This window comes from Longispora sp. NPDC051575, from assembly GCF_040681875.1.
In the GTDB taxonomy this organism is placed as follows: Bacteria; Actinomycetota; Actinomycetes; order Mycobacteriales; family Micromonosporaceae; genus Longispora.
Map to the genome: position 1 here is coordinate 105,571 of NZ_JBFAZP010000011.1, position 221,639 is coordinate 327,209.

A 221,639-nucleotide genomic window follows, 5' to 3' on the forward strand; every position below is an offset into this window, starting at 1 on the left:
CACGCCGATGGTGCCGCCGTTCGGGAACAGCTCAGCCAGACGCTCCAGGTTCACGACCTGGAACTCCACCTTGAACTTGTTCTTGAAACCCTTGAGCTTCGGCAGGCGCATGTGAATGGGCATCTGCCCACCCTCGAACCACTGGTGCACGGAACGACGGGCCTTGGTGCCCTTCGTGCCACGACCGGCGGTCTTGCCCTTCGAGCCCTCACCGCGACCAACGCGGGTCTTGACCGTCTTCGCACCGGGAGCCGGGCGCAGGTGGTGAACCTTGATCGTCATCGCTACTCGACCTCCTCGACCTTGACGAGGTGGATCACGGTCTTGATCATGCCCCGAATCTCGGGGCGGTCCTCTTTGACCACCTCATCGTTGATCCGCTTCAGGCCAAGCGTCCGCAGCGTGTCCCGCTGGTTCTGCTTGCCACCGATACCGGACCGGAGCTGGGTGACCTTCAGACGTGCCATGTCATGCCCCCGCAGCCGCCGCACGAGCCCGCAGCATGGCGGCCGGTGCGACATCCTCGACCGGGAGCCCACGGCGCGCGGCCACAGCCTCCGGCGATTCCAACGACTTCAGAGCAGCGACCGTCGCGTGCACGATGTTGATCGCGTTCGACGAACCCTGGCTCTTGGACAGCACGTCGTGGATCCCGACGCACTCCAGCACGGCGCGCACCGGACCACCGGCGATGACGCCGGTACCAGCGCTGGCGGGCTTCAGCAGGACCTTGCCCGCCGCGTCCTCACCGAGCACCGGGTGCGGGATCGTCGAACCGATCCGCGGCACCTTGAAGAAGTGCTTCTTGGCCTCTTCGACACCCTTGGCGATCGCCGCAGGCACCTCCTTGGCCTTGCCGTACCCGACACCTACGGTGCCGTCGCCGTCTCCGACCACGACGAGCGCGGTGAAGCTGAACCGACGACCACCCTTGACCACCTTGGCCACGCGGTTGATAGCAACCACGCGCTCCAGGTGCGGCGTCTTCTCCTGGGCCTGACCCCGACCGCCCTCGCGACGGTTGTCGCGACGGTTGCCCTGGCCACCACCCTCGTTACTCGTGCCAGCGGTACCGGACCCACCGCCACGGCGCTGTGCTCCTGGCATCAGACTCTCCTCTCGTGACGGTTTCTAGAACTCAAGTCCGGCTTCGCGGGCCGCGTCGGCCAGGGCGGCGATGCGCCCCGTGTACCGGTCGCCACCGCGGTCGAAGACCACAGCGCTGATCCCGGCGGCCTTGGCGCGCTCCGCTACCAGTGCACCGACCTTGGTGGCGAGAGCGCGCTTGTCGCCCTCGGCCCCGCGGAAGGACGCCTCGAGGGTGGACGCCGACGCCAGGGTGATGCCCTTGGTGTCGTCCACGATCTGAGCGACCATGTGCCGCAGCGAACGGGTGACCACCAGGCGCGGACGCTCGGAGGTGCCGTTGACGTTCTTGCGCACCCGGAAGTGCCGGCGCGCACGCGCGACCCGACGGTTGGCAGAGATGCCCCCACCGTTCCGGCGCTTGAGCAGCGTGGCGGTCACTTCTTGCCTGCCTTTCCAGCCTTGCGGCGGACGTTCTCGCCCTGGTACCGCACACCCTTGCCCTTGTACGGCTCCGGCGGGCGGATCTTGCGGATGTTCGCGGCGACCTCGCCCACCTGCTGCTTGTCGATGCCCTCGATCGAGAAGATCGTCGGCTTCTCGACGGCGAAGGTGATACCCGCCGGGGCGGGGACGACAACCGGGTGGGAGAAGCCCAGAGCGAACTCCAGGTCCGAGCCCTTGGCGGTCACGCGGTAACCGGTGCCCTGGATTTCCAGAACCTTCTTGTAGCCGGTGGTCACACCGACGATCATGTTGGCCACGAGCGTACGGGAAAGCCCGTGCAGCTCCTTGGCCTTGCGCTCGTCGTTCGGCCGGACAACTGCGATCTGGCCGTTCTCCTCGCGCTCAGCCGTGATCGGCTCGGCGAGGGTGTGCTCCAGCGACCCCTTGGGGCCCTTCACCTTGACGGTCTGGCCGTCAATGGTGATGTCGACCCCGGTGGGGACATCAATCGGCTTACGCCCAATACGCGACATGTATCTGCCCCTTACCAGACGTAGGCGAGGACTTCCCCGCCTACCCCTCGCTTGCGGGCCTGCCGGTCGGTGAGCAGCCCCTGTGACGTCGAGATGATCGCAACGCCCAGGCCGCCGAGCACCCGAGGAAGCTCGGGGGACTTGGCGTACACCCGGAGACCGGGCTTGGACACGCGGCGGATGCCGGCGAGGCTCCGCTCCCGGTTCTGGCCGAACTTGAGCTCCACGTGGAGAGTCCTGCCAACGGCGCCCTCAGCGGGCTCCTCGACGGTCCAGCCGGTGATGTAGCCCTCGGCCTTGAGGACCTCGGCGATGTTCGCCTTGATCTTCGAGTAGGGCATCTTCACCTGGTCGTGGTACGCCTGATTGGCGTTGCGCAGACGCGTGAGCATGTCTGCGATCGGGTCGGTCATCGTCATCGGTTTAAATCAGCCTTTCTCGCCGCGGTTCCCGGTTCTGGCACTAGGTGCTCAGCAGGCCTACGGCGAAGCGCGGTGGCTAAGTAGTTCGGTTACCAGGAGGCCTTGGTCACGCCGGGGAGCTCGCCGCGGTGGGCCATCTCCCGGATGCAGATCCGGCAGAGGCCGAACTTGCGGTACACGGCCTTCGGACGTCCGCAACGCTGGCAGCGGGTGTACGCACGGACCGCGAACTTCGGCTTCGCGGCCGCCTTGAGAATCAGCGCCTTCTTAGCCATCAGTTCTCCTTGAACGGGAAGCCCAGGAGCTTCAGCAGCGCCCGGCCCTCGTCGTCGGTCTTCGCGGTCGTGACCACGGTGATGTCCATACCGCGGACGCGGTCGATCTTGTCCTGGTCGATCTCGTGGAACGTCGACTGCTCGGTCAGACCGAACGTGTAGTTGCCGTTGCCGTCGAGCTTGCGCCCGTCCAGACCGCGGAAGTCACGGATACGGGGCAGCGAGATCGACAGCAGCCGGTCCAGGAACTCCCACATCCGGTCGCCCCGCAGGGTGACCTTCGCGCCGATCGGCATGCCCTCACGGAGCTTGAACTGCGCGATCGACTTGGTCGCCTTGCGGATCAGCGGCTTCTGGCCGGTGATCGTGGTCAGGTCACGGACGGCGCCGTCGATCAGCTTGGCGTCACGAGCAGCCTCGCCGACACCCATGTTCACGACGATCTTGACCAGGCCGGGGATCAGCATCGAGTTCTTGTACTCGAACTGCTTCTGCAGCTCGGACTTGACCTCGTCGCGGTACCGCGTCTTGAGGCGCGGGGCCACCTTCTCAACCGTCGTCATCACAGGTCCTTACCGTTGCTGCGCGCGATGCGAACCTTCACGCCGGACTCGTCGACGCGAGCCCCCACGCGGGTCGGCTTGCCGTCGCTGTCGACCACGGCCACGTTGCTCACGTGGATCGGGGCCTCCTGGGTGATGATGCCACCGGTCTTCGCGCCACGCTGGGTGGTACGGATGCTGGTGTGCTTCTTGACCCGGTTAACGCCCTCGACCAGGACCTTGTCGAGCGTCGGGTAGGCCGCGATGACCTTGCCCTTGGCGCCCTTGTCCTTGCCCGCGATGACGACGACCGTGTCGCCCTTCTTGATCTTCACGGTCTACAACACCTCCGGTGCGAGGGAGATGATCTTCATGAACCGCTTGTCCCGCAGCTCGCGGCCGACCGGGCCGAAGATGCGGGTACCGCGGGGGTCGCCACCATCCTTGATGATGACGGCGGCGTTCTCGTCGAAGCGAATGTACGAGCCGTCCGGCCGACGCTTCTCCTTGGCGGTGCGAACGATGACAGCCTTCACGACGTCACCCTTCTTCACACCGGCCGCGGGGATCGCGTCCTTGACCGTGGCCACGATGACGTCGCCAATGCTCGCGTAGCGCCGACCGGAGCCACCGAGAACACGGATGCAAAGGATTTCCTTGGCACCTGTGTTGTCGGCGACGCGCAGTCGCGACTCCTGCTGGATCACGTGAACTCCTGTTGTCTCGCCGGTTCTCTACCGCCCACAGCAGCAGAGCCTGGCGGAACTAGCCGGTTACTTACTTGGCCTTCTCGAGGATCTCCACGATCCGCCAACGCTTGGTGGCCGACAGCGGACGCGTCTCCATGAGGACAACGCGGTCGCCGATGCCGCAGGCGTTCTGCTCGTCGTGCGCCTTGAGCTTGCGAGTCCGCCGCAGAACCTTGCCGTAGAGCGGGTGCTTGACCCGGTCCTCGACAGCCACGACGACGGTCTTGTCCATCTTGTCGCTGACGACCAGGCCCTCGCGCGTCTTACGACGGCTGCGCTCCTCGGTCTCAGCGGTTTCGTTCACGGTCTCGCTCATGACGCCACCTCAGTAGGCGCGGCGCTCAGACCAAGCTCGCGCTCGCGCATGATCGTGTAGATCCGGGCAACCTCACGCCGGACCGTCTGGAGCCGCCGGTTGTTGTCCAGCTGCCCCGTCGCCGCCTGCACCCGAAGGTTGAACAGCTCTGCCTTGGCTTCCGAGAGTCGGGTCTTGAGCTCCTCGTCGGAGACTTCCCGAACCTCAGCAGCCGGAGTAACCGCTGCCATCACGCCTCACCCACTTCGCGCTTAACAATGCGGCACTTCATCGGCAGCTTGTGGATCGCGCGTCGCATTGCTTCACGCGCGATCACCTCGTTCGGGAACGCCATCTCGAACAGGATCCGGCCCGGCTTGACGTTCGCCACCCACCACTCGGGGGAACCCTTACCGGAACCCATGCGGGTCTCGGCGGGCTTCTTCGTGATGGACTGGTCCGGGAAGATCGTGATCCAGACCTTACCGCCACGCTTGATGTGACGGGTCATCGCGATACGTGCCGACTCGATCTGCCGGTTCGTCACGTACGCGGGCTCCAGAGCCTGGATGCCGAACTCGCCGAAGACGACCCTGGTGCCGCCCTTGGCAGCGCCCGAGCGCTTCGGGTTGTGCGGCTTACGGAAGCCCTTCGGGGGCTTACGTGGCATCAACATGTCAGGTCAGCCCTCCTGCCCGTTTTCAGTCACCGGAGCGGCCTCAACAGCAGCAGCGGCGTCGGTGTTCTTGGTACCGCCGAACTCGGCCGCAGCCGCACGTCCAGCCTCAGTGCTGTGACCGGTCGTACCGGTCGCACCCGAGCGACCGCCACGACGCGGACGGTCCGCACCGCCACCGCGGGGCTCGCGGCGCGGACGGCCAGCGGCCGCCTGCTGCTCGAGCGCGTCGCGACCCGGAACGGCGTCGCCCTTGTAGATCCAGACCTTCACGCCGATCCGGCCGAAGGTGGTCCGGGCCTCGAAGAAGCCGTAGTCGATGCCCGCACGCAGCGTGTGCAGCGGAACGCGACCCTCACGGTAGAACTCCGTGCGGCTCATCTCGGCGCCGCCGAGACGGCCGGAGACCTGAACCCGGATGCCCTTGACGAGCGGGTTCTTCATCGCCGACTGCATCGACTTACGCATCGCCCGCCGGAACGAAACCCGGCTGGAGAGCTGCTCGGCCACGCCCTGGGCAACCAGCTGCGCGTCCGACTCGGGGTTCTTGACCTCGAGGATGTTCAGCTGGATCTGCTTGCCCGTGAGCTTCTCGAGCACGTCGCGGAGCCGCTCGGCCTCCGCACCCTTCCGGCCGATGACAATGCCCGGCCGGGCGGTGTGGATGTCGATGCGGACCCGGTCCCGAGTGCGCTCGATGTCAACCTTCGAGATACCCGCGCGCTCAAGCCCCTTGGACATGAGACGACGGATCTTGACATCCTCGCCGACGTAGTCCTTGTACAGCTTGTCCGCGTACCACCGGGACTTGTACTCGGTGCTGATGCCGAGTCGGAACCCGTGCGGGTGAACTTTCTGACCCATTACTCGGCGCTCTCCTTCTCGGCCTCAACCGCCGGAGCGGCCTCGGCAGCCTTCGCGGCCTTCTTGACGGTACGCGGAGCCGCCGCCTGCACGCTCTCCACCACGATCGTGATGTGGCAGGTGCGCTTGCGGATCCGGTACGCCCGACCCTGAGCCCGCGGCCTGAACCGCTTCAGCGTCGGACCCTCATCGACGAAAGCCTCGGCCACGAGCAGCGAGTCGGGGTCGAGCCGCTCGTTGTTCTCGGCGTTGGCGATCGCACTTGCGAGCACCTTGTAGATCGGCTCGCTGGCTGCCTGCGGCGCAAACTTGAGAACCGTGAGCGCCCTGTTGGCGGGCAGGCCACGGACCAGGTTGATCACCCGGCGTGCCTTACTCGCCGAGACGCGCACGTGGCGCGCAACCGCCCTCGCGCCCGGAAGCGCTGGAGCGTCGCCCTTAACTGGCATCGCTGTAAACCCCTACTCGTCGATTCCCGGCCGGTTAGCGCCGACGGCTCTTGCGGTCGTCCTTCTCGTGACCCTTGAACGTCCGGGTCAGAGCGAACTCGCCGAGCTTGTGCCCGACCATCGCCTCCGAGATAAAGACGGGCACGTGCTTGCGCCCGTCGTGCACGGCGATCGTGTGCCCCAGGAAGTCCGGGGTGATGGTCGAGCGCCGCGACCAGGTCTTGATGACGTTCTTGGTGCCCTTCTCGTTCTGGACATCCACCTTCTTCTGAAGGTGGTCGTCCACGAAGGGGCCCTTCTTGAGACTGCGAGGCATCTCTCGTTACTCCCGGACTAACCGCGCTTGCGGGTCGCGTAGCGACGGCGGACGATGAGCTTGTCGCTGGCCTTACCCTTGCGGCGCGTACGCCCCTCGGGCTTGCCGTTCGGGTTGACCGGGTGACGACCACCGGAGGTCTTACCCTCACCACCACCGTGCGGGTGGTCAACCGGGTTCATCGCGACACCACGGACGGTCGGGCGCTTGCCCTTCCACCGCATACGGCCGGCCTTACCCCAGTTGATGTTGGACTGCTCTGCGTTGCCGATCTCACCGATGGTGGCTCGGCAGCGGATGTCCACCCGCCGCATCTCACCCGAGGGCAGACGAAGGGTCGCGTACGGCCCCTCCTTGCCCAGGAGCTGGATGCCAACACCCGCGGAGCGAGCCATCTTGGCCCCGCCGCCCGGACGAAGCTCCACAGCGTGGATCGTCGTACCGGTCGGGATGTTGCGCAGCGGCAGGTTGTTGCCCGGCTTGATGTCGGCACCAACGCCGGCCTCAATACGGTCGCCCTGCTTCAGGTCCTTCGGCGCGATGATGTACCGCTTCTCGCCGTCAGCGAAGTGCAGGAGCGCGATCCGAGCCGTACGGTTCGGGTCGTACTCGATGTGCGCGACCTTGGCCGGCACGCCGTCCTTGTCCGCCCGCTTGAAATCGATCAGACGGTACTGACGCTTGTGACCGCCACCCTGGTGGCGAGTCGTGATCCGACCCTGCGCGTTCCGGCCGCCCTTGGAGTGCAGCGGGCGCAGCAGCGACTTCTCGGGAGTGCTGCGCGTGATCTCAGCGAAGTCAGCAACGCTGGAACCACGGCGACCCGGGGTCGTCGGCTTGTACTTGCGGATGCCCATTTACCTACTCCTCGTCAGCTGACCGGGCCGCCGAAGGCCTCAATCCGGTCACCCGGGGCCAACGTCACGATCGCGCGCTTGGTGTCCTTGCGCTTGCCCCAGCCGAACTTGGTGCGCTTGCGCTTACCCTCGCGGTTGAGCGTGTTCACCGACTCCACCTTGACGCTGAAGATCTGCTGGATAGCGATCTTGATGTGCGTCTTGTTGGCGTCCGGGTGAACCAGGAACGTGTACTTGTTCTGGTCCAGCAGGCCGTAGCTCTTCTCGGAGACGACCGGCTGCAGGATGACGTCTCGGGGATCCCCGAAGCTCACGCCGCTCACTTGCTCTCCTCCTGCTCCTGCTTGGTACCCAGGAACTCGTTCAGAGCCTCGACGGTGAAGACCACGTCGTCGTTGACCAGCACGTCGTACGTGTTGAGCTGGTCGACGGCGAGCAGGTGCACCGTGGGCACGTTCCGCAGGCTCAGCCAGGAGGTCTCCTCCGTGCGGCTCAGCACGATCAGGGCGCGGGTGGCGTCCGAGACCTTGTTGAGCGCGGCCATCGCGGTCTTCGTGGACGGCTTCTCGCCGGACACGAACGACTCGATGACGAAGACCTGGCCGTTGCGGGCCCGGTCGGAGAGAGCGCCACGCAGGGCGGCGGCCTTCATCTTCTTGGGGGTCCGCTGCGAGTAGTCACGCGGGACGGGCCCGTGCGAGACGCCACCACCAGCGAACTGGGGCGAACGGGTCGAGCCCTGACGGGCGCGGCCGGTCCCCTTCTGCTTGTAAGGCTTGCGACCGCCGCCGGAAACCTCAGCGCGGGTCTTGACCTTGTGCGTGCCCTGGCGGGCGGCAGCGAGCTGCGCGACCACGACCTGGTGCATCAGCGGGATGTTCGACTGGACGTCGAAGATCGCAGCGGGGAGCTCGACCGAGCCGGTCGTGGCGCCCTCGGCGTCACGGATGTCAACCGCGGTCATTACTTCACACCGCCCTTCTTCAAGTTCGTCTTCGCAGCGGTACGGATGAGGACGACAGCACCCTTCGGTCCCGGGACAGCGCCCCGAACCAGGATGAGGTTGTTCTCAACGTCGACCGCGTGCACCGACAGGTTCTGGACGGTGAAGCGAACGCCACCCATCCGACCGGCCATCCGCGTGCCCCTGAAGACGCGACCGGGGGTCGCGCAGGCGCCGATGGAACCGGGCGAACGGTGCTTACGCTGCACACCGTGCGTCGCGCGGAGACCGTGGAAGCCGTGCCGCTTCATGACGCCGGCGTAGCCCTTGCCCTTGGTCCGACCCGTGACGTCCACGGTGACACCGACCGGGAACTCCTCGGCGGTGATCTCCTGGCCCAGGGCGTACGCGTCGGCGTCCGGCGTCCGAATCTCGACGACGTGACGGCGCGGAGCGACCCCGGCCTTCTCGTAGTGACCGGCCAGCGGCTTGTTCACCTTGCGCGGGTCGATCGACCCGTACGCGAGCTGAACGGCGGCGTAGCCGTCCTTGTCGGTGCTGCGAACCTGGCTGACCACGCACGGGCCGGCCTGCACCACAGTCACCGGGACAACCTTGTTGTTGTCCCAGACCTGGGTCATGCCGAGCTTGGCGCCCAGGATGCCCTTGACTTGCCTGTCCATTGTCCGGTCCCTACAGCTTGATCTCGATGTCGACACCAGCCGGAAGGTCGAGTCGCATGAGCGAGTCGACCGTCTTCGGGGTCGGGTCGATGATGTCGATCAGACGCTTGTGCGTGCGCATCTCGAAGTGCTCGCGCGAGTCCTTGTACTTGTGCGGCGAGCGGATGACGCAGTAGCGGTTGATCTCCGTCGGCAGCGGCACCGGGCCTGCGACCTGAGCGCCGGTACGCGTCACGGTCTCGACGATCTTCCGAGCCGAAGAGTCCACGACCTCGTGGTCGTAGGCCTTGAGCCGGATGCGGATCTTCTGTCCCGCCATGGTGGCTTCTGTTTCCTTCTCTCGTGCCGCTGCTGGCCGAGGCCAGTTTCGCCTCGATTGCTTCCGACCCCCGCGCTCGGGCGTGTCGCGCTCTAGGGCCATACTCCGTCGTTCGAGTTTGAAACTCTGCGGACGGACAGCGGGCCCCGGTGCGACGACGGGGTCGGGGTGTTCGAGCGGGGTCGAACACCGCGAGACGGGGCGGCCCTGGATGACTCCGGAGACCGGACAGCCGAGGCCGCCCCGCAACGCACAACCTATTCATTATGCCGTACGAGGTACGGCAAAGTGAAATCGGGTTACTTAAGAATCTTAGTGACGCGCCCCGCACCAACGGTGCGGGAGCCCTCGCGGATGGCGAAACGGAGACCGTCCTCCATCGCGATGGGCTGGATCAGCGCCACAGTCATCTCGGTGTTGTCGCCGGGCATGACCATCTCGGTGCCCTCGGGCAGCGTGACGACGCCGGTGACGTCAGTCGTCCGGAAGTAGAACTGCGGACGGTAGTTGTTGAAGAACGGCGTGTGACGGCCGCCCTCTTCCTTCGAGAGGATGTAGACGTTCGCCTCGAAGTCGGTGTGCGGAGTGGTCGTGCCCGGCTTGATGATGACCTGGCCGCGCTCGATGTCCTCACGCTTCACACCACGGAGCAGCAGACCGACGTTCTCGCCAGCGCGGCCCTCGTCGAGCAGCTTGCGGAACATCTCGACACCGGTGACGGTGGTCGACTGCTTGGTCGTCTTGATGCCGATGATGTCGACAGTCTCGTTGACCTTGATGATGCCCCGCTCGATACGCCCGGTGGCGACGGTGCCACGACCGGTGATCGTGAACACGTCCTCGACCGGCATGAGGAACGGCTTGTCAACCTCGCGCTCCGGCTGCGGGATCGCGGTGTCGACCGCGTCCATCAGCTCGAGCAGCTTGGCGGACCAGGTCGGGTCGCCCTCGAGAGCCTTGAGCGCCGAGACCTGGACGACCGGAAGGTCGTCACCCGGGAACTCGTAGGTCGAGAGCAGCTCCCGGACCTCCATCTCGACGAGCTCGAGGAGCTCCTCGTCCTCGACCATGTCGCTCTTGTTGAGCGCCACGACGATGTACGGAACGCCGACCTGGCGGGCCAGGAGCACGTGCTCCTTGGTCTGCGGCATCGGGCCGTCGGTCGCCGCGACCACCAGGATCGCGCCGTCCATCTGCGCGGCACCGGTGATCATGTTCTTGATGTAGTCCGCGTGACCCGGGCAGTCAACGTGGGCGTAGTGCCGCGACTCGGTCTGGTACTCGACGTGCGCGATGGAGATCGTGATACCACGAGCCTTCTCCTCGGGCGCCTTGTCGATCTCGTCGAACGGCGTGTACGGGTTGAGGTCCGGGTACTTGTCGTGCAGGACCTTCGTGATGGCCGCAGTCAGCGTCGTCTTACCGTGGTCAATGTGACCGATGGTGCCGATGTTGACGTGCGGCTTAGTCCGCTCGAACTTCGCCTTCGCCACTGTGTCCTCCTGTGGACCGTTGGTTACGTCGATCTGGGTCTGGTCCGGGTGGGACCGGCCCGGTGATGCTGCCCGGGCGTGACTACCGGCGAACTACTCGCCGGTGGCCTTCGCGATGATCTCCTTCGCCACGTTGGCCGGAACCTCGGCGTAGGAGTCGAACTGCATCGAATAGCTCGCCCGGCCCTGGGTCTTCGACCGCAGGTCGCCGACGTAGCCGAACATCTCCGACAGCGGCACCAGGGCCCGGACGACTCGGGCGCCGGAGCGCTCCTCCATCGCCTGGATGATGCCACGCCGGGAGTTGAGGTCGCCGATGACGTCACCCATGTTGTCCTCGGGGGTGACGACCTCGACTGCCATCATCGGCTCGAGGATGGTGGGGTTCGCCTTGCGGGCGGCCTCCTTCATCACGATCGAGCCGGCGATCTTGAATGCCATCTCGGACGAGTCGACCTCGTGGTACGCACCGTCGAGGAGCGTGAACTTCACGCCCACCAGCGGGTACCCAGCGAGGACACCGTACTGCAGGGAGTCCTGCGCACCGGCGTCGACCGAGGGGATGTACTCCTTCGGGATACGACCGCCGGAGACGGCGTTCACGAACTCGTACGTCGGGCCGTCCGGAGTCATCTCCAACGGCTCGACCTTGACGATGACCTTGGCGTACTGACCGGAGCCACCGGTCTGCTTCTTGTGCACGTAGTCGAGCTTGTCGACGGTGCCCTTGATCGTCTCGCGGTAGGCCACCTGCGGCTTGCCGATGTTGGCCTCGACGCTGAACTCGCGACGCATCCGGTCGACCAGGATGTCGAGGTGCAGCTCGCCCATACCGGAGATGACGGTCTGGCCGGTGTCCTCGTCGGTCTTGACCTGGAAGGTCGGGTCCTCCTCGGCCAGGCGCTGGATCGCGGTGCCCAGCTTCTCCTGGTCGGCCTTCGACTTCGGCTCGATCGCCACCGAGATGACCGGGGCCGGGAACGTCATCGACTCGAGGATCACCGGGTTCGCCGGGTCACACAGCGTGTCACCGGTGGTGGTCTGCTTCAGACCCTGCACCGCGATGATGTCGCCAGCCGACGCCGTCGAGCGCTCTTCGCGCTTATTGGCGTGCATCTGGTAGATCTTGCCGATCCGCTCCTTGCGCTCCTTGGTCGAGTTGCTGACCTGGGTGCCCGACTCGAGCGTGCCCGAGTAGACCCGGACGTAGGTCAGCTTGCCGAGGTGCTTGTCCGTCTGGATCTTGAAGGCGAGGCCCGAGAAGGGCTCCTTCGGGTCCGGGTGACGGATGACGACGGTCTCGCCGTTGAGCGCGGTGCCCTCGTACGCCGGAACGTCCAGGGGCGACGGCAGGTAGTCGATGACGGCGTCGAGCATCGGCTGGATGCCCTTGTTCTTGAACGCCGAACCACACAGCACCGGGTTGGCCTTCGAGGCGAGGGTGGCGCGACGGATCGCGGCCTTGATCTCGTCGTTCGAGATCTCGTCCCCGCTGAGGAACAGCTCGGCGAAGTGGTCGTCCACGTCCGCGAGGGTCTCGAGCAGAGTCTCGCGAGCCTGGTCCGCGGCGTCGACCAGGTCGGCCGGGATCGCCTCGATCGCGTAGTCCTCACCCTTGGTGGTCTCGCCACGCCAGGTCAGGGCACGCATGCCGATGACGTCCACGACGCCGATGTGGTCGCCCTCGAGCCCGATCGGGATCTGGAGCACGAGCGGGGTGGCGTTGAGCCGGTCGACCATCATCTCGACGCAGCGGTCGAAGTTCGCGCCGGTGCGGTCGAGCTTGTTGACGAAGCACATGCGGGGCACGTGGTACTTGTCGGCCTGACGCCAGACGTTCTCCGTCTGCGGCTCCACGCCGGCGACGCCGTCGTAGACCGCGACCGCGCCGTCGAGCACCCGCAGGGACCGCTCGACCTCGACCGTGAAGTCGACGTGACCCGGGGTGTCGATGATCTGGATCGTGTGACCAGCCCACTCGCACTTGGTGGCGGCGGACGTGATCGTGATCCCGCGCTCCTGCTCCTGCTCCATCCAGTCCATGACGGCAGCGCCCTCGTGGACCTCACCGATCTTGTACGTGATGCCGGTGTAGAACAGGATCCGCTCGGTGGTCGTCGTCTTACCGGCGTCGATGTGCGCCATGATCCCGATGTTGCGAACCTTGGCGAGCGCGTTGTCGGCGGCAGCCACTGTGATCCCTACTTCGTCTCTAGAAAGTCTGGAGTTTGCACTCACTAGTTTGCAGGCCCTGGCGACCGGGTTTTTCACCGGCCGCCGGGCTCAGCTGCTGGATCCCCGCGGCAGGTTCCCCCGCCGCAGGCATCCGTCGCGTTCTACCAGCGGTAGTGCGCGAAGGCCTTGTTCGACTCGGCCATCTTGTGCGTGTCCTCGCGACGCTTCACCGCGGCACCGAGGCCGTTGCTGGCGTCGAGCAGCTCGTTCATGAGCCGCTCGGTCATCGTCTTCTCGCGACGCGCCCGGCTGTACTGGACGAGCCAGCGCATCCCGAGGGTCACGGCACGCTGCGGGCGCACCTCGACCGGCACCTGGTAGGTCGCGCCACCAACACGGCGGCTGCGGACCTCGAGGGTCGGCTTGATGTTGTCCAGCGCGCGCTTCAGGATGACGACCGGGTCGGTGCCGGCCTTCTCCTTGGCGCCCTCGAGGGCACCGTAGACGAGGCGCTCAGCCAGGCCACGCTTGCCTTCCAGCAGGATCTTGTTGACCAGCTGGGTGACGATCGTGGAGTTGTAGACCGGGTCCGCAACGAGCGGCCGGCGCGGGGCGGGGCCCTTACGCGGCATTAGCTCTTCTCCTTCTTCGCGCCGTAGCGGCTGCGAGCCTGCTTACGGTTCCGGACACCCTGGGTGTCGAGCGAACCGCGAATGATCTTGTAACGGACACCGGGAAGGTCCTTCACACGACCACCACGCACGAGCACGATCGAGTGCTCCTGCAGGTTGTGGCCGACGCCCGGGATGTAGGCCGTTACCTCGATGCCGCTGGTGAGTCGCACACGAGCGACCTTCCGCAGGGCCGAGTTCGGCTTCTTGGGGGTGGTGGTGTACACGCGAGTGCACACGCCACGCCGCTGCGGGCTGCCCTTGAGCGCAGGCGTCTTCGTCTTGCTCGTCTTCGCCTGACGGCCCTTGCGGACCAGCTGCTGGATTGTTGGCACCGGGTCTCTCCGCTCCCTCCGGCCTCGGCGCCGCGCGCCGCGGCCGGGCCGTTCACTAGCTCTTAAAGCAAAGCTGTCAGATAGTGCATGCCTGTGCTGATGAAGCCTGAGCTTCGACCCCCGCGCTCGGGCGTGTCGCCGTCTGCGCTCCCCGATCGGATGGGGATCCGATCGGATCTGGGCTCGTGCGGACGTACGGGATTAGCCGACACGCACGCACGATGGCCTGGGGATGCCCAGGCACAAGGGGAAAGAGTACCCACTATGAGAACGTAGGTCAAAACGAGGAGTGCCGAGGCGTGCTCATCGTGGCCCGAGTCACCGTGGCGGATGCTCTATACCAGAGTACCTGGTCGGGTTGTAGACCCCGCGCCGGTACCCGTCAGGTGCTCAACACCACTGCCAGGAGCAGCGCCCCCACGCTGGAGAGGAGCCCGACCCCCGCGCAGCACAGCCCCGCGACGGCGATCCCCTTGCCTGTGAGTTCGCCCCGGGCCCGCCGGATCTGACGGAGCGCGGCCAACCCGAGAGCGAGCCCCGCGAGCCCCGCGGCGGCCCCCAGCACGGCGAACGCGCCGGCCACCTGGGCGCCCCAGCCGCCCTGGGCCCCGGTCACCCCGAAGCAGAGCACGGCGATGGAGACCAGCAGGGAGGCGATCCCGGCGACCAGCGACCCGAGGGCGACCCCGGACTGGATCGGGCGCACCGCGGGGTAGGCGAGATTGAAGTCACCGCCGGGGCCGGGGAGCACAGCGGCCATGGCGACCCCAGGGCCCGGCTGGCGGGGTGGTGGCGGCGGGCGGTGCCACTGCGGCACCGGAGCGGGCCCGGTGGGCATCTGGGGTACCGGTGGGGCCGGTGGGGCCGCGACCACGGGAGCCTGCTCCCGCGACACCTCCCACGGCGAGGGAGCCGCCCACGGTGTCGGCTCCGGCGGGGGTGGCGGTGTCTGCCCGTGGTCCTGCGTCATGCAGCCATCTTGACCTACGACTACGACGTGTGCGAGTCGAAGTCCTGACCCGCGCCGGTCGGCACGAGGTGCAGCAGGCCGATCACGACCGCGAGCACGAGCGCGGTGGCCGCGAGCGCGACCCCGACCCAGGCCAGGGCGGTGCCGATCCGGACGGAACGCCGCCCGGTGAGGAAACCGGCCGCGGCGTCGATATCCGCCGTCGCCTGGCGGGCCAGGAGCAGCGCGATCCACGCGGGGACCAGGCCGCCGACCATCGGGCCCGTGACGAGCGCGACGATCCCGAGCACCAGGACGGCGCGCGCCTTGGTCGACGCCGTCGGGTCGGGGTCGGCCGGGTGCCGGAGCGGTTGGGTGAGCATCGGGTACGCCACTCCCCCATCATGCACTCTGGCCGGGCCCCCGCAGGGACCCGGCCAGAGTTACAGCGTCACTTCTACCGGAACGAGCCCAGGTCGAAGTCGTCCAGCGGGACGGCCTGACCACTCGCCGGACCGAAGCCGTAGTCGACCTCGGTGTAGCCCGTCATGGAGTAGACCCGGGCCTTGGCCTCCTCGGTCGGCTCCACCCGGATGTTGCGGTACTTGCTGATGCCAGTACCCGCCGGGATGAGCTTTCCGATGATCACGTTCTCCTTCAGGCCGATCAGGGAGTCCGACTTGGCGTTGATCGCCGCGTCGGTGAGCACCCGGGTCGTCTCCTGGAAGGAGGCGGCCGACAGCCACGAGTCCGTGGCCAGCGAGGCCTTGGTGATACCCATCAGGACCGGACGGCCGGAGGCGGGCTCGCCACCCTCGGCGACGAGGCGACGGTTCTCCGCCTCGAACTGCGCCCGGTCGACGACCGAACCCGGCAGGAACTCCGTGGAGCCCGAGTCGATGACCGTGACCCGCTTGAGCATCTGCCGAATGATGATCTCGATGTGCTTGTCGTGGATCTGCACACCCTGCGAGCGGTACACGTTCTGGACCTCGGCGGTCAGGTGGACCTGAACCGCGCGGGGACCCATGATGCGCAGCAGCTCGTGGGGGTCGATCGTGCCCTCGACCAGCTTCTCGCCGACCTCGACCCGACCACCCTCGTGCACCCGGAGCTTCGAGCGCTTGGAGAGCTTGTCGTGCACGATCTCCTCGCTACCGTCGTCCGGCACGATGATGATCTTGCGCATCCGCTCGCCGTCCTCGATCCGGATCTTTCCGGGGGTCTCCGCGATCGGAGCCTTGCCCTTCGGAACCCGGGCCTCGAAGATCTCCTGGACACGCGGCAGACCCTGCGTGATGTCGTCACCCGCCACACCACCGGTGTGGAAGGTACGCATCGTCAGCTGGGTACCGGGCTCACCGATCGACTGGGCCGCGATGATGCCGACGGCCTCGCCGATGTCCACGTTCTTGCCCGTCGGCAGCGACCGGCCGTAGCAGGCCGCGCAGACGCCGAGCTTGGACTCGCAGGTGAGCACCGAGCGGAGCCGGAGCTCCTTGATCCCGGCGGCCACCAGCTGCTCGGTGAGCAGGGTGTTGAGGTCCGAACCGGCCGTGGCGATGACGTTGCCCTTGGCGTCCTTGACGTCGTCGCCCAGGGTGCGGGCGTGGACGCCGGACTCCGCGTGCTCGTCGACGACCAGCTTGCCGTCGAACTCCTTCGCGATGGCCATCCGGATCGCGCGGTCGGTGCCGCAGTCCTCCTCGCGGATGATCACGTCCTGCGAGACGTCCACCAGACGACGGGTCAGGTAACCCGAGTCGGCGGTACGCAGGGCCGTGTCCGCGAGGCCCTTACGGGCACCGTGGGTCGCGATGAAGTACTCCAGGACCGACAGGCCCTCGCGGAACGAGGACTTGATCGGACGCGGGATGATCTCGCCCTTGGGGTTGGCCACCAGACCACGGATCGCGGAGATCTGCCGGAGCTGGAGCATGTTTCCACGGGCACCCGAGTGGATCATGACCCACAGCGGGTTCTCCTGCGGAAGCGCCGTCTCCATCTCCTTGGCGACCTCGTTGGTCGCCTTGGTCCAGATCTCGATGAGCTCGCCGCGGCGCTCCTCACCGGTCATGAGACCACGGCTGTACTGCTTCTCGATCAGGTCGGCGTCCTTCTCGTACCGGCCGAGGATCTCCCACTTCTTGGGCGGCTGGACGACGTCCTCGATCGAGATCGTGACGCCGGACCAGGTCGCCCAGTGGAAGCCGTACTCCTTGAGCGCGTCCAGCGTCGCCGCCAACTGCACCTTCGGGTACCGCTCCGCCAGGTCGTTGACGATCACCGAGAGCTGACCCTTGCGGATCTCGTAGTTCACGAACCGGTAGTCCACCGGCAGCGTCTCGTTGAACAGGACCCGGCCCAGCGTCGTGGTGACGATGAGCGGCGAACCCGGCTCCCAGCCCTCGGGGGCCTCCCACGGGGCGTCGAACGCGCCGTTGTCGACCTCGGTGAGGCCGTCGAGGCGGATCTTCACCGGCTGCTGCAGGTGCAGCTCGCCCGCGTCGAACGCCATCCGGGCCTCGGCGTCGTTCGAGAACACCCGGGGGTCCGGCTGCGCCTTCGGCGACACGTGGCTCAGGTGGTACAGCCCGATGATCATGTCCTGGGTGGGCATGGTGACCGGCTTGCCGTCCGACGGCTTGAGGATGTTGTTGCTCGAGAGCATCAGCACCCGCGCCTCGGCCTGGGCCTCGGCGGACAGCGGCACGTGGACCGCCATCTGGTCACCGTCGAAGTCGGCGTTGAACGCCGTACACACGAGCGGGTGGATCTGGATGGCCTTGCCCTCGACCAGCTGCGGCTCGAAGGCCTGGATGCCCAGACGGTGCAGGGTGGGCGCGCGGTTCAGCAGGACCGGGTGCTCGGTGATGACCTCTTCGAGGACGTCCCACACGACCGGGCGCTGACGCTCGACCATCCGCTTGGCCGACTTGATGTTCTGGGCGTGGTTGAGGTCAACCAGCCGCTTCATCACGAACGGCTTGAACAGCTCCAGCGCCATCTGCTTCGGCAGGCCGCACTGGTGCAGCTTGAGCCGGGGGCCGACGACGATGACGGAACGACCGGAGTAGTCCACGCGCTTGCCGAGCAGGTTCTGACGGAACCGGCCCTGCTTGCCCTTCAGCATGTCGCTGAGGGACTTCAGCGGCCGGTTACCCGGACCCGTGACCGGACGACCACGACGGCCGTTGTCGAACAGCGCGTCGACGGCCTCCTGGAGCATCCGCTTCTCGTTGTTCACGATGATCTCGGGGGCACCGAGGTCGATCAGACGCTTGAGGCGGTTGTTCCGGTTGATCACGCGCCGGTACAGGTCGTTCAGGTCGGACGTCGCGAACCGGCCACCGTCGAGCTGCACCATCGGGCGCAGGTCCGGCGGGATGACCGGGACGCAGTCCAGCACCATGCCGAGCGGCGAGTTGCCGGTGCTCAGGAACGCGGCGACGACCTTCAGGCGCTTGAGGGCACGGATCTTGCGCTGGCCCTTGCCCGAACGGATGGTCTCCCGCAGCAGCTCGGCCTCTTCGTTCAGGTCGAGGTTCTGCAGGAGGGCCTTGATCGCCTCGGCACCCATGCCGCCGGTGAAGTAGTCCTCGAACCGGTCGCGGAGCTCGCGGTAGAGCATCTCGTCCGGGACGAGCTGCTTCGGCTCGAGCTTGCGGAAGGTGTCGAGCACCTCGTCGAGGCGGTCGATCTCGCGCTGGATCCGGTCCCGGATCTGGCGCATCTCGCGCTCGCCGGCTTCCTTCACCTTGCGGCGGACGTCAGCCTTCGCGCCCTCGGCCTCCAGCTCGCCCAGGTCGGCCTCGAGCTTCTTGGCCCGGCCGTCGACGTCGACGTCGCGACGGTTCTCCAGCTGGCGCTTCTCCGCGAGGATCTCGTTCTCGATCGTCTGCAGGTCGCGGTGCCGGGCCTCGGTGTCGACACTGGTGACGACGTACGAGGCGAAGTAGATGATCTTTTCCAGGTCCTTCGGCGCGAGGTCCAGCAGGTAACCCAGCCGGCTCGGCACGCCCTTGAAGTACCAGATGTGGGTCACCGAGGCGGCGAGCTCGATGTGGCCCATGCGTTCACGGCGGACCTTCGCCCGGGTCACCTCGACGCCGCAGCGCTCACAGATGATGCCCTTGAAACGAACCCGCTTGTACTTGCCGCAGTAGCACTCCCAGTCCCGGGTCGGACCGAAGATCTTCTCGCAGAAGAGTCCGTCCTTCTCAGGCTTCAGGGTGCGGTAGTTGATGGTCTCGGGCTTCTTGACCTCGCCGTGCGACCACTGACGGATGTCGTCAGCCGTAGCCAGACCGATCCGCAGCTCATCGAAGTAGTTCACATCGAGCACTTCGTCTACGTCCTTACTCAGTTACTCGGGCAGTCAGTGTCTGTCGGAGGTGTGGCCGGCCCCTCACGGGGCCGGCCGCGACTTCAGACCTCTTCGACGCTGCTCGGCTCACGCCGCGACAGGTCGATCCCCAGCTCCTCGGCAGCGCGGAAGACCTCGTCGTCCTGGTCCCGCATTTCCAGGGGCACGCCGTCCGACGAGAGGACCTCGACGTTCAGGCAGAGCGACTGGAGCTCCTTGAGCAGCACCTTGAAGGACTCCGGGATACCCGGCTCGGGGATGTTCTCCCCCTTGACGATGGCCTCGTAGACCTTCACGCGGCCGAGCACGTCGTCCGACTTGATGGTGAGCAGTTCCTGCAGGGCGTAGGCGGCGCCGTACGCCTGCATGGCCCAGCACTCCATCTCACCGAAGCGCTGACCACCGAACTGGGCCTTACCACCGAGCGGCTGCTGCGTGATCATCGAGTAGGGACCCGTCGACCGCGCGTGGATCTTGTCATCCACCAGGTGGTTCAGCTTGAGGATGTAGACGTAGCCGACCGCGATCGGGTGCGGCAACGGCTCGCCGGAGCGGCCGTCGAACAGCTTCGCCTTACCGTTGCCCTCGACGAGCTGCTGCCCGTCACGGGTGCGGATCGTGGACGCGAGAAGACCGGTGATCTCCTCCTCGCGGGCACCGTCGAACACCGGGGTTCCGACCCGGGTGTTCGGCCCGGACTCGTCCGCGCCGATCGCCCGAAGGGCCTTCTTCCACTCGGCGTCCTCGCCCTCGACCTTCCAGCCCGTCTTGGCCACCCAGCCGAGGTGCATCTCGAGCACCTGGCCGATGTTCATACGGCCCGGAACACCGAGCGGGTTCAGCACGATGTCGACCGGCGTGCCGTCCTGGAGGAACGGCATGTCCTCGACCGGGAGGATCTTGGAGATGACACCCTTGTTGCCGTGGCGTCCGGCGAGCTTGTCGCCGTCCTGGATCTTCCGCTTCTGGGCCACGTAGACGCGGACCAGCTCGTTGACGCCCGGGGGCAGCTCGTCGCCGTCGTCGCGGCTGAACGTGCGGACCCCGATGACCGTGCCGGTCTCGCCGTGCGGAACCTTCAGCGACGTGTCCCGCACCTCGCGGGCCTTCTCGCCGAAGATGGCGCGCAGCAGGCGCTCCTCCGGGGTCAGCTCGGTCTCACCCTTGGGCGTGACCTTGCCGACCAGGATGTCGCCGGGGACGACCTCGGCACCGATCCGGATGATGCCGCGCTCGTCGAGGTCGGCGAGCATCTCCTCGCTGACATTCGGGATGTCGCGGGTGATCTCCTCCGGCCCCAACTTGGTGTCGCGGGCGTCGACCTCGTGCTCCTCGATGTGGATCGAGGTGAGCACGTCCTCCTGCACGAGGCGCTGCGACAGGATGATCGCGTCCTCGTAGTTGTGACCCTCCCACGGCATGAACGCCACGAGCAGGTTCTTGCCGAGCGCCATCTCGCCCTGGTCCGTACACGGACCGTCGGCGATGACCTGGCCGGCCTCGACACGGGAGCCCTCGATGACGACCGGCTTCTGGTTCACGCAGGAACCGGAGTTCGACCGACGGAACTTGTGCAGCAGGTACGTCCGGCGGTGGCCGTCGTCCTGGTGCACCGTCACGTAGTCGGCGCAGACGTCCTCGACGACACCGGCGACCTCGGCGACGACCACGTCACCGGCGTCGACCGCTGCCCGGTACTCCATACCCGTACCGACCAGAGGAGCGTCGCTCTTGATCAGCGGCACGGCCTGACGCTGCATGTTCGCACCCATGAGGGCACGGTTCGCGTCGTCGTGCTCGAGGAACGGGATCATGGCGGTCGCGACCGACGTCATCTGACGCGGCGAGACATCCATGTAGTCGACGGCCTTCGGGGTGACGAAGTCGACCTCGCCGCCCTTCCGACGCACCAGGACGCGGTCCTCGAGGAACGTGCCGTCGGCGCGCAGCGGGGCGTTCGCCTGCGCGATGACGTGCCGGTCCTCTTCGTCCGCGGTCAGGTAGTCGACCTGCTCGGTGACCCGACCGGAGTCGTCGACCTTGCGGTACGGCGTCTCGATGAAGCCGAACGGGTTGACCCGCGCGAACGTCGAGAGAGCGCCGATCAGGCCGATGTTCGGGCCTTCCGGGGTCTCGATCGGGCACATCCGGCCGTAGTGGGACGGGTGCACGTCACGGACCTCGAAGCCGGCCCGCTCACGGGACAGACCACCCGGGCCCAGCGCGCTGAGGCGCCGGCGGTGGGTCAGACCCGCCAGGGGGTTGTTCTGGTCCATGAACTGGGACAACTGGGACGTCCCGAAGAACTCCTTGATCGCCGCCACGACGGGACGGATGTTGATCAGGGTCTGCGGGGTGATCGCCTCGACGTCCTGCGTGGTCATCCGCTCACGGACGACGCGCTCCATCCGACTCAGGCCGACGCGCACCTGGTTCTGGATGAGCTCGCCCACCGTGCGCAGCCGCCGGTTGCCGAAGTGGTCGATGTCGTCGGACTCGTAGCCCTCCTCACCGGCGTGCAGCCGGCAGAGGTACTCGATCGTCGACACGACGTCCTCGTCGGTCAGAACGCCCGTGGTGATCGGGGCGTCCACAGCCAGCTTCTTGTTGACCTTGTACCGGCCGACCTTCGCGAGGTCGTACCGCTTCGGGTTGAAGAAGAGGTTGTCGAGGAGGTTCTGGGCGTTCTCCCGCGTCGGCGGCTCGCCGGGACGCAACTTCCGGTAGATGTCCAGCAACGCCTCGTCCTGCGTGGCGATGTGGTCCTTCTCCAGGGTGGTCATCATGAGCTCGGACCAGGAGAAACGCTCCCGGATCTGCTCATCCGACCAGCCGATGGCCTTCAGAAGGACGGTCACGGCCTGCCGACGCTTGCGGTCGATACGCACACCGACCGTCTCGCGCTTGTCGATGTCGAACTCGAGCCAGGCCCCCCGGCTCGGGATGACCTTGACGCTCGACAGGTCGCGGTCAGACGTCTTGTCAGGCTCTTTGGTGTAGTAGACACCCGGAGACCGGACGAGCTGGGAGACGACGACACGCTCGGTGCCATTGATGATGAAGGTGCCCTTCGGCGTCATCATCGGGAAGTCACCCATGAACACCGTCTGGCTCTTGATCTCGCCGGTGCCGTGGTTAGTGAACTCTGCGGTTACGAAGAGAGGAGCGCAGTACGTCAGGTCCTTCTCCTTGCACTCTTCGATCGAGGCCTTGACCTCGTCGAAGCGCGGTGCGGAGAAAGACAGGGACATCGTGCCGGAGAAGTCCTCGATCGGACTGATCTCTTCGAGGATCTCCTCGAGGCCGGCGCGGGCGATCTGCTCGTCCGCGTTCCGGAACTGCCACGCTTCGTTCCCGACGAGCCAGTCGAACGACTCGGTCTGGATAGCGAGGAGGTTCGGGACCTCGAGGTTTTCTTTGATCCTGCCGAATGAGACCCGGCGCGGGGCGTATGCGCTAGTCGTGAAACTGGTCTTCGCAGGGCGGGAAGCTGCCAAGATGCGTCCTTCCGAGGACCTGTACTGCAACGGCCGTTTTACGCGCACCCTGAAAGACCAGACCGAAAATGGCCGAGAACGGACATTATAGACTGGGCCGGTGTCAGAAGGCAGCGCAAACTAGCAGTGTAGCCGAAAGGCGCACGGCTGTCCAGGCGGGTGCCAGGTCTGCCTCTACGCGGCGCGGCAGCCCCCGGTCATAGTGCCGGTGTGGGCCCCACCCGCGGAGGCTCCGGTGACTGGCAGCGGCCCTCTGGGTGCAGCGGTGTTACTGGAAACAGCCTGCCGGAGCCGACCCCCTCCGTCAAGGGGCACACGCTCTAACGCGGCCGCCACGCCGAACGGTTCTGGCGGCTACCCGTTCCGACGCAGGTCAGAGGCTTGTCGCTCCAGAACACAGACGGGATAACGACGCGGGGGTGACCACTCCAAAGAGTGGTCACCCCCGCGGTGAAACGTGAAACTACTTCAGCGTGACCGAACCGCCGGCAGCCTCGAGCTGAGCCTTGGCCTTCTCGGCGGCGTCCTTGGCGACGTTCTCCAGGATGTTGGCCGGGGCACCCTCGACCAGGTCCTTGGCCTCCTTGAGACCGAGGTTGGTGAGCGCGCGCACCTCCTTGATGACCTGGATCTTCTTCTCGCCGGCGCTCTCGAGGACGACGGTGAACTCGTCCTTCTCCTCCGGAGCCTCGGCAGCGGCACCGGGGCCGGCCGGGCCCGCGATGGCGACCGGGGCGGCGGCGGTGACGTCGAACTTGTCCTCGAACGCCTTCACGAACTCGGAGAGCTCGATAAGGGTCATGTTCTCGAACTGGCCGAGCAGCTCGTCCTGGGTGAGCTTCGCCATGGTAGGCGTCCTTTCGTGTAACGGTACGTCGGTGGATGTACAGGACAGAAGTCCTGGGGTTAGGCCTCGGCGCTCGCCTCGTCGGCCGGCGCCTCGGCGCCGTCGGCCGGTGCCTCGGCACCGGCGGCCTTCTTGTCCTGCAGTGCAGCAGCCGTACGCGCCATCTTCGACAGCGGAGCCTGGAACACGGCGGCAGCCTTGCTCAGGTTCGCCTTCATGGCACCGGCCAGCTTGGCCAGCAGCACCTCGCGCGACTCGAGGTCGGCGAGCTTCTGGACCTCAGCGGCCGAGATGGCCTTGCCCTCGAAGACGCCGCCCTTGATCACGAGGAGCGGGTGGGTCTTCGCGAAGTCGCGGAGCCCCTTCGCAGCCTCGACAGCGTCGCCGCCGACGAATGCGAGCGCGGTAGGACCGGTGAACAGCACGTCGAGCCCCTCGAGGCCCGCCTCCACCGCAGCACGCTTCGCCAGCGTGTTCTTGGCGACGGCGTACGTGGTCTCACGTCCGAGCGACCGCCGCAGCTGGGTCAGCTGGGAGACCTTCAGGCCCCGGTACTCGGTCAGAACAGTCGCCGAAGAGTTCTGGAACTTGTCCACGAGCTCTGCGACGGCATCGGCCTTGTCGGCCCGGACCGGCTTGTCCGCCATGTCCCTCCTCTCTCGTTACTCCGACCACGTGGTCGTCCGCGGTAACGAGAAAACGCCCCGGCGCAGGGCGCACGGAGCGTTGGACGCGAAAGTTCCGCGTCGAGCGACTATCCGTCATCCTGCGCGGGCCGTCCGCTCAATGCGGAACCTTCAACCACACCATTTTCAGGTACGGTGACCAGCGGTCTCTGGGTGAACTTCGACCACAGTACGCGGCTGGGGCCCGTTCCTCCAAATCGGGGCACAGTGATCTGCGCCCTCCAGAACACGGTCGCCAGCAGAGCCAACCCGGCGAGCACCGCCCCGACGAGCAGCCACGGCGCGACCTCGGCCCGATCCTGGGCCGGCCCGGCGGTCAGCGCCTGGGGCCGTACGGTCTCGCCGGACACGGTCGGCAGCGGGTACCGGTCGACCCGGGGCACCTCCGCGACGACGGCGGCCATGGCGTCCACGGCCCCGAAGCCGTACTGCAGGTCGCGGCCCTTGGGGCCCTTGTCCTGCGCCGTGCGGATCAGGCGGTTCACGACATCGGCGGCGGACATGTCCGGATAGCGCGCCCGGATCAGGGCCACCACCCCCGCGACCAGCGCCGTCGCCCCCGACGTACCGGAGGCGGACGTGTAGCCCGTGCGGGTCTCGAACGGCAGCAGCTCGCCCGGGGCGGCCACCACGACCTGCGGCCCGGTCTGCGAACCCGCCCAGATCTCCCCGTGCCGGTTCAGCGCGCTCACCGCGACCACCCCGGGGAACGCGGCCGGTTCGGACACCTGGGGGCCGTCCTGGCCCTGCTGGATGTTCCCGGCGGCCGCGACGATCACCACGTCGTGGTCCAGCGCGTACTGCACCAGGCGGCGCTTCCACTCCGCGTCCGGGGTCGGCGGCCCGCCGAGGGACATGCTGATCACCTTGGCGCCGTGGTCGACGGCCCACACGACCGCCCGGTACACGTTCTCGGTACTGAAGGCGCCGTCCGCCTGCCGGGTGATCTTCACCGGGAGGATCTTCGCCTCGGGGGCCGCGCCGAGCAGCCGGTCGTCGTCCCCGCCCTTGCCCGCGATCAGGCTGGCCATCCCGGTGCCGTGGCCGTCCTCGTCGTTGCGGCCGTCACCGGTCGTCCCCGCGTTCGTGATCTCCGTACCGTGCAGCACCTGGCCGCTCAGCGCCGGGCCGTCGGGGTCCACCCCGGTGTCGATGACCGCGACCGTCGTACCCGCGCCGCGGATCACGGACTGGGCGGCGGGGATGTTCATCGCGCCCAGGTACCACGAGCGCTCGCGCAGGTTCGGCGGCTGGTCCGGGCCGGCCTGGGCAGGGGTCGCCACCAGCCCGCCGCCGACGGTGAGGATGGCCGCGAGAGCGACGTGCCGGCACACGAACGCCCTTGCCCGCACAGCCACCTGCCACCCTCCCCGTACACACGAGTCCCAACGCGCGCCGATGCCGCAGCACAGCGCATGTCGGGCAGCGTGCCACAGTCCTCATCGGAAGGGAACCCCTTCCCAGGAGTTAAACAGGGACAAACGCCGACAGGGCACCCCCTCACGGGAGTGCCCTGTCGGGAAGAGGATTGCCTAGCCCTCGACGGGGGCGTCCTCGTGCAGGTTGCGGTAGCGGTTCGGGTCGACCTGGATGCCCGGCCCCATCGTCGTGGCGACGGTGACCTTCTTCAGGTACTTGCCCTTGGCCGAGGACGGCTTCGCCCGCAGCACCTCTTCGAGCGCGGCGGCGTAGTTGTCGATGAGCTTGGACTCGTCGAACGACGCCTTGCCGATGATGAGGTGCAGGTTCGAGTGCTTGTCCACCCGGAAGGTGATCTTTCCACCCTTGATCTCGTTGATCGCCTTGGTGACGTCCATGGTCACCGTGCCGGTCTTCGGGTTCGGCATGAGGCCGCGCGGGCCCAGAATCCGCGCGATCTTACCGATCTTGGCCATCTGGTCCGGCGTCGCGATCGCGGCGTCGAAGTCCAGCCAACCACCCTGGATCCGGGCGACCAGCTCCTCGGAGCCGACCTCGTCGGCACCGGCGGCGACGGCCTCTTCGGCCTTCGCGCCGGACGCGAACACGATCACGCGGGCGGTCTTACCGGTGCCGTGCGGCAGGTTGACCACGCCACGGACCATCTGGTCCGCCTTGCGGGGGTCGACGCCGATCCGCATCGAGATCTCGACGGTCTCGTCGAACTTGGCGCCACTGGTGGCCTTGGCGAGCTTGATCGCCTCGGACGGGCTGTAGATCTTGTCCCGGTCGATCTGCTCAGCGGCCTTGCGGTAGTTCTTTCCGTACGACATAGCTCTGTACTCCTGTGGTGTCTGGCGGGCCATCGAGGGCCCTCCCACGGTTGACGCTGACGGGCTGCCGACTAGTCGGAGACCGTGATGCCCATCTGACGGGCGGTGCCGGCGATGATCTTCTCGGCGGCGTCGAGGTCGTTGGCGTTCAGGTCGGGCATCTTCTTCTCAGCGATGTCCCGCACCTGGGCGCGCGTCAGGTTGGCGACCTTGGTCTTCTGCGGCTCACCGGAGCCCTTGGCCACACCGGCGGCCTTGAGGATCAGGCGCGCGGCCGGCGGCGTCTTGAGGATGAACGAGAACGTCCGGTCCTCGTACACGCTGATCTCGGCCGGCACGATGTCGCCGCGCTGGGCCTCGCTCTGCGCGTTGTACGCCTTGCAGAACTCCATGATGTTCACGCCGTGCTGACCCAGGGCCGGGCCGACCGGCGGAGCCGGGGTGGCCTGACCTGCGGGGAGCTGCAGCGTGAAGGTCGTGACGAGCTTCTTCTTCTTCGGAGGCATGTCTTACTTCCTGGGCTTGTGGATAACCCCCACGCAATCCGCGGGGACATCAACGGTAGCTGATCGACTCTCGGTCAGATCTTCGCGACCTGGTTGAAGTTCAACTCAACCGGGGTCTCACGACCGAAGATGGACACGAGGACCTTCAGCTTCTGCTGGTCCGGGTTGATCTCGGAGATCGTCGCCGGCATGGACGAGAACGCCCCGTCGGTGACCGTGACCGAATCGCCCACCTCAAAGTCGAGGACCTTGATCTCGGGCTTCTTCTTCTTCTCCGTGACCGCCGGGGCGAGCCACTTGAGGACCTCGTTCAGCGAGAGCGGCGCCGGGCGGTCTGCCCGGTCCGTCGCGCCGACGAAGCCCGTCACCCCGGGGGTGTTCCGAACGCAGGAGTAGGACTCCGGCGTCAGCTCCATCCGGACCAGGATGTAGCCGGGGAACACCTTCGACATCACCTGCTGGCGCTTGCCGTTCTTGACCTCGACCTCTTCACGGGTCGGGACCTCGACCTGGAAGATGAACTCCTCCATGTCGAGGGACACGATGCGGGTCTCGAGGTTGGTCTTGACCTTGTTCTCGTACCCGGCGTAGGAGTGCACGACGTACCAGTCGCCCGGAGCGAACCGGAGCGCCTCGCGCAGTTCCTTGACCGGGTCGAAGTCCTCGTCGTCCGGCGAGGCGACGAGCGGCTGCTCGTTGTCCTCGCCGGCGACGGCGACAGGAGCCTCGTCCGTGTCCTTGTTCTCGACGGCACCGGCGTCTTCGACGTCGGTCGACTCCTCGATCGTCGCCGCGACAGCGCCGTTCTCGGTCTCGTCGTACTCAGGCACGCTGGCTCTCTTCCCCTGCTCGTCTAACTACTTTTTACCGTCGGCGAAGACCCACAGCACGCCCTTGGCGAATGCCCAGTCCAGGGAGGCGACGATGGTCAGCATCACCGCGACGAACACCACGACGACCGTGGTGTAGGTCAGGAGTTCCTTGCGCGTCGGCCAGATGACCTTGCGCAGCTCGCTGACGACCTCGCGGATGAACCGTCCGAGCCGGCTGAACGGGTTGCCCCGCTTCTCGGTGGACTTCTCGGTCTTTACTTTATCGGATGACTTCTCAGCCTTGTCCGACTTGTCCTCTGCGGGCTTGGCGTCAGAAGCGTCGTCGGTTACAACGAGATCATCAGTCTCGTTGATCTCACCGTCGACGGCGTCGTTGTCGCGCCGCTTGCTCTCGGCCATTTGCCCTCTCCGTTGCACTCTCCACGCCGACCCAGAGGGCCAGCGTCGCCATAGCTCCAGCTAACACGTACTTCCGTCAACCCAGCCACAGGCAACACCGGACAGTGCTCGGCGCAGGGGCGACAGGACTCGAACCTGCAACCTGCGGTTTTGGAGACCGCTGCGCTGCCAATTGCGCCACACCCCTTTGCGAACCCCGGAGGTTCCGCGCAAGGGACGAGCGATTCCCGCCCAGTATGCACTTGTTAGGCATGCTGGAGCAGGGGCCACTCACCCCTAGGTCGACCAGTGTACGGGTACGGCGGCGATTCTCCCAACTCGGGCTCCCCGGGCGCCAGAGCCGAGACCGAACCGATGCGCGGGTGGCCCTCAGAGCCGGAGCCCGCTACCGTGCCTTCGCATGGACGACTTCGGCGACTCACCCTGGCTCGAACGGGCCTTCAGGGAACACGCCGACCGACTCTACGCATACTGCCTCTCCCTGGGCCTCAACAGCGCGGGAGCCGCCGACGCGGTGCACGACGCATTCATCATCGCCACTGAAAAGGCCCCTGAGCTGGCCGACCGGGACCACACCCGGGCATGGCTGTACGCCCTCGTGCGCCGCGAGTGCAGGGACCCGAACCGGCCCGCCGGCAGCGCTCCGGCGGGCGGTCCAGCCGCCGAGACGATCGACCTCGGGTCCGTGGTGCACACCGCGGAGACCACCGCCGCCGTCGCCGCCGCCGCGAACAGTCTCCGGATCGCCGACCGCGAACTCGTGGAACTGTCCGCCCGGCACGACCTGAGCCCCGAGGAGATCGCGCTCGTCACCGGGCTGTCCGCCGCCGCTGTCACCACCCGGCTCGGCAGGGCCATGGACCGGATCGCGCGACAGGGCGCCCCGGCACTGATCACCCGGTACTCGGCGCTGTCGTTTCCCAAGGTCACCGGGCAGTTGTGGCCCCGGTTGCGGAAGACCCGGGAGACCACGCTCCCCGCGCTGCTCACCGAGGTGGCCCGCAGGGTCGGCCCGCTCGACTCCGCCGGGTTCCCCCGCCAGCCCGACCAGCGCAGCGGTCCCCGGCCGAGGAGATGGGCGCTCGTGGGTACGGGGGTCGCGGCCTCCGTGCTGGTCGGCGCGGGGGTGGTGTTCGCCCAACAGGAGACGGGTACGCCCGAGGGGCGCCGGCAGACCATCGAGGCGCCCCCGATGCCGCTCCCGACCGGTGGGCACCGGGCCGAGGGCGCGCTCGCGGCCTCCCCGACGCCGAGCCGGCGCAGTCCGAGCGCGAGCCCCAGCAGTACCCCCCGACCGAGCGCGACCAGCGCCAAGCCGACAGTGGCCCCGACCACCGCGGGGCCCTCGGCCTCGCAGACGACCCTGGTCGGCCCCAAGGTGACCGCCAGCATCACCAACCCGCGGTGCCAGGGCGGTTGGCAGAGCTTCGGCGTGACCGCGACCGTCACCGGCGGGACGCCGAGCAGGGTCCGGCTGGTCCTGCACGACAGCTCCGGCAACTTCGCCGAGGACATGTCCTCCAGCGCCGGGAAGTGGAGCACCACGAGCTGGGGATACATCCCGACCGACTGGTACGTGGAGGCGACGCTGCCCGGCAGCCGCGTGGTGCGGACCGCCGGGCAGACTCTCGACGTGTGCTAGCGGGTCCGCAGGGTCGCCCGCGCGGCGCCCAGGACCTTCTCCCCCTCCGCGACGACGGACAGGTCGACGGTCACCAGGTCGCCGTCGACCTTCTTCACGACCGCCGACACCCCCAGCTCCGCGCCGTTCTCGTCGTCGGGCACCGGCACCGGCCGGGTGAACTTCGCGGTGTACGCCACCAGCGCGCCCGGGTCGCCCACCCAGTCGGTGACCGCGCGGGCCGCCAAGGCCATGGTGAGCATGCCGTGCGCGATGACGCTGGGCAGTCCGACCTCGGCGGCCACCCGGTCGCTCCAGTGGATCGGGTTGAAGTCCCCCGACGCGCCGGCGTACCGGACCAGGTCCGCGCGGGTCACCCGGAAGACGCGCTCCGGCAGTTGCGTACCGACCTCGTACATCACGCCTCCTCGCGAACCACGAGCGTCGACCACACGGCCACGACCAGCTCGCCGGAGCCGTCCGTCACGTCCGTGCGGGTGGTCAGGATGTCGTTCCCGGCGACGGTGCGGATGCCCTCGACGACCACGACGCAGACGAGGGTGTCCCCCGCGACCACGGGGCGGCTGTACTCGAACTTCTGCTCGCGGTGCAGCACGTTGCGCAGCTCGACGCCCAGCGCGGCGAGGGCGACCCCGCTCGCGTCCAGGGTGAGCAGGATCGGGAAGGTCGGCGGCGCGATCACGTCCGGGTGGCCGAACTTACGGGCCACGTCGGGGTCGCGGTAGGCCGGGTTGGGGTCGCCGATCGCCTCGGCGAACTCCCGGATCTTCTCCCGGCCCACCTCGTACGGGGCGGTCGGCGGGTACGTCCGACCAATCTGTGTCTGGTCCAAGGGCATGGGTATGGATCCTAGTGACCCATGCGAGAAAGGCGCCGCCCGTGTCGGGCGACGCCTTTCTGAAATCTTGCAGACGGTGACTAGCGCGTCTCGCGGTGGGCGGTGTGCTTGCCGCAGCGCGGGCAGAACTTGTTCATCTCGAGCCGGTCGGGGTCGTTCCGCCGGTTCTTCTTCGTGATGTAGTTCCGCTCCTTGCACTCCACGCACGCCAGCGTGATCTTCGGCCGTACGTCAGTCGCTTTACCCACGGGAGTGCCTTTCCTAGCTCTGGGGGTCTGTCGATCTGACAGCCTACCTGCGTCTACGCGAACATGGTAATCGGGCGCTCTGTGGCGCCCGCCGCAGTAGCGGTGGCCGGACTTGAACCGGCGACACAACGATTATGAGCCGTTTGCTCTACCATCTGAGCTACACCGCCAAAGCCGGCCAGCCAGGACGAACCTGGCCTCCCGCTGATGCCTGCTGGGACGAACCAGCAAACGAGAGCCCCTTTACGGAATCGAACCGTAGACCTTCTCCTTACCATGGAGACGCTCTGCCGACTGAGCTAAAGGGGCGTGCACTCCGTGAGGCGCGCAGGGGTAACCATACACAGCCGTAGTCCAGGGCGCAAAACGGGGTCAGGGGACGGCCCTGAGGCGCCGTACGGAGCCTCCGACGCCCACTTCCTCGGTCACAGTCTGTGCGGCGAACCAGGTCTCCAGGCGCTCGTACGGCAGGGCGCGGCTGAAGAAGAAACCCTGGCCGATGTCGCAGCCCATCTCCTCCAGCAGGGCCAGCGTGAGCTCGCTCTCGACACCCTCCGCGACGACGCTCAGCCCGAAGTGCCGGCTCAGGTCGACCACGGCGCGGACGATCGCCAGGTCCCCCGGATCGGTCGCCATGCCCTGGACGAACATCCGGTCGACCTTCACCTCGTGCACGGGCAGCCGGCGGAGGTAGGAGAGAGAGGAGTAGCCGGTGCCGAAGTCGTCCACCGACAACCGGACACCCAGGTCGTGCAGGCGGTGCAGGGTCGGCATCGGGCGGTCGGGGCCGGCGACCATGCCGTCCTCGGTGATCTCCAGCGTGAGCCGCTCGGCCGGCACCCCGTACTCGGCGAGGAGTTCGCCGACCTGACTCGGGAAGTCCGGGTCGACCAGGGTGCGGGGTGAGAGGTTCACCGCGACGCTCAGCGGGCGGCCCTCGTCGGCCCACTCCCGGCAGCGGCGCAGTCCCTCGCGGAGCACCACCTCGGTGAGCCGGCCCAGCTGACCGGTGTGCTCGGCGACCGCGATGAAGTCCTGCGGGCTCACCGAGCCGTGCACCGGGTGCTCCCAGCGGGACAGGCACTCCACGCCCACCAGGCGGCGGTCGGAGAGGGCGACCTTCGGCTGGAAGTACACCTCGAGTTCTCCCGCGTCCAGCGCGCGCCTCAGGTCGCCGGCGAGGCCGATCCGCCGGGTCGAACCGGACTCCAGGGCCAGGTGGAACTGCTGGATGTGCGAGTTGGTCTGTTTGGCGGCGTGCACGGCCAGATCCGCGCGGCGCAGCAGCACCTCGGGTTCGCTGCCGTGCTCCGGGTGCAGGGCCAGGCCGACCGCGGTGTCCACGTCCAGGTTCAGGGTGCCGAGCCGCATCGGTTCCTGGAGCGCGGCCCGGAGCTTGCCGGCCAGTTCGACGGCCTCGGCGGCGCTCTCCGCCCGCAGCGTGACGGCGAACTTGTCGCCGCCGACCCGGGCGACCAGCGCGGCCGGGGGCGCCAGGTCCCGCAGCCGCTGGGAGACCTCGGCGAGGAGCTTGTCGCCGGCCTGGTGGCCCATCGACTCGTTGACGTCGCGCATGCCGTCCACATCGAACAGCAGCACGGCGACCACGTCGGGGGCGCTGACCTTGACGGCCTCCTCCAGCATCGCGGTCATCCGGCGGCGGTTCGGCAGGCCGGTGAGGCTGTCGTGGTAGGCGTCGAAGCGGAGCCGGTCGACGAGGCGGGAGTTCTCGACGGCTACGGCGACGTGCGCGGCGAGCGTCTCCAGCAGCCGCACCTCGTGCGGCTCGAACGTGACCATGCCACCGATCCGGTTGACGACCTCGATCGTCCCGATCACGGCCGTCCCGGACCTCAGCGGGACGACGATGGCGTCCTTCCGACCGTGCTCCGTGAGCTGCGCCCGCAGGGCCGGATCCCCGACCTTGGGACCCACCACGATCGTCTGGTCCCCCGCCACCGCCTTGTTGCGCAGGGCGTTGGGTGTGACCGGTCGGTCGCCCAGGCCCTTGTCGTCGATCCGGGCGGTGAGCAGAACCTCGGGATGCCGCCGGCTCTCCGGCAGCCACAACGTCGCGTACTCGGCGCTCAGCAGCTTTCTCGCCCGGACGAGCAGCACGTCGGCGAGGTTGCCGGCCTCGCGCGCCTGCGCCGCGGCCTGGGTGAAGTCGTAGAGCTCGGTCAGGCTCCGGTGCTGCTGGAGGAACCTCTGGTAGGCCCGGTAGCCGAACCCCACGAGCACCGCCAGCACCGCGAGGCATACCGTGGCCCAGAGCGACGCCCGCAGCGCGAACAGTGCGAGTAGACCCAGCATCGAGTTGACCAGGCACACCGCGGAACTCTGGGTCAGGCTGCGCAGGAACTGCCCGTTGCCCATCCAGCCCTGCACGACGGTCAGGATGGCCGCGAGCGCGACGATGCTCACCAGGTTGCCGGCCTCGGTGGCGAGGACCAACGGAATCCAGGTCAACGGATCGCCCATGTTGGACACACCGGCCGGCAACGCCATGAAGAGCGAAAGCGTCAATGCCGATACTGCGGTACTCGCGCCCCGGACGGCGATGTTGAACAACGCCTTGACCGGCGAGAAAAGAATAAAGTGCGAAATTGCGGCAGCGGCTACCCGGGCGATGATGACCCATGCCGGAGGTAGATAGACGAGAGCCAGCAACAGGGGAATCTCGACGGCGGTGTTCGAGTACGTCTGCTGCTGGACCTCAACGTGGATCAGCGTGCGCTCAGCGGCGAGGAACAACAGGAAGAAAAGCCCGACGACGATCGCCTTGGCTTCGTACGTTGAGGTCAGCGCAACCGGAATGATGAGCGCAACGGCACACAAAGCGACCACGACGGTCGCCAGCCAGGCCTTGGCCTGTGCGCCGAGGACACGCGTCGATTCCGCGGCGGGCATACCGTCGTAGCCTTATTGACTTTCGTGGTTCATGCCCACGTCAGTCATGATCAGCTCCAAATGACGTCGCCGTCGGTCGCCGCGCCAGCCACGCTGTGCGACGTGGACGCGACACCGGCAGCGGACTGCACCGCAGCCAGCCCCAGCACGGCAACGCCGGCGCAGACCGCGCCGAGCAGGATCGCGGCGAGCCTTCGCCGGACCTTGAAAGTGTTCATCACTAGCACCTCGAGACCGGCCTATGGACAGGTAGTTGCGGTCCATCCTGCCACACCCTTGAGCGGACACGGAAGTACGAAACGGCGTGATCACACAGCCGAACGGTCAGAGGCAAGTAAGTAGCGATCAGGCTACGCCACTCTGCGCAGTTGCGGCAGGTCATTGCCCGTTTTATCCAGAAAAACTAGCAAGCGATACCCCGCAGAACGTTGTCAACTACGCGTTCCGCCAGGTGATCCGTGCCCACATTTGGGGCATTGCCAATCAAAGTCATGAACATGGGCCCCGACAACAGTATGAGCGCGAGCTCGACATCGATATCGGAACGTAATTCACCGGTGACTATCCCCCGCCGAAGTACGTCGCGGATCACATCCCGGCGGTGGTCCATGAACTTGATGAACTGGGTCCGGAGCGGCCCCTGGCGCTGCAACTCGGGAATCAGGCACGGCATGATCCGGCCCGCCCGGCTGTCCCGGGCCTCCCACGACTGCTGCATGAGCGCGATGAGATCGTCGCGCACGCTCTCGCCGGGCGGCACGTCCAACGGCTGCTTGAGGGTCGCGATCGCGTCGAGGATCAGGGCTTCCTTGTGCGGCCAGCGCCGGTACACCGTGGCCTTGCCGACCCCGGCCCGGGAGGCGACCGCCTCCATGGACAACGCCTCGACCGTGGTGCCCTCCGCGAGGAACTCCAGCACCGCGTCGATGATCGCTTCGTCCGCGCGGGCACTCCGGGGCCGCCCTGGCGGCCTCGGAGTGCTCTGCGTAGTCGTCTCAGACATCGTGCGTCAGATTAGCGGACATCGACAAGCTGCGGTTCTTCCGCCTCGACCCGCACCGGAGCCGGCTTCCCCGGCAGCCAGCGCAGTACGGCCAGGGCGCCCAGGAGGGCCACGCTCGCGGCGATCGCGGCCACCCAGTGCATCGCGTGCACGAAGGACTCGTTCGCCGACGGGATCAGCGAGTTGCCGGCCGGCCCGATCTTGGCCGCGACCGCGTACGTCGCCGCGATCGACTCCGATGCCACATGGCGGACGTTCTCCGGAAAGGCGACGAGGTGGCTCGCCATCTGGTCCCGGTACACCTGGGAGAGCAGCGAACCGAGGACCGCGACGCCCAGCGCGCCACCGACCTGGCGGATCGTGTTGTTCACCGCCGAGCCGACGCCGGCCTTCTCCCGGGGCAGGGACGCCATCACGGCCTCCGTGGTCGGCGGGATGACGTTGGCCATGCCGGCGCCCTGGATGAAGAAGACGGTGCACAGTACCCAGATGGGGGTGTTCTCATCGATGACGAAGACGAACGCGCTCAGCGCGACGGCCACCAGCGCCATGCCGACCGCGCAGACCGCCTTCGCCCCGAACCTCTTCACCAGGCCGGCGCTCTGCGGCGCGAAGATCAGCTGCGCGCCGGCGAACGGCAGGAACAGCAGGCCGGTCTCCAGCGGGCTGTAGCCGCGCACCATCTGCAGGTAGAACGCGCCGAAGAACATGACGCCCATCGCCGCGAAGAACGCGAGGCCGACCGCCGCGACGGCCGCCGAGAAGCGCGGGTCGCGGAACAGCTTGACGTCGAGGGCCGGGTGGTCGATGCGCCGCTCGTAGAGGACGAAGGCCGCCAGGATCACGACGCCCGCCGCGATCGAGCCCCACACCTCCAACTGGCCCCAGTCGCCCGAGTCGCCGCCGGTGATGATGCCGTACACGAAGAGGGTCAGGCCGACGATCGAGAGCAGTACCCCCGTGACGTCGATCTTTCCGGGTTTCGGGTCTCTCGACTCCGGGACCAGGAGCAGCACCGCGGCGACGCCGACGATGATGATCGGCACGTTGATCAGGAAGACCGAGCCCCACCAGAAGTGCTCCAGCAGCGCGCCGCCGACGACCGGGCCGATCGCCACGGCCAGGCCGACGGAACCCGCCCAGACGCCGATCGCCTTCGCCCGCTCCCGGGGGTCGAACACGTTCGAGATGATCGAGAGGGTGGCCGGCATGATGGCCGCGCCGCCCAGGCCCATCAGGGCGCGGGCCGCGATCAGCTGGCCGGGGTCCTGCGCGTAGGCCGAGGCCAGCGAGGCGATGCCGAAGACGATCAGGCCGGCGACGAGCATCCGCTTCCGGCCGACGCGGTCACCGAGGACGCCGAAGGTGAAGAGCAGACCCGCAAACACGAGGGTGTACGAGTTGATCGCCCACTCCAGCTGGCTCTGGCTCGCGCCGAGTCCGGCATTCGGGTCGGCGATGGTCTTCATCGCCACGTTGAGGATGGTGTTGTCGAGTACGACGACGAGCAGGCTGACGACCAGCACGCCGAGGATCTTCCAGCGCTGCGGGTGGCCGGTTGTGGGTGCGTCCACGTGCACTCCAAGTTTAGATACGAGACTGTTCCGTAACCCTATGCTCAGCCTTTACGATACGGAACCGTTCTGTATCGTAGGTCACATCTCCACTGCTCAGTCAACTGATCAGGGTGCGGGTGGGATGCGGGTACGGCGGTCAGGCGTCGCGGGCCGGGCCGGTGGCGGGCACGCTTGAGCCGTGGGCCGCCGCGTGGAAGTCCGCGAACGCCGCGCTGAGGGTGGGCTCGGCGACCAGGGCGCGCGGGGCGGCGCCGATCGCGGTGAGGATGTCCGAGGCGGCGGTCCAGTGCCCCTGGTCGCCCGTGACCCGGCGAGCACGACCAGGCTGACCGCCTCGCCCGGCCGGTCGCCCATCCGGAGGTGACTGGCGAGAGCCGTCCGGGCCTGCGCGGCCGCTTGGACGGGTCGCCCCCGGGCTGAGTCCGCCTCGGCCCCCAGGTTCAGCGCGTGCGCCTCGAGCATGACGTACCCGCGCTGCCGGGTGCCGGCGAGCACGTCACCGAGGCCATCGAGGGCAGCCTCGACGAGACCTGCCCTGAGCAGGGTTTCCGCCCTGTCCAACAGACACCCGGCCCGAACCACGTTGATCTGCTCCCCGGCGAGGACAACCGCCTCGGCATGCAGTTCGAGGGCTTCGTCGTGGAACCCGAGAAGGCTGCGGGTCGTCGCGAGGGTGCTGAGTGTTCTCGCCTCGAAACGGGTGTGCCGGGACTCGCGTACCACTACGAGAGCAGCCTCGACGGTGCTCAGCGCCTCATCGTGTCGGCCGCACTCGTTGTGCACCCTCGCGATCCGCTCCTCCGCGACGCACACGGTCTCGACGCCGCCCCTCTCCCGAGCGAGCGCGGCTGCCTCGGCGAGAACCGCGAGCGCCGCCTCCGGCTCACCGAGCTTGCGGTGGATGTCACCCACTCCGGAGAGGAGGGAGGCCACGAGACTGGTGAATCCGGCGTCCCTGGCCATGGCCAGGCCGGCACTGGCCGCTTCGCCGGCCTCGCGCAGCCGGCCCAGGTGGTACAGCGAGGACGACATGTTGTGCAGAACTGACACGTGCTGGGTGGTGCTGGGATTCAGCCGCAGCACGCCTTCGAACGCCTCGACCGCAGCCTCCGCCTCCCCATCCAGATGCAGGATGTTGCCCAGGTTCATCAACTGGCTGGCTTCGTTCGCGGTGAGCCCGTGCTCGCGGCTCAGAAGGAGAGCCGCCCGCGCATGGTCGGCAGCATGCGAATAGCTGCCCGAGGTCGCGTGGGCGAGGCTGAGGCTGCCGTGCGCGGAGATCTGGGCGGCCGGTTCACCTGCGGTGTCGGCGGCGGCCAGGGCGGCTCCCGCGACGTCGAACCACTCCAGGAGGAGCTTCCGCAACCACAGGTAGCCGCGCAGGCTGTCGCTGATCAGCCATTTCCACTCCGGCCTGAGCCCGGCGGGAGGATCCAGTACGGCCGCGATCAGGGTGACCCGCTCGGCGTCCAACCAACTCAGGGCCTCCTCGTGGCTGTCGAATCCGCGCACAGCGCGGCCGAGGTCCGCCGGGAGGGGAAGACGGACCATGTGTGGAAGAACGAGTCCCGCTGCCGCGTGCGCGGCGTGCAGGTACCAGCGGTAGAAGCGCTCCACGGCCTCCGCGCTCCCGGCGGGAGGATGCTCACGGGCGTACTCGCGAACGAGGTCGTGCATTTCGAACCGACCGCCGCCGAGGGCGTCGACCAGGTGGGCGGCGACAAGCCTGTCCAGCGCCCGCGACACCTCGGCCGGGTCGGCGTCCGCCAGTTCGGCCGCGCTGTCCGCCGTGAAGCTGCCGCCCGGCACCAGACCCAGCAGGCAGAAGAGGCGGGCCGCGTCCGGGCTGAGGGACGCGTGGGACAGGCCGATCATCACCCGGACCGAGGACTGCGCGTCGCCCGGGACCTCCAGAACGCCGAGCCGGTCCCCGCGCAGCCGGTCGCAGAGCGCCGCGGTCGTGAGCTGCGGGTCGTCGGACAGGGCGGCGGCGGCGATCCGCAGGGCCAGCGGCAGGTACCCGCAGAGCTCGGCGAGGTCCGCCGCCGCGTCCGGATCCAGACCGATGCGTCCGGCACCCACGATCGGGACGAGCAGCGCCCGCGCCTCGGCGGCCGAGAGCACCCCCACGTCGACCCGGCGCGCGCCGTCGCGGGCCACGAGTCCACCGAGACGGTTACGGCTGGTGATCAGCGCGAGCGATCCCGACGTGCCGGGCAGCAGGGGCCGGACCTGTTCCGGGCTGTTGGCGTTGTCGAGGACGACCAGCACGTTCCGCCCGGCCAGCAGCGACCGGTACAGACCGGCCGCCTCCTCGACGTCCAGGGGAACCTTCTCCGGGGCGACCCCGAGCGCGCGCAGGAACCGGGCGAGCACCTCGGACGGGCGCAGCGGGGCCGCCGAGGAGTAGCCGTGCAGGTTCACGTAGAGCTGGCCGTCGGGGAAGCGTCCCTGGACCCGGTGCGCCCAGTGCACCGCGAGCGCCGTCTTGCCGACCCCGCCCGCCCCGGCGAGGGCCGTGATGACGACCGCCCCGGAGGGCGACACCTCGGAGAGTTGACCGTCGAGCCTGCGGACGTGCTCCTCCCGGCCGGTGAAGTCCGCGACGTCGGGGGGCAGTTGGGCGGGAACGACGTCCGACCGGCGCGCGGGCACGGCGAGTGTCGGGTCCGCGCGGACGATGCGGCGGTACAGGCTGGTCAGCTCGCGGCGCGGATCGAGGCCGAGCCGGTCGGCGAGGATGCCACGGGTCCGCTCGTAGGCGTCGAGGGCGTCCTGCCGGCGGCCGGCGCGGTACAGCGCCAGCATCCGGAGCTCGGCCAGCGACTCCCGGAGCGGATGCGTCCCGCCCAGGGTGTCGAGTTCGTCGACGATCAGCGCGTGCCGGCCCAGGTCGAGGTCCGCCGCCAGCCGGACCTCGGTCACCGCGAGCAGGGACTCGGCGCAGGGCCCGGCCAGGTGCTCGCGAACCCGCTCCGTGGCCACTGTGCCGAGGAGCGGGCCCCGGTACAGCGCGATCGCCGTGGCCGCCAGGGTCGAGCGCGCTGCCGGGTCGGTGGCCGCATGCGCCTGTTCGCACAGGGCCTGGAACCGGTGCACGTCGACCAGGGTCGGGTCGCCGTCCAGTACGTAGCCGGCGCTGCGGGTGGCGAGCCGGACCGGGGCGTCGGCCAGCGCCTTGCGGAGCCGGGAGACCGAGACGTGCAGCGACTGGCGGGCGCGCTCCGGTGGGGCGTCGCCCCAGAGCAGAGCGACGAGCTTCTCGACGGGTACCGGGGTGCCCAGGTGGACCAGCAGCACGCCCAGCAGGCAGCGGTCCATCCGGCGGAGGCCCAGGTCACGGGGGATGTCCCCGACGAGGACCTCCACTGCGCCGAGTACCCGGAACTCCATGATCCCGACCTTAGCCGGGGCGGGGCAACGTACCCGGCGAAGGGGTTCCGGGGTTGGGTCAGGCCGTGGCGTGCCGGAGCAGGTAGTCGATGAACGCGGCGCGGAGCAGGGGTTCGGCGTCGCCGTAGCCGCGACCGTCGCCCGAGAACTCCGACCACATGCCGATCGCCTCGTCCACGGACGTCACCACGGAACCGAGGGAACCGTCGACCTGTTCGTAGGCGTAGGCGTCCGGGGAGTGCTGCATCACGTCCACCAGGAACGCGAGGTCCTTGCGCTCCCGGGCCAGGTCGAAGGCCCGGTGCCGGAGTTCCTCGGTGGTCAGCTCGTCCAGGGCGGCGAAGCGGGCGTCAGTCATGGCTCCACGCTACGACGCGGAACGGCCGGGGTCGGCGTTTCGGCGCAGGGAGAGACACGGGCCACGGGGTGGGGCGTCCCGCGCCGGCTTCAGTGGCTTCTTCGGCGCGGGATGGGCGGCGCCGGATGGGCGGCGCGCCAAGCGCGGCGCGGGACGGGGCCGGCCCTGCCAGCGGGCCACGGGACGGGCGGGCAGGCCAGCGCGGCGCGGGACCGGTGGGCCGGCCGGTGGGGCGCGGCACGGGACCGGCGAGCCGGCCGGCGGGGCGCGGTGCTGCCAGGGGGCGTCAGAAGTCCAGGATGCCGTCGGTCTGGGTGATCGCGACGCACCGGTTGGAGTAGGTGGCCACGAAGTCGGTCAGCCCGCCGTGCCAGACACCGGCGACGTGCACCCGCACCGGCGAGTACTCCAGGGTGCAGCCTTCGTTGGTCGGCTGGAGCTTCAGGAAGTCCCCACCGGCCGCCGCGAGCTTCGCGCAGGCGTCCTCGGCGTTGGGGTGGGTGCCGCCGGCCGGAGCGCACGTCAGGGTGACCTCGGAGGCGGGCCCGCGCTGCGGGGTGACGGTGAGGACGAGAGCGGCGGCGTCCGAGCGGGTGAGGGCCGCCGGGGCGAACCGGGCCTCGGCGTCGGCCTGGACCGGGGCGGGCCGGGTCATGGCGTCGCCGTGGACCGACCGGGTCTCGGTGTCGGCCTGGGCCGGGACGGTGGGGGCGAGGACGACGCAGGCGGCGGCGAGGACGACGCAGCAGCGGGTGACCAGCGCGTTCACACGGGCTCCTTTTCGGGGATCCGTCGGCGGGGCGCGGGGCGCGCTGCGGCGGTCCGCGGACCCGTCCGTCAATATAGCCCCGCACCCGTCTAATGCGGTTATTTGGGGTTTCTGAGGCGTTTCCTGGCGACCCAGGGCCTGGATTGTGATCCAACTCACTCCCGTCGCGCGGGCGGGGATGGCGCGTCGGTGCCGTTTCGGCCCAGGCGGGCGCCCCGACCGGGCCTGGAGCACGAGAAAGGCCCCTCACCTGAGTTTCCCCAGGTCAGGGGCCTTTCCTTACACCGCGTGGCGGGTACAAGATTCGAACTTGTGTAGCTTACGCGACGGATTTACAGTCCGCTCCCATTGGCCGCTCGGGCAACCCGCCGGGGTGTTGCGGCCAACATCAGTGGCAGCGGAAGCAAGGATAGCCGTAACACCCGGGGGGTTCGCAACCGGGTACCGTCAGTGGGTTCCACCTTTGGTCGAGTACACGCAGATTTTGGGAGCTACGTTGGCTAATCCCTCCTTCGACATCGTCAGCAAGACCGACCAGCAGGAGGTCGACAACGCGGTCAACCAGACGGCCAAGGAGCTGTCGCAGCGTTTCGACTTCCGGGGCACGGGCGCGGAGATCACCAAGTCGGGTGAGGACGCGATCGCGCTGCAGGCCGAGACCGAGGACCGGGTCCTCGCCGCGCTGGAGGTCCTCAAGGAGAAGCTGATCAAGCGGAACATCTCGCTGAAGGCTCTCGACGCGGGCGAGGCGCGCTCGTCCGGCAAGATCTACAAGATCGACTGCAAGATCGTGCAGGGGATCGACCAGGAGAAGGCCAAGAAGATCACCAAGGCGATCCGGGACGAGGGCCCCAAGGGTGTCCAGGCCCAGATCCAGGGGGACCAGATCCGGGTCACGGGCAAGAAGCTCGACGATCTCCAGGAGACGATCGCGCTGCTCAAGGGGCAGGACTTCGACGTCGCCCTGCAGTTCACGAACTACCGCTAGACGGGTACCCGGGGCGCGGCGGGTTCGTCGCGCCCCGAGCCGGGGACTACACCCGGTAGCTCGTCCCGGACGCCATCGCCTCCAGGCGCGCGATCCGGTCCGCCATCGGCGGGTGCGTCGCGAACAGCTTCGTCAGTCCGCCGCCCCGGAACGGGTTGGCGATCATCAGGTGTGCCGTGCTCGCGAGCTGCGCGTCCTCGGCCAGCGGCATGGCCTTCGCCCCCGCGTCGATCTTCCGCAGCGCGCTGGCCAGCCCCAGCGGGTCCCCGGTGAGGCTGGCCCCGGAGGCGTCCGCCTGGTACTCCCGGCTCCGGCTGATCGCCAGCTGGACGAGCCCGGCGGCCACCGGCCCCAGGATCATCAGCAGCAGCACGCCCAGGATGCCCGGGCCGTCGTCGTCCTCGGAGCGCCCGAAGGGGATGAACCAGGCGAGGTTCGCGAGCATCGTGATGATGCCGGCGAGCCCGGCGGCGACGCTGGAGATCAGGATGTCGCGGTTGTAGACGTGGGAAATTCGTGGCCGATGACGGCGCGCAGCTCCCTGCGGTCCAGTACCCGCAGAATGCCCTCTGTGACGGCCACAGCGGCGTGTTCCGGGTTCCGCCCGGTCGCGAAGGCGTTGGGCTGCATGGTGGGGCTCACATAGAGCCTGGGCATGGGCTGGCGGGCCCGGTCGGCGAGCTCGCGGACCATCGAGTGGAGCTCGGGGACCTGTTCGGGGGTCACCGCGACGGCGCCCATCGCACGCAGGGCGAGCTTGTCGGAGAAGAAGTAGGTCGCGCCGTTGAGGGCGAGGGACAGCACCACGGCGATGAGCAGGCCGGTGCCGCCGCCGAGCCACGCGCCGACGAGCATGATCATGCCGGTGAGGAGTCCGAGGAGTACCGCTGTCTTCAGGCCGTTCCGCATGACTGGTGCAACAGCGGGTACCCCTCGGCGCTTCCGTGACGTCAGTAACCGACTGCGGAGAGTACCCATTGGGGGAGGAAGCCGACGACCAGCGCGAGGGCCGTGGCGATCGCGAGGGCGGCGGTGATCGGCCAGCGGATCGGGGTCGGGGCCTCGTCGGAGTCGGCGAACAGGGTCGCGCCGACCCGGACGTAGTAGGCCAGGGCCAGGACCGCGTTGAGCACCACGATGACGGCCAGCCAGGTCCAGTGCCCGTCGACGAGGGCCTGCACGACCGTGAACTTGGCGAACAGGCCGGCGAACCCGGGCGGCAGGCCCGCGAGGCCGGCCAGGGCGAGCACGAGGGCCCCGGCGAGCCACGGGGAGCGGCGGGCCAGGCCCCGGTAGTCGGCGATCCGGCCGCCGTCGCCGTCGTTGCGGGCCGCGATCACGACGCCGAAGGCCACGATCTCCATGATCACGAAGAAGAGGGTGTACGCGACGGCCGCCGGGCCCGACACGACCAGCGCGGCCAGCACGTAGCCGGCCTGGGCGATCGAGGACCAGGCGAGCAGCCGGACCATCCGGGTCTGGCGGAGCGCGCCCAGGTTGCCCACGGTCATGGTCGCCACGGCGAGGACGGCCAGGACGGCGCGGGTGGTGGGGCGCACGTCGAGCAGCGCGCCCGAGACCAGGAGCAGCGCGATGACGCCGCCCAGCTTCGAGGCCGTGGACAGGTACGCGGTGACGGGCAGCGGCGCGCCGTCGTACGTGGCCGGGGCCCAGCCGTGCAGCGGGACGGCTGCCACCTTGAACGCGAGCCCGGCGATCAGGAGCACCGCGCCCAGGGTGGCGACCGGGACGAGCTGGGCCGTCGGGGTGGCCTTGGCGAGCTGGTCCAGGTGCACCCCGCCGAAGGTGGCGTACACCAGGGCCGCGCCGAACAGGGCCACCGCCGTGGCGATCACCGAGACGACGAAGAGGGACAGGGCGCCCTCGGCGCTGCGGATGCCCCGGCGGAGCGCGACCAGCGCGTACAACGGAAGGGTCAGGGTCTCCAGGCCGACGATCAGGGTGATCAGGTCCCCCGCGGCGCCCAGGACCACGCCGCCGGTCATGGAGCAGGCGAGCAGGAACGAGTACTCCCCCGGCTCGGCCCGGGTCGTCGCCGACAGCACCAGCACGATGGCCGTGAGCGCCGCGAACGCCACGGCCACGACGGCGGCCTGCTTGTCGTAGACGTAGGAGCAGCCCTCGGGCAGGCAGAACGTGCGCCGGCCCTGCGGGGCGCGCACGGCGGCCACGATGACCGCCAGCGCGCCGAGCACGCCGAGGCTCAGCGAGACCGCGCGGCGGGGCGTGACCAGATCCGCGACGAACACCAGCACGGCGGTCCCGGCCGCCAGGTACGCCGGCAGCAGGATCGCGTGGTCAATCGACTGGATCATTTGGTGAACGCCTCCACCAGCGCGTCGACGGCCGGGCCGGTCACACCGGTCACCAGCAGGGGGGCGAGCCCGACCGCCACGGTCAGGACGACGAGCGGGGCCCAGGCGGCCAGCTCGTACCCGGCGGGGCCGGTCAGCTTGAGGGTCGAGGGGCCGTGGGTGACCTTGCGGAGCAGGCGCAGCAGGTACGCGGCGGCGAGCGCGCCACCGACGGCGGCCAGCACGGCGGCGAGCCACCAGCCGCGCTGGGCGGCCGCGATCACCGCGAACGCCTCGCCCCAGAAGCCGGCGAGCCCCGGCAGGCCGAGCGACGCCAGGGCCGCGAAGCCGAGCAGGCCGGCGAGCTGCGGGGAGCTCTCCCTCAGGCCGCCGAGCTCGGACAGCTCGCCCGTGTGGGTGCGGTCCTTGAGGGCGCCGACCAGGAAGAACAGCAGGCCCGTGATCAGGCCGTGCGCCAGGTTGCCGATCAGCGCGGCCTGGAGGCCGGTGGCGGTCATGGTGGCGATGCCGAGCAGGACGAAGCCCATGTGCCCGACGGAGGAGTACGCGATCAGGCGCTTGAGTTCCTTCTGCGCCAGGCAGATCAGGCCACCGATCAGGATCGCCCCGACGGCCAGCGCGGCGAGCACCGGCGCGGCCTCGCGCGCCCCGTCGGGGGCCACCGGGATCGCGACCCGGATCAGGCCGTACGTGCCGAGCTTCAGCAGGACGCCCGCCAGCAGCACGGAGCCCACGGTCGGGGCCTCGCTGTGCGCGTCGGGCAGCCAGGAGTGCAGCGGCCACAGGGGCGCCTTGACCGCGAAGCCGAGCGCGAGGAACACGAACGCGGCCAGGCTCGCCGTGCCGGCCGGCCTGGCGAGGTCGGCGGTCCCGGTCTGGTTGATGACGAGCACCACGCCGATCAGGAGCAGCATCGAGCCGAGCAGGGTGTACAGCACGAACTTGCGGGCCGCGTGCCGGCGCTTCGGGCCGCCCCAGCCGGCGATGATCGCGAACATCGGCAGCAGGACGACCTCGAACGCCACGAAGAACAGCACCAGGTCCAGGGCCACGAACACGCCGAGCAGGCCGACCTGCAACGCCAGGAGCAGACCGATCAGGCGGTTGTCCGGGGTCTTCCACAGCGAGTACAGGCAGCAGAGCAGGGTCAGCAGCGTGGTCAGCACGACCAGGGGCCACGAGATGCCGTCGATGCCGAGGTGGAAGCGCAGGTGCAGGGCCGGTACCCAGGCGCGGTCGAACTCGTACCAGTAGCCGGAGTCCGTCGAGTACAGCCGCAGGCTCAGTCCGAAGGTCAGCCCGGCCGCGCAGGTGGCGGCCAGCCGGCCGGTCCGCCCGGGCAGGAACGCGAGCAGCGCGCCCAGGGCCGGCAGTGCCAGCAGCGCGATCAGGATCATCGGAGCACCTCCGTGGCCAGCGCCGCGACGGCGATCAGCAGGACGCCGGCCAGGGCGGCCGTCGCGTACCGGGGCAGGCCCGGAGCGTTCAGCCGGTTGACCAGCCCGCCGAACCAGCGGGAGCCGGTGCCCACGCCCTCGACCGCGCCGTCGACCACCGTGGCGTCGAGGAAGCCGGTCACCCGGGCCAGCGCCTTCACCGGTCGGACGACCACGAGGTCCTGGACGGTGTCGAAGTAGAACGCGTTGGCGAACAGGGGCCGCAGCGGGCCCAGGTACCGGGCCGGGTCGGTGTGCGAGGCGCCGGCCGAGGCGGCGACCGCCCCGATCCCGGCGAGGAACAGCGCGACCAGGGTCATGGAGTTCAGGTCGAGCAGGTCCCCGCCCAGCTTCGGCCCGAGCCAGCCGCCGAGCGCCAGCAGGCCGAACAGGGCGGCCGGGACCGCCAGCACCAGCAGCGGCAGGCGCATCAGGGCCGGCGGGTCGTGCGGCTTGGCGGTGCCCCGGTAGTGGCCGAAGAAGGTGCGCAGCCAGAGCCGGGTCGAGTACCAGGCCGTCAGCATGACCGTGACCAGGCCGGCGATCAGGATCAGGCGCCCCTGCCAGCCGTGGGCGTGCTCGGCCTGGACCAGCACGTTCTCCTTGGACCAGAAGCCGCTGACCGGGGGGATCCCGACCAGGGCCGCGAGCCCGACGGTCATGGTCCAGAAGGTGACCGGCATCCGTTTGCGCAGGCCGCCGGCGTCCTCGATGGCGTTGGAGCCGATCGCGTGGATGACCGCGCCCGCGCACAGGAACAGCAGGGCCTTGAACCCGGCGTGGCTGAGCAGGTGGAACAGGGCGGCGGGCGGGGAGCCCACGGCCAGCGCGCCGGTCATGTAGCCGAGCTGGCTGACCGTCGACCAGGCCAGGACCTTCTTGATGTCGGTGGCGGCCATCGCGCAGCACGCGCCCCAGAGCATCGTGATCGCGGCGGCGACCGCGAGGACGGCCATCGCCGCGTCCGAGGCCCCGAACAGCGGGTACAGCCGGGCGACGACGTACACGCCGGCGGCGACCATCGTGGCCGCGTGGATCAGGGCGCTGATCGGGGTCGGGCCGGCCATCGCGTCGGGCAGCCAGGAGTGCAGCGGGAACTGGGCGCTCTTGCCGAACACGCCCGCGAGCAGCAGCAACGTGGCAGCGGTCAGGGTTCCGGTGCTGTAGTCGTAGGCGAGCACCTTGCCGATGTCCAGGGTCTCGGCGTTGACGGCGAGCACGGCGATGCCGAGCAGGAAGCCGACGTCGCCGACCCGGGTGACCAGGAACGCCTTCACGGCGGCGGCCGGGGCCTCCGGGAGCGAGCGGTCGTGGGCGATGAGCAGGTAGGAGCACGCGCCCATCACCTCCCAGCCGATCAGCAGGATCAGCAGGTCGTCGGCCACCACGACGGTGAGCATCGCGGCGGTGAAGAGGCTGATCTGGGCCGCGTAGGGCGCGTAGTTGCGGTCGGAGTGCAGGTAGGCGGCCGAGTAGACCTGGACGCACAGCGCGACCACCCCGACGGCGACCGCGACCAGGGCGGCCACCGGGCTGACGCTGACCCCGAGGGTGACGTCGAGCGCCCCGAACGAGGCGAGCCTGACGTGCCCGGCCACCGGGTCGCCGACCAGCAGCGCGATGGCGGCGCCGAGGGCGACCAGGGCACCGGCCGAGCCGATCAGGGCGGCGGGGCGGCGGGCGGGCGCGGGCAGGAAGAAGCCGATCAGGGCGGCCAGCAGCGGGGCCCCCGGGAGCAGCCAGGCGAGGCCCGTCATGACTTGTCCACAGGCTTGTCCACAAGGTTATCCACAGGGTTGTCCACAGCCGCGACGTCGTCCACAGCCACGTCGTCGAGCACGATCGCGCCCTTCAGCCGGAACAGCTGCAGAACGAGCGCCAGCCCGACCCCGATCTCGGCGGCGGCCAGCACGATCACGAACAGGGCGAACGTCTGCCCGGTGTACGCGCGCACCGTGGCGTCCGCCGTCACGAGCACCAGGTTGACCGCGTTGAGCATCAGCTCGACGGCCATCAGGACGAGGACGGCGTTGCGGCGGACGAGCACGCCGTACACGCCGATGCCGAACAGGAGGGCGGCGATCACGTACGGGATCACGGGGTGCATCAGTGCTTCGCCCCCTCACGGAGGCCGTGGCCGGACCCTCGGGTCGACCGGGACACGACGATCGCGCCGACCAGCGCGGCGAGCAGCAGCACGGACAGCACCTCGAACGGCAGCACCCAACCGGAGAAGATCTCCTGGCCGAGCTCGGCGGCCGTACCGGGGGCGGAGAGTTCGACCTTCGTCCACCGGTACCCGAAGATGAGGACCGCCGCCAGGCCGCCGCCCGCGCCGAGGCCGACCAGCGCCGCCGGGATCCGGGCCCGGTCCAGCTCGTCGCTCGGGCCGATCGGCGCGCGGGTCAGCATCGTGGCGAACAGCAGCAGCACGACGACCGCGCCGACGTAGATCAGCACCTGGACCCAGGCGACCAGCTCGGCGGTGAGCACCAGGTAGCAGCCGGCCATCGCGGCCAGGGCCACGACCAGCCACAACCCGGCGCGGACCAGGTGTCTCGTGGTGACCACCCGCAGGGCCGCGCCGATGGCCACGGCGCCCAGGGCGCACAGCAGGATGTCGGTGGTCGTCACTTCTTCTTCTCCGCCGCGGTCTGCTCCTTGGCGGGCTCGCCGTTCGGGTCGTGCGCGGTCGGGGCCGGCACGGTGGCCATCCACTGCCCGAGGTGGTCCTTCTCGTGCAGCAGGTTGCGGATGTCGCCCTCGGCGTACTCGAACTCCGGGGACCAGAACAGCGCGTCGAAGGGGCAGACCTCGATGCAGATCCCGCAGTACATGCACAGCGAGAAGTCGATCGCGAACCGGTCCAGCATGTTCTTCTGCCGGGGCCGCCCGCCGGGGACCTCCACCGTCTCCTTGTGCGAGTCGATGTAGATGCACCAGTCGGGGCACTCGCGCGCGCAGAGCATGCAGGAGGTGCAGTTCTCCTCCGCGAGGGCGATCACGCCCCGGGTGCGCGGCGGCAGCTCCGGCTGGGTGTCCGGGTACTGGTGCGTGTGCGCCGGCTTCAGCATCGTTTTCATCGTGACGGCGAGCCCCTGGAGCAGGCCCTTGCCGGGGATCTCAGACAACCCTCACCACCGCCGTCAGTACGAGCTGGGCCAGCGCGAGGGGGACGAGCCCCAGCCAGCACAGCTTCTGGATCTGGTCCTCGCGCAGCCGTGGATAGGCCACCCGCAGCCAGATGATCACGAACGCGACCGCCATCGTCTTGAGCAGCATCCAGGCCCAGCCCAGGTGCGCGTCGTCGAACGGGCCCTTCCAGCCGCCGAGGAACAGGACGGCGGTCAGGGCGGAGATGACGACGATGCCCACGTACTCGGCGAGCAGGAAGAACGCGAACCGCAGTCCGGTGTACTCGGTCATGTAGCCGAACACCAGCTCCGAGTCCGCGATCGGCGCGTCGAACGGGGGCCGGCGCAGCTCGGCGAGCCCGGCGACGAAGAAGATGACCAGGGCCGGGAGCTGCCAGAGGATCCACCAGGGCCGCCAGGCGACCACGATGCCGTTCAGCGACAGGGTGCCGGCGGCCATCGCGACGCTCGCGGCGGACAGGACGAGGGGCAGCTCGTAGCCGAGGAGCTGGGCGGCGGCGCGCAGGCCACCGAGGAGCGAGTACTTCGAGCCGCTCGACCAGGCCGCCATCAGGACCGCGACCACGCCCAGGCCCATCACGGCCAAGACGAAGAACAGCCCGATGTCGAGGCCCTGGGCGACCAGGCCGTCCGGGCCGAGCGGGATGACGAGCAGGATCAGCAGGTACGGCAGGAGGGCCATCACCGGCGCGAGGCGGAAGATCCGCTTGTCCGCCGCGTCGGGGACGATCTCCTCCTTCTGCACGAACTTGACGCCGTCGGCGATGAGCTGGGCCCAGCCGTGGAAGCCGCCCGCGTACATCGGGCCGAGCCGACCCTGCATGTGCGCCATGACCTTGTGTTCCATCTGGCCCACGATCAACGGCAGGGTCAGGAAGGCGACCAGTACGGCGGCGAGCCTGATCGCGATGTCGAGAATCACCGGCGGGGACCCCATTCCTCGGCCGTCGGCACGCCGGGCGGGCGCATGGGCGCGCGCTTGGCCGAGCCCTCGGCGCCCTCGCCGGGCTCCTTGGCGCCCGGCCACGGCTTGGCGACCCGGCTGGCCAGCACGAACTCCTTGCGCAGCGGCTGGCCCTCGAACTCGGGCGGCAGCAGCAGCGGGACCAGGTTGTCGTTGCCGGGGAACTCCACACCGAACATCTCGTGGGTCTCCCGCTCGTGCCACGCCGCGCCGGGGAACACGCCGGTCGCGCTGGGCACCGAGGGGGACTCGCGCGGGGTCAGGGTGCGGATCAGCAGGCCGAGTCTGTCCGGCACCGACCACAGGTGGGCCACGATCCGGAAGCCTTCGTCCAGTTCGTCCACGGCGCTGAGCCAGTCGAAGAAGGTGAGACCCTCGCCCCGGGCCGCCTCCAGTGTGCGCAGCCACCCGTCCACCGGCACGTCGAGGACCTGCCGGGACCAGTCGCCGCCACCGCTCACGCTGACCTCGCCGCCCACCCGTCCGGCGAGTCGGTTCGCAAGCTCCTCGGCTGTCATGTCCCAGATCCTAGGGGTCCGGGGCCGGTTAGTTGAGGGTGACCTTCGCACCCGGGGAGGATGGTGACTCGTGGAGCTCCAGGGAGACCAGCTTCGTGCGGCGGGCGACATCGAAGAGGAAGACCCCGGGCCGGTTCTCGCCGGGCGCGATGTCGGCCTTCCACGGGTCGTCGCGGCCGTTCTCGGCGGCCCCCGCGGCGACCACGGCCGGGTCCACGGGGTAGCGGACGCCGTCCGAGCCGACGGCGATCTGGTCGGGCAGCACGAGCTTGCGCTTCACGTCGCCGGTGTTGCGGACCACGACCCGCACGGCGCAGAACTCGCCCTTGGCCTCGATGCCGCCGATCCGCACGATCCCGCACCGGCCGGGGAGGACGGTGAACTCCAGCGCGCCGTCGCGGACCGGGGGCAGCGGCGTGCCCGGCGGCGGCCCGGGGGGCGGGCCGAACAGGAAGCCGGCGTTCTCCGTCTCGTAGGAGGCGGGCGGGGTGATCGGCGAGGTGTCGTCGCTGTCGCCCGGACCGCCGAGCACCCAGATCCCGAGGCCTGAGGCGACGAACGCTGTGAGGATGCCGCAGAGGAGGACGACGTAGCGCCAGTTCCTCGTCTCGGTCCGCTCACCCGGGGTGCTCATTGGTCCATTGAACAAGGTGAAGCTCCGGAGTGGCACCCGGCCCACCGGCAAATCCTTGATCAACATTGGAATATTGGATATTCCAGAGCAGGAAAAGGACAAATAACCAAGATCATTTGATGGTTACGGTGGGGCGTGACCAGGAGAGCGCATACTCCGGGCCCGTGGCGCCCCGGCCGGCGTACCCGTCAGACGACCTTGATCGTGACCCCGCCCGAGGACGGCGCGTCGTGCAGGTCCAGCTTCTGGAGCGCCGCGTCGGTCGGGATGTCGAACACGATCACCCCGGAGATGCTGTTGCCCGGGTTGACCCGGCTCATCCACAGGCTCTGCTCGACGTTCGCGAACGCCGTGGCCACCTCGTCGGAGTCGTAGTAGACCCCCTTCGGGCCCCAGCCGTGCTGGTTGACCACGGAGAACGTCTGCGGGGTGTCCCCGATGTTGCGCACCGACAGCGTCACGACGCAGAACTGGCCCTGGGCCTTCTTGATCACGAAGTCCTGGCCGATCTGCGGGATGCCACAGTCCACCTTGCTGACCACGAACTCGAACCGGCCGTCGCGGGCGGGCGCGTTCAGCGCGTACCCCCCGTTCGGTTCGTCGGTCCTGACCAGCCCGCTCGTGGCGAACAGGACGACGCCGGCGCAGCACAGGACGGCGAGCAGGCAGGCGACCCCGGCGATCCCGAGCGTGACGTACAACCCCTTGCGGCTCTTCCGGGGTGGTTCTTCCTCGACCGGCTCGGGAAACTCGCTCATCACTTCATTGGACACGTCGGGCGGCCGGCTGTCGGAGAAACGCCGAGATCGTCGGGGGCGGCTGGACCGGTGTCAGGGCGCGGGGCCGGGGCTGAGCGCGCGGCCGGGGCCGGGCGCGGGGCGGCGACCGGGCATGAGGCGGCGGGCCGGGCCGGGGAGGCGGGCCGGGCCGGGGAGGGCCAGGGTCAGGGGCGGGTGACCAGCGGGGCGGTCAGGGACTTCGCGTCGCGCCGGACCCCGCCGAGACCCGAGCGCTCCTTGGCGATCTGCGCCTGGAGGGTCAGGATGCCGTGCAGCAGCGCCTCGGGCCGGGGCGGGCAGCCGGGCACGTAGACGTCCACGGGGATCAGCTGGTCGACGCCCTTGGTGACGCTGTAGGAGTCCCAGTAGGGGCCGCCGGAGTTGGAGCACGCGCCGAACGAGATCACGTACTTCGGCTCGGGCATCTGGTCGTACAGCCGCTTGATCGCCGGGGCCATCTTGTCGGTGACCGTGCCGGAGACCACCATCAGGTCCGCCTGCCGGGGGCCGTGCGCGAACGGGATCACGCCGAGCCGGATGAAGTCGTGCCGGCCCATCGACGCGGCGATGAACTCGATCGCGCAGCAGGCCAGGCCGAAGTTGAAGACCCAGAGCGAGTACTTGCGGCCCCAGTTCAGCACGAACCGGATCGGCTCGCCGAGCACTCCACCTACACCCATGCGACTGTCTCCCTTGTCGGCCCCGGTCCAGCGGTCCCGGAGAGCCAGCCTATGTCCACCGCAGGACGCGCTTGCGCCAGGCGTACAGCAGGCCGAGGGCCAGGACCGCCACGAACACGGCCATCTCCACGACCGTGGTCATCCCGTAGCCCTGGAGGTCGAAGGTCACGGCCCACGGGAAGAGGAACACGCTCTCGACGGCGAAGAGGACGTAGAGGTAGGCGTACACGTAGTAGCGCACCTGGGTCTGGGCCCAGTCCCCGCCGACCGGGTCGATGCCGCACTCGTAGCTGGCGCCCTTGCCCGGCGACGGCACCCGGCGGCTCAGCAGCCGGTTGGCGGTGAACGCGACCGTGAAGAACCCACCAGCGAGGACCAACAGCAGGCCCAGCAGCCGGTACGTGCTCAGATATTCCTCCACGAGGGGCAGCGTACCCGCAACCGGAAGGCGGGGCTGCGCGTCTGTCCTTGCGTGACTACGATGTCGGTTGCCGCTTCATATCACCCTTCGGAGGAGCGGATGTCTCGCTCCACCCCTGCGGACAGCGCCGACTTCCACGCGCTCTACGCGGCGCACTACAGCGAACTCGTCGCGATGCTCTACGCCCTGTGCGGCGACCTGGGCGACGCCCAGGACATGGCACAGGAGTCGTTCGCGCGCGCCTGGCAGCGCTGGTCCGCCGTCGTCACCTACGACGACCCGGTCGCCTGGCTGCGCCGGGTCGGCTACAACCTCGCGACCAGCCGGTGGCGGCGGCGCGGCGTGGCCCGGCGCTTCCTCGAACGCAGCCGGGTGGAGAACGCCCCCGAGTTGAGCCCGAACAGGGTCGCCCTCGTCGCGGCCCTGCGGACCCTGCCGACCGGGCAGCGCAAGGCCCTCGTGCTGCACTACCTCGCCGACCTGCCCGTCGACGACATCGCCCGCGAGTTGTCGGTGCCGTCCGGCACGGTCAAGTCCTGGCTGCACCGGGGCAGGGCCGCCATGGCCAGCCTGCTCAAAGAGGAAGAGGTCGCGCCGTGACGGAGCTCGAGCCCGACCCGCTGGCCTCCGCCTTCGCGGGCCTGCGCACGGCGGTCCGCGAGGAGGTCGTCGGCCCCGGCTCCACCGAGCTGCGCGCCCGGGCCGCCCGGCGGACCCGCCGGCACCGGCTCACGGTCACCAGCCTCGCCGCCGTCGTGCTGGTCGCGGCGGGTATGACCGTCACGCACTGGCCGGAGCGGCACGAGCCCGCCCAGAACCTGGGCCGGCCGTCCGCCGACTTCTCCAAGGTGAACTGGTCGACCGAGCGGGTCGTCCTGCCGGCCGTGCCCGGCTGCCCGGGCGGCACCACGCTCGGCGGCAGCAACCCGGTCGGCTACGGCGAGATCGCCGGCATGGGCGCGCCGGTGGCCATCGTGCCCGTGAACTGCCCCGACAACACCCCGCTCGTGTTCCTGCGCAACACCCCGGGCGGCACCCTGGCGGCCGTCGCCGTCGTCGACCCGGGCAGCCAGATCCGGGTGGACGCGGTGCAGGTCACCGGGGACAAGGTCACGGTCGGGATGAACCCCCCGGCGAGTACCGCGCTCGCGCCCACCCAGCAGCGGATCTACGTGTTCCGGGACGGCCAGTTCAGCCAGGTCACGAAGTACCAGGGCACGGTCGACGCGAACAACACCACCCTCACGCTGCCCGACGGCGGGAGCCCGGAGTGCCCCGGCGGGAAGCTCACCTTCCAGGGCGGCATCGCGCGCACCCCCGGCGCGGAGTACCGGATCGGCAGCAACCTGGGCATCGCCGAGTTCGCCGACCTGGACAAGGACGGCGTGAGCGAGATGCTGACCCCGGTGACCTGCGTGCCGAGTACGAAGCCGCTGGCCCGGGGGCTGGAGACCGCGCTGTTCGTGCTCCGGATGACCGAGATGGGCACGGCGTTCACGGTCGTCGCGACGCCGTACGCGTGGGAGCGGACGCCGGCCACCGCGTTGGAGGCCTGGGAGCTGCACAATCCGCAGCTCACGCTGTACACGAACAAGCAGAGTCAGACGTTGAACTGGGACGGGAAGCGGTTCAGCTGAGCTGGTCGGGCACGCGGTCGGGTTGAGCGGGCCGGGCGTCTCGGCCCCGTTCAGCTGACCGCCACCGTCACCTCGTGCCAGCCGGTCGCCCCGTCCGGCACCACCCCGACCCGTTCGGAGGTCTGGAGCGCCCCGGTGCCGTCGGTGGCCCGGACCCGGAGCCGGTGGCTGCCCGGGGTGGCGTCCCAGACGTGCACCCACTGCCGCCACGTGTCGACCGTCGGCTCGGCGGCCAGCCGCGCCTCCTGCCACGGCCCGTCGTCGACCTGCACCTCGACCTTCGAGATGCCCCGGTGCTGGGCCCAGGCGACGCCCGCGACGGACACCGGCCCCGCCTTGGCCCGGCCGCCGGGGGTGTCGATCCGCGACGCCGTCTTCACCGGGCCGAGGGCGGACCAGCCGCGGCGGACCCAGTACGCGTCGAACTCGGCGAACGTGGTCACCTCCAGTTCGGCGAGCCACTTGCACGCGGAGACGTAGCCGTACAGGCCGGGGACGATCATGCGGACGGGGAAGCCGTGCTCGACGGGCAGCGGCTCGCCGTTCATCCCGTACGCGAGCATCGCGTCCCGCCCGTCGAGCAGCGTGGCGACCGGGGTTCCGCAGGTCCAGCCGTCGGTGGACCTGCTGACCACCTGGTCCGCGCCCGGCTTCACCCCTGCCTCGCGGAGCAGGGCGCCGAGCGACACGCCGAGCCAACGAGCTGTGCCGATGTACGGCCCGCCGACCTCGTTGGAGACGCAGTTGAGGGTGATGTCCCGCTCCAGGGTCGGTCGGGCCCGCAACTCGTCGAAGCTGATCGTGACCGGCCGGTCGACCATCCCGTGGATCTTGAGCTGCCAGGCCCCGGCGTCCACCTGCGGCACGGACAGAGCGGTGTCGATCCGGTAGAAGTCCCGGTTCTCGGTGTGGAAGCTACTCAGACCGGGCAGTCGCAGGTCCGCGCCCTCGGGGGTCGGCATGGTCGAGACCGGCAGCTTCACGGCCTCGCGGGACCGGGTGCCCACGGAGCGGGCCACCGCCCACAGCCGGGCCCCGCCACCCAGCGCGAGGGCCCCGACGGCGAACCCGCCGAGGACCAGGAACGACCGGCGCTGATCGCGGGCCAGGGCGCGCCGACCGGGTTCACGCCCCGGGGTCGGGGCACGTTTTCCCTGCTCATGGACGTATTCGGCGAACTCGTCGGCGCTGTCGGCCAGCGCGCGGGCCCGCTTCCCGAGGAACAGGATCAGCCAGATTCCGGCCAGGGTGCCGGCGACCGTGGGCAGCACGTCGGCCGGGCCAGCGGTCGGCCGACCCAGGGCGGCGGCCACTCCGACCGCCCCGAACAGGGCCACGCCGACCGGTCCGGCCCACGGTCGGAGCTGGGCGAGGATGCCGACGAGCACCGCGTACGCGGCCAGTGACAGATAGATGACAGTCAACAGAAAGAGCTTGTCATTGGTACCGAAGAGCTGGATCGCGAGTTCTTTCGCCCACTGCGGGGTGAGGTCGACGACGGCGGCGCCCACCGCGAGCACCGGCGAGGAGGTCGGGTTCAGCCAGGCCGCCACGAGCTCGGCGACGGCCAGCGCCCCGCCGGCCGAGACCAGACCGGTCAGCGCGGGGGTCAGCTTTCTCATTCACTCATTCTTCCGCCGGACGGCCCCGATGGGCGGTGGCGTCACTATTCGGTAAGAAGCGAAGAAGTCTTTCGCCCGGTTACGGACTAGCATCGCAGTGCCAGGGAGCTTCCGAAGGAGGCAACAGCGTGACGAAGCAGCTCCGTCAGCTCGACCGGGTCGTGATCCGGTTCGCGGGTGACTCAGGGGACGGCATGCAGCTGACCGGGGACCGGTTCACGTCGGAAACCGCGCAGTTCGGCAACGACCTGTCGACCCTGCCGAACTTCCCCGCCGAGATCCGGGCCCCCGCCGGCACCCTGCCCGGCGTGTCCAGCTTCCAGGTGCATTTCGCCGACTACGACATCCTGACCCCCGGGGACGCGCCGCACGTGCTGGTCGCGATGAACCCGGCGGCGTTGAAGGCCAACGTGGGCGACCTGATCGCGGGCGCGGAGATCATCGTCAACACCGACGAGTTCACGAAGCGGGCGCTGACCAAGGTCGGCTACGCGGCCAACCCCCTGGAGGACGGGTCGCTGGAGAAGTTCTCCGTGCACCCGGTGCCGCTGACCTCCCTGACCGTGAAGGCCCTGGCCGAGCAGCCGGTGGGCAAGAAGGACGCCGAGCGGGCGAAGAACATGTTCGCCCTCGGGCTGCTGTCCTGGCTGTACCACCGGCCGACGGAGAGCACCCTGGCGTTCCTGGCCCGCAAGTTCGCCGCCCGGCCCGAGCTGGCCGCCGCGAACATCACCGCGTTCCAGGCCGGCTGGTCGTTCGGGGAGACGACCGAGGACTTCGCCGTGCAGTACGAGGTGAAGCCGGCCGCCATGCCCAAGGGCGACTACCGCAACATCACCGGCAACGTGGCGCTCGCGTACGGGCTGGTCGCGGCCGGGGTGCGCTCGGGGCTACCGGTGCTCCTCGGCGCGTACCCGATCACGCCGGCGTCGGACATCCTGCACGAGCTGAGCAAGCACAAGAAGTTCGGCGTGACCACGGTGCAGGCCGAGGACGAGATCGCCGCGATCGGCCTGGCCCTGGGCGCCTCCTACGGCGGGGCGATCGGCGTCACCACCACCTCCGGCCCCGGCGTCGCGCTCAAGGGCGAGACGATCAGCCTGGCCATCGCCCTGGAACTGCCGCTGGTCGTGGTGGACGTGCAGCGCGCCGGCCCGTCCACCGGGATGCCGACGAAGACCGAGCAGGCCGACCTGAACATGGCCCTGTTCGGCCGGCACGGCGAGGCCCCCGTCGCGGTCATCGCGCCCCGGTCGCCGTCGGACTGTTTCGACGCGGCCCTGGAGGCGGCCCGGATCGCCCTGACATACCGGACGCCGGTGCTGCTGCTGTCCGACGGGTACCTGGCCAACGGGTCCGAGCCGTGGCTGCTGCCGAACGTGGCCGACCTGCCCGACCTGCACGTGGAGTTCGCCACGGAGCCGAACGCGCCGGACGGGAAGTTCCTGCCCTACCTGCGCGACCCTGAGACGCTGGCCCGCCCGTGGGCGGTGCCCGGCACCCCCGGGCTGGAGCACCGGATCGGCGGGATCGAGAAGGCCGACGAGACCGGCGACATCTCCTACGACCCGGACAACCACGAGTTCATGGTCCGGACCCGGGCGGCCAAGATCGACGGGATCGTCGTACCCGACGTCGAGGTCGAGGATCCGAGCGGCGCGGCCCGCGTGCTCGTCCTGGGCTGGGGCTCCACCTACGGGCCGATCGGGGCCGCCTGCCGGGCCCTGCGCGCCCGGGACCGGAACATCGCCCAGGCGCACCTGCGCCACCTGTCCCCGCTGCCGGCCAACCTCGGCGAGGTCCTGGCCAGCTACGACCGGGTCGTCATCCCCGAGATGAACCTCGGCCAGCTCGCGCACGTGCTGCGCGCGAAATACCTGGTCGACGCCATCGGGTACAACAGGGTCCGGGGCCTGCCGTTCACCTCTCACGAACTCGAAGCCGAGTTGGAGCGTGTTCTCGATGACCAGCACTGAGTTGAAGCTGACCGCCAAGGACTTCAAGTCCGACCAGGAGGTCCGCTGGTGCCCCGGCTGCGGGGACTACGCGATCCTGGCCGCCATGCAGGGCTTCCTGCCCGAACTCGGCATCAAGCGCGAGAACACCGTGTTCGTCTCCGGCATCGGCTGCTCCTCCCGCTTCCCGTACTACCTGTCCACCTACGGCCTGCACTCCATCCACGGCCGCGCCCCGGCCATCGCCACCGGCCTGTCGGTGTCCCGCCCGGACCTGTCCGTCTGGGTCGTCACCGGCGACGGCGACGCCCTGTCCATCGGCGGCAACCACCTCATCCACGCCCTCCGGCGCAACGTCAACCTGAAGATCCTGCTGTTCAACAACCGGATCTACGGCCTGACCAAGGGCCAGTACTCCCCCACCTCCGAGCTGGGCAAGGTCACCAAGTCCACCCCGATGGGGTCCACCGACTGGCCGTTCAACCCGATCTCCCTGGCACTCGGGGCCGAGGCGTCGTTCGTCGCCCGCACCATCGACTCCGACCGCAAGCACCTCACCTCCGTGCTCCGGGCCGCCGCCGCGCACGAGGGCTCCGCGTTCGTGGAGATCTACCAGAACTGCAACATCTTCAACGACGGCGCGTTCGACCTGCTCAAGGACTCCGACACCCGCGACGCGGCCCTGATCCGGCTGGAGCACGGCCAGCCGCTGGTGTTCGGCGACAAGTGCGTGATCAAGGACCCGCGCGGCTTCGGGCTCCGGGTCGCCGCCACCGCCGAGGTCGCCGCCGACGAGATCATCGTGCACGACGAGACCGTCGCCGAACCCGCCTACGCCTTCGCGCTGTCCCGGCTCCCCGAGGCCGACCTGAGCCACACCCCGATCGGCGTGTTCCGCAACGTCCACCGGCCGGTGTACGACGAACTGGTCCGGTCCCAGGTCACCGCCGCCCGGGCCAACGGCGAAGGGGACCTCGCGGCACTGCTGCGCACCGGGGACACCTGGACGTTGGCATAGCCGATCGGCGTTGGTGGTCGGCCCGCGCGCCGCATGTGACCCGAGCGGCCTCGCCGCCTCATGCGACGAGGCCGATCCGCTCGACGTCGCAGCCTCGTGGAATGCGGCTGATCTACTCGGCGTCGCGACCTCGTGCGGCGGCCAATCCGCGCGGCATTGCGGCCCCGGTGTGGCGCGACCGATCCGCGCGGCGGTGACGCCGGCTCGGCCGTTCCATATCGGACCAGCGCACCGTCCTCTCCGGAGTGCCGGTGCGCCGGTGACTTGTAGCTATGGGCATACGTCTATAACATCGTCCGGATGCCGCCGACTACGGCAAATCAACTCCTTTCCCTCACCGGCCTCCGCTGGATCGCCGCGCTGCTGGTGTTCGGGCTGCACGTCCACACGGTCGAGTACTTCGCCCGCGACAGCCCCGCCGGCCACCTCGTGCACGGCCTGTTCGGCGCCGGCGCGACCGGGGTGTCGTTCTTCTTCGTCCTCTCCGGCTTCGTGCTGGCCTGGTCGGCCCGCGAACGCGACCGCCCGCTCGCCTTCTGGCACCGCCGGTTCGCCCGGGTCTACCCGCTGCACGCCGCGACCGCCGCCCTGGCGCTGCTGCTCGGCTGGCTGCTGCTCCCGGGTTCGCTGCCGTCCCGGGGCGCGCTGGCCGCCAACGCGCTCCTGGTGCATCCGTGGAACACCGCCATCGGGTACAGCCAGAGCGTCAACCCGGTCAGCTGGTCGCTCGCCTGCGAGGCCCTGTTCTACGCCCTGTTCCCCGCGCTGTTCTGGCTGGTCCGCCGGTTCGGGCCCCGGGGGGCGTGGTGCGCCGCCGGGGCCGGCCTGGCCGCGACGGTGCTCCTCCCGCTCTTCGTCGACGACCATCTTTCGCGGTACTTTCCGCTGGTCCGGCTGCCGGAGTTCGTCCTCGGGGTGGCGCTCGCCTGCCTGGTGCGGGCCGGGCGCTGGCCGGGGCCGGGGATGGCCGGGTCGCTCGGCGTGCTCGCCGCCGGGTACGCGCTGGCGGCGTGGGTGCCCGACCCGTTCCGGTACGCGGCGTGCACGGTGCCCGGGTTCGCCCTGGTGATCGCGGCCGCGGCGGGCGCCGACCTGACCGGGGCGCGGTCGGTGTGGCGGCACCCGGTGATGGTCCGGCTCGGGGAGCTGTCGTTCGCCTTCTACATGATCCACATTCTGGTGATGCGTACCGGGGAAGCGCTCTTCGTCTCCCACCCCAAGCTGGGCGCCGCCGGGGGCCTCGCCGCGACCCTGGCGTCCTTCACGGTCGCCCTGACCCTGTCCTGGGCCCTGTACGCCGGGGTCGAGAGCCCCTGCCGCAAACTCCTGCTCCGGGCCAGCCAGCGCCGGCCCGTCCCCGGCGGCCCTGCCGGGTCCCCCGCCGTGGCGCTGCCCCGCCCCCGGTCACGCCCTCTGGGTCCGGTCGTCCTGTCACCGTCGCCCCAGCCCAGGCAGCCGATCCCGGCCCCGCCCCACGCCCAGACACCGCCCGACGCCCAGGCCGCGCCCCGCACTCAGACCCCGGCCCGCGCCCAGACCCCGGCCCGCGCCCAGACCCCGCCCCGCGTCCCGGGCACGCCCCGCGTCCCCGCCCCGCCCCGGCGCACCCGCACGGGCTCGGATCCCGCGCCCTGACCAGCCTCCCGGCGGCAACCAGGTCCCGCAGCGAGGAGTCGAGCACGCGCCCCGGGCCCACAAGCCCAGGCACCCGCTCCACGCCGGTCCCGCCTCACGCCGCCGGCTGTCGCAGCCAGGTCCCGGCCGGCGTCGCACAGTTCGGACAAAGGTCTCCAGCCCCGGTCAGCGACCGGATCCCGCCGACCCCCGCCCGGTTACGGGCTCAGAACGTATCTCCTGACAAGATCGGCCTGCTCTGAGAGTATGTGCCCATGGGTTTCATCATCCGCACCATCGTCACCGCTGTCGCGGTGTGGGTCGCCTCGCTCCTGGTGTCCGGGATCCAGGTCGGCGAATCCGGCTGGAAGAAGGTCGGCACGCTCCTTCTGGTCGCGCTGATCTTCGGACTGATCAACGCCGTCATCAAGCCGATCATCCAGACGATCGGCTGCGCCTTCTACGCGCTCACCCTGGGCCTCGTCGCCCTGGTCGTGAACGCGCTGCTGTTCTGGCTCACCAGCTGGATCGCGGACAAGATCGACCTGCCGTTCCACATCACCGGCTTCTGGGCCGCGTTCTGGGGCGGCATCATCGTCGCCATCGTGAGCTGGGTACTCAGCCTGATCACGCCCGGTGCGGACAACGACTAGGCGGCGCGCGCCGGCCGGCGTGACCGGCTGACGCACTCCGCTGGGGCGGTCGGGACCACGGTCCGGGCCGCCCCTCCGCATGCCCGGCCCCGCCGTCCCCGGCTCCGGTGCCACCCGCCGCGTCCAGCCCGTCAAGGCCGTCGGGCCCGTCCAGCCCGTGAAGGCCGTCAGGCCCGTCCAGCCCGTGAAGGCCGTCAGGCCGTCAGGCCATCAGGCCGTCAGGACCGTCCAGCGACCGGCGACCGGCGACCGGCGACCGGCGACCGGCGACCGGCACACCCTCGCACCCGCCCGCCACCCGGGCGATCCTCGGGTCATCGGGTGACCGAGGCCATAGGCCGCCATCGGTGCCCGGGACTACCGTTTGTGCGTGAGCGAACTCCGGCGTGGCTACCTGTTCGGGCTACTGGCCTACGTCTGCTGGGGTTTCTTCCCGCTCTACTGGCACCTGCTCGCCTCGGCCGGCGCCGTCGAGATCCTCGCCCACCGGGTGCTGTGGTCCGTCGCGTTCGTCGCCCTGCTGCTCGCGGTCAAGCGGCACTGGAGCTGGCTGCGCGCCCTGCCGCTGCGTACCGTCCTCGGGATCACCGCCGCCTCGGTCGTACTCGCCGTGAACTGGGGTTTCTACATCTACGGCGTCAACGCGCACCGGGTCGTGGAGACCTCGCTCGGCTACTTCATCAACCCGCTGTTCAACGTGCTCCTCGGCGTCCTCGTGCTCCGCGAGCGGCTCCGGCCGTGGCAGTGGGGCGCGCTCGCGGTCGGGGCGGCGGCCGTCGGCGTGCTGACGTACGACTACGGGCACCCGCCGTACATCGCGCTGACCCTGGCCACGTCCTTCGCGCTGTACGGGTTCATCAAGAAGCGCCTGGGGGTACCGGCCGCCGAGGGCATGTTCGTCGAGTCCGCCGTGCTCGCGCTGCCCGCCCTGGGCTACCTGGCCTGGCTGACCGCCGACGGGGGCGCGACGTTCACCGGGCACGGGCTCGGGCACACCCTGCTGCTGATCGGCGGCGGGGCGGCCACCGCGATCCCGCTGCTGTTCTTCGCGGGCGCGGCGAACCGGCTGCCGCTGTCGACGATCGGGATCCTGCAGTACATCGCGCCGGTTCTCCAGCTGGCGTGCGGGGTGCTGATCCTGGGCGAGTCGCTGCCGCCGCTCCGGCTGGCCGGGTTCAGCCTGGTCTGGCTCGCCCTGGTGATCTTCACCGTGGACGGCCTGCGCTCGGCCCGCCGCACCCGCCAGGCCACCCAGGCCGCCGCCCTGGCCTCCACCGCGGCCTGACCACGCGGGACCCGGCGCCGAGCGGCCCCGGGAATGGCGAAGGCCGCCGCGCCAGCCCGGAAGCTGACGGTCGGCGGCCCGCCGTACCCGAGAATTGCCTTAGCGGGTTTCCTCCGCGTTGGTCAGGGCGTTCGCCAGACCCTGTGCCGCCGCGCGGATCCGCTGGTTGACCGTCGCCGCCGTGGTCACGAACTCCTCCATCGGCAACGTGCAGGCCAGGACGACGATCTGGTCCGGGTCCGGCCCGTAGGAGACCATGGTCGCGGCGCAGGCGACATTCGGCCGGTACTGCCCGACCTCGACGAAGAGCCCGCGCTGCCCGTGCAGGGTCAGCTCGTACTCCAGGCGGTCGTGCTCCGTGATCGTCTTCGCGGTGTACTTCCGCATCCCGGACTCGCGCAGGTACCGGCTGCGGGCCGGCGCGCTGAGCGTGCCCAGCAGTGCCTTGCCGAGCGCGGTGGCGTGCGCGCCGTCGTCGAACCCGACGATCAGGTCCTCCAGGTGCGGGGAACGCGCGCCCTCGGCAACGCCCGTGATCGCCACCCGGCCGTTGATGAACCGGCCGAGGAAGTGGCTGTGCCCGGTGCGGCCGGCGGCACGGCGCAGACCGTCCGCGACGTTGACCGGCGCGCTGAAGGCGGCGGACATCTCCCGGTACCGGTCGGAGAAGTTGAGGCCGGCGACGAACGTGCCGTTGTCCCGGCGGTGCAGATAGCCCTCGTAGGAGAGGGTACGGACCAGGTGGTAAACAGTCGCCAGGTTGAGCTCACATCTGCGGGCGATCTGCTTGGGCGTCAACCCCTTCGGAGTGTCACCCACCGCCTCAACGATCCGGAATGCCCGGGACACGCTGCGGATGAGATCTGGCGGCGGCTCACTGCCCAAGGCGCGAGTTGGCTCCCGGCCCAGCTCGTGATCACCGAGTTCTCTCACAACAACCTCCACGACGGCCTCAGGGTGAGGTGCGCCACCCTTCACGATAGGGAACAAAACCCCATCAGGGAACACCCCGACGGGCACCCATCACCACTATCTATTAACGCGCGGACACGTACTGCGATGCGGGCCACTGCTTTTTCCGACACACCTCCCTAGTGTCGGAACCATGACAGTGCTGACGGCGGCGGTCCCGACCCGGGCGCAGACCCGCCGCGCGACCCTCGGGGGCGTCAGTACGACCATCGCCTCGGTGATCCCCGTGTTCCTCATCGGAGGCCTCGCCGTCCAGCTGTCGGCCGAGCTGCACTTCGACCCGGCGGGCCTCGGCCTGGTCGTGGCCACGTACTTCGGCGGCAGCGCGCTGGCCGGCATCCCCGCCGGGGCGATCGTGGAACGCTTCGGAGCGGCCGCCAGCAGCCGGGCCGCCATCCTCGTGGCCGCCACCTCGATGCTGGCCGTGGCGGCGCTGGCCCACTCGTACCTCCAACTGGTGTTGTTCCTGCTCTTCGGGAGTGTCGCCAACTCCGTCGGCCAGCTCGCCGCGAACACCACGCTCGCGCAACGGATCCCGGCCGGCCGGCAGGGCCTCGTGTTCGGCATCAAGCAGGCCGCGGTTCCGATCTCGACCCTCCTGGCGGGTACGACCGTGCCGCTGCTCGCGCTCACCGTCGGCTGGCGGTGGGCCTGGGTGTTCGCCGCCGCCGTGGCGCTCGCCGCCCTGCCGCTCGTGCAGCCCGACCTGGCCCGGCCGGTCCGGCGCACCGGGCGGCGCGAACGCGGGGCCACCACCGCCCTCGTCGTCATCGGGGCCAGCGCGACCTTCGCCTCGGCGGCCGCCAACGCGCTGGGCACGTTCCTGGTGTCCTCCAGCGTCGCCCGGGGCATCGACCCGGCCGTCGCGGCCCTGACCCTGACCGCCGGCAGCGCGGTGTGCGTGGCCGCCCGGATCCTGGTCGGCTGGCTGGCGGACCGGCGGCCCGACGGCGGGCACGTGTCCGTGCTGGCCGGGATGCTGGGCGTCGGGGCGCTCGGGATGGCCCTGTTGTCCGTCGCGGGTGTGCCGACCATGGTGGCCGGGGTGCTGCTGGCCTTCGGACTCGGCTGGGCATGGCCCGGCCTGATGAACTACGCCGTCGTGCAGCTGCACCCCACCGCTCCCGCGTCGGCCACGGCGATCACGCAGACCGGGGTGTATCTGGGGGCGTTCGTGGGGCCGCTGACGCTGGGGACGGTCACGGCGCACACGTCGTACACGGTGACGTGGTTGTGTGCCGCCGGGTCGATGGGGTTGGCGGCGGTGGGGATGCTGTCGGGGGCGCGGATGCTGCGGGCCAACAGGGACAAGATCCAGGCCCTGACGGGTACCGGCTGAGACGGAAACCGCCCGCCACATGTTCGTGGCGGGCGGTTTCCGTTGAGGTCTAGCCCATCCGGGCCGAGACGAAGTCGCACATCGACGCCAGGGCCTGGCGCGCCGGCACGTCCGGCAGCTCGCCGAGCAACCGGCGGGCCTCCGACACGTACTCGTCCAGGGTCGCCCGGGCCCGGGCCATCCCCGGCGAGTGCCGCAGCAGCCCCAGCGCCTCGGCGTGCTCGGCGTCGTCGGTCAGCGGCCCCTGGGCCAGCAGCTGACGGAGCCGGTTGTCGGGGCCCTCCAGCGCGTACAGCACCGGGAGGGTGGCGATGCCCTCGCGCAGGTCCGTGCCGGGCACCTTGCCCGAGTAGACCGACTCCGAGGCGATGTCCAACAGGTCGTCGGACAGCTGGAACGCGATCCCGAACACCTCGCCGAACTGGGTGACCGTGTTCGTCACCTTCTCGTCCGCGCCGCCGAACATCGCGCCGAACCGGCAGCAGGTGGCGATCAGCGAGCCGGTCTTGTCCCGGTGCACGTCCAGGTGGTGCTCGATCGGGTCGACGCCCTCGCGGGGGCCGACCGTCTCCCGGATCTGGCCCTGGACCAGGCGGGCGAACGTCTCGGCCTGGATCCGGACCGCCTCGGTGCCCAGTTCCGCGGCGATCGAGGCGGCCTTCGCGAACAGGTAGTCGCCGGTCAGGATGGCGACCGTGTTCGTCCACCGGGAGTTCGCGCTGGGCGCCCCCCGGCGGACGGCGGCCTCGTCCATCACGTCGTCGTGGTACAGCGTGGCGAGGTGGGTCAGTTCGAGCACCAGGGCGCTCGGCACCACCAGGGGCGCGGCCGGGTCGCCGAAGTGCGCCGAGAGCAGCGTCAACATCGGTCGGACCCGCTTGCCGCCCGCCTCCACGAGGTGCCGGGCGGCCTCGGTGACGAACGGGTCGGCGCTGGCCACCGCCGAGTGGAGCTCCGCCTCCACGGTGTCGAGGCCGGCCAGAACGGCAGCCTCGAGCTCCGAGTCAGCGAACTCCAGCCCGATCGCACTGGTCAGGCTCTGCGTTGTCACCACGCCCCCCACGATGCCATACGACGTTTCTATCTCAGGAAAGTACCCGCGTTGATGGCGAGCTGCAGAGCCGCCTGCGGGACGATACCCAGAACGAGGGTCAGGATCACACCGAACGCCACGGCGATCGAGGTGAACATTCCCGGAATGGAGACGGTCGGGGTGTCCTCCCCGGCCTCGGACAGCCACATGAGGACCACGACCCGCAGGTACGGGAACGCGATGATCATGCTGCTGACCACGCCGACGAGTACCAGCCAGGTCATGTTCCCGCCCACGGCCGCCGCGAACACCCCGAACTTGGCGGTGAACCCGCTCGTCAGGGGGATACCCGCGAAGGCCAGCATCAGGAACGTGAACACCGCGGCGACCAGCGGCGAGCGCCGGCCCAGCCCGGCCCACCGGGACAGGTGGGTGGCCTCGCCGTCGGCGTCGCGGACCAGCGTGATGATCCCGAACGCGGCGAGCACGGTGAAGCCGTACGCGACCAGGTAGAACATCGTGTACCGCAGGCCGTCCGCGTTCATCGCCAGCGCGCCGGTCAGCAGGTAACCGGCGTTGGCGATCGAGGAGTAGGCCAGCAGGCGCTTGATGTCCGTCTGGGTCACCGCGAGCACCGCGCCGATGACCATGGTGAGCGCCGCGATGACGCCGAGGACCGGCCGGAAGTCCCAGCTCGACCGCTCGAACGCCACGTACAGCACCCGGATCAGGCCGCCGAACGCCGCGACCTTGGTGCACGCCGCCATGAAGGCGGTGACCGGGGTCGGGGCGCCCTGGTAGACGTCCGGGGTCCACACGTGGAACGGCACGGCGGCGATCTTGAACAGCAGCCCGATGGCGAGCATCGCGATGCCGATCAGCAGCAGCGTCCGGCTCCGGTCGGAGGTGGCCACCGCCTGGTGGATGCTCGCGAAGTCGACCCGGCCGGCGTAGCCGTAGATCATGGCGACGCCGTACAGGAAGAACGCCGAGGCGAACGCGCCCAGCAGGAAGTACTTGAGCGACGCCTCCTGGCTGAGCAACCGGCGACGGCGGGCCAGCGCGCAGAGCAGGTACAGCGGGAGCGAGAACACCTCGAGCGCCACGAACATGGTCAGCAGGTCGTTGGCGGCACAGAACAGCATCATGCCGGCCAGGGCGAACAGCACCATGGCGTACACCTCGGTGGCGCCGCCGGCCTTCGCCTGCCGGCGGTCGGCCTGCGAGCCGGCCGTGACGGCGGCCTGGGCCACGAACGCGCCCCCCGCCTCCAGCCTGCGCTCCGAGATCAGCAGCACGGCGATGATGCCGAGCACGACCAGCGCGCCCTGCAGGAACAGCGCCGGTCCGTCGATCGCGACGGCCTTGCCCGCGGTGAGCGTGCCCTGCGAGATGACCCCGGTGCTGTCGTCGGCGTACTTCGTCGCCAGCTTGACCAGGAACACCCCGGCCACGAGCAGGGAGACCAACGTCAGCGGAACCTGGACCCGGTAGCGCCAGTCGCGCGGGACCGCTGCCTCGACCAGGATGCTCGCGCACGCGGCCGCGAACAGGACCAGCATCGGCGCCAGCGCCAGGTAGTCGAGGGTCGGCAACTGGAACGTCACTTCTTTGCCTCCGTCGAGATCGGAGCCGGGTCGCTCTTCCCGAGATCCTGGATGAGCGTGGCCCTGACCGCCGGGTCGATCACTTCGATGACCGGCTTCGGGAAGAAGCCGAGCAGCAGGATCAACGCGATCAGCGGGGTGACGACGACGAGCTCACGGACCTTGATGTCCCTGTTCATCGCCGGCACCTCCTTCAGGGCCGGGTTGAGGGTGCCCTGCATGGTCCGCTGGTACATCCACAGGACGTAGCCGGCGGCCAGCACGATGCCGAGGGTGGCGATCACGGCCACGGTCTTGTTGACCGAGAACACGCCGATCAGCACCAGGAACTCCGACACGAACGGGCTGGTGCCCGGCAGGGCCAGCGAGGCCAGGCCGGCGATGAAGAACACCCCGGCGAGGATCGGCATCAGCTTGCCCGCGCCGCCGAAGTCCTTGATCGACGCGCTGCCGCGCCGGGCGACCAGGAAGCCGACGACCAGGAACAGCAGGCCGGTCGCGAGGCCGTGGTTGAGCATGTAGAGCACCGCGCCCGTACCCGACTGGGTGGTGAACGCGAAGATCCCGATGCCGATGAAGCCGAAGTGCGCCACGGACGTGTACGCGACGAGGCGCTTCAGGTTGTCCTGGCCCACCGCGAGCAGCGCCGCGTAGATGATGCCGACGAGCGACAGCGCGATGGCCAGGGGCGCGAAGTACTTCGAGGCGTTCGGGAAGAGCGACAGGCAGTACCGCAGGATGCCGAACGTACCCACCTTGTCCATGACCGCGACGAGCAGCGCGGCGGCCGGGGCCGGAGCCGCGCCACCGGCGTCGGGCAGCCAGGTGTGGAACGGGAAGAACGGCGCCTTGATCGCGAACGCGATGAAGAACCCGAGGAACATCCAGCGCTCGGCCATCGTGGAGAACTCGGCCTGCTGGAGGGTGTGCCAGTTGAACGTGTGCCCGCCGTACACCCACAGGCCGATCACCGCGGCGAGCATGAACAGGCCGCCGACCAGGGAGTAGAGGAAGAACTTCACCGCGGCGTACTGCCGGCGGGGGGTCTCCCCGTACGAGCCGATCAGGAAGTACATCGGGACCAGCATGGCCTCGAAGAACACGTAGAACAGCAGGACGTCACTCGACGCGAACGCGCCGGTCATCAGGCCCTGCAGGGCGAGGAGGAGGGCGAAGTACGCCGGGACGCTCCGCTTGCCGTCCAGCTTCTCCACGGTCTTCCAGCTGGCCACGACGACCAGCGGGACGAGCACGCCGATCAGCGCGATCATGACCAGGGCGATGCCGTCCACCTCGAACGAGAAGCGGACGTCCCACTGCGGGATCCACGGGTAGGACTCCCGGAACTGGAAGCGGTCCCCCTTGGCCTTGTAGGCGAACCACAGGGCCGCCGTCAGACCGAGTACCACCAGGGTCCAGACGAGCGCGAGCTTCTTGGCCAGCGCCCCCTGACTCCGGGGCAGGAACGCCAGCACCGCGGAGCCCACCAGGGGCAGCCCGACGAGCAGACTCAGATACGGAAAGTTGCTCATCCGAGCGTCACCGCCATCAGCGCGGCTACCACGAGCAGCGCACCTCCCAGCATGGACAGGGCGTACGTGCGCACGAAACCGGTCTGCGTCCGGCGGAGTCGGCCGGAGCCGCCCCCGACCATGGCCGCGAGTCCGTTGACGAGGCCGTCGACGCCCTTGTTGTCGAAGTACACCAGCGCCCGGGTCAGGTACTTACCGGGAAGCTCGAACACCAACTCGTTGAACGTGTCGGCGTACAGGTTGTTGCGGGCCGCGGTGACGAGCGGGCCGGCCGGCTCCTCCTCGAGCGCGGTGCCCTTGCGGAACAGCGCCCAGCCGAGGCCGGCGCCGAGCAGCACGATGCCGATGGTCAGCGCGGTGACGGTCCAGTGCCCGAGGTGGCCGTGGGCCTCCTCGTGCTCGCCGAGCACCGGGGTCAGCCAGTCGACGACCGAGGTCGACATGAGCCAACCGGCGGCGACGGAGCCGACCGCCAGCAGGATCAGCGGGATCGTCATGACGGCCGGCGACTCGTGCGGGTGCTGCCCCTCGGTCCACCGCTTGGGGCCGTGGAACGTGAGCACGAACAGCCGGGTCATGTAGAACGCCGTCAGCCCGGCGCCCAGCAGGGCGGCGCCGCCGAAGAGCCAACCGGTCCAGCCGGGCCGGTTGAAGGCGGCCAGGATGATCGGGTCCTTGGTGAAGAAGCCGGAGAACGGGAAGAGCCCGATGATCGCCAGGTAGCCGAGGCCGAAGGTGATCCAGGTGATCTTCATGTACTTCCACAGCCCGCCGAACCGGCGGATGTCCACCTGGTCGCCCATGCCGTGCATCACCGAACCGGCCCCGAGGAACATGCCGGCCTTGAAGAAGCCGTGCGCGAGGAGGTGGATGATCGCCAGCGCGTACGCGGCCCCGCCCAGTCCGACGCCCAGGAACATGTAGCCGATCTGGGAGACGGTCGAGTAGGCCAGTACCCGCTTGATGTCGTCCTTCGCGCAGCCGATGATGCACCCGATCAGCAGGGTCAGTGCCCCGACGCTCACCACGATCGTCTGCAGCGTCGCGTTGGCGCTGAAGACGGCGTTGGAGCGGGCGATCAGGTAGACGCCGGCCGTGACCATCGTCGCCGCGTGGATGAGGGCCGACACGGGGGTCGGGCCCTCCATCGCGTCCGGCAACCACGCCTGAAGCGGGAACTGGCCGGACTTGCCGCACGCCCCGATCAGGAGCAGCAGGCCCATCATCAGGACCACGGTCTGCGACAGCCCCGTGACCCCGTTGAAAACGCCCTCGTAGTCGACGGTGCCGAGCTGGGCGAACATCAGGAACAGCGCGATCGCGAACCCGGCGTCACCCACCCGGTTCATCAGGAAGGCCTTCTTGCCGGCCGTCGCCGCGCTGGGCTTGTCGAAGAAGAACGAGATCAGCAGGTACGAGGCGAGACCGACGCCCTCCCAGCCGAAGTACAGCATCACGTAGTTGTTGCCGAGAACCAGCAGCAACATCGCGGCCACGAACAGGTTGAAGAAGGCGAAGAACCGCCGACGGCCCGGGTCGTGGGCCATGTACCCGGTCGCGTACAGGTGGATCAGCGATCCGACCCCGGTGATCAGCAGTACGAAGACCGCCGACAACGGGTCGAACAGCAGCCCGAAGTCGATCTTCAGCTCGCCGACCGGGATGAACTCGAAGAGAGTCACCTGGGCCGAGCGGGCGTTCTCATCCAGGCCCTTGAGCTGGAAGAAGAAGATCAACCCGAGGACGAAGGAGGCCGCGACGCTCGCGACGCCCAGCCAGTGACCCCACTTGTCGGCACGCTTGCCGAGCAGGAAGAGCACAGCCGAGCTGGCGAGCGGGATCGCGACGAGCAGCCAGATGTTGGTCAACATCCCGGTCGCGTCGGCGAAGTGCACAGGGTTTTCCACCGGTACCTCTTAGTACTTCAGCAGGTTGGCGTCGTCGACCGAGGCCGAGCGGCGGGTCCGGAAGATAGACATGATGATCGCCAGGCCGATGACGACCTCGGCAGCGGCCACGACCATCACGAAGAAGGCGATGATCTGCCCGTCGAGGTTGCCGTTCATCCGGCTGAACGTGACCAGGGCCAGGTTCGCGGCGTTCAGCATGAGCTCGATGCACATGAACACCACGATGGCGTTCCGGCGGATGAGCACGCCCACCGCGCCGATCGTGAAGAGCAGGGCGGAGAGCCCGATGTACGCACTCGGGTCGATGTTCCCCATTACTTCTCCGTCCCCTTCGGCTTGGCCTCGGCCTCGGTGAGCTCCCGGGTCGGCACCAGCGCGGTCAGGCTCCGGCCGGCCACCGAGCCGTCGGGCAGCAGCCCGGGGGCGGCCACGGAGTTGGTCGACGCGAACACGCCCGGGCCCGGCTTGGGGGCCGGGTAGTTGCCGGGCGCGAACCGGGCCTGCATCAGGTCGCGCTGGGTGACCTTCTCGGCCTTGGTCTTCTCGACGTGGGCCAGCAGCATCGCGCCGACCGCCGCCGTGATCAGCAGGGCGCTGGAGACCTCGAACGCGAACACGTAGGACGTGAACAGGTCCTTCGCGATCCCCTGCGTGTTGCCGTCCGCGTTGGCCTGCGCCAGGCCGGCCACCGGGGCCTTGCCCAGCGCCCGGACCACGCCGGTCACGACCAGGCCGGCGAAGCCGATGCCCAGCAGCAGCGCGGCGGTGCGCTGGCCGCGCAACGTCTCGATCAGCGAGTCCGAGGCGTCCCGGCCGATCAGCATCAGCACGAACAGGAACAGCATCATGATCGCGCCGGTGTAGACGATGATCTGCACCATGCCGATGAACGGACCGGCCTGGATGATGTAGAAGACGCCCAGGGTGAGCATCGTGCAGACCAGGAACAGCGCCGAGTGCACGGCGTTCTTGGCGAGCACCATGCCCACGCCGCCCGCGACCGCGACCAGGGCGAGCACGCCCCAGACGATCCAGGCCCACGCCGATACCGGGGTGGCGTCAGCCGCAAGGAGAGCGGTGGTCACGCGACACCTCCGGGCTTCACGCGCTCCGCGCCGGCACTGGTGCCCGGGTTGGTCAGCGCGCCGACGTAGTAGTCCTTCTCCGACTCGCCGAGCCGCATCGGGTGCGGCGGCTGCTCCATGCCCGGCAGCAGCGGCGCGAGCAGCTGCTCCTTCGTGAAGATCAGATCCTTGCGGGAGTCGCTGGCCAGCTCGTACTCGTTGCTCATCGTCAGCGAACGCGTCGGGCACGCCTCGATGCACAGCCCGCAGAAGATGCAGCGGGCGTAGTTGATCTGGTACACGCCGGCGTAGCGCTCACCGGGCGAGTAGCGCTCGCCGTCGGAGTTGTCCGCGCCCTCGACGTAGATCGCGTCGGCCGGGCAGGCCCACGCGCACAGCTCGCAGCCGACGCACTTCTCCAGGCCGTCGGGGTGACGGTTGAGGATGTGCCGGCCGTGGTAGCGCGGCGCGGTCGGCTTGCGGTACTCCGGGTACTCCTCGGTCACGACCTTCTTGAACATGTGCGCGAAGGTGACGCCGAAGCCTTTGACAGACTCGAACACCGTTACTCTCCCTGCTCGCCGCTGGCGGCGGCATGTTCGACGGCCACGCGCTTGAGCCGGGGGCTCGGCGGGACCACGAGATCCATCGGCGGCATCGGGAAGCTGCCCTGCGGGCGCCTCTCGTCCGCGGCCCGGGCCGGCAGCGTCGGCTGCTTCTTCGGCCAGAACAGGATGATGACCGCGAAGAGCACGGCGAACCCGGTCCAGATCGCGATCTGCACCGCCCGGTCCGCCTTCGGGGCCACCCGGACGCCCGCGACCAGCAGGATCCAGACCAGGTTGACCGGGACCAGGACCTTCCAGCCGAAGCGCATGAACTGGTCGTACCGCAGCCGCGGCAGCGTGCCCCGCAGCCAGACGAACACGAACAGCAGGATCAGGACCTTGGCCGTGAACCACAGCAGCGGCCACCAGCCGGCGTTCGCGCCGGCCCAGAAGGTGCTGATCGGCGCGGGTGCCCGCCAGCCGCCGAGGAACAGCGTCGTGCACAGGCCCGACACGGTCACCATGTTGATGTACTCGGCGAGGAAGAACAGGGCGAACTTCAGCGAGGAGTACTCGGTGTGGAAGCCACCGACCAGCTCCGACTCCGCCTCGGGCAGGTCGAACGGGGCCCGGTTGGTCTCACCGACCGCCGAGATGAAGTAGATCAGGAAGCTCGGCAGCAGCAGGATCGCGTACCAGCCGGGCAGGGTGACGTCCGTGCCGAAGATCTGCTGCTGGCGGCCGTCGGCCTGCGCGGCCACGATCTCACTCGTCGACATCGAGCCGGCGGTCATGAAGACGGCCACGATGGACAGCCCCATCGCGACCTCGTAGGAGATCATCTGCGCGGCGGACCGCAGACCACCGAGCAGCGGGTACGTCGAGCCGGAGGCCCAACCGCCCAGCACGATCCCGTAGATGCCCAGGCCGGAGCACGCCAGCACGAGCAGCACCGCGACCGGCAGGTCCGTGAGCTGCAACGGCGTCTTCTGGCCGAACATGGAGACGTTCGGGCCGAGCGGCATGATCGCGAAGGCGGTGAAGGCGCACACCGTCGAGATGACCGGGGCGATGAAGAACACCGCCTTGTCGGCCAGCTTCGGCATGATGTCTTCCTTGAACGCCAGCTTCAGGCCGTCCGCGAGAGACTGGAGCAGACCGATCGGGCCGACCCGGTTCGGGCCGGGCCGGTGCTGCATCCGACCGACGACCTTGCGCTCGTACCAGATCGTGAAGAGCGTCATCACGACCAGGAACGCGAAGATGCCGACGACCTTGATGAGGATGATCCACCACACGTCGTGGCCGAAGTCCTCCAGTTTCGGGCTGTCCGCGAGGATCACTGCGCCCCTCCAGCACTGATGTTGACCACGTCACCGGCGACCGTGCCCAGCGTGCGGTGCACGGTGGAGCCGGGCGAGTTCGTCGGCACCCAGACCACGTGGTCCGGCATGTGCGTGACCTGCAGCGGCAGCGTGATCGCACCGGTGCCGGTCCCCACGGTCACCGACTCGGTCGCGCCGATGGCGTCCGCGGTGGCCTGCGAGAGCCGGGCGACGGGCGTGCGCGCCGTACCACCCAGGTGGTCGTCGCCGTCGAGCATCGCGCCGAGGTCGACCAGCATCCGCCAGCTCGCCAGCACCGCCTGGCCCCGACCGGGGGACAGCGGCTCCTCCGGGCGGACCCGGGGGGCGGACGGCCGGGTCGTGACGGCCGGCAGCTGACCGAGCTCCTTGCGCAGCGCGGCCACCTCCCCGCCCAGGGTCACGCCCAGCTCGGCGGCGATCGCGGACAACACCCGCGCGTCGGGCATGGTGCCCGGGCTGAGGACCTGGTCGAAGGTGCGGACCCGGCCCTCCCAGTTCAGGAAGGAGCCGGCCTTCTCGACGGTCGCCGCGACCGGGAAGATCACGTCGGCCCGCCGGGCCACCGCGCTCATCCGCAGTTCGAGGGAGACCAGGAAGCCCACGCTGTCCAGCGCGGCCTCGGCACCCCTGACGTCGGCCAGGTCGTGCGGGTCGACACCCGCGACGACCAGCGCCTCGACGTCACCGGACGCGGCGGCGGCGAGGATGCCCGCCGTGTCGCGGCCCGGGGTGGACGGCAGGGACTCCACGCCCCAGCGCTCGGCCAGCTGGGCGCGGGCGGACAGGTCGTCCACCACCCGGCCGCCGGGCAGCAGGTTCGGCAGGCAGCCGGCGTCGATCGCGCCCCGGTCGCCGGCCCGGCGCGGCACCCACGCGAGCTTCGCGCCGGTGGCCTCCGCCAGGGCGACGGCCGCGCTGAGCGCGCCCGGCACCGTGGCCAGCCGCTCGCCGACCAGCAGGATCGCGCCCGGCTCGCGGAGGGCGAGGCGCGCGGCCTCGACCGCCGGGGAGGCGCCGGCGATGGGCTCGCCGCCGATCAGGGCGTCGAGGACCTCGGACTCGGTACCGGGGGCGGCGGGGATCAGCGTGCCGCTGGTCTTCGTCACCGAACCGGTCGCGAACGGCTGGACCGAGAACACCCGCACGCCGTGCTTCACCGACGACTTGCGCAGTCGGAGGAACAGGATCGGGCACTCCTCCTCGGGCTCCAGGCCCGCGAGGACGACCGCCGGGGCGGCCTCGATGTCCAGGTAGCTCGCGGAACCCTCGGCCGCGACGGCGGCGGCCAGGAAGTCGGCCTCCTCCGCGGAGTGCGGCCGGGCCCGGAAGTCGATGTCGTTGGTGCCCAGGGCGACCCGGGCGAACTTCGCGTACGCGTAGGCGTCCTCGACGGTCAGCCGGCCGCCGGTGAGCACGCCGGCCTTCCTGCCGCGCAGGCCGTCGGCCGCGAACCGCAGCGCCTCGGACCACGACGCCTTGCGGAACTCGCCGGTCTCCTTGTCGCGGATCAGCGGGTCGGTGAGCCGGTCGAACGCGTTGACGTACTGGAAGCCCCAGCGGCCCTTGTCGCAGCTCCACTCCTCGTTGACCTGCGTGTCGTCACCCGCGAGGCGGCGCATGACCTTGCCCCGCCGGGAGTCGGTGCGCAGGTCGCAGCCGGCGGCGCAGTGCTCGCAGGCGCTCGGCGTGGAGACCAGGTCGAACGGGCGGGCCCGGAACCGGTACTGGGCGCCGGTCAGCGCGCCCACCGGGCAGATCTGCACGGTGTTGCCGGAGAAGTAGGAGTTGAACGGCTCCCCCTCGGCGACACCGATCTGCTCGGACGCGCCGCGCTCCATCAGGTCGATGAACGGGTCGCCGGCGATCTCCTCGGAGAACCGGGTGCAGCGCTGGCAGAGGATGCAGCGCTCGCGGTCCAGGAGCACCTGGGACGAGATCGGCAGCGGCTTGCGGAACTCCCGCTTGACCTCGGAGAACCGGGCCTCGGTCCGGCCGGCCGTCATGGCCTGGTTCTGCAGGGGGCACTCGCCGCCCTTGTCGCAGACCGGGCAGTCCAGCGGGTGGTTCAGGAGCAGGAACTCCATGATCCCGGCCTGGGCCTTCTCGGCCACCTGCGAGGTGTGCTGGGTCTTGACGACCATGCCGTCGGCGCAGGTCTGGGTGCAGGAGGCGACCGGCTTGCGCTGGCCCTCCACGTCGACCAGACACTGCCGACAGGCACCGGCCGGCTCGAGCAGCGGGTGGTCGCAGAACCGGGGGATGTCGATGCCCAGCTGCTCGGCGGCCCGGATGACCAGCGTGCCCTTGGGGACGCTGACCTCGATGCCGTCGATCGTGAGGGTTACCTTGTCGGTCATATCAGTGCGCCCCTACGAGTTCGGGCTTCAACATCGGAGCCTTGCGACCCTCGATGTAGTCGAGGTAGTCCTGCTCGAACCACTTGATCGACGAGGTGACCGAGCTGGTCGCGCCGTCGCCCAGGCCGCAGAAGGACCGGCCGAGCAGGTTGTCACACGCGTCGAGCAGGGTGTCGAGGTCCTTCTTGACGCCCTGACCGGCCAGAATGCGGTGCAGGATCTGGATCATCCAGTAGTTGCCCTCGCGGCACGGCGTGCACTTGCCGCACGACTCGTGGGCGTAGAACTTGATCCACCGGTACGTCGCGTACACGGGGCAGTCCTGCTGGCTGAACAGCTGGGTGGCCGTGGTGCCGAGCATCGAGCCCTGCGCGCCCACGCCCTCGAAGTCCAGCGGCATGTCCAGGTGGTCGGCGGTGAGCAGCGGGGTCGAGGAACCGCCCGGGGTCCAGAACCGCAGCTGGTGGCCGTCCTGCATGCCGCCGGCCAGCTCGATCAGCTCGCGGAGCGTGATGCCCATCCCGCACTCGTACTGGCCCGGGTTCTTGATCCGGCCGGAGAGCGAGTAGATCATCGGGCCGGAGGACTTCTCCGTACCCATCGACTTCCACCAGTCCGCGCCGCCCAGCACGATGTAGGGCACGCTGGCGATGGTGCCGACGTTGTTGATGACCGTGGGCTTCGAGTAGAGGCCGTGGGTCGCCGGGAACGGCGGGCGCAGCCGGGGCTGGCCCCGGAAGCCCTCGAGGGAGTCGAGCAGCGCCGTCTCCTCGCCGCAGATGTACGCGCCCGCGCCGGAGTGGATCACCAGGTCCAGGTTGTACCCCGAGCCGAGGATGTTGCGCCCCAGGTAACCCCGGGTGTACGCCTCCTGCACGGCCGCCCGCAGCCGACGCGCCGCCTGCACGGCCTCGCCCCGGATGTAGATGGCGGCGAAGTTGGCCCGGATCGCGTACGAGGAGATGATGACGCCCTCGATCAGCGAGTGCGGGTCGTGCGACATGAGCGGCAGGTCCTTGCAGGTGCCCGGCTCGCCCTCGTCGGCGTTGACCACGAGGTAGTGCGGCTTGCCGTCACCCTGCGGGATGAAGCCCCACTTCATGCCGGTGGGGAAGCCCGCGCCGCCCCGGCCGCGCAGCCCGGAGTCCTTGACGAGCTGGATCAGGTCGTCGGGCTCGGCCTTGAGGGCCTTGCGCAGGGCCGCGTAGCCGTCGAGGCGCTCGTAGGTGGCGAGCTTCCAGGCGTCCGGCGACAGCCAGCGCTTGGTCAGCACCGGGGTGAGCTTGTGGATGGGCCCGCTCATGCCTTTGCCTCCTTACGCGCGATCGGGGTGTTCGGGTCGAACCCGGGCACCGCGACGCCGTTGTCCGCCGCGAGCCTCGCGCCGGCCAGGGTGGGGTCGCCCGCCACGCCCTCGGCGACCGCGCCGGGCCGCTCGTCGGGGAAGCCGGCCAGCTGCAGCTGGATCTCGCGGAACGAGCAGAGCCGGGGCGCCCGGGAGGGTACCGGGACCTCGCCGCTCTGGAGCTGCTTCACGATCTCCAGGGCGTCAGCGGCCTGGGTACCGTCGAAGAAGTCGTAGTTGACCGTCATGACCGGCGCGTAGTCGCACGCGGCCAGGCACTCGGCGTGCTCCAGGGTGATCTTGCCGTCGGAGGTGGTCTCCTCGTGCCCGACACCCAGGTACTCGCTCAGCGCCTCGTAGGCCTTCTGGCCGCCCATCCGGTCGCACATGGTGTTCGTGCACACGCTGACCAGCCAGTCGCCCGTGGGCTTGCGCTTGTACATCGTGTAGAACGTCGCCACGGCGTTGACCTGCGCCTTGGTGATCCCGAGCTGGTCGGCGCAGAAGCCGATCCCCTCGGGCGTGATGTAGCCGTCCTCGGCCTGCACCAGGTGCAGCAGCGGCAGGAGAGCCGACCGGGAGTGCCCCTCGGGGTACCGGGCGATGATCTCCTTCGCCCGGACGAAGGTCTCTTCGGAGAAAGCCATTAGCGGTCACACCCACCCATCACGGGGTCCAGTGAGGCCCCGCCTGCGATTACGTCTGCCAGCAGTCCGCCCTCGGCCATGGCCGGGATCGCCTGCAGGTTGATGAAGCTCGGCTCCCGGAAGTGCACCCGGTACGGCCGGGTGCCACCACTGGACACCGCGTGCACGCCGAGCGTCCCGCGCGGGGCCTCGATCTCGGTGAACACCTGCCCGGCGGGGACCCGGAAGCCCTCGGTGACGAGCTTGAAGTGGTGGATCAGGGACTCCATGGACTGGCCCATAATGTTCGCGACGTGCTCCAGGGAGTTGCCCAGGCCGTCGCCGCCCATCGCGAGCTGCGCGGGCCAGGCGATCTTCTTGTCCGCGACCATGATCGGGCCGGGCTCCAGGCGGTCGAGCGCCTGCTGGACGATCTTCAGCGACTCGCGCATCTCGCCGAGCCGGACCTGGTAGCGGGCCCACACGTCGCCGTCCGGGTGGGTCGGGACCTCGAAGTCGTAGGTCTCGTAGCCGGAGTACGGCATCGTCTTGCGCAGGTCCCACGCGAGGCCGGCGCTGCGGAGTACCGGGCCGGTGATGCCGAGCGCGACGCACCCGGCCGCGTCGAGGTACGCGACGCCCTGGGTGCGCGACTGCCAGATCGGGCTGCCGGAGAGCAGGTCCTCGTACATGTTGATCCGGTCGGGCATCCAGCCGAGGAATTCCTTGATCTTCGCGATCGCCTCGTCCGGCACGTCCTGCGCGACGCCGCCCGGGCGCACGTAGGCCATGTTCATCCGCAGCCCGGAGCACATCTCGAAGATGTCCAGGATGTACTCGCGCTCGCGGAACCCGTAGATCATCATGGACAGCGCGCCGAGCTCCATGCCCGTCGTCGCCAGCCAGACCAGGTGCGAGGAGATCCGGTTGAGCTCCATCATCAGGATCCGGATCACGTTGACGCGGTCCGGGATCTGCTCCTCGATGCCCAGCAGCTTCTCCACCGCCAGGCAGTAGCCCGTCTCGTTGAAGATCGGGGCCAGGTAGTCCATCCGGGTGACGAACGTCGTGCCCTGGGTCCAGGTCCGGTATTCGAGGTTCTTCTCGATGCCGGTGTGCAGGTAGCCCACGACGGTGCGCGCGTCGGTGACGGTCTCGCCCTCAAGCTCCAGGACGAGCCGGAGCACGCCGTGCGTCGACGGGTGCTGCGGACCCATGTTGACGACGATCTTCTCGTCGTGGATCGGGTCGTCGCCGCCGAGGACGGCGTCCCAGTCGCCACCGGTGACGGTGAAGACCCGCCCCTCGGTGGTCTCCCGTGCGTCTGCGTAGGTGTCGGTCACTTGTACGCCCTCCGCTGGTCCGGCGGAGGAATTTCCGCGCCCTTGTACTCGACCGGCACGCCGCCGAGCGGGTAGTCCTTGCGCTGGGGGTGGCCCTCCCAGTCGTCCGGCATCAGGATCCGGGTCAGGCCCGGGTGGCCCTCGAAGTCGATGCCGAACATGTCGAACGTCTCCCGCTCCTGCCAGTCGGCGGTCGGGTAGATCGACGTGACGCTCGGCAGCTTCGCGTTCTCGGCCGTGACGGCGGCTTCGAGCCGGATCCGGCGCCGGTACGTCATCGAGGTCAGGTGGTAGACCACGTGCAGCCGGCGCGGGTCGTCGGCGGCGTCGAGGTAGTCCACCCCGGACACCGAGGAGCACATCTCGTAGCGGAGCGCCGCGTCGTCCCGCAGGATCCGGGCGACGTCGAGGATCCGGTCCGCCTTGACGTGCAGGGTCAGCTCGCCCCGGTCCACGACGACCATCTCGATCGCGTCGTGGAACTCCGGGAACGCTTCCTCCAGCGCGTCGGTGACCTCGTCGAAGTACCCGCCGTAGGGCTTCTCCGTGGCGACCGTGACCGGGCGGCGGCGGACGAGGCCGCCGTAGCCGGAGACGTCACCGGTGCCGGAGACGCCGAAGGCGCCCTTGGCGACAGTGGTGGTGCCAAGCTCGCGTTCGGTCACAGCCCGGCCCTCTCCTTCATCCAGTTCTCGATGCGGAGCTGCTCCTCGGTCCCGGCGGCCACGGCCTCGGTCCACTGCTTCTTCTTGGCCTTGTTGAACCGGTAGCTCGACGGCATCGACCCGACCTTGACGATCGGGGCCGGCTGCGCGGCCAGGATCTGGCGGCGCTTCTCGCCGAGCGGCTCGTGCATGACCTTCTCGTGCAGCTTGAGGATCGCGTCCATCAGCATCTCGGGGCGCGGAGGGCAGCCCGGCAGGTACATGTCGACCGGCACGATGTGGTCGACGCCCTGCACGATCGCGTAGTTGTTGAACATGCCGCCGCTCGACGCGCAGACGCCCATGGAGAGCACCCAGCGGGGCTCCGGCATCTGGTCGTAGATCTGGCGAAGGACCGGGGCCATCTTCTGGCTCACCCGGCCCGCGACGATCATCAGGTCCGCCTGGCGGGGGCTGGCCCGGAAGACCTCCATGCCGAACCGGCCGAGGTCGTACCGCGCGCCGCCCGACGCCATCATCTCGATGGCGCAACAGGCGAGCCCGAACGTCGCCGGCCAGAAGCTCGACTTGCGGGTCCAGTTGACCAGCTTCTCGACCGAGGTCAGGAGGACCCCTGCCGGAAGCTTCTCTTCGATGCCCATGTCAGTCCCAATCCAGCCCGCCGCGACGCCACACGTAGGCGTACGCGACGAAGACCGTGCCGATGAACAGAACCATCTCGACGAACCCGAAGAGGCCGAGCGCGTTGAAGGACACGGCCCACGGGTACAGGAAGATGATCTCGATGTCGAAGACGATGAACAGCATCGCGGTCAGGTAGAACTTGACCGGGAACTTGCCACCGCCGGCACCCTGCGGGGTGGGCTCGATGCCGCACTCGTAGGCGTCGAGCTTCGCGCGGTTGTACCGGCGTGGGCCGGTCATCGGCGCAGACGCGACGGAGAAGAGCGCGAAACCGAACGCGAGGGCGATCAACCCCACGATGGGTATGTATGGGGAGAGCGACATACGCTATCCGCCTTCCTCTCCGTCCAGAAACCTGATAACCCTAATGTGTACGTTTGACCCGCTAGACAGCGGGGGCGATCCTGGTCAGCCCGTTGATGATCTTGTCCATCGCGTCGCCGCCGCGCGGGTCGGTCAGATTCGCGAGCAGCTTGAGGACGAACTTCATCAACGTCGGGTGCGGCATACCGTGCCTCGTGGCGATCTTCATGATCTGCGGGTTGCCGATCATCTTCACGAACACGCCGCCGAGCCGGTAGTAGCCGCCGTAGCGCAGCTTGAGCTCCTGCGGGTACAGCCGCAGCGCCCGCTCGCGCTCGGGGGTGGTGCCCCGGGCCAGCGCCTGCACCGCGATCTCCGCGGCCAGCACGCCGGACTCCATCGCGTACGCGATGCCCTCGCCGTTGAAGGGGTTCACCATGCCGCCGGAGTCACCGACGAGCATCACGCCCCGGGTGTAGTGCGGCACCCGGTTGAAGCCCATGGGCAGCGCCGCGCCCAGGATCTTGCCGTCGGCGTTCTCCTCGCGCAGGCCCCACTCCTCGGGAGTGTTGTCGAGCCAGTCGGTGAGCATCTGCCGGTAGTCCGTCTTGCCGAACGCGGAGCTGCTGTTCAGCACGCCCAGGCCGACGTTGACCCGGCCGTCGCCCATGCCGAAGATCCAGCCGTAGCCGGGGAGCAGCTTGTCGCCGCCCTCCTTGCTGCGGAGTTCCAGCCACGACTCCAGGTACTCGTCGTCGTGCTTGAGCTCGGACTTGTAGTACCGCCGGACGGCCACCCCGATCGGGCGGTCCTCACGCTTGGTGAGCCCCATCGACAGCGGGAAGCGGCCGGAGACCCCGTCGGCGGCGATGACGATCGGCGCCCGGTACTCCTTGGGCTCCTTGCCCGGGCCGGTCGCCTTCACGCCGATCACCCGGCCGGCCGCGTCCAGGATCGGGCCCTGCACGTTCGTGTTGGTGATCAGCCGCGCGCCGGCCTCGACCGCCCGCTTCGCCAGGATGTCGTCGAAGTCCATCCGGGTCCGGGTCAGGCCGTAGTTCGGGAAGCTCTCCAGGTCGGGCCAGTCGAGTTCGAGGCGCATGCCGCCGCCGATCACCCGCAGGCCCTTGTTCTTCAGCCAGCCCGGGGCCTCGATGTCGACGCCCATCCGGATCAGCTGCTTGACCGCGCGCGGGGTCAGGCCGTCGCCGCAGACCTTCTCGCGGGGGAACTCGGTCTTCTCCAGGAGGAGCACGTTCGCGCCGTGCGCGGCGAGGTGGTGGGCTGCGGCCGAGCCTCCGGGGCCGGCTCCCACAACGATGACATCCGCTTCATCAGCGGAATCGCTGGCATGCGGCACTGTCACGACCCTGGCCTCTCCTGTGTGCGCTCCACGTATTCCCGGTCCCACCGAGATTGTGAAGACTTTCACGAGCCCTATCGCGTGCAGTCTAAGGCCGCCGCCATCCCCCCGGCGGGTTAGGCGAGCCTAACTCCACTGACGGCGGCTTGTACCTTTTGTACCCTATTTTCGGGGCCGCGCGCGGGCTTTCAGGCGCGAACGGCCCGGTGCAACGCCGAGATGCCACCCGTCATGTTGCGCCATGCGACGTTTTTCCACCCATTGACACCGATGCGTTCCGCCCACTCCGCCTGACTGGGCCAGGCCCGGATGGACTCGGCCAGGTAGACGTAGGCGTCCGGGTTGCTGCTGACCCGGCTCGCGACCGCCGGAAGAGCCTTCATCAGGTACTCCAGATACACGGTCCGGAACACCGGGTTCGTCGGCCGGCTGAACTCGCACACCACGAGGCGCCCGCCCGGCTTCGTCACTCGGGCCATCTCCCGCAGCGCCGCGTCGGGGTCGTGCACGTTGCGGATCGCGTAGGAGATCGTCACCGCGTCGAAGCTGGCGTCCGCGAACGGCAGGGCCAACGCGTCGCCGGCCAACAGGGGCACGCCCCGGTTCCGGCCCTCGCGGAGCATTCCGACGGAGATGTCCGCGCCGACCACATAGGCACCACTTCGGGCGAGTTCCTCAGTCGACACACCCGTTCCCGCGCCCAGATCGAGGCACCGCTCGCCCGGTTTGAGGTCAAGTGCCTGTCGGGTTGCCCGTCGCCAGGCCCGATCCTGGCCGAAGGACAGTACGGTATTGGTCAGGTCATACCGCCGGGCCACGCCGTCGAACATCTCGGCTACCTCGTGCGGCTGCTTGTCCAGCGAAGCTCGCGTCACGCCCTGCACTCTACGTGTGCCGCCTGCAGCGCTGACTCGCCGATGGTCAACAATGGCTGCTAAAGCCGCGTGCGGCGACCCGGTATGCGGGGGAATGGTTGAAGGAGTGTGACGGACCGTGACCCAGTCAGCGCATGACCCCGCCTCCGGCGCGGAAACGCCGGAGGAGCTGTCGACGCTGCACAACGCCCGGCCGGCCACCCTCGCGGACCTGTCCGCGACGGATCCGGCCAGGCCCGTCCGCCGGTCCGTGCGGCCCGGCCAGGGCATCCACGGCCAGAGTTCCGAGCTGCCGCCGGACATGCGGCAGATCTCGGCCAGCGCGTCGGTGCGGCCCGTGCCGGACACCCCCGCGCGGAACTACCCCGTGATCGGGGGCGGCGAGTCGCTGTCCTCCGCCGACGCGGGCATCCCCGGGCCGGTCCAGCCCGCGCCGGCCGGTTACTCCGCGTTGCCCGGCGGGGCGTTCGGCGGGGATGTGCCCGGGGGCACGGCCAGTGGGCATGTGCCCGGTGGGGCCTCGTTCAGTAGCGGTGGGTCCTCGTTCGGCGGAGCCGGCACGTTCGGCGGGGCCGCCCCGGGGGGCGGTTTCGGTGGGGGTGCTCCGGGTGGGGCGCAGGACGCGGGCGGCGCGTCGGCCTTCGGCGGATCGACCCCGGGCGGTTTCGGCGGCTCGGCTCCGTCCGGCTTCGGCGGTTCCGCGCCAGGCGGCGACCCTGGTTACGGCGGCGCCGGTTCAGACCAGAGCGGAACACCTTTCGGGGGTACCGGGGCACCCGCGTCCCCGCCCCCCGCGCAACCCCCGCTCCCCAAGCCCGACGAGAGCCCGACGATGATCCTGCCGATCATCGGGGCCGTCAAGCCGCTCACCGTCCGCCGGGTCCTCGCGGGCGCGGTCGGCGTCATCGCCCTGATCGTCGCCGGGCTGCTCGTGCTCAACGTGATGATCCCGGAGGAGAAGGACGCCCGGAAGCCGACGCCGGCCCAGCCGGTCGCGCAGACCCTGCCGCCGGCCCCGTCCCCCACCCCGACGGCCGTGAAGCACAAGCCGGTCACCGAGCTGTGCACGAAGCTCGACACGGCCCCGGTCAAGGGGCTGTACCCGACGGTCGGGGCGGGCGCGCCCTCCGGCCTGACCTGCACGGCGGCCCTGGAGTTCAAGCCTCCGGCCGGTACGCCGCCGAAGCCGCCCCAGCACCGGAGCGGCAGCCTGGCGGGCACGGCCACGTACTTCCCGAGCGGCGCCGAGGCGGTCACCGCGTACGGCGCGAAGCTCACCGAGCCGTCGACCACGCTGCTGACCACGGTGGGGTCCCAGGCGGGCATGGTCACCGTGCCGGCCGGCAAAACCGTCACTGTGACCGTGCACGTCCTCGACGACAACGTGCTGCTCAGCTTCGTGCTGGTCGCCAACCGCGAGGACAAGGACTGGACGGCGCCCGAGATCGAGCAGCTCCGGGGCATCGCCACCCAGGTCGCGACGGGCACCCTCGCCAAGCTCTAGCCGAGCCCTTAGCCTCGCGGAGTGCCACACCGCCACTCCGCGCTCAACGCCCGCGTCCTCACCGCCCTGGTCGGCGCGGCGATCTACTACTTCGTGACCCGGTACTGCCTGGAAGGCGTGCCCCGGCTGCCGACCTGGGCTGAGGCCGGCCGGGTCACGGCCCTCCTCGTCGCGGCGCACCTCGTCCACGTCGCCGCCCAGATGCTGGGCCTGCTCGTCAGCTGGATCCGGCCCTATCGGCTGGTCGTGGGAATGGGGACGTCCCGCGACATCTGGATCGGTCCGGTGCTCCTCACGTTGTGCCGGTGGCCGGTCGCGCTGCAGGTCGGCTGGATCCTCCCCGCGTCGGCGAGCCGTTGGCGGAACTGGCTCCCGTACGCGGTGCCGGTCCTCGTCTTCACGGTGCTGGGCGTGGCGGCCGTGGCCACAGCGCCGGAATCTCCAGGGTCACCGGAGATCTGGGCCCCGTGGGCGGAGCCGCCCGTGCCGCCCTGGCCGGACGCGCACCGGGACTGGTCGGTGTCGACGATCGGCGTGTGCGTGGTGGTGCTGCACTGGCTGACCATCGGTTGGCCCTCCGTCGTCGACCGCCCGGTGGTGAACGCGTGGTACTTCCGGGCGGGGTTGAGACGGCAGCATCCCTTCCTTCAGCCGGACCACCGGAACTCGGCCGAGGGTCTGCTGTGGTTGCGCTACCAGACCGGGGAGCGGGCCCATCAGATCCAGTCGATCATCGACCAACTGCTCGCCCTGGCCCCCGGGCCCGAGGTCGCGAGCTTCCTCGGTGTGCAGCGCTCAGCCTACGACGGGAACGCCCCCGCGACGGCGGTGGCCATGGCGGAACACCTGGACCGGTACCCGGAAAGTGCTGGGGCCTTCGGCTTGAATTCGATGCTGTGCTACGCCGTCGGGGAGGCGCTGGCCTGCGGGGAAGCGGTCCCGCCGGACCTCGTCACCCGGGCCCGGACTGCCCTTCCGGAGGTGGTCGCCCACCTCCCGGTGGCCAACGCGAAGACGATGGCCGCTGTCTGGGCCCTCGTCGACGGCGATCCGGGCGCGGCGGTGGCGCTCGCGCGGGCCGCCGCGCGACACGCACCGAACCGGAGGATCCGGGTCCGGGCGCGCCTGGCCGAGGTGCTGGCGCTGATCGAGCTGGACCGCCCCGAGCAGGCCACCCGGCTGCTGGCCGCCATCCGTCCCCACCTGGATGAACGCTCCGCCCTGACCTTCGCGGACCAGCGCCTCGCCGCATGACCGGCCCACTGCGACGCGAAGGGCCCCGGGAACATCCCGGGGCCCTTCGCGTCGGTGCGGGTGTTACTTCGTGGCCGTAGCGGTCACGATCGCGCTGTTGTTGCCGTCGACCGGGTCCGGCAGGGTGCCGGTGACCGTGTTGGTGCTGCTCACCCCGGCCACCTCCTGCGAGAACCGCAGGGACAGCGCCAGGTCGTAGCTCTCGCCGCCGACCAGCGTGGGCAGGGTGCACTCGTAGCTGACCTTGCTGACGATCGTGTGGCACGGCTTCGGCGGGGTGGCGAACTTCGTGCCCTCCGGAGCGGTGACGATGATCTTCGAGGTCTTGGGGCTGGCCCACGCGCCCTTGTTGGTGACGGTGACCGTGTAGTTGACGACCTCGCCGACCTTGCCGGTGACGGTGGCCCCGGCGAGCGCCAGGTCCGCGTACGGCGAACCGGTGGTCAGCGTGAACCGGGCCGAGTTGTCGACCTTGTCCCCGTCGACCTGCTTGGCGGCGACCTTGGCCTTCTTCACCACGGCGCCCCGGGCGGTGCCGGCCTCGGGCTGGAAGTCGCCGTACGGGCCGACCTGCACGGTGGCCGCGCCCAGGTTCGTGTTCGGGGTGGCGTCGGCGGTCGCCTGGACCCGCAGGCCGAGGGCCAGGGTGTCGAAGCTCGCGCCGGGCGCCAGGACGATCGGCCGCTCGGTGCCGTCGGTGTCGAGGTACGACGACCAGGCGCACACGGCCGACCGCTTGTTCGTGTACGAGCAGCCGCGCACCTCCTCGCTGAACACGACGTGCTCGGGGAGGGTCAGCGCCAGGGACAGGCCCGCGCCGGTCTGGGTGCCGTTGTTGTCCACGGCGATCCACAGGTCGCTCGGGACGCCCGGGGCCAGGCCGCCGACGTTGCCGACGAGGACGCCGTAGTCGATGGTCGAGGCGGTCAGGTCGACGCTGTACGTGGTGGAGTTGTCGCCCTTGTGGGCCACGTCCTCGCGGTAGTCCGAGCTGATCGACACCGTGAGCTTGCCGGCGCGGCCGAGGGGCGCGTCGGGGCTGACCGGGCGGAGGTTCACGCCCAGGGTGCTGTCGAGGTAGCCGGGCTCCAGCTCGCCGAGGTCGCAGACGTACGCGGTGCGGTCGCCGGTGCACGGCCAGCCGGGGAGGTCCGCGACGACGTTCGGGCCGAGCTTGGACATGTCGAACACGACCTTGGTGTGGGTCGCGGTCGAGCCGCCCTTGTTCTGTACCTCCACGAAGAAGGTCTTGCCGGTGGAGTCGACCGCGATCTGCCGGGCCTTGATGTCCACGGCGAGATCGGCCGGGGTGACCTTGGCGTGCGCCGCGGTGCCGAGGCCGAGAGTGAGGGTGCTGGCTGCGAGCGTCGTGAGAGCCGCGCCTGCGAGGAAACGCTTCATGGATCCACCGAGGGTGAGTGATGGATGGAACTCCGAGGGACCATACAGGCCGCCACTCCCCGTTACTACCGGGCAAAAGAACCCCCGCCGGTCAAACGACCGACGGGGGCCCACAAACCGTTGCGCAAGTGTTACTGGAGGACCGTCAGCTGCCGGTCGACGTTGGTGATCGAGGAGAAGTGCGACGTCACGCGCTCGTCGGTCGGGTCGTCGGCGGGGGTCCAGTGCACGTTGAGGTGCCGGTAGAGGGTGTCGCGCTGGGCCGGGATCCGGTCGGCGGTCCGGATCATCCACACCAGGTCGTGCAGGTTGGACCGGTGCTTCGCGCCCGCCGAGGAGATCACGTTCTCCTCGAGCATGATGCTGCCGAGGTCGTCGACGCCCATGTGCAGGGACAGCTGGCCGGCGTCCTTGCCCGTGGTCAGCCACGAGGCCTGCAGGTGGTTGATGTTGTCGAAGAACAACCGGGCGACGGCGATCAGGCGCAGGTACTCCAGCATGGTCGCCTGGGTGCGGCCCTTGAGGTGGTTGTTCTCCGGCTGGTACGTCCACGGGATGAAGGACCGGAAGCCGCCGGTCTCGTCCTGGAGGTCCCGGATCATGGTCATGTGCTCGATGCGCTCGGCGTTCGTCTCGCCGGTACCCATCATCATGGTGGCCGTGGACTCGATGCCCTGCCGGTGCGCGATGCCCATCACTTCCAGCCAGCGGGCGCCGGACTCCTTGAGCGGGGCGATGGCCTTGCGCGGCCGGTCGGGGAGCATCTCGGCCCCGGCGCCCGCGATGGAGGCGAGCCCGGCCGCGTGGATCCGCCGGATGGCCTCCTCCAGGCTGACGCCGGACACCTTGGCCATGTGCAGGACCTCGGACGGGCCGATCGAGTGGATCACCAGGTCGGGGTATGCCGTGGAGACCGCGCCGAACAGCTCCTCGTAGTACTCCACGCCGTAGTCGGGGTGGTGGCCGCCCTGGAGCATGACCTGGGTGGCACCGAGCTCGACGGCCTCGGCGCAGCGCCGGAGGATCTCGGCGGTGTCGTGCGTCCAGCCCTCGGCGTGCTTGGGCGCGCGGTAGAACGCGCAGAACTTGCACGCGGTGACGCACACGTTCGTGTAGTTGATGTTGCGGTCGATGAGGTAGGTGACGATCCCTTCCGGGTACCGCCGCCGGCGCACCGTGTCCGCCGCCTCGCCCAGCGCGTGGAACGGCGCCTCCGTGTAGAGCAGCAGCGCCTCCTCCGGGCTGATCCGGCCCCCGTCAGCGGCACGCTGCAGAATCTCGCTGATCTCCACGCTCATGTCCCCGAGGTTACCTCTCGGTCGGCGCGCGGAGCCGGGCACCTTGGGCACCCGGCTGCCACGTCACAGCCTCACGCGTCGTAGTCGACGACCACCCGGTCGGTGACCGGGGACGACTGGCAGGTCAGGACGAAGCCGGCGGCGACCTCGTCGGGTTCCAGGGCGTAGTTGCGGGCCATCCGGACCTCGCCCTCGACGACCTTCGCCTTGCAGGTGGAGCACACCCCGCCCTTGCAGGCGTAGGGCAGTTCGGAGCGGACCTTCAGGGCCGCGTCCAGCACCTTCTCGTCGCGGCGCATGCCGAAGCTGGTCGCCCGGCCGTCCAGCAGGATGGTCACGTCGGCCTCGTGGGCGTCGGCCTCCGTGGGCGCCGTCGCGGGGGCGTCGTCGGCGTAGAACAGCTCGGAGTGTACGAGGGAGCCGTCCAGCAGCGTCTGGGCCGCGACGACCATGCCGTACGGGCCGCAGAGGAAGTACTCGTCCGCCTCGGGCGCGAACGCCGCCAGGAGCCGGGGCAGCCGGTCGGCGTCGATCCGGCCCGACAGCAGCTCGGCGTCCTGGGGCTCGCGGGACAGCACGTGCACGAGCTGCACCCGGCTCGGGTAGCGGTCCTTCAGGTCCGCCAGCTCCTCCAGGAACATGACCGACCGCGCGTACCGGTTGCCGAACAGCACCGTCCACTCGCTGTCCGGCTCGGCGGCCAGGCCCGTGGCCAGCAACGACAGCACCGGGGTGATGCCGGAACCGGCGACGACCGCCACGTACCGGCGCGCGCGCCCGGCCGCGAACTCCGTCGTGAAGTGCCCGATCGGCGGCATGACCTCGACGGTGTGGCCGGCGTCGAGCGCCCCGTTGGCGTAGGTGGAGAAGGCGCCGCCGGGCACCTGCTTCACGCCGACCCGGAGCACCCCGTCGCGGGCCAGCTCGGCGGGGGTGGAGCAGATCGAGTAGCTGCGCCGGATGTCCTCGCCGCCGGACAGCAGCCGCACGGTGAGGTGCTGGCCGGGGCGGAAGGCGTAGGTGGCGCGCAGGTCGTCGGGTACCAGGAAGGAGACCGCCACCGCGTCCTCGGTGAGCTGGTCCACGGCCTGGACGGTCAGCGGGTGGAAGACCGGACGGCGCCGGGCCGGCTTGCTCAGGGTGACGGTCACTTCTAAATCGCCTTAAAGTGGTCGAAGGGGTCGCCGCACGCCCGGCAGCTCCACAGGGACTTGCAGGCCGTCGAGCCGAACCGGCTCAGTTCCCGGGTGTCCGGGGAGCCGCAGCTCGGGCAGCGGACGGAGATGCTCAGGGTCACGGTGCCGGCGCGGGCCGCGCCCGAGGGCGGGGCGATCCGGGCCTGACGGAGCTTGGCCTGGCCGGACTCCGTGATCCAGTCCGTGGTCCACGCCGGGGCCAGCACGGTGCGGACCTCGACGTCGCGGCCCGGGAGCGCGCGGCGGATGTCCGTGCGGATGGCGTCCATCGCGGGGCAGCCCGAGTAGGTCGGGGTGATGGTCACGACCACGCGGTCGCCGACGACCTCGACGTCCCGCAGGATGCCCAGGTCGTCGATGGTGACGGTCGGGATCTCGGGGTCGGGGACGGCGGCGACGGCGGCCCGCAGTTCGGCCAGCTCGGCGACGGCCCCGGGCGTGCGGGAGGCCCCGGCCGCGCGCCGCTCCCCGCCCCGGGCTGCCCCGGGCGCGACGATCGGCTCCGCGTGGACGGCGTTCACCAGGTCGCCCCCGGGTGCGCGCGGTGCAGCACCTGCATCTCCGCGAGCAGGTAGCTCAGGTGCGTGGTGTGCAGGCCCTGCCGGCCGCCGGTGGGCGCCCAGCCGTCCTCGGGCCGGGTCAGGGTCGCCTCGGCCAGGATCGGCTCGACCGCCGCCAACCACCCGGACCGAAGATCATTACCCTCGAACAGCTCATGGGTGTACGGCCACAGCTCGTCCACCGCCGCCTGGGCCCGCGCGTGCGACTCGTCCGTGCCGTCGCCGAGTCGCAGGGTCCACAGCCGGGCGTGGTCGACGTGGTACGCGACCTCCTTGATCGCCTTGTCCGCGATCTCGTCGCCCCGCATGGCCGTGTACAGCTCGCGCTGGTACGCGGAGAAGAACAGCAGCCGGACGATCGCGTGCGCGAAGTCCCCGTTCGGCAGCTCCACGAGCTGGACGTTCGTGAACTGCCGGTCGGTACGCAGGAAGGCGAGCTCGTCCTCGTGGCCCGTCCGGGACAGGAACATCCGGGCCTGGCCGAGCAGGTCGAGGGCGATGTTGGCCAGGGCCACGTCCTCCTCCAGCTCCGGGCCCCGGGAGGTCCACTCCGCGAGCCGCTGGGCGGCGATCAGCGCGTCGTCGCCGAGGTTGAGGTCACCGGGGCGGGCCAGGGGCACGGAGTCGCCGCAGTCCGGGAGGATCACGTCGGCGCTCACAGGTGGGCCACGCCTTCGGGGACGTCGTAGAAGGTCGGGTGCCGGTACACCTTGTCGGCGGCCGGCTCGAAGAACGCGTCCTTCTCGTCCGGGCTGCTGGCCGTGATCGCGACGGCGGGCACCACCCAGAGGGACACGCCCTCCTGCCGCCGGGTGTACAGGTCGCGCGCGTTACGCAGCGCCAACTCGGCGTCGGGCGCGTGCAGGCTGCCGACGTGGGTGTGCGCCAGCCCGCGCCGGGGCCGGACGAAGACCTCCCACAGGGGCCAGTCTGTCGTGCTCACGCGGGGACTCCTGTCGTCGCTGCGCCCGCCATGGCGAGCTGCTCCTTCTTGGCCTGCTGCTTGCGCGCGTACGCCTCCGCGGCGTCGCGGACCCACTGGCCGCCCTCGTGCGCGGCCTTGCGGTGCGCGATCCGTTCCCGGTTGCACGGGCCGTTGCCCTTGATCACCCGGAACAGCTCGTCGTAGTCGGGCTGGGTGTAGTCGTGCCGGCCCTCGGCCTCGTTCCACACCAGGCCCGGGTCCGGCAGGGTCAGGCCCAGGATCTCGGCCTGCCCGACACACATGTCCACGAACCGCTGGCGCAGCTCGTCGTTGGTGAACCGCTTGACCTTCCAGGCCATCGACTGCGCCGTGTTGGGCGACTCGCCCTCGGGCGGGCCGAACATGGCCAGCGACGGGTACCACCAGCGGTCGACCGCGTCCTGGGCCATCGCCTTCTGCTCGGCGGTGCCGTGCGACAGGACGTGCAGGATCTCGTACCCCTGGCGCTGGTGGAAGGACTCCTCCTTGCACACCCGGATCATCGCCCGCGCGTACGGCCCGTAGGAGGCGCGGCACAGCGGCACCTGGTTGACGATGGCCGCGCCGTCGACCAGCCAGCCGATCGCGCCGACGTCCGCCCAGGTCAGGGTGGGGTAGTTGAAGATCGAGCTGTACTTCTGCCGGCCGTCGATCAGCATGTCCGACATCTCGGCGCGGTCGATGCCGAGCGTCTCGGCCGCCGCGTAGAGATACAGCCCGTGTCCGGCCTCGTCCTGCACCTTGGCGAGCAGGATGGCCTTGCGCTTGAGCGTGGGCGCCCGGGAGATCCAGTTGCCCTCGGGCTGCATGCCGATGATCTCGGAGTGCGCGTGCTGGGCGATCTGCCGGATCAGATTCTTCCGGTACTTCTCCGGCATCCAGTCCCGGGGCTCGATCTTCTGGTCGGCCGCGATGACGGCCATGAAGTAGTCGTCCTCGGAGCCCGTCGGCCGGTCCTGCTGGGCCGCGAGCTGGAGGTCACGTTCCGCGTCGGCCACCTGGTCGAGCAGGCTGCGCGCGCCCGGCTGCTCGGGGGGCTCGGAGAAGTCGTTGCCATACACCCCCCAAGTGTTACACCCACCAACCCACCTGACCAAGTCCTGTAACAGAGTTGGCCCACGGGGTTGGCGTTATCGCGCTCGATGTCCGACTCCGACCCGACCGGGCACGCCGGGACCGGAACGCGCGACAGGCCCGGTCGGGCACAGTCCGGGCGGCCGGCCCGGCGCGCGCACGCGGAGAGCCCCGCCCCCGACAGCGGGAGCGGGGCTCGGTACCCGTCTAAGGGGTTTGTCAGTCGAAGACGAACAGCGGGCCGTCGGCCGGGAGCGCCGGGGCCGCCCCGTGCGCCGCCGCCCGGGCCGCGAACTCCCGCAGCCCCGCGACCTGCCGCGCGCCCAGCGAGAAGTCCAGCGCCCGGAAGTAGCCGGCGAGGGTCGCCGCGTCGAACGGCTCCCAGCGCGCGGCCGACTCGGCCACCTCGTCCAGCTCCGACAGGCACAGGTCCCGGGACCGCAGGAACGCCTCGTGCACGTCCTTGACCAGGCCCGGGTGCGCCTCGGCGAAGTCGCGCCGGACCGCCCAGACGGCGAAGACCATCGGCAGCCCGGTCCAGTCCCGCCACGCCTGGCCCAGGTCGGTGACGTGCAGGCCCTGGGAGGGTGCCTCGTACAGGGCGCGCAGGGCGACGTCGCCGATCACCACGGCCGCCTCGGCGTCGGCGAGCATCGCGTCCAGGTCGGGGGCGGTGCGGGTGTAGGTCGGGGTGACCCCGTACCGGCCGGCGAGCAGCAGCTGGGCGAGCAGTACCCCGGTCCGGCTGGTCGAGCCGAGCGCGACCCGGGCGCCGTCCAGCTCCGCGAGCGGCTTCTTCGACACGATGTTGACCGAGAGCACGGGGCCGTCGCTGCCGACCGCGAGGTCCGGGAGGAGGAGCAGGTCGTCGGCCGCGCGCAGGTACTCCACCAGGCTGATCGGGCCGATGTCGAGCCGGCCGTCGACCAGGCGCTCGTTGAGCTGGTCGGGGCTGTCCTTGTGCAGTTCGACGTCGAGCAGCGCGCCGGTGCGGCCGAGGCCCCAGTAGATCGGCAGACAGTTCAGGAACTGGATGTGGCCGACCCGGGGCCTGCTCGGACTCATGTCGTCCAAGCTACGCCTGCGGTGATCGTGACGGGCGTCACGCAGCCGTGGGGGTGCGCGGGAGCACTCGCGTGTCGCACGGGGAGGGCGGTGCCGCAGCCCGGGCGCGACCGCCGGCCGGGCCCGGCCGGGAAATCCGCGCGCCGACCTGCCCCGACGCGGGTAGGCTGGCACGTTCGTGCGCCCGTCGAAGCCGGGCCCTCCGGGGCCAAGGGCAGTGGGAGATCACCCCCGACGCTGCAAAGGACGTCCCCCCGTGCAGGAAGAGCTGCTCGCCGAACAGGAACACCTCACCAGGTCCCGCGCCGCACTGGAGCGGATGCTGCGGACCGCCGACGAACTCCACACCACCGGCGCGACCGTGGCCGGCGACGCCTACTCGGCGGAGACCCTGGGCCGCGCCATGCGGGACCGGATGAAGCAACTGGCCGTCGACCCGGGTACCCCGCTGTTCTTCGGGCGGTTGGACATGCGGCTCCCGGACCGGCCCGACGCCGAGAGCTGGCACATCGGCCGCCGGCACGTCGTGGACAAGGCCGGCGGGGAACCGCTGGTGCTCGACTGGCGCGCCCCGCTGTGCACCGCCTTCTACCAGGCCAGCGTCGCCGACCCGATGGGCGTCGACCAGCGCCGCCGGTTCGGGTTCGTCAAGGGCGAGCTGACCAGCTTCGAGGACGAGCACATCTCCCGGGGCGAGGAGCTGGGTACGAAGAGCGCCCTGCTCACCGCCGAGATCGAGCGGCCCCGCGTCGGGCCGATGCGCGACATCGTGGCCACCATCCAGCCGGAGCAGGACGTCCTGGTCCGGGCCGAGCTGGGCGAGTCGGTGTGCGTGCAGGGCGCCCCGGGCACGGGGAAGACGGCCGTGGGCCTGCACCGGGCCGCCTACCTGCTCTACGCGCACCGCGAGCGCCTCAAGCGCGCCGGCGTCCTGATCGTCGGGCCGAACCGGGCGTTCCTCGGCTACATCGCGGCCGTGCTGCCGGCGCTGGGCGAGGTGGAGGTGGACCAGTACACGATCGACGACCTGATCGCGCGGCATCCGGTCCGGGCCACCGACCCGCTGGAGGCCGCCGTGCTCAAGCACTCCGCGGCGATGGCCGACGTGCTGGGCCGGCTGCTGTGGACGAAGGTGGTCAGGCCCACCGAGGGGCTGATGATCTCCGACGGGGCGTGGCGGTGGCGGCTGTCGCCGGACGACCTGCGCGCGGCGGTCGCGGAGGTCAGGGGGGCGAACCTCCCCTACGGCATCGGCCGGGAGCGGCTCCGCGCCCGGATCGTCAACCTGCTGCTCCGCCAGGCCGAGGCCCGCTCAGGCGAGTCGCCGTCGGAGTCCTGGCAGCGCACGATGGGCAAGCACTCCCAGGTCAAGGCCGTGCTCGAAGCCTGCTGGCCGGCCGTGACCCCGGAGAGCCTGGTGTGCGAGCTGCTCACCGACCCGCCGGAGGGCTTCGAGGCCGTGGCGTGGGCGAAGCCGCCGAAGAGCCCGAAGTCGGCGAAGTGGTCGGCGGCGGACCTGGTGCTGCTGGACGAGGCGGCCGGGCTGCTCGACCGCGAGGCCAGCTACGGGCACGTCGTCCTCGACGAGGCCCAGGACCTGTCCCCGATGCAGTGCCGGGTGATCGCGCGGCGCAGCGAGCACGCGTCGCTCACCGTGCTCGGCGACCTGGCCCAGGGCACCGCGCCGTGGGCGGCGGCGGACTGGGCCGACAGCCTCGGCCACCTGGGCAAGCCGGGTACGGCCGTGGTGCCGCTGACCACCGGCTTCCGGGTGCCGGAGGCCATCATCGAGCTGGCGAACCGGCTGCTCCCGGCCCTCGACGTCGACGTGCCGGCCGGGGTGTCCATGCGCCGGGACGGTTCGCTGACGGTCACCGCGACCCCCGACGTGGTGGACGCGACGGTGCGGGCGGTGCTGGCCGCGCTGGGGCACGAGGGCTCGGTGGGCGTGATCGCCGCCGACGCGGCGGTGCCCGGCCTGGTCGCGGCGTTGGAGAGCGCCGGGCTGACGGTCGGCGGGCCCGAGGAGGACGAGCGGATCACGGTGATGCCGGCGACGCTCGCGAAGGGTCTGGAGTACGACCACGTGATCGTGCCCGAGCCGGCCGCCATCGTGGCCGCCGAGCCGCGCGGTCTGCACCGGCTGTACGTGGTGCTCACCCGCGCGGTATCCCGCCTGGACGTACTGCACTCCCAGCCCCTCCCGGCGGTACTCTCAGGGGCATGACCAGGGCGCCCGGTTGGTATGTCGATCCGGATGGCGAGCCGGCCATGCGCTATTGGGACGGCGGCTGGACCGACCGCAGCCGTCCCATCTCCTCCGAGGACCTCCCGCCGCTCGACTTCCTCGACCCGGGGCCGACCACCCCGGAGGTCACCGAGGCGTTGCCGGTGCCGGTGTCGCCGGCCCCGCGGGTGGACACGATGGATCCGCCGCCGCCACCTCCTCCGGCCGTGCCCCGTCCCCGGCCGGAGCCGGCCCCGGAGGAACCGGCCGCCCGGGGCACCGCCACCGTGTTCGCGCTGGTGGGCGCCTTCTGCCTGCTGGTACCCGTCGCGTTGGTCTGTCTGTTGCCCTTCGCCTGGGCGGTCCGCCGGTTCGCCGACTGGCCCGGGTGGACGGTGTGGGCGTTCTGGGCGGGCACGTGGTCGGTCCTCGCCATCCCGGCGGCCCGGCGGGCACTGGCCCGGGCCGCCCCGCACCAGCAGCCGTCGCACGCCGACGAGCCGACCGGGCCGCTGGCCGCGCTGACCTGGCTGTCGTTGCCGCTGCTCGTCGCCGACCGGGTGGTGACCGCGCTGACCGGGGCCGTCGACCGGCTGTGGGGGTTCGTCAAGCACCTGGCGAGCACCGGGCAGGGCCGGCGTACGACGCACTCCACGGTCGCCGTGGTGCTGGGCATGGTCCGGAGCCTGGTGTTCTGGGCCATCTGGGGCGTGGTGGCGCTGTTGTGGCTGGTCATGCACGGGTTCAAGTACACGACGAACGGGTTGCGGTGGGTCGCGGCGTCGATCGGGGACCGGATCCGGGGGGCGGCGCCCGACGCCCCCTGACCGGGCAACTCGTTATAAGAGTCGTGAAAGCGACTATCTTCCGCCGTGCCCTCGTCGTCGGCGCCCTCCTGCTCACCACGGCCGTCGCCACCGTCGCGGCCGCCGGCCCGGCCCCGCGCGCGTGCGGGGAGTCCGGCGGGGTGACGGTGTGTATCTCCGTCCCGTCGGACACCCTGACCGGGGACGTGCCCGTCACCGCCACCATCGAGGGCAAGACCCCCTACGACCTGGTCTTCACCTGGGAGAGCGACGACCTGCTGTTCGACTTCCAGCCGCCGTGGACCTTCGTCTGGCCCACCGACCGGTTCCCGAACGGCCCCGGCCGGCTCGGCGTCTCCGTCAAACCGCACAGCGCCGAACTCGGCGAGGCCGTCCTGCTCCCGCTGACCATCGACAACCCGCCGCGCGCCGGCGCCCCGGACGACTGGCAGCAGCGGTTCGCGCCCCGGCAGTTCGACGGCGACCCGCTGATCGCGGCGGTCGGCGACGGCGGGGACGGCACCCGGGCCAGCGCGGCGGTGGCCCAGTCCGTCCTCGACTCCCGGGCGGGCCTGCTGCTCTTCCTCGGCGACGTCTACGAGACGGGTACCGCCGCCGAGTGGGACTACAACTACGGCCGGTCCAGCCTCGACGATCCGGCCGGCGGCAGGGACTGGGGCCGGCTCGCCGCGTTCACCAAGCCCACCCTCGGCAACCACGAGGCGCACCACCTCGACGCGTGGCGGGACTACTGGCACGGCCGGCCCGACTACGAGACGTTCGCCTGGCGCGGCGTCCGGTTCCTGGTGCTCAACTCCGAGTGCGGGGTGGCCGGCGGGTGCGGGCCGCGCAGTCCGCAGTACAAGTGGGCCGAGCAGGTGCTGCGGGACAGCCCCGAGAGGTGCGTGATCGCCACCTGGCACCGGCCGCTGATGGGCCCCATCCCGCACGAGAAGATGTCCGACCTGTGGGCACTGCTCGCCGACAACGGCGGGGACCTGGTCCTCAACGGGCACCAGCACGACATGGAGGAGTACGAGCCGCTGACCGGGGACCTGCGGCCCGGCGGCCACCTCGTGCAGCTCATCGCGGGCAGCGGCGGACACATCCCGCACGACGACCCGATGCCCCCGCACGGGATCTGGCAGGCCAGCGACCAGCCCGGCGCGCTCTACGTGCAGGCGCGCGGGGACCGGCTGGACTGGGCGTACCGGGACCCGGCCGGGCAGGTGGTCACCGATCCCGGGGGCGTGCCCGGGACCGGCAGTGTGACCTGCTAGACCTTCCGCGGACCGTCGGCCGGCGGGGCGTCCTCGTCCTCGCCGGCCAGCGCCGCGCGGAGCTTGTCCTTCTCGGCCTTCCGGCGCTCGACGCTGCCCGCGATGTAGTCGCTCATCTCGTCCCGCATCTTCTTGAGCAGGAAGAACGACAGCACCAGGGAGATCAGGAGCGCGATCATCACCTTGACGACGAGGGACACGGGGAGCGGCAGCAGCACGAGCACGACCATGATGGCCGCGAACATGCCCAGCCGGGCCAGCGTGTACTTGACGAACGGACTCATCGACTAACCCCCATCACCGGTACGCCGGGCGAGCCACCGGATACCAAAGAACCAGAACGTGGCGTAGACCAGCGCGGTCACGGCCGCACCGACGCCGCCCGAGAACACCGGCGGCAGGTAGCCGGCCAGGTCGAAGGAGGCGATTCCCGCCACCGCGCCGAACAGGATGCCGAGCGCCGCGATCGCGATCCGGCCGGGCACCCGCCAGGCCCGGTACTCCTCGACGAACAGCCACGCCGGCAGCACGATGGCCAACCAGCCGCTGGACCCGCCGAACTCCGCCCCGAACGCGACCGTGACCAGGTCGATCAGCAGCACGACGACGAGCGACAGGAGCAGCATGGCGAGCGTCGCCGCGAACATGTCCGCGTACGCCGTGACTCGCCCATCTTCGTCCCGTTTCGGGAACGTCGCCCGCTCAGACACACCTCAGAGGGTACGGGGCAGGGTCAGCTCGGCCAGCACCGGCCGGTGGTCGGAGCCGGGCAGGTCATAGACGTCGAAGCCCCGGACGGCCACCCGCTCGTCGACCAGGACGTGGTCGATGGTCACCGGCGGCAGCGAGACGCCGAGCGCCGTGGTCGCCGGGTGCTTGATGTTGGGCCAGGTCCAGGTCAGGCCGTGTCCGAGGGCGTCGGCGGCGTCCCGGTAGCCGCTGTCGAGCAGTTCGCGGACCTCGACGTGGTCGAGGGTGGCGTTGAAGTCCCCGACCAGCACCCGCACCGCACCGCCCGGGGTCGCCCGGGGGATCCGGTTCAGCTCGGCGTAGGTGAGCGCCATGTTGATCCGCTCGCTCGGGGCCATCGGGTGCACGGCCAGCAGTTCGACGCTGGCGCCGGGCAGGTCGAGCCGGGCGGCCGGCATCCGGAAGGAGCTGACCGGTTCCAGGTGCGGCAGCCGGGTGAGCGGGTACCGGGAGTACAGCCCGGTGCCGGCGACGCCGTCCTCGGGCAGGGCCACCCGGTGCGGGAACAGGGCCGCCAACTGCCGGTCGGCCTCGTGGGTGAGTTCCTGCACGCTGAGCACGTCCACCCGCTGCTCGGCGATCAGCCGGCGCAGCACCCCCATGTCCGCGCCGCCGCCGAGCAGGTTGGCGCTGAGCACCCGGATCCTCGGGCCGTCCGCGCTCCCCGCGTCGCCCGGCACCCACCGGGGCAGCACCGCCGAGCCCAGGGCCACCGCCACCACCAGCGCCGCCGCCGACGCACGCCAGTTCCGGGCGACGAGAGCCAATCCGACGGGTACGAGGACCCCGAGCGCGATGTACGGCGTGTACGCCATCGCCGGGCGCAGCGGCCAGCCGTGTTCGAGCCCGCCGAGCCGGACCGCGGCGAACACGCCGAACGCGGCGGTGGCCACCCAGGCCATGATCGACAGGATTCTCATCCTTGACACAGTAGCCAGCCCGGAGCACCCTGCTACCCGGTCACCGCCGCCCGGCCGCACCCCGGAAGGACACCCAGTGAGGCTCACCGTTCCGCGCACCGCCGCCGTGGCCCTCGCCGTGCTGGTCGTCATGAACGGGGCCGCGACCTGGTTCCACGACCGGTTCGGCGCGGGCATCCTCGACTTCGCCGGGGGCCGCAACGGCGCCGACCCGCGCCCGGGGGGCTACACCCCGCAGGGCGCGTACGACCTGCTCACGGCCTACGGGGCCGACGGCCGGCGCTGGCACCTGATCCTGTCCCTGACCGGCGACGTGCTCCTGCCGGCCGTGACCGTCCTGTTCGGCCTGGTCGCGTTCGCCTCGCTGGCCCGGCGCGCCCGGGTCGGCCGCTGGGTCCTGGCGCTCCCCGTCCTCTACGTCCTCGCCGACTACGCCGAGAACGCCGGCATCGTCACCATGCTGCTCGGCTACCCCGACCGCCTCGACGCCGTCGCGACGATCACCAACGTCCTGACCAGCCTGAAGACGGCCGCGGTCGGCGTGTGCGTGCTCGCGGCGATCATCCTGGGGGTACTCGCATGGCTCCGCCGCCCCTCGAAGTCGCCGCCCCCTGACGCAGCGGCGGGTCTCTCGGGCAGCTGACGGGGTGACCGGCTGGCTAGGGTGGCGGCCATGATCGATGTGGACGGCTATCTGCGGCGGATCGGGTACACCGGGTCGCTCGCGCCCACCCTCGACACCCTGCGCGCCGTGCACCGCGCCCAACTCCTCGCGGTGCCGTACGAGAACGCGACCATCCAGCTCGGCACCACCGCCGCCCTGGACCTCGCCGCACTGGAGCGGCAGATCGTGCACCGGGGCGGCGGTGGCTACTGCTACCAGCTCAACGGCCTGTTCGGCGCGCTGCTCACCGCCCTCGGCTTCGCCGTCACCTACGCGGAGGCCGCCGTGAACCGGGCCCGCACCGGCGAGTCCGCGTGGGGCAACCACCTGGTGCTCCTCGTCCCGCTCGACGGCCGGACCTGGATCGCGGACGCTGGGCTCGGCGACGGCTTCCTGGAACCGCTGCCGCTGGAACCGGGCGGCCACACCCAGGGCCCGGCGACCTTCACAGTGGCCGACCAGGGCGGACACTGGTGGATCGGGCTCGACGGCCGCACCTCGCCGCCCGGCTTCGAACTACGCACCGCCCCGCGCGCGCTCGCCGACTTCACCGCCGCGCACCGGCGACTGTCCGGAGAGGCCGACTCGCCGTTCGTCCGGACGTTCGTCGTGCAGCGGATGTACGCCGACCGGACCGAGTCCGTGCGCGCCCGGAACCACATCGTGCGGACGGCCGGGGGCACGGAGACCGTCGAGCTGGACCGGGCCGGGTTCGCGGCCGTGGTGCGCCGCCTCGGCGTACCCGAAGAAGAGGGGTTGTGGGAACTGGCGGCGGCCCAGCACGAGGCGTGGGTCGCCGCCGGACGCCCCTAGGCCCAGACCTGCTGCGGCTCGGCCCGGCGCTCGGCCAGCTTCGGGCCGGGCTCGTACGTCTTGACGATCTCGTAGCGGGTGTTGCGCTCGACCGGGACGAAGCCCGCGTCGCGGATCAGCTCCAGCAGGTCGTCCCGCGTCATCTTGTCCGGCGTGCCGTACTGGTCCGCGTCGTGCGTGATCTTGTACTCCACGACCGAGCCGTCCAGGTCGTCCGCGCCGAAGTTCAGCGACAGCTGGGCCAGCGACAGGCCGTGCATGACCCAGAAGTTCTTCACGTGCGGCACGTTGTCGAACATCAGCCGGGACACCGCGAACGTCTTCAGCGACTCCGCCGGGCTGGCCATCGTCGTGCGGGCCTGGAGCTTGTTGCGGATCACGCCGTCCTTGGAGTCCACGAAGTCGTGCTGGTAGCGCAGCGGGATGAACACCGCGAAGCCGCCGGTCTCGTCCTGGAGCTCGCGGAGCCGCATCACGTGGTCGACCCGGTGCCGGGGCTCCTCGATGTGGCCGTAGAGCATGGTCGACGGGGTCTTCATGCCCTTCTCGTGCGCGAGCCGGTGGATCCGCGACCAGTCCTCCCAGTGGCAGGCGTGGTCCACGATGTGCTGGCGGACCTCCCAGTCGAAGATCTCCGCGCCGCCACCGGTCAGCGACTCCATGCCCGCGTCCATCAGCTCGTCGAGGATCTCGGTGGCCGGCAGGCCGGAGATCTTCTCGAACCACTGCACCTCGGTCGCGGTGAACGCCTTGAGCTTCACGTTCGGCAGGGCGGCCTTCAGCTCGCGCAGGACCCGCGGGTAGTACTTCCACGGCAGGGTCGGGTGCAGGCCGTTGACGATGTGCAGCTCCGTGAGCTGCTCGTCCTCCATCTGCTTGGCGAGGCGGACGGCCTCCTCGACCCGCATCGTGTACGCGTCCTTCTCCCCCGGCTTGCGCTGGAAGGAGCAGTACGCGCAGGAGGCGGAGCAGACGTTCGTCAGGTTCAGGTGCCGGTTGACGTTGAACATGACGTTCTCGCCGTTGAGCTCGGTGCGCTTGTGGTGCGCGAGCCTTCCCAGCCAGGCGAGGTCGTCCGTCGCGTAGAGTGCCTCACCGTCTGCGCGGGTCAGTCGCTCCCCGGCGTAGACCTTTGCTTCGAGCTCGCGCTTGCGTCCGGCGTCCATGTACCCGAGAGTACGTCGCGACTTCACCAGGGATTCCGCTGCCCTATGGGTCACAGCCTGATTACCGACCGATTTTGGGGTAGCAACGCGAGTGCGGCTTTCGTACTGTGGCAGAGGTCAGTGTTCGGCGACACAGGGGGCGGAATGAAGACGAGAAAGACCGCATGGTTTTTTCTGTGCGCCTTGATCGGAGCTCTCGCGTTCGCAACCCCCTCCGCAGCCGACCCCGGAACCCCCAACCGCCCCGCCGTCAGCGGGATCCCCGACGCCGGGGTCCGGCCGCCCGTGCCGAACGCGGCCGCCGCCGTCCCCACCGTGCGCGGCGACCTGGAGGACCCGGCGATCCGCGCCATCGAGGCCAAGGTGAACGCCGAGGCCGTGGCCGTCAAGCTCCTCGAACAGCAGTCCCTCGCGGCCAAGATCACGGCCGACACCGCCGCCCAGGTCGTCACCCAGACCAAGGAGTCCCTGGCCGCGGCCACGGCGATCCTCACCGGCTGGGAGAGCCAGGCCTCCGACGCGGCCGCCGCCAGCTACCGCGAGGCCCAGGCCCTCGCCGCGCTCGGCCCCCTCGGCAAGGACCTGCGGGACCTGTCCGCCCTCGCCCCCGGGCTGAAGGACCACGGCGGCACCCAGGGGCAGTACACGGCCAAGGACTACCTGACCGCGCAGCGCAACGAGCAGACCGCGAAGGCCGCGTACGACACGGCCGTCACCGCCTCGGCCACCGCGACGACGGCGTTCACGACCCTCAAGGCGCAGTACGACCAGCGGGCCGCCGCCCTGGCCACCCTCCGCGCGGAGTACTCGACCCAGCTCACCAGGGCCCAGGCCGACCGGGTCGCCACCGAGCTCAACAAGCTCAAGCTCTCCAACCTCAAGCCCAACTCGCTCGGCCAGCTGCCCAACCCGAAGGCCCTCGAAGCCGTCGCGTGGGCGAAGACCCGGCTCGGCCGGCCGTACGTGTGGGGTGCCAACGGGGCGAACAACACCTTCGACTGCTCCGGGCTCGTCCAGTGGTCGTACAAGGCCGCCGGGGTGTCGGTCACCCGGATCGCGAACGACCAGTACAAGACGACCCGCGAGGTCGACGCCTCCCAGCTCCTGCCCGGTGACCTGCTCTTCTACAACACGTCCAAGACGGACTGGCGGAGCATCTACCACGTCGTCATGTACATCGGCGGAAACCAGGTCATCCAGGCGCCCGAACCCGGGGACGTGGTGAAGATCTCCACGGTCAGCACCGGGGACTTCTACCGCGCCACCCGCGTCGTCGACGAGATCCAGGCCACTCCCAAGCCGACTCCGACGCCCACACCCACGCCGACCCCCACCCCGACCACGCCGTCGACCCCCACGCCGCGGCCCCCCACCACGCCGCCTTCGACCACGCCCACCACCACGCCCGCGGACACCCCAGCCAGTGCCGGCCCGCCTCCCGCCGGCTCCGGCGACGCCCCCGCCAGCCCCGACGCGCCGGGTGCCACGCCCGCGTCCCCGGGCGCCGAGCCGGCCCCCGCTCCGGCCGCCGCGCCGGCCGCGGGAACCCCGGTGGCCGGTTCCGCCCAGGTGGTCCCCGCGGGTTAGGGTTCACGCCCAGCTGACATCGCTAGTGGTACAACTTCGAAGAGCTGCGTCGATCCGTGACAGTATTGGTGAGCGCTCGGCAGTGGGAGGGCTCCGGTGAGCGACGAGTTGTGTGAGGCCTGTGGTTCGCCCCTCGGTTCCGAGGGGGCGGCCTGCCCGAGCTGTGGTCGCCCCGCCCACCATGTCGGTCCGCCCACGTGGCCCCCGATGCGGAACGCGTTGGGCCAGTGGGATGTCGGGAGCGGGCCCGTTGCGGCGGATCCGGGGTCCCCTCGGATCCAGGATGCCGCGACGCCGTCCGACCGAGGTGATGTTCCTTCGGTGGGCGCCGGTTCCGATCGGGCTCCGGGGAACGCCCCTTTCCCGGGCTCAGATTCCGGTGGATTCCCGCTCCCGGGCGCAGGCTCCGACCGCGCTCCGGGTGGCGGCCAATTCACCGGCCCGGATTCCGCCCCAGCTCACGGCGGATTCCCGTTCCCGGGCGCAGGCTCCGACGCGGCTCCGGTGCCGGATGCCGGCTCGGGCTCCACCCCGGGCGCAACGTTCGGCTCCGACGGGTCCAGCGAGCGTCCGTCCGCGACGTGGAGCCCCGAGCCCGGCCCCGACCCGTTCGACGCCCCCGACGACCGGGCCGGCTACGACCCCGCCGCGATCCGGGCCGCCGAGGCCGAGGCCAACGCACCCGTCGACGCCAACCTGCCGCCCCTCGAGGAGCCGCCGCCGATCGGCACGGTGCTGCCCGAGGAGGAGTTCGCCGAGGAGGACCTGCCGGAGGCGTTCGAGCTGCCCCCGCCGCCGCCCGACGGCGCGATCTGGGAGGGCGCGTTCGACCCGGAGCCGTCCGTACCCGTCGAGGTTCCTTCCGTTTCCGCACCCGCGGACCCGTGGGCACCGCCCGCCGACCTCGTGGTCGCCCCCACCTCCGGAGCCGGCTTCCCGCCGCCCGAGGAGTCCCCGTGGGCGGAGTCCGTGGCCCCGGCCAGCTCCGCGCCGTGGGCCACCCACGAGCCGCCGCCCGTCGCCGACCAGGTGCCCGAGCCACGCCCGCTGACCGCGCTGTCCGCGGCGGACCTGGTCCCGCACTCGCCCGCCGAGATCGTCCCCGTCGTCCCCATCGTCGGCCGGGCCACCGTGCCCGGCGCGCTCGCCCCGGAACCGGGCATGCCCCAGGCCCCCGGCCAGTCCCGGGTGTACCGCTCCGGCGAGCTCGCGGCCGACCAGCCGGCGGGCCCCCCACCGGCCCCGGACGCGTGGCCCCCGCAGAACGGCGCGCCCGTCGACCGGTGGCCGACCCCGTCCTCGGGGGTGCCGTCCGTCGCCGCGCCCGTGGCCGGGCCGACCGCCGAGGCCGCGTGGCCGTCCTCGTCTCCCGCAGCCCCGGACTCCGGCCCGGCTGCGGCATCGAGCCCGGGTGACCCGGCGGCCTTGGCCTCCGCCCCAGCTGCGGCATCGAGCCCGGGTGACCCGGCTGCCTCGGCGCCGAACGACCCGGCGGCATGGAGCCCGAACGACTCCGCCCAACAGCCCGCCGACGCCTGGCCGGCCCCGAGCGCCCTCGACGCGCCCGCGCCGGCCGTGCCCGGGTCAGCGCCGCCGGCCGCCACCTGGTCCTCCGAAGCACCGGGCGCCGACCCGTGGCCCGCGCCGGACGCCGCGTCTCCGGCACCCGGCTCCGACCCGCAGCCCAACGCCGGGGCCTCCGCATCCGGCTCCGACCTGCGGCCCGACGCCGGGGCTTCGGCATCCGGCTCCGATCCGAGGCTCGACGCCGGGGCTTCGGAACTTGACTCGCCGGGCTCGTGGAACCAGGAACCCGCCGCCCCGGCCCCGGGCGTCGACCCGTGGCCCGCCCGCACGCCCGAGCAGGCCGCGAGCCCGGCCGAGCCGGTGTCCGCACCACCGGTGGACCCGTGGCCCAACCAGGCCGCACCCGACCCGCTCGGAACGCCCTCGCAGGCCGCACCTCCGGCGGACGAATGGCCCGCTTCCGGCCAGGACGCCCTGGGTGCCCAGTCCTTCGGAACGCCTCCGCCGGCCGCGCCGCCCGCCGCCGAGCCGTGGCCCTCCTCCAGCCACGGCGTCCTGGACTCGGGTTCCTTCGAGCTGCCTCCGCAGGCCGCGCCGCCGGCTGAGCAGTGGTCGTCGACCAACCAGGAAGCGCCGGACGCGTCGCACGGCGCCTGGCCCGCACCCGAACCCGCAGGTCACGACTTCGGTCCGTCCGTGTCCTGGTCACAGTCCGCGCCGGCCGCTCCCCAGGACCCGTGGCCCGCGTCGCCGTCGCCGGCCGGGAACGACTCCCCCGCCGAGTGGCCGCAGCCCGAGTCCGGTTCGGCCGGCCACGACGCGCCGCCGCCCGCCGACGCGTGGCCCCCGATGTCCCCGCCTCCCGCCCCGCTCGTGTCTTCGCCTCCCGCCCCGCTCGCCGAGGCCCCGCGAGACACCCCCTCTTCCGGGTACTCGTCCCCCAGCGCCCCCGCCCCGAACGCCGACCAGGCCGCGCCCCCGTCCGGGCAGCTCGCACAGCCGTCGGCGGACGCCCCGTGGTCGGCCTTCGCCGCACAGTTCGAGCCCCCCGCACCCGGGGCCGCCCCGGCGTCCCCCACCGACGCCGCGCCGCACCCCGCTTCGTCGTCGGACCCGGCAGGACTCGAGCCGTACCCCGCTTCGTCGTCGGACCCGATCGGGCTGGAGCCGCAGCACGCGTCGCCGGCAGACCTGGCCGGACTGGAGCCGCAGCACGCCTCCGCGTCACCGGAACCCGCCAGCTACGAGCAGCCCGGCGCCACGACGTCGGATCCTTCCGGGTACCTGCCCCAGTCCGCGTTCACGCCGTCGGATCCCGCCGGGTTCGAGCCGCAGCACGGTTCCGTGTCGGAGCCTGTCGACTTCGAGCAGCCTGGATCCTCGTCATCGGACCCGGCCGGGTACAGGTCCGGGTCCGCGTTCGCGTCGTCGGGACCCGGCTCCGAGCAGCACGGCTCCGCCTCGCCCGAGGCTGTCGGGTCTCCGGTGACGTCGTCGGAGTCCGGCGGTTCCGAGCCGCAGTCCGGGTTCACGTCGTCCGAGTCCGCCCGGTCCGAGCCCCAGTCCGCGTTCGCCTCGTCAGCGTTCGCCGGCTCCGAGCCGCAGTCAGAGGTCGCCGGCTCCGAGTCTCGGGCCGCCTTCGGCGATTCCGAATCGCAGTCCGAGTTCGGCGGACATGAGCCGCAGTCCGGGTCCGCTTCGCCGGAGTCCGGTGATGTCGGCTCCGTGGGGGCTGGACCGGTCTCGGAATCCGGCTCCCCCGCAGCGGAACCGGCCTCAGTACAGGCGGCCCCCGAGCCCGCCGCGTGGACCAGCCCGTCCGGCAACCAGTCCGTCGCCGCCCGGGGTGTCGCCCGGGTCGCTGGTGCCCCGGTCACGGCCGACGAGGTGTCCGCCCTGACCGGCCAGTCCCAGCCCCGGGTGTACCGCGCCGCCCAGGCCTCCGACCAGCCCGATCAGGGGCTTCCCGCTGTCGAACAGTGGTCGGCGCCGGGTCCGGGTTCGGCAGCGGGTCAGTGGGATCCGGCAGTACCCCCCGGCGCTCAGGACCATGCTCAGGCGCCGCAGCGGGATCAGGCCCAGGGCCAGTCCGCCGCCTGGCCGCCGCCCGGACAGGCTCAGGACCAGCAGCCGCAGCCCGGCCCGTCGGGCCCCGGCGCCTCGGGCGAGCAGTGGCCAGCGCCCAACCAGCCCCCGCAGGTCCAGCAGTGGCCCGCACCCGGCCAGCCCGGGGCAGGTGTCCAGGTCGAACAGTGGCCCGCGCCCGGCCAGCCGGGTTCCGGTGCCCAGGTCGAGCAGTGGCCCAGCCCGGGCGAGCCTGCGCCGGGTCAGCCCGGTGCGTGGAACCCGGCCTCGCCCCCGCCCGCGGACCAGTGGAACCAGCAGCCCGCGCCGGGCCAGTGGGGACCCCCGGGTGCGACCCCCAACGAGGGCGCGCCTACGCCGGGTACTCCCGGAGCACCCGGTCAGTGGCAGCAGCCCGCCGCCCCGGCGCAGCAGGGTCAGTGGGACCAGCCCCAGGCTGCGTCCGGCCCCGTGCCGTGGCCCGCGCCCACCAGCCCGGCCCCGCAGGGCCAGACGCCGCCCGGTCAGTGGGACCAGGCCGCACCGCCCGCGCCCAACCCGACCTCGGGCCCAGTGCCGTGGCCCCCACCGTCCGGCCCCGCAACACCGGGTCAGGCCCCTTCCGGGCACAGGGACGCGGCCCCACCGTCCGGTCAGCAGGGCCCCGCGCAGTGGGACCCGTCCGGCTCACAGGGTTCGGCTCCCGCTGGGCCAGGCAACCAGGCTGCGCCCGGACAGTGGAACCAGGCCGCGCCCAGCTCCGGGTCCGACCCGGCGGCATGGCCCGCGCCGTCCAGCACGGGCTCCCAGAGCCAGGCTCCCTCCGGCACCAACGACCAGGCCGGTCCGGGGCAGTGGAACCAGGGTCCCGCGCCATGGCCGGCACCCAGCAGCCCGGCGCCCCAGGGCCAGGCCCCTTCCGGGCAATGGGACCAGGCAGGACCACCTGTCGCTGGCCCCGGGTCCGGCCCGGTGCCGTGGCCCGCGCCGTCCAGCCCCGCACCGCAGGGGCAGCCCGTTCCCAGCCCCGGCGATCAGGCCGGCCCGGGACAGGGGAGCCAGGCGTCGGGTCCCGTGCCGTGGCCGGCGCCGTCCAGCCCCGCCCCGCAGGGCCAGACGCCGCCCGGGCAGTGGAACCAGGCCTCGTCGGGCCCCGGGTCCGGCCCGGTGCCGTGGCCGGCACCTTCGAGCCCCGCACCACAAGGGCAGGCCCCCGCCCCCGGCCAGTGGGACCAGGGCGGCTCCGGCCAGTCGCCATGGCCCGCACCGTCGAGCCCCGCGCCGCACGGACAGGCCCCTGCGCCCGGGCAATGGGATCAGGGCGCTTCCAGCCAGTCGCCGTGGCCCGCGCCGTCCAGCCCCGCGCCGCAAGGACAGGCCCCCGCCCCGGGGCAGTGGGATCAGGCTGGTTCCGGTCAGTCACCGTGGCCCGCACCGTCTGGACCAGCGCAGGGGCAGGTCCCCGGTGCCGGGCAGCCCGGCCAGGGACAGTGGGCCCAGCCCGCGCCGCCTCCCGGCCAGGGGGAGCAGTCCTCGGGCCCCGTGCCGTGGCCGGCACCGTCCAGTCCCGCGCCGCAGGGCCAGCCGCCCGCACCCGGGCAGTGGAACCAGTCCGCGCCCGGGCTCCGCGACCAGACCCCGCCGCCGCCCCCGGCATCCGGGCAGTGGGGCGACCCCGCGCAGGGCCAGTGGAACCAGGGTGCCGGTCAGCAGCCGGGCGCCGACCAGCAGGCCGCCGGGCAAGGGCAGCAGGCCCCAGGGCTAGGGCAGCAGGCTCCTGGGCACCCCCAGCAGGCCCAGTGGCCGCAGGACCCGTCGGCCCAGGGTGGCCAGTTCGGTGCTCCCCAGGGGCAGTGGGCAGATCAGGGCCAGGCGGTGTCCCCGCCGGTACCCGTCTGGCATGATTTCGCGCGCCCCGCCCCGGAGCAGCAGCCTCCCGTGCCGCAGGGTCCGCCGCCCGGTCCGGCCCAGCCCAACTACACGGCTCCGGCGAATCCGACCCCGGTGGGCTACCCGCCGGCCGCCGGCTACGACACTCCGCGCGACGGCATGCCCGCCGAGGGGTGGCCCACGCCCAACGGTGGCGGCCAGTTCCAGACCCCGTCGGCGTTCGGCGCGGCCGGTCAGTCGTGGCCGCCGGAGCCGGCCGGTGCTCCGGGGGCGGTGCGTGGCTCGTTCAGTGGCGAGCGGGGCGAGGACGCTCCGCCCCGGCGCGGTCCCGGTTCGGACGCGCCGCTGATCCCGACGACGAAGGTGCCGGCGGTCTCGACGATTCCGACGACGAGGATTCCGGCGCAGTCGACGGGCTCGTCCCTGCCCTCTTCGCCCGCCGAAGCCGACTCCAGCACAGGCACCAGCACGGGCACCAGCACGGGTGCCAGCACCGGCACGGGCACGGAGGATGCCGCGCTCGCTCAGCAGCCCGAGTCGGCATCGGCAGAGCCCGACCTCGCGCCGCCGGCCGCGTCCGCCGAGAACGCGGCACAGGTCCAGCCGGGCGGCCCGCCTCCACAGCGTGCCGGGCGCTTCCAGGGCCGCGCGCAGGTCCCGAGCCACTCACAGGCGCTGCCGATCGTCCAGGCTCCCGAGACCCCGGTTCAGTCGGCACCTCTCTGGCCTGAGCCGGCACCCCGGGCGGAACAATCCAGACCCCTCGACGGGTACGAGTCCCAGCCGCCCCCGGCCCACCACGCCGCACCCCCGGCCCCGACCGAGCCGGCACCGGCCGCCCAATCCCCGGCCGCCCATGCCCATGCGCATGCCGAAGCCCCTGCCCCTGCCCCGGCCCCCTGGCCCCTGGCCACCCACGCCCCGGCCGCACACGACCTGGCCGCAACTCCAGCTACCCAGGCCCCGGCACCGTCCGCCCAGGCCTGGCCCCCGGCACCTCCGGCGCCCCAGCCGCCCTCGACGGCCCAGGCATCACCAGCACCCACCCAGGACTCCGCCCGCGGCACGGTCTACGGCGGCACAGCCCTCCCCGCCCCACCACCCACGGCCCACCCGTACGGCCACACCGGCGGCTACGGCGTCCTCACCCCGCTGGAGTCCACGAACGGCTCCCTGACGGGCCAGATCTTCGGCCCCCGTTCCCCGTTCGCGTTGCCGCCCCCGGAGCCGGAACCGGAGCGGAACAGTACCCGTCGGGTCCTGATCATTCTGGGGATCGTGCTCACGGTGATGGTGGGGCTGGGCGTCGCGGCAGGGTTCTTCATGCAGGACCTGCTGGCCTGGATGTTCAGCAGCTGACAGGCACCGCCCCGACCAGGGCACCCGACAGCTGACCGGACGCCCCCGAACGTGTCACCCGACACGCCCCGGGGCGTCCGTGTTCCGCGCCCATGACGCCCGGCAGCACCCGCGCTGAAGCTGTTCCGTCGCGGTGGCCGACCACCCCGGCGACTCACGCCAACACGAACCGACCAGCCCCGGCACCCCGACGGCTCGCGCCAACATGAACCGCCCCAGCCCCGGCGGCTCGCGCCAAGGCGCCCCGGCCAGCCCACGAGCCCTCGGCGGCTCACGCCAGCATGCCCCAGCCCACAGGCACCCCAGCAGCAAGCTCCGACGCTCCCCGGCCACCCACGAGGCCCCCGGCCACCTAGCTGAGCGTCGCCACCATCCGCCGCACCCCTTCCTCCACCCGCTCCCCGGACGTCGCCAGATTCAGCCGCACATGCCCGGCCCCGGGCTTCCCGAACGCGTTCCCCGCGTTGAACGCCACCCGCCCGCGTTCCAGGAACACGGCCGCCGGATCGTCGCCGAGTCCGAGTTCGGAGCAGTCCAGCCAGGCGAGATAGGTGGCCTGGGGCTGGACGTAGCCGACGGTCGGGAGGGAGGAGCGCAGCAGGTCGCCGAGGAGCTGGCGGTTGGCGTCGAGGCCGGCGAGCAGGGAGTCGAGCCAGGGGGTGCCGTGGGCGAAGGCGGCCTCGGTGGCGAGTACCCCGAAAATGCCGACGGCGTCGCCGAAGTTGTGGCTGATCCGGTCCAGGTCGGCGCGCGCCCCGGGCCCGCCGACGATGATCGCGGTGGTCAGGCCGGCGAGGTTCCACGCCTTGGACGCGGAGTGGAAGGCGATGGCGCGGTGGGACGCGGCCGTGTCGAGGCTGAGGAACGGCACATGGGATACCCCGGGATATGTCAGGGGCGCGTGGATCTCGTCGACGAGGACGCGGACGTCATAGCGTTCCGCGAGGTCGGCGATGGCCAGCAACGTGGAGCGGGAGTACGCCACCCCGGTCGGGTTCTGCGGGTTGCACAGCAGGTACGCGGACGCGTCGGCGAAGTCGCGTTCGAGCCGTTCGAGGTCGAGCGTCCACTGTCCGTCCACTCTGACCAGCGGGGACTCGATGATGCGCCGGCCGGCGTCGGGGATGTAGTGGTAGAACGGCGGGTACACGGGCGGGTTGACGACGACGCCGTCGCCGGGTCGGGTGACGTGACGGAGCACTTCGGAGACGCCGAGCATCACGTTGGGCGAGAGCCGGGCGTCGGCGGGGTCGACGGTCCAGCCGTACCGCGTGCCGGCGAATCCCGCGAACGCCTCGACGGCCCCGCCGGGGGTGGAGTAGCCGAGGTCGCCCCGGTCGAGCGCGGCGGCGAGGGCCGCGCGGATCGGTTCGGCGGGCGGCGTGTCCATCTCGGCGACCCACAGCGGCAGGACGTCGTCGGGGTACTGCCGCCACTTCATGCTCCGGCGCTGGCGGAGCTCATCCAGGGTGTACTGACTGAGAGGGTTTCCCATGCCTTACATCCTGCCCGAGGACCTGGACAGTTGGGCAGGTCACAGTCGACTGCGTCACCACGTGGAGCGGGGTTGGCCCCCCGTCAGCTAGACTGGGTCCATCATGTTGACGGCGCGCTGTTTTTGCGTGCCCGGCCCGTCGGCCAGCCAGCGCAATTAATCAGGCGCTGCCCGGAACCCCAAGAGCCTGGATCACCAGAGCTCGAATCATAGGGGTCCTTCTGGATGGCGCGCCTGTATTCGGAAGGTTTCTGTTGTCCTTCGCTGAGCTTGGCCTGCCCAATTCTCTGATCACCGCGCTCGCTGCCCGTGGCATCGACGCACCGTTCGCCATCCAGAACGTGGCGATCCCGGATGCTATGTCCGGTTACGACGTGCTGGGCCGGGCCTCCACCGGTTCCGGCAAGACCCTCGCCTTCGGCCTGCCGCTCCTGGCCCGGCTCGACGGCCGGTCCGCCAAGGCCCACAAGCCGCTGGCCCTGATCCTCGTCCCGACCCGCGAGCTCGCGATGCAGGTCACGGACGCGCTCGCCCCGCTGGCCCGCTCGCTGCGGCTGCGGGTCAACACCGCCGTCGGCGGCGTGAAGTACGACCGGCAGATCGACGCCCTGCGCCGGGGCACCGAGGTGCTGGTGGCCACCCCGGGTCGGCTCACCGACCTGTGTGACCGCAACGTGTGCGACCTCTCCGAGATCGAGATGACCGTTCTCGACGAGGCCGACCAGATGTGTGACATGGGCTTCCAGGCCGACGTCATGGCGCTCCTCGACCGGACCCCGCGCGAGGGCCAGCGTCTGCTGTTCTCCGCGACGCTCGACGGCGACGTCGACAAGCTGGTCAAGGGCTACATGACCAACCCGGTGACCCACTCGATCGTGCCCGAGGGCCCGGCCGTCGACACCATGGACCACCACATCCTGCTGGTACCGCCGCAGGAGAAGTTCTCCATCGTCGCCGAGATCGCCAACCGGGCGGGCCGGACGATCATGTTCGTCCGTACCCAGATGGCCGTGGACCGGGTCACCGACCAGCTCCTCGCCGCCGGGGTTCCGGCTGTCGGCCTGCACGGCGGCAAGCCGCAGGGCCTGCGCACCCGGACGCTGGCGCAGTTCAAGGACGGCGTCGTCAACGTCCTCGTCGCCACGGACGTCGCGGCCCGCGGCATCCACGTCGACAACGTCTCGCTCGTCGTGCACATCGACCCGCCGGCCGACCCGAAGGACTACCTGCACCGCGCGGGTCGTACCGCCCGGGCCGGCGAGACCGGTTCGGTCGTCACGCTGGGCCTGCCGAAGCAGCGTCGTTCGATCACGCAGCTGATGGACAAGGCCGGCGTCAAGCCGACCGAGACCCGGGTCCGCCCGGGCGACGCCAAGCTGATCGAGATCACCGGCGCGAGCGTTCCCAGCTACGAGCCCACCACCGTGCCGGACCCGCGGGCCGAGCGTCCGCGCCGGGGCGGTCGCCCGCAGGGCGGCGGCGGCTACCGTCAGGGTGGCGGCTACCGTGACGGCGGCCGGCCGGGCGGTTACCGGGGCGGTTCCGAGGGCGGCGGTTACCGTGGCTCCTCCGAGGGCGGCGGCTACCGCGGCTCGAGCGAGGGTGGCGGCTACCGTGGCGGCTCCTCCGAGGGCGGCTACCGCGGCTCCCGCGAGGGTGGCGCCCCGTCCACCGGCGGCTACCGTGGCACCCGCGAGGGTGGCGCCCCGTCGACCGGCGGTTACCGCGGCGCGTCCAGCGCCCCGCGTGAGGGTGGTTACCGTGGCGCCCGCGACAGTGCCGCCCCGCGTTCGTACCGGGACGCTCCCCGCGAGGGTGGCTACCGGGGCACCCGGGACAGCGCTCCCCGCTAGTACCAGCTGAAAAAGGCCCGACACCAGCAACGGTGTCGGGCCTTTTCGCGTGTTCTACCAGGCCCCGGTGTCGAGGAACTTGTCGATCCGGGCGAGGTGCGGGGCGAGGTCCATGTTCTGGGCGGCCACCCACTCGTCGGAGTAGTAGGTGTCGACGTAGCGCTCGCCGCCGTCGCAGAGCAGCGTGACGATGGAACCCTGCTCGCCGGCCGCCAGCATCTCGGCTATCAACCCGAAGACCCCCCACAGATTGGTACCGGTGGAGCCGCCCACCTTCCGCCCCAGCAGCTCCGAGGCGCGCCGCATCGCGGCCAGTGACGCCGCGTCGGGCACCGACATCATCCGGTCGACCACGGTCGGCATGAACGAAGCCTCGACGGTGGGCCGCCCGATGCCCTCGATCCGCGACCCCTTGCCCGTGTTGACGGTGTAGTCCAGGGCCTTCCAGGCGGCGTAGAAGGCGGAGTTCTCCGGGTCGACGACGGCGAGCTTGGTGCAGTGCATCTGGTAGCGCAGGTAGCGGCCGATCGTCGCGCTCGTACCCCCGGTGCCGGCCCCGACCACGATCCACGCCGGGATGGCGTGCCGTTCGAGCTTGAGCTGGTCGTGGATCGACTCGGCGATGTTGTTGTTGCCCCGCCAGTCGGTGGCCCGCTCCGCGTACGTGAACTGGTCCATGAAGTGGCCCTTGATGTCGTCGGCGAGCCAGCGCGCCTCCACGACCACCTTCGCCGGGTCGTCCACCAGGTGGCACCTGCCCCCGTTGAACTCGATCAGCGCGCACTTCTCCGGCGACGTGGACGCGGGCATGACGGCGACGAAGGGCAGCCCGAGCATCCGGGCGAAGTACGCCTCGGAGACGGCCGTGGAGCCCGAGGACGCCTCGACGATCGTGGTCTGCGGGCCGATCCAGCCGTTGCACAGCGCGTACAGGAACAGTGACCTGGCCAGGCGGTGCTTGAGGGAGCCGGTCGGGTGGACGGACTCGTCCTTGAGGTAGAGGTCGATGCCCCATTCCGGCGGGAGCGGGAAGGGCAGCAGGTGGGTGTCGGCCGAACGGTTGGCGTCCGCGGCCACCTTCCTGATCGCCTCGGTCACCCATGCGCGGGCATCGTCACAACCCCGATCCAACTGCTCCATGATCCGAAGGCTACCTCCGACCTGCGGACCGGCTCCTCCGAGGGAACAAGTTGAGGGAACGTGTCCCGTCCGACGAGACGCCCCACAGGCGGCCCGGCGGGGTCGGGCCGGAGGCGGCTGGCAGGCTGTAGGGATGCAGCGTGTGCCGTGGGTGGTCGGGATCTCCGGGGCGTCGGGGACGCCGTATGCCAAAGCGACCCTGAACGCCCTCCTGGACGCCGGTCTCCCCGTGGACCTCGTCGTGTCCCGGGCGGCCCGGCTGACGATCCTCGACGAGACGGGGATCGCGTTCCGGGACGCGCACTGGGCGGAGGACCTGGCCCTCTGGCTGGGCCGCTCAGGGGCCGGGGACGTCCGTTACTGGCCCGCCGGTGACCTCGCCGCCGGCCCCAGCAGCGGCAGCTACCCGGTCCGGGGCATGCTCGTCGTCCCGGCGTCCACGGCCGCGTGCGCCGGGATCGCCATGGGCCTGTCGAAGGACCTGCTGCAACGCGCGGCGGACGTCAACCTGAAGGAGCGCCGCCCGGTCGTGGTGGTGCCCCGGGAGACGCCGGTGTCGCGGAGCCACCTGGAGCACCTGCTGCGCCTGCACGACGCGGGTGCCGTGGTCCTGCCGGCCAGCCCGGGCTTCTACGCCGGTACGAAGACGGTGGACCAGCTGGTGGACTTCGTGGCGGGGAAGATCCTGGACGCGGTGGGCGTGCCGCACACGTTGTTCCAGCGCTGGGCGGGTGAGCTCGGCTCAGCCCGGTAGTAGATCGCGCCGGGCGGGAGTTCACGCTCGGCGCCGGACTGCCCGAGTCGGGCGCTGGCCTCGGCGCCAGCGGAGCCCGGTGTCGGGCACAAAGGGACCCGGCGGCCCGCTCAACCACCGCGGGCCGCATGTCCGTGTCCGCCCGGGTCAACCTCGACCCGAACCCTGGACCCCTGCTGGGCCTGACGGCCCGTACTGGGCCTCGCGGCCCGGGGTCTAGTGCTGCGGCGGCCGGTGCTGCGTCTGCGTCGGCGGAGGAGTCGCCGCGACGGGCTGCTCTTCGTGCAGCCCCTCGGAACCCAGCAGCTCCTTGACCTCAGACTCCCGGAACCTCCGGTGGCCGCCGGGCGTCCGGATGCTTCCGATCCGCCCCGCCGCTGCCCATCGGGTGACAGTCTTCGGGTCGACGCGGAACAGTGCCGCCACCTCGCCCGGCGTCAATAGACGATCGCCTGTGTCCACAACCCCCCCTTACGTCGCAATGGACGTACTGACCATTAGAGCACCGTCGTTGGGTGCTCATCCCGGAAACAACAAAAGAGCACTTACTTGGGTGGTTTTTGGAGTACCTTGCCACCCTCCGGATAGGGTCTGCGGTGTGGATGCCATCGACCGCCAACTCGTCCAGCTTCTCCGCATCAACGCCCGCCTGTCGTACGCGGAGCTGGCCCGGCAGGTGGGACTGTCCGCGCCGGCCGTGCACGAGCGGGTGGGCAAACTGGAGTCCGGTGGGGTGCTGCTCGGCTACCAGGCCGCTGTGGACCCGGAGGCCATCGGGCTCGGGGTGACCGCATTGATCGGGATCATCACCAGCGAGGGCGAGATCGAGGAGATCAGCGCGGCGCTGCACGAGCTGGTGGAGATCGAGTCGTGTTACTTCATGGCCGGCGAGGAGTCGTTCCTCTGCAAGGCCCGGGTGGGCACGATCGCACAGTTGGAGCAGCTGATCGCCCGGATGAACCGGATCTCCGGGGTGTCACGGACCCGGACCACGATCGCCCTCTCCACCAAGTGGGAGGGGCGACCGCAGCATCCGGCCTAGCCGTCGTCCTCCGCAGCCTCGGCGGATTCCAGCTCTTCGTCTTCGGCCCACATGTCTAGGGGCTCGTTCGGGTACCTGAGCATGGCGCCTCCTCAAGGGGCGAACTCCCAGTGTGTCACTACCCGGCACGTGAGTGAATTACACCCGCAGATGCTGGAGAATCATCAGATCGGCCAGCGCGAAGACAAACAGGGCGATTCCGACGAAGCCGTTGGCCGTGAAGAAAGCCCGGTTTGCCCGGGAAAGGTCGTCGGGCCGGACGATGGAGTGCTGGTAGACGAAGGACGCGGCCGTCAGGGCGAGCCCGATCCACCACAGCCAGCCGAAGCCGGCCCACTGGCCAAACCATACGAACAGGGCGAACGCAAGCAGGTGTACGACAGAGGACGCGTGAAGTGCCGCGCGCACCCCGAACCGCGCCGGCACCGAACGCACCCCGATCCGCCGGTCCACCTCGGCGTCCTGGGAGGCGTAGATCAGGTCGAAGCCGCCGATCCACAGTCCGACCCCGACACTGAGGACGAACGCGGGGCCGAAGCCCTCGAACGTGCCGGTGACCGCGAGCCAGCCGCCGGCCGGTCCGACCATCTGGGCCAGCGCGAGGACGCCCTGCGGGAAGTCGGTGAACCGCTTCGCGTACGGGTAGATGATCAGGGGGGCGACGGCCAGCGGGGACAGGGCGGCGCACAGCGGGTTGAGCAGCAGGGCCGCCCCGAGGAACACGACGAGGGCGACGAGCGCGCCGATCCACGCCGTACGCACCGACAGCGCGCCCGTGACCAGCTCGCGCTCGGCGGTCCGCGGGTTCTGCGCGTCGATGTGCCGGTCGATGATCCGGTTCACGGCCATGGCGAAGGTCCGCGCCCCGACCATGGCCACGGTGACGATCAGCAGGGTGAGCCACTGGACGCGCCTGCCGTCGCGGGTCATCGCGGTCAACGCGGCCAGGTACGCGAACGGCAGCGCGAAGACGGAGTGCTCGATCCGCACGAGCTTCAGGAAGTCCTTGGACTTCGTCGCCACAGCGCTCACAGGCCGTATTCCTTCCAGCGCTTGCTGACCTTCTCGACCACGTCCGGGGACATGACGAGCTCGTCCGGCCAGCCCCGGTGGTACCCCTCGCTGGGAAGTTTGCGGGTCGCGTCGATGCCGAGCTTGCCGCCGTAGAACTGGTTGTACGAGGCGTGGTCGAGGTGGTCGACCGGCCCCTCGGTGAGCAGCAGGTCCCGGGAGTAGTCGACGTTGCCGAAGGCCCGGAAGGCGACCTCGTTGTAGTCGTGCACGTCACAGTCGTCGTCCACGATCACGATCAGCTTCGTCAGCGACATCAGGTGCGCGCCCCAGATGGCGTTCATCACCTTCTGGGCGTGCTTGGGGTACCGCTTCTTGATCGACACGATCACGCAGTTGTGGAACACGCCGGGCTCGGGCATGTCGTAGTCGTGGATGTCGGGCACCACGAGCTTGAGCAGCGGCAGGAAGATCCGCTCGGTGGCCTTGCCGATCGGGCCGTCCTCCTGCGGGGGCTTCGAGGTCACGATCGTGTGGTAGATCGGCTCGCGCTGCATGGTGATCGCGGTGACGTGCAGGACCGGGAACGGCTCGACCGGCGTGTAGAACCCGGTGTGGTCGCCGAACGGGCCCTCGTCCTGGCGCTCGCCCGGCTCCAGGTACCCCTCGATGACGATCTGGGCCTGGGCCGGGACCTGCAACGGCACGGTGAGACAGTCGACCATCTCGACCCGCTCACCCCGGAGGAACCCGGCGAACAGGTACTCGTCGATGTCGCTCGGCAGCGGGGCCGTCGCCGCGTAGGTGACGACGGGGTCGCAGCCGATCGCGATGGCCACCGGCAGCCGCTGACCCAGGCGCTCGGCGACCGCGTGGTGCGCCGTGGAGTCCTTGTGGATCTGCCAGTGCATGCCGAGGGTGTTCTTCGAGTGCTGCTGGAGCCGGTACAGCCCCAGGTTGCGCTTGCCCGTTTCCGGGTGCTTGGTGTGCGTGAGCCCGAAATTATGGAACACGCCGCCGTCGTCCGGCCAGGTCTGCAACGCGGGAAGCTTGTTCAGGTCGACCGCGTCACCCTGCATCACCAGCTCCTGACAGGGAGCCGTTTTAACCTTTTTGGGGGGTACGGACTTGAGCTGCATCACCTTCGAGATGCCGTCCTTGATCCCCGACCAGCCCTGGGGCAGCTCCGGCTTGAGCAGCGCGCCGATCCGCTCGCCGACCTCGTCCAGCCGCTCGACGCCCAGCGCCATGGCCATCCGCTTCTCGGTACCGAACAGGTTGATCACCAGCGGCATGTCCCCCCGGGTCGGCCGCTCGAACAGCAGCGCCGGCCCCTTCGCCCTCACCACGCGCTGGACGATCTCGCTGATCTCCAGGTCGGGGTCGACGGGCGCGCTGATCCGGACCAGCTCACCGGCCTTCTCCAACGCCCGGAGAAAGTCCTTCAGATCCGTGTACGGAAACCCCATGCGCGCCAGTATCCCAGCCCCCTACCCGGGGGTACGGAGTGCCCGGCCCCCGAGCCCGTCCACGGGGGCACCCGTCGCATACCGTCCAGCTGATGACGGCCACCGCATCGGGAGCTTTCCGCCGGACCCCCATCGAGCGCTCCGACCAACGCGTCTCCTGGGAGCGCACGGATCAGGCCTTCTTCGCCTCCGGCGCGTGCCACATCCTCGCCTGGACCTGCCGGGACCTCTACCCGGACCGGCCGATCGGGATCGCGGCGGCGCGCTTCGTCGGCGAGCGCCCGCTCCTGCACACCTACGCGCTCTGGAACGACTGGGCGTTCGACCAGTCCGGCTGGAACCCCGAACGGCAGCTGCTGGCGGTCAACGCCGAATTCGAGGGCCACCCCCTCGAACGCACCCTGATCACGAGCAGCCTCGCCGAGTTCTGTGACCGGCACACGCACCGCATGCCCCACCAGTACTGGGCCGATCCGCTTCCGCGTGCCCGCGCCTATGTCAGCCGACATGTCCCGCCCTGGGACTAGCCGCAGCGGGAGACGCGCCCACTCCCCGTCCAGGGATCCGGCGAGCCCGGTCTCAGGTGACCCGGAGCAGCCTGTCCAGATGGGCTGCGACCGGCCCGAACAGTGGATACGGGATGAGTTCGGACAGCATCCGGCGATCGGCCCAGGCGACCTCCGCCAACTCCTCGGCATCGGCGACCCAGGCCGTCCCCGCCACGACCTCGCAGGCGACGTAGACCATGGTGCGACCGGTGGCCGGGTGCACCCGCTCACCCAGGCGCACGGTTGGCCCGACCGTAAGGCCGGTCTCCTCCAGGGTCTCGCGCGCCGCAGCTTCCTCCGCCGACTCGGCCCCCTCCACGGCACCAGCCGGAAACTGCCAGCGCAGAGAGCCCTCGGAGGCCCGCCTCCGAACAACCAGAACCCGTCCGTGGAGTACGACGACGGCAGCGGCGATCGGTGGTGGTGGCCGCACCATCGGCTTCCTCCTCGGTCAGTGGCCGTGCTGTTCCATCCAGGTGGCCGCCCAGACCCGCAGCCCGCAAGGCCAGGGTCTCAGACACCGGTGACAGATCTCCGGGCACGCCGGATCCGGCACATGGGCCGCGAACTCCTCCTGGGCGATCTCCGTGAGGTCCAGGATCACGTCGGCAGGCAGCTCCGGAACGGTCATCGCTGCCTGGCCAGGACCTTGACCCGCGCCCCGCCGTCCCGCACCCGCTGGCAGGCGAACCAGACCTTCGCCGTGGCCAGTGCCTGGGTGCGGGTGTCGAAGACCGCCATCCGGATCACCGGCTCGGGGAATCTGCCGGTGACGGTCAGCATGAGCACCTGGAACGTCATCATGCTTCCACTGTCGGCAACCCCGCGCCGGGTGGGCAGACCTGATCGCGGGGATCCCGGAAGGGGAGGTTTGTGGGGAGGAATGCCGCTATCTGTTGTGCCGAGTGTGACGGGCTCCGATACTGAGCGCTGTGGCAGAGCCCAACGACGAGCTCAGGCAGGCCCGTCGCCGCCTAACCTCCGACCGACACCGCAGCGGCTCGCTGTCCCGGGCGGAACTTGCCGACCGGGTCAACGCCTTCCTGCACGCCGAGACCGGTAGACGATTCGAGATCGACGCCAACTACATCGGCAAACTCGAACGGGGCGTGATCCGCTGGCCCGCCCGGCACTACCGCACGGCGTTGCGGCACGTGCTCGGTGCCGCCGACGATCGTGACCTCGGATTCCACGTGGGTCGATCCGAGCCGGCTAGCCTGGAGGGCGTGGACCGGCACGGATTTCTCCGTCTGCTGACGGGAGCGGGCATGCTCGCGGCGACTCCGCTGATGGAGTCGCTGTCGTCGCCTGTGGCCTCGCCGGTGCCTGCGAGGATCGGCCGGGCCGACGTCGAGCAGCTCACCGCCGTGACGGCCGCGTTCGTCGCCCTGGACAACCGCGCCGGGGGCACCCTGGTCCGCGAGTCGCTGCGGACCCAGCTCCGCTGGTCCATGGGGCTGTTGACCGCGCGGTGCGGCGAGGATGTCCGCCGTGACCTGTTCTCGGCCGTCGGCGGGCTGGCAGGCATCGCCGGGTTCGTCGCGTTCGACGCCTACGCGCACGACGAGGCCCGCCGGATCTACCGGTTCGCGGTCGAGTGCGCCGAGCAGGCCGGGGACTGGCACCTGCGCGCCAACATGCTGTCGAACATGGCCCGCCAGGACATCTGGTGCGGCGATCCCGACACCGGGCTGACCCATGTGGAGATGGCGCTCGTGCGCTCCGACCGGCTGACGAACACCGAGCGCGCCATGCTCTCGACGGTGCGGGCCCGAGCTCTGGCGAAACTCGGGCCGGACCGGACCCAGGACGCGCTGGCCGCAGTCGGCCGGGCCGACGCCTACTTCGAAGCGGCGGACCACCGCGAGGATCCACCGGAGATCGCCTACTACGACCTGGCCCAGCACCAGGGCGACACCGCGCACGCGCTCGCCGACCTGGAACTGGCCGGTCAGCGGACTGAGGCCGTCACCCGGCTGGAGTTCGCGGTCCACAACCACGCCGCCGGCTATGCCCGCTCCCGTGCCCTGTCCCAGATCACCCAGGCGACGCTCCTGATGTCCGTCGGCGACCCGCGCGAAGGTGCCGCCGTGGGCCGGCGGGCGCTCGGGGTCGCCGAGCTGGGCGGCTCCCGCCGGGCCGTCGACCTTCTGCGCACCCTCCGGGACCGTGCCGCCCCGCACGCGACGATTCCGGAGGTCCGGGACCTGCGCGAACAGCTGACCTACGTCGCGGCGTGACGCTCGGGGTGCTCGGGCTCGCCTGTGCGCGGGTCGGGCTGCCCGTTGACGGGGTGGTGTTGCTGCGGGCCGGGGAGAACGAGCTCTACCGGGTGCGGCCCGGCGTCGTCGCCCGGGTGTCGCGGCCCGGACTGTTCGCAGTGGCCGTCAAGGAGGTCGCCGTTTCCCGCTGGCTCACGGACCAGAGGCTGCCCGTGGTCGAGTCACTCGCGGACCCGGTCGAGGTGGCCGACCGCGCCGTCACCTTCTGGCGGGAGCTGCCCGCGCACGACTACGGCACGACAGAGCAGGTCGCGGGGGTACTCCGCCAGCTGCACACCCTGCCCGCCCCCACCTGGTTACCCGCCCTGGACCCCCTGACCGGTCTCCGCGACCGCCTCCAGCAGGCCACCACCCTCGCCGCCCCCGACCGGCGCTGGCTCCTCGACCACGTGGACCGCCTGACCACCGCCTACGCCGACCTGCCCGCAGGCCTCCCCGACGGCCCGCTGCACGGTGACGCCTGGGCCGGCAACATCGTGAGCACCGCCGCCGGTCCGGTGATCCTGGACCTGGAACGGTTCGCGGTCGGCCCTCCGGAGTGGGACCTGGTCTCCACGGCCGTGGACCACTTCAGCTTCGGGGCGGTCGACGCCCGGGCCTGGCGGACGTTCTGCGACAGCTACGGCCTGGACGTCACCGCCTCGCCCCGCTTCGAGACGCTCCGGGACATCCGCGAGCTGCGCAAGGTCACGTTCGCCGCACAGCTCGCGGCCACGGATCCCGCGATCCACGCCGAACTCCTGCACCGGCTGGCCTGCGTCCGGGGCGGGACGGGCCCCCGGCCGTGGCGCTGGCGCGGCGTCCCCTAGCTGGCCGCCACCTGGAGTTTGTAGGTGACAGCGACCTTGTAGGTGCCGGAGTCCCCTACGACGGACAGCGTGTGGCTACCAGGCTCCAACGGCGCCAGTTGCACCCACAGCCCGCACGCGGACGTGAACAACGTGCGGCCGGCCTCCTTCGTGACCGGGTTACCGGCGACGCCCTTGATCTGGACGTTCACCGGGTCGTGACGATCCGGCAGCGCGAGGAAGCCATCCAGGGTCGCGCGGCCCTTCGCCACCTTCATGAAGTCCTCGCAGCCCGACTGGAGGCCACTGCGGTGCACCACGGGAAAGGCGACCGGTACGCCGGCCGGCACGGTGCACGAGCGGGTCGCCGTTCCGTCGGTGCCGCCGGCCAGGAACCAGATGTCCGTTGCCTGGCCCCGGGCGCACAGGTGTCCGTCCACATCCGCCCTCGGGTCCTCGGCGCTCGATGCCACCCAGTTCCACCACCGGGCCAGCAGGTCCGCGCCGCTCAGCTTGTTGGGCGCATCGGGAAGGATGACCGCGACCGGGGTGGCGGTCTCCGTCGGGGTCGGGGCGGTCGGGGAGGCCCCCGAGTCGGCAGGACCGGCGGCGCAGGCGGCCGTCAACGCCAACACGGCACTCGACAGGGCGATGGATCTTCCGAGACGCATGGTCGGAGGATAGGCCAACCGCTGCTTGGCGGGTGTCCCGTCGTGAGCGCTGACTGGGCTCCGGCCTTCACGTGCCGGGTCGGCGATCTCCGTAACCCTCTGGTGATGTTGATCTGGGGTTTCGGAGCCGGGGCTACGCGGGCCCCGCTCCACGGACCGCCCCGCCCGCAGCATGACGAGCGGGGCGTTTCCTACAGGCCGGCGTAGGAGTGCAGGCCCGAGACGAAGAGGTTGATGCCGAACAGGTTGACGAGCATCGTGAGCCAGCCGATGATCGCGATCCAGGTGACCGTGGTGCGGCGGATGCTCGGGGTGGCGCGGGCGTGCAGGTACATGGCGTAGACGACCCAGGAGATGAAGAGCCAGATCTCCTTGGGGTCCCAGCCCCAGTAGCGGCCCCAGGCGGCCTCGGCCCAGATGGCGCCGGAGATGCCGGCGAACGTCCAGATCGGGAACGCGAACACGTGGATCCGGAACGTGAGGCGTTCGAGGACGTCGGAGGCGGGCATCCGGGCGCCCAGGGAGACCGGGAAGCTCTGGCTGTTGGTGCGTTCCCAGCGGCGGCGGAGCAGGAACATGACGGCGGGTACGAAGCCGATCATGAACACGCCCGAGGAGATCGAGGCGGCGGTGACGTGGATGGCCAGCCAGTACGAGTTCAGGGCCGGCTGCAGGGGGCTGATCTTCACGTAGAGCGTGGTCGCGGCGATGGCGAGCAGCAGCACCGTCACGAGGGTGGCGAACAGGCCCAGGGCGCGCAGGGACGGCTTGCGGATCGCGATGCCCAGCCAGACGGCCATGGTGACGAGGCAGCCGAAGACGACGAACTCGTACATGTTGCCGAGCGGCATCCGGTGCGCGTCGATGCCGCGCAGCACCACGGAGCCGGTGTGGGCCAGGACGCCGAGGAGGGTGAGCGCGACGGCCACCTTGCCGCCGAGCGCGGCCCGGCCGGCGCGCTGGTCCGGGGCGGGCGGTTCGGACACGGGGGCGGTCCAGGTCTCCCCGGGCACGGACTCGTAGCCGGCCGAGCCGCCCACGAGCACGGGCTCCTTGACGACGGACGCGGCGACCACGCCCCGGGTGCCGAACGCGTACTCGACGGCGTACCCGAGCATCGCCATCGTGTACAGGAAGATCGTCACGGTCAGCAACTGATCGGACAGGGCGGCCATCACTTCTCCTTCAGCAGCAGCTCAAGCTCTTCTGCGAGCCCCGGGTACTCGTTCTTGGCGAGCGCGCCCGCCGTCAACACACCGTCGGTCACCCGGACGAACACCCGGCGGCGGCGCAGGGCCAGCGACGGCAGCAGCCCGAGGAGGAGCAGCACCGCGCCGGCCAGCATGATCGGCTCGCCCGGGTCGTGCCGGACGGACACGGTCGCCCACTGCCGGGTGCCGACGAACCGGATCGAGGAGCCGTCGTCGAGCTTCCACGGCTCGCCGCCCTTGAGCAGCATGTGCGGCTCGCCGAGCTTCTTCAGCCGGCCGGCGTCGATCTGGGCCTTGTCCAGGGAGTACACGGAGCGCGGGATGCCGTTGTCGACGCCCAGGTTGCCCTGGTAGGCGACCAGCATCAGGGCCGGGTCGTTCTCGGCGGGGTGCTTGGAGCTGCCGTCGGCGACGTTGTCGGGCACGGTCGGCAGGTACACGCCCTGGAAGCCGAGCTGCTGGGACGGGTCCCGCTTGCCGGTCGCCGGGTCGAGGTTGGCGTCCGGGAAGATCGCGACCCCGGAGCTGGTCAGCATCGCGTCCTGGGGCAGGAACACGGCGGTGGTGGTCTGCTTGCGGCCGTAGCGGTCGGTGAACTCCAGGATCGGGGCGTAGCCGTGGCCGAGGAGGTAGACGTTCGCGCCGTCGAGCCGCAGGGGGCTGTTCACGGCCACGGCCTGCTTCTTCTCGGGGCCGTTCTCGGAGTACGTGACGTCCGCCGAGAAGGTCAAGGGCTGACCATTCGCCTGGTACGTCGCGTGGAAGCTGTCGAGCCGCACGCAGAAGGGCGGCAGGTCCTCGGCACCGAGGCGCGGGCCCAGCCCGTACTCGTCGTACTGCTGGAGGGTGTTGCAGAACTCGCCGTCCGGGCCCTCGACGACGATCCGGTTGCCGTGCCAGCCGTACCAGGAGCCCAGGGCCACCCCGACGAGCAGCACGATCAGGGCGCTGTGGAAGAGCAGGTTGCCGGTCTCGCGCAGGTACCCCTTCTCGGCGCTGACCGCCCCGTCGCGGACGGCCACCCGGAACCGGGCCTTCTTCAGCACGGTCGCGACGTCGTCCAGGGAGCGGTCCGTCGGGTGGGACAGGGACACCGGCAGGCGGTCGAGCCGGGCCGGGGCGGCCGGAGGGGGACGGAGCAGCGACTCCACCTGGGCGCGCAGCCGGGGCAGGATGCAGCCGATCAGGGAGGTGAACAGCAGCAGGTAGATCGCGGCGAACCAGGGGGACGAGTACACGTCGAAGAGGTAGAGGCGGTCCAGCCACGGGCCGGAGTCCGGGTTGGCGCGCAGGTAGTCGGCGACCTTCTCGGCGGCGACGCCGCGCTGGGGCAGCAGGGAGCCGGGGACGGCCGCGACGGCCAGCAGGAACAGCAGCAGGAGGGCCGTGCGCATGCTGGTGAGCTGGCGCCAGGCGTTGCGGAGGAGCGCGAGGACCGCCATCAGATCCCCACGCTCCCCGGCCCGACGGTCGCCCGCAGCCAGTTCAGGAACTCGCCCCACACGCCCGTGGCCAGCGCCAAGCCGACCACGACGAGCAGCGCGCCGCCGATCCGGGTCACCCACCGGCTGTGCCGCCGGACCACGCCCAACAGGCCCATCACGGAACGGAACCCCATGCTGAACAGCAGGAACGGGATGCCGAGCCCGGCGCAGTACGCCACGGTGAGCAGCGCGCCCCGGCCCACCGAGCCCTCGGCGGCGGCCAGGCCGAGCACCGCGCCGAGCGTGGGGCCGACGCACGGCACCCAGCCGAGGGCGAACACGGCACCGAGCAGCGGGGCGCCCGCGAGCCCGACGGCGGGCATCTTGCGCAGCCGGAACTCGCGCTGCAATCCGGGTACCAGGCCGGCGAAGGTCAGCCCGAGGCCGATGATCAGGATGCCGGTGACCAGGTCGACAACGCGCTGGTGTTCGAGGAGGAGGCGGCCGAGACCGGCGATGGCGGTGCCCGTCGCGACGAAGACGACCGTGAACCCGGCCACGAACAGGGACGCGCCGGCCAGCATCCGGCGGCGGGCCTGCTTGTCGTCGGCGTCGAGGTCCGCGCCGGCCAGGCCGGTGACGTAGGACAGGTAGCCGGGGACCAGGGGCAGGATGCACGGGGACAGGAAGCTGACCAGGCCCGCGATGGCCGCGACGAGGACGGCGAGCATCAGCGGCCCGGTGCTGGCGATGTTCGCGAACTTGTCGCCCACGGCTACTGCTCCGCCGCGATCGGGTCGACGAGCTTCTGGAGTTCGCCGCGCCCGACCGGTTTGCGGATCACGGCGGCGACCCGGCCCTGCTTGTCCAGGATGATCGTCGCCGGGATGGTGTTCGGCGGCACGTCGCGGAAGCTCAGCGCGACCTTGCCGGCCGGGTCGAACAGGCTCGGGTACGTCATCCGGCCCTCGGCGAAGCTGCGCGCCGCGTCCTGGCCGTCCCGGAAGTCGATGCCGAGGAAGTCGACGCCCTTGGCCTTGCTGGCCTGGTACACCTCTTCGAGGTCGTCGGCCTCGGTGCGGCACGGCGCGCACCAGGACGCCCAGAAGTTGATCACGGTGACCCGGCCGGCGGGCAGGGCGTACTTCGCGCCGTCCAGCAGGGTGCCCGAGACCGTCGGCGCCTTCTTGCGCTGCCCGGCCTCGAACACCTGGGAGGTACCGTCACCAGCGACGTACCGCTGCTGATTGGTCACGCTCTGTGAGTCCTTGCCGCCCTCGCAACCGGCCAGTGCCAGCACGGCCACCAACGCCCAGACGGCACGCCTCATCTCAGGCCCCCTTGGCCTTCCTCGCTGTCGGGGACAGCGCGACGAGGTGCGCGGCCGGCTCGGCGTACTTGACGCCGATCAGCGACGTACCCGCGAACCGGAAGCTCGTCAGGCTGGCCAGACCGCACTCACGCTTGCGGGGGTCGTGCCAGAGCTTCTCGTGCTGGGCGTAGCGGCGCAGCGTCCAGATAGGCAGCTGGTGGGACACGCAGACGGCCTCGTGGCCCTCGGCGGCGGCCCGCGCGTCGAGCAGCGCGGCGTACATCCGCTCGGCGATCTCCAGGTACGGCTCACCCCAGGACGGCTTGAACGGGTTCCACAGCACGTGCCAGTTGCGCGGCGACCGCAGCGCGCCGTCGCCGACGCCGACCCGCTTGCCCTCGAAGTAGTTCGTGCTCTCCAGCAGCCGCTCGTCCTTCGAGATGTCGAGCCCGAACGCGCCGGCGATCGGCTCGGCGGTCTGCACCGCGCGCTCCAGCGGGCTGGACACCACGTGCGTGACATCGCGCGGGCCGAGCCACTCGGCGGCGGCCTCGGCCATCCGGATCCCCAGGTCGGAGAGCCGGTAGCCCGGCAGCCGACCGTAGAGGATCTTGTCCGGATTGTGCACCTCGCCGTGCCGGAGCACGTGCACGATCGTCTCGGTACCACTCATGCGGCACCCGCCTCTCTCGCGGCGTACGGCAGCGCGGCGACGATGGTCTCCATCGCCTCCTCATCGAGGGCGGCGGACACGAACCACGATTCGAACGCGCTCGGCGGCAGGTAGACGCCGCGCGACAGCATCGCATGGAAGAAGGCCCGGAAGGCGGCGATGTTCTGGACCTTGGCCGACTCGTAGTCGTACACCTCGGTGTCGGTGAAGAAGATCGAGAACATGTTGCCGGCCGTGGAGACCCGGTGCGGCACGCCCTCCCTGGCCAGGGCGGCGGTCGCCTCGGCCTGGATGAACGCGGAGTTGCGGTCGAGGGTGGCGTACACCTCGTCGGTCGCCAGGCGCAGGGTCGCCAGGCCGGCCGCGCAGGCCAGCGGGTTACCGGACAGGGTGCCGGCCTGGTAGACCGGGCCGGACGGGGCCAGCATGGCCATCACGTCGGCGCGGCCCCCGAACGCGGCGGCGGGCAGGCCACCGCCCATGACCTTGCCGTAGGTGTACAGGTCGGCGCCGGTGGCCTCCAGGCCCTCCCAGCCGCCCCGGGACACCCGGAAGCCGGTCATCACCTCGTCGGAGATCAGCAGGGCGCCGTCGGCGTGCGCGATCGCCGCGATCTGGAAGTTGAAGCCGTCCCGGGGCGCGATGACGCCCATGTTGCCGGGCGCCGCCTCGGTGATGATCGCCGCGATCTCGCCGGGGTGCGCCGCGAACGCCGCGCGCACCGCCTCGACGTCGTTGTACGGCAGCACGATCGTCTCGCCGGCCATCGTCGCGGGCACGCCCGGCGAGTCCGGCAGCGCGAACGTGGCCACCCCGGAGCCGGCGGCGGCGAGCAGGCCGTCGGAGTGGCCGTGGTAGCAGCCGGCGAACTTGATGATCTTCGAGCGGCCGGTGAACCCGCGGGCGAGCCGGAGCGCCGACATGGTCGCCTCGGTCCCGGAGCTGACCAACCGGACCTGCTCCATCGGGGTACGCGACACCAGCTCCTCGGCCAGCGTCACCTCCCCCGGCGTCGGGGTGCCGAAGCTGGTACCCCTCGTCGCGGCGTCGGAGATCGCGGCCACGACCTCGGGGTGCGCGTGGCCCAGCAGCAGCGGGCCCCACGAGCAGACGAGGTCGACGTAGGCGCGGTCGTCCGCGTCCCACATCCGGCAACCGTCGCCCCGGACCATGAACCGGGGGGTGCCGCCGACCGACTTGAACGCGCGCACGGGGGAGTTGACCCCGCCCGGCACGATGGCCTGGGCGCGGTCGAAGAGCTCCTGGGAGGCCGGTGCGTCGGCCGGATACTGCTTCACAATCTGGTAATTCTGGCAGAGCCTCTACGGAGATCAACTTCACCCTCTACAGAGTGTCGAAGTTCACCCTTTTCATACTCCCAGCTGGGCCGCCAGCGCCGGCACGCTCGCCTCGTACTCGTGCCACTCCCGGTCCGGCAGGAACCCCAGCTCGGCGTTCACCCGGGCCATCGGCTCGTTCTCCACCGACTGCCAGGTCTGCACGTCGCGCAGGTCCGGCACGGCGTCCCGCAGCTCCAGGAGCATCCGGGCCTTCATCGCGAGCCCCAGCCCGTAGCCGCGGTGCGCGGGCACGACGACCGTGTCGTACTGGTCCGCCCGCTCCGGGTGCAGCGCGGAGGCGACCACCTCGGTGAGCCCCGCGACCGCCCCGGTCCGGTTGTGCACCGCGCACACGACGTGCGGGGTGAGCCCCCGGGCGTGCAGGGTCGCGAGGCTGTGCGCGAGCCGGTCCGGCGAGTACGAGCTCGGGTGCAGCTCCCAGTCGCCCTGGACGACCTGCTTGGCGGTCGCGTACGCGGTCAGCAGGTCGGTGGGCGGCCCGCCGGGGAAGTACTCGATCCGGTAGCCCGAGCCGGTGCGGGTCGCGTGCTCGCGGAGCCGGTCCCAGTCCACGGTGGCCAGGTCCAGCAGGTTGCGTTGCTCCACACAGGTGAGCTGGAAGCCGTACGCCTTGTAGAAGGCCGTCGCGGGGGTCCCGGCGGCCACCTCCGCCCCGAGGACGGTCCGGCCCGACTCGTGGGCGCGGCGGACGGCGTGGGCCAGCAGGGTGCGCGCCACACCCCGGCGCCGGTGGTCGGGGCTGACGTACACCTCGACCACGCCGAGGTCGTCGAGCAGCAGCAGGTCGGCGACCCCGACGACCGCGCCGTCGTCCTCGGCGAACCAGTCGGCCCGGTTCTCGTCGGGCATGGTCACGGCCATGTAGGCGCGGAGGTTGTCGGCCCGCCAGTGGGGTTCGCCGGGCATGTCGGCGGCCAGCATCTCGTTGTACAGCAGACGCCAGGCCTCCAGGTCACTGCCTGGGGCCGTGGCTGGATTCCATTCGCGTACGTGCACTCTCTTTGCTTACCCGACCTTGGCGGTGAACGCGAGACCTCAAACGGAGAAATTCTGTACGGCTTGTGTCCACATGACTACAACTAGTAGCTGAGCTTGCCGTATGCGTCAGCTTTGACGAAGACGTCGCGCAGGTAGATCTGCACCGCGTTGTAGGACAGCACGGCGTTCTGCCAGTCCGCCGGGTTCGACAGGTCCCGGGTGCCCGAGCAGAGGTAGTTCCCCGCCGCGAGGGCCGCGTCGAAGATGTTGTGCGGGTTCACGTCCCCGTCGCCGTTGCCGTCGGCGCCCCAGGTCTTCCAGGTGGTCGGGATGAACTGCATCGGACCCATCGCCCGGTCGTACACCCGGTCGAGGTCCTGCTGCCCCTGGTCCGTGTCCTTGATGACCTGCGTGTTGTTGGTGCCGTCCAAGGGGATGCCCCAGATCGGCTTCGAGGTGTTGCCGTCCGGATTGAGGGTGGTGCCCCCGGTCCGGCCGTGGTTGGACTCGATCCCACCGAGGCCGGCGAGCGTCGTCCACGCCAGGTGACAGCTCGGCCGGGTCTGGGCGAGCTTGAGCTCGGCGCTGCCGTAGGCCTGGATCGCGACGGCCGGAATGTCGAGTTTCGGGGAGAGTCGGGTGGCCCAGGCCGCGAGGCTGGCCGTCGACGGATTCGGGTCAGGGATGATGGTCGGATTCGGGCTCGCGGAAGGCCATTCCGCGCCGGTCGGCTCGGGATCCGGCAATCCGTCGGCCACCGCCGGTTTACCCGCGGGCAAAAGAAAATTTCCCACTATCAGCACGGAGATCAACACCAGGGTCCCGAAGAGGCTGGTCGCAGCCAACCTCAGCCGGGGGGCGCCAGCCCAGCCGTACACTTTCATCGCAGCCCAGCACGCTGCATGGGCGATGGAATAAGGCAGTCGGCGCAACACGAACCCGAGTATCGCCCATTCACGGGAAAAAGATCAAGATTCGTCTTCCACCCGCAACCAGGGCGGCGTAACCTCGTTGCCCCAGGCGTCATAGCGCAATCAAACGCGACGGAATCCGACCGCTCCCCCCGCGGGCACACGGTGATCGACACATCGACCAACCGTTCTCCCGATACGTTTACCCGGCGGGGATGCGGCACCATGAGTCCACTCGCATGGGCGGAGGTCAAGGGCTTGGCGGCACGTTTCCACCTGCCGAGCGGACAGGTGACGTTCCTCTTCACCGATATCGAGGGCTCGACTCGGCTCGCCCAGCTACTCGGTGACGGGTACCGGCCTGTCCTCAATGACCACCGAAACCTGATGCGCCTCACTTTCGGTGACTGCGACGGCGCCGAACTACTCACTGAGGGTGACTCCTTCTTTGTCGCGTTCGCCGATGCCACCGCAGCGCTGATCGCCTGCGTCACCGCCCAACGGGCCCTCGCCAGCCACACCTGGCCCACACCGGCAGCCCGGCCCAGGGTCCGAATGGGACTCCACACCGGGTACGCGGTCCCGCACGCCGGCGAGTACGCCACGTACGAGGTGCACCGCGCCGCCCGGGTCGCCGCCGCCGCGCACGGTGGCCAGGTGCTGTGCTCGCAGTCCACCGCCCGCCGGGTCGAGGAACTGCCCGAGGGACTGTCCCTGATGGACCTCGGCCTGCACCGGCTGCGCGACTTCGACGACCGCGAACGCCTCTTCCAGCTCGTCGCCCCCGGCCTCGAGATCCGCTTCCCCCGGCCGAGGACCATGGACGCCACGCCGCACAACCTGCCCGCGGCCCCGACCAGCTTCATCGGCCGGGTCGACGAGCAGGTGAAACTCCGCCAGCTGATCAGTGAACAACGGCTGGTCACCGTGGTGGGCGCGGGCGGGGCGGGCAAGAGCCGGCTCGCCGTCGCCGTCGCCACCGAACTCGTCGACTCCTACCCGGACGGGGTCTGGTTCGCCGACCTCGCCTCGGTCACCGACCCGGCCCTGATCGCGGTCGGGGTGGCCGGCGCGTTCGGGCTGCGCCCCGAGCCCGGCCGGCCCATGCCCGACACCCTGGTCGAGCACGCCGCCCGGCGGACCTGCCTGCTGGTGCTCGACACCTGCGACCACCAGCTGTCGTCCCTCTCGCCGCTGATCACCCGGATGCTCGCCGGCTGCCCCGGCCTGACCGTGCTGGCCACCAGCCGCGAGCCGATCGGGCTGCCCGGCGAGGCCGTCTGGCGGATCCCGTCACTGTCGGTCACGTCCCCCACCGACGGCGGCCCGTCCGACGCCGTAGCGTTACTGCTCGACCGGGCCGCCGCCGCCCGGGGCGGACGCAAGGCCGACCCCGCCGAGATGCCGCACTTCGACCGGGTCGCCCGCCGGCTCGACGGCCTGCCCCTCGCCCTCGAACTCGCCGCCGCCCGGCTCCGGCTGCTCGCCGCCGGCCAGCTCGCCGAGCGGATCGAGGACCTGCTGCTGTCCGGGCCGGGCGACTCGCCCAACCGGCACGAGACGCTCAGCGCCACCGTGTCGTGGTCGTACAAGACGCTCGGACCCCGGGCCGCCAAGCTGCTGCGGTACCTGTCGGTGTTCGCCGGGCCCGTCGAGCTGGACGCCATCGAGTGGCTGCTCGGGGCCGACCCGCTCGACCCGCTCGCCGTCCTCGTCGACAAGTCCCTCGTCCAGGCCGAGCCGACCGCCGTGGGCACCACGTACCGGATGCTCGACCCGATCCGCGCCTACGGGCAGCGCAAACTCGTCCGGGCCGGCGAGGAGGAGGCCGCCCGCGACCGGCACGTCGCCTGGTGCCGGCACGCCGCCGAACGCGCCGGCCGCGACGCCGAGGGCCGCCCCGTCACCCTGTCCATGCACACCCTCGACCCGCTGGCCGTCGAGCTGCGCGCCGCCCTGCGGTGGAGCACCACGGGCGGCGACGTCCGCGAGGGCCTGCGGCTCGCCGGGGCGCTCGACCAGTGGTGGCGGGAGCGCGGGCTGGCCCGGGAGGGCCGGGTCTGGCTGTACCGGCTGTACGAGCGGATGACGTCCACCGACGCGCCGGTACCCAGCAAGGAACTGGCCATGGCGTACCACATGCACGCCGCGCACGCCGGGGTCGACGGCGAGTTCGCCGAGGCCCTGCGGTTCTCCCAGCGCGCCGAGGCCGCCGCCCGCCAGGCCGGCGACCCGGGCCTGCTCGTCCGGGTGCTGGCCGGCCGGGGCGCCCCCCTCGTCGACATCGGCCTGACCGCCGAGGCCGAACGCAGCTGCTGGGAGACCCTCCGGCTCGCCGCCGAGCTCGACGTCGAGGCCGACGCGCTGTTCGCCGTGTTCTACCTGGCCCAGCTCCTCTGGCGGCGCGGCGAACTCGACGAGTCCGCCAACCTGCTGGCCTCCGCCCGCCCCCTCGAAGCCGCCCGCCCCGCCGAACGCGGCCGGCGCACCGTCGACATGCTCCTCGGGCTCGTGGCCCTGGAACGCGGCGACCTGGTGGCCGCGCACGAACACCTCCAGGTCGCGCTCCGATCCCGGATGGCCTACGGCTTCGGGGCCCGCGCCGTGGAGACCCTCAACGCGATCGGCGTCCGCTGCCACCTCGGCGGCCTCCCGGAGACGGCGGCCCTGCTGTTCGGCGCCTCGGAGGCCGAACGGGGCCGGCTGCGCTGCTCGGCGGGCTCCTACGCGGTCTACTGGGCCGAACAGCTCGGCCGCACCCGGGCCCTGCTCGGCGACCGCCGCTTCGACGCGCTCTACGCCGAGGGCAGCGCGCTGCCGCTCACCGAGGCGGTCGCGGTGGCCCTGGCCGTGGAGCACCCGGACCTGTCCTCCGGCGGGGTGTACGCGGCCCAGTCCTCGGCCGCGGAGGCCCCCACCGTCCCGATCAGAGTCAAACCCAACAACCAGGACCATTAGCCGATTACGCCACGTTCCTGGACCACCACGCATCAGCTCGACGCTTGCGAGGCCCCAGAAACACCGCGCTCCCTGCACGCGGCAGACTTCCCTGACCTGGGAGGTAGGCAGTCAATATGAGTTGTGCTTATATTGACTGTATGTGGGAGGTCTCCCTGCACCACGAAGTCGAAGCCTGGTTCCTCGACCTGTGCGAGCACGACCCGGTGAGTGCGGACCGGGTCGCCGAAGCGATCGACGTTCTGGCGGAACACGGCCCGGCGCTGGGCCGACCCCTCGTCGACCGACTCAAAGGCAGCATGTTCCACCACATGAAGGAGCTGCGCCCAGGATCGTCGGGCACGACCGAGATCCGGTTGATCTTCGCGTTCGACCCGGCCCGGGAGGCGGTGTTCCTGGTGGCGGGCGACAAATCCGGCCACTGGCAGTCCTGGTACCAGGAGGCCGTTCCTCTGGCAGACTCACGGTTCCAGGAACATCTCACGAGGTTGAAGGAGGACAGGTCATGACCACCAGCCCATCGAACTGGCGAGACGTCAAGGCCAAGGCCCGCGCCATCGACCCGACCTGGGACACCGAGGAGCGCGTCGGGCGTCGGGCCGACATGCGCCAGGAGATGCTGGCCTCTGTGAGCGGCGCCCGGCTGGCCGAGATCCGCAAGGAACTCGGCATCACCCAGACCCAGCTCGCCGAGGCGACGGGATTGTCGCAGGCCAGGATCAGTCAGATCGAAAACGGCACCGCGACCAGCCTGGAGACCCTGCGCGCCTATGTGCTCGGCCTCGGCGGCCAGCTCGACATCGTCGCGAGGATCGGGAACATCCAGCTCAACGTGGCGTAGATCAGTACCGGTCGCGCAGCAGGCGGGCGGCTTCGGTGGCCCAGTACGTCAGGGTGATCTGGGCGCCGGCCCGACGGATCGCCGTCAGGGACTCCATGATCGCCCGCTCCCGGTCGATCCACCCGTTCGCGGCGGCGGCCTCCACCATCGCGTACTCGCCGGAGACCTGGTACGCGGCGACGGGCACCGTCACCCGCTCGGCCACGGCGGAGATCACGTCGAGGTAGGCCCCGGCCGGCTTGACCATGACCATGTCCGCGCCCTCGGCGATGTCGAGCTCCACCTCGCGGAGCGCCTCGCGGAGGTTGCCCGGGTCCTGCTGGTACGTGCGGCGGTCGCCCTCCAGCTCGGACTCCACGGCGTCGCGGAACGGGCCGAAGAACGCGGAGGCGTACTTGGCCGAGTACGCCAGGATCGTGCGGTCGGTGTAGCCCGCGGCGTCCAGGGCGGAGCGGACCGCCCCGACCTGGCCGTCCATCATCCCGGACGGGCCGAGGACGTGCACCCCGGCGGCGGCCTGGGCGAGCGCCATCTCGGCGTACCGGTCGAGGGTTCTGTCGTTGTCGACCTCACCCGAGGCGTCGAGGACCCCGCAGTGCCCGTGCGAGGTGAACTCGTCCAGGCACAGGTCGCTCATGACCACGGTCGAGTCGCCGACCTCGTGGACGACGTCGCGGATCGCCACGTTCAGGATGCCGGACGGGTCGATCCCGCCCGAGCCCTCGGGGTCCCGGTTCTCCGGCACCCCGAACAGCATCAGCCCGCCGACCCCCGCGCGGACCGCCTCGACGGCGGCCTTGCGCAGGGAGTCCCGGGAATGCTGCACGACCCCCGGCATCGACGGGATCGGGCGGGGCTCGGTGAGCCCCTCCTTCACGAACAGCGGCAGCACGAACTCCGCCGGGCTGAGCCGGGTCTCCGAGACCAGCCGGCGCATGGCCGGGCTGGTCCGGAGCCTTCTCGGGCGGATATTCGGGAACGACATCCGGTCCTCCTGGGAGAGGGGTCTAGCGGAACCGCAGGGCGGTCGGGCCCTGCACCTTGGAGCCGCGACGCTGCTTGGCCGGCATGGCGGCGAGCTTGTCGCGCAGTTCGACCGCGTACTGGGCCAGGGCCTCGACCAGGTCGGGCACAGCGGCGTGGTCGGGCTGCACGTCGACGCGCAGTCCGAACTCCGTCGCGGTGTCCGAGGTCTTCGGTCCGATCACAGCAACCACGGTACGAGCGTGCGGCTTGCCCGCGATACCCACCAGATTGCGCACTGTCGAGGACGAGGTGAAGAGCACCGCGTCGAAGCCACCGGACTTGATGGCGTCGCGGATGTCGGCCGGCGGCGGGGCGGCCCGCACGGTCCGGTAGGCCGTGACGTCGTCCACCTCCCAGCCGCGCTCGGTCAGGCCGGCCGCGAGGGTCTCGGTCGCGATGTCCGCGCGGGGCAGCAGCACCCGGCCCACCGGGTCGAGCACCTCGTCGAACGGCGCGAACTCGGTCAGCAGGCCGTCGGAGGACTGCTCGCCGGTCGGGACCAGCTCCGGCTGGATGCCGAACGCGCGCACCGCGTCGGCCGTGGCCTCGCCGATACAGGCGATCTTGACGCCGCCGAAGTGCCGGGCGTCCAGGCCGTGCTCGGCGAACTTCTCCCAGACCGCGCGGACGGCGTTCACGGAGGTGAAGACCACCCACGCGTACCGGCCGTCGACCAGGCCCTTGATCGCCCGCTCCATCTGGGCGGGGGTGCGCGGCGGCTCGACGGCGATCGTCGGCACCTCGCACGGGATCGCGCCGTACGCGCGCAGCTTGGCGCTCATCACGCCAGCCTGCTCCTTGGTGCGCGGCACCAGGACCTTCCAGCCGTACAGCGGGCGGTTCTCCCACCAGCCGAGCTTGTCGCGCTCCTTGACCCCGTGGCCCAGGGTCAGCACGACCCGGCCCGAGAAGCCCAGCGCGGCCTCGACGAAGCTGTCCACCACCGAGGCGGTCGTGTACTGCGTCTCGCCGGTGCCGTCCCCGGTCACCGCGATCGGCGAGGAGCCCTCGACCCCGGCGGCCAGCAGGCCGTCCCGGATCTGGCCCAGGTCACCGGCGTCGACCGCCACGGCCAGCCCGCCACGGGCCACGGCCGCCGCGAGCGCCTCGAAGTCGAGGGTGGCCACGTCGTCCACGTCCACGGTCGTCCGCGCCGTACCGAGCGGCACGCCCGCGTACGTCGCGACGCCGGACGCCTGGCCGACCCCCGGGACGACCTCGAACGGCACGGCGGTCCGGGCCACGGCCTGGACCTCCTTGACCACCGAGTCGTGTCCGAACGGGTCACCGGTCACCAGGTGCACCGCGCGCAGCCCGGAGCGGGCCGCCGACAGCAGCACCTTGGCGACGTCGCCGGGGACGCCCTCCGCCGGGGAGAACTCGGGGCCGTGCACGTCCTCGGTCTCGGGAACCACGGCGGAGCGCAGCACGGACAGCAGCGCCTCGGGGACGCCCCTGTCGTACACGATGTGGTCGGCCTCGGTCAGTGCGTCCCAGGCGCGCCTGGTGAGCAGACCTGGGTCGCCGGGGCCGGCCCCGACGAACGTGATGCGGCCGACGGACTTACGGGTGCGGGTCATGCTGCACTCCCCAGTACATTGTTGGCGCCGTCGGCGAGCAGGTCAGCGGCGAGCCGCCTTCCCACCCCTTCGGCGTCGGTGAGCGTCCCGGTGGCCGACAGTCGGATGGCGTCTGTGCCATCCGGGCTGTACACCCCACCGCGCAGGTAAATCTCTTCGTCGTCCGTGACCTCGGCCATGGCGGCGACCGGGGCGCTGCAACCGGCCTCCAGGGCCGCGAGCAGGGCCCGTTCGGCCGTGATGGCCGCCCGGCTGGACGGGTGATCGAGGGCCGCGAGGGTCGCGACCAGGTCGAGGTCCGCGCTCCGGCACTCGACTGCCAGCGCGCCCTGTGCGGGGGCCGGCAGGAGCAGCATCGGGTCGAGGCTCTCGGTGATCTCGGCGGCGCGGCCGAGGCGGACGATGCCGGCCCGGGCCAGGATGACCGCGTCCAGCTCGCCGGACGTGACCTTCCCGATCCGGGTGTCGACGTTGCCCCGGATCGGGACCAGCTCGAAGCCGAGCCGCAGGGCGTTGATCTGCGCGATCCGCCGCACCGCCCCGGTGCCGATCCGGGCGCCGGAGGGCAGCTCGGTCAGCGTCAGGTTGTCGCGGGCCACCAGGGCGTCGCGCGGGTCCTCGCGGGGCGGGATCGCGGCGATGACCAGGCCCTCGGCGGGCGCGGTCGGCAGGTCCTTGTACGAGTGCACCGCGAAGTCGATGTCCTTGGCGAGCAGCGCGTCGCGCAGCGCGGAGACGAACACGCCGACGCCGAGCTGGGCGACGGGCGCGGAGGACCGGTCTCCGGGCGTGACGATCTCGACCAGTTCGACCTTGCGGCCGGTGGCCTTCTCGACGGCGGCGGCGACCAGACCCGACTGGGCCAGGGCGAGCGCGCTGCCCCGGGTCCCTAGGCGAAGGCTCACGCGTCCACCTCGGTACGGGCGGCCTGAGGCTCGTTCACTCTGTACTCCCAAGGGCTTCTTGCACGCTGTCCGAGGTGACGTCGAGGGCGAAGAGCTCGCGGACCAGGGCCGCGTACTGCGCCCCGCCCGGCTCCGCCGCCAGTTGACGCACCCGGACGGTGGGCTGGTGCAGGAGCTGCTGGACGACGCGGTGCACCGTCCGGGCGATCTCCGAGCGCACCTCGTCGGTCAGTTCCGGCCGGCGCTGGTCGAGGCGGCGCAGCTCGCCGGCCACCACGTCGTCGGCCCGGGCCCGCAGCGCGGCGACGGTCGGGGCGACCTGGGCCCCGCGCAGCCAGGCCGTGTAGCCGGACACCTCGTCGTCGACGATCAGCTCGGCGGCCGCCACGTCCGTACTGCTGGTGTGGCCGGCCAGGGCCGAGCCGAGCCGTTCGATGTCGAGGAGGATGACGTCGGCCAGGTCGCCGAGCGCCGGGTCCACGTCGCGGGGCACGGCCAGGTCGAGGATGAGCTTCGCGCCGAGCGGCTCGGTCAGGTTCCACGCGGCGCCGGCCTCGCCGGTCGCGGACAGCACGTGCCCGGACGAGGCGGTGGCGCACAGCACGATGTCGGCGGCGCGCAGGGCGGCGGGCAGGCCGGCGAAGTCGATGGCGGTGCCGCCGTAGGAGTCGGCGAGCCGCTGGGCCTTGTCCAGGGTGCGGTTGGCGACGACGAGCTGGGCGACCCCGGAGCGTTGCAGGGTGGCACAGGCCAGCGCGCCCATGGCTCCGGCGCCGATGACCAGCACGTTCGCGTTGGCGGGTTCGAGGCCGGACTCGGCGGCGCCCAGTTCGAGGGCGGCGGTGACGACGCTCTGGCCGGCCCGGTCGATGCCGGTCTCGGCGTGCACCCGCTTGCCGACCCGCAGGGCGGACTGGAGCAGCTCGTGCAGCACCCGGCCGGCGGAGTCCTCGCTGGTGGCGACCCGGTAGGACTCGCGGAGCTGGCCGAGGATCTGGGCCTCGCCGACGACCATGGAGTCCAGCCCGGCGGCCAGGCGGTAGGCGTGCCGGACGGCCTCCTCGTCGTACCGGACGTAGAGGTGTTCGACGAGTTCCTCGATGCCGACGCCGGCGTGCGCGGCGAGGACCGTGGAGAGTTCGAGCAGGCCGGCGTGGAAGGCGGAGACCCCGGCGTAGATCTCGACCCGGTTGCAGGTCGACAGGATCACGGCCTCGCCGACGGTCTTCTGGGCCAGCAGGTCGCGGAGGACCCCGGGCACGGCGTCGGCGGACACGGCCACCCGCTCGAGCAGGCTGACGGGGGCCGTCCGGTAGGACACCCCGACGACTAACGGGTTCACAGGGTCACCGCCCCGGTCAGTGCTGCCTTACGGTGCTCGTGGAACGAGAGGATCTGCAACTCTACTGCCAGATCGACCTTGCGGACATCCACGCCTTCGGGCACGGACAGGACGCAGGGGGCGAAGTTGAGGATGCTGGTGACCCCGGAGTTGACCAGCACGTCCGCTACCCCCTGGGCGGCGTGCGCGGGGGTGGCGATGACGCCGATCGCGATCTGGCAGGTGTCCACGACGGCGGCGAGCTCGTCGATGTGCCGGACCACCAGGTTGTTGATCTTCTCGCCGACCCGGCTGGCGTCCGCGTCGAAGAGGGCGGCGATGTGGAAGCCGCGGGTGGTGAAGCCCGAGTAGCCCGCGAGGGCGTGGCCGAGGTTACCGACGCCGACGAGCGCGACGGCCCGCAGCGTGGTCAGCCCGAGCACGTGCTCGATCTGGCCGATCAGGCGTTCGACGTTGTACCCGACGCCCCGGGTGCCGTTGGAACCCAGGTGGGAGAGGTCCTTGCGGAGCTTCGCCGAGTTGACCCCGGCAGCCGCCGCCAGCGACTCGCTGGAGGCGGTGTCATGGCCGGCTTCGGCGAGGCTGTGCAGGGCCCGGAGATATTCCGGTAGGCGCGCGACGGTCGCCTCCGGGATATCCGGGAAGTCCGGTGTGCCGGGTGTGTTACCCGGGTTGCCGGTGCGCTGCTGGCTCATCTGACTCCGTGACGACGGGGACTTCGGACCCCCGCACCCAGCACGATGTTGATCTGTGCTATCGGGGCTCCTCGCGCAGACAGCGTATGCGCTTGTGAACGAGTGCACAAATCGCGATCTTGACAACGGGTTACGGGATGTGCCGGAGGCCACACTCTCGGTGTATATCCTCGGAGCTCCCAAAGCCGGGCCAGCACCCACCCACCCACGTCGTGAGCTCGAGGTATGCCCCCGCGGCACTAGGCCCTCCATTCTCGGGCTCGCGCTGCACGGCGGGTGGGCACTGTGCCGTAATTATTACTGAAAGCCTGATGTATACGGACAAATAAGTGCCGTTCGGCGTGGCGCGTCCCACAGGTCCGGGGGGATAACCCCACCCCCAAGAGGCCGGCCGCCCGGATGGGAACCCGGGCCCGGGGTGCCTAGCGTTAGCCCCATGAACATCCGCCGCCACATCGGCCGGGACGCGACGTACCTGCTGACCGGTTTTCCGATCGCCGTCTTCAGCTTCGTCGTTCTCCTCACACTCTTCGTCACCGGCGTCTCCACGCTCGTGGCGTTCATCGGCATCCCGATGCTGGCGGTGGCCCTGCTGTCGGCCCGGACGTTCGCCGACCTGGAGCGGGTCCGGCTCGGCCAGGTCCTCGGCCACCCGGTGCCCCGGCCGCACTACTCCCGCGCCCAGCCGGAACACGGCTGGTTCAAGCGGATGACCACCCCGCTGCGCAACGGGCAGAGCTGGCTCGACCTGCTGCACGGCATCATCAACTTCCCGGTGGCGATCACCACGTTCTGCGTCACGGTGTCGTTCTGGGCCGCCGCGGCCGGCGGGGTCACCTACTGGTTCTGGGAGCGGTTCCTCCCCCACGACCAGGACGGCGACGGGGACGGCGACATGGCGATCATCTGGCTGGTCGGCGACGACAGCCGCTCCAGCCGGATCTGGGTGTACTCCATCGCCGGTGTCGTGTTCTTCCTGATCACCCCGTTCGTGCAGCGCGGGCTCGCCGCTTTCCAGGCCGGGATGGCGCAGACCCTGCTGACCCGGCTCGCCGGTCTCCAGGGCCGGATCTCCGACCTGACCGAGAGCCGGGCCGCCGCCGTGTCCGCCGAGGCAACCGCCCTGCGCAAGCTGGAGCGCGACATCCACGACGGCCCGCAGCAGCGCCTGATCCGGCTCGCCATGGAGCTGTCGCGGGCCCAGCGCCAACTGGAGAAGGACCCGGCCGCGGTCAGCGCCACCCTGTCCGAGGCGATCGGCCAGACCCGCGAGACCCTCGACGAGCTGCGCGCCCTGTCCCGGGGGATCGCCCCGCCGGTCCTCGCCGACCGGGGCCTGGTCGCCGCGCTCACGGCCCTGGCCAGCAGGTCCATGGTCCCGATGGAGCTGGACATCAAGGTCGCCGACCGGCTGCCCGACGCCCTGGAGAACGCCCTGTACTTCACGGCGGCCGAGTCGCTGACCAATGTCGCCAAGCATTCGGGGGCCACCCTCGGCACGCTGGAGCTGACCCGGAAGGATGATCGGCTGTACCTGATCATCACCGACAACGGCTCGGGCGGCGCGCACGTGGCCAAGGGCCACGGTCTGGCCGGGCTCGCCGACCGGCTCCGGGCGGTCGACGGCGAGCTCGCCGTGGACAGCCCGCCCGGGGGGCCGACGGTCCTAGTAGCAGAGGTGCCCTTTGACTGAGCCGAGTTTGCGGATCGTCGTGGCCGACGACGCGGTCCTCCTCCGGGAGGGCCTCGTCCGGCTGCTGGCCGAGGCCGGCTGCGAGGTGGTGGCCGCCGTCGGGGACGGCCCCTCGCTGGTCGCGGCCGTGGTCGAGCACCGGCCGGACGTCTCCATCGTGGACGTGCGGATGCCGCCCTCGCACACCGACGAGGGGCTGCGGGCGGCGGTGGAGGCGCGCCGGCTGGTACCGGGCACGCCGGTGCTGCTGCTCAGCCAGTACGTGGAGGTGTCCTACGCCGACGACCTGCTCGCCGACGCGCGCGGGTCGATCGGCTACCTGCTCAAGGACCGGGTCGTCGACCTCGACGAGTTCCTCGACGGGCTGCGCCGGGTGGCCGGCGGCGGCACGGTCCTCGATCCCGAGGTGGTGTCACAGCTCATGGTCCGGCGCAGGCGCAACGATCCCCTCGCGACCCTGACCCCGCGCGAACGGGAGGTCCTCGAACTCATGGCCGAGGGCTACTCGAACACGGCCGTGGCCCGCAAGCTGGTCGTGACCGAGGGCGCGGTGGAGAAGCACGTGCGCAACATCTTCACGAAGCTCGACCTGCCGCAGGACTCCGACCAGCACCGCCGGGTGCTCGCGGTGCTGGCCTACCTGCGATAAGACCCAAGATCTTCAGAGGGTTACGAGTGGGGGGCCGACCCGTCGCGCATCGGCCCTTCGAACCCGGGGTCCCTAGATCCGACCCGCGAGGGCCACGGCCTCGGCGACCGTCTCCGCGAACGGCACCCCGTGCGCCCGGAGCCGCTCGGAGTCCGTGAAGCCGCCGCCCACCAGGACGACGTGCGCCCCGAGGTTCGTGGCGGCCAGCGCGTCGTCGATCGAGTCGCCGATCAGCACGGCGTCGGCGCCGGTCAGGCCCAGCTCGCCCAGGTGCGCGGCCAGCGAGTCGGTCTTGCTCTCGCCGCCGACCTCGGAGCGCAGGCCGTCGATCCGCTGGAAGAACTCCGTCAGCCCGTACCCGTCGACGCAGGGGCCCAGCTCGTCGTGGAACCACATGGACAGCAGCGACTGGCGCGGGCCCCAGCTGGTGAGCGCGTCGACCACGCCCTCGCGGAGCTCGCAGTCGGGCAGGGCGACCCGGTAGGCGTCATGGAAGATCTTGTCGAGCCGGGCGAACTCCTCGGCGTCGACGGGGCGGCCGAGGGCCTCGGCGTAGTACTCCACGATGGGGCGGCGGAAACCGCGGCGGTGTTCATCGACGTCGACCACGGGGCCGCCAACGCTGGCGAACGCCTCGTTGCACGCCGCGACGACGAGGGTGATGTCGTCGAGGAGCGTGCCGTTCCAGTCCCAGATCAGGTGTCTTCCCACATCGGCAGGCTAAGGCCGGGGTATGACATTGACGAAAGATTTACGGCTCGTCAGTGACCGAGATCTCGGCGCAACCGGTCCTCTTCCACCCGCCAGTAGCCATGTTCCCTGCCGTCGAGCAGGACCACGGGCAGCCGGTCGCCGTACTCGCGCTCCAGGGCGAGGTCGCTGGCCACGTCGACCTCCGCCCACGGTTCCCCGATCCGGTCGAGCGCCTCGCGGGCCGGCTGGCACATGCCGCAGCCCTCGCGGGTGAGCAGCGTGATCCGGGTGCTCACCGCTCCCCCTCGGCGGCGGGAACGCCCGCCGCACCCTCGGCCGCTTCCGCCGTGGGGGCCGCCCCGCGCCGCCACTCCTCGTTGCCCAGTTCCCGCTTGCGGACCTTGCCGGTCACCGAGTGCGGCAGCTCGGACACGAACTCGATCGCCGTCGGGCACTTGAACCGGGCCAGGCCGCGTTCGCAGTGCGCGATCAGCTCCTCGACCCCGACCGGCCCGCGGACCACGACATAGGCCTTCACGGTCTGCCCGGTGTACGGGTGCGGCACGCCGACCACCGCCGCCTCCACCACGTCGGGGTGGCCACACAGGACCAGCTCGACCTCGTGCGGGTAGACGTTGAAGCCGGAGACCAGGATCAGCTCGCCGAGGCGGTCCACCAGGAACAGGTCCCCGTCCGGGTCGGCGTACGCGACGTCGCCGGTGCGCCACCAGCCCTCGGCGTCGGGGCCCTCGCGGCGGTCCGGCCAGTACCCCTCGAAGAGGTTGTCGCCCCTGGCCATGATCTCGCCGGGGTCGCCGGGTTCCGCCTCGTCGCCGTCGAGGTCGGTCAGCAGGATCTCGACCCCGGGCACCGGGCGGCCGACCGAGCCCGGCTTCGGGGTGCCGCCGACCAGGGTGCTGGTCAGGACGGGGGCGGTCTCGGTCAGGCCGTACCCCTCGAAGATCGGGTGTCCGCTGGCGGCCTGGAACCGGCGCGCGGTGTCCACGTCCAACGGCGCGGCGCCGCTGACGGAGATCCGCAGGTTCTCCAGGGACAGGGCCAGGTCCGGCAGCAGGGACCAGGCGACGTACATCGGCGGGACCCCGAGGATCGTGGTCACGGCGTGCCGGCGGACCTGGTCGAGGGTGTCGACGGGGTCGAACCGCTCCACCAGCACCCCGGTCGCCCCGTGGTACGCCACCGCCCCGAGCCCCGAGTTGAGCCCGTACGCGTGGAACAGCGGGACGGCGAGCAGCACCACGTCGTCGGCGCGCACGATCGGCGGCGAGACCTGCGCCAACTGGTCGTGGTTCGCGATCAGCGCCCGGTGGGTCAGCATCGCGCCCTTGGGCGCCCCCGCCGTGCCGGAGGTGTAGAGGAGCGCGGCCAGTCCGCCGCCCGCGTCGGAGACCGGGCCGCCGTCTGTCGGAATGTCGTCGAAGTCGACGCCGCCGGGGCCGATCACCAGGCTCGCGCCGGAGTCGTCGAGGACGTGGTCGCGCTCCCGATCGGTGTACGCGGGATTGATGGGCACCGCGATCAGGCCGGCCCGCCAGATGCCGTACAAGGCAGCGACGAACTCCACTGTGTTCGGTAGCATGACCGCGACCCGGTCGCCTGGAGCCACGGCTCGGACCAGCAGGCCCCGGGCCGTCACGTCCACCAGACTGTCCAACTCGCCCCAGGTCACGGTGCGGGCCCCGGCAACGAGCGCAGTGCGCTCGGGGTCACGGGCCGCCGCACGGCGGATCAGGTCGGCGAGGTTCTCAGGCTCATCGAGGGAGTGCACGCGGCCGAGTCTGGCACAAACGGCTGGTCCCGTGCTGGCCAGCCCTGGTTCGATCGCCCACTATGTGCGTTTTCACCCAAACCAACCCGGTCCAAACTTGCATTCCAGACATTTAGTGCGGCGTGTCGGATTCCGGTACGGGCGTGTCGTGCCACAAATGACGGACAGTAAGTGCGACGACTACCCGCTGCGGCAGCATACTGTTTCACTGCGTATCGGAGTTCGGACATGTGGAAGATTTACGGTCGTATCATCACCGAGTCGGCCATTCCAGCGCGTGCTCGCTCCCGACACCCCTCGCCTGAGGAGGCCCCTGTGCCCGTCGAAGCACCATCTGTCCACCACTGTCCCCGGGAGGGCGACCGGTGACCGGACTTCCGCTGCCCGCAGACGACGTGTTCGGTGTGCGGCAGACCCTGACCGACGGACTCGAGTCCATCCGGATCATGCTCGCCGGTGCCCTGCGCAGCGACGAGGGAGTGGTGCGACGCCCCCGGCCCAACGCCGGCCCGACCGCGCGCGGTTCGGTCTCCGGCGGCGGCACGATCACCGGACCCCGGCGCAACGCCGGCCCGGGCGAGGCCACACCGGTCACCGAGGAGCTGGTGCTCACCGGCGGCACGCCGGAGCCGACCCCCCCGCCGCCCGCCCGCCCCGACCCCGGGGACGCCGCGGCGGAGGTGTGGGCGCTGGTCGAACGCGCCCAGGCCGGCGAGGCCCGGGCGTTCGGGATGCTCTACGAGCGCTACGTGGACACGGTGTTCCGCTACATCTACTTCCGGGTCGGCAACCGCCCCCTGGCCGAGGACCTGACCTCGGACACCTTCCTGCGCGCCCTGAAGCGGATCAGCAGCTTCACCTGGCAGGGCAGGGACCTGGGCGCGTGGCTGGTCACCATCGCGCGGAACCTGGTGGCCGACCACTTCAAGTCCGGCCGGTACCGGCTCGAGGTCGCCACGGCTGACGTCCTCGACGCCGACCGGGAGGAACGCGGCCCCGAGGGCAGCCCCGAGGCCGCCGTCATCGACAAGCTGACCAACGTGACCCTGCTGACCGCGGTCAAGCAGCTCAACCCCGAGCAGCAGGAGTGCATCGTGCTCCGCTTCCTCCAGGGGTTCTCGGTCGCCGAGACGGCACAGACGATGGGGAAGAACGAGGGCGCGATCAAGGCCCTCCAGTACCGCGCCGTCCGGGCCCTGGCCCGCCTGCTCCCCGATGGCTTCACGCTATGAATATGGGGATTTGCGAAGTTCGACGGATGATGCGAATCACGTTCGTGACCAGGCCCGTAACCCCTGGCCGGCCTCTGGAGTTTGTCAGGGTGCGGCACACGAATGAATGGGGGTGCGCACGGTGAACGCATTTCTGCTCAAGCGGCGCCAGACTGAACGGTTCGCCCAACTCCTGGACGAACAGGACGGTGGGCCTCGGCACCACGTCCGGACCGAGTACGACCCGGACCTGTCCGGCATGTTCCCGGTCGTCGACCGGCTGACCGGCCTCGGACGCGCGGTCGACGCGGCCGCCGCCCCGGACTTCAAGCGCGACCTGCACGCCATGCTGATGGCCACCATCGAACGCGACGGCATCGGCGCCACCGCCGTCGACCAGCAGGTGGAGGCGGCACCCCGCGCCTCCCGGGGCCGTCGGGTGCGGATCGCGGCCATCGCCGGGCTCGCGGCGGGCACGCTCGCCGTGTCCAGCATGAGCATGGCCAGCGGCGACGCCAACCCGGGCGACGCGCTGTACGGCATGAAGCGCTCCACGGAGAAGGCCCAACTGGCCCTCGCCGGTACGGACATCAGCAGGGGCCAGCTCTTCCTGCAGTTCGCCCGGACCCGGATGGACGAGGCGCTCACCATCGCCGGGGACCCCGACGCGCTCGGCTCCGTCCTGAACGACATGGACAACGAGACCCGCCAGGGCGTCCGGCTCCTGGCCAGCGGGGCCGTCGACCGGCGGGACGCCACGGCACTCGACTCCGTCGACGCGTTCGTGACCGCCCAGCGCAAGGGCGTCGCGGACCTGCTCACCCGGACCTCGGGAGACCGGGGCCGCGTGGTCACCTCGCTGACCCTGCTCGACGACGTGCAGACCCGCTCGACGAGCCTGCGCGGCGTCCTGAACTGCATGACCAGCAGCGGCAGTGTCCTCGACGACCTGGGCCCGATCCCGCAGAAGTGCGGCACGACCGGCGGCCGGACCACCGAGAACACCCCGGCGCCGACCAGTACCGGGCGCGGCTCCAGCAACCAGGTGCCGTCCACGAAGACCCCGGTCCTGCCCACTGTGGTGCCGACCGCCGTCCCCGGTGGCGGCGGCACGGGCGGCGGCAGCCCGCTGGACAAGCTGCCCATCGTCGGGACCAGCGCGGCGCCGACCCCGTCGGCCAGCGCCGGTCCCAACAACCAGGGTGGCGGGGGACTCCTCGACACGGTCGGAAAGATCCTCGGCGGGATCTTCGGCTGACGGGGCTACCCTCAGCATGTGGAGATGAATACGGGTTGGGCCTCCGCCGAGGTGGAGGCCGCCCTGACGGTTCCGCAGGATCCCACCGCTGCGGCCTTCTTCGACGTCGACAACACCATGGTGCGTGGCGCGTCTATCTACTACTTCGCCCGGGGCCTCGCCTCGCGCAAGTTCTTCTCGCACCGCGACCTGGCCAAGTTCGCCTGGGCCCAGGTCAAGTTCAGGATCGGCGGCTCCGAGGACCCGGCCGAGATCGAGGAGGCCAAGAAGTCCGCGCTGTCGTTCGTCGCGGGCCGCAGCGTCTCCGAACTCGTCGGCCTCTGCGAGGAGATCTTCGACGAGCTGATGGCACACCGGATCTGGTCCGGCACCCGGGCCCTCGCCCAGCTGCACCTCGACGCCGGCCAGCGGGTCTGGCTCGTCACCGCCGCGCCCGCCGAGCTGGGTGACATCATCGCCCGCCGCCTGGGCCTCACCGGGGCCCTGGGCACCGAGGCGGAGGTCGTGGACGGCATCTACACCGGCAGGCTCGTCACCGACCTCCTGCACGGTCCCGCGAAGCCCGTGGCCATCGCCCAGCTCGCCGCCAAGGAGGGGCTGGACCTGACGCACTGCACCGCGTACAGCGACTCGGCCAACGACGTGCCGATGCTGTCCTGCGTGGGGCACGCCGTGGCCGTGAACCCCGATCCGAAGCTGCGCCGGGCCGCGCACCGGGCCGGCTGGGAGGTGCGGGACTTCCGGACCGTGCGCAAGGCCGCGAAGGTGACCGCGCCGGTGGTGGTGGCGGGGGTGCTCGGGACGCTGGCCGTCGTGTGGGCCGTGCGGGCGGCGCGGCGGAGGCGGCTGTGACCTCGCCCCGGAAGTGCCGCCGTCTCCGGCCCAGAAACGCGGCGTAACCCTCAAAAGCTGTTGATCTACGCCCTTGATCTGACGCCTTGGCCCGCTGAGGGCGGCGAGGCGAAGGCGGAGGTGCGCCCGCATACCGGTGTTGTATGCGGGCGTGCCGACAACGCGCGCATCGTCGTCAGCGGGCCCCACCCACCTACGCGAAGGGGTCTGGGCGCTTGAGGAGTAGCGCGTCCAGGGTCGTCTGGATCGTCTCGCGGACCTGGTCGCCCAGGTTGAAGATGACCGCCGGGTCGTCCACGGCGTCGGCGTAGTCCGCCGTCTCGATGGGCTTGCCGATCTCGATCAGCCACTTGCTGGGCAGCGGCACCGCGCCGAGCGGCCCGAGCCACGGGAACGTCGGGGTCACCGGGAAGTACGGGATCTTCAGCAGCCGGGCCAGGGGCTTGATGTCCCCGATCAGCGGGTAGATCTCCTCGGCGCCCACGATGGACACCGGGATGATCGGCGCGCCGGTGCGCAGGGCCGCCGAGACGAAGCCGCCCCGGCCGAACCGCTGCAACTTGTACCGCTCGCGGAACGGCTTGCCCACGCCCTTGAAGCCCTCGGGGAACACGCCCACCAGCTCGTCGGTGTTCAGCAGCCGCTCGGCGTCGGGGTTGCAGGCCAGGGTCGCGCCGGACTTGCGCGCGTACTCCCCCAGCACCGGGGTGTCGAACACGAAGTCCGCGCCCAGCAGGCGGAGCATCCGGTGCGCCGGGTGCTCGTCGTGGATGCCGAGGGACAGCATCATCGCGTCCACGGCGATCGTGCCCGAGTGGTTGCCGACGACCAGCGCCCGGCCGTTGTCCGGGATGTTCTCCAGGCCGATCATCTCGACCCGGAACCACTTGCGGTACAGCGGGCGGAGCAGGGGGAAGAACACGTTCTCGGTCATGTCCGGGTCGAAGCCGAACTCGTCGACGTCGTAGTCCCCGTCGAGCCGACGGCGGAGGAAGTCACCGAACGACACTGACGAACTCCTTGAAGGTGTCAGGAGTGGAGCGGGGCGAGAAGCCGAACTCCGCGACGAGCCGGGACACGTCCACCACCCGGCCGTGCACCAGGAACTCCAGCTGGTCGATGGAGATGTCGAACAGCCGGCCCACGGCGCCCATGGCGAGCCCGGGGACCGGCACCGGGGTCTTGCCGGCGCGCCGGATGGCCTGGGACAGCAGCAGCACGCCGGGGCCCGCCACGTTGAACACGCCCGGGTGGTCCTCGACGACGGAGCGGCGGAGCACCTCCAGCGCGTCGTCCACGTGCACGAACTGCACCCGCGGGTCGAACCCGGCGGCGGTCGGCACGAAAGCCTGGTCGAAATACCTGGTCAGGGCGGTGTCCGCCGTGGGGCCCAGGAACGGGGAGAACCGCAGCACGGTGGCCACGGCGTCGGGGCGGCGGCGGCGGAAGCCGCGCACGTACCCCTCGATGTCGAGGATGTCCTTCACGAAACCGCCGCGCGGGATGTCGCGGAGCTCGGTGTCCTCGGTGAAGATCGCGGGGTCGCGCGAAGACGCCCCGTACGCGGCGCTGGAGGAGCGGACGACCACCTTGCGCAGGCTCTCGGCCCGCTGGCAGGCGGCGAGGAGCTGCAACGTACCGATGACGTTGAGTTCCTTCATCGCGTCCCGGCCGCCGTCGCGGAACGGCATGGCCGCCACGGCCATGTGCACCACAGTCTCGACCCGGGCCCGGTCCAGCAGTTGGGCCAAAGCCGGGCCCTGAGTCGGGTCGACAACGGAGAAGTCCACCCCCGCGCCGGCCAGGACTTTTGCCAGGTCGGGCGTGGGCGGAACCACATCCACCGCGAAAACCGTCGCATCCGCGGCGAGCTTGGCCGCGGTGTGTGCTCCCAGGTACCGTCCGGCCCCGGTCACGAGGACCGTGCCACCGGACGGGCGGACGGAGGCCGCCAATGACTGACCGGCCGACGCATTGCCCGGAAACTTCTCCGGGCGAGCGGAGGCCGCCACTGACTCAGACATGGGCGGCTCCCCAGGGGATGGCAAGTGAATCAGCGCCGGAAATGACCGGCGCCGAGATCACTTGCCGAGACGGCGACGCTGGACGCGGGTCTTGCGCAGCAGCTTGCGGTGCTTCTTCTTAGCCATGCGCTTGCGGCGCTTCTTGACCACGGAGCCCATACGGCAACCCCTCGAGAGTCGGAAGGTGAACCTGTTCAGGGTAGCCGTCGCATCAACGGCGAGCTAATCGGCCCGGCGGGATGCTCAGGTTGAGTCCGAAAACGCCCCTTTAAGGTACGTGTGGACCGCCTGCTCGGGGACCCGGAACGACCGTCCGACCCGGACGGCCGCCAGCTCGCCCGAGTGCACCAGCCGGTAGACCGTCATCTTGGAGACCCGCATCAAGAGCGCCACCTCGGCGACGGTCAGGAACCGCACCTCTCCGAGCCGGCTGTCGCTGTGCGCCAGGGACATGACCACCACCGCGCCTCTCCCGGCCGCTCGGCGGTGACACCGCACGTCCGCGCAGTTCCGCACGGCGGCCGACGGCGGGGCCGCCATCAGCGGACACGCACGTGCTCCTTGTACGGTAACGGGACGGGTGTGGCTAACGCGATAGCTCTACGTAATCGAAGCGTGTGACTCTTCATGTTTGCCCAGCTCAAACGCCCACTAGTCACTTATTTCCGCCAATATGCGACAGAAGCGTTGACATCCGGGCGGGGCCAGAGGCTCAGGGTTGCTCGTCGCCCAATGGACAGCGTGCGCGGCGCGGCCGGACACACGTCACCCCCGGCGGCACGGAGCCGGACCGGGGGCGACGGAAGACGCGGAACTACTTCTTCGTGGCCAGCGCCCGGGCGAAGAACCCCAGGTTGGCCGGGCGCTCGGCGAGCCGGCGCATCAGGTAGCCGTACCACTCGGTGCCGTAGGGCACGTAGACCCGGACCGTGTAGCCGTCCCGGACCAGGCGGCGCTGCTCCTCGGGGCGGACCCCGTAGAGCATCTGGAACTCGAAGGAGTCGCCCGACCGGTCGAACCACCGCGACCGGTCCTCGCCGATGGTGATCAGGCGCGGGTCGTGGGTGGCCAGCATCGGGTAGCCCGCGCCGGACATCAGGGTGTTCACGCAGCGCACGTAGGACTTGTCCACGTCCAGGGCCGTCTGGTACGCCACCGACTCGGGCTCCTTGTACGCGCCCTTGCACAGCCGCACCCGCGACCCGGAGACCGCCAGCTCGCGGCAGTCCGCCTCGGTCCGCCGCAGGTACGACTGGAGGACCGCGCCCGTGGTCGGGAAGTCCTTGCGCAGCTCGGCGAGCATGTCCAACGTCGAGTCCGTGGTGGTGTGGTCCTCCATGTCGAGGGTCACCGTCGTGCCGGCCTTCATCGCGGCGGCGCAGATCTCCCGCGCATTGGCAAGCGCCAGCTCCTCGTCGAACTTCTGCCCGAGCGCCGACAGCTTCAGGCTGACCTCCGCCTCCGGGGTCAGCTCGGCGGCGTCGAGGGCGGCGAGCAGGCGCAGGTACTCGTCCTTCGTCGCGGTGGCCTGCTCGGCGGTGAAGGTGTCCTCACCGAGGAAGTCCAGCGTGACGGCCAGGCCGTCGGCGACGAGCTCGCGGGTCGCCGCCAGCGCGTCGTCGGTCGTGTTCCCGGCGACGAAGCGACGGACCACGTCCCGGCTGACCGGGGCCTTCTCGACCAGCCGCTCGACCCGCTTGCTGCGGGCTGCGGCGAGGATTACCGAACGGAGCATGGTTCGAAGGGTATCCGGCGGTCGTCCCATCTTTGGCGAGGGGGACCACCCTGGCAGGGTAAGGACTGTGAACTGTAAGGACTTGTGACGCTCGATGCTGGTTACTTCGCCGGGGATTGTCTACCGTTAGGGCGTGGATTTCGACGAGTACGCCCAGACAGCCGTTGATCTTGTCAACGCGCCTCTGGGCGACATGGACGCCCTCGTGGCGTTCTTCGAGGCGCACCCCTGGTGGCAGAGCAAGCTCTCCGAGCGGGACCTCGTCACCATGCGCCGCGCCCAGAAGCGGCTCCGGGGAGTCTTCGAGGCCGGCACGACCGGCAACGACCCCGAGGCCGTCACCGAGCTCAATGCTCTCCTCCAGGCCCACCCGATGCAACCCCGGATCTCCGGGCACGACTCCTCCGACTGGCACATGCACGTGACCGGTCGCGGCGAGGCGGTGAGCGCCGAATACCTGGCCGGCGCGGTGTGGGGCCTGTCGGTGTGGCTGTGCGAGCACGGCAGCGCCCGGTTCGGGGTGTGCGCCGACGAGCGGTGCGGCAACGTCTACCTGGACACCTCGTCGAACTGTTGCCGCCGGTTCTGCTCCGAACGGTGCGCCACCCGGTCGCACGTCGCCGCGCACCGGGCCCGGAAGAAGGCCGAACTCCAGGCCCTTCAGCTGCCCGCGGTCACGGCCGACGCCGCCAGGTAGCGGCGCGCGAAGGCCAACGACTCGGCGAGGTCGGCCTCCCGGGCGGCCCGGGAGCCGGCCTTGCGGGTGTTGACCTCCATCGAGACCTGCCCGGTGAAGCCCTCGCTGTTGGCCAGGGCCGTCAGCACCTCCGCGCACGGCTGGGTGCCCCGCCCGGGCACCAGGTGCTCGTCGGTGCCCTTGCCCGTGCCGTCACCCAGGTGCAGGTGCGCCATCTGGTCGCCCATGGTGCGGAGCAGCTCCAGGCCGTCCATCCTGGCCGCCGCGCAGTGCGAGAGGTCCAGGGTGTACGCCTGGTAGCCGACCTCGGTGGGGTCCCAGTGCGGCGAGTACGGCACGAACTCGCGGCGGGCCATCCGGATCGGATACATGTTCTCGACGGCGAACCGGACGCCCGGGTGCTGACGGGTCAGCTTCTCCAGGCCGGTCACGAACGTGCGGGCGTAGTCGCGCTGCCAGGCGAACGGCGGGTGCACCACGACCGTCGGCGCGCCCATCTCCTCGGCGAGCACGGCGGCCCGGCGCAGGCGCTCCCACGGATCGGAGCTCCAGACACGCTGGGTGACGAGCAGGCACGGAGCGTGGATGGCGAGCACCGGCACGCCGTAGTGCGCGGAGAGCTGGCGCAGGGCCGTGGCGTCCTGGCTGACCGCGTCGGTCCACACCATGACCTCGACGCCGTCGTAGCCGAGGCCTGCCGCGAGCTCGAACGCGGCGGGGGTGGCCTCGGGATAGACGGAGGAGCTTGAGAGCAGGACCGGAATCGGCGTCACCTACCCAGGGTAGCCGTGTCCGGATGATCACCGTGTGTAGGGCGTGTTACGTCCAGGTGACGCCTGACGGGCCCCGCACGCAGTGGGGCCCCACCCGGCGTGACCGGGCCGCCGCAGGGCCCCGCCCACCCGCGGGCGGGGCCCCGACGGTCAGGCGTAGTCGAGCCAGCGCAGGATCATGCCCTCCCGCAGCGCCCACGGGCAGATGTCGAGCTTCTCCACGCCGAGCTGGCGCATCGCGACCTCCGCGACCACGGCCCCCGCGACCAGCTGGTGCGCGCGCCGGGGGCTGACCCCGTCCAGTTCGGCGAGCGCCGCCGGGTCCATCCGCCGGATGAACGCGAGCACCTGGTGCACGCCCTCCCGGGTCAGGGTGCGCGGCGCCCACAGGCCGGCCCGGGACGGGGCGGCCCCCGCCAGCCGGGCCAGGCTGCGGAACGTCTTCGACGTGGCCGCCGCGCGGTCCCAGCCGTGGCCGCGCAGGTCCGCGACGACCGGGGTGAGCAGCTTCTCCACGTGCTCGGTCAGGCCGTCGAGGTCGTCGCCCCAGTTCCGGGTGAGCCGGCCCGCGCCGAGCGGCAGGGACATGGCCACGGCCGGCAGTTCGTCGCCGCCGGCCGCGAGCTCCAGGGAACCGCCGCCGATGTCGAGGAGCAGCAGCTTGCCCGCCGACCAGCCGAACCAGCGCCGGCCGGCCAGGAACGTCAGCCGGGCCTCGTCCTCGCCGCTGAGCACGCCCAGGACGACGCCGGTCTCGGTCTTGACCCGGGCCAGCACCTCCTTGCCGTTGCCCGCGTCCCGCAGCGCCGACGTCGCGAACGCCAGCATCTCCTCGACGCCGTTGTCCTCGGCCGCCTGGCGCGCGGTCCGCACGGCCTCGACCAGGGCGTCGGCCCCCTCGGCGGTGACCCGGCCCCTGTCGTCGAGGTGCTCCGCCAGCCGGATGACGCTCTTCTCGGAGTGCGCCGGCCACGGGTGACCGCCCCGGTGGGCGTCGACGACGAGCAGGTGGACGGTGTTGGAACCGACGTCGAGTACGCCGAGCCGCATGGTCAGACTGCCGGGTACGGAGTCGGGGTCGGGTAGCGGTCGAACAGCCCGGACGGGATGCCCACCGCGATGGTGACGAGGGCGTCGAGCGTGCCGAGCAGCTCGTCCTCCGACACCTCGCGGTCCATCCGCTCGATGGCGAGCAGGTCGCGGCCCTCGATCCGCCAGTCCATGCTGCGGTGCTTGCGGAGCATGGCCACGGCGTCGACGTGCAGGACGGCGGCGGCGAGGTCCGCGTCGGCCGCGTAGACCTCGTACTTCTGGGCCAGGTCCGGGTCCTCGGCCTCGAAGCCGTACCCGAACGGGCCCGGGTCCACGGCGCCGACCGGCGGGGCCAGCGCGAACCGGGGCAGCCGGCCCGGCAGGGAGGTGGCCACGACCAGGAAGTTCTCGTCGCCGGTCAGCAGGCAGAACGCCACGACGGGCCGTTCCCGGTACTCGCCCGACACGACGTCGGCGGCCCGCTTCGAACCCGACCAGGTGTCGAAGGGCGGCCCGCCCCACCGGTCGGCGAAGCCCTGGTCGTTCTCCCGGTAGCTCCAGCCCTGGGCCAGGGCCACGCCGCGCAACGAATCTACGGTGAACACATCATCAGTCACACGCCCCATCATGCCCTGCGCGTAATCTGACCTGGTGACGCAGCGTGTAATACCCACGAAAGAAGTGGCCCTGGACTTTCCGCGCGAGTGGATCGAGTTCGCCGACCCCGCCGACGCGGAGCACATGGTCCGGGCCGATCTGACCTGGCTGCTGTCCCGGTGGACCTGCATCTTCGGCCGGGGCTGCCACGGGATCACCCCCGGCGGCTCGCCCGACGGCTGCTGCTCACACGGCGCGTTCTTCACCGACGACGATGACGAGCAGCGGGTGAAGGCGGCCGTCAAGAAGCTCACCCCGGAGACGTGGCAGCACTTCCGCAAGGGCTTCAAGAACTACACCGAGATGGACGACCTGGAGGACAAACCCGCCCGGCGGACCGCCACCGAGGGCGAGGCGTGCGTGTTCCTGAACCGGCCGGGCTTCGAGGGCGGCGCGGGGTGCGCGCTGCACGGCCAGGCGCTCCGGGACGGGGTGCACCCGTTGGAGTACAAGCCGGACGTGTGCTGGCAGTTGCCGATCCGCCGCGAGCAGAGCTGGGTGCAGCGGCCCGACGACACGAAGGTGCTGCTGGACGTGGTCGGGGAGTTCGACCGGCGCGGCTGGGGCGAGGGTGGCCACGACCTGCACTGGTGGTGCACGTCGTCCCCTGAGGCGCACACGGGCACCCAGCCGATGTACCTGGAGTACGGGCCGGAGCTGATCGCGCTGCTCGGTCAGCCGGCGTACGACAAGCTGGCCGAGCTGTGCGCGGCCCGCCTGAAGACGGGCCTGATCGCGATCCACCCGGCAACCGTGGCGGCCGGGACCGCGTGAGCGACCGCCGCGTGCCCGGGCGGGCACGCGGCGTACCGGATCAGGCCTCGAACTTGTAGCCCAACCCGCGCACCGTGACGATGTAGCGCGGCGTCGAGGGCTCCGGTTCGATCTTCGAGCGCAGCCGCTTGACGTGCACGTCGAGGGTCTTGGTGTCCCCCACGTAGTCCGCGCCCCACACCCGGTCGATCAGCTGGCCGCGGGTCAGCACCCGGCCGGCGTTGCGCAGCAGCAGTTCGAGGAGCTCGAACTCCTTCAGCGGCAGCTGGACCGTCCCGCCGGAGACACTGACCGTGTGCCGGTCGACGTCCATCCGGACCGGGCCGGCCTCCAGGGTGCCGGGCAGCAGCTCGGCGGGCTCGATCTGGCGGCGGAGCACGGCGCGGATCCGGGCGACCAGTTCGCGGGGGGAGTAGGGCTTCGTGACGTAGTCGTCGGCCCCGATCTCCAGGCCCACGACCTTGTCGATCTCGCTGTCCCGCGCGGTGACCATGATGATCGGCACGTTGGACCGGGTGCGCAGTTGCCGGCACACCTCGCTGCCGGACATCTCCGGCAGCATCAGGTCGAGGAGGACGATGTCCGCCCCGGCCCGGTCGAACTCGACGATCGCCGCGGTGCCGGTCGCGGCCACAGCGACCTCGAACCCTTCCTTCCGCAGCATGTAGCTCAGCGCGTCGGAGAACGACTCCTCGTCCTCGACCACAAGTACCCTGGTCACGGGCGTCCCTTCGTCTTCATGTCAGCCATACGAGTCTGGCTCTTCAACGCGGAGGCACCGGCCGGGGGTCGGGACGGCAGCCGCAAGGTGAACGTTGAACCAACCCCTACTTCGCTGCTCACTTCGACCCTCCCCCCGTGGTTGCTGGCGATGTGCTTGACAATCGCCAGGCCAAGGCCTGTTCCGCCGGTCGCCCGGGACCGCGCCTGGTCGGCCCGGTAGAAGCGCTCGAAGATGCGATCCGTGTCCTCGGCCGCGATGCCGATGCCCTCGTCGGCGACCGCGATCTTGACGCGTTTGCCGGACTTCTCCGAGAAGATGGTGATCGCGGTCTTCTCGGGGCTGTACGCGATCGCGTTCTCCACGAGGTTCGCCAGCGCGGTGACGAGCTGACCCTCGTGCCCGTACACGGTGAGGCCGTGTTCGCCCTCCCAGCGCACCGTGATCTCCTTGGCGACGGCGGCGGTCCGCGACCGGTCCAGCACCTCGTTGATCATGCGGTCGACGCCGACCGGTTCCGGCTCGGGCAGCGGTTCGGCGCCCTGGAGCCGGGACAGTTCGATCAGCTCGCTGACCAGCCGGGCCAGCCGGGCGGACTCGTGCTGGATCCGCTCGGTGAACCGCCGGGCGGTCTCCGGATCGTCCACGGCCTCCAGCAGGGCCTCGCTGAGCAGCTGCAACGCGCCGACCGGGGTCTTCAGCTCATGGCTGACGTTGGCCACGAAGTCGCGGCGGACCCGGGCGACCCGGTGCGCCTCGGTGACGTCCTCGACCTCCAGGTGCACGTGGTCGTCGTCGAGCACGGTCACCCGGACCCGGACGCCCAGCGGGTTGCGCCCGCCGCTGCGGGGCAGGTCCAGCTCCACGTCGCGCGGGTCGCCGCTGCGCCGGACCTGGGCGACCAGGCTGCGCAGTACCGCATGAGAGAGGCCGCTCTCGTCGTTCTTGAGTAGTTTCATCCCGATCGCTGCCGGATTGGCCAGGGCCACCCGGTCCGTCGGGTCCAGGACGATGACGCCGGCCCGCAGGCCGTCGAGGCTGGTCCTGGCGAGGTCGGTCTCCACAACCTGCACTGTCTTACTCCCCCGGGACGCCCTGAAAAAGAGCGCGGTCACTCCGGCACCTAGAGCGGCGCCCACAACCATCGCCAGCACCACATTCACAGGCCGATCGTAGGGTGAGTTTCGTCGGATTCCACCAGTGGGAAGTATTCGAAACGCTCGGTTCTCCCGAATGTTCACCCTCAGGATTGTCCACGTTCACCGACGTTCACGCGCCGTATGCCGATCAGCCCTACGGTGGGGACCATGCGCGACCTATTCCGCTCTGACCTCGCCCAACTCGCCGGCACCCTCGTGGCCATGGCCAGCGAGGTGCGCCACGCACTCCGCCAGGCGACCCGGGCCCTGCTCACCGCAGACCAGGTCCTCGCCGAGAACGTGCTCGCCGACGACGAGGGCATCAACGCGATGTTCCGCAACGTCGAGGAGACCGTCTACGAGCTGCTCGCCCGCCAGTCCCCGGTCGCCGGTGACCTGCGCGCGATCATCACCAGCCTGCACATCGCCACCGACATCGAGCGGATGGGCGACCTGGCCGAGCACATCGCCAAGACCTCGCTGCGCCGGAAGCCCGAGATCGCGGTGCCCGCCGAGCTGCACGAGATCTTCACCGAGATGGGCAAGGTCGCCGACCGGATGGCCAAGAAGGTCGTCGCCGTGCTCGCCGAGCGCGACGCCACCCTGGGCGCCGAGCTGGAGAAGGACGACGACGAGATGGACGCCCTGGAGCGCCAGCTCTTCAAGGCGCTCTTCGAGGGCGAGTGGCCGCACGGGATCGAGGCGGCGGTGGACACGGCGCTGCTGGCCCGGTTCTACGAGCGCTACGCCGACCACGCGGTCAACGCCGGCAAGCAGGTCGTCTACCTGGTGACGGGCGCCCCGCTCGGGGAATAACCCCCAAGATCATTATTTGACTACGAAAGAGCGCCCGCCTTCCTTGCGGAGGGCGGGCGCTTCGTCGTGACCTAGCGGCCCTGGTTCGCCACGGCCTGGGCGGCCTGCGCGGCACCCTCCGGGTCCAGGTACTCCGACTTCACCGGCCGCAGCTCCTCGTCGAGCTCGTAGCGCAGCGGGAACCCGGTCGGGATGTTCAGCCCGGCGATGTCGCTCGTCGAGATGCTGTCGAGGTGCTTGACCAGGGCGCGCAGCGAGTTGCCGTGCGCGGCGACCAGCACCGTCTTGCCCAGGAGCAGGTCCGGGACGATCGCGTCGTACCAGTACGGCAGGGCGCGGTCGACGACGTCGGCGAGGCACTCGGCCAGGGGCGCGGGCACGGCCGCGTACCGGGGGTCGCCGGCCTGGGAGTACTCGTCGTTCGGGTCGATGGGGGGCGGCGGGATGTCGTACGAGCGCCGCCAGAGCATGAACTGCTCCTCCCCGTACTCGGCGAGGGTCTGCTTCTTGTCCTTGCCCTGCAACGCTCCGTAGTGCCGCTCGTTGAGCCGCCAGGAGCGGTGCACCGGGATCCAGTGCCGGTCCGCCGCGTCGAGGGCCAGCTCGGCGGTGCGGATCGCCCGCCGCTGGAGTGAGGTGTGCAACACATCGGGCAGCACGTCGGCCGACCGGAGCAGTTCGCCCGCCCGCTTGGCCTCGGCCTCGCCCTTCTCGGTGAGGTCCACGTCCACCCAGCCGGTGAACAGATTCTTCGCGTTCCAGACGCTTTCGCCGTGCCGCAGGAGAACCAGGGTTCCGATCGTCATGACGCCCATCCTAGGGACGTCACGCCCCGTGACCGAGGACACGTCCAAAACTGGGTGACCTTGATCGGGGAGGTAAGGAATCATCGGACCTGGAATCCTTACCCTGGAGGTCGCCCGTGCGCGGATGGTGGCAGCAGACGGCTGGCGGTCTACCCCGAACATTCTGGTACCTGTGGACCGGAACGTTGATCAACCGGGCGGGCGCCTTCGTCGGCTTCCTGCTCACTTTCTACCTGCACGACACCCTCAAGCTCGACGCGCAGTTCATCGGCCTCGTGATCGGCCTGATCGGCGCGGGCGGCGCGGCCGGCGTGCTGATCGGCGGCCAGCTCGCCGACCGCTGGGGCCGCCGCAGCACCCTCCTGACGGCCAACGTGGCCACCTCGGCCCTGATCCTGGCGCTCGGCTTCGTCGACGACCGCTGGTCGATCCTGGTCGTCGGCACCCTGATGGGCGTCGCGCAGAACATGTCCCGTCCGGCGTTCTCCGCCATGATGGTCGACATCGTGCCCGACAAGGACCGGGTGCGCGCCTTCAGCCTCAACTACTGGGTCCTCAACGCCGGCTTCTCGATCTCCGCCCTGCTCGGCGGCCTGCTGGCCGACTTCAACCCGGTCATGATCTTCGCGGTGAACGCCGCCACCAACCTGGCCACCGCGTTCGTCGTCTTCTTCCGGGTGCCCGAGACCCGGCCCGACCTGCCGGCCGTCCCCGCGGTGGACGCGGCCCCCGCCGGGGTCAACCCGTTCCGGGACCGGGCGTTCCTCGGCATGATGGCGCTGACGTTCCTCACCTCGATGGTGTTCATGCAGCACCTGTCCTCGCTGCCGCTGATCATGCAGGGCGAGGGCCTGACCAGCATCGACTTCGGCCTGGTCATCGCCCTCAACGGCATCCTGATCGTCGCCGGCCAGCTGTTCATCCCGCTCCTGGTCCGGGGCCGCGACCCGTCCTGGGTGCTCGGGCTCGGCTCGCTCGTGATGGGCGTCGGATTCGGCCTGACCGCGTTCGCGCACGGCGGCCTCGGGCTGTACGCGCTCACCGTCGTCATCTGGACCCTCGGCGAGATGATCCAGTCCCCGTCGAACTCCGAGCTGATCGCCCGGCTGTCCCCCGCCGCCGCGCGGGGGCGGTACCAGGGCGGGTTCTCGCTGTCCTTCTCGGCGGCGGCGTTCGCGGCCCCGCTGATCGGCGGGTTCGTGATCCAGCACCTCGGGGGCGCGTGGCTGTGGTGGGGCTGCCTCGTGGTCGGGGTGGTCGGGGCCGTCGCCAATGTGCTGCTCGCGAAGTCGCGGAACCGGCGGGTCGCGGAGTTGTACGCGTTGGAGAACGGGGGCGTCGCGGCCAAGGTGGCGGCGTGAGCGGGCCCGGGGCGGGCCGGTCCGGCGCGGTGCGTCCGTGAGCGTGTGGAAGGGCCTACCCCGCACCTTCTGGTACCTGTGGACCGCGACCCTGATCAACCGGGCCGGCAACGTCGCCAACATCTACCTCGGCGTCTACCTAGTTACCGTTGTCTTAGGGATAAGGTGGAGTCATGGCAGGCTGGACGCCAAACAGGTCAGGTGGTCGCACTGAACTAAATGTAGACCCCTCCCAATTGGTATGGGCACTCTACGGGCGGGAATCGGATGATCCGGACGGCGACGCCGTACAGGTCACATACCAACTTACGGATCTCCGTGCTTTTGCGCTTGGCATCGGCGGTCGAATTGCGAAAGAGTTTGCCGAGAACGACACGTCGGCATTCAAGAAGATTCGGGTTCGCCTGCCAGACGGAACGGACGGCTATCGCGTCTACCGCCCCGACTGGGATGAGATGCTTACCGCGTTCCGGCGCGGAACATACAATGCACTTGCTCTTATCAACATTGACCGTGGAATGCGTGACCCTCGGGACCTAGAGGATCTAATCGATCTGGTCGAGCGGTACGGCGTGTTTGTCGTCGGCATGACTGGCGTTCTCGATTTGACAACTGACGCGGGGATTAGCTCAGCCCGTACGGAAGTCAATCAACGAAATCAGGAATCCCGTAACATTTCACGACGGGTCTCCACGGGTAAAAGGCGTTCCGCGCTGAAAGGCAAAAACTCAGGTAGTGGGTCGCGCCCCTTTGGTTGGCAGGCGGACCGCATTCACCTAGACGAGACAGAATCGGCGCTTATCCTTGAAGCTGTGAACCGAGTGTTCGCCAAAACCAAAGTCCGAACGATTGTCATGGACTGGCAGAAGCGAGGCATTCCAACTGTCACGGGCAAAAAGTGGGTTGCATCCGTGCTGAGTCAGATTCTCGTTAACCCTCGTTTGTGTGGCCTCCAGACCTACAAGAGCGAGCCGCTTCGCGACACCGCCGACAATCCGGTATACGGGGAGTGGGAGCCCATTCTTACGGTCGAACAGCATCAGGCCCTAGTCGAGATACTCGGCCCGTTTCGGAAGCCCTCCCCTATCCGGGACGGGCGCGGGAACGCGACCAAGCACCTACTGTCACCGTTCCTCCGTTGCGGGCGGTGCAACTGCCGTATGCGAGCAGGGACGCGCCCACAACGAAACGGCGAGCGGCAATCGGTGTACCGATGCCCTAGCGCTTCTGACGGCGGATGTGCGGGAGTTTCCCGCAAACTTGAAGACGTCGACAAGCTCATTACAGCTTTGGTGATTGCAGATCACAAACAACTGAAGTTCCGCAAAACGGAGGACCTTCCGGAATGGGCGCGACAGAGCGAGCTAGTTGAAGTCCAGACCCAAATAGCGGAAGCTCTGGAGAACTTCAAAGCGAAACGGATTTCGGGTGCCCGATTCTATCCGCTTATTGAAGGTCTGGAGTCGGAAGAAAGAATCCTGCTGGCGGACAAGAAGAAGTATTCCGCGCGTCGCCAGACGACAATTGCGTCTGTGGAGGATCTGGAGCAGAAGTGGAGCGATCCAGATTTCTCTCTGGAACAGCGCCAGTCCGCGATTGCCGAAAGTCTTATTAGCGTGGTCGTTCACCCCGCAGGCAGAGGAGCCCGGACCTTTAACCCGAATCTCATTGAACCGATCTGGCGAAGTGAGCACGGTCCGCAGAACTGACAGACAGATAGGAGGGGTGGGCTCGAATGTCGAGCCCACCCCTCCTATCTGTCAATTTCCAAACCGTAGATCCTAGCTACTCGAATCGCCCAATCACGCGACCGCTCGGGTGCCATTGCGATTTGCCGTTCTACCCACTCTTCAATGGTTGGGATTTCAGTCAGGTTCGTCTTGCTATTTTTTCTCCTCTCATCGGCTTTTGATTTCCTCAATGACGTGAGAACCACCTCCCTCCGACCTACGCCCACAAGGTCACTTTGTGTGATCGTCCGCGCGTTGTCCGCCCGTCCGTGTCGCGCCCTACGCGCGCAGGCGAGCACGGACGGACGGACGCGGACGATCACCCTGTGTCGTCGCTACCGGTGCTGTCTACGGCCCGCCAGAATCCCCGGGCCGTGCGTTCCGCCTTTCCAGCCTTGACGTGCTCGTTGAGTCGGTCATAGACCCACGTCCGGCCCTTGTTGGTAATTTCCATCAGGTCCCCCACCGATACGCCGATTGGTGGCGCGGCAGCGAGCATTGCCCACAGGACCGTTTCCGGGTCGCGCACATTCTCCGGCGAGGGTCGCTGACTGGGAATGAATCGCGGGTATTCCTCCTTCCCGTTGTCCGTATCGACAATGATCGTGGGTCGCTCGTTGGCGTTGTTCCGCACGGATGTCGCCACGTCGTTGTCAGTGAATATTGCGGCGCGTGCGCGTTTCGGCGTGTTGTGTTCCGGGCTGGATACCAGGAACTTTCCGGCACCGTCGAGCGTGTGCGGGTGCCATCCCGCCTTGACCATTCCCTCACTGAGGATCAGGTCACCGTCACGCTTTTCCCGGACGCGGAGCGCGATCCGGATATCCATCTGAGAGCGGATGGCACCCTGTCCCATGGCCTTCTGCGTAGGGCGCTGCGTTGCGGCAATCATGTTCACCGCTACCGCCCGTCCGCGCCGCGCCAGTGAATCCGCCAACGGCGCGGCTTCATCTGGCAATTCCGCGAACTCGTCAATCACGATGACCAGTGCCGGACGAGTCTTAGTCGGGTGCCACAACCGCTCGCCCGCGGTTGCCATTGATCCAGCCCGGTTGTCGAGTTCTCCAATGGCGTCACGGAGTAGGGCTACGGCTTGTTCGGGAGTGGTAGCTAGCCGGTCCAGGCATCGTAGCCACGGGCCTAGTTCCATGCCGTTTTTCAGGTCGATTCCCCAGATGACGACATCTCGGGAAGCGGCGAGCCAGGCTAGTACGACGTTGAGTACGCCGGACTTTCCCGATCCGACCATGCCGCCAATGAGCGCGTTACGTCGGAGAAAGAGAACGTCTACCGGGTCGCCGTTCTCTGTCACTCCGATGCGTACCGGGCGGGTGATCGACGCTGAACCAGCCGGTACGTGTTCGTAGGGAATGGGTTGTGCGTGGGGGTCGACGTCGACCACGCGTAGGGAAACCCTGTCGGCGCGTTTCTCGTCAATTTCGACGCGGACCGCTCCGGGGCGTGCCGCCAATCCGGATTCGATAGCCGGGATGGCTTCAATGACGTTTCGTGCGGTCTGCCCTTTCCGTAGACCGAGTTTCATCGTGAATCCCCACCGGTCGACAACGGCGGATTGCACGTAGGAACCTGCGAGTCCTACCGCGTCGGCTATCTGTGGCCAGCCTTCCAAGGTGCGCTCTACGCGCACCTTGGAACGGCGTCGGTGGTGTGCCCACCAGGGAACGCCAAGCAGGACCAGGGCGACCAGGGCGAGCAACGGCAACGGGTAGGTAGCCGGGCCGATGGCGGTTGCCGCCGCGATCCAACCGACTCCGGAGCTGGCCCCGATCGCGGCGTAGGCGCGTTCGGCTGGACGGTCCAGCCACGCCAACCGCCGCAACGGTGCCCACCATCTGGGGAGCAGTCCGCAGACGCCCCCCAGAACGACGCTGAGGGCCGCGATCCACGGCCACGCCGTCCGGTGCGCGGCATGAAGCCACGCGCCCACGACGAACGCGAACAGGGTGACCATGATCGGGGCGAGTTCCGACCGGTACCGGAACCCGAGGCGCCCCACGAACGACAGGAATTCTCCGAACGAGCCGCCGTCATCAGTGACGAGCAACAAGGGCTGAGGATCGTGCCGGCCCCACCGACCACGCTGCCGGTTGCGGCGCTTCACCCACCACCCCCGTACAGGGGGTGTCCGAGAGGCGGGAGAGGCAATTCGTCAGTCAGGTAAGCCCATGCGTCGGGCTCGTCTTCGAAGCGTGCCGTCAGAGCGGCACGGCAGGCAGCAACAAGATTGCCGTAACGGCGCTGCCATCTGAGGGTGTCAGTGCTCAGCCGAGAAAACTCGGCGTAGAGCGTGTCCAGTTCAGTTTCCAGGTTGCCGACCGTTTCCGTCAGGTGGTCGACCTTCGCGCGTAACTCCTTCTCAGTGTTGGGGTTTTCTTTGCTCGACAGAGTTCATCACCTCCTGTGGTTGGCGTTCTCCTTCCGGAGTCCGTGAGTGGTCGAAACATTCATGGCGGTACCTTTCATGTGGGTTGAACAGGCTTGCTGATTGGTTGTCGGTTCAACCGGTAGCCGGGCCGAGAATGGCGGTCATGGCGTCGCCGATGTAGGGCGCAACCCCGGTTGACGCGAGGGTGAAGCCGAACATCACGCACACGATCGCGTGCCAGACCTTCATCCCGCCCCACTTGCACAGGACCCACGTCATGACGCCGAGAATGAGCGCCAAGGACAAAGTGATAGCCATCTTTTTTCACCTCCTTTCGATGTGCGTCCGCCCGTGGCGGGAGTTGCTAGAGCAGGGTGGACCGACCACTACGGCCACCGTTGCGACGCGCCCAGCGGGAACGTGCGCGGCACTTGCAGCACACCGAACGGCCAGCCTCAGCCGACGCGCCGCAGACGCAGTCACGCCCGGAAACGGCGTCACCCATGTGACGAGAAACCATGTAGATCACCTCCTTAGGCAAGCGTCGATAGATTTACCTCCCTAGATACCTTGGTCCCCGCCACGCGTGGACTCATTAAAGGACGTGCACGGCACGTATCCCCCGGTACCATGGGTACCGAGGGTTACGGCCCTCCGCTGAGCAGCCCCGAACCTTCCAGGGAAAAAGGGCTGCTCAGCCCACCATCAACCGCCGAACTCCGGCCGCCTTTGTCGACCACCCGCAGTGAATCGAATTCTGGCCCTCATGAGTTCCGGTGCACGGTGGCAAAGGTCTAACGCTGGGATGATGAACTCACAAGTGTGAGAGCGCCGCGCCCAACTGTCTAGCAAGTCAGAGTTTTAAAACTCCCAGTAGCGGTGTGTGGGAAGTGCCCCGCCGGTCCGGCTTTCCAACCCCCGAACGGGGCACTTCCCGCGCTCGTGACAGTCGCGTCCCAGCCACGTCACGAGCACCCTGCCCGAAGCGGGTTAACGCCCGCGCCCACTTCGAACGCGTGCCGGTCGAATGGGTAATGTTTGAGGGCACAACCCGTCCGCTCCGGCACTCATCGGAACCGACCCATGTGAGTGTCGGTCGATTCCGGGCCTAGGGAAATCCAGATCCCGGATGATCCTTGAAGTATTGAACGTCAGCCCGTCGTCTTGTATCGCAGGGCCATCGAGCCGACTTGCCGCACTCCAAACACCCGAAGCACAGTCCACGCTCCCCCGGAATTCTCCGGTGATACGTGATCAGGCTCTCAGGCGAGAGCGTGTCACGAACAAAGGCATCCCAATCGGCGCGGATCGTAGGGGAAAGGGAATTCCAATCGTTGGTCATCCAACCCTCACCACCCTTGCCCTGCGTTCGCCGCGTATCACCTCAGGCTGCCGGCGGTACACCTCAAACTTGGCGTATGCCGCTCGTTCGTCGGGGTAACGCTTTGCCGAAAGGGTCCGGCCCCATACTCCGTATCCGTTCCGCACCTCCGACAGGATCACTACCCATTCCGTCATGACCTGCCCTTCCTAAGCGAGTGGGTGGACCGGAGGTTGAGGGCTAACGGCCCACCCAACGGAGTTAGCTGGGGCAACAGACGTCTTCGCCGCCGTCCGACTCACCCTCTCCACCGAAGTAAACGGAAGCCATCTGAACCACCTCCCTCCATTTGAATGAGCAGTTCCCGCCGATGGCTTGCTGGACCCTAACCGATCGACCGTTGCAGTTTCAGTTGATTGTTTGGGCGGTGGTACTACCACCAACGGGAACCGCTCTGGAACCAGTAGACATGGGAGATCGGCCGGCAACAAGGTTCACCGCGACTACTTCTTGACTACATAATCCAGTTCAGGTGATCCCTACAGACGCAGGTCAAAGGCTTGTGCCGTGACTACGTTTTGACCACAAAACCCAACCCTCGCGCGGACACTGGACACGGCTGCCCCACAAGGGTCATGATGACTACTTCTTGACTACAAATTCCGGAGGGGGCTTTCCCGTGGACGAGATTGGGCGGACACTTAAAAGGCTTCGTCGGGAAGCGGGACTCTCGCAACGAGCTTTGGCCGCTTCCGCGTTTTCAGTTTGGCAACTGATCGGCGCGATAGAACGCGGCGAGCGCAAGGTTTCTCTTCGAATGGCAGAGAACCTTGACGAAGCATTAAATACCGGGGGTCTATTCTTGGCCCTAGTCAAGAAAGGCAAAGGAATGACAGCCGCTACGCGAGACAAAGTCTTGTGGGTGTCGCCCGATCGATACCAGACGGAAAACCACCGGATCACGTACACCGAGGAATCCGAACGGACCGGCGAGGATCTGGAAACGCGCCACACGTCGACGCGGATCACTGCCGATGAGTACATCGCGGAACGTCTGGGAATCGAACCGGGCGCGGAGGTTTTCGAACGTCGGTACACCGTCAAACTCGGCGGGCAGGTCACCACGCGCTCTAGGGCGTGGGAGCCAATTTCCCTGACTGGGGGAACGGAGATCGAAGACCCCCACGCCGGTCCCTACTCGGACCGTGGAATCGTGCCCCGCTTCACCGTGATCGGACTCAAGCCGACGTCGGTCGAACATCAGCACATCGGCCGACACCCCACGACTGAAGAGTGTGCAGTCTTCGATGTGGATGCCGCTACCATTCTCGCTGAGGTCCGTCAGTCGTTCCTCTGCGGACAAACGGTGGTTCAGGCTGCCGACATCGTGTACCTTGCCGATCGGTACGACTTTCACTATGGAGCGGAACTTCGTGACCACTGACGCGGAACTCATCGACGCTATCAACGTGGCTGGGGCTCCCCCTGTTGACAGCGAGGCAAGCAACTCGGCAGTTGTCCAATCAGCCAAGGTTGGCCACCTGACCAGAATCATCGCGGACGCGCTGTCCTCCGGTGACCCCAAGGATTCATTGCGGCGGGGCATCGCAGAATATCTACAGATGGTGGAACGTGCCGATCCCATGCTTCCTCGGGACGTCGGCTAGCGCTACCATGGCGCTGAGGGAGGTGGCCTGATACCCAGCCTTCCTTGTCCGCCCCGATGGCGGAAGTGAGGACCCTTGCCGGTTCGTTGACGGCGGCGGGGGTCCTCACCTGTTTTCCGGACACCCCATCAATTGCGAGCAGGGCTCAGATTGGGTGAACCTCTATCGGGTTGCTTATGTCGATGCGGCACACTTTCCACCCGCCGAGTGCCGTCGATTCAAATTTGACGGTCCAAGTTTCGGAAGAGCGGTCAACCCTGAACTTCTTTGGGCTTTCATCACTGAAGCTACCTGTCATTTCCACCGGCAGTATTGCCGTCGCTGTTTTGCCATCAATCGACTCCGGATATGGCGTGCCGATGCGCTTGCCGTCAACCGTCACGTTCCAATCTCCATAAAACGATAGGGCGACATACATTCGGTACTCTCGCTCTCGGTCTATCCAGACCGAAAATGCGGATCGCGGTTGATCCGAACACAGGAGCGCTTCAAAGCCCGCCTTGTCGTATTGGCCTGCGTAGAAATCTGCGGCTGAACCCTCTGGGCATCCAGCCTTGATAACCTTGCCCGCACGTATGTAGAAAGCACTTTCGGTCACACATGATGTGGCTGCCAGTCCATAGAATGCAGCCCACGGCGACCGCTCACCCCGCAAGCCGAACGCATTCGTCTGCGACCAGCGGAGAGCGAGAAATCCACTGGCGTTGAGTACGACTACTAATCCGACGACCAGCCCATAGACATAGACTTTGCGCTTTGCGAACCCTGCCGACCAAACCCAAAGTGTGGCGACGGTCAGTGTCAACAACAGCGCATAGAGCCACCCGATATAGAAAATATGAAAATCACGGTCCCAATACCACACCGGAACCAGCGCGTACGCGGCCAAGAACGGTACTTGCGACAGCGCAATACGGGCAACCGGCGGATGGTAGTAGCGTGCCCACACGCCAGAAAGTCCGTGCCCGAGAAACACGAAAAACGCGACCACCGCTAGCGATGCCGCGCCCATGTTCGCACCCTGACTATCCATCCATGCGGAGACGCCACCCAGACAACAGGACACCGTTCCGACCAGCGCGAACACTCCGAGCGCCGCAACGGCAGGGCGCGACCAGGTACGCGGTGGCGCTGGCTTCCCCTCCGGGTCTACACCCTGTATCGGAGTAGGGGGCGTGCTTGCTGGTGGCTCTGCGGCGCTCTCAGCGGGCGCAGCAGGCGCAGGCGTAACCTCCGGCGCGGGCGCGGCCATGGGCCATAGTGGCGCGTCGGGCGGATCCGGTTCGGATGGTTCGGGGTCTCCCTGCATGTTGATCACCACCGTCGGGACAGCAATAGAGATCAACTGTACCCGCGCTAGCGAACGATCAAGGCCATGACCTGGGGAAACGTTCAGTTGACTTACTAGACACCTAAGTCGATACTTGACCTGATCTCCGTCCGGCACTACGACGTGTCCTACGCCGGCCTGGTCATCGGCCTCGGCGGCGCCGGCAACGCGCTCGGCACCCTGATCGGCGGGATCGTCGCCGACAAGTGGGGCCGCCGGCCCGCCATGCTCGGCGCGACCGTGCCCGCCGCGATCACCATGGTCAGCCTCGGCCTCACCCACAACCAGTGGGTCATCCCAGCGCTGTCCCTGCTCCTGGGCACCCTGCTGGGCATCGCCCGGCCCGCGTACGGGGCGACGATCGTGGACGTGGTCGGCGACAAGGACCGGGCCCGCGCGCTGACCCTCAACTACTGGGCGATCAACATCGGGTTCTCCGCCGCGATGCTGCTCGCCGGCCTGCTCGCGCACACGAGGCCGATCCTGCTGTTCACCACGAACGCCACCGTGCTGCTCCTCGTCGGGTTGCTGATCGCGGTCAAGGTGCCCGAGACCCGGCCGGTCGCGCCGGTCACCGAACGCCCGGCGGCCATCGGGCTCGGCGCGGTGTTCCGGGACCGGACCTTCGTGGTGTTCGTCCTGATCAACCTGCTGACCTGGACCATGATCGAGGCGTGCGAGATGCTGCCCGCCTCGTTGACGGAGGACGGGCTGGGCGCGACCTCCTACGGCCAGATCATCGTCGTCAACGGCCTGATGATCGTGGTCGGCCAGCTGTTCATGCCGAAGCTCATCGCCCGGTTCCGGCGGGACCGGATGCTCGCGGTGTCCGCCCTGACGATCGGCGTCGGGTTCGGGCTGGTCGTGTTCGCCGACAGCCTGTGGATGTACATGGTCACCGTCGGGGTGTGGACGTTCGGCGAGATGCTGATGGTGCCGGCCACCTCGGCGCTGGTCGCGGACCTGTCCCCGCCGGACGCCCGGGGCCGGTACCAGGGCGTGGCCTCCTTCGGCTTCACCGGCGCGACGTTCCTCGGCCCGGTCGGCGGCGGGCTCGTGGCCCAGCACCTCGGGACGACGACGTTGTGGCTGGTGGTGGCAGGGCTGGGCGTGGTGGTCGCCGTCGCGAACCTGGTGGTGGGGCCGGCGCGGGCGCGGCGGGTGGCGATCATGCGCGCGACGAGCCGAGACCGGGAACTGGTCGCGGCGTAGTCCCCGTGGGACCCGGGGCCGCTCCGGGACGACGTCGAGGCCCGGTCACGGGGCCGGGCCTAGACGTCACGGAGCGGCCCGGTCACCGGGGTCCGGCTCAGACCTTGCATGGGGCCAGGTCACGGGGCCGGCCAGGTGCTACGAAAGATCCCGGTCACGGGACCCGGCCCGAGCGGCGCAGCCCGTCACGGGACTCGGCCCAGACGTCACGGAGCGGCCCGGTCACGGGGGCTTGGCGTAGGCGTCGCGGAACAGCCGGCCCTGGGCCTGGGGCGCAGCCCGGTCACGGGGCCCCGCCTCGACTTCGCAGAGCAGCCCGGTGGCGGGGCCGGCGCAGGCGCGGCCCGTCGCGAGGTGGGGCCCATCGTCGGGCGGCGGCCCGGTCACGCTGTGGTCCGCGCGCCGACCGGGGCAGGGCCGTCGGGGTCACCGCGCGTGACGAGTGACGAGGGACACGTCCAGGTGTCGGGACGACCACTGTTGGCCGGGAGCCCCAGCTCGTAGCGTTGGTAATCGCTTACCGATCACATTCTTTCCTGAGGAGCGCCGTGCGCGGGCTGTCAGGCACCTACTGGGCGATCTGGACCGGGCTCCTGATCAACCGGCTCGGCGGCTTCGCCATCATCTTCCTGGCGATCTACCTCAAGGACATCCGCGGCATGAGTACCGCCGCGACGGGGCTCGTGATCGGCCTGCACGGCGCGGGTGGCGCGCTCGGCGTCCTCGCGGGCGGGGTGCTCGCCGACCGGTGGGGGCGCCGGAAGACCATGCTGCTGGCGTACTCCACGTCGGCGGTGCTCATGATGGCCGTCGGGCTGTCGAGTACCCCGGTCGCGATCGCCGTCACCGCCACCCTGCTCGGGATCACCACCCAGCTGGGCGGACCGGCGGCCGTCGCGGCGATCACCGACGTGGTCCCCGAGCCGAGGCGGCTCCAGGCGTTCAACCTGCTGTACTGGGCCTTCTTCGGCGGGGCCGCCGTCGCCGCCCTGCTGGTCGGGGTGCTCGCCGACGTCTCCTACCTGCTCCTGTTCGGGCTGGACGCGGCGGCCACGCTGATCGCGGTGCTGATCATCCTGTTCAAGGTGCCCGAGACGCTGGTCCGGCATCCGCACGTGACCGGCGGGAAGGGCCTCGGGCGCGCGCTGACCGACCGGCCGTATCTCGTGTTCGTCGGGCTGACGTTCCTGATGGCGATGATCTTCGCGCAGAGTACGACGATGCTGCCGCTCGCGATGAAGGGCGACGGCCTGAGCACGGGCCAGTACGGCCTGGTCATGGCGCTCAGCGCGGGCATGGTCGTCGCCGGGCAGCTGTTCGTGCCCAAGCTGATCGGCCGGGCGCGCAAGGCCCGGGTGCTCGCCCTCGCCCTGCTCCTGGTGGCGGTCGGCTACGGGGCGACGGCGCTGGTCGGCTCCCTCGCCGGGTACGCCATCACGGTCGTGATCTGGACCGTCGGCCAGATGCTCGCCGCCCCGCCCAACGCGGCGATCATCGCGGAGTTGTCCCCGGAGCGGCTGCGGGGCCAGTACCAGGGAGTGTTCAATCTGTCCTTCGCCGCGTCGGCGTTCGCCGCGCCCGCGCTGGGTGGCCTGAGTCTGCAGACGCTCGGCGACTGGCACTGGGTGATCTGCCTGGGACTGGGGCTCGCGACGGCGGCGGGGCACCTGGTCACGGGGCCGGCCCGGGAGCGCCGGGTGGCGGAGCAGCGGGAACTCGTCGACGCCTGAGGGGCGGGTGCGGCAGGAGCGGGATGCGGCCTCGGGCGGATGCGGCTCGCGGGGTCCGGCCCGGCCGGAGGCTCAAGGCCTGCCACGGCGCACGGGGACTCAAGGCCTGCCACGGCGCACGGGAAACGGAGAAGCGGGCGTAGGAAAGGAGCCCCCCGACTCGGATCCCACGCCCGCCAACCTTCGTCGCGGCGGCCGCCACCCCCCGGCAGCGCTCAGCGACAGCAGCCACGCGACACCGGACCTGTAGCCCCCCGACCACTGTCCTGGTGTCGCGCGACACCTTGCCCCCGTAACTAGGGGTAACCATAGGTGATCAACAAATTGATACGCAAGCGTTGCCAACTGTACGATCCCTCACACGGCTACTGTCTGCTATTGGACTCGTCCGTGTCGCCCACCAGGTGCTGGAACGCCGCCAGGTTCGCCAGCGACTCCCCCCGGGAGACCCGCCAGGCCCACTCGCGCCGGATCGCCGAGCTGAAGCCGAGCTCCAGCAGCGGGTCGAAGCTCTCGTCGGCGTAGGTGAGCACGGAGCCCAGCAGCCGGTCCAGGTCGTCCTCCGTGAGGCCCGACAGCGGCACCCGGCCGGTCAGGTACACGTCGCCGACCGCGTCGATGGCAAACGAGACGCCGAACATGGCGGCGTTGCGCCGGAGCAGGTACGCCCAGACGGCCTCGCGGTTCTCGTCGGGCTGGCGGATCACGAACGCCTCGACCTTCAGCGCGTGTTCGCCGACGGTCAGGTTGCAGACGGTCTTCAGCTTGTGGGTACCGGGCAGGGTGACCACGAACCTGTCCCCGGTCCGCTCGTACTCCAGCTCCCGGGCGCGCAGCGTCGTCTCGATCAGCTCGGTGAGACTCACAGCCCGGCGACCTCCAGCAGACGGGAACGGTGCACGGCGAGCGCGGCCCGGTAACCGGCGAGCAGCCCGTCGGTGGTCCGCGCCCAGGAGAAGTCTTGCGCATGCGCGACGGCTCCGGCGGACAACTCGGCCCGACGCGCCGGGGCGTGCGCCAGCCGGGTGATCGCGGTGGCCCAGTCGTGCGGGTCGTGGGTGTCGATCAGCAGGCCGCTGACCTCGTCCCGCACGGCCGTGGTGAGCCCGCCGACGGCCGCCGCGACGACCGGGGTGCCGCAGGCCTGCGCCTCGACGGCGACCAGGCCGAAGGACTCGTTGTAGCTGGGGACGGCGACGAGGTCGGCCGCGCGGTACAGGTCGGCGAGCGCCGAACCGCCCTGCGGCGGGATGAAGCGCACGACGTCGCCCAGCCCGAGGGAGCTGGTCAGGGCGGCGAGGTCCAGGCCGCTGCCGCTGTTGCCGCCGCAGATCAGGACCACCAGTCGGCGGGCCAGCTCCGGGTCCCGGGCGACGATCTCGGCGGCGGCCCGCACGAGCACGTCGGGGGCCTTGAGCGGCTGGATCCGGCCGACGAAGGCGAGCACGTACGCGTCGTCGGGCAGGCCGAACCGGCGGCGCGCCGAGGACTGGCTGCCGGGGCTGAACCGGTCGAGGTCCACGCCGGGCTCGACGACCTCGACCTGGGAGCAGTCGGCGTCGTACAGGTTGATCAGGTCCCGGGCCTCGGCCAGCGTGTTGGCGATCAGCAGGTCGGACTCGGCGACCACCTGCTCCTCGCCGATCACGCGCGCCTTCGGTTCGGGCTGGTCACCTTCCGCGAGCTGCGCGTTCTTCACCTTGGCCAGGGTGTGCGCGGTGTGCACGAGCGGCACGCCCCAGCGGTCCTTGGCGAGCCAGCCGGCCTGCCCGGACAGCCAGTAGTGCGAGTGCACCAGGTCGTACCAGCCGGGGGTGCGGGACGCCTCGGCGCGGAGCACGCCCTGGGTGAACGCGCACAGCTGCGCCGGCAGCTCCTCCTTGCTGAGGCCCTGGAACGGGCCGGCGTGCACGTGCCGGACGGTCACGCCCGGGGCCATCTCGACGGTCGGCGGCAGGTCGCTGGACGTGGCGCGGGTGAAGATCTCCACCTCGACGCCCGCCTGGGCGAGCCGGCGCGACACCTCGACGATGTACACGTTCATGCCGCCGGCGTCACCCGTACCCGGCTGGTGCAGGGGTGACGTATGCACCGAAAGCGTGGCAATTCGGCGCGGCAGCTCAGAAGAGAATGGCACGCGAGTGATAACTGCGTTCCGAACATGGCTCTTCCCCGCCATACCCCCTGGGTGGCGTGACTCACAGCTGGAATCGGACATTGAACTCGGTCGCGGTCCGGAGCACCCGTTCTGAGGGGGCACCCGCCTGCCTAAGATCGGACGCATGAGACCCACAGCCGTCGTCACCGGTGCTTCGAGCGGGATCGGGGCCGCCACCGCGCGCCGGCTCGCCGCCGAGGGCTTCCACGTCGTCCTCGCCGCGCGCCGCGCCGACCGGATCAAGGCCCTGGCCGACGAGCTGGGCGGCACCGCCGTGCCGTGCGACATCACCTCCGACGCCGAGGTCGCGGCCCTCGCGTCCGCCGTCGGCGAGGTCGAGGTGCTGGTCAACAACGCCGGTGGCGCGTTCGGGGCCGACACCGTCGAGGCAGGCAAGATCAAGGACTGGTCCTGGATGTACGAGGTGAACGTCCTCGGCTCGCTCCGGGTCACCCAGGCGCTGCTGCCGGCCCTGGAGGCGTCCGGCCGGGGCTCGATCGTGATGATCTCGTCCACGGCGGCCCTGGCGGCCTACGAGGGCGGCGGGGGCTACGTCGCCGCCAAGCACGCCCAGACCGCGCTCACCGAGACGCTGCGGCTGGAGCTGTGCGGCCGGCCGGTCCGGGTGATCGAGATCGACCCCGGCATGGTGCGGACCGAGGAGTTCGCGCTCAACCGGCTCGGGGACCAGGACAAGGCCGCCAAGGTGTACGCCGGGGTGGCCGAGCCGCTCGTCGCCGACGACGTGGCCGACGCGGTCGCGTGGACCGTGACCCGGCCGCACTACGTGAACATCGACCGGATCGTGCTCCGGCCGCTGGCCCAGGCGGCCAACCACAAGGTGCACCGGGTGCTGTGAGCCGGGCCGAAGGCACCCCGGGCGTCCGGCCGGCCCCGGTGAAGCCCGTCGGGGAGGTCACCCGGGGGACCACGAACCCCAACCGGTTGCGCAGGTTCGACCGGTGGATCGCCTGGCGGTACCCGGAGCTGCTCGGCCTCGTCGTCGACCTCGGCTACGGGGCGTCGGCGGTCACGACCGTCGAGATGCACCGGCGGCTGCGCCCGTCGCGCACCGTGGGCCTGGAGATAGATCCTTTCCGGGTACTGGCGGCCCAGCCCTTCGGCACCGGCTCGCTCTCCTTCCGGCGGGGCGGCTTCGAACTCGCCGGGCTGCGGCCGACCCTGGTCCGGGCGTGCAACGTCCTCCGCCAGTACGACGAGGGGGCGGTCGCCGACGCGTGGCGGCAGATGACCTCCGCGCTCGCGCCCGGCGGGGTACTCGTCGAGGGCACGTGCGACGAGCTCGGCCGGGTGTGCGCGTGGCTCGCCGTCACCCCGGCCGGGCCGGTGTCGCTGACGTTCTCCGTGGCCCTCGCCGACCTGGAACGCCCGGCGGTGATCGCCGAACGGCTACCCAAGGCCCTGATCCACCGCAACGTACCCGGGGAACGGGTCCACGAACTGCTGACCGCGCTCGACGACGCGTGGCTGGCCGCCGCGCCGTACAAGGCGTTCGGCGCCCGGGACCGGTGGGTGCGGGCGGTGACGGTGCTCCGGGACGCGGGCTGGCCGGTGCGCGACCGGCCGGGGCGCTGGCGGCTGGGCGAGCTGACCGTGGACTGGCCGGTGCCCGCGCGCCCAGGGTCCTGACGGGACCCCGAGCGACCGCTGCGGGTACTCGTACCATCCAAAGTGGATTGTTGTTCCTTGTTTTTGTTGTGGGCGCCCGAAAACGGGGCAGCCGGGCCCGACCGGATGGACCGGGAGTTGTAGCCTCGGCGTTCGACCAGCGGATCGGCGCGGGGAGGCAGGGTGCACGGAATGGCCGGCGACGGCGAGCGTTCGCACCGGTGGTGGACGATCGGCGCGTCGATCCTGACCGCCCTGCTCGCGGTGGCGGGCGTAGCGATGTGGATCAGTATCGTCCGACCCTAGGCACCGCCGCGCGTCACGGGGCGTAGGCCGCCGTCGTGCGGGCCGCCGCCGCCGCCGCGTCCAGCGCCGAGGCCCCCGACAGCGCGTGCGCGTTCCCCCAGGACATGCCCGCGCGGGTCACGAACTCCCGGGCCTCCGGCGACGACTGCCAGGCCACCGGGTCCGTGATCGGCTCGCCGCGCAGGTGCCGGCCCAGGCCCAGGACGGCCAGGTCCCAGCCCACGCCGACCGCGCCCGGCCCGAACTCCGCCCAGTGCTCGTCCACCGCCACGGCGTGTTCGAGGTCGAGCACCGTGCCGCCCGCCGAATCCTCCGACAGCCGGAGTTCGAGTTCGGTGGTGCTCTCGCCGAACACCCAGCTCAGGGTCAGCAGGTGCGGCGGCTCGCAGCGCCGGATCTCGCCACCCGCGTTGCCCTCCAGCTGGTACTTCCCCCCGACCCGGAGGTCACCGGTGACCGGCAGGAACCAGGCCCGGAGCCGGTCCGGGTCCGTGCAGGCGGCCCAGACCTCGGCGACCGGCTCGGGGAACGCGCGTTGCAGCAGGACGGTGCGGTCCTGGCCGGTCAGCGTGGCGCGCCCGCCGACCATGCGGCGCACCGCGTCCACCTCGCTGGCAATGTCGACCATGACCGTTCCCTTCCGTATGGCGGGCGCCGCCCGGTGCGGCGGTCCGCCCTCGACCGTAGTCCCGGAACGGGCCGGGTGCCGGCCGCGCGCCGGATCCGGTCGGCGACACTCACTCACGCTGAGGCCGGCGATTACGCTGCGTTAGCTCCGGGGGCGGTGCGAGTCTGACTGGGCGTACGGTGCCCGCCGAATCCCTCCACCGAGCGTGTAACAAAAACCACCCTGCGACACGAACTAACCGACGAGGAGGTCCACCATGCCCACGATCACCCGACTTGCCACAGTGGAGACCACTGTCCAGGCCGGCCGAGCCGCCGTCGTCAGTCTGCGGCTCGACAACGACGGATTCCACACGTACTGGCTGGTGCCCGGCGACACCTACCGGCTCCGGTTCGTGGGCTTCCACTGGCAGGTCACCGGGGGATCGTGGTTCGCGGCGGGGCACAGCTACCGGCTGACCCGCGCGGGGATGCCCCTGGTCTCCGTACCGACGGATCGGGGTGAGGTCGTTCTGCTGCCGTCGCACGAGTACCTGATACACCACGTCGGGGAGGGTGACTGGTGGCTGTCGCGGTGCGGGTGACCGTGCCGCCACAGTGCAAGCATCCGAGCTGCTTCGACGGCCGGGTGGAACGGAGCCGGTTCACCCGGGCCGAGGTGGAGGCGTTCTCCACGCAGCAGCTCAGTCGGGTCGAGGTGTTCGAGTGTCCGACGTTTCCGGGGATGTTCCATACCCGGGCCAGGCGGGGGTGGCGGATCTGACCGGGGGTTTCCGGGCGGCTCGGGCCCGGGCGTCGCTGGCCCGGGGGCTCGGCGTGGGCCCGGGCGTTGCTGGCCCGAGGGCTCAGCGCGGACCCGGGCGGCGTGGGCCCGGGCGGCTCGCGTGGGCCCGGGGCGGGGTCAGACCAGGACCGGTTCGGGGTGCAGCGCCACGCCGAACCGGGCCGACACCCCCGCCGCGATCTCGTCGGCGAGCGCCAGGAGTTCCGTCGTCGTGCCCCCGCCCCGGTTCGTGAGCGCCAGGGTGTGCTTGGAGGAGATGGCGACATTGCCCCGGGCGTAGCCCTTCGGGAAGCCCGACCGCTCGATCAGCCACGCCGCCGGCACCTTCACCAGGTCACCGTGCGGCCAGCGCGGCGCGTCCTCCGGCAGCCCCGCCGCGACCTCGGGCGTGACCAGCGGATTCGTGAAGAACGACCCCACGCTGTACGTGTCCGGGTCGGCCCCGTCGAGCAGCATCCCCTTGCCGGCGCGCAGCCGGAGCACCGTCTCGCGGGCCGTCGCCAGGGGCACCCGGTCCCCGATCTCGACGCCGAGGGCGCGGGCCAGCTCGGCGTACCGGACGGGGGCTGATCGTGGATCCCTGGCGAGCTGGAGCGTCACGCCCAGCAGGACGAACCGGTCATTGTTCTTGAAGACACTGCTGCGGTACGCGAACCCGCAGTCCCCCGGCCCCCACGTCTCGGTGACGTCGCGCCGCCGGTCGTACAGCTCGACGCTGACCACGCGCTCGGCGATCTCCTGGCCGTACGCCCCCACGTTCTGGATCGGGGTCGCGCCCGCCGAACCGGGGATGCCCGAGAGCGCCTCGATCCCGGAGTACCCCTCGGCGATGGCCTCGGCGACCACCTCGTCCCACGGGTGACCCGCCTCGACATGCACCTGATCCCCGTGGAACCGCAGGCCACGGGACCGCAGCAGCACCACCGTCCCGGCGAACCCGGCGTCGGAGACCACCACGTTGCTCCCGCCGGCCAGCACGAACAGCGGCCCCGGGGTCTTCACCGCCGCCACCGCCTCCGCCGCGTCGGCCACCTCGATCAGCCGCTCGGCGGGCCCGCCCAGCCGCAGCGTCGTGTACTGGTCCAGCCGGTCCTCAGTCGTCTCGCGCACGACCCCAGCCTAGGCGGGGGGCTGGGGCGGTCCGTGGATGGCTCTGGATCGGATGATCCGGGGCACGGTCTACCGGTGCGCGGGCGGCCCTGCCCGGTCACTCCGCGAGGAGGCGCTCCGCGAGGGCCAGGCGGTCCGTTTCGAAGAGGACGAGGGTGGCTGTGGTCACGGTGGTGTCGGCGGTGCGGAGCGCCGCCAGGGCGAGCCGGATCGCGTCCTCCGCGGGCCACCGGTAGATCCCCGCCGAGATCAGGGGGAACGCCACCGTCGCCGCGCCCAGCTCGTCGGCCACCCGCAGGGACTCCGTGTAGCAGGACCGGAGCTCGGCCGAGCGGTCGAGAGTGGGCGAGTACACCGGGCCGACGGTGTGGATCACCCAGCGGGCCGGGAGCCTGCCGGCCGTCGTGGCGACCGCCTGACCCGTCCGCAGCCCCTTGCCGTGGTGCCCGGCCCGGAGCGCCCGGCACTCGGCCAGGATCTCCGGACCACCCTTCCGGTGGATCGCGCCGTCCACGCCGCCCCCGCCGAGCAGCGAGGAGTTGGCGGCGTTGACGATCGCGTCCACGTGCTGGGCGGTGATGTCGCCGGCGGCGAGTTCGATGCGCATTCCGCTGATCTAACCCGCCCGGCGCAGCCCGAGCATCTGGAATCCCGCGAAGCCCGCGACGGTCCCGGCCTGGAGCACCGCCCAGACCGCGCCGACCGTGCTGGCCGACAGGGCACCGGTGGCCAGCTCCGCGACGCTCACGACGGCCCACAGCACGTTCGCGACGATGATCGTGCCGATGAGCGGTCGGTTCGGGGTCGCCGGCATCGAGGCCAGCCACACGCCGGCCCCGAAGAGGATCAGGAAGATCCCGACCGGGACGAAGAGTTCTTTCGGGTACCCGAGGAGGTCGTGCAGGGGTCCGGCCAGCGCGAGGTAGGCCAGGCCGTTGCCGGCGGTGACCAGGGCGTCGAGGCGGAGGGCGATGCGCAGGAGCTTCATGGTGGATCCAATCGGGGGTGCGGAGGGGCGGAGGGGTGGGGTCAGGCGGTCGGGACCTTGTCGAGGAAGCCGTGCACCGTGCCGATCCGGCCGCCGACCAGGGTCACCACGTCGAACCCGACCACGATCGGCTCGGCACCGGCCGGCCCCAGTCCCCACTGGAACCGCGCCAGGTCGTGGTGCGCGTCCACCGCCCCGACCAGCGAGAACACCAGCCCCGGGAACTGGGTCTGCACCGCGCCGATCACCGCGTCGACCGCGTCGCGGCCCTGGACGGACACCAGCGGGTCGATGTAGACCGCGTCGTCGGTCCAGATCTCCTGGAGCGCGGCGCGCCGGGCGGCCGGGTCGGTCTCGTTCCAGCTGGCGAGGTAGCGGCCGACCAGTTCGGTAACGTCAGTCATGGCTTTTCTCCCTGTTCAGGTGCTTCGTTCTGCTGAGGAGAACGCTACGGAGATCCGCCGGCCCCGGAATCTGTCACGCATAGGTACTTCGCCCGGGGCCCATAGGTAGGGTCGGCGGATGCTGCATGGCCGGACGGGGGAACGAACGGCGATCGACAGGCTGCTGGCCGACTGTCGCGCCGGCACGAGCGGCGCCCTGCTCCTCAGTGGAGACCCGGGAATCGGAAAAACCGCCCTTCTGCGGTACGCCACCGAGCACGCCGCCGACCTCCGCCTCCTGCGCGGCACGGGCATCGAGTCGGAGGCCGAACTGCCGTTCGCCGGGTTGCACATGGTGCTCCGCCCGGTCCTCGACCGGCTCGACAGCCTCCCGGGTCCGCAGCGGGCGGCCCTGCGCGGAGCCTTCGGCCTGGACCCGGACGCGCCCCCGAAGCCCCAGACCGGCGGGCCCACCGGACGGGAGCCGGGCGTCGCGGCCGGCACCAGCGCTGATCCCGTGCCGGAGCACGCGTCCCGGGAGCCCGCCGACCGGCTGCTCACCAGCCTGGCCGTCCTGACGCTGCTGTCCGAGCTGGGTCCCGTGTTGTGCGTGGTGGACGACGCGCAGTGGCTCGACCGGGCGTCGGCCGAGGTCCTGCTGTTCGCCGCCCGCCGGCTCGACGCCGAGGGTGTCGGCCTGTTGCTGGCCGCCCGCCCCGAGTTCACGGCCCCCGGCGTGCCGTCGCTGGTCCTGACCGGTCTCGCGCCGGAGGCGTCCGCCGCCCTGCTCGACGAGCGGGAGCCGGGTCTCGCCCCGACCGTCCGGTACCGGGTGCTCGCCGAGTCCGTCGGTAACCCCCTGGCGCTGCTGGAACTCCCCGCCGCCCTCACCTCCGAACCCACCGCCCCCGGCGCTCTCCCCTCGACCGTCGGCACCGTCGGGTCCGCCACCCTCGGCGTGCTCCCCTCGCCCGGGACCGGCACCCCCGGCGCCCTCCCCCTGACCGGTCGCCTCCAGGACGCCTTCCACGCCCAGGTCGCCCGGCTACCGGCGGCCACCCGGACCCTGCTGCTCATCGCGGCCGCCGACGACACCGGGGACCCCGGGCTGATCCTGCGGGCCGGCGCGACCCTCGGGGCGGGCCTCGCCGACGTGGCCCCCGCCGAGCACCTGGTGGACGAGGGCAGCGGGACCGTGGCGTTCCGGCATCCGCTGGTCCGGGCGGCGGTCTACCAGGGCGCGGCGCTGCTCGACCGGATCGCCGCGCACCGGGCGCTCGCCGACGCGCTGGACGGCGAGGACGCCGACCGGCGCGCCTGGCACCTGGCGGCCGCCGCGACAGGCCCGGACGAACAGGTCGCGGCGGCGCTGGAACGGTCGGCGGAGCGCTCCCGGTCCCGGAGCGGGCACGCGGCGGCCACGACGGCGTACGAGCGGGCCGCCCGGTTGAGCGCCGACCGGTCGGCCCGGGGCGAACGGCTGACGCTGGCGGCGGAGTCGGCGGTGGACGCGGGTGACCTGGACGAGGCGGGCCGGCTCGCGGACGAGGCGGCGGGGGCGCTGCCGCCCGAGCGGTCCTCCGGGTCCACGCGGGACGCGGGGGCCGTGCGCGCCGCCGGGCACACGCGGCTCGCCCTGCTCCGGGGCACGGTCGGCTTCTGGCGCGGGGACTTCCGGGCCGCCCACCAGCTCCTCGTGACCGGCGCGGAGACGGCCGGCGACCGGGAGCACGCGGCGAGAATGCTGGTCCAGGCGTTCCACACCGCGTGGTACACCGACGAGGCGACCGTGGTGGATGTCGTCGCCCGGTTGAACGACGTCTCGGCCTCGCCGGTGACCCGATTCCTGACGGCGGCCATGTCGCCGCTCACCGGCCGACCGGTGCCGGTGGGCGACACCCTCGACGCGGCGCTGCGGGCCGTGGCGGACAGCCCGCGCGACCTGGCCATGGTGCTCGGCGGGGCGCTCGTGGTCGGCCGGGACGACGTGACCCACCGCGAGGCGGCGGTGCTCGCGGCGGCCGGGCGCGCGGAGGGCCGGTGCGGGTTGCTGCCCACCGTGCTGTTCTTCCTGGCCGAGGGGGAGTTGTTCGCCGGGCGGCACGCGGAGGCCACCGCGACGGCGCGCGAGGCGGTCCGGATCGCGGAGGACACCGGGCAGCGGCAGTGGTTGAGCCAGGTCAACGCGTTGTTGGCGTACCTGGCCGCGATCCGGGGCGACGAGGACGCCTGCCAGGCACACGCGGCGGCCGCCCGGCGCGCCGAGGCCGGTGGACCGTGGACGGACTGGGCGCTCGGGATGCTCGACCTGGGGCTGGGCCGGGTGGAGGCGGCGCTGGTCCGGTTCGAGGCGCTGGCCGGCGGGCCGCTGGGGTTCCACGTGTCGGCGACCCGGTGCGTACCCGACCTGGTGGAGGCGGCGGTCAGGCTGGGCCGGCCGGAGCGGGCGCGCGCACCCCTGGCCCGGTTCGAGAGGTGGGCGGCGCACACCGGCCAGCCGTGGGCGCAGGCCCTGGTCCACCGCTGCCACGCGCTCCTGACCAGCGACGAAGCCGCCTACGAGGCGGCCCTGGGCCTCCCCCCGGCCCCATTCCCACTGGATCGGCACGCCCTGGCAGACCAGGCCCGCACCGAACAGGCCCCAGCTCATGCCACACCGGACCGGCATCCGCTACCCGGCCTCGACCAGGCCCCGGCCACCCCCGGTCGGCACGCCCCCGCCGGCCCACCCCCGACCGGTCGCCCCTTCGAGCAGGCCCGCACCGACCTCCTCTACGGCGAGTGGCTCCGCCGGGGCAGGCGCAAGGCGGAGGCCCGCCCGCACCTGCGTACCGCGATGGAGGTCTTCGAACTTCTCGGCGCGACCCCGTGGGCCGACCGGGCCCGCGCCGAACTCACCGCGACCGGCGAACACGCCCCGGCGCACCCGACCGGCCCCCTGTCGACCCTCACCCCGCAGGAGCTCGCGATCGTCCAGCTCGCCGCCGGGGGCCTGTCGAACCGGGACATCGCCGCCCGGCTGTTCCTGAGCCCGAGGACGGTCGGGCACCACCTGTACAAGGCGTATCCCAAGCTGGGGATCCTGTCCCGCAGCGAGCTGACTAAGTTGGTGGCATGAGCTTCGAGGAAATGTGGCGGGACCTGGCCCCGGTCGGACGGTTCGAGTCGACGGGTGGCTACCGGAGGTACACGCTCGGGGCCGCGGAGATGGAGTGCCGCGCCTGGTTCGTCGAGGAGGCGGCCCGCCGGGACATGCCGGTGCGCGTGGACGGCAACGGCAACCTGTGGGCGTGGTGGGGCGACCCGGACGCGGGGGACGCGGTGGTGACGGGCAGCCACCTGGACTCCGTACCCGACGGCGGGGCCTTCGACGGTCCGCTCGGGGTGGTGAGCGCCTTCGCGGCCGTGGACCGGCTGCGGGCGGAGCGGTTCGTGCCGAGGCGGCCGATCGCGGTGACGGCGTTCGCGGAGGAGGAGGGCGCGCGGTTCGGGATCGCGTGCCTGGGTTCGCGGCTGATGGCGGGCGCGATCACCGCCGACAAGGCGCTGAGTCTGACCGACGCGTCGGGGGTCACGTTCGGTGACGCGATGGCCGGTGCCGGCTTCGACCCGGCCGCGATCGGGCCGGATCCGGCGCTGATGGCGAAGGTCGGCGTGTACATCGAGCTGCACGTCGAGCAGGGTCGCGGCCTGATCGACATGGACCGGCCGGTCGCGGTCGGCGAGGCGATCTGGCCGCACGGCCGGTGGCGGCTCGACTTCACGGGCGAGGCCAACCATGCGGGTACGACCCGGCTGGAGGACCGCCGCGACCCCATGCTGACGTACGCGAACACGGTGCTCGCCGCGCGCAAGAAGGCCCGGCTGGGCGGCGCGGTCGCCACGATCGGCAAGCTGGTCTGCGAGCCGAACGGCACGAACGCGGTGCCGTCGCGGGTCACGGCCTGGCTGGACGCCCGCGCGCCCCGCGAGTCGACCCTGCGCGAGGTCGTCACGGAGATCGAGAAGGCGTCCAACGAGCGCGCCGGCCGGGACGAGACCGGGTTCACGATGGTGAACGAGTCCTACACGGGCGAGACGACGTTCGACCCGTCGCTGCGGAACAAGCTGGCCTCGCTGCTCGGCAACGCGCCGGTCCTGGGCACCGGGGCCGGCCACGACGCGGGTGTGCTGGCCGTGGCGGGGGTGACGACGGCGATGCTGTTCGTCCGGAACCCGACGGGCGTGTCGCACTCCCCCGACGAGTACGCCGAGATCCCCGACTGCCTGTCCGGGGTGTCAGCGCTGGTCGACGTACTGCGCTCGCTCGCCTAGCACCTCGCGCGCCAGCAGGGTCGCCCCGGCCACGGCCGCCGGGGTGACCAGGATGACCCCGCCCGGGATGAGGAAGCACAGGAACGTGGCCGTCCCGAACCCGACGGCCAGGGCGCGCCGCCCCTTGAGGATCCGCCGCCGGTCCCAGACCCGCAGCCCCCGGCGCTGGAACGGCACCGACGTGAGCTCCATGGTCAGGAACCAGCCGCCGACGAGCGCGCCGAGCACCGGCACCACGGTCTGGCCGATCACCGGGATGAACCCCAGCGCGAACAGCACGATCCCGAACAGCAGCGACTTGGCGACGAGGCGCAGCGAGTCCACGATCGACCGTCCGATGGACCGGGCCAGGGAGACCTCCACCTCGCCGGTCACCCCGCCCCGGGCGTCCTCGACCTTCTCGGAGATCTTCTCGTAGAACGGGTCGCCGATCGCCAGGGTCAGCGCCGTGTACAACAGCACGCCGAGGAGCAGGGACAGCCCGACGAGGAGCGCCGCCGCCGTGAAGCGCAGCAGGTCGCGGCCGGTCTCGTCCCAGGAGTCCGCGAACGGGGTGATCCAGGTGGCGAGGTCGCCGACGTTGGCCCAGAAGAAGATCAGGGCCGTGAGCATGACGATCCCGGCGATGATGGCGGGGATCAGGCCCAGCGCCAACAGTCGGGGCGAACGGAACCACAGTCCCAGCCCCTTGCCGAGATAGCCGACCCCGGCGAAGAAGTCCCGCGCGACACTCATCGCCACAGAGTAGGGGACCACCCCAAACCCTTCATCGGGGTACGCCTCCCGCCCGGCAACTCCGCAGCTCCCCACCGGCCCCGGGGCACCGGGATGTGGCCGCACCCCTACCGGTCGCCAGCCGAAGGCCCACCATGCGCCGGGGATCGGGCCGAGCCGGCCGGGCGCCAGCCGAAGGCCCACCTCGCGCCGGGGAGCAGGCCACATGAACTCAGGCGCCAGCCGGAGGCCGACCTTCTGCCGGGGCTGGCGCCGAAACAGGCCGGGGTCCGGCCGACGGTTCGTCGGGGCTGACGCCGAACCAGGCCGGCGCCAGCCGAAGGCCCACCGTGCGCCAGGGGCAGGCCGGGCGACAACCGTAGGTGAACTGGCGCTGGGGACGGGGGCGGATCGGACACTATTCGGACATTCGCGCCGCGCTGGGGTCGCGCCGAGTCGGGCTGGCGCCAGCCGGAGGCCGACCGCTTGCTGGGGGATCGGGTGGCGAGAGGCCCGGCCGGTTCGTTGGCGTGGTGGGGAGGCGGTGGGCGGTCGCCCGGCTCGGTGGTGGACGCCGGGTGTCGCGGGAGTCGAGTGCCGCCGGATGCCGGGGCCACGGCACCTCGTAACCGTCTGATTTTTGGCGGTCTTGATCTCTGGTCAGCTGTTGAGGAAGGTGGAGATGCGTTCGCGCAGGTCGTGGCGGTGACGCCACAGGGGGTGCGGTTCGTCGTAGACGTGCAGGGTGGCGCGGGGCAGGAGGTCGGCGACGCGTTCGGCGGTCTCGGCCGGGTGCAGGGTGTCGCCCCGGCAGCCGATCACGAGGGCCTCGGCGGTGACGGCCTTCAGCGGTTCGGCGGAGTCGACGGCGGTCTGGTCGGGCAGGCCGGCGAGGGAGGCGCCCAGGCCGCTGCCGAGCAGGGCGGTGGTGCGCAGGGTGATGAAGGCGCGGGCGGCGCTGGTGCCGCGCAGTTCCGCCGGGACCTCGGTGGCGACCTCGGCGGCCACCGCGTCCCGGTCGGCGCTGGCGATGGCGCGGAGCAGACCCCCGAGACGGGTACGCGCGGCGGCCGGCCGGGGTTCGTCCAGCACCGCGGGCAGGAACAGCACGATCCTGTCGAACCGGGTCGGCTCGGCGGCCAGCAGCCGGCAGAGCGCGCCGGCCCCGAGGCTGACGCCCACCGCCCGGGTCGCCCCGGTCGCGTCGGCGACGCCGCGCAGGTCGTCGGCCAGGTCCTGATAGGTCCAGGCCCCGGCGGGTGCGGTGGACGCGCCGTGCCCCCGGAACTGGAAGAACACCCGGCTGCCGGCGACCGCGCCGCCGAGGGGGCGGGTGTCGGCGATCCCGCCGGCCAGGCCGTGCGCGAAGACGGTGACCGGGGTGCCGGAGCCGGTGGTCAGGCTCTCCAGGCGCACCCCGGGCGCGACCTCGATGGTCACCAGTGGCCGTTGGTCGCGTCCCGGATGCCGGGGCGGACGTCGAGCAGGTACACCGAGGAGGCGAGGATCGCGAGCATGCTGAACAGGCCCGGGGCCTGCCGTCCGACGCCGACCAGGATCGTGACCAGGGAGATCAGGGTGGCCCCGCCGAGCAGCGCCATCCACGGGCCCTTGGCGAGGGTGCCGACGGCGGTGAACGCGTCGGCGCGCTGCCGCACGCAGTGGAACAGGGCCGCCGCCGAGATGATCATGGCGAAGATGGCGATCACCATGTTGACCAGGGTGATCACCGAGTAGACCCACGGACCGCCCAGCGGAAGGAGGTTGCTCATCCCCCCAGCCTACTGCCGTCCACCACGGGACCCGGTGCGTCACACCACGCCCGATTCCGCCCACACCGTCCTCAGCCGCGCGGACCCTCCGGCTCGGGGCACCGCACCCAGGCGCTCGCGCGCGAACTGACCGAGCGCCATCGGGCGGCCTCCCGATGCCGGTCACGCGAGCGCGACGCGTTCGGCGAGCGCGGCACCAGCCGGGTGGCGGCACGGGCACGGACATGCGGATCAGGCGCGGGACATCTTGCCGGGCGCGGAGACGCCGCAGGAGCCCTGGTCGGCGGACCGGGGCTCCTGCGGCGGGGTGGTGACTACTCCGCGGCGGGCGGGGTGGCCTTCTTCACGGCCTTCTTGGCGACCTTCTTGGCCGGCGCCTTCGGAGCGGCGGCCTCGGCCTTCGGGGCGTCGACCTTCACGGTCGGCGCCTCGGCGGCCTTCGGCTCCGCCGGGGCGGACGCGATGAACTCGGCGGCCTCGGCCGGGTCCTTCGGCGCGTCGGGCGCGGTGTGCGCGACGGCGTCGATCGTGGCCTCGGCCTTGACCGGCTCCGGGGTCGGCTCGCCGTCGAGGACGACGGTGCCGCGCTCGACGAGCTTCTCGAACGTCGACTGGGCGCGCTCGGCGAGCTTGTCGGCGCTGCGCTTGGCGGCCTCGCGGGCCTTCTCGGCCTCGCTGACCAGGTATTCCTTCGCCTGGCCCTTGCGGACCTTGCGGCGCAGGCCGGAGATCTCGACGTAGGCGCGGGCGCCCAGCTCGGCGATGTCGCCGGCCGCGCGGCCGCCCAGGTCGAGGGCCTTGTCCTTGATGTTGCCCTCGCGGACCTTCGCCGAGAGCTTCGCGGCCTGGGCCGGGATCTTCTCGATCTGCTCGCGGGCGATGTCGGCGGCGCCGGCCGCGGCGTAGAGGGCGGTGGGGAGCTTGGTCTCGGTGGTCACTTCGACTCCTCGTGCTCGGGGTTTTCGGCTCGCTGGTTCTGCTGCCGGAAAGACTCGTAGATCTGGATCAGGGTCTGCTTCTGCGACGCGTCGAGGCCCGGGTCGGCGGCGATGGCGGCCGGCACACCCTGGTCGTCCTTGATGTCGAGGAGACCCGCCCGCAGATACATGATCGGGGTGGAGACCCGCAGGGCCGCGGCGATCTGTTGCAGCACCTCAGCGCTGGGCTTGCGGAGCCCGCGCTCGATCTGGCTCAGGTAGGGATTGCTGACCCCGGCACGCTCCGCGAGTTCGCGGAGGGAGATCTGGGCGTTGCGGCGGAGGCCGCGAATGAATTCGCCGAGGTCCCGGGGGCCATCTGTCATGACCCGACGGTACCTCGGCGTGCTAACTGTTGCGAGCAAGTGCTAGCTGAGAGATAGCACACGTACCTTTCCGACGGGGCGGCCGCCGCCGAGAAGTACCTGCTCGGCGAGGTCTTCGAGGACCGGGGCGTCCAGGCCCAGGCGGCGGAGTGCGGCGACCGTCACAGGGGTACGCGCGCGCATCGCCCCGTCGTCGATCTTCGCGGCCACCGCGCCGACCCCGGGTACGGCCACGGCGGACACGCCCTCCGCCCCGCCCTTGGACAGCAGCCCGGGGATCCCGGTCATCAGGAGCGTGTCGTCCGCGCCGGTCCCGGCGATCAGGTCCGGGTACTCCCGCATCGCGTCGGCGACCCGGCGCTCGGGGCTGCCCGGCTCGGCGGACACCAGCTTCAGGAAGGCCGCCGCCAGTTCGCGCAGGGTCAGGGAGAACACGGGCGCGCCGCAGCCGTCCACTCCGGTCGCGACGACCGGCCCGCCGACCAGGTCCTCCAGGGTGCGGCGGGTGGCGACCTGCAACGGGTGGTCGGCCTCGCGGTACCCGTCGAGGGGCCAGCCGGCCGCCCGGCAGGTCAGGAGCATCGCGGTGTGCTTGCCGGAGCAGTTCATGTAGATCGGGGCCGGGGAGCCGCCGGAGGCCAGTACCGCGCGGCGGGCGTGCTCGAACAGGGGCAGGTCCGCCGGGCAGGACAGCGCCGACTCGTCCAGGCGGCCGGCTGCCAGCATCGCCCGGACCCTGGCGACGTGCCGGGGCTCGCCGTAGTGGCTGGCGGAGGCCATGGCCAGGTCGGCGGGGTCGTCGAGCCGGAGCCCGGCCCGGAGCATCGCGACCGCCTGGAGTGGCTTGTTGGACGACCGGGGGAAGATCGGGGCGTCCGCGTCGCCGGTCACGCTGACGTCGCGCCCGGCCGCGTCGAGGACGACGACGGAGCCGTGGTGCAGGCATTCGACGAACCCGGAGCGGACGACCTCGACGAGGAGCCGCCCGCCCTGGTACCGGCGGGTCATCGCCCGCACCGCGCCCGATCGGCGCCGGCCGCGCCCCAGGCACCGGCACCCGCGACGCCCGCCCGGGTCGGACAGTGGCCGGTCATCGGCCCTTGATCCCCAGCATGCTGCGCGCCTCGTCCGGCGTGAGCGGCGGTCGCTGGGCGAGTCTGGCGAACCCGGCCGCCCGGGCCACGAGCTGCATGTTCCCGTCCACGGGCTGCCCCTTGGCGTACGTCAGGGTGTCCTCCATCCCGACCCGCAGGTGCCCGCCGGCCGACAGCGCCGCGAGCATCACGGGCAGGCTGGAGCGCCCGACCCCGGTGGCCGAGAACGTGGCCCCGGCCGGCAGGTCGCGCAGCGCGTGCTTGAACGCGACGAGCGTCTCCACGGTCCCGGGCGCGCCGCCGGGCACCCCCAGCACGAAGTCGACGTGCACGTGCCCGCCGGCCGGCAGCCCGTACTTGTCGAGCAGCTTGCCGAGCGCGTGCAGGTGACCGAGGTCGAAGATCTCGTACTCGGGGACGACGCCGTTCTCCTGCATCTTCTGGTGCAGGGCGACGATGAACTCCCAGCGGTTCATGAACACGTCGTCGCCGAAGTTGAGCGTGCCCATGGTGCAGGAGCCCATGTCGGGGCCGGCGTCGACGACGGCGAGCCGGGCGGCCTCCGGGTCGGTGACGGCGCCGCCGGTGGACAGCTGGACGATCAGGTTCGTCTCGGCGCGCACGGCCTGCACGGTGTCCCGGAGCAGCGCGGGGTCCAGGGAGGGCTTGGCGTCGGCGTCGCGGACGTGGATGTGGATGACGCTGGCCCCCAGCGCCTCGCACTCCTGCGCGGTGCCGACCAGTTCGGGGAGGGTCACGGGGAGCGCGGGGACGTCGGTCTTGCTCGTCTCCGCCCCGGTCGGGGCCACAGTGATCAGCGTCATGGCCCCATCATGACATTGGTGGCCCGGGCCTCGGCTGCCAGTTCGGTCAGCTCCACGACCTCGATACCGACGGCTTTCAGCACCGCGTCGCCGTCGCCCTGGACGAAGACGGGCGGCTCCCGCCACGCGTACACGACCCGGGCGATTCCGGCTTCTATCAGGCGGTCGGCGCAGGGGCGGGCACCGGACTTGCGGATGCTGCACGGTTCGAGCGAGGAGTAGACGGTCGCGCCCCGGGCATCGGTGAGCTTGTTGAGCGCGGCCTGTTCGGCGTGCACGGTGGGGTCGGTCTCCCGGGAGTACCCGGTGGACAGGATCTCGCCGTCCCGGACGATCACCGCGCCGACCGCGAAGGCCGTCTCGGAGGGCGGGCAGAGCTTGGACAGTTCGATGGCCTGGCGCATGAAGGCGTGGTCGCGGAGCAGGTAGCGCAGCACGACGACCTGGTCGAGCTGCGTGACCGAGGCGAGGGTGGCCTCGGCGACGCCGTGCAGCCGGGTGCCCCGGGGGTCGCCGACGAACCGGGGCGCGATCGCGAGGTGCAGCTCGTCGGCGAGGCCCCGGTCGAGGAACTGGGCGAGCACGTCGGCGCCGCCCTCGACCATGAGGCGGCGTACCCCCCGGGATCGAAGATCTTTCAGAGCCAGATCGATCGACGGGTACGCCAACCAGTCGTCCCCCGCTTCCACGCTCCGGCTGACCACGACGCGCAGCGGGTGCTCCGGCAGCCCGGCGGCGACCCGCGCGGCGACTCGGTCCTCGGAGCGGATCCGGAGCCGGGGCTGGTCCCGCCGGAACGTGTTCCCGCCGACCATGATCGCGTCGCAGCCGGCCCGGACCTCGTCGACCCGGTCGAAGTCGGCGGCGTTGGACAGCAGGAGCCGGGTGTCGGAACTGTCATCGAGGTAGCCGTCGATGGAAGCGGCGCAGCTCAGAACCACATACATAATCTCTAGTGTGACGAGTCCTGTGCACATCGATGACCCGAAGGTCATGAGAGCCCTGGCGCACCCCGCCCGGCTGGCCATCCTGACCCGCCTCCATCAGCACGGCCCCACCACGGCGACGGAGTGCGCCGAGGTCACGGGGCTGTCGCCGTCCGCGACGAGCTACCACCTGCGCGCGCTCGCCGACTACGGCCTGATCGAGAAGGCCGAGTCCCGGGGCGACGGCCGGGAGACGGTGTGGCAGTCGAAGTCGACGCACATGCACGTGCACCAGGACACGCCCGAGTCGCGGACGGCCGGGCGGCACCTGCTCAAGGCGTGGCTGGCCCGGCAGGACCAGGCGCTGTACGACTGGATGGACCAGGAGCAGGAGCAGTCGGAGGACTGGCGCGACGTGGTCCGGGTGGACAACGTGCGGGTGACCGTGAACCCGGAGCGCCTGGTCGAACTGATGGAGCGGGTGCACGTCCTGCTGGAGGAGTACCGGGACACCGGGGACGACAACGCGCGGAAGGTGTCGATCTCGCTCCGGGCCGTTCCGCTGCTCTGAGGCCGGCCGTTCGGTCATTGTGAAGTAAAAACTTCGAAGTTTATGCTTCATAACATGACCCCGTTGCCGCGTCAGATCCACGCCGTCGCCGCCGCGTTCGCGGTGACCATGCTCGGCGACGGGCTCGCCATCACCGCCCTGATGCTCGACCTGCACGACCGGCACGCCGGGGCCTCGGCCATCGCGGCGCTGTTCGCGGCCATGTCCCTGCCGGCCGTCCTGCTCGCCGGGGTCTCCGGCCGGATCGTGGACCGGGTGCCGCCCCGCCGGCTGCTGCCCCCGGTCGGCGCGGCCCTGGTCGCGGTGTGTACGGGGATGGCGTTCGTCGAGTCGGTCCCGCTGCTCCTGGCCCTGTTCGCGGTGCTGTCGGCGCTGATGACGGTCGTGTCCCCGGCCGTGTTCGTCGCGGTCACCCGGTCCGCGCCGGGCGAGCTGCTCAGCCGGGCCAGCGCCCGGGTCTCGGCGGGCGGCAGCCTCGGCATCCTGCTCGGCACGGCGCTCGGCGGCTTCATCCTCGACCGGCTCACCCTGCGCGAGGTGCTGCTGATCGACGCGGCCAGCTACCTGGCGATCCTCCTCGCCGGGTACGCGTTCCCGAAACTCGCGCCCGGCGAGGAGCACGTCCGCCCCGCCCGGTCCGGCTTCCTGGTCGGCGTGCGGGTCATGCGCGGGCACAGCCTGGTGTTCCGGCTCCTGGTCCTGGGCGCCGTCCTCGGCTTCTCGGTGCAGCTGATGAACGTCGCCGAGGTGTTCCTGGTCCGCGACGACCTGCACGGCAGCGCCACCGCCTTCGGCGCCCTGACCATGGTGTGCGCGGCCGGCCAGATGGGCGGGGCGTGGCTCGCGGGCAACTATCTCGGCAACCGGCCCACCGCGGGGGTCGCGTACCTGGCCGCCGGGCTGTCGGGGCTGCTGATCCTGTCGATCGCGGTCACGTACCACCTGCCGGTGCTGTTCGTGATCATGGCGCTGGAGGGCGCGGTCGGCTCGGCGTTCGTCGTGGCCCGGCAGACCACCGTCGGCCGGGACGTCCCCGCCGAGCACCGGGGCAGCGCGGCGGCGGCCAGCGCGGCGGTCAGCAACACGTCGATGGTGTTCGCCCTGGTGGCGGGCGGGATCCTCACCTCGGTGCTGCCGAGCCGGCTGGTCTTCGCGATCGGGGGCGGCCTGGTCCTGGTGGCGCTGGCCGTGACCGCGACCCGGCTAGTCGATCGCCGCGGCCCGCGCGCCGACCATGAGCTTGGCGTCGTCGGCGACGTTGCGCTTGAGCACCGCTAGGGAGACCTGGCCCAGCTCGTGGTGCCGGACCGTGGTGCCGACGAAGCCGACCTGCCGGCCGTCCAGCTCGACGGCCGCGCCGACCGCCGGCAGCTCCTCGTCCACCCCGTCCAGGTGCAGCATGACCAGCCTGCGGGGCGGGCGGCCCAGGTTGTGCACCCGGGCGACGGTCTCCTGACCCCGGTAGCAACCCTTGTCGAGGTGTACGGCGGGCGCCAGCCAGTCCACCTCGGCCGGCAGCGTCTTGTGGTCGGTCTCGAAGCCGAGCCGGGGCCGGCGGGCCTCCACCCGGAGCGCCTCGAACGCCCACAGGCCGGCCCGGGGCAGGTCGAGGGTGTCCAGGAACGTCGACGTCCGGGGCAGGACGAGATCCGCCCCGTACGACATCCGGCGGACGAACCCGCCGCCCGGCAACGCCACGACCGGGTAGCCCGTGGTGGGCCGCCGCGCCACGTCCACGGACGCGAACTTGGCCGCCGGCACCGGCGAGGTGCTCACCGCGCCCAGCTCGGGCAGGTGCTTGAGCGCCTCGGGGCCGACCACGGACCAGACGGCCATCTCGGCGCTCAGGTCCACCGGCTCGACCCGGAGCATGAACCGCATCCGCTGGAGGTACGTGTACAGGTCGCCCGCCGTGCCCGGTTCCACGTCGAGCCACAGGGTGCCGTCGAGGTCCGCCAGCACGGCGTGGTGCTCCACGTGGCCGTGCGGGGACAGGAACAGGGTCTCCGTGCCCTCCACGGCGCCCTCGAGGAACTGGGTGGTCAGGCTGTGCAGCCAGCTCAGCCTGTCCTCGCCGGGGATGGCCAGCACGCCCCGGTGCGACCGGTCGACGAGACCCGCCTCCGTGGCGAGCGTCCGCTGCTCGCGCGCCGGGTCGCCGTAGTGCGCGGGCACCCTGGCGTCTCGACCCTCACCGAAAACCGCGGTCATGGGCACTCTCCTGTCCGACACCTACCGATCATATGCCGGTCGGCCGACTACCATCCTTTTCCGTGAACCGCATAGTCGCCGTCCTGGGCCGGGGCCTGGTGCCCGCCGACACTCCGCTGCTGCGCGCCGACGACCTGGGCGCCGTGCGCGGCGACGGGGTCTTCGAGACGCTGCACGTCCGCGCCGGGGCCCCCTGGCTGCTCGACGAGCACCTCGCCCGCATGATCAACTCGGCGGACCGTCTCGACCTGGACCTGCCGCCCGTCACCGACCTGATCGAGCTGGCCCGCCAGGCGTGCGCCGCGTGGCCGGCCCACGAGGAGGGCGCGCTGCGCCTGGTGTGCACCCGGGGCCCGGAGGACGGCGGCCCACCCACGGTGTACGCGACCCTGGCCCCCGTCTCCCCCAAGCTCAAGACGTACCGGGCCGGCGGCGTGTCCACCGCCACCCTGCCGCTGGGCGTCACCACCCACGCGCGCACCCCGGCCCCGTGGCTGCTGGGCGGCGTGAAGAGCGTGTCGTACGCGATGAACATGGCCTGCCAGCGCTGGGCCGTCCGCAACGGGTACGACGACGCCCTGTGGCTGTCCACCGACGGGTACGCGCTGGAGGCCCCGACCTCCACCCTGCTCTGGCAGGTCGGCGAGGAACTCCTGACCACCCCGACCTCGACGGGGGTACTCGCCGGCACGACCGCGCGGTTCGTCCTCGACCACGCCGGGGAGCTGGGGCTGACGGCCGGCGAGAAGCTGGTCACGCCGGCGGAGCTGCTCGCTTCTCGCGGGGTGTGGCTGGCGTCTTCCGTGCGCGGGCTGGTCGAGGTGACGTCCATCGACGGGGCGGCTCTGGCCGGCGCGGGGTCGACCCGGGCGTTGCAGGAGCTGGTGGGGTACCCGGTCTAGGCCGGACCGCGCCGACCCGGGGCCGGTCCGACCCATCACAGATCTTGTCAGCCGCCCGGCTCCCGGGCGGCTATTCACTCACCCGGTCTGACGCAGTCGGTAACCGACCCCGCGGACGGTTTCGACCCCGACGGCCACCCCGGCCTCCCGCAGTTTGCGCCGCAGCCGCTTGATCGCCGAGTGCAGAACGGACGCGTCCCCGAGGTACGCGGAGCGCCACACCCGCCGGTACAACCGTTCGTAGCTCCACACCCGACCGACGGGGGTGGCGAGGCTGTCGAGCAGCTCGCGTTCGAGCCGGGTCAGCTCGACCGGGCTGCCCCGCCAGGTGACCTGGGCGGCGCGCCGGTCCATCGTCAGCTCGCCGACCGCGACGACGCCCGGCTCGGGCATCGGGGGAGGTGGGGCGGCCTGCTGCTGCGTGCCCGGCAGGGCCAGCAGCGAGCGCAGCGTGTCGAGATCCGGGCACATCAGCACGACGCCGGTGCCGTCCAGCTCTCGGGCCAGCCGCAGTCGCAGGCCGGCGTCGGGCGTGACGCAGACGACGAGAGGTAACTCTCCGTCAAGGGCCTGCCCGAGGTCGGTCCGACGCTTCTGCGTCCGACCGGCCTCCACCAATCGGAGGACTGGAGCCGCCATCTGTACCACCTCTCGGGCGAGCTTGCCCATGGGTCGTTCGTGTACAGCCAAGCCGTCCGGAAGGCCGACGTCAAGCCCCCACTACTCCGCGTAACCATCGATGTCGTTACCTATTGACAGGATCCTGCCCAGAAACTGCCAGACTCACGGTCTTGAATGCTTCATTCTCCTATAGGGAGCATGACGCCTTAAGGTCTGGCGTGGCGGAAAAGCGTCGCGGCCCCGGACCGCACCTCGGAGTTGGGGAGGTCACACGTGGCATCTGTCCACGTAAGACGTTTACTCGCACCACCAGTCATTGTCGGCACCACCGTGCTGGCGATGTTGGGTGCCGGCAACCAGCTGGCACTCGCCGCGCCCGTCACCCCGGCCGCGGCAGTCGGTCAGAACAGCGTCCAGAACGTCGAGGGCATCGGTGCGGTCACGGGTCTCGTGTACGACGCGAGCACCGGCCAGGTCATCGTCGGCGCCCGGGTCGAGGTCAGCGGGATCTCCGCGGTCACCGGCTCCGACGGCCGCTACTCGCTGAACGTCCCGGCCGGCGCGCAGCCGGTGGACGTCTCGGCGTACGGATACGCGCCGCAGAGTGTCACCGTCAACGTTGTCGAAGACGGTACTGTGACGCAGGGCTTCAACCTGCAGCCCGTGCCGAGCGTCGCCGTCACCGGCAAGGTGCTGGACGACTCGGGCCACGGCTACCCGCTCTACAGCAAGGTGTCGGTCGTCGGCACGCCCGCGAGCACCTACACGAACCCGTTGACGGGCGAGTACACCCTCTCGGTGCCCAAGGGCGTCAAGTCCGTGATCAGCTACACGCCGGTCTACCCGGGTTACACCGGCGGCACGGTCACGCTGCCCGCGTCGGACACCAACGTCGTCAAGGACGCGAAGCTCAAGGTCGACGCGGCCTGCACCGCGGCCGGCTACGCCGTCAACCTGGGCACGCCGATCCTGAACGAGGCGTTCGACTCGGCCAGCGGCGCGCCGACCGGCTGGACCGTCGTGGACCAGACCACGCAGGGCGGCTGGGTCTTCAACGACGTCAAGAACCGCGGCAACATGACCGGTGGCACGGGCAAGTTCGCCATCGTGGACAGTGACGGCTTCGGCTCGGGCAAGGTCCAGGACAGCTCGCTGCTGTCCCCGGTCGTCAACCTGAGCGCGGCCGGCGCGCCGACCCTCAAGTTCAACAGCGACTACCGGTCGTTCCTGCGGGACGCCGTCAACGTCGACGTGACGACCGACGGCGGTGCCACCTGGACGAACGTCTGGCACCGCGAGGCCGGTCAGAGCCAGCGCGGCCCCGTCACCAACGAGGTCTCGCTCGCCGCCGCCGCGGGTGCCGCCGCCGCGCAGCTCCGCTTCCACTTCACCGGCTCCTACGACTACTGGTGGGAGCTCGACAACATCGTGCTCCAGAACCGGAGCTGTGACCCGGTCGCGGGCGGCATCGTGCTGGGCAACACGTTCGACGTGAACACGGGCAAGCCGATCAACGGCGCGTCGGTGACCAGCACGGACAAGCCTGCCGAGAAGACCATCTCGGGCCCGACCCCGGACGACCCGAACGTCGCCGACGGCTTCTACTGGCTGTTCTCGACGCTCACCGGCTCGCACCCGTTCGGCGTGTCCAAGTCCGGTTATGTCTCTGACAGCGTCACCGCGAACGTGGTGGGCGACGGTGTCGTGTGCGTCAACAGCTCGCTGAAGGCGCCCCGGCTCGAGCTCGACACGGCGAACATCGAGATGTTCCAGTCGGTCGGCGCGAACCGCAACACCTACGTCACGGTGAAGAACACCGGTTCCGCGCCGGTGGACGTCACCCTCAGTGAGCAGGCCGGGGCGACCACGCCGACCGTGCAGAAGAAGGGTGCCGGCGTCCGCAACGTCGTCGTCGCCGGCGGGGTCGACAAGGGCTTCGTGGCCGCCGACAGCAAGGGCTCGCAGGGGGTCACCCACAAGCCGGGCAACCTCGGCGCGGTCGCTGACGGCAGCTGGGAGGACGTGGCCTCGTTCCCGAGCGCCATCTCCGACAACACCGCGGTCGGCCACCAGGGCAAGGTCTACTCGCTCGGCGGCAACTCCGACGGCACGAACACCCGCAAGCTCTGGGTGTACGACTCGGCGACCAACACCTGGACCGCCGCCGCCGACGCGCCCTCGGCCCGCTCGAAGCCGCAGATCGCGATCGTGGGCGGCAAGCTCTACGCGTTCGGCGGGTTCGGCGCGACGGGCAACAACCCCAGCGTCGACGTGTACGACCTCGCGTCCAACACGTGGACCACGGCCGCCGCGACCAACCCGGCCCCCAAGGCCGGCGCCGGTTCGGCCGTCCTCGGTGGCAAGATCTACATCGTGGGCGGTTGCGACGGCTCCTCGTGCACCGACACCTCGGACGTCCGGGTGTACGACCCGGTCGCCGGCACGTTCGGCACCGCCGCGGCGTACCCGCACGGCGTCTCGTGGATCGACTGCGCGAACCTGGCCGGCAAGGCGTACTGCGCCGGTGGCACCGCCGACATGGCGTACACCGACGGGTACTCCTACGACCCGGCCGCCGACGCGTGGAGCCCGATCGCGGACCTCCCGATCGACCTGTGGGGTTCGGCCGGCGCCTCGGCCAACGGACAGTTCCTGCTGCTGGGCGGCATCACCGGCCAGTCGACGGCGCTGACCAACCGGGGCTTCGCGTACAACCCGGCGGACAACACCTGGACCGAGCTGCCCGAGTCCCGGGTGCCCACCGCCCGTGGCGGCGGCGCCTGCGGCTCGTACAAGGTCGGCGGCTGGACGGGCCCGTTCGAGCCGTCCACCGGTGTCGAGAAGCTGACCGGCTACGACCAGTGCGGCGAGGCCGGCCCCGGCGGGGCTGACGTGCCGTGGCTGAACGAGACCCCGAAGACGGTCACGCTGCAGCCCGGCAAGTCCGCGAAGATCCTGGTCCAGCTCACCGCCACTCCGGAGAACGGCGTGGCGCAGCCGGGCGACTACCGGGCCGAGCTGTCCGCGACCGGGGCCACCCCGTACGCGGCGCCCAAGGTCGACATCCTCATGCACGCCCTGCCGCCGTCCAACTGGAGCAAGCTCACCGGCACCGTCACGGGCACCTCGTGCGCCGGCGGCACCGGTCCGGTCGGCGCGACCGTCCAGGTCAACGGGACGGGCAGCAACCAGTTCACGCTGAAGTCGTCGGCTGCCGACGGCAAGTACCAGTACTGGGTGCCGCGCGGCAAGTACCAGATCATCGTCGCCAAGGACGGCTGGATCCCGCAGGTCAAGGACCAGACGTTGACGGCGGGCCAGGTCCACACCGTGGACTTCAACCTGCGTCCGTCGAGCCCGTGCACGATGGGTTCGAGGCTGGCACTGCAGTAACGAACAACGCCTGAAAAGCGAACCGCCCCGGGGAGTACTCCTCCCGGGGCGGTTCGTTCGTTTCCTAGCCCGCGACCCGCAGCAGCCGGGCCGACAGATGCGGCTGCAACGGCTTCCCCACGGCCGCCAGGTCGTACGCGTACAGCAGCGCGCCCTCGACGATCCCGTACAGCCGGTGCCCGCCCGTGACCTCCTTGGCCGTGGCCGTGCGCACCACCGCGTCGGTGGACATCTCGACCTTCAGCCCGGACACGGTGCCCAGGTACAGCTCCAGGAACCCGGTCGGCTCCGTCAGCAGCACCTCGACGTCGTCGGTGGCCTGCCCGTCCTTGAGCACCGGCCGCCACCAGCCCACCTCGCGGGCCGCCGGCCGGATCGGCTTGCTGTCGGCGTCGAGCAGCCAGGTCCGCGACTCGTACGCGAGGAACGGCCGGCCGTCGTGGCTGAACCGGATCTCCTGGGCGAACTGGAAGTCCTCGATGTCCGGGTAGCCGCCCTGGCCCCGGCCGCGCCACACGCCCACGTACGGCAGCAGCGCCAGCAGGCCCGGGTGCAGGTCCGGCCCGACCCGCAGGTCGTGGGTCTCCTCGTACGGGTACTCCTCAACCGGCGGCGCGTTGAGCCACGGAGGCGTTTCCATTGCGAATCTCCTTCTACCAGCGACTTCTCGCGACCCGCAACGCCAGGTAGCCGAGGCCACCGGCCAGCGCGCCGAAGCCCGCCACCAGCAGGCTGACAAACCCGATCTCGGTCACCGGAGAAGTCTAGACTGCCCGGATGGCTCGCTCACTGATTGTCAAGGTCACCGCCGGGTCGGACGCGCCGGAACGCTGCGCGCAGGCGTTCACCGTGGCCGCCACGGCCGTCGCCGCCGGGGCCCAGGTGTCGCTCTGGCTGACCGGCGAGGCCTCGTGGTTCGCGCTCCCGGACCGGGCCGCCACGTTCGAACTGCCGCACTCCGCGCCGCTCCCGGACCTGCTGGACGCCGTGCTGGCGGCCGGCACGGTGACGCTGTGCACCCAGTGCGCCGTCCGACGCGGCATAACGGAAAAAGACCTCATTCCGGGGGTACGCATCGCCGGCGCAGCCCTCTTCGTCGAGGAGTGCCTGACCGACAATGCCCAGGCCCTCGTCTACTAGCACGACGAAGGCCCCGGAGCACTCCTCCGGGGCCTTCCCCACTCGCAACTCCTGAACCTTCGCCAGGCGATCAGGCGCCCGTCCGGGACTCGACCCGAGCCGCGTCAGGCACTCGTCCAGCCTTTGGCCGTGTCAGACGTTCGTCCAGGCGTTGACCAGGCCGTGTCAGGCGCTGAACGTCCGGCGACGACGGGCCACGACGAACAGCACCGCGCCGAGCGCGAGGACGCCCGCCCCGGCACCGGCGACGAGTGCCGCGTTCGAGCCGGTCACCGGCAGCCCACCGGCGGCCGGGCTCGGCGAGGCCGACGGCGAGGGGGTCGGGGTGACCGCCACCTTGGTCGCGGCGATCGGCTGCTCGCCACCGCCGCCGTTGCCCACCACGCGCTCGATCTCCGGCTTGGTGACCTTCCACCCGGCCGGGCTGGTGAAGCGGACCAGGTACTCCCCGACCTGGAGGCCCTCGACCCGGTAGACGCCCTTGGTGTCGGTGACCCCGGTGTGCAGCACCTTCTTGTCCGTCGGATCGAGAACCTCGACCTTGACCCCGGGCACGGACTCGTCCTCGATCGTGTCCGTGTTGCCGTCGGCCTCGTGGTAGACCCGGACACCCACGTGGCCCTTCAGCCCGGTGATCCCCATCCGGGCCACGTCGATGTTGTCCTCGTCGTTGGCGTCCCCGCCGTCCGCGCCGAAGCCGATCGAGTGGTACACGATGCCGCCGTAGCCCTCGTCCACGATCTCACCATCGATCTTGATGACCCTGGTCTCCCCGGCCTTCAGCTCGAACGGCTTGTTCGACCACGGGGTCAGCCCCTTGAAGCCGGCCCCGTCGTCCCCGAGCACCTTGACATTGTGCGCGTCAGCCTTGCCGGCGTTCTTGACGGTGATGGTCTCCACGGCCTTGTCCCCGACCGCGACCAGGCGCTTGTCGAAGGAGACGGTGACCTGCACGTCGGGTAGTTCAGCGGCCTGGGCCGGCGCGGCGAGGCCGGCGACCAGCAGGGCGCCGAGTGTCACGGCGGCGGCCGTCGCCACGGTCTTGGTACGCAAAGGGGTCCCCCGGGGGTGCCATGGACGCGGACGTGTTCGCGCATCCAGGCGGGACCCTAGCCAAGAGTCCGCGTTCCCGCTGCCCCGTCATTCGTGAGCTGGCTCTCCCGCCTACTGGCAGTTAGAGACCGTGCGGGAGACGCTCACGCTGTCGGAGGTCACGGTCACCACGACACTCGCGGCGCCGTCGCGGAAGACGACCAGCTCCGGAGTACCCAGCAGAAGCTCTCGTCCTTCGAACTTCGCCGGCAGCGGCCCGGCCACCTTGCTCCGGGTCGTGGCGACGGTCGTGTCGACGCACCCGGCGCTGTGCGCGGCCCAGTCCAGCGGCTCGACGCCCAGCTTCGCGAACACGGCGGCCACCGGCGGGCGGTCGGGCTCCTCCTTGGTGCGGGTCGGCCCGTCCCCGGCCGGCCGGCAGCCCGTGGCGGCCAGCACCCGGACCTGCCCCGGCCCGGTCACGCTGCCGGTGACCCGGACGAACTCCCCTGCGTCCGCGTAGAGCGAGTCCCCGGTCACCGAGGCCCGGTACGCCTTCGGCAGCCGCGCCGCCAGCCCCGTGAGCAGCGCCTTCTCCTCACCGGCCGCCGTGTAGAGCTGGATGATCCGCTGGAAGCTGAGCCCGGCCCGCGCGACGGTGACATCACACGTGTCCCGCTGGTCGTACCCGCCGATCCGCACCGCCACCGGCCCGGCCGCGAGCACGACCGTCTCCGTCGCGCGGTCCACCACCGGCTGGGCCTGCGTGATCGTGCGCTGTTCCTTGACGGTCGGCTTACCGTTGGCGACGGCGTACAGCGCCGCGACGACGAGCACGACGCCCCATGCCACGCTGAACCACACGAGCCACCGACGCTGCTTGGTCATCCGCACATCGTGACAGGCCCCGTCAACATCCCCCACCAGCGGGTACGCGCCCCCGGCGACATGTCGCGACAGGTCACCCCGACACCACCCCGGGTAGCGGAGTACACGGGCACACTGGCGACGATCACCCCAAATGGGATACCCGAACCCAGCGTCTCCACCTCAGCGGGACGTCCGGGAGGTCACGCTGCGGGTAGGCGCAGGGGACGTCTTGGGACATCTGATGGCCCGTGCCTGGTCCTAGAATCCAGGACAACCGTCCGCCTCCGACAGGATTGGTCGTTAGCCTGCGAGGCATGACTGACCTGGTGAGCACGGCTCGTGCGCTTGCCGAGGCGAAGCTGGCCGACACCCTTCCGCGTCGCTGGAAGCACGTTCAGGCCGTCGCCGAGAAAGCCGAGCAGTTGTCCGATGCACTCGATGAGACCGCACGCCAGGTTCTCATCGCCGCCGCCTGGCTGCATGACATCGGCTACGCCCCCGACTTGGTCGAAACGGGCTTCCACCCCCTCGACGGTGCCCGGTGGCTGCGGGAGCAGGGGTTCGATGACCGGGTGGTCTGCCTCGTCGCGCACCACTCCTGCGCCCACGTCGAGGCGGAGGAACGCGGGCTCGCGGATGATCTGAAGTCGGAGTTCGTGCGGGAGCAGTCCCCGGTCGCCGACGAACTCTGGTACTGCGACATGACCACGGGCCCGGACGGCCAGAACTTCGACGTCGAGAGCCGCCTGGTCGAGATCCACTCCCGATACGGGCCCGAGCACATCGTCACCCGCTTCATCCAGCGGGCCCGCCCAGAGATCGTCACCACTGTCCGCCGGGTCGAGGACCGCCTGAGGCAGGCCGGTCACCCGATGTAGGGCCGCTGCCTGCGCTCGAAGCCGTGGTCGATCCGCAGGCGCATCGACGGGTTGATCTGGAGCCCGTCCAGCTCGCTCTGGGCCACCCAGCGAACTTCGGTGGACTCGTCGCTGGTCGCCAGTTCGCCGCCGACCGGGTTGGCCGTGAAGCAGATCGAGAACTGCTGACGAACCTCGCCATCGGAGTACTCCACGACGTGGTTCGGATTGGTGTAGATCCCCACCACTCCAGTGACCTCGACGTCGATTCCAGCCTCTTCCCTGGTCTCGCGCACCACGGTCTGCGCGATGTACTCCCCGAAGTCCTGCGCCCCGCCCGGCAACGCCCACAGGTCGTTGTCGCTACGCCTGATGAGCAGCACCCGCCCCTGGTCGTCGAGGACGAACGCGGTCACCGCCACCACGATGCTGTTCGCCTGCGGAGCGTCGGGGTCATTGAGGTGCTCTATCCGTGCCATACCGACACCTTGCCACTTTCTCCGGTCCACACGCTCTCGGAACTCGACCACACCCGGTCGAAGCTGTCCGAATAGGTGTCGAAGAGCGTCCCGCCGGACAGCCTGCACCCACCACGAGCGGCGCGCCCCGCTCACCGTGCTGGTCAGCGCCATGGCGGCCCTCGTCACGGTCGCGGCCGTGGCGCTGCCCTTCTTCAGCCGGCTCTAGACCCCTGGAGACCAGGGAGGCGGACCAGCCACGGAAGCGGCTCGCTAGAGACATCCCCGACAAGCCACTCAGACGGGTACCCGTCAGGAAAGGGTTTCCGGTCGCGGAGTCGAGAACCCAGCTCACTCTGCGCCTGTTTGGCGGAACTAGACGGGCGTGTACCCACGGTGAGGTACTGCCAACTTCCATGCGGCTTCGAAGGCGGACAGGCAGAGCCGCACGTCTGCGGGATCGGTGGAGACGAGCTTTTCGGCGGCCAGACCGCTTCCTGCGTAGATCAGGAACATGACTGTCCGATTGTCGAAGACGTAGAAGTCGTTGCCGGGGAACGCGATCGAGGACACGAGCCGTCGAGGAACCCACCGGATATCTTCCCCGGCATCGACCATCGGCTGGGCGATGCTGTGTGACCAGCGCTGATAGTCGCTCAACGGTTCAGACACGATGCGCGCCCGACGCATCGATTTCCCGGCGGCGCGCTTCCGCCGAAGGTTGGCGCACCAGTCCTGCAACCACTCCAGGTCGTCGTGCTCCCCGGCCGCCCACTTCGCCATGTGCGGCAGCTCGACCGTGGTGCCGTAGGCGTCCCGGGTTTCCAGGTGAATGAAATTGTCATCGAAGCCGGCAACAAGGTCGCCGAACTGCTCGTCGGTGATAGCGATCAACGATCCCCCAACCCGAAAACTCCCTGTCGTGGTTGCGGATTGTTGCGCATCGACAGTGTTCGGTCGCGAACGCCACGCGGTCAAGGAAGTTGCGAGGAGTTGCGAAACGGCTCGCCAGGGTCAACCCCGGCGAGCCGCTCGGACGGGTACCCGTCCAGGATCAGAGAACCCTCACGGGTGCCAGAACCGCACCTCGGAGTAGCACGCCGACGGCCCGTCCAGCAGCCGCCCGGACCCGCCCCGCAGATGCTGGTCCACGAACGCCGTCAGATACGCCTGACTGAGCCGGATCCCCCGCAGCGGATCGATCCCCAGCCCCGGGATCTCCACCCCGGCCTGCTGGATGAGCAACAGCTGATCGGTGAACATGTTGTGGTCCCCGCCGTCGACGGTGATCCACCGCTTCCAGCCGGTCATCCGCGGCCACTCGGTGTCCCAGGACCGGTCGTCGCCGGCGCCGGGCGCGTGCGAGGGCTCCCCGAACTGGAGGAACGGCCGGTCCAGGCCGGTGACGGGCAGGTAGTACGCGCCGTCGAGCATGGCCCCGGCGTCGATCCGGCGGTCGGCGAGCATGGCGGGCGCGGTGGCGGCGCCGCCGATGGAGTGGCCGATCATCGCGATCCGGCGGGCGTCGATCAGCCGGCCGCCGCCCCAGACGGGGCGCGGGCCGGTGAGCTGGTCGAGGACGAAGGACACGTCGGCGGCGCGGGCCGTGACGAGCTTCGGCCAGTCGCCGATGGCGCAGGCCGCGCACTCGGTGGTGTGCCCGTCGGGGAAGGTGATCGCGGTGGACTCGTAGTTGTGGCCGATGCCGGCGACGACGTAGCCCCCCTCGGCCTGGGCGGACAGCGTCTCGCGGGGCAGGGTGAAGCCGGGCGAGAGGATGACGAGCGGGGCCCTGCCGCCGAGGGCGGGGGCGTCCACTGTGGCGTGGGTGCGGACCTTGGTGAGCAGGTCCTCGGGGATGTCGGGGTTGCCGAAGCTGCGGACCATGAGCGCGGACTCCTGCGCCGTGAGGTACCGGGCGGGCCGGCTGCTCGCGGACCGCGCCGGGTACCACAGGGTGACCATGAGTTCGCGGCGTTCGGCGGGGACCCACGGGTCGGCGCGCGCGGGGTCGGTGAGGTGCAGGGTGTGCTGTCCGACCTTCCACGGGCCGGTGACGTGCGGCAGGGCCAGCTTGGGCCCCGCAGGAGGGGGCGTCGCGTGGGCCGCGGCGGCGGGGATCAGGGCGACCCCCGCGGCCACGGTGGCCGCCAGGACTCTCAGAGATCTCATGATCAGAGACTCCCCTGTGGACCACACAACGGACATAGGTGATCGCCCTGACTGAACCCTGACCTGCGTCACCTAGTGGGCCGGCTCCTCCCGGGCGCGCTTGGGCAGGAGGAAGACCAGGGCGAACGTCAGCGCGTAGAGGGCCATGCTGATCCAGAGCATGTTCTGGGTGACGTGCACGAAGTCCGTACCCGTCGGCTCGTGGCCCTTTCCGGTCAGGTCCTTGAAGAAGAGCGTGCCCAGCAGCGCCACGCCGATCGCACCGCCCAGTTGCTGGAACGCGTTGAGCACGCCGGACGCCGAGCCGACCTCGCGCTCGCTCACCCCGGCGAGGATGAAGTCGAACAGCGGCACCATGGCCAGGCCCATGCCGATCCCGCTGAGCAGGGTCGCGGGCAGGAAGTTCCACACGGTGACGGCGGTGCCGTAGTGCTGGAGGGTGAACCAGATCCCGACCTGACCGACACCCATCACGACCAGTCCGAGGTGTACGACCCGCCGCCCCATCCGGGGGGCCAGCACCGCCCCGGCCAGCACCGCGCCGATCGCGATCCCGAAGGACCACGGCGCCATGTTCAGGCCGGCCTTGAGGGGGCTGTAGCCCAGGCCGAACTGCGCGAACAGGCCGAAGATCAGCATGAAGCCGACCATGGCGGCGAAGAAGACCAGGAAGACCGCGAGGCCGCCGGTGAACGCGCGCTGCCGGAGCAGGGTGGGCTCGACGAGCGGGGAGTCCTTGCGGCGGCTCTGGTACCAGGTGAAGAGGGCGAAGATCGGCACGGACGAGGCCATCAGGACGTACATCCAGACCGGCCAGCCCTGCTCCTGGCCCTGGACCAGCGGGTAGATCAGGGCGAGGGAGCCGGCGGTGACGAGCAGCGCGCCGAGCAGGTCGAGGCGGGGCTTGTCGGGGGAGCCGCCCTCGGGCATGAACTTCCAGGCGGCGAGGAAGGCGACCAGGCCCAGCGGCACGTTGATCAGGAAGATCATCCGCCAGCCGGTGCCGAACCAGTCGGCGCTGATCAGGCTGCCGGCGAGGATGGGGCCGCAGACGGCGGACAGGCCCATGACCGGCCCGAACGCCCCGAACGCCGCGCCCATCTCCTTGGGCGGGAACACGGCCTTGATGACGCCGAGGCCCTGCGGAATCATGATCGCGCCGAGGGCGCCCTGGAGGACGCGGGCGACGATCAGCTGGCCCGGGGTCTGGCAGACGGCGCAGGCGACGGAGGCGAGGGTGAACCCGGCCGCGCCGAGCAGGAACATGCGTTTGCGGCCGAAGATGTCGCCGAGCCGGCCGCCGGTGATCAGCATGACGGCGAAGGCGAGCGTGTAGCCGGCGGCGATCCACTGGATGGTGGTGAACGTGCCGCCGACCGACCGTTGGATCGACGGTGCCGCCACATTGATGATCGTGGAGTCGAGCAGGTCCATGACCTCGGCGGCCAGGACCGTGGCCAGGACCAGCCACCGGTGCTTGTAGGGGGCCGCGCCGGTGTCGGCGGGGGCGGTCTGGGTGAGGGTCATCGGAGTCTCCGAACGCCGTTCGTAATCAACGAACACCGTTCTACATGTGGAACAGTGTTCGTGTCAAGAACATTGTTCGTCACACGAACGGCGTTCGTGATGGAGTACGCTGACCGGCATGACCCTTCCGGTACCCCCCTGGGAACAGCGCGCCCCCAAGCGCCGCCCGGCCAAGCTCCCGCTGAGCCGGGAGGCGATCCTGGCCGCCGCGTTCCGGATCCTGGACGCCGAGGGGCTCGACGCGGTCACGATGCGCCGGATCGCCGACGAGCTCGACACCGGCCCCGCGTCGCTGTACGCGCACGTGGCCAACAAGGACGAGCTGTACGCGCTGCTGCTCGACCAGGCGGCCGGCGAGATGCGGCTGTCCGAGCCCAGCGCCGAGCACTGGCAGGACCGGGCCAAGGAGTTCATCCGCGAGTTGGAGCGGGTGCTCGTCAGCCACAAGGACCTCGGCCGGGCGGCACTCGCCCGCATCCCGACCGGGCCGAACTCGCTGGCGGCCTCCGAGGCGCTGCTCGCGCTCCTGCGGGCCGGCGGCGTGCCCGACCAGGACTGCGCGTGGGCGGCGGACATCCTCTCGCTGTACGCGGTCGCGCACGCCTACGAGAACGGCCTGCACCTGCTCCAGGCGGGTGGGGAAGAAGCGGGAATCGCATACGTGGCGGCTATCGGTCAGTATTTCCGCCAGTTGCCGACTGACCGCTTTCCCAATATTGTCGAGCTGGCCGGACTATTGACTACCGGCGACGGCGACGTGCGATTCGAATTCGGACTCGACCTGCTGATCCGTGGCCTGGCCTCCCGTGCGGCGGACGCGAAACGCGACCACGGATAGCTTTCAGCGTCAAGTGTTCCGACACAATTCCGATCAGGATTTGCGCTGGCGGTACGCGACACGATAAATCTCCTGCGAGCATTACTCTCCCCCTCGATCGCAGGGATGTCGCATGACCACTCAGAAAGTACGAATCCGTCGCGCCGTGCGCACCGCAGCCCTCTGCGCGGTCGCCCTGGTCGCCGTCACCCCGGGGTCGGCGCTCGCCGACTGGGAGGACGAGTACAGCTACGCCAACGACGCTCTCCTGGCCGCCGACATCGCGTACGCGGACGCCCAGGCCGAGGAAGCCCCGGCCGGATTCGCGGCCCGCTCCCTGGCCGCCGCCGGTGTGCTCTCCGCGCACGCCGCCGCGCCCGCCAAGCTCTGGTACAACGGCGTCGAGGTCACCAGCGGCTTCTACGCCAGCAGCGGCGACCCGGCCGTGCCGCGCTACTCCGCCGTGATGTGCGGCATCTACTCGGCCGAGGGCATCCCGGCGGGCGGCGACGCCACCGGGCTGTTCACGATGCCGACCAGCCACACCCGGGCGGACCCGTGCGGCCCCGGCGGGCGTCGGGTCGGCTCCAGCCACATCACCAGCGGCTCCGAGGTGACCCCGGACAGCCCGGACGGGCAGATCGTGTCCACGTTCCCCAACAAGCCGGCCAACGGCCTCTGGGGCCTCTACGCGGTCGCCATCGGCCCCAACAACACCGTCTCCGAGCTGCCGACCGAGGTCGACACCGTCCTCGGCATCGACAAGGTCGCCCCGACCGTGTCGCTGACCGCCCCGGCGACCGGCTTCCACGCCACCACGGCGACCGTCGCGCTGACCTTCACGGCGGCCGACCAGCCGACCCTGTCGGGCGTCGCGGCCACCGAGTGCCGCAACACGCTGCCCGCCGAGACCGCGTGGGCCCCGTGCGCCAGCGGCGCGCCGTTCGCGCTGTCCGCCGGTAACGGCCCGAAGCGGATCGAGCTGCGGGTCACCGACGCGGCCGGCAACACCGCCAGCACCGCCGTCGAGGGCGACGCGACGTTCAGCAACGAGACCACCCTCGCCCTGACCGGCGCGCCGACCGTCTACGGCGCGGCCGCCACCCTGACCGCGACCGTCAGCTCCGCCGGCCCGGTCGCGACCGGCACCGTCACGTTCTCCGAGGGCTCGACCATCCTGGGCACCGGGACGCTCAACGGCACCGGCCAGGCCAGCATCTCCGTGAACACGCTGTCCGTGGGCAGCCACGCGGTGACCGCCACCTACGCGGGCGACGCGACGCACTCGGGCAGCACCGGCACGTACACCCAGGTCGTCTCGAAGGCCGGCTCCAAGCTGGTCGCCGAGGGCGCGCACCTGCGGATCGCGCAGCTGAGCGTCACGTTCTCCGCGCGGCTGACCGCCGGCGACGGTTCGCCGCTGGCCGGTAAGACCGTCTCGATGGCCCGCAACGGCATCGTCTACTGCACCGCGGTCACCGACGCGAACGGCGAGGCGGCGTGCAGCACCCGGCGGCTCACGGTCGAGCTGCTGGCCTGGGTGATCCTGGGCGGCAAGTACGACGCGACCTACGCCGGTGACGCCAACCGCACGGGGTCGAGCGACCGCTCGGACCGCGCGTGGCTGAGCCTCTGCTAGTTCGTCCGGTACGGCGAAGCGCCCGGCTCCCTCACAGGGGGGCCGGGCGCTTTTCCGTCGCCACGCAACAGGACCAGACCTCGACGGGTACTGGTCGGAGCGGGCGCGCTTCGGGTCCGGCGGCCGGGTTGGGCGGGCTGGGCTCGGGCCGGGTGGGCGCGCTGGGCTCGGGCCGGGCGGCCGGGCTGGTGGGGCCCGCCGTCCCTGGGATCGGGGCTCGCCTGGCCGGGTGCGGGTATGAAAAAGGGAGTCGGTGCGCCGCCCGCGTACCGACTCCCTTTTCTTACCGGCCCGATAGGCGGGCCGGTAAACCTATGCGACCTTGACGGTCACCTGGGACACGCCCCGGTCGACAGCGACGACGGCGTCGCCGTTGCCGGCCCGGGACAGTGCCCGCAGAGTCCACGTGCCCGGCGCGGCGAAGAAGCGGAACACGCCCTCCGCCGACGTCACGACCTCGGCCGTGAACTCACCCGTGGCGTCGAGCAGGCGCACGTACGCGCCCGGGACCGGCTGGTCGCCCGCCAGCACGACGCCGGAGACCACGGTCTCCTTCTCCAGGTCCACACTGGCCGGGATCGGTGCCGCCTGGTCGGGGGCAGCGCAGCTCGCGGCGGAAACAGTCGCAGTAGCCATGTCTACTTACCTCCAGGGTTGTCGCCGAGGGCGACGGGGACGCCCACCAGCGAGCCGTACTCGGTCCAGGATCCGTCGTAGTTCTTCACGTTCTGCTGCCCGAGCAGCTCCTTCAGCACGAACCAGGTGTGCGAGGAGCGCTCGCCGATCCGGCAGTACGCGATGGTCGGCTTGTCCTCGAGATCCGCGTAGAGCGCCTGCAGCTCCGCGTCGGACTTGAAGGTGCCGTCCTCGTTGGCCGCCTTCGACCACGGGACGCTGATGGCGGTCGGGATGTGACCGGCGCGCTGCGACTGCTCCTGCGGCAGGTGCGCGGGGGCGAGGAGCCGGCCCGCGTACTCGTCGGGGCTGCGCACGTCGACCAGGTTCGCGACGCCGATCGCGTCGAGCACCTCGTCGCGGAACGCGCGGATCGACAGGTCCTGCGGCTGGGCCGCGTACTCGGTCGGCTTGCGGTCCGCCACCTCGGTGGTGAGGGCCCGACCGTCGAGCTCCCACTTCTTGCGGCCGCCGTCGAGCAGCTTGACGTCGCCGTGGCCGTACAGCTTGAAGTACCAGTACGCGTAGGCGGCGAACCAGTTGTTGTTGCCGCCGTACAGGATCACGGTGTCGTCGTTGCTGATGCCCTTGGCGGACAGCAGCTCGGAGAACTGGTTCTGGTCGACGAAGTCGCGGCGGACCTGGTCCTGCAGCTCGGTCTTCCAGTCCAGCCGGACGGCGCCGGGGATGTGCCCGGTGGCGTACGCGGCGGTGTCCTCGTCGACCTCGACGAACACGAGGCCGGACTGGTCGAGGTTCTGCTCCGCCCACTCGGCGGAGACGAGCGCGGTGTCGCGGCTCATAGAGTTGCCCCTTTTGTGCATAGAAAAGACGGTGTGGGGATGCGACGCCATGACCGAACTCTGCCGGAATACAGAGTTCAGCTGCACAGAAGAACAACGGAGATCTGGCCGGAACGGCCGGGGCTCACAGCTTCAGGGGCGCCGCGTCGAAGAGACGGGTCTACTCAGCCCTGACGACACAGTGCGGCGGCGACTCGACACAAGTCGATCGCCCGGCGCTTCGTGAGCCGCATAGCCATAGTCAGGGACCTTAGCAGGGGCGGCCAATCAACTGAAGGGTGAGTCGGATCTCAGCCCGACAATGGCACGTTGAGTGCGCTCGCGTGCACTGTGAGTCCTTCGTTCCCCGTCTCGATCTTCTCGAGCTTCAGGTCGTAGGGCAGGGTCGGCAGCGCGATGTCCTGGGACAACCGGGTGGCCAGCGCCCGCAGCAGCGGCTGCGCGGCCGGGGGCAGCCCGCCGCCGTCGGCCTGGAAGTCGGTGACCGTGAGCCGGACCCGGCCGTTCTCCAGGGCCACCGTGCCGGTCGCGACGACCCGGAAGGTCTGGCCGGCGACCCGGAACGGGGTACGCAGCTTGAGCTGACCGTTCTCGGCGGTGATCGTCAGGTCGGCCTGCTGGAGGAGGCCCGCGATGGACGAGTACGGCACGGTGCCGGTGCCGGTGACCTTCGCGGCGGTCACCTCGCCCGTACCGGACGCCAGGGCGGACACGTCGGCCTTCACCCCGGTCGCGCGGACCGTGAGGTCGGTGAGCGCCACCCCCTGGGACTTCAGCCCGGCGGCGTGCACCTCCACCGCGTCGAACTCGCCGCCCACGGCCTGGGTGAGGAAGGGGAAGCCCTCGATCGTGGCGTCCGGCTTGCCCGTGGCCGTGATCTCACGGCTCTTGAGCTGCTCGGCGACCTTGTCGGCCAGCACGTTCTCCGCGACCATGGCCAGCACCCGGTCGGCGGCCACGAGGGCGATGCCGAGGATCACGACGACGATCACCACGACCTTCGCCCACTTGGGCATGGTCCGACGCTCGCCTGGCCGATGACTCTTCACGGATTAGACCCCTTGGATCAGAACGCTCGCCACGTACGCCACGGGGATGGCCACCGCGAAAGCGGTCACCGGCCCCCGCGCCGAGGCTAGCCAGTTCGTCCACTCACTGCCACTCTCGTCCCCTTCGAAGTACGCGACCGCCAGGTCGGCGAGCACGGCGGCACCCGCCGTGACGACGCCCATCAGGACGGCGTGCAGCACCGGCAGGTCCGTCCGCAGCTGCGCGGCGGCCACCGCGACCCCGACCCCGGCCGCGATGCCCAGCAGCAGGCCCAGGATCGGGCGGGGCACGTCGGGGGCCAGGCGCGGGCCGACCGGCACGATGTCGACGATCCGGGCGACCGCCACCGCGGCGCCGGCCGCGAGCAGGCACACGCCCAGGGTGCGGGCGCCGCTGTCCTGTCGAATGAGGACCAACGCGACCGGGAACCCCACGACCAGCACGTTCAGGGCCAGGTTCGACGCGAACGCCTCGGTGAGCCGGGACCGGCCGTCGCGCCGGGCGAGCTGGCCGAAGACGGCGAGCAGGAAGCCGCTGGCGAGCGCGTAGGCCACCGGGGCCAGGGAGGTGCTCGTCCACAGCACCGCGCCGAGGTCGGCCAGCGCGCCGACGAGCAGCGCCACGCCGCCCACGAAGGGCCAGCCGGCCGGCCGGGTCGCCTTGAGCCAGGTGGCCACGCAGAGGGCCTGGACGGCGAGCAGGACCCCGGCGTACACCCAGTGGTCCTGGCGGGCGCCGGCGAGCAGCAGGCCGGTGAGGAGCACGGCGATCCCGGCCAGCACGAGGGACCGGAGCTTGTACACCGGGACCTTGCGCACCTCGCCGGAGGCCAACGCCTCGCGCCTGGCCTGCCGCGATGTGTGGCGGCCGGCACGACGCGGCGGTTCGTTCAAGGCTATGTCAGGGGCGGTCACCTTGTTATTCTCGTTGCATCCGCCCGCCACTGCAGCCGGGGTAGCGTTTTATTGCGCCCGGAGGTGACGAACGTGGAGATTCTGGTCCTGACGACCGCCCAGCTTCCCGTGCTGCCCGCCCTCGACCTTCTCCCGCACACGATCCGGGTGGCCGAACGCGACGTCCGGGCGCTGATGTCCGGTCCGAGCCCCGACGCCGTGCTCGTCGACGCGCGGCGCGAGCTGGCCGACGCCCGTTCGACCTGCCGGCTGCTGCACGCCACCGGCCTGGGCGTCCCGATGCTCGCCGTGGTGGAGGAGGCCGGCCTGATCGCCGTCTCCGCCGACTGGGGCCTCGACGACCTGCTGCTCGCCTCCGCCGGCCCGGCCGAGGTCGAGGCCCGGTTGCGGCTCGCGGTGGGCCGGCTCGGCGGCGTCGCCCCCGGCGAGGGGCTGATCAAGGCCGGCGAGCTGACGATCGACCCGGACACGTACGCGGCGAAGTTGAAGGGCCGGCCGCTCGACCTCACGTACAAGGAGTTCGAGCTGCTCAAGTTCCTCGCCCAGCACCAGGGCCGGGTGTTCACCCGCGACCAGCTGCTCCGCGAGGTCTGGGGCTACGACTACTTCGGCGGCACCCGCACGGTGGACGTGCACGTCCGCCGGCTACGCGCCAAACTCGGCAGCGAATACGAGTCGATGATCGGCACCGTGCGCCAGGTCGGCTACAAGTTCGTCACCCCGCCGTCGAGCCGCGAACAGGTCAAGGCACCGGAGCCGGTTACCGTTGCCCGGTGATCGTTGTAACGCGCGAGGCGCGGCTCACGCCTGACCAGGTCGACGAGGTGCTGGCGCTCGCGTCGACCGCCGGCAACACCGACGGGGCGTACCCCCTGTCGGAGCATGTCGTCCTTCAGATCAAATCGGGCGCGCCCGGCCAGCACGCGCTGGTCCGGGCGGGCGCGGACCTGGCCGGCTACGCCCACGTCGACACCTCCGACCCGGTCGACGGGCCGGCCGCCGAGCTGGTCGTGCACCCACAGCACCGGCGGCGCGGGCACGGCCGCCGGCTGGTCGACGCCGTGGTGGCCATCGCGGAGGAGGCCGACCCGAAAGGCCGGCTGCGGTTGTGGGCGCACGGCGACCACCCGTCGGCCAGTGCCCTGGCGATCCGGCTCGGCTTCGCCCGGTACCGGTCGCTGTGGCAGATGCGCCGTTCGCTGTACGCGCCGATCGAGGCCCCGCAGCTGCCCGAGGGGGTGGAGCTCCGGGCCTTCGAGCCGGGCCGCGACGAGGACGCGTGGTTGAGGGTCAACGCGCGCGCGTTCGCCCACCACCCGGAGCAGGGCAAGCTGACCCGCGCGGACCTCGACCTGCGGATGGCCGAGCCGTGGTTCTCCCCGGCCGGTTTCCTGCTCGCGGTGCGCGGCGGGGAATTGCTCGCCTACCACTGGACAAAGGTGCACACCGACGGAAAAGAACCGATCGGAGAGGTGTACGTGGTGGGCGTCGACCCCGATGCCCAGGGCCTCGGACTCGGCAGGGCGGTCACGGTGGCCGGATTGCGCCATCTCAGGGATCTTGGTCTATCTCAAACAATGCTTTACGTGGACGAGGACAACCCGAACGCCGTGAAGCTGTACGAAAAACTGGGCTTTTCCCGTTGGACGGTCGACGTCGGTTTCCAACGCATTACAAACACGTGATGTCCCTTCCACTGCCCTCCGGTTACGGCCAGTATCAATCCCATGCTGGAGGGGTCGCCGCCTGAGGAGTACGTGGACTTCGTCTCCACGCACGTGGGGCAACTGCGTCACGCCGCGACCGCCTACGTCGGCCACGACCAACAGACCGAGTCGGCGCTCCGCGAGGCCCTCGGCGCGCTGGCCACCCGGTGGAAGAAGCTCACGGAAGGCCAACGGCTGCCGTTCGTGACCCACCGGCTGGAGCAGAACCTCCAGGAGTGGCGCGACGACCCGCACGGCGGGCACCTGAACATCGACGCGACCGGCGGCGAACCGGTGCAGGTCGGCCTGCGCGGCCGGTCCTGGGTGCAGACCCCGGAGCAGTTGGCCGCCGCCGCGTGGGCCGGCGCGGGCCTGATCCGCCGGCGCCGGTTGCTGATCGGGGGCGGGGCGGTGGCCCTGGTCGGGCTGTTCGCCGCGAGCAGCCAGATCACCACCACCCCGGCCCCCGAGTCGACCGTCGAACCGCCGCCCACCTCGCTGCCCAAGGTCGTCTCGTTCGTACCCGAGCCGGCCGAGCTGTCGGTGCTGCCCCGCCGGTCCAGCCCGCTGCCCACCCAGCTCAAGCCGCCGGCCGAGACGCCGACGCTGGCCAGCCGGCCGACGCCCCGGGCGCTGGCCCTGGTCGCCAACGACATCGGCGTGTACGCGCTGGGCGCCGACGGCGAGTACCGGCTCATCCAGTTCCTCGACCCGTCCATCCCCGGCTGGGTGCAGCCCAGTTCCCTGTCCGCCGACGGCACCCGGGCCGCGTTCGGCCAGCGGGGCGTGATCTTCGTGGCGGACATGCCGACCGGGGTGGTCCGCCGGTTCGAGGTCCGGGGCTTCCACGCCCAGTTGACCTGGCTGCCGGACGGCCGGCTGCTCAGCGCGGACGGCGCCCGGTCCCGGGTGTTCGACCCGACGGCGGTCGTGGCCCGCCCGGTCGCGTACGACGTGTCTTCGGTGGCGGTCGGTTCCGGCCCGGATCTCGTGGTGCTGGACCACACGATCGGGGGCAAGGCGCCGTCGATCTCGGTCTGGCCGGCGAGCGCCACCGAGGCCGAGCCGCCCAGCTCCGAGTTGGCCCCGCTGCCCACCGGCGCGCCGCGCCAGGTCACCGCCATCGCCGTGAACGACGGGTTGCAGTGGGTCGGGTTCTGGGAGGGCACGGCGTGGCTGCGCGGGGACCTGATCGTGCGCGCGGCCAACGCGGGCTCGATGCGGGTACCGGCGAAGAAGGGTTTCGGCACTCCGCAGTTCGCCACGGTCGTCGTCGACCGGTCCGGCAAGGTGCGCGGAGTGCTCGTCCAGCAGCTTCTGAACAGTTCCATTCCATCGGCGCCGATCGTTCTCGGCTGGCTCGCGGACGGCGTCGTACTCGTCCGTCTGGGGGATCCCAGCTATCGGCCGTTGGTCGCATGGGACGTGGCTTCCGGCAAGTTGTCCCTGGTCAGCGGCTCGCACTCGGCCGACAGGGTTTCAGTTCCGTCGTTGTCCTGACCTGTCACCCGTGACCTCGTTAACGTGACATACATCTCGCCAACAGCACGGCGTCACCCTGAGCGCTAGACCTGTTCACTCTTCGTTCACCCGACTTCGGGGAACCCGCAACCTGGCGCTCTTAACGTCCCAGGCATCCGGTGAGTAAGCCGGCTCCCTGCGTTGAGAGGTACCGAAGTGAAGCTCCAGCGGCTCGGCATGATCGCCGGCGTAGGCCTGACGGCGACGCTAGCGCTGACGGCATGTGGTTCGGACAACACCCCGACTCCCGGTGCCAGCAACTCCACGGCCGCCACCAAGATCGAGTGTGCGACCGGCTCGCTCGCCGTGGCTGGCTCCTCCGCGCAGAAGAACGCGATGGCGGAGTGGATCAAGAACTACACCACCGCCTGCCCCGGCGGGAGGATCGAGTACAACGGCAACGGCTCCGGCGCCGGCATCCAGGGCTTCACCGCCAAGACCGCCGACTTCGCCGGCTCCGACTCGGCCCTCAAGGACACCGAGCAGGGCCCGGCCGACGCCCGCTGCGCCACCGGCAAGGCCGTCAACCTCCCGATGGTCACCGGCCCGATCGCGATCGTCTTCAAGGTCGAGGGTGTCGACAACCTGTCCCTGAAGCCGGCCACCATCGCCGGGATCTACTCGGGCAAGATCTCGAAGTGGAACGACCCGCTCATCGCGGCCGACAACGCGGGCGTCAAGCTCCCGGAGACCGCGATCCAGTCCGTGCACCGCTCGGACAGCTCGGGCACCACGGACAACTTCACCGACTACCTGACCTCGGCGGCCAAGGACGCGTGGACCTTCGGCAAGGCCAAGGAGTGGAAGGCCCCGGGCGGCGTCGGCTCCAAGGGTTCCGACGGCGTCGCGGCTGACGTCGCGAAGACCTCCGGCTCCATCGGCTACGTCGAGCTGTCGTACGCGGAGTCGGCCGGCCTGAAGATCGCCAAGGTCTACAACGCGTCCGGCGCGGCCGTCGCGCTCACCCCGGAGGCCGCCGCGGCGACCGTCGCGAGCGCCAAGGTCACCGGCACGGGCGACGACCTGAAGCTGAAGATCGACTACAACACGACCGAGGCGAAGGCGTACCCGCTGGTCCTGGTGACCTACGAGATCGTCTGCACCGCGGGCAACACCGACAAGGCCCCGCTGATCAAGTCCTTCCTGACCTACACCTCCAGCAAGGACGGTCAGGCCGTACTCACCAAGCTGGGCTACGCCCCGCTGGACGAGACGGTCCGGGCCAAGGTCGCAGCGGTCGCGGCGAAGATCGCAGCCTAATGCTGCCGAGTACGACCACCGAGCCCGTCGCCGGGGAGCTTCTCCCCCGGCGGCGGCGCTTCGGCGCGGAGACCATCTTCCGGTGGCTGACCACCGGCGCGGGCGTCACCGTCCTGGTGATCATCGTGGCCATCGCGACGTTCCTGATCGTGAAGGCCATCCCCGCCCTGAACGCGAACAAGGAAAACTTCCTCACCTACGAGGGCTGGTTCCCCAACGACGCGAGCCCCAAGTTCGGCATCGCGTCCCTCGCGTTCGGCACTGTGCTGTCCGCGACGATCGCGCTGCTGCTCGCGGTGCCGGTCGCACTCGGGATCGCCCTCTTCCTGTCGCACTACGCTCCGCGCCGGGTGGCCACGGCGCTCGGTTTCGTGATCGACCTGCTCGCCGCGGTACCCAGCATCGTGTTCGGTCTCTGGGGCCGGGAGTACCTGGTCGGTCCCGTCGCCGAACTGTCGACCTGGCTGAACCAGAACCTGGGCTGGCTGCCGATCTTCGGCGGCGACGGCCCGTTCGGCAAGTCGGTGCTGCTCGGCTCGGTCGTGCTCGCCATCATGGTGCTGCCGATCATCACCTCGCTCTCCCGCGAGGTGTTCATGCAGACCCCCACCGCGAACGAAGAGGCGGCCATCGCCCTCGGCGCGACCAAGTGGGAGATGATCCGCACCTCCGTCCTCCCCTACGGCCGCCCCGGCATCATCGCGGCCGTCCTGCTCGGCCTCGGCCGGGCGCTCGGCGAGACCATCGCCCTGGCGATGACCCTCGGCGCGGGCTTCCTCATCTCGTTCAACCTGATCGAGGTCGGCGGCAACTCGATCGCCGCCAACATCGCCAACGGCTTCGGTGAGGCGGGCGAGATCGGTCGCGGCGCGCTCATCGCGTCCGGCCTGGTGCTGTTCACCATCACCCTGATCGTCAACATGACCGCCCGGATCATCGTGTACCGGCGGAGGGAGTTCCGGTGATGGTCGCACTCACCGCACGCAGGTTGCCCCGGTTCGCCCCGGTCGGCATCGGTGCGGCCGCCGTGGTCGTGGCCGCCGTGCTCTGCTTCGGGCTGGGCCTGGGCGGCGTGGTCCTGATGGGCCTGTTCAGCGCGGTCCTGTTCGTCGTCGGCCTCTACATCGCGACCCGGATCGTCGAGGGCCCCCGGGCCGCGCGGAACCGGGTGGCCACGTCGTTCATCTACGGCGCGTTCCTGCTGGCCCTGATCCCGCTGGTCTCCGTCATCGTCACGGTGCTGACCAAGGGCACGGCCCGGCTGGACGGCAACTTCTTCGGCACCTCGATGAACCTGATCACGGCACGCGACGCGCACGGCGGGGCGTACCACGCGATCATCGGGACCCTGGAGCAGGTGGCCATCGCGGTGGTGATCGCGGTGCCGCTGGGCATCCTCGGCGCGGTCTACATCGTCGAGTACGGCCGGGGCAAGCTCGCCAAGGCCATCCAGTTCTTCGTGGACGTCATGACCGGCATCCCGTCGATCGTGGCCGGCCTGTTCATCCTGGCCTTCTGGGTCATGGTGATCACCCCGATGTTCTCGGCCGACGGCCGCCCGGTGCTCTCCGGCTTCGCGGCCTCCCTGGCGCTGGCGGTGCTGATGCTCCCGACCGTGGTCCGGTCGACGGAGGAGATGCTGCGCCTGGTGCCGAACGAGCTCCGCGAGGGCTCGTACGCGCTGGGCATCCCGAAGTGGAAGACGATCACCAAGATCGTGCTCCCGACCGCCGCCCCCGGCATCGTCACCGGCGTCATGCTGGCGATCGCCCGGGCCGCCGGTGAGACCGCCCCGGTGCTGCTCGTGGCCGGTGCGAGCAAGGCGATCAACTTCGACCCGTTCTCCAGCCAGTCCTCCCTGGCGCTCTACGTGTACGACCAGGCCACCGACTCCTCCAAGTTCGCCCCCGGGCGGGCCTGGACCGCGGCGCTCACCCTGATCGTCATTGTTCTGACCCTGACCGTCGCGGCCAAGCTCCTGGCACGCCGCAGCAAGCTCTCGAGGTGACCTGAGATGGCCAAGCGCATCGAAGCGGCCGGAGTGACCGCGTACTACGGAGCATTCAAGGCGATCGACAGCGTCAGCATGACGATCGAGCCCAAGTCGGTGACGGCGCTCATCGGGCCCTCCGGCTGCGGAAAGTCCACGTTCCTGCGGTCCATCAACCGCATGCACGAGGTACTGCCGGGCGCGCGCGTCGAGGGCAAACTGACGGTCGACCACCAGGACGTGTACGGCCGCGACGTCGACGTCACCGCCGTGCGCCGCATGATCGGCATGGTGTTCCAGCGCCCCAACCCGTTCCCCACGATGTCGATCATGGACAACGTGGTGGCCGGGCTGCGGCTCAACGGGGTGCGCGGCAAGGCCACCCTGGAGGAGGCCGCCGAGAAGGCACTGCGCGGGGCCAACCTGTGGAACGAGGTCAAGGACCGGCTCAAGAAGCCCGGCGGCGGGCTGTCCGGCGGTCAGCAGCAGCGGCTGTGCATCGCCCGGACCATCGCCGTCGAGCCGCAGATCGTGCTCATGGACGAGCCGTGTTCGGCCCTCGACCCGATCTCCACCCTCGCGATCGAGGACCTGATCTCGCAGCTCAAGGACCGCTACACCATCGTGATCGTCACGCACAACATGCAGCAGGCGGCGCGGGTGTCGGACCGGACGGCGTTCTTCTCCATCGAGAAGACGGGCGACCCGGGCCGGCTGGTCGAGTACGACGACACGCAGAAGATCTTCACGAACCCGACCGAGCGCAAGACCGAGGACTACATCACGGGCCGGTTCGGGTAGACGGAACAGCCCGTTGGGGCCTGTGCGGACACGTCAGTGTCCGCGCAGGCCCTGCGCTGTCTACGCGGACGCCATCAGCCCAGGAAACACAACCCGGCCGAAGGTGGATTCGCGAACAGACCCGAGTCGAGATGTACCCGATGGCATTCGTTCCAAGGGACTGCCCCCGGTTTGGTTGACTCGCGGGGTTAGCGGTGTTCAGGCCGGTTGAGTGGCCTTGTGTAGTGTCTCAAACTCGATCGGGGTGAGTC

At 70.3% G+C, this 221,639-nt stretch carries 219 protein-coding genes, 4 tRNA genes and 5 pseudogenes (1 of these 228 running past the window's edge); 64 read left to right on the forward strand and 164 right to left on the reverse strand.

Features of this window, described 5'->3' with window-relative positions; genetic code table 11:
• The 37 genes and pseudogenes from rplO to AB0M43_RS31615 all read right to left on the reverse strand — a co-directional run.
• On the reverse strand, positions 1-282 hold the 5' portion of the coding sequence (gene rplO / locus AB0M43_RS31435; protein ID WP_363729450.1) for a 50S ribosomal protein L15. 162 nt of this gene lie to the left of the window's left edge; the window shows 282 of its 444 coding nt (coding positions 1-282); the start codon lies at positions 280-282; the stop codon falls past the left edge of the window.
• 2 nt (positions 283-284) lie between these two features.
• A complete protein-coding gene (gene rpmD / locus AB0M43_RS31440; protein WP_197006674.1) occupies positions 285-467 on the reverse strand; it encodes a 50S ribosomal protein L30 in 183 nt (60 codons plus the stop codon).
• 1 nt (position 468) lies between these two features.
• Positions 469-1,107: a 30S ribosomal protein S5 gene (gene rpsE / locus AB0M43_RS31445; protein ID WP_197006673.1), complete on the reverse strand. Its 639-nt coding sequence runs from the start codon at positions 1,105-1,107 to the stop codon at positions 469-471.
• Positions 1,108-1,131: 24 nt separating this feature from the next.
• A complete protein-coding gene (rplR, locus tag AB0M43_RS31450) occupies positions 1,132-1,515 on the reverse strand; it encodes a 50S ribosomal protein L18 (RefSeq protein WP_363729881.1) in 384 nt (127 codons plus the stop codon).
• Between the two features lie 8 nt (positions 1,516-1,523).
• On the reverse strand, positions 1,524-2,066 hold the full coding sequence (gene rplF / locus AB0M43_RS31455; RefSeq protein ID WP_363729454.1) for a 50S ribosomal protein L6: 543 nt from the start codon (positions 2,064-2,066) through the stop codon (positions 1,524-1,526).
• An 11-nt stretch (positions 2,067-2,077) separates the two neighbouring features.
• Positions 2,078-2,485, reverse strand: coding sequence for a 30S ribosomal protein S8 (rpsH, locus tag AB0M43_RS31460; protein ID WP_197006671.1), 408 nt, complete (start codon positions 2,483-2,485; stop codon positions 2,078-2,080).
• A 92-nt stretch (positions 2,486-2,577) separates the two neighbouring features.
• Positions 2,578-2,763, reverse strand: a complete 186-nt coding sequence (locus AB0M43_RS31465) for a type Z 30S ribosomal protein S14 (RefSeq protein WP_197006670.1) — start codon at positions 2,761-2,763, stop codon at positions 2,578-2,580.
• Complete coding sequence (gene rplE, locus AB0M43_RS31470) at positions 2,763-3,326, reverse strand: 50S ribosomal protein L5 (RefSeq protein ID WP_363729457.1); 564 nt, start codon at positions 3,324-3,326, stop codon at positions 2,763-2,765. Before rplE ends, AB0M43_RS31465 begins: the two co-directional genes overlap by 1 nt.
• Positions 3,326-3,640: a 50S ribosomal protein L24 gene (rplX, locus tag AB0M43_RS31475; RefSeq protein ID WP_363729459.1), complete on the reverse strand. Its 315-nt coding sequence runs from the start codon at positions 3,638-3,640 to the stop codon at positions 3,326-3,328. The genes rplE and rplX overlap by 1 nt, the downstream gene beginning before the upstream one ends.
• 3 nt (positions 3,641-3,643) lie before the next feature.
• Positions 3,644-4,012: a 50S ribosomal protein L14 gene (rplN, locus tag AB0M43_RS31480; protein ID WP_363729462.1), complete on the reverse strand. Its 369-nt coding sequence runs from the start codon at positions 4,010-4,012 to the stop codon at positions 3,644-3,646.
• Between the two features lie 70 nt (positions 4,013-4,082).
• The gene (rpsQ, locus tag AB0M43_RS31485) at positions 4,083-4,370 is read right to left on the reverse strand and encodes a 30S ribosomal protein S17 (protein ID WP_197006666.1); all 288 of its coding nucleotides are present in this window, start codon (positions 4,368-4,370) and stop codon (positions 4,083-4,085) included.
• The gene (gene rpmC, locus AB0M43_RS31490; RefSeq protein ID WP_363729464.1) at positions 4,367-4,600 is read right to left on the reverse strand and encodes a 50S ribosomal protein L29; all 234 of its coding nucleotides are present in this window, start codon (positions 4,598-4,600) and stop codon (positions 4,367-4,369) included. The genes rpsQ and rpmC overlap by 4 nt, the downstream gene beginning before the upstream one ends.
• On the reverse strand, positions 4,600-5,025 hold the full coding sequence (rplP, locus tag AB0M43_RS31495; protein WP_197006664.1) for a 50S ribosomal protein L16: 426 nt from the start codon (positions 5,023-5,025) through the stop codon (positions 4,600-4,602). The genes rpmC and rplP overlap by 1 nt, the downstream gene beginning before the upstream one ends.
• A gap of 6 nt (positions 5,026-5,031) precedes the next feature.
• Entirely contained in the window at positions 5,032-5,889 is an 858-nt protein-coding gene (gene rpsC / locus AB0M43_RS31500) for a 30S ribosomal protein S3 (protein WP_363729466.1), read from the reverse strand.
• Entirely contained in the window at positions 5,889-6,338 is a 450-nt protein-coding gene (gene rplV / locus AB0M43_RS31505) for a 50S ribosomal protein L22 (protein ID WP_197006662.1), read from the reverse strand. The genes rpsC and rplV overlap by 1 nt, the downstream gene beginning before the upstream one ends.
• Positions 6,339-6,372: 34 nt before the next feature.
• Entirely contained in the window at positions 6,373-6,654 is a 282-nt protein-coding gene (gene rpsS, locus AB0M43_RS31510; RefSeq protein WP_018347767.1) for a 30S ribosomal protein S19, read from the reverse strand.
• Between the two features lie 17 nt (positions 6,655-6,671).
• Positions 6,672-7,511 (reverse strand): 50S ribosomal protein L2, encoded by an 840-nt coding sequence (gene rplB / locus AB0M43_RS31515; protein WP_363729468.1) that lies wholly within the window; start codon positions 7,509-7,511, stop codon positions 6,672-6,674.
• A gap of 14 nt (positions 7,512-7,525) precedes the next feature.
• Positions 7,526-7,834 (reverse strand): 50S ribosomal protein L23, encoded by a 309-nt coding sequence (rplW, locus tag AB0M43_RS31520; RefSeq protein WP_197006660.1) that lies wholly within the window; start codon positions 7,832-7,834, stop codon positions 7,526-7,528.
• The gene (rplD, locus tag AB0M43_RS31525; protein WP_363729471.1) at positions 7,831-8,475 is read right to left on the reverse strand and encodes a 50S ribosomal protein L4; all 645 of its coding nucleotides are present in this window, start codon (positions 8,473-8,475) and stop codon (positions 7,831-7,833) included. Before rplD ends, rplW begins: the two co-directional genes overlap by 4 nt.
• Entirely contained in the window at positions 8,475-9,137 is a 663-nt protein-coding gene (gene rplC, locus AB0M43_RS31530; protein ID WP_363729472.1) for a 50S ribosomal protein L3, read from the reverse strand. Before rplC ends, rplD begins: the two co-directional genes overlap by 1 nt.
• Positions 9,138-9,147: 10 nt before the next feature.
• Positions 9,148-9,456 (reverse strand): 30S ribosomal protein S10, encoded by a 309-nt coding sequence (rpsJ, locus tag AB0M43_RS31535; protein ID WP_018347762.1) that lies wholly within the window; start codon positions 9,454-9,456, stop codon positions 9,148-9,150.
• A 299-nt stretch (positions 9,457-9,755) separates the two neighbouring features.
• A complete protein-coding gene (tuf, locus tag AB0M43_RS31540) occupies positions 9,756-10,949 on the reverse strand; it encodes an elongation factor Tu (RefSeq protein ID WP_363729476.1) in 1,194 nt (397 codons plus the stop codon).
• A gap of 93 nt (positions 10,950-11,042) precedes the next feature.
• Complete coding sequence (gene fusA / locus AB0M43_RS31545; protein WP_363729479.1) at positions 11,043-13,142, reverse strand: elongation factor G; 2,100 nt, start codon at positions 13,140-13,142, stop codon at positions 11,043-11,045.
• 143 nt (positions 13,143-13,285) lie between these two features.
• Entirely contained in the window at positions 13,286-13,756 is a 471-nt protein-coding gene (gene rpsG / locus AB0M43_RS31550; RefSeq protein ID WP_197006656.1) for a 30S ribosomal protein S7, read from the reverse strand.
• Positions 13,756-14,130: a 30S ribosomal protein S12 gene (rpsL, locus tag AB0M43_RS31555; RefSeq protein WP_197006655.1), complete on the reverse strand. Its 375-nt coding sequence runs from the start codon at positions 14,128-14,130 to the stop codon at positions 13,756-13,758. The genes rpsG and rpsL overlap by 1 nt, the downstream gene beginning before the upstream one ends.
• Before the next feature lie 382 nt (positions 14,131-14,512).
• Positions 14,513-14,890 carry a hypothetical protein gene (locus AB0M43_RS31560; RefSeq protein ID WP_363729483.1) on the reverse strand — a complete coding sequence of 126 codons (378 nt, stop codon included), beginning with the start codon at positions 14,888-14,890 and terminating at the stop codon, positions 14,513-14,515.
• A 230-nt stretch (positions 14,891-15,120) separates the two neighbouring features.
• On the reverse strand, positions 15,121-15,462 hold the full coding sequence (locus tag AB0M43_RS31565) for a hypothetical protein (RefSeq protein ID WP_363729883.1): 342 nt from the start codon (positions 15,460-15,462) through the stop codon (positions 15,121-15,123).
• A 74-nt stretch (positions 15,463-15,536) separates the two neighbouring features.
• Positions 15,537-19,424 (reverse strand): DNA-directed RNA polymerase subunit beta', encoded by a 3,888-nt coding sequence (locus AB0M43_RS31570; RefSeq protein WP_363729484.1) that lies wholly within the window; start codon positions 19,422-19,424, stop codon positions 15,537-15,539.
• A gap of 83 nt (positions 19,425-19,507) precedes the next feature.
• Complete coding sequence (locus AB0M43_RS31575) at positions 19,508-22,942, reverse strand: DNA-directed RNA polymerase subunit beta (protein ID WP_363729487.1); 3,435 nt, start codon at positions 22,940-22,942, stop codon at positions 19,508-19,510.
• A gap of 463 nt (positions 22,943-23,405) precedes the next feature.
• Positions 23,406-23,789: a 50S ribosomal protein L7/L12 gene (gene rplL / locus AB0M43_RS31580; protein WP_363729489.1), complete on the reverse strand. Its 384-nt coding sequence runs from the start codon at positions 23,787-23,789 to the stop codon at positions 23,406-23,408.
• Between the two features lie 59 nt (positions 23,790-23,848).
• A complete protein-coding gene (gene rplJ, locus AB0M43_RS31585; protein WP_363729491.1) occupies positions 23,849-24,436 on the reverse strand; it encodes a 50S ribosomal protein L10 in 588 nt (195 codons plus the stop codon).
• Positions 24,437-24,543: 107 nt separating this feature from the next.
• On the reverse strand, positions 24,544-25,833 hold the full coding sequence (locus AB0M43_RS31590; protein ID WP_363729494.1) for a S8 family serine peptidase: 1,290 nt from the start codon (positions 25,831-25,833) through the stop codon (positions 24,544-24,546).
• A 174-nt stretch (positions 25,834-26,007) separates the two neighbouring features.
• Positions 26,008-26,727: a 50S ribosomal protein L1 gene (gene rplA, locus AB0M43_RS31595; protein ID WP_363729496.1), complete on the reverse strand. Its 720-nt coding sequence runs from the start codon at positions 26,725-26,727 to the stop codon at positions 26,008-26,010.
• 71 nt (positions 26,728-26,798) lie between these two features.
• Positions 26,799-27,233, reverse strand: coding sequence for a 50S ribosomal protein L11 (gene rplK / locus AB0M43_RS31600; protein ID WP_197006647.1), 435 nt, complete (start codon positions 27,231-27,233; stop codon positions 26,799-26,801).
• A gap of 74 nt (positions 27,234-27,307) precedes the next feature.
• Positions 27,308-27,901 (reverse strand): annotated as a pseudogene (gene nusG / locus AB0M43_RS31605) (transcription termination/antitermination protein NusG); the annotation flags it as partial.
• Between the two features lie 189 nt (positions 27,902-28,090).
• Positions 28,091-28,465 carry a preprotein translocase subunit SecE gene (gene secE, locus AB0M43_RS31610; RefSeq protein WP_363729499.1) on the reverse strand — a complete coding sequence of 125 codons (375 nt, stop codon included), beginning with the start codon at positions 28,463-28,465 and terminating at the stop codon, positions 28,091-28,093.
• A gap of 114 nt (positions 28,466-28,579) precedes the next feature.
• Positions 28,580-28,652: transfer RNA gene (locus tag AB0M43_RS31615), tRNA-Trp, on the reverse strand.
• A 213-nt stretch (positions 28,653-28,865) separates the two neighbouring features.
• Here AB0M43_RS31615 and AB0M43_RS31620 point away from each other — a divergent pair.
• Positions 28,866-30,107: an RNA polymerase sigma factor gene (locus AB0M43_RS31620; RefSeq protein WP_363729501.1), complete on the forward strand. Its 1,242-nt coding sequence runs from the start codon at positions 28,866-28,868 to the stop codon at positions 30,105-30,107.
• On the opposite strand, the gene AB0M43_RS31625 is transcribed toward AB0M43_RS31620, so the two are convergent.
• The 13 genes from AB0M43_RS31625 to AB0M43_RS31685 form a co-directional block, all read right to left on the reverse strand.
• On the reverse strand, positions 30,104-30,505 hold the full coding sequence (locus AB0M43_RS31625) for a MaoC/PaaZ C-terminal domain-containing protein (protein WP_363729503.1): 402 nt from the start codon (positions 30,503-30,505) through the stop codon (positions 30,104-30,106). The two genes, AB0M43_RS31620 and AB0M43_RS31625, sit on opposite strands and share 4 nt — an antisense overlap.
• The gene (locus AB0M43_RS31630) at positions 30,505-30,945 is read right to left on the reverse strand and encodes a MaoC family dehydratase N-terminal domain-containing protein (protein WP_363729505.1); all 441 of its coding nucleotides are present in this window, start codon (positions 30,943-30,945) and stop codon (positions 30,505-30,507) included. The genes AB0M43_RS31625 and AB0M43_RS31630 overlap by 1 nt, the downstream gene beginning before the upstream one ends.
• An 80-nt stretch (positions 30,946-31,025) precedes the next feature.
• Complete coding sequence (gene rpmG, locus AB0M43_RS31635; RefSeq protein WP_197006641.1) at positions 31,026-31,193, reverse strand: 50S ribosomal protein L33; 168 nt, start codon at positions 31,191-31,193, stop codon at positions 31,026-31,028.
• 97 nt (positions 31,194-31,290) lie between these two features.
• A tRNA-Met gene (locus AB0M43_RS31640) sits at positions 31,291-31,363 on the reverse strand.
• Positions 31,364-31,429: 66 nt separating this feature from the next.
• Positions 31,430-31,502: transfer RNA gene (locus tag AB0M43_RS31645), tRNA-Thr, on the reverse strand.
• 63 nt (positions 31,503-31,565) lie between these two features.
• Positions 31,566-34,103 carry a sensor domain-containing phosphodiesterase gene (locus AB0M43_RS31650; protein WP_363729508.1) on the reverse strand — a complete coding sequence of 846 codons (2,538 nt, stop codon included), beginning with the start codon at positions 34,101-34,103 and terminating at the stop codon, positions 31,566-31,568.
• A gap of 50 nt (positions 34,104-34,153) precedes the next feature.
• On the reverse strand, positions 34,154-34,321 hold the full coding sequence (locus AB0M43_RS31655; protein ID WP_363729510.1) for a hypothetical protein: 168 nt from the start codon (positions 34,319-34,321) through the stop codon (positions 34,154-34,156).
• 185 nt (positions 34,322-34,506) lie between these two features.
• Positions 34,507-35,022: a TetR/AcrR family transcriptional regulator gene (locus tag AB0M43_RS31660; protein ID WP_363729512.1), complete on the reverse strand. Its 516-nt coding sequence runs from the start codon at positions 35,020-35,022 to the stop codon at positions 34,507-34,509.
• 95 nt (positions 35,023-35,117) lie between these two features.
• On the reverse strand, positions 35,118-36,680 hold the full coding sequence (locus AB0M43_RS31665) for an MFS transporter (protein WP_363729514.1): 1,563 nt from the start codon (positions 36,678-36,680) through the stop codon (positions 35,118-35,120).
• A gap of 108 nt (positions 36,681-36,788) precedes the next feature.
• Positions 36,789-40,076: a BTAD domain-containing putative transcriptional regulator gene (locus AB0M43_RS31670; RefSeq protein ID WP_363729516.1), complete on the reverse strand. Its 3,288-nt coding sequence runs from the start codon at positions 40,074-40,076 to the stop codon at positions 36,789-36,791.
• 58 nt (positions 40,077-40,134) lie between these two features.
• A complete protein-coding gene (locus AB0M43_RS31675; protein WP_363729519.1) occupies positions 40,135-40,434 on the reverse strand; it encodes a hypothetical protein in 300 nt (99 codons plus the stop codon).
• Positions 40,435-40,720: 286 nt separating this feature from the next.
• Positions 40,721-41,203, reverse strand: a complete 483-nt coding sequence (locus AB0M43_RS31680; protein WP_363729522.1) for an SSI family serine proteinase inhibitor — start codon at positions 41,201-41,203, stop codon at positions 40,721-40,723.
• A 289-nt stretch (positions 41,204-41,492) separates the two neighbouring features.
• A tRNA-Tyr gene (locus tag AB0M43_RS31685) sits at positions 41,493-41,573 on the reverse strand.
• 126 nt (positions 41,574-41,699) lie between these two features.
• On the opposite strand from AB0M43_RS31685, the gene AB0M43_RS31690 reads away from it, so the two are divergent.
• Positions 41,700-42,191: a YajQ family cyclic di-GMP-binding protein gene (locus tag AB0M43_RS31690; protein WP_363729525.1), complete on the forward strand. Its 492-nt coding sequence runs from the start codon at positions 41,700-41,702 to the stop codon at positions 42,189-42,191.
• Positions 42,192-42,237: 46 nt separating this feature from the next.
• Here the strand turns inward: AB0M43_RS31690 and htpX are convergent.
• The 13 genes and pseudogenes from htpX to AB0M43_RS31755 all read right to left on the reverse strand — a co-directional run bounded on the left by htpX (position 42,238) and on the right by AB0M43_RS31755 (position 53,114).
• Positions 42,238-43,100: pseudogene (gene htpX / locus AB0M43_RS31695) on the reverse strand (zinc metalloprotease HtpX).
• 41 nt (positions 43,101-43,141) lie between these two features.
• Positions 43,142-44,527, reverse strand: coding sequence for an NADH-quinone oxidoreductase subunit N (locus tag AB0M43_RS31700; protein ID WP_363729528.1), 1,386 nt, complete (start codon positions 44,525-44,527; stop codon positions 43,142-43,144).
• Positions 44,524-45,924 carry an NADH-quinone oxidoreductase subunit M gene (locus AB0M43_RS31705; RefSeq protein ID WP_363729531.1) on the reverse strand — a complete coding sequence of 467 codons (1,401 nt, stop codon included), beginning with the start codon at positions 45,922-45,924 and terminating at the stop codon, positions 44,524-44,526. Before AB0M43_RS31705 ends, AB0M43_RS31700 begins: the two co-directional genes overlap by 4 nt.
• Positions 45,921-47,720, reverse strand: a complete 1,800-nt coding sequence (locus AB0M43_RS31710) for an NADH-quinone oxidoreductase subunit L (RefSeq protein ID WP_363729533.1) — start codon at positions 47,718-47,720, stop codon at positions 45,921-45,923. Before AB0M43_RS31710 ends, AB0M43_RS31705 begins: the two co-directional genes overlap by 4 nt.
• Positions 47,717-48,070: an NADH-quinone oxidoreductase subunit NuoK gene (gene nuoK / locus AB0M43_RS31715; protein ID WP_363729535.1), complete on the reverse strand. Its 354-nt coding sequence runs from the start codon at positions 48,068-48,070 to the stop codon at positions 47,717-47,719. The genes AB0M43_RS31710 and nuoK (AB0M43_RS31715) overlap by 4 nt, the downstream gene beginning before the upstream one ends.
• Complete coding sequence (locus AB0M43_RS31720; RefSeq protein WP_363729537.1) at positions 48,070-48,597, reverse strand: NADH-quinone oxidoreductase subunit J; 528 nt, start codon at positions 48,595-48,597, stop codon at positions 48,070-48,072. Before AB0M43_RS31720 ends, nuoK (AB0M43_RS31715) begins: the two co-directional genes overlap by 1 nt.
• Positions 48,594-49,046: a 4Fe-4S binding protein gene (locus AB0M43_RS31725; RefSeq protein WP_363729886.1), complete on the reverse strand. Its 453-nt coding sequence runs from the start codon at positions 49,044-49,046 to the stop codon at positions 48,594-48,596. The genes AB0M43_RS31720 and AB0M43_RS31725 overlap by 4 nt, the downstream gene beginning before the upstream one ends.
• Positions 49,047-49,086: 40 nt before the next feature.
• Positions 49,087-50,055 carry a complex I subunit 1 family protein gene (locus AB0M43_RS31730; RefSeq protein WP_363729540.1) on the reverse strand — a complete coding sequence of 323 codons (969 nt, stop codon included), beginning with the start codon at positions 50,053-50,055 and terminating at the stop codon, positions 49,087-49,089.
• The gene (locus AB0M43_RS31735; protein ID WP_363729543.1) at positions 50,037-50,600 is read right to left on the reverse strand and encodes an NADH-quinone oxidoreductase subunit C; all 564 of its coding nucleotides are present in this window, start codon (positions 50,598-50,600) and stop codon (positions 50,037-50,039) included. The genes AB0M43_RS31730 and AB0M43_RS31735 overlap by 19 nt, the downstream gene beginning before the upstream one ends.
• A 28-nt stretch (positions 50,601-50,628) precedes the next feature.
• Complete coding sequence (locus tag AB0M43_RS31740) at positions 50,629-51,234, reverse strand: DUF4352 domain-containing protein (RefSeq protein ID WP_363729545.1); 606 nt, start codon at positions 51,232-51,234, stop codon at positions 50,629-50,631.
• A 188-nt stretch (positions 51,235-51,422) separates the two neighbouring features.
• Positions 51,423-51,992, reverse strand: a complete 570-nt coding sequence (locus AB0M43_RS31745) for a DUF4352 domain-containing protein (RefSeq protein WP_363729548.1) — start codon at positions 51,990-51,992, stop codon at positions 51,423-51,425.
• 185 nt (positions 51,993-52,177) lie between these two features.
• The gene (locus AB0M43_RS31750; protein WP_363729550.1) at positions 52,178-52,693 is read right to left on the reverse strand and encodes an NADH-quinone oxidoreductase subunit B family protein; all 516 of its coding nucleotides are present in this window, start codon (positions 52,691-52,693) and stop codon (positions 52,178-52,180) included.
• 49 nt (positions 52,694-52,742) lie between these two features.
• Complete coding sequence (locus tag AB0M43_RS31755) at positions 52,743-53,114, reverse strand: NADH-quinone oxidoreductase subunit A (RefSeq protein WP_363729551.1); 372 nt, start codon at positions 53,112-53,114, stop codon at positions 52,743-52,745.
• A gap of 99 nt (positions 53,115-53,213) precedes the next feature.
• Between AB0M43_RS31755 and AB0M43_RS31760 the strand changes: the two genes are divergently transcribed.
• A complete protein-coding gene (locus AB0M43_RS31760) occupies positions 53,214-53,714 on the forward strand; it encodes a SigE family RNA polymerase sigma factor (RefSeq protein ID WP_363729553.1) in 501 nt (166 codons plus the stop codon).
• Positions 53,711-54,751, forward strand: coding sequence for a hypothetical protein (locus tag AB0M43_RS31765; protein ID WP_363729556.1), 1,041 nt, complete (start codon positions 53,711-53,713; stop codon positions 54,749-54,751). Before AB0M43_RS31760 ends, AB0M43_RS31765 begins: the two co-directional genes overlap by 4 nt.
• 50 nt (positions 54,752-54,801) lie before the next feature.
• On the opposite strand, the gene AB0M43_RS31770 is transcribed toward AB0M43_RS31765, so the two are convergent.
• Complete coding sequence (locus AB0M43_RS31770) at positions 54,802-56,373, reverse strand: molybdopterin-dependent oxidoreductase (protein WP_363729558.1); 1,572 nt, start codon at positions 56,371-56,373, stop codon at positions 54,802-54,804.
• Positions 56,374-56,501: 128 nt separating this feature from the next.
• Here AB0M43_RS31770 and AB0M43_RS31775 point away from each other — a divergent pair, with 128 nt between their 5' ends.
• The 5 genes from AB0M43_RS31775 to rarD all read left to right on the forward strand — a co-directional run bounded on the left by AB0M43_RS31775 (position 56,502) and on the right by rarD (position 62,898).
• The gene (locus AB0M43_RS31775) at positions 56,502-58,349 is read left to right on the forward strand and encodes a 2-oxoacid:acceptor oxidoreductase subunit alpha (protein WP_363729561.1); all 1,848 of its coding nucleotides are present in this window, start codon (positions 56,502-56,504) and stop codon (positions 58,347-58,349) included.
• Positions 58,336-59,346 (forward strand): 2-oxoacid:ferredoxin oxidoreductase subunit beta, encoded by a 1,011-nt coding sequence (locus AB0M43_RS31780; RefSeq protein ID WP_363729564.1) that lies wholly within the window; start codon positions 58,336-58,338, stop codon positions 59,344-59,346. Before AB0M43_RS31775 ends, AB0M43_RS31780 begins: the two co-directional genes overlap by 14 nt.
• A 300-nt stretch (positions 59,347-59,646) precedes the next feature.
• Complete coding sequence (locus AB0M43_RS31785) at positions 59,647-60,981, forward strand: acyltransferase family protein (protein WP_363729567.1); 1,335 nt, start codon at positions 59,647-59,649, stop codon at positions 60,979-60,981.
• Between the two features lie 254 nt (positions 60,982-61,235).
• Positions 61,236-61,613 carry a phage holin family protein gene (locus AB0M43_RS31790; RefSeq protein WP_363729569.1) on the forward strand — a complete coding sequence of 126 codons (378 nt, stop codon included), beginning with the start codon at positions 61,236-61,238 and terminating at the stop codon, positions 61,611-61,613.
• Positions 61,614-61,983: 370 nt separating this feature from the next.
• A complete protein-coding gene (gene rarD / locus AB0M43_RS31795; protein WP_363729571.1) occupies positions 61,984-62,898 on the forward strand; it encodes an EamA family transporter RarD in 915 nt (304 codons plus the stop codon).
• Positions 62,899-62,997: 99 nt separating this feature from the next.
• Here the strand turns inward: rarD and AB0M43_RS31800 are convergent, their stop codons facing one another.
• Positions 62,998-63,783 carry a helix-turn-helix domain-containing protein gene (locus tag AB0M43_RS31800; RefSeq protein ID WP_363729888.1) on the reverse strand — a complete coding sequence of 262 codons (786 nt, stop codon included), beginning with the start codon at positions 63,781-63,783 and terminating at the stop codon, positions 62,998-63,000.
• 220 nt (positions 63,784-64,003) lie between these two features.
• Here AB0M43_RS31800 and AB0M43_RS31805 point away from each other — a divergent pair, with 220 nt between their 5' ends.
• Positions 64,004-65,209, forward strand: a complete 1,206-nt coding sequence (locus AB0M43_RS31805) for an MFS transporter (RefSeq protein WP_363729573.1) — start codon at positions 64,004-64,006, stop codon at positions 65,207-65,209.
• Positions 65,210-65,258: 49 nt separating this feature from the next.
• Here AB0M43_RS31805 and AB0M43_RS31810 read toward each other — a convergent pair whose 3' ends face one another.
• The 17 genes and pseudogenes from AB0M43_RS31810 to AB0M43_RS31890 all read right to left on the reverse strand — a co-directional run bounded on the left by AB0M43_RS31810 (position 65,259) and on the right by AB0M43_RS31890 (position 83,831).
• Positions 65,259-66,233, reverse strand: coding sequence for a polyprenyl synthetase family protein (locus tag AB0M43_RS31810; RefSeq protein WP_363729890.1), 975 nt, complete (start codon positions 66,231-66,233; stop codon positions 65,259-65,261).
• 56 nt (positions 66,234-66,289) lie between these two features.
• Entirely contained in the window at positions 66,290-67,804 is a 1,515-nt protein-coding gene (gene nuoN, locus AB0M43_RS31815) for an NADH-quinone oxidoreductase subunit NuoN (protein ID WP_363729893.1), read from the reverse strand.
• Between the two features lie 41 nt (positions 67,805-67,845).
• A complete protein-coding gene (locus AB0M43_RS31820; protein WP_363729575.1) occupies positions 67,846-69,381 on the reverse strand; it encodes an NADH-quinone oxidoreductase subunit M in 1,536 nt (511 codons plus the stop codon).
• Positions 69,378-71,252 (reverse strand): NADH-quinone oxidoreductase subunit L, encoded by a 1,875-nt coding sequence (gene nuoL / locus AB0M43_RS31825; RefSeq protein ID WP_363729895.1) that lies wholly within the window; start codon positions 71,250-71,252, stop codon positions 69,378-69,380. Before nuoL ends, AB0M43_RS31820 begins: the two co-directional genes overlap by 4 nt.
• A 45-nt stretch (positions 71,253-71,297) precedes the next feature.
• A complete protein-coding gene (gene nuoK / locus AB0M43_RS31830; protein WP_363729578.1) occupies positions 71,298-71,606 on the reverse strand; it encodes an NADH-quinone oxidoreductase subunit NuoK in 309 nt (102 codons plus the stop codon).
• Positions 71,606-72,376, reverse strand: a complete 771-nt coding sequence (locus AB0M43_RS31835) for an NADH-quinone oxidoreductase subunit J (RefSeq protein ID WP_363729580.1) — start codon at positions 72,374-72,376, stop codon at positions 71,606-71,608. The genes nuoK (AB0M43_RS31830) and AB0M43_RS31835 overlap by 1 nt, the downstream gene beginning before the upstream one ends.
• A complete protein-coding gene (gene nuoI, locus AB0M43_RS31840) occupies positions 72,373-72,876 on the reverse strand; it encodes an NADH-quinone oxidoreductase subunit NuoI (protein WP_231400458.1) in 504 nt (167 codons plus the stop codon). The genes AB0M43_RS31835 and nuoI overlap by 4 nt, the downstream gene beginning before the upstream one ends.
• A gap of 44 nt (positions 72,877-72,920) precedes the next feature.
• Entirely contained in the window at positions 72,921-74,246 is a 1,326-nt protein-coding gene (gene nuoH / locus AB0M43_RS31845; protein WP_363729581.1) for an NADH-quinone oxidoreductase subunit NuoH, read from the reverse strand.
• Positions 74,243-76,627, reverse strand: a complete 2,385-nt coding sequence (locus tag AB0M43_RS31850; RefSeq protein WP_363729583.1) for an NADH-quinone oxidoreductase subunit G — start codon at positions 76,625-76,627, stop codon at positions 74,243-74,245. Before AB0M43_RS31850 ends, nuoH begins: the two co-directional genes overlap by 4 nt.
• A 1-nt stretch (position 76,628) precedes the next feature.
• Positions 76,629-77,930: an NADH-quinone oxidoreductase subunit NuoF gene (gene nuoF, locus AB0M43_RS31855; protein WP_363729585.1), complete on the reverse strand. Its 1,302-nt coding sequence runs from the start codon at positions 77,928-77,930 to the stop codon at positions 76,629-76,631.
• A gap of 20 nt (positions 77,931-77,950) precedes the next feature.
• Positions 77,951-78,619: pseudogene (gene nuoE / locus AB0M43_RS31860) on the reverse strand (NADH-quinone oxidoreductase subunit NuoE); the annotation flags it as partial.
• Positions 78,619-79,941, reverse strand: a complete 1,323-nt coding sequence (locus AB0M43_RS31865) for an NADH-quinone oxidoreductase subunit D (RefSeq protein ID WP_363729588.1) — start codon at positions 79,939-79,941, stop codon at positions 78,619-78,621. The gene AB0M43_RS31865 and the pseudogene nuoE, both read right to left, overlap by 1 nt.
• The gene (locus tag AB0M43_RS31870) at positions 79,938-80,606 is read right to left on the reverse strand and encodes an NADH-quinone oxidoreductase subunit C (RefSeq protein WP_363729591.1); all 669 of its coding nucleotides are present in this window, start codon (positions 80,604-80,606) and stop codon (positions 79,938-79,940) included. Before AB0M43_RS31870 ends, AB0M43_RS31865 begins: the two co-directional genes overlap by 4 nt.
• Complete coding sequence (locus AB0M43_RS31875) at positions 80,603-81,247, reverse strand: NADH-quinone oxidoreductase subunit B family protein (RefSeq protein WP_363729593.1); 645 nt, start codon at positions 81,245-81,247, stop codon at positions 80,603-80,605. The genes AB0M43_RS31870 and AB0M43_RS31875 overlap by 4 nt, the downstream gene beginning before the upstream one ends.
• Before the next feature lies 1 nt (position 81,248).
• Positions 81,249-81,614, reverse strand: coding sequence for an NADH-quinone oxidoreductase subunit A (locus tag AB0M43_RS31880; protein WP_197006597.1), 366 nt, complete (start codon positions 81,612-81,614; stop codon positions 81,249-81,251).
• A gap of 61 nt (positions 81,615-81,675) precedes the next feature.
• Positions 81,676-82,953, reverse strand: coding sequence for a geranylgeranyl reductase family protein (locus AB0M43_RS31885; RefSeq protein ID WP_363729897.1), 1,278 nt, complete (start codon positions 82,951-82,953; stop codon positions 81,676-81,678).
• Between the two features lie 191 nt (positions 82,954-83,144).
• Positions 83,145-83,831, reverse strand: a complete 687-nt coding sequence (locus AB0M43_RS31890) for a demethylmenaquinone methyltransferase (RefSeq protein ID WP_363729597.1) — start codon at positions 83,829-83,831, stop codon at positions 83,145-83,147.
• Between the two features lie 118 nt (positions 83,832-83,949).
• Here AB0M43_RS31890 and AB0M43_RS31895 point away from each other — a divergent pair, with 118 nt between their 5' ends.
• Positions 83,950-85,335 (forward strand): hypothetical protein, encoded by a 1,386-nt coding sequence (locus AB0M43_RS31895; RefSeq protein WP_363729599.1) that lies wholly within the window; start codon positions 83,950-83,952, stop codon positions 85,333-85,335.
• A 21-nt stretch (positions 85,336-85,356) separates the two neighbouring features.
• Entirely contained in the window at positions 85,357-86,589 is a 1,233-nt protein-coding gene (locus AB0M43_RS31900) for a hypothetical protein (protein WP_363729602.1), read from the forward strand.
• Positions 86,590-86,652: 63 nt separating this feature from the next.
• Here the strand turns inward: AB0M43_RS31900 and AB0M43_RS31905 are convergent, their stop codons facing one another.
• From AB0M43_RS31905 to AB0M43_RS31940, 8 genes are all read right to left on the reverse strand, one after another.
• A complete protein-coding gene (locus tag AB0M43_RS31905) occupies positions 86,653-87,990 on the reverse strand; it encodes a hypothetical protein (protein WP_363729604.1) in 1,338 nt (445 codons plus the stop codon).
• A 131-nt stretch (positions 87,991-88,121) separates the two neighbouring features.
• Positions 88,122-89,288, reverse strand: coding sequence for a cyclic dehypoxanthinyl futalosine synthase (gene mqnC / locus AB0M43_RS31910; protein WP_363729606.1), 1,167 nt, complete (start codon positions 89,286-89,288; stop codon positions 88,122-88,124).
• A gap of 71 nt (positions 89,289-89,359) precedes the next feature.
• Positions 89,360-90,439, reverse strand: a complete 1,080-nt coding sequence (gene paaE / locus AB0M43_RS31915) for a 1,2-phenylacetyl-CoA epoxidase subunit PaaE (RefSeq protein ID WP_363729608.1) — start codon at positions 90,437-90,439, stop codon at positions 89,360-89,362.
• Between the two features lie 2 nt (positions 90,440-90,441).
• Positions 90,442-90,903 carry a 1,2-phenylacetyl-CoA epoxidase subunit PaaD gene (gene paaD, locus AB0M43_RS31920; RefSeq protein WP_363729900.1) on the reverse strand — a complete coding sequence of 154 codons (462 nt, stop codon included), beginning with the start codon at positions 90,901-90,903 and terminating at the stop codon, positions 90,442-90,444.
• A gap of 98 nt (positions 90,904-91,001) precedes the next feature.
• Positions 91,002-91,691, reverse strand: a complete 690-nt coding sequence (gene paaC / locus AB0M43_RS31925) for a 1,2-phenylacetyl-CoA epoxidase subunit PaaC (RefSeq protein WP_363729902.1) — start codon at positions 91,689-91,691, stop codon at positions 91,002-91,004.
• A gap of 8 nt (positions 91,692-91,699) precedes the next feature.
• Positions 91,700-91,987 (reverse strand): 1,2-phenylacetyl-CoA epoxidase subunit PaaB, encoded by a 288-nt coding sequence (gene paaB / locus AB0M43_RS31930; RefSeq protein ID WP_363729609.1) that lies wholly within the window; start codon positions 91,985-91,987, stop codon positions 91,700-91,702.
• Positions 91,984-93,069: a 1,2-phenylacetyl-CoA epoxidase subunit PaaA gene (gene paaA / locus AB0M43_RS31935; RefSeq protein ID WP_363729612.1), complete on the reverse strand. Its 1,086-nt coding sequence runs from the start codon at positions 93,067-93,069 to the stop codon at positions 91,984-91,986. The genes paaB and paaA overlap by 4 nt, the downstream gene beginning before the upstream one ends.
• Before the next feature lie 232 nt (positions 93,070-93,301).
• Positions 93,302-94,147 (reverse strand): menaquinone biosynthesis protein, encoded by an 846-nt coding sequence (locus tag AB0M43_RS31940; RefSeq protein ID WP_363729613.1) that lies wholly within the window; start codon positions 94,145-94,147, stop codon positions 93,302-93,304.
• A 256-nt stretch (positions 94,148-94,403) separates the two neighbouring features.
• Between AB0M43_RS31940 and AB0M43_RS31945 the strand changes: the two genes are divergently transcribed.
• Genes AB0M43_RS31945 through AB0M43_RS31955 form a run of 3 tightly spaced genes read left to right on the forward strand, consistent with a single transcriptional unit; the run spans position 94,404 to position 98,460 of the window.
• Entirely contained in the window at positions 94,404-96,374 is a 1,971-nt protein-coding gene (locus AB0M43_RS31945; RefSeq protein WP_363729615.1) for an AAA family ATPase, read from the forward strand.
• Entirely contained in the window at positions 96,371-97,201 is an 831-nt protein-coding gene (locus AB0M43_RS31950; protein ID WP_363729617.1) for a DUF2510 domain-containing protein, read from the forward strand. Before AB0M43_RS31945 ends, AB0M43_RS31950 begins: the two co-directional genes overlap by 4 nt.
• A 23-nt stretch (positions 97,202-97,224) precedes the next feature.
• The gene (locus AB0M43_RS31955; protein ID WP_363729618.1) at positions 97,225-98,460 is read left to right on the forward strand and encodes a metallophosphoesterase; all 1,236 of its coding nucleotides are present in this window, start codon (positions 97,225-97,227) and stop codon (positions 98,458-98,460) included.
• Here AB0M43_RS31955 and AB0M43_RS31960 read toward each other — a convergent pair.
• The 3 genes from AB0M43_RS31960 to AB0M43_RS31970 are packed head-to-tail and all read right to left on the reverse strand — an operon-like array spanning position 98,457 to position 100,130.
• On the reverse strand, positions 98,457-98,744 hold the full coding sequence (locus AB0M43_RS31960; RefSeq protein WP_363729621.1) for a DUF4229 domain-containing protein: 288 nt from the start codon (positions 98,742-98,744) through the stop codon (positions 98,457-98,459). The genes AB0M43_RS31955 and AB0M43_RS31960 overlap by 4 nt on opposite strands.
• 3 nt (positions 98,745-98,747) lie before the next feature.
• Positions 98,748-99,170, reverse strand: coding sequence for a hypothetical protein (locus tag AB0M43_RS31965; protein ID WP_363729624.1), 423 nt, complete (start codon positions 99,168-99,170; stop codon positions 98,748-98,750).
• A 3-nt stretch (positions 99,171-99,173) separates the two neighbouring features.
• The gene (locus AB0M43_RS31970) at positions 99,174-100,130 is read right to left on the reverse strand and encodes an endonuclease/exonuclease/phosphatase family protein (protein ID WP_363729627.1); all 957 of its coding nucleotides are present in this window, start codon (positions 100,128-100,130) and stop codon (positions 99,174-99,176) included.
• A 76-nt stretch (positions 100,131-100,206) separates the two neighbouring features.
• Here AB0M43_RS31970 and AB0M43_RS31975 point away from each other — a divergent pair, with 76 nt between their 5' ends.
• Positions 100,207-100,773: a hypothetical protein gene (locus AB0M43_RS31975; RefSeq protein ID WP_363729630.1), complete on the forward strand. Its 567-nt coding sequence runs from the start codon at positions 100,207-100,209 to the stop codon at positions 100,771-100,773.
• A gap of 30 nt (positions 100,774-100,803) precedes the next feature.
• The gene (locus AB0M43_RS31980; protein WP_363729633.1) at positions 100,804-101,607 is read left to right on the forward strand and encodes an arylamine N-acetyltransferase; all 804 of its coding nucleotides are present in this window, start codon (positions 100,804-100,806) and stop codon (positions 101,605-101,607) included.
• On the opposite strand, the gene mqnE is transcribed toward AB0M43_RS31980, so the two are convergent.
• Positions 101,604-102,773, reverse strand: coding sequence for an aminofutalosine synthase MqnE (mqnE, locus tag AB0M43_RS31985; RefSeq protein WP_363729635.1), 1,170 nt, complete (start codon positions 102,771-102,773; stop codon positions 101,604-101,606). The two genes, AB0M43_RS31980 and mqnE, sit on opposite strands and share 4 nt — an antisense overlap.
• A 183-nt stretch (positions 102,774-102,956) precedes the next feature.
• On the opposite strand from mqnE, the gene AB0M43_RS31990 reads away from it, so the two are divergent.
• The gene (locus AB0M43_RS31990; protein ID WP_363729638.1) at positions 102,957-104,360 is read left to right on the forward strand and encodes a C40 family peptidase; all 1,404 of its coding nucleotides are present in this window, start codon (positions 102,957-102,959) and stop codon (positions 104,358-104,360) included.
• Positions 104,361-104,864: 504 nt separating this feature from the next.
• Positions 104,865-111,200, forward strand: a complete 6,336-nt coding sequence (locus AB0M43_RS31995) for a hypothetical protein (RefSeq protein WP_363729641.1) — start codon at positions 104,865-104,867, stop codon at positions 111,198-111,200.
• Positions 111,201-111,552: 352 nt separating this feature from the next.
• Here the strand turns inward: AB0M43_RS31995 and AB0M43_RS32000 are convergent, their stop codons facing one another.
• Positions 111,553-112,695: an aminotransferase class I/II-fold pyridoxal phosphate-dependent enzyme gene (locus tag AB0M43_RS32000; protein WP_363729643.1), complete on the reverse strand. Its 1,143-nt coding sequence runs from the start codon at positions 112,693-112,695 to the stop codon at positions 111,553-111,555.
• 251 nt (positions 112,696-112,946) lie between these two features.
• Between AB0M43_RS32000 and AB0M43_RS32005 the strand changes: the two genes are divergently transcribed.
• Entirely contained in the window at positions 112,947-114,548 is a 1,602-nt protein-coding gene (locus tag AB0M43_RS32005; protein ID WP_363729905.1) for a DEAD/DEAH box helicase, read from the forward strand.
• Between the two features lie 54 nt (positions 114,549-114,602).
• Here the strand turns inward: AB0M43_RS32005 and AB0M43_RS32010 are convergent, their stop codons facing one another.
• A complete protein-coding gene (locus AB0M43_RS32010) occupies positions 114,603-115,688 on the reverse strand; it encodes a PLP-dependent cysteine synthase family protein (RefSeq protein WP_363729645.1) in 1,086 nt (361 codons plus the stop codon).
• Between the two features lie 133 nt (positions 115,689-115,821).
• On the opposite strand from AB0M43_RS32010, the gene AB0M43_RS32015 reads away from it, so the two are divergent.
• On the forward strand, positions 115,822-116,442 hold the full coding sequence (locus AB0M43_RS32015) for a UbiX family flavin prenyltransferase (RefSeq protein WP_363729647.1): 621 nt from the start codon (positions 115,822-115,824) through the stop codon (positions 116,440-116,442).
• Between the two features lie 216 nt (positions 116,443-116,658).
• Here the strand turns inward: AB0M43_RS32015 and AB0M43_RS32020 are convergent, their stop codons facing one another.
• Entirely contained in the window at positions 116,659-116,904 is a 246-nt protein-coding gene (locus AB0M43_RS32020) for a BldC family transcriptional regulator (RefSeq protein ID WP_363729649.1), read from the reverse strand.
• A gap of 136 nt (positions 116,905-117,040) precedes the next feature.
• Here AB0M43_RS32020 and AB0M43_RS32025 point away from each other — a divergent pair, with 136 nt between their 5' ends.
• The gene (locus AB0M43_RS32025) at positions 117,041-117,484 is read left to right on the forward strand and encodes an Lrp/AsnC family transcriptional regulator (RefSeq protein ID WP_363729651.1); all 444 of its coding nucleotides are present in this window, start codon (positions 117,041-117,043) and stop codon (positions 117,482-117,484) included.
• Between the two features lie 138 nt (positions 117,485-117,622).
• On the opposite strand, the gene mqnP is transcribed toward AB0M43_RS32025, so the two are convergent.
• Together mqnP and AB0M43_RS32035 are read right to left on the reverse strand one after the other, a co-directional pair.
• A complete protein-coding gene (gene mqnP, locus AB0M43_RS32030; protein WP_363729653.1) occupies positions 117,623-118,516 on the reverse strand; it encodes a menaquinone biosynthesis prenyltransferase MqnP in 894 nt (297 codons plus the stop codon).
• Positions 118,513-119,973 carry a menaquinone biosynthesis decarboxylase gene (locus tag AB0M43_RS32035; RefSeq protein WP_363729908.1) on the reverse strand — a complete coding sequence of 487 codons (1,461 nt, stop codon included), beginning with the start codon at positions 119,971-119,973 and terminating at the stop codon, positions 118,513-118,515. The genes mqnP and AB0M43_RS32035 overlap by 4 nt, the downstream gene beginning before the upstream one ends.
• A gap of 83 nt (positions 119,974-120,056) precedes the next feature.
• Between AB0M43_RS32035 and AB0M43_RS32040 the strand changes: the two genes are divergently transcribed.
• Entirely contained in the window at positions 120,057-120,491 is a 435-nt protein-coding gene (locus AB0M43_RS32040; protein ID WP_363729655.1) for a hypothetical protein, read from the forward strand.
• A 52-nt stretch (positions 120,492-120,543) separates the two neighbouring features.
• Here the strand turns inward: AB0M43_RS32040 and AB0M43_RS32045 are convergent, their stop codons facing one another.
• From AB0M43_RS32045 to AB0M43_RS32055, 3 genes are read right to left on the reverse strand one after another with little or no spacing between them, the layout of a single operon-like run.
• Positions 120,544-120,948 carry an NUDIX domain-containing protein gene (locus tag AB0M43_RS32045; RefSeq protein ID WP_363729657.1) on the reverse strand — a complete coding sequence of 135 codons (405 nt, stop codon included), beginning with the start codon at positions 120,946-120,948 and terminating at the stop codon, positions 120,544-120,546.
• 15 nt (positions 120,949-120,963) lie between these two features.
• Entirely contained in the window at positions 120,964-121,143 is a 180-nt protein-coding gene (locus tag AB0M43_RS32050) for a hypothetical protein (RefSeq protein ID WP_363729659.1), read from the reverse strand.
• A complete protein-coding gene (locus AB0M43_RS32055) occupies positions 121,140-121,316 on the reverse strand; it encodes a hypothetical protein (RefSeq protein WP_363729662.1) in 177 nt (58 codons plus the stop codon). The genes AB0M43_RS32050 and AB0M43_RS32055 overlap by 4 nt, the downstream gene beginning before the upstream one ends.
• Positions 121,317-121,444: 128 nt before the next feature.
• Between AB0M43_RS32055 and AB0M43_RS32060 the strand changes: the two genes are divergently transcribed.
• Both AB0M43_RS32060 and AB0M43_RS32065 read left to right on the forward strand, forming a co-directional pair.
• On the forward strand, positions 121,445-122,752 hold the full coding sequence (locus tag AB0M43_RS32060) for a hypothetical protein (protein ID WP_363729663.1): 1,308 nt from the start codon (positions 121,445-121,447) through the stop codon (positions 122,750-122,752).
• Complete coding sequence (locus AB0M43_RS32065; RefSeq protein WP_363729666.1) at positions 122,749-123,603, forward strand: aminoglycoside phosphotransferase family protein; 855 nt, start codon at positions 122,749-122,751, stop codon at positions 123,601-123,603. Before AB0M43_RS32060 ends, AB0M43_RS32065 begins: the two co-directional genes overlap by 4 nt.
• Here the strand turns inward: AB0M43_RS32065 and AB0M43_RS32070 are convergent.
• From AB0M43_RS32070 to AB0M43_RS32110, 9 genes are all read right to left on the reverse strand, one after another.
• The gene (locus tag AB0M43_RS32070; protein ID WP_363729667.1) at positions 123,600-124,253 is read right to left on the reverse strand and encodes a hypothetical protein; all 654 of its coding nucleotides are present in this window, start codon (positions 124,251-124,253) and stop codon (positions 123,600-123,602) included. The genes AB0M43_RS32065 and AB0M43_RS32070 overlap by 4 nt on opposite strands.
• Before the next feature lie 191 nt (positions 124,254-124,444).
• Positions 124,445-125,428 (reverse strand): c-type cytochrome biogenesis protein CcsB, encoded by a 984-nt coding sequence (gene ccsB / locus AB0M43_RS32075; protein WP_363729669.1) that lies wholly within the window; start codon positions 125,426-125,428, stop codon positions 124,445-124,447.
• Entirely contained in the window at positions 125,428-126,906 is a 1,479-nt protein-coding gene (locus tag AB0M43_RS32080; protein WP_363729671.1) for a cytochrome c biogenesis protein ResB, read from the reverse strand. The genes ccsB and AB0M43_RS32080 overlap by 1 nt, the downstream gene beginning before the upstream one ends.
• Positions 126,906-127,661 carry a cytochrome c biogenesis protein CcdA gene (locus AB0M43_RS32085; protein WP_363729673.1) on the reverse strand — a complete coding sequence of 252 codons (756 nt, stop codon included), beginning with the start codon at positions 127,659-127,661 and terminating at the stop codon, positions 126,906-126,908. The genes AB0M43_RS32080 and AB0M43_RS32085 overlap by 1 nt, the downstream gene beginning before the upstream one ends.
• 2 nt (positions 127,662-127,663) lie before the next feature.
• Positions 127,664-128,218 (reverse strand): TlpA disulfide reductase family protein, encoded by a 555-nt coding sequence (locus tag AB0M43_RS32090; protein WP_363729675.1) that lies wholly within the window; start codon positions 128,216-128,218, stop codon positions 127,664-127,666.
• Position 128,219: 1 nt separating this feature from the next.
• Positions 128,220-128,873, reverse strand: coding sequence for a histidine phosphatase family protein (locus tag AB0M43_RS32095; protein WP_363729677.1), 654 nt, complete (start codon positions 128,871-128,873; stop codon positions 128,220-128,222).
• Positions 128,870-130,171 (reverse strand): glutamate-1-semialdehyde 2,1-aminomutase, encoded by a 1,302-nt coding sequence (gene hemL, locus AB0M43_RS32100; RefSeq protein WP_363729680.1) that lies wholly within the window; start codon positions 130,169-130,171, stop codon positions 128,870-128,872. The genes AB0M43_RS32095 and hemL overlap by 4 nt, the downstream gene beginning before the upstream one ends.
• Before the next feature lie 72 nt (positions 130,172-130,243).
• Complete coding sequence (locus AB0M43_RS32105) at positions 130,244-131,230, reverse strand: GNAT family N-acetyltransferase (RefSeq protein ID WP_363729683.1); 987 nt, start codon at positions 131,228-131,230, stop codon at positions 130,244-130,246.
• Positions 131,231-131,313: 83 nt separating this feature from the next.
• Positions 131,314-131,970: a lytic murein transglycosylase gene (locus AB0M43_RS32110; protein ID WP_363729686.1), complete on the reverse strand. Its 657-nt coding sequence runs from the start codon at positions 131,968-131,970 to the stop codon at positions 131,314-131,316.
• Between the two features lie 411 nt (positions 131,971-132,381).
• Between AB0M43_RS32110 and AB0M43_RS32115 the strand changes: the two genes are divergently transcribed.
• From AB0M43_RS32115 to AB0M43_RS32125, 3 genes are all read left to right on the forward strand, one after another.
• Positions 132,382-135,081, forward strand: a complete 2,700-nt coding sequence (locus tag AB0M43_RS32115) for an adenylate/guanylate cyclase domain-containing protein (protein ID WP_363729910.1) — start codon at positions 132,382-132,384, stop codon at positions 135,079-135,081.
• 140 nt (positions 135,082-135,221) lie between these two features.
• Positions 135,222-135,590 carry a type II toxin-antitoxin system RelE/ParE family toxin gene (locus AB0M43_RS32120; RefSeq protein ID WP_363729688.1) on the forward strand — a complete coding sequence of 123 codons (369 nt, stop codon included), beginning with the start codon at positions 135,222-135,224 and terminating at the stop codon, positions 135,588-135,590.
• Positions 135,587-135,922, forward strand: a complete 336-nt coding sequence (locus tag AB0M43_RS32125; protein WP_363729691.1) for a helix-turn-helix transcriptional regulator — start codon at positions 135,587-135,589, stop codon at positions 135,920-135,922. Before AB0M43_RS32120 ends, AB0M43_RS32125 begins: the two co-directional genes overlap by 4 nt.
• Before the next feature lies 1 nt (position 135,923).
• On the opposite strand, the gene hemB is transcribed toward AB0M43_RS32125, so the two are convergent.
• The 5 genes from hemB to AB0M43_RS32150 are packed head-to-tail and all read right to left on the reverse strand — an operon-like array spanning position 135,924 to position 141,470.
• A complete protein-coding gene (gene hemB, locus AB0M43_RS32130) occupies positions 135,924-136,907 on the reverse strand; it encodes a porphobilinogen synthase (protein ID WP_363729693.1) in 984 nt (327 codons plus the stop codon).
• 22 nt (positions 136,908-136,929) lie between these two features.
• Positions 136,930-138,528 (reverse strand): uroporphyrinogen-III synthase, encoded by a 1,599-nt coding sequence (locus AB0M43_RS32135; protein WP_363729695.1) that lies wholly within the window; start codon positions 138,526-138,528, stop codon positions 136,930-136,932.
• Positions 138,525-139,433, reverse strand: coding sequence for a hydroxymethylbilane synthase (hemC, locus tag AB0M43_RS32140; RefSeq protein WP_363729697.1), 909 nt, complete (start codon positions 139,431-139,433; stop codon positions 138,525-138,527). Before hemC ends, AB0M43_RS32135 begins: the two co-directional genes overlap by 4 nt.
• A gap of 34 nt (positions 139,434-139,467) precedes the next feature.
• Positions 139,468-140,775 (reverse strand): glutamyl-tRNA reductase, encoded by a 1,308-nt coding sequence (locus AB0M43_RS32145; protein WP_363729700.1) that lies wholly within the window; start codon positions 140,773-140,775, stop codon positions 139,468-139,470.
• Positions 140,772-141,470: a redox-sensing transcriptional repressor Rex gene (locus tag AB0M43_RS32150; RefSeq protein WP_363729703.1), complete on the reverse strand. Its 699-nt coding sequence runs from the start codon at positions 141,468-141,470 to the stop codon at positions 140,772-140,774. The genes AB0M43_RS32145 and AB0M43_RS32150 overlap by 4 nt, the downstream gene beginning before the upstream one ends.
• Positions 141,471-141,906: 436 nt before the next feature.
• On the opposite strand from AB0M43_RS32150, the gene AB0M43_RS32155 reads away from it, so the two are divergent.
• Together AB0M43_RS32155 and AB0M43_RS32160 are read left to right on the forward strand one after the other, a co-directional pair.
• Positions 141,907-143,163 carry a sensor domain-containing protein gene (locus AB0M43_RS32155; protein ID WP_363729705.1) on the forward strand — a complete coding sequence of 419 codons (1,257 nt, stop codon included), beginning with the start codon at positions 141,907-141,909 and terminating at the stop codon, positions 143,161-143,163.
• A 7-nt stretch (positions 143,164-143,170) separates the two neighbouring features.
• Positions 143,171-143,812 carry a response regulator transcription factor gene (locus AB0M43_RS32160; protein WP_363729913.1) on the forward strand — a complete coding sequence of 214 codons (642 nt, stop codon included), beginning with the start codon at positions 143,171-143,173 and terminating at the stop codon, positions 143,810-143,812.
• Positions 143,813-143,884: 72 nt separating this feature from the next.
• On the opposite strand, the gene AB0M43_RS32165 is transcribed toward AB0M43_RS32160, so the two are convergent.
• From AB0M43_RS32165 to AB0M43_RS32175, 3 genes are read right to left on the reverse strand one after another with little or no spacing between them, the layout of a single operon-like run.
• A complete protein-coding gene (locus AB0M43_RS32165; RefSeq protein ID WP_363729708.1) occupies positions 143,885-144,523 on the reverse strand; it encodes an HAD hydrolase-like protein in 639 nt (212 codons plus the stop codon).
• A 50-nt stretch (positions 144,524-144,573) separates the two neighbouring features.
• On the reverse strand, positions 144,574-144,801 hold the full coding sequence (locus tag AB0M43_RS32170) for a glutaredoxin family protein (protein WP_363729710.1): 228 nt from the start codon (positions 144,799-144,801) through the stop codon (positions 144,574-144,576).
• Positions 144,798-146,294 carry an AMP-binding protein gene (locus AB0M43_RS32175; protein ID WP_363729712.1) on the reverse strand — a complete coding sequence of 499 codons (1,497 nt, stop codon included), beginning with the start codon at positions 146,292-146,294 and terminating at the stop codon, positions 144,798-144,800. Before AB0M43_RS32175 ends, AB0M43_RS32170 begins: the two co-directional genes overlap by 4 nt.
• Positions 146,295-146,659: 365 nt before the next feature.
• On the opposite strand from AB0M43_RS32175, the gene AB0M43_RS32180 reads away from it, so the two are divergent.
• The 3 genes from AB0M43_RS32180 (at position 146,660) to AB0M43_RS32190 (ending at position 149,615) form a co-directional block, all read left to right on the forward strand.
• On the forward strand, positions 146,660-147,526 hold the full coding sequence (locus AB0M43_RS32180; protein ID WP_363729714.1) for an ECF subfamily RNA polymerase sigma factor, BldN family: 867 nt from the start codon (positions 146,660-146,662) through the stop codon (positions 147,524-147,526).
• A gap of 121 nt (positions 147,527-147,647) precedes the next feature.
• A complete protein-coding gene (locus tag AB0M43_RS32185) occupies positions 147,648-148,763 on the forward strand; it encodes a DUF5667 domain-containing protein (protein ID WP_363729717.1) in 1,116 nt (371 codons plus the stop codon).
• Positions 148,764-148,787: 24 nt separating this feature from the next.
• Positions 148,788-149,615, forward strand: a complete 828-nt coding sequence (locus tag AB0M43_RS32190; RefSeq protein WP_363729719.1) for an HAD-IB family hydrolase — start codon at positions 148,788-148,790, stop codon at positions 149,613-149,615.
• A 193-nt stretch (positions 149,616-149,808) separates the two neighbouring features.
• Here the strand turns inward: AB0M43_RS32190 and AB0M43_RS32195 are convergent, their stop codons facing one another.
• The 5 genes from AB0M43_RS32195 to AB0M43_RS32215 form a co-directional block, all read right to left on the reverse strand.
• Positions 149,809-150,648 (reverse strand): lysophospholipid acyltransferase family protein, encoded by an 840-nt coding sequence (locus tag AB0M43_RS32195; RefSeq protein ID WP_363729916.1) that lies wholly within the window; start codon positions 150,646-150,648, stop codon positions 149,809-149,811.
• Positions 150,611-151,570 (reverse strand): NAD-dependent epimerase/dehydratase family protein, encoded by a 960-nt coding sequence (locus AB0M43_RS32200; protein WP_363729918.1) that lies wholly within the window; start codon positions 151,568-151,570, stop codon positions 150,611-150,613. The genes AB0M43_RS32195 and AB0M43_RS32200 overlap by 38 nt, the downstream gene beginning before the upstream one ends.
• 126 nt (positions 151,571-151,696) lie before the next feature.
• Complete coding sequence (locus tag AB0M43_RS32205; protein WP_007465623.1) at positions 151,697-151,798, reverse strand: AURKAIP1/COX24 domain-containing protein; 102 nt, start codon at positions 151,796-151,798, stop codon at positions 151,697-151,699.
• A gap of 84 nt (positions 151,799-151,882) precedes the next feature.
• Positions 151,883-152,092, reverse strand: coding sequence for a helix-turn-helix domain-containing protein (locus tag AB0M43_RS32210; protein ID WP_363729722.1), 210 nt, complete (start codon positions 152,090-152,092; stop codon positions 151,883-151,885).
• Positions 152,093-152,453: 361 nt separating this feature from the next.
• Entirely contained in the window at positions 152,454-153,374 is a 921-nt protein-coding gene (locus tag AB0M43_RS32215; RefSeq protein WP_363729725.1) for a proline dehydrogenase family protein, read from the reverse strand.
• A 133-nt stretch (positions 153,375-153,507) separates the two neighbouring features.
• Here AB0M43_RS32215 and AB0M43_RS32220 point away from each other — a divergent pair, with 133 nt between their 5' ends.
• Positions 153,508-154,071 carry a CGNR zinc finger domain-containing protein gene (locus AB0M43_RS32220; protein ID WP_363729726.1) on the forward strand — a complete coding sequence of 188 codons (564 nt, stop codon included), beginning with the start codon at positions 153,508-153,510 and terminating at the stop codon, positions 154,069-154,071.
• On the opposite strand, the gene AB0M43_RS32225 is transcribed toward AB0M43_RS32220, so the two are convergent.
• From AB0M43_RS32225 to AB0M43_RS32235, 3 genes are all read right to left on the reverse strand, one after another.
• Positions 154,035-154,844 carry a sugar phosphate isomerase/epimerase gene (locus tag AB0M43_RS32225; protein WP_363729728.1) on the reverse strand — a complete coding sequence of 270 codons (810 nt, stop codon included), beginning with the start codon at positions 154,842-154,844 and terminating at the stop codon, positions 154,035-154,037. The two genes, AB0M43_RS32220 and AB0M43_RS32225, sit on opposite strands and share 37 nt — an antisense overlap.
• 150 nt (positions 154,845-154,994) lie before the next feature.
• On the reverse strand, positions 154,995-155,894 hold the full coding sequence (locus AB0M43_RS32230) for a Ppx/GppA phosphatase family protein (protein ID WP_363729730.1): 900 nt from the start codon (positions 155,892-155,894) through the stop codon (positions 154,995-154,997).
• A 2-nt stretch (positions 155,895-155,896) separates the two neighbouring features.
• Positions 155,897-156,493 (reverse strand): hypothetical protein, encoded by a 597-nt coding sequence (locus AB0M43_RS32235; protein WP_363729732.1) that lies wholly within the window; start codon positions 156,491-156,493, stop codon positions 155,897-155,899.
• A gap of 34 nt (positions 156,494-156,527) precedes the next feature.
• Here AB0M43_RS32235 and AB0M43_RS32240 point away from each other — a divergent pair, with 34 nt between their 5' ends.
• Positions 156,528-157,307, forward strand: coding sequence for a hypothetical protein (locus tag AB0M43_RS32240; protein ID WP_363729734.1), 780 nt, complete (start codon positions 156,528-156,530; stop codon positions 157,305-157,307).
• A 40-nt stretch (positions 157,308-157,347) separates the two neighbouring features.
• Here AB0M43_RS32240 and AB0M43_RS32245 read toward each other — a convergent pair whose 3' ends face one another.
• Both AB0M43_RS32245 and AB0M43_RS32250 read right to left on the reverse strand, forming a co-directional pair.
• Complete coding sequence (locus AB0M43_RS32245; RefSeq protein ID WP_363729736.1) at positions 157,348-158,028, reverse strand: response regulator transcription factor; 681 nt, start codon at positions 158,026-158,028, stop codon at positions 157,348-157,350.
• Positions 158,025-159,173 carry an ATP-binding protein gene (locus tag AB0M43_RS32250; protein WP_363729919.1) on the reverse strand — a complete coding sequence of 383 codons (1,149 nt, stop codon included), beginning with the start codon at positions 159,171-159,173 and terminating at the stop codon, positions 158,025-158,027. The genes AB0M43_RS32245 and AB0M43_RS32250 overlap by 4 nt, the downstream gene beginning before the upstream one ends.
• Before the next feature lie 162 nt (positions 159,174-159,335).
• Between AB0M43_RS32250 and phoU the strand changes: the two genes are divergently transcribed.
• Entirely contained in the window at positions 159,336-159,983 is a 648-nt protein-coding gene (gene phoU, locus AB0M43_RS32255; protein ID WP_363729738.1) for a phosphate signaling complex protein PhoU, read from the forward strand.
• Positions 159,984-160,054: 71 nt separating this feature from the next.
• Here phoU and AB0M43_RS32260 read toward each other — a convergent pair whose 3' ends face one another.
• Positions 160,055-160,789, reverse strand: a complete 735-nt coding sequence (locus AB0M43_RS32260) for a phosphoglyceromutase (RefSeq protein ID WP_363729740.1) — start codon at positions 160,787-160,789, stop codon at positions 160,055-160,057.
• A gap of 116 nt (positions 160,790-160,905) precedes the next feature.
• Here AB0M43_RS32260 and AB0M43_RS32265 point away from each other — a divergent pair, with 116 nt between their 5' ends.
• Both AB0M43_RS32265 and AB0M43_RS32270 read left to right on the forward strand, forming a co-directional pair.
• Entirely contained in the window at positions 160,906-162,150 is a 1,245-nt protein-coding gene (locus AB0M43_RS32265; protein ID WP_363729741.1) for an MFS transporter, read from the forward strand.
• A gap of 173 nt (positions 162,151-162,323) precedes the next feature.
• Complete coding sequence (locus AB0M43_RS32270) at positions 162,324-163,859, forward strand: recombinase family protein (RefSeq protein ID WP_363729743.1); 1,536 nt, start codon at positions 162,324-162,326, stop codon at positions 163,857-163,859.
• A gap of 340 nt (positions 163,860-164,199) precedes the next feature.
• Here the strand turns inward: AB0M43_RS32270 and AB0M43_RS32275 are convergent, their stop codons facing one another.
• Entirely contained in the window at positions 164,200-166,002 is a 1,803-nt protein-coding gene (locus AB0M43_RS32275; RefSeq protein WP_363729745.1) for a cell division protein FtsK, read from the reverse strand.
• 396 nt (positions 166,003-166,398) lie between these two features.
• Positions 166,399-166,566: a hypothetical protein gene (locus AB0M43_RS32280; protein WP_363729747.1), complete on the reverse strand. Its 168-nt coding sequence runs from the start codon at positions 166,564-166,566 to the stop codon at positions 166,399-166,401.
• Between the two features lie 1,700 nt (positions 166,567-168,266).
• Between AB0M43_RS32280 and AB0M43_RS32285 the strand changes: the two genes are divergently transcribed.
• Positions 168,267-169,031 (forward strand): UTRA domain-containing protein, encoded by a 765-nt coding sequence (locus AB0M43_RS32285; RefSeq protein ID WP_363729750.1) that lies wholly within the window; start codon positions 168,267-168,269, stop codon positions 169,029-169,031.
• A complete protein-coding gene (locus AB0M43_RS32290; protein WP_363729752.1) occupies positions 169,021-169,254 on the forward strand; it encodes a hypothetical protein in 234 nt (77 codons plus the stop codon). Before AB0M43_RS32285 ends, AB0M43_RS32290 begins: the two co-directional genes overlap by 11 nt.
• 145 nt (positions 169,255-169,399) lie before the next feature.
• Here the strand turns inward: AB0M43_RS32290 and AB0M43_RS32295 are convergent, their stop codons facing one another.
• Positions 169,400-170,266, reverse strand: coding sequence for a hypothetical protein (locus tag AB0M43_RS32295; RefSeq protein WP_363729754.1), 867 nt, complete (start codon positions 170,264-170,266; stop codon positions 169,400-169,402).
• Positions 170,267-170,707: 441 nt separating this feature from the next.
• On the opposite strand from AB0M43_RS32295, the gene AB0M43_RS32300 reads away from it, so the two are divergent.
• On the forward strand, positions 170,708-171,796 hold the full coding sequence (locus AB0M43_RS32300) for an MFS transporter (protein WP_363729757.1): 1,089 nt from the start codon (positions 170,708-170,710) through the stop codon (positions 171,794-171,796).
• A gap of 548 nt (positions 171,797-172,344) precedes the next feature.
• Positions 172,345-173,526 carry an MFS transporter gene (locus tag AB0M43_RS32305; RefSeq protein ID WP_363729759.1) on the forward strand — a complete coding sequence of 394 codons (1,182 nt, stop codon included), beginning with the start codon at positions 172,345-172,347 and terminating at the stop codon, positions 173,524-173,526.
• Between the two features lie 365 nt (positions 173,527-173,891).
• On the opposite strand, the gene AB0M43_RS32310 is transcribed toward AB0M43_RS32305, so the two are convergent.
• Both AB0M43_RS32310 and mshA read right to left on the reverse strand, forming a co-directional pair.
• Positions 173,892-174,392 (reverse strand): YbjN domain-containing protein, encoded by a 501-nt coding sequence (locus AB0M43_RS32310; RefSeq protein WP_363729761.1) that lies wholly within the window; start codon positions 174,390-174,392, stop codon positions 173,892-173,894.
• A complete protein-coding gene (gene mshA / locus AB0M43_RS32315) occupies positions 174,389-175,705 on the reverse strand; it encodes a D-inositol-3-phosphate glycosyltransferase (RefSeq protein ID WP_363729763.1) in 1,317 nt (438 codons plus the stop codon). Before mshA ends, AB0M43_RS32310 begins: the two co-directional genes overlap by 4 nt.
• 103 nt (positions 175,706-175,808) lie before the next feature.
• On the opposite strand from mshA, the gene AB0M43_RS32320 reads away from it, so the two are divergent.
• From AB0M43_RS32320 to AB0M43_RS32330, 3 genes are all read left to right on the forward strand, one after another.
• Positions 175,809-176,543, forward strand: a complete 735-nt coding sequence (locus tag AB0M43_RS32320; RefSeq protein WP_363729766.1) for an SDR family oxidoreductase — start codon at positions 175,809-175,811, stop codon at positions 176,541-176,543.
• A complete protein-coding gene (locus AB0M43_RS32325) occupies positions 176,540-177,334 on the forward strand; it encodes a class I SAM-dependent methyltransferase (protein WP_363729768.1) in 795 nt (264 codons plus the stop codon). Before AB0M43_RS32320 ends, AB0M43_RS32325 begins: the two co-directional genes overlap by 4 nt.
• A 162-nt stretch (positions 177,335-177,496) precedes the next feature.
• Positions 177,497-177,619: a hypothetical protein gene (locus tag AB0M43_RS32330; protein ID WP_363729769.1), complete on the forward strand. Its 123-nt coding sequence runs from the start codon at positions 177,497-177,499 to the stop codon at positions 177,617-177,619.
• A 13-nt stretch (positions 177,620-177,632) separates the two neighbouring features.
• Here AB0M43_RS32330 and AB0M43_RS32335 read toward each other — a convergent pair whose 3' ends face one another.
• Positions 177,633-178,247: an SRPBCC family protein gene (locus AB0M43_RS32335; protein ID WP_363729771.1), complete on the reverse strand. Its 615-nt coding sequence runs from the start codon at positions 178,245-178,247 to the stop codon at positions 177,633-177,635.
• Between the two features lie 256 nt (positions 178,248-178,503).
• On the opposite strand from AB0M43_RS32335, the gene AB0M43_RS32340 reads away from it, so the two are divergent.
• Both AB0M43_RS32340 and AB0M43_RS32345 read left to right on the forward strand, forming a co-directional pair.
• Positions 178,504-178,830 (forward strand): hypothetical protein, encoded by a 327-nt coding sequence (locus AB0M43_RS32340; RefSeq protein WP_363729773.1) that lies wholly within the window; start codon positions 178,504-178,506, stop codon positions 178,828-178,830.
• Positions 178,809-179,009 (forward strand): hypothetical protein, encoded by a 201-nt coding sequence (locus tag AB0M43_RS32345; RefSeq protein ID WP_363729775.1) that lies wholly within the window; start codon positions 178,809-178,811, stop codon positions 179,007-179,009. Before AB0M43_RS32340 ends, AB0M43_RS32345 begins: the two co-directional genes overlap by 22 nt.
• A gap of 138 nt (positions 179,010-179,147) precedes the next feature.
• Here the strand turns inward: AB0M43_RS32345 and AB0M43_RS32350 are convergent, their stop codons facing one another.
• From AB0M43_RS32350 to AB0M43_RS32365, 4 genes are all read right to left on the reverse strand, one after another.
• On the reverse strand, positions 179,148-180,140 hold the full coding sequence (locus AB0M43_RS32350) for a UDP-N-acetylmuramate dehydrogenase (RefSeq protein ID WP_363729777.1): 993 nt from the start codon (positions 180,138-180,140) through the stop codon (positions 179,148-179,150).
• 97 nt (positions 180,141-180,237) lie between these two features.
• A complete protein-coding gene (locus AB0M43_RS32355; RefSeq protein WP_363729779.1) occupies positions 180,238-180,747 on the reverse strand; it encodes an O-acetyl-ADP-ribose deacetylase in 510 nt (169 codons plus the stop codon).
• 9 nt (positions 180,748-180,756) lie between these two features.
• Positions 180,757-181,128, reverse strand: coding sequence for a hypothetical protein (locus AB0M43_RS32360; protein WP_363729781.1), 372 nt, complete (start codon positions 181,126-181,128; stop codon positions 180,757-180,759).
• 41 nt (positions 181,129-181,169) lie between these two features.
• Positions 181,170-181,532 (reverse strand): nuclear transport factor 2 family protein, encoded by a 363-nt coding sequence (locus AB0M43_RS32365; protein WP_363729784.1) that lies wholly within the window; start codon positions 181,530-181,532, stop codon positions 181,170-181,172.
• Positions 181,533-181,650: 118 nt separating this feature from the next.
• Between AB0M43_RS32365 and AB0M43_RS32370 the strand changes: the two genes are divergently transcribed.
• Positions 181,651-184,629, forward strand: coding sequence for an AAA family ATPase (locus AB0M43_RS32370; RefSeq protein WP_363729786.1), 2,979 nt, complete (start codon positions 181,651-181,653; stop codon positions 184,627-184,629).
• The gene (locus tag AB0M43_RS32375; RefSeq protein WP_363729789.1) at positions 184,626-185,825 is read left to right on the forward strand and encodes an allantoate amidohydrolase; all 1,200 of its coding nucleotides are present in this window, start codon (positions 184,626-184,628) and stop codon (positions 185,823-185,825) included. The genes AB0M43_RS32370 and AB0M43_RS32375 overlap by 4 nt, the downstream gene beginning before the upstream one ends.
• On the opposite strand, the gene AB0M43_RS32380 is transcribed toward AB0M43_RS32375, so the two are convergent.
• From AB0M43_RS32380 to AB0M43_RS32420, 9 genes and pseudogenes are all read right to left on the reverse strand, one after another.
• The gene (locus tag AB0M43_RS32380; protein ID WP_363729792.1) at positions 185,790-186,560 is read right to left on the reverse strand and encodes an EI24 domain-containing protein; all 771 of its coding nucleotides are present in this window, start codon (positions 186,558-186,560) and stop codon (positions 185,790-185,792) included. The two genes, AB0M43_RS32375 and AB0M43_RS32380, sit on opposite strands and share 36 nt — an antisense overlap.
• 639 nt (positions 186,561-187,199) lie before the next feature.
• A complete protein-coding gene (locus tag AB0M43_RS32385) occupies positions 187,200-187,982 on the reverse strand; it encodes an alpha/beta fold hydrolase (protein WP_363729921.1) in 783 nt (260 codons plus the stop codon).
• Positions 187,976-188,311 (reverse strand): DUF2516 family protein, encoded by a 336-nt coding sequence (locus tag AB0M43_RS32390; RefSeq protein ID WP_363729794.1) that lies wholly within the window; start codon positions 188,309-188,311, stop codon positions 187,976-187,978. The genes AB0M43_RS32385 and AB0M43_RS32390 overlap by 7 nt, the downstream gene beginning before the upstream one ends.
• A 314-nt stretch (positions 188,312-188,625) precedes the next feature.
• Positions 188,626-189,249, reverse strand: coding sequence for a hypothetical protein (locus AB0M43_RS32395; protein WP_363729796.1), 624 nt, complete (start codon positions 189,247-189,249; stop codon positions 188,626-188,628).
• A gap of 29 nt (positions 189,250-189,278) precedes the next feature.
• A pseudogene (locus AB0M43_RS32400) lies at positions 189,279-189,614 on the reverse strand (helix-turn-helix transcriptional regulator); the annotation flags it as partial.
• 42 nt (positions 189,615-189,656) lie between these two features.
• Positions 189,657-190,622: an asparaginase gene (locus tag AB0M43_RS32405; RefSeq protein WP_363729798.1), complete on the reverse strand. Its 966-nt coding sequence runs from the start codon at positions 190,620-190,622 to the stop codon at positions 189,657-189,659.
• Positions 190,623-190,704: 82 nt separating this feature from the next.
• Positions 190,705-191,532: a 3-keto-5-aminohexanoate cleavage protein gene (locus AB0M43_RS32410; RefSeq protein ID WP_363729801.1), complete on the reverse strand. Its 828-nt coding sequence runs from the start codon at positions 191,530-191,532 to the stop codon at positions 190,705-190,707.
• On the reverse strand, positions 191,529-191,936 hold the full coding sequence (locus AB0M43_RS32415; protein ID WP_363729924.1) for a deaminase: 408 nt from the start codon (positions 191,934-191,936) through the stop codon (positions 191,529-191,531). Before AB0M43_RS32415 ends, AB0M43_RS32410 begins: the two co-directional genes overlap by 4 nt.
• 9 nt (positions 191,937-191,945) lie before the next feature.
• A pseudogene (locus AB0M43_RS32420) lies at positions 191,946-192,479 on the reverse strand (dihydrofolate reductase family protein); the annotation flags it as partial.
• Between the two features lie 10 nt (positions 192,480-192,489).
• On the opposite strand from AB0M43_RS32420, the gene AB0M43_RS32425 reads away from it, so the two are divergent.
• The gene (locus AB0M43_RS32425; protein ID WP_363729804.1) at positions 192,490-193,029 is read left to right on the forward strand and encodes a winged helix-turn-helix domain-containing protein; all 540 of its coding nucleotides are present in this window, start codon (positions 192,490-192,492) and stop codon (positions 193,027-193,029) included.
• A gap of 54 nt (positions 193,030-193,083) precedes the next feature.
• Entirely contained in the window at positions 193,084-194,307 is a 1,224-nt protein-coding gene (locus tag AB0M43_RS32430; protein ID WP_363729807.1) for an MFS transporter, read from the forward strand.
• Here AB0M43_RS32430 and AB0M43_RS32435 read toward each other — a convergent pair.
• Positions 194,233-195,240 carry a folate-binding protein gene (locus tag AB0M43_RS32435; RefSeq protein ID WP_363729810.1) on the reverse strand — a complete coding sequence of 336 codons (1,008 nt, stop codon included), beginning with the start codon at positions 195,238-195,240 and terminating at the stop codon, positions 194,233-194,235. The two genes, AB0M43_RS32430 and AB0M43_RS32435, sit on opposite strands and share 75 nt — an antisense overlap.
• A 62-nt stretch (positions 195,241-195,302) precedes the next feature.
• On the opposite strand from AB0M43_RS32435, the gene AB0M43_RS32440 reads away from it, so the two are divergent.
• The gene (locus tag AB0M43_RS32440; protein WP_363729812.1) at positions 195,303-196,142 is read left to right on the forward strand and encodes an aminotransferase class IV; all 840 of its coding nucleotides are present in this window, start codon (positions 195,303-195,305) and stop codon (positions 196,140-196,142) included.
• A gap of 78 nt (positions 196,143-196,220) precedes the next feature.
• Here AB0M43_RS32440 and AB0M43_RS32445 read toward each other — a convergent pair whose 3' ends face one another.
• Positions 196,221-196,613 carry a winged helix-turn-helix domain-containing protein gene (locus tag AB0M43_RS32445; protein ID WP_363729927.1) on the reverse strand — a complete coding sequence of 131 codons (393 nt, stop codon included), beginning with the start codon at positions 196,611-196,613 and terminating at the stop codon, positions 196,221-196,223.
• 489 nt (positions 196,614-197,102) lie between these two features.
• Here AB0M43_RS32445 and AB0M43_RS32450 point away from each other — a divergent pair, with 489 nt between their 5' ends.
• A complete protein-coding gene (locus tag AB0M43_RS32450) occupies positions 197,103-200,156 on the forward strand; it encodes a kelch repeat-containing protein (protein WP_363729814.1) in 3,054 nt (1,017 codons plus the stop codon).
• Positions 200,157-200,220: 64 nt separating this feature from the next.
• On the opposite strand, the gene AB0M43_RS32455 is transcribed toward AB0M43_RS32450, so the two are convergent.
• Both AB0M43_RS32455 and mtfM read right to left on the reverse strand, forming a co-directional pair.
• Positions 200,221-200,796 (reverse strand): FABP family protein, encoded by a 576-nt coding sequence (locus AB0M43_RS32455; protein WP_363729817.1) that lies wholly within the window; start codon positions 200,794-200,796, stop codon positions 200,221-200,223.
• 13 nt (positions 200,797-200,809) lie between these two features.
• The gene (gene mtfM, locus AB0M43_RS32460; protein WP_018347585.1) at positions 200,810-200,911 is read right to left on the reverse strand and encodes a small membrane protein MtfM; all 102 of its coding nucleotides are present in this window, start codon (positions 200,909-200,911) and stop codon (positions 200,810-200,812) included.
• Positions 200,912-200,933: 22 nt separating this feature from the next.
• Between mtfM and AB0M43_RS32465 the strand changes: the two genes are divergently transcribed.
• The gene (locus AB0M43_RS32465; RefSeq protein ID WP_363729819.1) at positions 200,934-201,296 is read left to right on the forward strand and encodes a DsrE family protein; all 363 of its coding nucleotides are present in this window, start codon (positions 200,934-200,936) and stop codon (positions 201,294-201,296) included.
• Positions 201,297-201,461: 165 nt separating this feature from the next.
• Here the strand turns inward: AB0M43_RS32465 and AB0M43_RS32470 are convergent, their stop codons facing one another.
• Positions 201,462-202,349, reverse strand: a complete 888-nt coding sequence (locus AB0M43_RS32470) for an SdrD B-like domain-containing protein (protein ID WP_363729821.1) — start codon at positions 202,347-202,349, stop codon at positions 201,462-201,464.
• A gap of 111 nt (positions 202,350-202,460) precedes the next feature.
• Positions 202,461-203,216, reverse strand: coding sequence for a hypothetical protein (locus AB0M43_RS32475; RefSeq protein WP_363729823.1), 756 nt, complete (start codon positions 203,214-203,216; stop codon positions 202,461-202,463).
• Positions 203,217-203,512: 296 nt separating this feature from the next.
• Here AB0M43_RS32475 and AB0M43_RS32480 point away from each other — a divergent pair, with 296 nt between their 5' ends.
• A complete protein-coding gene (locus AB0M43_RS32480; protein WP_363729825.1) occupies positions 203,513-204,076 on the forward strand; it encodes an HD domain-containing protein in 564 nt (187 codons plus the stop codon).
• Here AB0M43_RS32480 and AB0M43_RS32485 read toward each other — a convergent pair.
• The 4 genes from AB0M43_RS32485 to AB0M43_RS32500 form a co-directional block, all read right to left on the reverse strand.
• On the reverse strand, positions 204,064-204,534 hold the full coding sequence (locus AB0M43_RS32485) for an NUDIX domain-containing protein (RefSeq protein ID WP_363729827.1): 471 nt from the start codon (positions 204,532-204,534) through the stop codon (positions 204,064-204,066). The two genes, AB0M43_RS32480 and AB0M43_RS32485, sit on opposite strands and share 13 nt — an antisense overlap.
• A gap of 354 nt (positions 204,535-204,888) precedes the next feature.
• Positions 204,889-205,407, reverse strand: coding sequence for a DUF6879 family protein (locus AB0M43_RS32490; RefSeq protein WP_363729828.1), 519 nt, complete (start codon positions 205,405-205,407; stop codon positions 204,889-204,891).
• 171 nt (positions 205,408-205,578) lie between these two features.
• Positions 205,579-206,685: a lipase gene (locus AB0M43_RS32495; protein WP_363729830.1), complete on the reverse strand. Its 1,107-nt coding sequence runs from the start codon at positions 206,683-206,685 to the stop codon at positions 205,579-205,581.
• A gap of 72 nt (positions 206,686-206,757) precedes the next feature.
• Entirely contained in the window at positions 206,758-208,212 is a 1,455-nt protein-coding gene (locus AB0M43_RS32500; RefSeq protein WP_363729833.1) for an MFS transporter, read from the reverse strand.
• Positions 208,213-208,330: 118 nt separating this feature from the next.
• On the opposite strand from AB0M43_RS32500, the gene AB0M43_RS32505 reads away from it, so the two are divergent.
• Positions 208,331-209,050 (forward strand): TetR/AcrR family transcriptional regulator, encoded by a 720-nt coding sequence (locus AB0M43_RS32505; protein ID WP_363729835.1) that lies wholly within the window; start codon positions 208,331-208,333, stop codon positions 209,048-209,050.
• Positions 209,051-209,162: 112 nt separating this feature from the next.
• Complete coding sequence (locus tag AB0M43_RS32510) at positions 209,163-210,668, forward strand: Ig-like domain repeat protein (RefSeq protein WP_363729838.1); 1,506 nt, start codon at positions 209,163-209,165, stop codon at positions 210,666-210,668.
• Positions 210,669-210,980: 312 nt separating this feature from the next.
• Here AB0M43_RS32510 and AB0M43_RS32515 read toward each other — a convergent pair whose 3' ends face one another.
• From AB0M43_RS32515 to AB0M43_RS32535, 5 genes are all read right to left on the reverse strand, one after another.
• Positions 210,981-211,304, reverse strand: a complete 324-nt coding sequence (locus tag AB0M43_RS32515; protein WP_363729840.1) for a DUF1416 domain-containing protein — start codon at positions 211,302-211,304, stop codon at positions 210,981-210,983.
• 2 nt (positions 211,305-211,306) lie between these two features.
• On the reverse strand, positions 211,307-212,146 hold the full coding sequence (locus tag AB0M43_RS32520; RefSeq protein ID WP_363729843.1) for a sulfurtransferase: 840 nt from the start codon (positions 212,144-212,146) through the stop codon (positions 211,307-211,309).
• Positions 212,147-212,310: 164 nt separating this feature from the next.
• Positions 212,311-212,385, reverse strand: a complete 75-nt coding sequence (locus AB0M43_RS32525; protein WP_363729929.1) for a putative leader peptide — start codon at positions 212,383-212,385, stop codon at positions 212,311-212,313.
• A 51-nt stretch (positions 212,386-212,436) separates the two neighbouring features.
• Positions 212,437-213,162: a DUF2993 domain-containing protein gene (locus AB0M43_RS32530; RefSeq protein WP_363729845.1), complete on the reverse strand. Its 726-nt coding sequence runs from the start codon at positions 213,160-213,162 to the stop codon at positions 212,437-212,439.
• Between the two features lie 36 nt (positions 213,163-213,198).
• Positions 213,199-214,014, reverse strand: a complete 816-nt coding sequence (locus AB0M43_RS32535; protein ID WP_363729847.1) for a hypothetical protein — start codon at positions 214,012-214,014, stop codon at positions 213,199-213,201.
• Positions 214,015-214,182: 168 nt separating this feature from the next.
• Here AB0M43_RS32535 and AB0M43_RS32540 point away from each other — a divergent pair, with 168 nt between their 5' ends.
• The 7 genes from AB0M43_RS32540 to pstB all read left to right on the forward strand — a co-directional run bounded on the left by AB0M43_RS32540 (position 214,183) and on the right by pstB (position 221,388).
• Complete coding sequence (locus AB0M43_RS32540) at positions 214,183-214,887, forward strand: response regulator transcription factor (RefSeq protein WP_363729850.1); 705 nt, start codon at positions 214,183-214,185, stop codon at positions 214,885-214,887.
• The gene (mshD, locus tag AB0M43_RS32545) at positions 214,884-215,795 is read left to right on the forward strand and encodes a mycothiol synthase (protein WP_363729852.1); all 912 of its coding nucleotides are present in this window, start codon (positions 214,884-214,886) and stop codon (positions 215,793-215,795) included. The genes AB0M43_RS32540 and mshD overlap by 4 nt, the downstream gene beginning before the upstream one ends.
• A 42-nt stretch (positions 215,796-215,837) precedes the next feature.
• Positions 215,838-217,316, forward strand: a complete 1,479-nt coding sequence (locus tag AB0M43_RS32550; protein ID WP_363729854.1) for a hypothetical protein — start codon at positions 215,838-215,840, stop codon at positions 217,314-217,316.
• 177 nt (positions 217,317-217,493) lie between these two features.
• Positions 217,494-218,597, forward strand: coding sequence for a phosphate ABC transporter substrate-binding protein PstS (gene pstS / locus AB0M43_RS32555; protein WP_363729857.1), 1,104 nt, complete (start codon positions 217,494-217,496; stop codon positions 218,595-218,597).
• Positions 218,597-219,562 carry a phosphate ABC transporter permease subunit PstC gene (pstC, locus tag AB0M43_RS32560; protein WP_363729860.1) on the forward strand — a complete coding sequence of 322 codons (966 nt, stop codon included), beginning with the start codon at positions 218,597-218,599 and terminating at the stop codon, positions 219,560-219,562. The genes pstS and pstC overlap by 1 nt, the downstream gene beginning before the upstream one ends.
• Positions 219,562-220,605 carry a phosphate ABC transporter permease PstA gene (pstA, locus tag AB0M43_RS32565; protein ID WP_363729931.1) on the forward strand — a complete coding sequence of 348 codons (1,044 nt, stop codon included), beginning with the start codon at positions 219,562-219,564 and terminating at the stop codon, positions 220,603-220,605. The genes pstC and pstA overlap by 1 nt, the downstream gene beginning before the upstream one ends.
• Before the next feature lie 6 nt (positions 220,606-220,611).
• A complete protein-coding gene (gene pstB, locus AB0M43_RS32570) occupies positions 220,612-221,388 on the forward strand; it encodes a phosphate ABC transporter ATP-binding protein PstB (protein ID WP_363729863.1) in 777 nt (258 codons plus the stop codon).
• The last annotated feature ends 251 nt before the right edge of the window (positions 221,389-221,639 follow it).

Coding starts and splice junctions, on each gene's coding strand:
- rpmD (WP_197006674.1), bottom strand. CDS start 467: ATGGCACGTCTGAAGGTCACCCAGCTCCGGTCCGGTATCGGTGGCAAG.
- rpsE (WP_197006673.1), bottom strand. CDS start 1,107: ATGCCAGGAGCACAGCGCCGTGGCGGTGGGTCCGGTACCGCTGGCACG.
- rplF (WP_363729454.1), bottom strand. CDS start 2,066: ATGTCGCGTATTGGGCGTAAGCCGATTGATGTCCCCACCGGGGTCGAC.
- rpsH (WP_197006671.1), bottom strand. CDS start 2,485: ATGACGATGACCGACCCGATCGCAGACATGCTCACGCGTCTGCGCAAC.
- AB0M43_RS31465 (WP_197006670.1), bottom strand. CDS start 2,763: ATGGCTAAGAAGGCGCTGATTCTCAAGGCGGCCGCGAAGCCGAAGTTC.
- rplE (WP_363729457.1), bottom strand. CDS start 3,326: ATGACGACGGTTGAGAAGGTGGCCCCGCGCCTCAAGACGCGGTACCGC.
- rpsQ (WP_197006666.1), bottom strand. CDS start 4,370: ATGAGCGAGACCGTGAACGAAACCGCTGAGACCGAGGAGCGCAGCCGT.
- rpmC (WP_363729464.1), bottom strand. CDS start 4,600: ATGGCAGCGGTTACTCCGGCTGCTGAGGTTCGGGAAGTCTCCGACGAG.
- rplP (WP_197006664.1), bottom strand. CDS start 5,025: ATGTTGATGCCACGTAAGCCCCCGAAGGGCTTCCGTAAGCCGCACAAC.
- rpsC (WP_363729466.1), bottom strand. CDS start 5,889: ATGGGTCAGAAAGTTCACCCGCACGGGTTCCGACTCGGCATCAGCACC.
- rplV (WP_197006662.1), bottom strand. CDS start 6,338: ATGCCAGTTAAGGGCGACGCTCCAGCGCTTCCGGGCGCGAGGGCGGTT.
- rpsS (WP_018347767.1), bottom strand. CDS start 6,654: ATGCCTCGCAGTCTCAAGAAGGGCCCCTTCGTGGACGACCACCTTCAG.
- rplB (WP_363729468.1), bottom strand. CDS start 7,511: ATGGGCATCCGCAAGTACAAGCCGACGACCCCGGGTCGCCGTGGTTCC.
- rplD (WP_363729471.1), bottom strand. CDS start 8,475: ATGACCGCGGTTGACATCCGTGACGCCGAGGGCGCCACGACCGGCTCG.
- rplC (WP_363729472.1), bottom strand. CDS start 9,137: ATGGACAGGCAAGTCAAGGGCATCCTGGGCGCCAAGCTCGGCATGACC.
- rpsJ (WP_018347762.1), bottom strand. CDS start 9,456: ATGGCGGGACAGAAGATCCGCATCCGGCTCAAGGCCTACGACCACGAG.
- rpsG (WP_197006656.1), bottom strand. CDS start 13,756: ATGCCGCGTAAGGGCCCCGCCCCGCGCCGGCCGCTCGTTGCGGACCCG.
- AB0M43_RS31560 (WP_363729483.1), bottom strand. CDS start 14,890: ATGGCCGCTGTGCTCCCCGGCCCCGGCGGTGACTTCAATCTCGCCTAC.
- AB0M43_RS31565 (WP_363729883.1), bottom strand. CDS start 15,462: ATGCTCACCCAACCGCTCCGGCACCCGGCCGACCCCGACCCGACGGCG.
- rplL (WP_363729489.1), bottom strand. CDS start 23,789: ATGGCGAAGCTCACCCAGGACGAGCTGCTCGGCCAGTTCGAGAACATG.
- rplJ (WP_363729491.1), bottom strand. CDS start 24,436: ATGGCGGACAAGCCGGTCCGGGCCGACAAGGCCGATGCCGTCGCAGAG.
- rplA (WP_363729496.1), bottom strand. CDS start 26,727: ATGTCGTACGGAAAGAACTACCGCAAGGCCGCTGAGCAGATCGACCGG.
- rplK (WP_197006647.1), bottom strand. CDS start 27,233: ATGCCTCCGAAGAAGAAGAAGCTCGTCACGACCTTCACGCTGCAGCTC.
- secE (WP_363729499.1), bottom strand. CDS start 28,465: ATGGCCGAGAGCAAGCGGCGCGACAACGACGCCGTCGACGGTGAGATC.
- AB0M43_RS31620 (WP_363729501.1), top strand. CDS start 28,866: ATGGACGACTTCGGCGACTCACCCTGGCTCGAACGGGCCTTCAGGGAA.
- AB0M43_RS31625 (WP_363729503.1), bottom strand. CDS start 30,505: ATGTACGAGGTCGGTACGCAACTGCCGGAGCGCGTCTTCCGGGTGACC.
- AB0M43_RS31630 (WP_363729505.1), bottom strand. CDS start 30,945: ATGCCCTTGGACCAGACACAGATTGGTCGGACGTACCCGCCGACCGCC.
- AB0M43_RS31650 (WP_363729508.1), bottom strand. CDS start 34,103: ATGCCCGCCGCGGAATCGACGCGTGTCCTCGGCGCACAGGCCAAGGCC.
- AB0M43_RS31655 (WP_363729510.1), bottom strand. CDS start 34,321: ATGAACACTTTCAAGGTCCGGCGAAGGCTCGCCGCGATCCTGCTCGGC.
- AB0M43_RS31670 (WP_363729516.1), bottom strand. CDS start 40,076: ATGGAGTTCCGGGTACTCGGCGCAGTGGAGGTCCTCGTCGGGGACATC.
- AB0M43_RS31675 (WP_363729519.1), bottom strand. CDS start 40,434: ATGACTGACGCCCGCTTCGCCGCCCTGGACGAGCTGACCACCGAGGAA.
- AB0M43_RS31700 (WP_363729528.1), bottom strand. CDS start 44,527: ATGATCCAGTCGATTGACCACGCGATCCTGCTGCCGGCGTACCTGGCG.
- AB0M43_RS31705 (WP_363729531.1), bottom strand. CDS start 45,924: ATGATCCTGATCGCGCTGCTGGCACTGCCGGCCCTGGGCGCGCTGCTC.
- AB0M43_RS31710 (WP_363729533.1), bottom strand. CDS start 47,720: ATGACGGGCCTCGCCTGGCTGCTCCCGGGGGCCCCGCTGCTGGCCGCC.
- nuoK (WP_363729535.1), bottom strand. CDS start 48,070: ATGCACCCCGTGATCCCGTACGTGATCGCCGCCCTCCTGTTCGGCATC.
- AB0M43_RS31725 (WP_363729886.1), bottom strand. CDS start 49,046: ATGAAAACGATGCTGAAGCCGGCGCACACGCACCAGTACCCGGACACC.
- AB0M43_RS31730 (WP_363729540.1), bottom strand. CDS start 50,055: ATGGGGTCCCCGCCGGTGATTCTCGACATCGCGATCAGGCTCGCCGCC.
- AB0M43_RS31735 (WP_363729543.1), bottom strand. CDS start 50,600: ATGACAGCCGAGGAGCTTGCGAACCGACTCGCCGGACGGGTGGGCGGC.
- AB0M43_RS31740 (WP_363729545.1), bottom strand. CDS start 51,234: ATGAGCACCCCGGGTGAGCGGACCGAGACGAGGAACTGGCGCTACGTC.
- AB0M43_RS31745 (WP_363729548.1), bottom strand. CDS start 51,992: ATGAGCGAGTTTCCCGAGCCGGTCGAGGAAGAACCACCCCGGAAGAGC.
- AB0M43_RS31750 (WP_363729550.1), bottom strand. CDS start 52,693: ATGGGTGTAGGTGGAGTGCTCGGCGAGCCGATCCGGTTCGTGCTGAAC.
- AB0M43_RS31760 (WP_363729553.1), top strand. CDS start 53,214: ATGTCTCGCTCCACCCCTGCGGACAGCGCCGACTTCCACGCGCTCTAC.
- AB0M43_RS31770 (WP_363729558.1), bottom strand. CDS start 56,373: ATGAGAAAGCTGACCCCCGCGCTGACCGGTCTGGTCTCGGCCGGCGGG.
- AB0M43_RS31780 (WP_363729564.1), top strand. CDS start 58,336: ATGACCAGCACTGAGTTGAAGCTGACCGCCAAGGACTTCAAGTCCGAC.
- AB0M43_RS31785 (WP_363729567.1), top strand. CDS start 59,647: ATGCCGCCGACTACGGCAAATCAACTCCTTTCCCTCACCGGCCTCCGC.
- AB0M43_RS31790 (WP_363729569.1), top strand. CDS start 61,236: ATGGGTTTCATCATCCGCACCATCGTCACCGCTGTCGCGGTGTGGGTC.
- AB0M43_RS31805 (WP_363729573.1), top strand. CDS start 64,004: ATGACAGTGCTGACGGCGGCGGTCCCGACCCGGGCGCAGACCCGCCGC.
- nuoN (WP_363729893.1), bottom strand. CDS start 67,804: ATGCTGGTCCTGTTCGCGGCCGCGTGCGCGAGCATCCTGGTCGAGGCA.
- AB0M43_RS31820 (WP_363729575.1), bottom strand. CDS start 69,381: ATGAGCAACTTTCCGTATCTGAGTCTGCTCGTCGGGCTGCCCCTGGTG.
- nuoL (WP_363729895.1), bottom strand. CDS start 71,252: ATGTTGACCAACATCTGGCTGCTCGTCGCGATCCCGCTCGCCAGCTCG.
- nuoK (WP_363729578.1), bottom strand. CDS start 71,606: ATGGGGAACATCGACCCGAGTGCGTACATCGGGCTCTCCGCCCTGCTC.
- nuoI (WP_231400458.1), bottom strand. CDS start 72,876: ATGTTCAAGAAGGTCGTGACCGAGGAGTACCCGGAGTACCGCAAGCCG.
- AB0M43_RS31850 (WP_363729583.1), bottom strand. CDS start 76,627: ATGACCGACAAGGTAACCCTCACGATCGACGGCATCGAGGTCAGCGTC.
- nuoF (WP_363729585.1), bottom strand. CDS start 77,930: ATGAGCGGGCCCATCCACAAGCTCACCCCGGTGCTGACCAAGCGCTGG.
- AB0M43_RS31875 (WP_363729593.1), bottom strand. CDS start 81,247: ATGGGCATCGAAGAGAAGCTTCCGGCAGGGGTCCTCCTGACCTCGGTC.
- AB0M43_RS31880 (WP_197006597.1), bottom strand. CDS start 81,614: ATGTCGCTCTCCCCATACATACCCATCGTGGGGTTGATCGCCCTCGCG.
- AB0M43_RS31905 (WP_363729604.1), bottom strand. CDS start 87,990: ATGAAGCGTTTCCTCGCAGGCGCGGCTCTCACGACGCTCGCAGCCAGC.
- mqnC (WP_363729606.1), bottom strand. CDS start 89,288: ATGAGCGTGGAGATCAGCGAGATTCTGCAGCGTGCCGCTGACGGGGGC.
- AB0M43_RS31940 (WP_363729613.1), bottom strand. CDS start 94,147: ATGAGTCCGAGCAGGCCCCGGGTCGGCCACATCCAGTTCCTGAACTGT.
- AB0M43_RS31950 (WP_363729617.1), top strand. CDS start 96,371: ATGACCAGGGCGCCCGGTTGGTATGTCGATCCGGATGGCGAGCCGGCC.
- AB0M43_RS31960 (WP_363729621.1), bottom strand. CDS start 98,744: ATGAGTCCGTTCGTCAAGTACACGCTGGCCCGGCTGGGCATGTTCGCG.
- AB0M43_RS31970 (WP_363729627.1), bottom strand. CDS start 100,130: ATGAGAATCCTGTCGATCATGGCCTGGGTGGCCACCGCCGCGTTCGGC.
- AB0M43_RS31980 (WP_363729633.1), top strand. CDS start 100,804: ATGATCGATGTGGACGGCTATCTGCGGCGGATCGGGTACACCGGGTCG.
- mqnE (WP_363729635.1), bottom strand. CDS start 102,773: ATGGACGCCGGACGCAAGCGCGAGCTCGAAGCAAAGGTCTACGCCGGG.
- AB0M43_RS32000 (WP_363729643.1), bottom strand. CDS start 112,695: ATGGGAAACCCTCTCAGTCAGTACACCCTGGATGAGCTCCGCCAGCGC.
- AB0M43_RS32010 (WP_363729645.1), bottom strand. CDS start 115,688: ATGGAGCAGTTGGATCGGGGTTGTGACGATGCCCGCGCATGGGTGACC.
- AB0M43_RS32015 (WP_363729647.1), top strand. CDS start 115,822: ATGCAGCGTGTGCCGTGGGTGGTCGGGATCTCCGGGGCGTCGGGGACG.
- AB0M43_RS32040 (WP_363729655.1), top strand. CDS start 120,057: ATGACGGCCACCGCATCGGGAGCTTTCCGCCGGACCCCCATCGAGCGC.
- AB0M43_RS32045 (WP_363729657.1), bottom strand. CDS start 120,948: ATGGTGCGGCCACCACCACCGATCGCCGCTGCCGTCGTCGTACTCCAC.
- AB0M43_RS32050 (WP_363729659.1), bottom strand. CDS start 121,143: ATGACCGTTCCGGAGCTGCCTGCCGACGTGATCCTGGACCTCACGGAG.
- AB0M43_RS32055 (WP_363729662.1), bottom strand. CDS start 121,316: ATGATGACGTTCCAGGTGCTCATGCTGACCGTCACCGGCAGATTCCCC.
- AB0M43_RS32070 (WP_363729667.1), bottom strand. CDS start 124,253: ATGCGTCTCGGAAGATCCATCGCCCTGTCGAGTGCCGTGTTGGCGTTG.
- ccsB (WP_363729669.1), bottom strand. CDS start 125,428: ATGGCCGCCCTGTCCGATCAGTTGCTGACCGTGACGATCTTCCTGTAC.
- AB0M43_RS32080 (WP_363729671.1), bottom strand. CDS start 126,906: ATGGCGGTCCTCGCGCTCCTCCGCAACGCCTGGCGCCAGCTCACCAGC.
- AB0M43_RS32090 (WP_363729675.1), bottom strand. CDS start 128,218: ATGAGGCGTGCCGTCTGGGCGTTGGTGGCCGTGCTGGCACTGGCCGGT.
- AB0M43_RS32095 (WP_363729677.1), bottom strand. CDS start 128,873: ATGAGTGGTACCGAGACGATCGTGCACGTGCTCCGGCACGGCGAGGTG.
- AB0M43_RS32120 (WP_363729688.1), top strand. CDS start 135,222: ATGTGGGAGGTCTCCCTGCACCACGAAGTCGAAGCCTGGTTCCTCGAC.
- AB0M43_RS32125 (WP_363729691.1), top strand. CDS start 135,587: ATGACCACCAGCCCATCGAACTGGCGAGACGTCAAGGCCAAGGCCCGC.
- hemB (WP_363729693.1), bottom strand. CDS start 136,907: ATGTCGTTCCCGAATATCCGCCCGAGAAGGCTCCGGACCAGCCCGGCC.
- AB0M43_RS32135 (WP_363729695.1), bottom strand. CDS start 138,528: ATGACCCGCACCCGTAAGTCCGTCGGCCGCATCACGTTCGTCGGGGCC.
- AB0M43_RS32150 (WP_363729703.1), bottom strand. CDS start 141,470: ATGAGCCAGCAGCGCACCGGCAACCCGGGTAACACACCCGGCACACCG.
- AB0M43_RS32155 (WP_363729705.1), top strand. CDS start 141,907: ATGAACATCCGCCGCCACATCGGCCGGGACGCGACGTACCTGCTGACC.
- AB0M43_RS32190 (WP_363729719.1), top strand. CDS start 148,788: ATGAATACGGGTTGGGCCTCCGCCGAGGTGGAGGCCGCCCTGACGGTT.
- AB0M43_RS32205 (WP_007465623.1), bottom strand. CDS start 151,798: ATGGGCTCCGTGGTCAAGAAGCGCCGCAAGCGCATGGCTAAGAAGAAG.
- AB0M43_RS32210 (WP_363729722.1), bottom strand. CDS start 152,092: ATGTCCCTGGCGCACAGCGACAGCCGGCTCGGAGAGGTGCGGTTCCTG.
- AB0M43_RS32215 (WP_363729725.1), bottom strand. CDS start 153,374: ATGCTCCGTTCGGTAATCCTCGCCGCAGCCCGCAGCAAGCGGGTCGAG.
- AB0M43_RS32230 (WP_363729730.1), bottom strand. CDS start 155,894: ATGCGGCTCGGCGTACTCGACGTCGGTTCCAACACCGTCCACCTGCTC.
- AB0M43_RS32250 (WP_363729919.1), bottom strand. CDS start 159,173: ATGGTTGTGGGCGCCGCTCTAGGTGCCGGAGTGACCGCGCTCTTTTTC.
- phoU (WP_363729738.1), top strand. CDS start 159,336: ATGCGCGACCTATTCCGCTCTGACCTCGCCCAACTCGCCGGCACCCTC.
- AB0M43_RS32260 (WP_363729740.1), bottom strand. CDS start 160,789: ATGACGATCGGAACCCTGGTTCTCCTGCGGCACGGCGAAAGCGTCTGG.
- AB0M43_RS32270 (WP_363729743.1), top strand. CDS start 162,324: ATGGCAGGCTGGACGCCAAACAGGTCAGGTGGTCGCACTGAACTAAAT.
- AB0M43_RS32295 (WP_363729754.1), bottom strand. CDS start 170,266: ATGGGCGCGGCATCGCTAGCGGTGGTCGCGTTTTTCGTGTTTCTCGGG.
- mshA (WP_363729763.1), bottom strand. CDS start 175,705: ATGGCGGGGAAGAGCCATGTTCGGAACGCAGTTATCACTCGCGTGCCA.
- AB0M43_RS32320 (WP_363729766.1), top strand. CDS start 175,809: ATGAGACCCACAGCCGTCGTCACCGGTGCTTCGAGCGGGATCGGGGCC.
- AB0M43_RS32335 (WP_363729771.1), bottom strand. CDS start 178,247: ATGGTCGACATTGCCAGCGAGGTGGACGCGGTGCGCCGCATGGTCGGC.
- AB0M43_RS32340 (WP_363729773.1), top strand. CDS start 178,504: ATGCCCACGATCACCCGACTTGCCACAGTGGAGACCACTGTCCAGGCC.
- AB0M43_RS32355 (WP_363729779.1), bottom strand. CDS start 180,747: ATGCGCATCGAACTCGCCGCCGGCGACATCACCGCCCAGCACGTGGAC.
- AB0M43_RS32360 (WP_363729781.1), bottom strand. CDS start 181,128: ATGAAGCTCCTGCGCATCGCCCTCCGCCTCGACGCCCTGGTCACCGCC.
- AB0M43_RS32365 (WP_363729784.1), bottom strand. CDS start 181,532: ATGACTGACGTTACCGAACTGGTCGGCCGCTACCTCGCCAGCTGGAAC.
- AB0M43_RS32370 (WP_363729786.1), top strand. CDS start 181,651: ATGCTGCATGGCCGGACGGGGGAACGAACGGCGATCGACAGGCTGCTG.
- AB0M43_RS32375 (WP_363729789.1), top strand. CDS start 184,626: ATGAGCTTCGAGGAAATGTGGCGGGACCTGGCCCCGGTCGGACGGTTC.
- AB0M43_RS32380 (WP_363729792.1), bottom strand. CDS start 186,560: ATGAGTGTCGCGCGGGACTTCTTCGCCGGGGTCGGCTATCTCGGCAAG.
- AB0M43_RS32390 (WP_363729794.1), bottom strand. CDS start 188,311: ATGAGCAACCTCCTTCCGCTGGGCGGTCCGTGGGTCTACTCGGTGATC.
- AB0M43_RS32405 (WP_363729798.1), bottom strand. CDS start 190,622: ATGACCCGCCGGTACCAGGGCGGGCGGCTCCTCGTCGAGGTCGTCCGC.
- AB0M43_RS32410 (WP_363729801.1), bottom strand. CDS start 191,532: ATGACGCTGATCACTGTGGCCCCGACCGGGGCGGAGACGAGCAAGACC.
- AB0M43_RS32415 (WP_363729924.1), bottom strand. CDS start 191,936: ATGCGCCAGGCCATCGAACTGTCCAAGCTCTGCCCGCCCTCCGAGACG.
- AB0M43_RS32430 (WP_363729807.1), top strand. CDS start 193,084: ATGACCCCGTTGCCGCGTCAGATCCACGCCGTCGCCGCCGCGTTCGCG.
- AB0M43_RS32435 (WP_363729810.1), bottom strand. CDS start 195,240: ATGACCGCGGTTTTCGGTGAGGGTCGAGACGCCAGGGTGCCCGCGCAC.
- AB0M43_RS32445 (WP_363729927.1), bottom strand. CDS start 196,613: ATGTGCCCGGATCTCGACACGCTGCGCTCGCTGCTGGCCCTGCCGGGC.
- AB0M43_RS32450 (WP_363729814.1), top strand. CDS start 197,103: ATGTTGGGTGCCGGCAACCAGCTGGCACTCGCCGCGCCCGTCACCCCG.
- AB0M43_RS32455 (WP_363729817.1), bottom strand. CDS start 200,796: ATGGAAACGCCTCCGTGGCTCAACGCGCCGCCGGTTGAGGAGTACCCG.
- AB0M43_RS32465 (WP_363729819.1), top strand. CDS start 200,934: ATGGCTCGCTCACTGATTGTCAAGGTCACCGCCGGGTCGGACGCGCCG.
- AB0M43_RS32475 (WP_363729823.1), bottom strand. CDS start 203,216: ATGACCAAGCAGCGTCGGTGGCTCGTGTGGTTCAGCGTGGCATGGGGC.
- AB0M43_RS32480 (WP_363729825.1), top strand. CDS start 203,513: ATGACTGACCTGGTGAGCACGGCTCGTGCGCTTGCCGAGGCGAAGCTG.
- AB0M43_RS32485 (WP_363729827.1), bottom strand. CDS start 204,534: ATGGCACGGATAGAGCACCTCAATGACCCCGACGCTCCGCAGGCGAAC.
- AB0M43_RS32495 (WP_363729830.1), bottom strand. CDS start 206,685: ATGAGATCTCTGAGAGTCCTGGCGGCCACCGTGGCCGCGGGGGTCGCC.
- AB0M43_RS32500 (WP_363729833.1), bottom strand. CDS start 208,212: ATGACCCTCACCCAGACCGCCCCCGCCGACACCGGCGCGGCCCCCTAC.
- AB0M43_RS32505 (WP_363729835.1), top strand. CDS start 208,331: ATGACCCTTCCGGTACCCCCCTGGGAACAGCGCGCCCCCAAGCGCCGC.
- AB0M43_RS32510 (WP_363729838.1), top strand. CDS start 209,163: ATGACCACTCAGAAAGTACGAATCCGTCGCGCCGTGCGCACCGCAGCC.
- AB0M43_RS32515 (WP_363729840.1), bottom strand. CDS start 211,304: ATGGCTACTGCGACTGTTTCCGCCGCGAGCTGCGCTGCCCCCGACCAG.
- AB0M43_RS32520 (WP_363729843.1), bottom strand. CDS start 212,146: ATGAGCCGCGACACCGCGCTCGTCTCCGCCGAGTGGGCGGAGCAGAAC.
- AB0M43_RS32530 (WP_363729845.1), bottom strand. CDS start 213,162: ATGCCCAAGTGGGCGAAGGTCGTGGTGATCGTCGTCGTGATCCTCGGC.
- AB0M43_RS32550 (WP_363729854.1), top strand. CDS start 215,838: ATGCTGGAGGGGTCGCCGCCTGAGGAGTACGTGGACTTCGTCTCCACG.
- pstC (WP_363729860.1), top strand. CDS start 218,597: ATGCTGCCGAGTACGACCACCGAGCCCGTCGCCGGGGAGCTTCTCCCC.
- pstA (WP_363729931.1), top strand. CDS start 219,562: ATGGTCGCACTCACCGCACGCAGGTTGCCCCGGTTCGCCCCGGTCGGC.
- pstB (WP_363729863.1), top strand. CDS start 220,612: ATGGCCAAGCGCATCGAAGCGGCCGGAGTGACCGCGTACTACGGAGCA.